Annotated in this window: 179 protein-coding genes, 1 tRNA gene, 1 pseudogene and 1 riboswitch (1 of these 182 cut by a window edge); of the genes and pseudogenes, 86 read left to right on the top strand and 95 right to left on the bottom strand. The window is 52.7% G+C overall.

Translation table 11 applies throughout. The features are described from left to right. Positions 1-751, top strand: the final stretch of a protein-coding gene (locus ACS5NO_RS17185; RefSeq protein WP_439416307.1) for an AAA family ATPase. It extends 2,330 nt beyond the left edge of the window; only the last 751 of its 3,081 coding nucleotides appear in the window; its start codon lies beyond the left edge, outside the window; its stop codon occupies positions 749-751. Positions 752-899: 148 nt separating this feature from the next. Here the strand turns inward: ACS5NO_RS17185 and ACS5NO_RS17180 are convergent, their stop codons facing one another. Together ACS5NO_RS17180 and ACS5NO_RS17175 are read right to left on the bottom strand one after the other, a co-directional pair. Beyond that, entirely contained in the window at positions 900-1,730 is an 831-nt protein-coding gene (locus ACS5NO_RS17180; protein WP_138992689.1) for an enoyl-ACP reductase FabI, read from the bottom strand. 110 nt (positions 1,731-1,840) lie between these two features. Further along, entirely contained in the window at positions 1,841-3,214 is a 1,374-nt protein-coding gene (locus ACS5NO_RS17175) for a methyltransferase RsmF C-terminal domain-like protein (protein ID WP_439416306.1), read from the bottom strand. Between the two features lie 287 nt (positions 3,215-3,501). On the opposite strand from ACS5NO_RS17175, the gene ACS5NO_RS17170 reads away from it, so the two are divergent. From ACS5NO_RS17170 to ACS5NO_RS17150, 5 genes are all read left to right on the top strand, one after another. Beyond that, positions 3,502-6,708, top strand: a complete 3,207-nt coding sequence (locus ACS5NO_RS17170; protein WP_439416305.1) for a SusC/RagA family TonB-linked outer membrane protein — start codon at positions 3,502-3,504, stop codon at positions 6,706-6,708. 23 nt (positions 6,709-6,731) lie between these two features. Next, a complete protein-coding gene (locus ACS5NO_RS17165) occupies positions 6,732-8,183 on the top strand; it encodes a SusD/RagB family nutrient-binding outer membrane lipoprotein (protein ID WP_114404550.1) in 1,452 nt (483 codons plus the stop codon). 133 nt (positions 8,184-8,316) lie between these two features. Next, positions 8,317-9,663: a transposase gene (locus ACS5NO_RS17160; protein WP_439416304.1), complete on the top strand. Its 1,347-nt coding sequence runs from the start codon at positions 8,317-8,319 to the stop codon at positions 9,661-9,663. A gap of 635 nt (positions 9,664-10,298) precedes the next feature. Beyond that, positions 10,299-13,532, top strand: a complete 3,234-nt coding sequence (locus ACS5NO_RS17155) for a SusC/RagA family TonB-linked outer membrane protein (protein WP_439416303.1) — start codon at positions 10,299-10,301, stop codon at positions 13,530-13,532. A gap of 22 nt (positions 13,533-13,554) precedes the next feature. After that, the gene (locus tag ACS5NO_RS17150; protein WP_439416302.1) at positions 13,555-15,081 is read left to right on the top strand and encodes a SusD/RagB family nutrient-binding outer membrane lipoprotein; all 1,527 of its coding nucleotides are present in this window, start codon (positions 13,555-13,557) and stop codon (positions 15,079-15,081) included. A gap of 171 nt (positions 15,082-15,252) precedes the next feature. Here the strand turns inward: ACS5NO_RS17150 and lon are convergent, their stop codons facing one another. The 8 genes from lon to ACS5NO_RS17110 all read right to left on the bottom strand — a co-directional run bounded on the left by lon (position 15,253) and on the right by ACS5NO_RS17110 (position 25,277). Beyond that, entirely contained in the window at positions 15,253-17,775 is a 2,523-nt protein-coding gene (gene lon, locus ACS5NO_RS17145) for an endopeptidase La (protein ID WP_439416301.1), read from the bottom strand. A 209-nt stretch (positions 17,776-17,984) separates the two neighbouring features. Then, positions 17,985-18,593 carry a DUF6702 family protein gene (locus ACS5NO_RS17140; RefSeq protein WP_439416608.1) on the bottom strand — a complete coding sequence of 203 codons (609 nt, stop codon included), beginning with the start codon at positions 18,591-18,593 and terminating at the stop codon, positions 17,985-17,987. Beyond that, a complete protein-coding gene (gene rseP, locus ACS5NO_RS17135; protein WP_439416300.1) occupies positions 18,571-19,908 on the bottom strand; it encodes an RIP metalloprotease RseP in 1,338 nt (445 codons plus the stop codon). Before rseP ends, ACS5NO_RS17140 begins: the two co-directional genes overlap by 23 nt. Positions 19,909-20,255: 347 nt before the next feature. Beyond that, positions 20,256-21,425, bottom strand: a complete 1,170-nt coding sequence (locus ACS5NO_RS17130; RefSeq protein WP_150878213.1) for a 1-deoxy-D-xylulose-5-phosphate reductoisomerase — start codon at positions 21,423-21,425, stop codon at positions 20,256-20,258. Continuing rightward, positions 21,422-22,009, bottom strand: a complete 588-nt coding sequence (locus ACS5NO_RS17125) for an HNH endonuclease family protein (RefSeq protein ID WP_439416299.1) — start codon at positions 22,007-22,009, stop codon at positions 21,422-21,424. Before ACS5NO_RS17125 ends, ACS5NO_RS17130 begins: the two co-directional genes overlap by 4 nt. Positions 22,010-22,014: 5 nt before the next feature. Continuing rightward, the gene (locus ACS5NO_RS17120) at positions 22,015-23,358 is read right to left on the bottom strand and encodes an AAA family ATPase (protein WP_439416298.1); all 1,344 of its coding nucleotides are present in this window, start codon (positions 23,356-23,358) and stop codon (positions 22,015-22,017) included. 51 nt (positions 23,359-23,409) lie between these two features. Next, a complete protein-coding gene (locus tag ACS5NO_RS17115) occupies positions 23,410-23,772 on the bottom strand; it encodes a nucleotidyltransferase domain-containing protein (protein WP_439416297.1) in 363 nt (120 codons plus the stop codon). A 2-nt stretch (positions 23,773-23,774) separates the two neighbouring features. Continuing rightward, on the bottom strand, positions 23,775-25,277 hold the full coding sequence (locus ACS5NO_RS17110; protein WP_439416296.1) for a GH3 auxin-responsive promoter family protein: 1,503 nt from the start codon (positions 25,275-25,277) through the stop codon (positions 23,775-23,777). Positions 25,278-25,494: 217 nt separating this feature from the next. Here ACS5NO_RS17110 and ACS5NO_RS17105 point away from each other — a divergent pair, with 217 nt between their 5' ends. From ACS5NO_RS17105 to ACS5NO_RS17030, 16 genes are all read left to right on the top strand, one after another. Continuing rightward, positions 25,495-26,520: a rod shape-determining protein gene (locus tag ACS5NO_RS17105; protein WP_114404541.1), complete on the top strand. Its 1,026-nt coding sequence runs from the start codon at positions 25,495-25,497 to the stop codon at positions 26,518-26,520. A 98-nt stretch (positions 26,521-26,618) separates the two neighbouring features. After that, positions 26,619-27,458: a rod shape-determining protein MreC gene (gene mreC / locus ACS5NO_RS17100; RefSeq protein ID WP_150878221.1), complete on the top strand. Its 840-nt coding sequence runs from the start codon at positions 26,619-26,621 to the stop codon at positions 27,456-27,458. Positions 27,459-27,473: 15 nt separating this feature from the next. Continuing rightward, positions 27,474-27,980 (top strand): hypothetical protein, encoded by a 507-nt coding sequence (locus tag ACS5NO_RS17095; protein WP_439416295.1) that lies wholly within the window; start codon positions 27,474-27,476, stop codon positions 27,978-27,980. A gap of 97 nt (positions 27,981-28,077) precedes the next feature. After that, on the top strand, positions 28,078-28,311 hold the full coding sequence (locus ACS5NO_RS17090) for a DUF433 domain-containing protein (RefSeq protein ID WP_439416294.1): 234 nt from the start codon (positions 28,078-28,080) through the stop codon (positions 28,309-28,311). A gap of 229 nt (positions 28,312-28,540) precedes the next feature. Next, positions 28,541-30,040 carry a glycerol kinase GlpK gene (gene glpK, locus ACS5NO_RS17085; RefSeq protein ID WP_439416293.1) on the top strand — a complete coding sequence of 500 codons (1,500 nt, stop codon included), beginning with the start codon at positions 28,541-28,543 and terminating at the stop codon, positions 30,038-30,040. 108 nt (positions 30,041-30,148) lie between these two features. Further along, a complete protein-coding gene (locus tag ACS5NO_RS17080) occupies positions 30,149-30,958 on the top strand; it encodes a 3'-5' exonuclease (protein ID WP_114404537.1) in 810 nt (269 codons plus the stop codon). A 155-nt stretch (positions 30,959-31,113) separates the two neighbouring features. After that, positions 31,114-31,461, top strand: a complete 348-nt coding sequence (gene nuoK / locus ACS5NO_RS17075) for an NADH-quinone oxidoreductase subunit NuoK (protein ID WP_114404536.1) — start codon at positions 31,114-31,116, stop codon at positions 31,459-31,461. A gap of 114 nt (positions 31,462-31,575) precedes the next feature. After that, positions 31,576-33,513 (top strand): NADH-quinone oxidoreductase subunit L, encoded by a 1,938-nt coding sequence (gene nuoL / locus ACS5NO_RS17070; RefSeq protein WP_439416292.1) that lies wholly within the window; start codon positions 31,576-31,578, stop codon positions 33,511-33,513. A gap of 45 nt (positions 33,514-33,558) precedes the next feature. Next, a complete protein-coding gene (locus ACS5NO_RS17065) occupies positions 33,559-35,013 on the top strand; it encodes a complex I subunit 4 family protein (RefSeq protein ID WP_439416291.1) in 1,455 nt (484 codons plus the stop codon). Positions 35,014-35,106: 93 nt separating this feature from the next. Next, on the top strand, positions 35,107-36,498 hold the full coding sequence (locus ACS5NO_RS17060; RefSeq protein ID WP_439416290.1) for an NADH-quinone oxidoreductase subunit N: 1,392 nt from the start codon (positions 35,107-35,109) through the stop codon (positions 36,496-36,498). Between the two features lie 101 nt (positions 36,499-36,599). Next, positions 36,600-37,091: a GtrA family protein gene (locus tag ACS5NO_RS17055; RefSeq protein ID WP_439416289.1), complete on the top strand. Its 492-nt coding sequence runs from the start codon at positions 36,600-36,602 to the stop codon at positions 37,089-37,091. Between the two features lie 125 nt (positions 37,092-37,216). Further along, positions 37,217-37,408: a hypothetical protein gene (locus tag ACS5NO_RS17050; RefSeq protein ID WP_114404530.1), complete on the top strand. Its 192-nt coding sequence runs from the start codon at positions 37,217-37,219 to the stop codon at positions 37,406-37,408. Positions 37,409-37,480: 72 nt separating this feature from the next. Next, on the top strand, positions 37,481-38,083 hold the full coding sequence (locus ACS5NO_RS17045) for a SprT-like domain-containing protein (protein WP_138992710.1): 603 nt from the start codon (positions 37,481-37,483) through the stop codon (positions 38,081-38,083). 61 nt (positions 38,084-38,144) lie between these two features. Then, positions 38,145-41,486 carry a type IX secretion system sortase PorU gene (porU, locus tag ACS5NO_RS17040; RefSeq protein ID WP_439416288.1) on the top strand — a complete coding sequence of 1,114 codons (3,342 nt, stop codon included), beginning with the start codon at positions 38,145-38,147 and terminating at the stop codon, positions 41,484-41,486. A 117-nt stretch (positions 41,487-41,603) separates the two neighbouring features. Beyond that, positions 41,604-42,851 (top strand): type IX secretion system outer membrane channel protein PorV, encoded by a 1,248-nt coding sequence (gene porV / locus ACS5NO_RS17035; protein ID WP_439416287.1) that lies wholly within the window; start codon positions 41,604-41,606, stop codon positions 42,849-42,851. A gap of 85 nt (positions 42,852-42,936) precedes the next feature. After that, on the top strand, positions 42,937-44,220 hold the full coding sequence (locus ACS5NO_RS17030) for a M16 family metallopeptidase (protein ID WP_439416286.1): 1,284 nt from the start codon (positions 42,937-42,939) through the stop codon (positions 44,218-44,220). Between the two features lie 80 nt (positions 44,221-44,300). Here the strand turns inward: ACS5NO_RS17030 and ACS5NO_RS17025 are convergent, their stop codons facing one another. Then, positions 44,301-45,218, bottom strand: coding sequence for a PfkB family carbohydrate kinase (locus ACS5NO_RS17025; protein WP_439416285.1), 918 nt, complete (start codon positions 45,216-45,218; stop codon positions 44,301-44,303). Positions 45,219-45,405: 187 nt separating this feature from the next. Between ACS5NO_RS17025 and cysS the strand changes: the two genes are divergently transcribed. From cysS to ACS5NO_RS17005, 4 genes are read left to right on the top strand one after another with little or no spacing between them, the layout of a single operon-like run. After that, entirely contained in the window at positions 45,406-46,905 is a 1,500-nt protein-coding gene (gene cysS, locus ACS5NO_RS17020; RefSeq protein ID WP_439416284.1) for a cysteine--tRNA ligase, read from the top strand. A 20-nt stretch (positions 46,906-46,925) separates the two neighbouring features. After that, positions 46,926-47,924: a M28 family peptidase gene (locus ACS5NO_RS17015; protein WP_150878246.1), complete on the top strand. Its 999-nt coding sequence runs from the start codon at positions 46,926-46,928 to the stop codon at positions 47,922-47,924. Then, the gene (locus ACS5NO_RS17010) at positions 47,914-48,348 is read left to right on the top strand and encodes a hypothetical protein (protein ID WP_439416283.1); all 435 of its coding nucleotides are present in this window, start codon (positions 47,914-47,916) and stop codon (positions 48,346-48,348) included. The genes ACS5NO_RS17015 and ACS5NO_RS17010 overlap by 11 nt, the downstream gene beginning before the upstream one ends. Before the next feature lie 33 nt (positions 48,349-48,381). Beyond that, the gene (locus ACS5NO_RS17005) at positions 48,382-49,146 is read left to right on the top strand and encodes a hypothetical protein (protein WP_439416282.1); all 765 of its coding nucleotides are present in this window, start codon (positions 48,382-48,384) and stop codon (positions 49,144-49,146) included. Between the two features lie 95 nt (positions 49,147-49,241). On the opposite strand, the gene nadD is transcribed toward ACS5NO_RS17005, so the two are convergent. The 4 genes from nadD to ACS5NO_RS16985 form a co-directional block, all read right to left on the bottom strand. Then, complete coding sequence (nadD, locus tag ACS5NO_RS17000; protein WP_439416281.1) at positions 49,242-49,814, bottom strand: nicotinate (nicotinamide) nucleotide adenylyltransferase; 573 nt, start codon at positions 49,812-49,814, stop codon at positions 49,242-49,244. Positions 49,815-49,850: 36 nt separating this feature from the next. After that, positions 49,851-50,450, bottom strand: a complete 600-nt coding sequence (gmk, locus tag ACS5NO_RS16995) for a guanylate kinase (RefSeq protein WP_138992718.1) — start codon at positions 50,448-50,450, stop codon at positions 49,851-49,853. Between the two features lie 6 nt (positions 50,451-50,456). Beyond that, positions 50,457-50,756 (bottom strand): zf-HC2 domain-containing protein, encoded by a 300-nt coding sequence (locus ACS5NO_RS16990; protein WP_225309527.1) that lies wholly within the window; start codon positions 50,754-50,756, stop codon positions 50,457-50,459. A gap of 84 nt (positions 50,757-50,840) precedes the next feature. Continuing rightward, entirely contained in the window at positions 50,841-51,455 is a 615-nt protein-coding gene (locus ACS5NO_RS16985) for a sigma-70 family RNA polymerase sigma factor (protein ID WP_114404520.1), read from the bottom strand. A gap of 75 nt (positions 51,456-51,530) precedes the next feature. Here ACS5NO_RS16985 and ACS5NO_RS16980 point away from each other — a divergent pair, with 75 nt between their 5' ends. Further along, positions 51,531-51,734, top strand: coding sequence for a hypothetical protein (locus ACS5NO_RS16980; RefSeq protein ID WP_114404519.1), 204 nt, complete (start codon positions 51,531-51,533; stop codon positions 51,732-51,734). Between the two features lie 235 nt (positions 51,735-51,969). Here the strand turns inward: ACS5NO_RS16980 and ACS5NO_RS16975 are convergent, their stop codons facing one another. Beyond that, on the bottom strand, positions 51,970-52,203 hold the full coding sequence (locus ACS5NO_RS16975; protein ID WP_439416280.1) for a hypothetical protein: 234 nt from the start codon (positions 52,201-52,203) through the stop codon (positions 51,970-51,972). Positions 52,204-52,279: 76 nt separating this feature from the next. After that, positions 52,280-52,678 (bottom strand): OsmC family protein, encoded by a 399-nt coding sequence (locus ACS5NO_RS16970; protein ID WP_439416279.1) that lies wholly within the window; start codon positions 52,676-52,678, stop codon positions 52,280-52,282. 303 nt (positions 52,679-52,981) lie between these two features. Between ACS5NO_RS16970 and ACS5NO_RS16965 the strand changes: the two genes are divergently transcribed. Further along, positions 52,982-53,431 carry an Hsp20/alpha crystallin family protein gene (locus tag ACS5NO_RS16965; RefSeq protein WP_439416278.1) on the top strand — a complete coding sequence of 150 codons (450 nt, stop codon included), beginning with the start codon at positions 52,982-52,984 and terminating at the stop codon, positions 53,429-53,431. Between the two features lie 246 nt (positions 53,432-53,677). Continuing rightward, positions 53,678-54,070, top strand: a complete 393-nt coding sequence (locus ACS5NO_RS16960) for a DUF805 domain-containing protein (RefSeq protein WP_114404513.1) — start codon at positions 53,678-53,680, stop codon at positions 54,068-54,070. Positions 54,071-54,159: 89 nt separating this feature from the next. Here the strand turns inward: ACS5NO_RS16960 and ACS5NO_RS16955 are convergent, their stop codons facing one another. Beyond that, positions 54,160-55,122 carry an amidohydrolase family protein gene (locus ACS5NO_RS16955; RefSeq protein ID WP_439416277.1) on the bottom strand — a complete coding sequence of 321 codons (963 nt, stop codon included), beginning with the start codon at positions 55,120-55,122 and terminating at the stop codon, positions 54,160-54,162. A 143-nt stretch (positions 55,123-55,265) separates the two neighbouring features. Here ACS5NO_RS16955 and ACS5NO_RS16950 point away from each other — a divergent pair, with 143 nt between their 5' ends. Then, the gene (locus ACS5NO_RS16950; RefSeq protein ID WP_439416276.1) at positions 55,266-55,487 is read left to right on the top strand and encodes a hypothetical protein; all 222 of its coding nucleotides are present in this window, start codon (positions 55,266-55,268) and stop codon (positions 55,485-55,487) included. 38 nt (positions 55,488-55,525) lie between these two features. Here ACS5NO_RS16950 and ACS5NO_RS16945 read toward each other — a convergent pair whose 3' ends face one another. Next, positions 55,526-56,422 (bottom strand): NAD-dependent epimerase/dehydratase family protein, encoded by an 897-nt coding sequence (locus ACS5NO_RS16945; RefSeq protein WP_439416275.1) that lies wholly within the window; start codon positions 56,420-56,422, stop codon positions 55,526-55,528. A gap of 132 nt (positions 56,423-56,554) precedes the next feature. Next, a pseudogene (locus ACS5NO_RS16940) lies at positions 56,555-56,706 on the bottom strand (helix-turn-helix domain-containing protein); the annotation flags it as partial. A gap of 92 nt (positions 56,707-56,798) precedes the next feature. Between ACS5NO_RS16940 and ACS5NO_RS16935 the strand changes: the two are divergent. The 3 genes from ACS5NO_RS16935 (at position 56,799) to ACS5NO_RS16925 (ending at position 59,239) form a co-directional block, all read left to right on the top strand. Beyond that, the gene (locus tag ACS5NO_RS16935) at positions 56,799-57,131 is read left to right on the top strand and encodes an isocitrate/isopropylmalate family dehydrogenase (RefSeq protein WP_439416274.1); all 333 of its coding nucleotides are present in this window, start codon (positions 56,799-56,801) and stop codon (positions 57,129-57,131) included. Between the two features lie 56 nt (positions 57,132-57,187). Then, entirely contained in the window at positions 57,188-57,469 is a 282-nt protein-coding gene (locus ACS5NO_RS16930; protein ID WP_439416273.1) for a hypothetical protein, read from the top strand. A 423-nt stretch (positions 57,470-57,892) separates the two neighbouring features. After that, positions 57,893-59,239, top strand: coding sequence for a transposase (locus tag ACS5NO_RS16925; RefSeq protein ID WP_439416272.1), 1,347 nt, complete (start codon positions 57,893-57,895; stop codon positions 59,237-59,239). Between the two features lie 229 nt (positions 59,240-59,468). Here the strand turns inward: ACS5NO_RS16925 and ACS5NO_RS16920 are convergent, their stop codons facing one another. Next, the gene (locus ACS5NO_RS16920) at positions 59,469-61,142 is read right to left on the bottom strand and encodes an RNA/DNA-binding domain-containing protein (RefSeq protein WP_439416271.1); all 1,674 of its coding nucleotides are present in this window, start codon (positions 61,140-61,142) and stop codon (positions 59,469-59,471) included. 260 nt (positions 61,143-61,402) lie between these two features. Next, a tRNA-Gly gene (locus tag ACS5NO_RS16915) sits at positions 61,403-61,475 on the bottom strand. Between the two features lie 202 nt (positions 61,476-61,677). On the opposite strand from ACS5NO_RS16915, the gene ACS5NO_RS16910 reads away from it, so the two are divergent. The 3 genes from ACS5NO_RS16910 (at position 61,678) to ACS5NO_RS16900 (ending at position 66,352) form a co-directional block, all read left to right on the top strand. Then, positions 61,678-63,714, top strand: coding sequence for an OPT family oligopeptide transporter (locus ACS5NO_RS16910; protein WP_439416270.1), 2,037 nt, complete (start codon positions 61,678-61,680; stop codon positions 63,712-63,714). Between the two features lie 130 nt (positions 63,715-63,844). Then, entirely contained in the window at positions 63,845-64,726 is an 882-nt protein-coding gene (locus ACS5NO_RS16905; protein WP_439416269.1) for an alpha/beta hydrolase, read from the top strand. Between the two features lie 189 nt (positions 64,727-64,915). Beyond that, a complete protein-coding gene (locus ACS5NO_RS16900) occupies positions 64,916-66,352 on the top strand; it encodes an FAD-dependent oxidoreductase (RefSeq protein WP_439416268.1) in 1,437 nt (478 codons plus the stop codon). A gap of 89 nt (positions 66,353-66,441) precedes the next feature. Here ACS5NO_RS16900 and ACS5NO_RS16895 read toward each other — a convergent pair whose 3' ends face one another. The 8 genes from ACS5NO_RS16895 to ACS5NO_RS16860 all read right to left on the bottom strand — a co-directional run bounded on the left by ACS5NO_RS16895 (position 66,442) and on the right by ACS5NO_RS16860 (position 78,052). Next, a complete protein-coding gene (locus tag ACS5NO_RS16895; protein ID WP_439416267.1) occupies positions 66,442-68,283 on the bottom strand; it encodes a M61 family metallopeptidase in 1,842 nt (613 codons plus the stop codon). Between the two features lie 87 nt (positions 68,284-68,370). Continuing rightward, positions 68,371-68,946: a YdeI/OmpD-associated family protein gene (locus ACS5NO_RS16890; RefSeq protein ID WP_439416266.1), complete on the bottom strand. Its 576-nt coding sequence runs from the start codon at positions 68,944-68,946 to the stop codon at positions 68,371-68,373. 15 nt (positions 68,947-68,961) lie between these two features. Next, complete coding sequence (locus ACS5NO_RS16885; protein ID WP_439416265.1) at positions 68,962-70,953, bottom strand: heavy metal translocating P-type ATPase; 1,992 nt, start codon at positions 70,951-70,953, stop codon at positions 68,962-68,964. A 5-nt stretch (positions 70,954-70,958) separates the two neighbouring features. Then, positions 70,959-71,579 carry a hypothetical protein gene (locus ACS5NO_RS16880; RefSeq protein WP_114404459.1) on the bottom strand — a complete coding sequence of 207 codons (621 nt, stop codon included), beginning with the start codon at positions 71,577-71,579 and terminating at the stop codon, positions 70,959-70,961. 11 nt (positions 71,580-71,590) lie between these two features. After that, entirely contained in the window at positions 71,591-72,829 is a 1,239-nt protein-coding gene (locus ACS5NO_RS16875; protein ID WP_439416264.1) for an efflux RND transporter periplasmic adaptor subunit, read from the bottom strand. Continuing rightward, complete coding sequence (locus tag ACS5NO_RS16870; protein ID WP_439416263.1) at positions 72,826-77,235, bottom strand: CusA/CzcA family heavy metal efflux RND transporter; 4,410 nt, start codon at positions 77,233-77,235, stop codon at positions 72,826-72,828. Before ACS5NO_RS16870 ends, ACS5NO_RS16875 begins: the two co-directional genes overlap by 4 nt. A 99-nt stretch (positions 77,236-77,334) precedes the next feature. Further along, positions 77,335-77,664, bottom strand: a complete 330-nt coding sequence (locus tag ACS5NO_RS16865; protein WP_439416262.1) for a DUF6660 family protein — start codon at positions 77,662-77,664, stop codon at positions 77,335-77,337. Positions 77,665-77,740: 76 nt separating this feature from the next. Further along, positions 77,741-78,052 carry a hypothetical protein gene (locus ACS5NO_RS16860; RefSeq protein WP_439416261.1) on the bottom strand — a complete coding sequence of 104 codons (312 nt, stop codon included), beginning with the start codon at positions 78,050-78,052 and terminating at the stop codon, positions 77,741-77,743. Positions 78,053-78,309: 257 nt separating this feature from the next. Here ACS5NO_RS16860 and ACS5NO_RS16855 point away from each other — a divergent pair, with 257 nt between their 5' ends. After that, positions 78,310-79,482, top strand: coding sequence for an MFS transporter (locus ACS5NO_RS16855; protein ID WP_439416260.1), 1,173 nt, complete (start codon positions 78,310-78,312; stop codon positions 79,480-79,482). A gap of 191 nt (positions 79,483-79,673) precedes the next feature. Here ACS5NO_RS16855 and ACS5NO_RS16850 read toward each other — a convergent pair whose 3' ends face one another. Then, positions 79,674-80,438 carry a glycerophosphodiester phosphodiesterase gene (locus ACS5NO_RS16850; protein WP_439416259.1) on the bottom strand — a complete coding sequence of 255 codons (765 nt, stop codon included), beginning with the start codon at positions 80,436-80,438 and terminating at the stop codon, positions 79,674-79,676. A gap of 245 nt (positions 80,439-80,683) precedes the next feature. Then, positions 80,684-81,841, bottom strand: coding sequence for a glycoside hydrolase family 18 protein (locus ACS5NO_RS16845; RefSeq protein ID WP_439416258.1), 1,158 nt, complete (start codon positions 81,839-81,841; stop codon positions 80,684-80,686). A 174-nt stretch (positions 81,842-82,015) separates the two neighbouring features. Here ACS5NO_RS16845 and ACS5NO_RS16840 point away from each other — a divergent pair, with 174 nt between their 5' ends. The 3 genes from ACS5NO_RS16840 (at position 82,016) to ACS5NO_RS16830 (ending at position 86,223) form a co-directional block, all read left to right on the top strand. Further along, the gene (locus tag ACS5NO_RS16840; protein ID WP_439416257.1) at positions 82,016-82,408 is read left to right on the top strand and encodes a hypothetical protein; all 393 of its coding nucleotides are present in this window, start codon (positions 82,016-82,018) and stop codon (positions 82,406-82,408) included. Positions 82,409-82,916: 508 nt separating this feature from the next. Next, complete coding sequence (locus ACS5NO_RS16835; RefSeq protein WP_150878295.1) at positions 82,917-83,684, top strand: hypothetical protein; 768 nt, start codon at positions 82,917-82,919, stop codon at positions 83,682-83,684. Beyond that, the gene (locus tag ACS5NO_RS16830; protein ID WP_439416256.1) at positions 83,674-86,223 is read left to right on the top strand and encodes an AMP-binding protein; all 2,550 of its coding nucleotides are present in this window, start codon (positions 83,674-83,676) and stop codon (positions 86,221-86,223) included. Before ACS5NO_RS16835 ends, ACS5NO_RS16830 begins: the two co-directional genes overlap by 11 nt. A gap of 9 nt (positions 86,224-86,232) precedes the next feature. Here the strand turns inward: ACS5NO_RS16830 and ACS5NO_RS16825 are convergent, their stop codons facing one another. Next, a complete protein-coding gene (locus ACS5NO_RS16825) occupies positions 86,233-87,573 on the bottom strand; it encodes an MFS transporter (RefSeq protein ID WP_439416255.1) in 1,341 nt (446 codons plus the stop codon). 31 nt (positions 87,574-87,604) lie between these two features. Next, the gene (locus ACS5NO_RS16820; protein ID WP_439416254.1) at positions 87,605-88,021 is read right to left on the bottom strand and encodes a DoxX family protein; all 417 of its coding nucleotides are present in this window, start codon (positions 88,019-88,021) and stop codon (positions 87,605-87,607) included. Positions 88,022-88,278: 257 nt separating this feature from the next. On the opposite strand from ACS5NO_RS16820, the gene ACS5NO_RS16815 reads away from it, so the two are divergent. Then, on the top strand, positions 88,279-89,181 hold the full coding sequence (locus ACS5NO_RS16815) for an SAM-dependent methyltransferase (RefSeq protein WP_114404446.1): 903 nt from the start codon (positions 88,279-88,281) through the stop codon (positions 89,179-89,181). A 27-nt stretch (positions 89,182-89,208) separates the two neighbouring features. Here ACS5NO_RS16815 and ACS5NO_RS16810 read toward each other — a convergent pair whose 3' ends face one another. The 4 genes from ACS5NO_RS16810 to ACS5NO_RS16795 form a co-directional block, all read right to left on the bottom strand. Next, positions 89,209-90,291 carry a GRAS family protein gene (locus tag ACS5NO_RS16810; RefSeq protein WP_439416253.1) on the bottom strand — a complete coding sequence of 361 codons (1,083 nt, stop codon included), beginning with the start codon at positions 90,289-90,291 and terminating at the stop codon, positions 89,209-89,211. Further along, positions 90,288-91,412, bottom strand: coding sequence for a lactonase family protein (locus ACS5NO_RS16805; RefSeq protein WP_439416252.1), 1,125 nt, complete (start codon positions 91,410-91,412; stop codon positions 90,288-90,290). Before ACS5NO_RS16805 ends, ACS5NO_RS16810 begins: the two co-directional genes overlap by 4 nt. Before the next feature lie 96 nt (positions 91,413-91,508). Continuing rightward, positions 91,509-92,078, bottom strand: coding sequence for a YceI family protein (locus ACS5NO_RS16800; RefSeq protein WP_150878308.1), 570 nt, complete (start codon positions 92,076-92,078; stop codon positions 91,509-91,511). Positions 92,079-92,207: 129 nt separating this feature from the next. Continuing rightward, the gene (locus ACS5NO_RS16795; RefSeq protein WP_439416251.1) at positions 92,208-93,536 is read right to left on the bottom strand and encodes a voltage-gated chloride channel family protein; all 1,329 of its coding nucleotides are present in this window, start codon (positions 93,534-93,536) and stop codon (positions 92,208-92,210) included. A gap of 35 nt (positions 93,537-93,571) precedes the next feature. Next, positions 93,572-93,639: riboswitch (Fluoride riboswitch) on the bottom strand. A 137-nt stretch (positions 93,640-93,776) separates the two neighbouring features. Between ACS5NO_RS16795 and ACS5NO_RS16790 the strand changes: the two genes are divergently transcribed. From ACS5NO_RS16790 to ACS5NO_RS16770, 5 genes are all read left to right on the top strand, one after another. Next, positions 93,777-95,840 (top strand): S9 family peptidase, encoded by a 2,064-nt coding sequence (locus ACS5NO_RS16790; RefSeq protein WP_439416250.1) that lies wholly within the window; start codon positions 93,777-93,779, stop codon positions 95,838-95,840. A gap of 153 nt (positions 95,841-95,993) precedes the next feature. Then, entirely contained in the window at positions 95,994-96,944 is a 951-nt protein-coding gene (locus ACS5NO_RS16785; protein ID WP_439416249.1) for a methylenetetrahydrofolate reductase, read from the top strand. A gap of 12 nt (positions 96,945-96,956) precedes the next feature. Beyond that, positions 96,957-97,865, top strand: a complete 909-nt coding sequence (locus ACS5NO_RS16780; RefSeq protein ID WP_439416248.1) for an alpha/beta hydrolase — start codon at positions 96,957-96,959, stop codon at positions 97,863-97,865. Positions 97,866-98,213: 348 nt separating this feature from the next. Beyond that, the gene (locus ACS5NO_RS16775; RefSeq protein ID WP_439416247.1) at positions 98,214-100,616 is read left to right on the top strand and encodes a TonB-dependent receptor; all 2,403 of its coding nucleotides are present in this window, start codon (positions 98,214-98,216) and stop codon (positions 100,614-100,616) included. Positions 100,617-100,698: 82 nt separating this feature from the next. Further along, positions 100,699-101,769, top strand: coding sequence for a fatty acid desaturase family protein (locus ACS5NO_RS16770; RefSeq protein WP_439416246.1), 1,071 nt, complete (start codon positions 100,699-100,701; stop codon positions 101,767-101,769). Between the two features lie 45 nt (positions 101,770-101,814). On the opposite strand, the gene ACS5NO_RS16765 is transcribed toward ACS5NO_RS16770, so the two are convergent. The 4 genes from ACS5NO_RS16765 to ACS5NO_RS16750 all read right to left on the bottom strand — a co-directional run bounded on the left by ACS5NO_RS16765 (position 101,815) and on the right by ACS5NO_RS16750 (position 103,830). Then, positions 101,815-102,219 carry a type II toxin-antitoxin system VapC family toxin gene (locus tag ACS5NO_RS16765; RefSeq protein WP_439416245.1) on the bottom strand — a complete coding sequence of 135 codons (405 nt, stop codon included), beginning with the start codon at positions 102,217-102,219 and terminating at the stop codon, positions 101,815-101,817. A 6-nt stretch (positions 102,220-102,225) separates the two neighbouring features. Continuing rightward, positions 102,226-102,462, bottom strand: coding sequence for a hypothetical protein (locus tag ACS5NO_RS16760; RefSeq protein WP_439416244.1), 237 nt, complete (start codon positions 102,460-102,462; stop codon positions 102,226-102,228). A 143-nt stretch (positions 102,463-102,605) separates the two neighbouring features. After that, the gene (locus tag ACS5NO_RS16755; protein ID WP_439416243.1) at positions 102,606-103,031 is read right to left on the bottom strand and encodes a DUF4345 domain-containing protein; all 426 of its coding nucleotides are present in this window, start codon (positions 103,029-103,031) and stop codon (positions 102,606-102,608) included. 91 nt (positions 103,032-103,122) lie between these two features. After that, a complete protein-coding gene (locus ACS5NO_RS16750; RefSeq protein ID WP_439416242.1) occupies positions 103,123-103,830 on the bottom strand; it encodes a MarR family winged helix-turn-helix transcriptional regulator in 708 nt (235 codons plus the stop codon). Between the two features lie 198 nt (positions 103,831-104,028). Between ACS5NO_RS16750 and ACS5NO_RS16745 the strand changes: the two genes are divergently transcribed. The 5 genes from ACS5NO_RS16745 to ACS5NO_RS16725 all read left to right on the top strand — a co-directional run bounded on the left by ACS5NO_RS16745 (position 104,029) and on the right by ACS5NO_RS16725 (position 109,568). Next, positions 104,029-104,712 carry an ABC transporter ATP-binding protein gene (locus tag ACS5NO_RS16745; RefSeq protein WP_439416241.1) on the top strand — a complete coding sequence of 228 codons (684 nt, stop codon included), beginning with the start codon at positions 104,029-104,031 and terminating at the stop codon, positions 104,710-104,712. 4 nt (positions 104,713-104,716) lie between these two features. After that, a complete protein-coding gene (locus ACS5NO_RS16740; RefSeq protein ID WP_439416240.1) occupies positions 104,717-105,661 on the top strand; it encodes an HlyD family secretion protein in 945 nt (314 codons plus the stop codon). A gap of 20 nt (positions 105,662-105,681) precedes the next feature. Continuing rightward, on the top strand, positions 105,682-106,806 hold the full coding sequence (locus ACS5NO_RS16735) for an ABC transporter permease (protein WP_439416239.1): 1,125 nt from the start codon (positions 105,682-105,684) through the stop codon (positions 106,804-106,806). A gap of 110 nt (positions 106,807-106,916) precedes the next feature. After that, complete coding sequence (locus ACS5NO_RS16730; RefSeq protein ID WP_439416238.1) at positions 106,917-108,275, top strand: TolC family protein; 1,359 nt, start codon at positions 106,917-106,919, stop codon at positions 108,273-108,275. A gap of 159 nt (positions 108,276-108,434) precedes the next feature. After that, positions 108,435-109,568: a hypothetical protein gene (locus ACS5NO_RS16725; RefSeq protein WP_439416237.1), complete on the top strand. Its 1,134-nt coding sequence runs from the start codon at positions 108,435-108,437 to the stop codon at positions 109,566-109,568. Between the two features lie 3 nt (positions 109,569-109,571). Here the strand turns inward: ACS5NO_RS16725 and ACS5NO_RS16720 are convergent, their stop codons facing one another. From ACS5NO_RS16720 to ACS5NO_RS16690, 7 genes are all read right to left on the bottom strand, one after another. Continuing rightward, complete coding sequence (locus tag ACS5NO_RS16720) at positions 109,572-111,131, bottom strand: ABC transporter permease/substrate-binding protein (RefSeq protein WP_439416236.1); 1,560 nt, start codon at positions 111,129-111,131, stop codon at positions 109,572-109,574. Between the two features lie 116 nt (positions 111,132-111,247). Continuing rightward, the gene (locus ACS5NO_RS16715; RefSeq protein ID WP_439416235.1) at positions 111,248-112,144 is read right to left on the bottom strand and encodes a DUF1207 domain-containing protein; all 897 of its coding nucleotides are present in this window, start codon (positions 112,142-112,144) and stop codon (positions 111,248-111,250) included. 54 nt (positions 112,145-112,198) lie between these two features. Continuing rightward, on the bottom strand, positions 112,199-113,578 hold the full coding sequence (locus tag ACS5NO_RS16710) for a dipeptidase (protein WP_439416234.1): 1,380 nt from the start codon (positions 113,576-113,578) through the stop codon (positions 112,199-112,201). A 105-nt stretch (positions 113,579-113,683) separates the two neighbouring features. Further along, positions 113,684-114,343 (bottom strand): glycerol-3-phosphate 1-O-acyltransferase PlsY, encoded by a 660-nt coding sequence (gene plsY, locus ACS5NO_RS16705; RefSeq protein WP_439416233.1) that lies wholly within the window; start codon positions 114,341-114,343, stop codon positions 113,684-113,686. 244 nt (positions 114,344-114,587) lie between these two features. Continuing rightward, positions 114,588-117,773 (bottom strand): PVC-type heme-binding CxxCH protein, encoded by a 3,186-nt coding sequence (locus tag ACS5NO_RS16700; protein ID WP_439416232.1) that lies wholly within the window; start codon positions 117,771-117,773, stop codon positions 114,588-114,590. Positions 117,774-117,825: 52 nt separating this feature from the next. Then, the gene (locus tag ACS5NO_RS16695; protein WP_439416231.1) at positions 117,826-118,728 is read right to left on the bottom strand and encodes a ThuA domain-containing protein; all 903 of its coding nucleotides are present in this window, start codon (positions 118,726-118,728) and stop codon (positions 117,826-117,828) included. A gap of 162 nt (positions 118,729-118,890) precedes the next feature. After that, a complete protein-coding gene (locus tag ACS5NO_RS16690; protein WP_439416230.1) occupies positions 118,891-120,807 on the bottom strand; it encodes a sensor histidine kinase in 1,917 nt (638 codons plus the stop codon). Positions 120,808-121,035: 228 nt separating this feature from the next. Here ACS5NO_RS16690 and ACS5NO_RS16685 point away from each other — a divergent pair, with 228 nt between their 5' ends. The 5 genes from ACS5NO_RS16685 (at position 121,036) to ACS5NO_RS16665 (ending at position 124,944) form a co-directional block, all read left to right on the top strand. Continuing rightward, a complete protein-coding gene (locus ACS5NO_RS16685; RefSeq protein WP_439416229.1) occupies positions 121,036-121,596 on the top strand; it encodes a sugar O-acetyltransferase in 561 nt (186 codons plus the stop codon). Positions 121,597-121,625: 29 nt separating this feature from the next. Further along, a complete protein-coding gene (locus ACS5NO_RS16680) occupies positions 121,626-122,582 on the top strand; it encodes an ABC transporter ATP-binding protein (protein WP_439416228.1) in 957 nt (318 codons plus the stop codon). 12 nt (positions 122,583-122,594) lie between these two features. Then, positions 122,595-124,154: an ABC transporter permease/substrate-binding protein gene (locus ACS5NO_RS16675; protein ID WP_439416227.1), complete on the top strand. Its 1,560-nt coding sequence runs from the start codon at positions 122,595-122,597 to the stop codon at positions 124,152-124,154. A 95-nt stretch (positions 124,155-124,249) separates the two neighbouring features. Beyond that, positions 124,250-124,774 (top strand): hypothetical protein, encoded by a 525-nt coding sequence (locus tag ACS5NO_RS16670; protein ID WP_439416226.1) that lies wholly within the window; start codon positions 124,250-124,252, stop codon positions 124,772-124,774. Positions 124,775-124,779: 5 nt separating this feature from the next. Further along, entirely contained in the window at positions 124,780-124,944 is a 165-nt protein-coding gene (locus tag ACS5NO_RS16665) for a hypothetical protein (protein WP_439416225.1), read from the top strand. A gap of 155 nt (positions 124,945-125,099) precedes the next feature. On the opposite strand, the gene ACS5NO_RS16660 is transcribed toward ACS5NO_RS16665, so the two are convergent. The 15 genes from ACS5NO_RS16660 to ACS5NO_RS16590 all read right to left on the bottom strand — a co-directional run bounded on the left by ACS5NO_RS16660 (position 125,100) and on the right by ACS5NO_RS16590 (position 146,480). After that, entirely contained in the window at positions 125,100-126,785 is a 1,686-nt protein-coding gene (locus tag ACS5NO_RS16660; protein ID WP_439416224.1) for a M28 family metallopeptidase, read from the bottom strand. 61 nt (positions 126,786-126,846) lie between these two features. Further along, positions 126,847-127,638, bottom strand: coding sequence for an SDR family oxidoreductase (locus tag ACS5NO_RS16655; protein WP_439416223.1), 792 nt, complete (start codon positions 127,636-127,638; stop codon positions 126,847-126,849). A 1-nt stretch (position 127,639) separates the two neighbouring features. Next, positions 127,640-128,584, bottom strand: a complete 945-nt coding sequence (locus tag ACS5NO_RS16650) for a Gfo/Idh/MocA family protein (protein WP_439416222.1) — start codon at positions 128,582-128,584, stop codon at positions 127,640-127,642. Between the two features lie 32 nt (positions 128,585-128,616). Next, complete coding sequence (locus ACS5NO_RS16645) at positions 128,617-129,555, bottom strand: hypothetical protein (RefSeq protein ID WP_439416221.1); 939 nt, start codon at positions 129,553-129,555, stop codon at positions 128,617-128,619. After that, on the bottom strand, positions 129,552-130,517 hold the full coding sequence (locus tag ACS5NO_RS16640) for a dihydrodipicolinate synthase family protein (RefSeq protein ID WP_439416220.1): 966 nt from the start codon (positions 130,515-130,517) through the stop codon (positions 129,552-129,554). Before ACS5NO_RS16640 ends, ACS5NO_RS16645 begins: the two co-directional genes overlap by 4 nt. Positions 130,518-130,524: 7 nt before the next feature. Further along, positions 130,525-131,559, bottom strand: coding sequence for a hypothetical protein (locus tag ACS5NO_RS16635; RefSeq protein ID WP_439416219.1), 1,035 nt, complete (start codon positions 131,557-131,559; stop codon positions 130,525-130,527). Positions 131,560-131,572: 13 nt separating this feature from the next. Then, positions 131,573-132,832, bottom strand: a complete 1,260-nt coding sequence (locus tag ACS5NO_RS16630; RefSeq protein ID WP_439416218.1) for a spinster family MFS transporter — start codon at positions 132,830-132,832, stop codon at positions 131,573-131,575. Between the two features lie 39 nt (positions 132,833-132,871). After that, on the bottom strand, positions 132,872-134,077 hold the full coding sequence (locus tag ACS5NO_RS16625) for a sialidase family protein (RefSeq protein ID WP_439416217.1): 1,206 nt from the start codon (positions 134,075-134,077) through the stop codon (positions 132,872-132,874). Between the two features lie 199 nt (positions 134,078-134,276). Then, positions 134,277-135,917, bottom strand: coding sequence for a glycoside hydrolase family 32 protein (locus tag ACS5NO_RS16620; protein WP_222930247.1), 1,641 nt, complete (start codon positions 135,915-135,917; stop codon positions 134,277-134,279). Further along, positions 135,914-137,716, bottom strand: coding sequence for a hypothetical protein (locus ACS5NO_RS16615; RefSeq protein ID WP_439416216.1), 1,803 nt, complete (start codon positions 137,714-137,716; stop codon positions 135,914-135,916). Before ACS5NO_RS16615 ends, ACS5NO_RS16620 begins: the two co-directional genes overlap by 4 nt. Before the next feature lie 179 nt (positions 137,717-137,895). Next, positions 137,896-139,275, bottom strand: coding sequence for a sialidase family protein (locus tag ACS5NO_RS16610; RefSeq protein ID WP_439416215.1), 1,380 nt, complete (start codon positions 139,273-139,275; stop codon positions 137,896-137,898). 35 nt (positions 139,276-139,310) lie between these two features. Beyond that, a complete protein-coding gene (locus tag ACS5NO_RS16605; RefSeq protein WP_439416214.1) occupies positions 139,311-140,654 on the bottom strand; it encodes a sialidase family protein in 1,344 nt (447 codons plus the stop codon). Between the two features lie 94 nt (positions 140,655-140,748). Continuing rightward, the gene (locus ACS5NO_RS16600) at positions 140,749-142,230 is read right to left on the bottom strand and encodes a RagB/SusD family nutrient uptake outer membrane protein (RefSeq protein ID WP_439416213.1); all 1,482 of its coding nucleotides are present in this window, start codon (positions 142,228-142,230) and stop codon (positions 140,749-140,751) included. A 14-nt stretch (positions 142,231-142,244) separates the two neighbouring features. Continuing rightward, positions 142,245-145,466 (bottom strand): SusC/RagA family TonB-linked outer membrane protein, encoded by a 3,222-nt coding sequence (locus ACS5NO_RS16595; RefSeq protein ID WP_439416212.1) that lies wholly within the window; start codon positions 145,464-145,466, stop codon positions 142,245-142,247. A gap of 144 nt (positions 145,467-145,610) precedes the next feature. Further along, positions 145,611-146,480 carry an AraC family transcriptional regulator gene (locus ACS5NO_RS16590; protein ID WP_439416211.1) on the bottom strand — a complete coding sequence of 290 codons (870 nt, stop codon included), beginning with the start codon at positions 146,478-146,480 and terminating at the stop codon, positions 145,611-145,613. Positions 146,481-146,680: 200 nt separating this feature from the next. On the opposite strand from ACS5NO_RS16590, the gene ACS5NO_RS16585 reads away from it, so the two are divergent. The 11 genes from ACS5NO_RS16585 (at position 146,681) to ACS5NO_RS16535 (ending at position 157,356) form a co-directional block, all read left to right on the top strand. Continuing rightward, on the top strand, positions 146,681-147,070 hold the full coding sequence (locus ACS5NO_RS16585) for a RidA family protein (protein ID WP_439416210.1): 390 nt from the start codon (positions 146,681-146,683) through the stop codon (positions 147,068-147,070). A 15-nt stretch (positions 147,071-147,085) separates the two neighbouring features. Further along, positions 147,086-148,063 (top strand): 3-hydroxyacyl-CoA dehydrogenase family protein, encoded by a 978-nt coding sequence (locus ACS5NO_RS16580; protein ID WP_439416209.1) that lies wholly within the window; start codon positions 147,086-147,088, stop codon positions 148,061-148,063. Between the two features lie 9 nt (positions 148,064-148,072). Then, entirely contained in the window at positions 148,073-149,383 is a 1,311-nt protein-coding gene (locus tag ACS5NO_RS16575) for an aspartate aminotransferase family protein (RefSeq protein ID WP_439416208.1), read from the top strand. Positions 149,384-149,441: 58 nt separating this feature from the next. Continuing rightward, a complete protein-coding gene (locus ACS5NO_RS16570) occupies positions 149,442-150,407 on the top strand; it encodes a 3-hydroxyacyl-CoA dehydrogenase family protein (RefSeq protein WP_439416207.1) in 966 nt (321 codons plus the stop codon). After that, complete coding sequence (locus ACS5NO_RS16565) at positions 150,404-151,486, top strand: dipeptidase (RefSeq protein WP_439416206.1); 1,083 nt, start codon at positions 150,404-150,406, stop codon at positions 151,484-151,486. The genes ACS5NO_RS16570 and ACS5NO_RS16565 overlap by 4 nt, the downstream gene beginning before the upstream one ends. A gap of 82 nt (positions 151,487-151,568) precedes the next feature. After that, a complete protein-coding gene (locus ACS5NO_RS16560) occupies positions 151,569-152,996 on the top strand; it encodes a neutral/alkaline non-lysosomal ceramidase N-terminal domain-containing protein (RefSeq protein ID WP_439416205.1) in 1,428 nt (475 codons plus the stop codon). 74 nt (positions 152,997-153,070) lie between these two features. Further along, positions 153,071-153,820, top strand: coding sequence for a phytanoyl-CoA dioxygenase family protein (locus ACS5NO_RS16555; protein WP_439416204.1), 750 nt, complete (start codon positions 153,071-153,073; stop codon positions 153,818-153,820). Between the two features lies 1 nt (position 153,821). Further along, on the top strand, positions 153,822-154,778 hold the full coding sequence (locus ACS5NO_RS16550) for an NHL repeat-containing protein (RefSeq protein ID WP_439416203.1): 957 nt from the start codon (positions 153,822-153,824) through the stop codon (positions 154,776-154,778). A gap of 24 nt (positions 154,779-154,802) precedes the next feature. After that, on the top strand, positions 154,803-155,609 hold the full coding sequence (locus tag ACS5NO_RS16545; protein WP_439416202.1) for an HpcH/HpaI aldolase family protein: 807 nt from the start codon (positions 154,803-154,805) through the stop codon (positions 155,607-155,609). Beyond that, positions 155,609-156,565 (top strand): aldo/keto reductase, encoded by a 957-nt coding sequence (locus ACS5NO_RS16540; protein ID WP_439416201.1) that lies wholly within the window; start codon positions 155,609-155,611, stop codon positions 156,563-156,565. Before ACS5NO_RS16545 ends, ACS5NO_RS16540 begins: the two co-directional genes overlap by 1 nt. A gap of 14 nt (positions 156,566-156,579) precedes the next feature. Then, positions 156,580-157,356, top strand: coding sequence for an SDR family oxidoreductase (locus ACS5NO_RS16535; protein ID WP_439416200.1), 777 nt, complete (start codon positions 156,580-156,582; stop codon positions 157,354-157,356). Here ACS5NO_RS16535 and ACS5NO_RS16530 read toward each other — a convergent pair. The 4 genes from ACS5NO_RS16530 to ACS5NO_RS16515 all read right to left on the bottom strand — a co-directional run bounded on the left by ACS5NO_RS16530 (position 157,353) and on the right by ACS5NO_RS16515 (position 162,772). Beyond that, positions 157,353-158,042 carry a GDSL-type esterase/lipase family protein gene (locus tag ACS5NO_RS16530; RefSeq protein WP_439416199.1) on the bottom strand — a complete coding sequence of 230 codons (690 nt, stop codon included), beginning with the start codon at positions 158,040-158,042 and terminating at the stop codon, positions 157,353-157,355. The two genes, ACS5NO_RS16535 and ACS5NO_RS16530, sit on opposite strands and share 4 nt — an antisense overlap. Positions 158,043-158,266: 224 nt before the next feature. Next, positions 158,267-159,280: a D-2-hydroxyacid dehydrogenase gene (locus ACS5NO_RS16525; protein ID WP_439416198.1), complete on the bottom strand. Its 1,014-nt coding sequence runs from the start codon at positions 159,278-159,280 to the stop codon at positions 158,267-158,269. A 4-nt stretch (positions 159,281-159,284) separates the two neighbouring features. Further along, positions 159,285-160,541 (bottom strand): mandelate racemase/muconate lactonizing enzyme family protein, encoded by a 1,257-nt coding sequence (locus ACS5NO_RS16520; protein WP_439416197.1) that lies wholly within the window; start codon positions 160,539-160,541, stop codon positions 159,285-159,287. A 383-nt stretch (positions 160,542-160,924) separates the two neighbouring features. Further along, the gene (locus ACS5NO_RS16515) at positions 160,925-162,772 is read right to left on the bottom strand and encodes a glycoside hydrolase family protein (protein WP_439416196.1); all 1,848 of its coding nucleotides are present in this window, start codon (positions 162,770-162,772) and stop codon (positions 160,925-160,927) included. A 291-nt stretch (positions 162,773-163,063) separates the two neighbouring features. Between ACS5NO_RS16515 and ACS5NO_RS16510 the strand changes: the two genes are divergently transcribed. Continuing rightward, entirely contained in the window at positions 163,064-163,435 is a 372-nt protein-coding gene (locus ACS5NO_RS16510) for a hypothetical protein (RefSeq protein ID WP_150878416.1), read from the top strand. Positions 163,436-163,444: 9 nt separating this feature from the next. Here ACS5NO_RS16510 and ACS5NO_RS16505 read toward each other — a convergent pair whose 3' ends face one another. Continuing rightward, a complete protein-coding gene (locus ACS5NO_RS16505) occupies positions 163,445-164,872 on the bottom strand; it encodes a phytoene desaturase family protein (RefSeq protein ID WP_439416195.1) in 1,428 nt (475 codons plus the stop codon). A 693-nt stretch (positions 164,873-165,565) separates the two neighbouring features. Here ACS5NO_RS16505 and ACS5NO_RS16500 point away from each other — a divergent pair. The 5 genes from ACS5NO_RS16500 to ACS5NO_RS16480 all read left to right on the top strand — a co-directional run bounded on the left by ACS5NO_RS16500 (position 165,566) and on the right by ACS5NO_RS16480 (position 174,606). After that, positions 165,566-168,580, top strand: a complete 3,015-nt coding sequence (locus ACS5NO_RS16500) for a SusC/RagA family TonB-linked outer membrane protein (RefSeq protein WP_439416194.1) — start codon at positions 165,566-165,568, stop codon at positions 168,578-168,580. Positions 168,581-168,592: 12 nt separating this feature from the next. After that, complete coding sequence (locus ACS5NO_RS16495) at positions 168,593-170,014, top strand: RagB/SusD family nutrient uptake outer membrane protein (protein WP_439416193.1); 1,422 nt, start codon at positions 168,593-168,595, stop codon at positions 170,012-170,014. A gap of 277 nt (positions 170,015-170,291) precedes the next feature. Continuing rightward, positions 170,292-171,839 carry a sulfatase gene (locus ACS5NO_RS16490; RefSeq protein ID WP_439416192.1) on the top strand — a complete coding sequence of 516 codons (1,548 nt, stop codon included), beginning with the start codon at positions 170,292-170,294 and terminating at the stop codon, positions 171,837-171,839. Positions 171,840-171,947: 108 nt separating this feature from the next. Beyond that, complete coding sequence (locus ACS5NO_RS16485) at positions 171,948-173,513, top strand: sulfatase family protein (protein WP_439416191.1); 1,566 nt, start codon at positions 171,948-171,950, stop codon at positions 173,511-173,513. Continuing rightward, positions 173,479-174,606 (top strand): formylglycine-generating enzyme family protein, encoded by a 1,128-nt coding sequence (locus ACS5NO_RS16480; protein ID WP_439416190.1) that lies wholly within the window; start codon positions 173,479-173,481, stop codon positions 174,604-174,606. The genes ACS5NO_RS16485 and ACS5NO_RS16480 overlap by 35 nt, the downstream gene beginning before the upstream one ends. A 3-nt stretch (positions 174,607-174,609) precedes the next feature. On the opposite strand, the gene ACS5NO_RS16475 is transcribed toward ACS5NO_RS16480, so the two are convergent. Continuing rightward, complete coding sequence (locus ACS5NO_RS16475; RefSeq protein ID WP_439416189.1) at positions 174,610-175,020, bottom strand: c-type cytochrome; 411 nt, start codon at positions 175,018-175,020, stop codon at positions 174,610-174,612. A gap of 322 nt (positions 175,021-175,342) precedes the next feature. Here ACS5NO_RS16475 and ACS5NO_RS16470 point away from each other — a divergent pair, with 322 nt between their 5' ends. Next, positions 175,343-178,726, top strand: coding sequence for a putative Ig domain-containing protein (locus tag ACS5NO_RS16470; RefSeq protein ID WP_439416188.1), 3,384 nt, complete (start codon positions 175,343-175,345; stop codon positions 178,724-178,726). Between the two features lie 54 nt (positions 178,727-178,780). On the opposite strand, the gene ACS5NO_RS16465 is transcribed toward ACS5NO_RS16470, so the two are convergent. After that, the gene (locus tag ACS5NO_RS16465; RefSeq protein WP_439416187.1) at positions 178,781-179,113 is read right to left on the bottom strand and encodes an ArsR/SmtB family transcription factor; all 333 of its coding nucleotides are present in this window, start codon (positions 179,111-179,113) and stop codon (positions 178,781-178,783) included. A gap of 201 nt (positions 179,114-179,314) precedes the next feature. Here ACS5NO_RS16465 and ACS5NO_RS16460 point away from each other — a divergent pair, with 201 nt between their 5' ends. From ACS5NO_RS16460 to ACS5NO_RS16450, 3 genes are all read left to right on the top strand, one after another. Next, positions 179,315-180,409, top strand: coding sequence for an efflux RND transporter periplasmic adaptor subunit (locus ACS5NO_RS16460; RefSeq protein WP_439416186.1), 1,095 nt, complete (start codon positions 179,315-179,317; stop codon positions 180,407-180,409). Positions 180,410-180,735: 326 nt separating this feature from the next. Then, the gene (locus ACS5NO_RS16455; RefSeq protein ID WP_439416185.1) at positions 180,736-183,804 is read left to right on the top strand and encodes an efflux RND transporter permease subunit; all 3,069 of its coding nucleotides are present in this window, start codon (positions 180,736-180,738) and stop codon (positions 183,802-183,804) included. 352 nt (positions 183,805-184,156) lie between these two features. Continuing rightward, positions 184,157-185,503: a TolC family protein gene (locus ACS5NO_RS16450; RefSeq protein ID WP_439416184.1), complete on the top strand. Its 1,347-nt coding sequence runs from the start codon at positions 184,157-184,159 to the stop codon at positions 185,501-185,503. 88 nt (positions 185,504-185,591) lie between these two features. Here the strand turns inward: ACS5NO_RS16450 and ACS5NO_RS16445 are convergent, their stop codons facing one another. The 6 genes from ACS5NO_RS16445 to ACS5NO_RS16420 form a co-directional block, all read right to left on the bottom strand. Beyond that, a complete protein-coding gene (locus ACS5NO_RS16445; protein ID WP_439416183.1) occupies positions 185,592-186,827 on the bottom strand; it encodes a sterol desaturase family protein in 1,236 nt (411 codons plus the stop codon). Positions 186,828-187,115: 288 nt separating this feature from the next. Beyond that, positions 187,116-188,276, bottom strand: coding sequence for a methionine aminotransferase (locus tag ACS5NO_RS16440; protein WP_439416182.1), 1,161 nt, complete (start codon positions 188,274-188,276; stop codon positions 187,116-187,118). A gap of 168 nt (positions 188,277-188,444) precedes the next feature. Next, positions 188,445-192,461 carry a PVC-type heme-binding CxxCH protein gene (locus ACS5NO_RS16435; protein ID WP_439416181.1) on the bottom strand — a complete coding sequence of 1,339 codons (4,017 nt, stop codon included), beginning with the start codon at positions 192,459-192,461 and terminating at the stop codon, positions 188,445-188,447. A 338-nt stretch (positions 192,462-192,799) separates the two neighbouring features. Beyond that, positions 192,800-195,214 carry a T9SS type B sorting domain-containing protein gene (locus ACS5NO_RS16430; protein WP_439416180.1) on the bottom strand — a complete coding sequence of 805 codons (2,415 nt, stop codon included), beginning with the start codon at positions 195,212-195,214 and terminating at the stop codon, positions 192,800-192,802. Between the two features lie 190 nt (positions 195,215-195,404). Further along, positions 195,405-196,358 (bottom strand): D-2-hydroxyacid dehydrogenase, encoded by a 954-nt coding sequence (locus ACS5NO_RS16425; protein WP_439416179.1) that lies wholly within the window; start codon positions 196,356-196,358, stop codon positions 195,405-195,407. Between the two features lie 156 nt (positions 196,359-196,514). Next, entirely contained in the window at positions 196,515-197,483 is a 969-nt protein-coding gene (locus ACS5NO_RS16420) for a YheT family hydrolase (RefSeq protein ID WP_439416178.1), read from the bottom strand. A 103-nt stretch (positions 197,484-197,586) separates the two neighbouring features. Between ACS5NO_RS16420 and ACS5NO_RS16415 the strand changes: the two genes are divergently transcribed. Further along, complete coding sequence (locus tag ACS5NO_RS16415; RefSeq protein ID WP_439416177.1) at positions 197,587-198,012, top strand: hypothetical protein; 426 nt, start codon at positions 197,587-197,589, stop codon at positions 198,010-198,012. Between the two features lie 23 nt (positions 198,013-198,035). Here ACS5NO_RS16415 and ACS5NO_RS16410 read toward each other — a convergent pair whose 3' ends face one another. Further along, on the bottom strand, positions 198,036-199,232 hold the full coding sequence (locus ACS5NO_RS16410) for a retropepsin-like aspartic protease family protein (protein ID WP_439416176.1): 1,197 nt from the start codon (positions 199,230-199,232) through the stop codon (positions 198,036-198,038). A 314-nt stretch (positions 199,233-199,546) separates the two neighbouring features. After that, positions 199,547-200,818, bottom strand: a complete 1,272-nt coding sequence (locus ACS5NO_RS16405) for a TolB family protein (protein ID WP_439416175.1) — start codon at positions 200,816-200,818, stop codon at positions 199,547-199,549. A gap of 214 nt (positions 200,819-201,032) precedes the next feature. On the opposite strand from ACS5NO_RS16405, the gene ACS5NO_RS16400 reads away from it, so the two are divergent. Beyond that, positions 201,033-201,515 carry an N-acetyltransferase gene (locus ACS5NO_RS16400; RefSeq protein WP_439416174.1) on the top strand — a complete coding sequence of 161 codons (483 nt, stop codon included), beginning with the start codon at positions 201,033-201,035 and terminating at the stop codon, positions 201,513-201,515. Further along, the gene (locus ACS5NO_RS16395) at positions 201,505-202,017 is read left to right on the top strand and encodes a hypothetical protein (RefSeq protein WP_439416173.1); all 513 of its coding nucleotides are present in this window, start codon (positions 201,505-201,507) and stop codon (positions 202,015-202,017) included. The genes ACS5NO_RS16400 and ACS5NO_RS16395 overlap by 11 nt, the downstream gene beginning before the upstream one ends. Before the next feature lie 119 nt (positions 202,018-202,136). On the opposite strand, the gene yiaA is transcribed toward ACS5NO_RS16395, so the two are convergent. The 3 genes from yiaA to ACS5NO_RS16380 all read right to left on the bottom strand — a co-directional run bounded on the left by yiaA (position 202,137) and on the right by ACS5NO_RS16380 (position 204,638). Next, on the bottom strand, positions 202,137-202,535 hold the full coding sequence (gene yiaA / locus ACS5NO_RS16390) for an inner membrane protein YiaA (RefSeq protein WP_114404373.1): 399 nt from the start codon (positions 202,533-202,535) through the stop codon (positions 202,137-202,139). Positions 202,536-202,728: 193 nt separating this feature from the next. After that, positions 202,729-203,184 carry a hypothetical protein gene (locus ACS5NO_RS16385; RefSeq protein ID WP_439416172.1) on the bottom strand — a complete coding sequence of 152 codons (456 nt, stop codon included), beginning with the start codon at positions 203,182-203,184 and terminating at the stop codon, positions 202,729-202,731. Positions 203,185-203,309: 125 nt separating this feature from the next. Further along, positions 203,310-204,638: a MutS-related protein gene (locus ACS5NO_RS16380; RefSeq protein ID WP_439416171.1), complete on the bottom strand. Its 1,329-nt coding sequence runs from the start codon at positions 204,636-204,638 to the stop codon at positions 203,310-203,312. A gap of 83 nt (positions 204,639-204,721) precedes the next feature. Here ACS5NO_RS16380 and ACS5NO_RS16375 point away from each other — a divergent pair, with 83 nt between their 5' ends. Next, entirely contained in the window at positions 204,722-207,304 is a 2,583-nt protein-coding gene (locus ACS5NO_RS16375) for a cation-translocating P-type ATPase (protein WP_439416170.1), read from the top strand. Between the two features lie 43 nt (positions 207,305-207,347). Here the strand turns inward: ACS5NO_RS16375 and ACS5NO_RS16370 are convergent, their stop codons facing one another. Further along, positions 207,348-207,707, bottom strand: coding sequence for a hypothetical protein (locus ACS5NO_RS16370; RefSeq protein ID WP_439416169.1), 360 nt, complete (start codon positions 207,705-207,707; stop codon positions 207,348-207,350). Positions 207,708-207,871: 164 nt separating this feature from the next. Between ACS5NO_RS16370 and ACS5NO_RS16365 the strand changes: the two genes are divergently transcribed. Then, on the top strand, positions 207,872-208,342 hold the full coding sequence (locus tag ACS5NO_RS16365) for a hypothetical protein (protein ID WP_439416168.1): 471 nt from the start codon (positions 207,872-207,874) through the stop codon (positions 208,340-208,342). A gap of 54 nt (positions 208,343-208,396) precedes the next feature. Here ACS5NO_RS16365 and ACS5NO_RS16360 read toward each other — a convergent pair whose 3' ends face one another. The 10 genes from ACS5NO_RS16360 to ACS5NO_RS16315 all read right to left on the bottom strand — a co-directional run bounded on the left by ACS5NO_RS16360 (position 208,397) and on the right by ACS5NO_RS16315 (position 219,223). Then, complete coding sequence (locus ACS5NO_RS16360; protein WP_439416167.1) at positions 208,397-209,176, bottom strand: GNAT family N-acetyltransferase; 780 nt, start codon at positions 209,174-209,176, stop codon at positions 208,397-208,399. Positions 209,177-209,188: 12 nt separating this feature from the next. After that, the gene (locus ACS5NO_RS16355) at positions 209,189-209,953 is read right to left on the bottom strand and encodes a glycosyltransferase family 2 protein (protein ID WP_439416166.1); all 765 of its coding nucleotides are present in this window, start codon (positions 209,951-209,953) and stop codon (positions 209,189-209,191) included. After that, positions 209,950-210,939 carry a glycosyltransferase family 2 protein gene (locus ACS5NO_RS16350; RefSeq protein WP_439416165.1) on the bottom strand — a complete coding sequence of 330 codons (990 nt, stop codon included), beginning with the start codon at positions 210,937-210,939 and terminating at the stop codon, positions 209,950-209,952. Before ACS5NO_RS16350 ends, ACS5NO_RS16355 begins: the two co-directional genes overlap by 4 nt. Beyond that, complete coding sequence (locus ACS5NO_RS16345) at positions 210,923-211,738, bottom strand: phytanoyl-CoA dioxygenase family protein (protein ID WP_439416164.1); 816 nt, start codon at positions 211,736-211,738, stop codon at positions 210,923-210,925. The genes ACS5NO_RS16350 and ACS5NO_RS16345 overlap by 17 nt, the downstream gene beginning before the upstream one ends. A 166-nt stretch (positions 211,739-211,904) precedes the next feature. After that, the gene (locus ACS5NO_RS16340; protein WP_439416163.1) at positions 211,905-212,855 is read right to left on the bottom strand and encodes a glycoside hydrolase family protein; all 951 of its coding nucleotides are present in this window, start codon (positions 212,853-212,855) and stop codon (positions 211,905-211,907) included. Further along, positions 212,845-214,548, bottom strand: a complete 1,704-nt coding sequence (locus tag ACS5NO_RS16335) for a hypothetical protein (protein ID WP_439416162.1) — start codon at positions 214,546-214,548, stop codon at positions 212,845-212,847. The genes ACS5NO_RS16340 and ACS5NO_RS16335 overlap by 11 nt, the downstream gene beginning before the upstream one ends. Before the next feature lie 65 nt (positions 214,549-214,613). Continuing rightward, the gene (locus tag ACS5NO_RS16330) at positions 214,614-215,687 is read right to left on the bottom strand and encodes an NAD-dependent epimerase/dehydratase family protein (RefSeq protein WP_114404363.1); all 1,074 of its coding nucleotides are present in this window, start codon (positions 215,685-215,687) and stop codon (positions 214,614-214,616) included. 210 nt (positions 215,688-215,897) lie between these two features. Continuing rightward, positions 215,898-216,128: a hypothetical protein gene (locus ACS5NO_RS16325; RefSeq protein WP_421828564.1), complete on the bottom strand. Its 231-nt coding sequence runs from the start codon at positions 216,126-216,128 to the stop codon at positions 215,898-215,900. A gap of 165 nt (positions 216,129-216,293) precedes the next feature. Then, entirely contained in the window at positions 216,294-218,081 is a 1,788-nt protein-coding gene (locus ACS5NO_RS16320; protein WP_439416161.1) for a M3 family oligoendopeptidase, read from the bottom strand. Between the two features lie 71 nt (positions 218,082-218,152). Next, entirely contained in the window at positions 218,153-219,223 is a 1,071-nt protein-coding gene (locus ACS5NO_RS16315; RefSeq protein ID WP_439416607.1) for a 2Fe-2S iron-sulfur cluster-binding protein, read from the bottom strand. A gap of 239 nt (positions 219,224-219,462) precedes the next feature. On the opposite strand from ACS5NO_RS16315, the gene ACS5NO_RS16310 reads away from it, so the two are divergent. After that, the gene (locus ACS5NO_RS16310; RefSeq protein ID WP_439416160.1) at positions 219,463-220,572 is read left to right on the top strand and encodes a glycosyltransferase family 4 protein; all 1,110 of its coding nucleotides are present in this window, start codon (positions 219,463-219,465) and stop codon (positions 220,570-220,572) included. 593 nt (positions 220,573-221,165) lie between these two features. Beyond that, positions 221,166-227,534: a putative Ig domain-containing protein gene (locus tag ACS5NO_RS16305; protein ID WP_439416159.1), complete on the top strand. Its 6,369-nt coding sequence runs from the start codon at positions 221,166-221,168 to the stop codon at positions 227,532-227,534. A gap of 98 nt (positions 227,535-227,632) precedes the next feature. On the opposite strand, the gene ACS5NO_RS16300 is transcribed toward ACS5NO_RS16305, so the two are convergent. Both ACS5NO_RS16300 and ACS5NO_RS16295 read right to left on the bottom strand, forming a co-directional pair. Continuing rightward, on the bottom strand, positions 227,633-228,499 hold the full coding sequence (locus tag ACS5NO_RS16300; RefSeq protein WP_439416158.1) for an N-acetylglucosamine kinase: 867 nt from the start codon (positions 228,497-228,499) through the stop codon (positions 227,633-227,635). Positions 228,500-228,520: 21 nt separating this feature from the next. Then, on the bottom strand, positions 228,521-228,775 hold the full coding sequence (locus tag ACS5NO_RS16295; protein WP_439416157.1) for a cytochrome b5 domain-containing protein: 255 nt from the start codon (positions 228,773-228,775) through the stop codon (positions 228,521-228,523). Positions 228,776-228,903: 128 nt separating this feature from the next. Here ACS5NO_RS16295 and ACS5NO_RS16290 point away from each other — a divergent pair, with 128 nt between their 5' ends. Both ACS5NO_RS16290 and thiL read left to right on the top strand, forming a co-directional pair. Next, positions 228,904-229,350, top strand: coding sequence for a hypothetical protein (locus ACS5NO_RS16290; protein ID WP_138995073.1), 447 nt, complete (start codon positions 228,904-228,906; stop codon positions 229,348-229,350). 93 nt (positions 229,351-229,443) lie between these two features. Then, a complete protein-coding gene (thiL, locus tag ACS5NO_RS16285; protein WP_439416156.1) occupies positions 229,444-230,478 on the top strand; it encodes a thiamine-phosphate kinase in 1,035 nt (344 codons plus the stop codon). Positions 230,479-230,686 lie beyond the last annotated feature (208 nt).

Below are 230,686 nucleotides of genomic sequence, written 5' to 3'. Positions count from 1 at the left end.
AGCCGACGAGATCGTTCGGAAGCAGCAGGAAGAAACGCTGAAACGCCGGGAAGCCGCCGAAGCCTGTCAAACCGACTTGCCACTGGATGAGGTGACGGCCAAACTGCTGGCGACTAAAAAAGAAGAATCCGGTGAGCGGGAAAATATCGGGTATTACAAACGACAACTGGAGGAAGACAAGGAGAAACGCCGGAAATTCAAACAACTGACCAAAGACCTCGAAAAACTCGAAACCGAAGCCCGGCCCTGGCGGGAGCTGGACCGACTGATTGGCAGCGCGAAAGGCGACGATTACAGCAAGTTTGCGCAGGGATTGACGCTGGCGCAACTGATCGGTCTGGCGAATCGGCGGTTGAAAGAGCTGTCGGATCGGTATTTGTTGTTGAAACCGCGCGACGGGCAGGACGAACTCTACGTCGTGGATATGTACCAGGGCAGCACCGAACGCTCGGTGTCCAGCCTGTCGGGGGGCGAAACCTTTACGCTCAGTCTGGCGCTGGCGTTGGGCTTATCCGATCTGGCTTCCCAAAACGTCCAGATTGAAAGCCTGTTCATTGATGAAGGCTTCGGAACGCTCGACCCGGATTCGCTCGATACGGCGGTTGCTATGCTGGAAAAACTACAGCACGACAGCAAAAAAACCATTGGTATCATTTCCCACCGGCACGAGATCAAGGAGCGGATCAGCGTACAGATTCAGGTGGAGAAAGGAATGGACGGAAATAGTAAGATCAGTGTGATTGAAGTGTGAAGGGTATGATTTTGCAGATTTAGGACTTTGCTTTTGCCCCTACATCTCCGAAAGGGGACTTGGACGCAGAATCCCCCGGATGCTAAAAGTCCCCTTTCGGGGATGTAGGGGCAAAAACAAAAGCCCAGTCAATCATACCCTTCAAAGTCTACTGTTGCTGCTGCTGAATAGCCGTCAGTTTTACAGCCATGTCTTCCGAAATGCCGACGCTTGAGAAACCGCCGTCGTGCAACAGGTTTTGCATCGTTACCATGCGGGTCAGATCGCTGAAGAGGGTAATGACATAATTGGCACAATCTTCGGCGGTTGCGTTGCCCAAAGGAGACATGAGGTTGGCGTATTCGTAGAAAACGTCAAAACCGCCTACGCCGGAGCCGGCCGTCGTCATCGTTGGCGATTGTGAGACGGTATTGACCCGAACGTTTTTCAGTTTACCATAGCGGTAGCCGTAGCCCCGGGCGATGGATTCGAGTACGGCTTTGGCATCCGCCATGTCGGTATAGAACGGAAACGTCCGTTGGGCGGCAATGTAGCTCAGGGCAACGAACGAACCCCACTCGTTGATGGCGTCCAGTTTTTCGGCGGTCTGCATCATTTTATGAAACGACAGGGCCGAAACGTCGAGGCTTTTCTGATACCATTCGTAGTTCAGGTCGCCGTACGGTTTGTTCTTGCGGATGTTGGGGCTCATGCCGATGGAGTGCAGCACGAAGTCGATTTTGCCGCCCAACACGTCCATTGATTTGGTATACAGGTTCTCAATATCCTCTAAAGACGTTGCGTCGGCGGAAATGATTTCGGCGTCGCATTGCTCCGCCAGTTGCTTGATCGCACCCATTCGCATGGCTATCGGTGCGTTGGAAAGCGTGAACGTTGCGCCTTCTTCTTTCGCTTTCAGTGCTACTTTCCAGGCAATGGATTTTTCATCCAATGCTCCGGTGATGATTCCTCGCTTGCCTTTCAATAATCCGTAAGCCATGAATTTGAGTTGCTTTGTTGGGTGATCGTGTCGATTCAGAAGGGGGCAAAGTAACTACTTTTTTTGCTGGAATGCCAACACCGACGTTTGCCCCGGACCGGGTTTGCGGATCAATATTCCTTGATATCCATGCGGATGCGCCATTCTTTCGGCAGGTAATTATTCACCCGGTTACCCACGCCTTTCAGCCAACCCAGGTTCAATCCGTTGTAGCGGGCCAGCAGCCAGCCCTTCACCGGTTCGTTCAACACCAGGTTTTCTTTCTTGAAATACCGCAGGGCATCTTCTCTGGATAAGTCAAATCCCGGCCGGTTTTCGGCCAGGGCGTTACTGATCGCGAGCGCGTGCGACGGAATGAAATCGTCGCCTTTGAACGTGCCCATTTCCAGCCCAAATCCTTTGTTGTGGAGGGCTGCATCCAGCACGCGGAGGTCGGCCGAGAGGGTTTCCGGGATCGCAAAAACGTCCTCATTCGGTTTCACATAAAACGAAAAGGCGTCGGGATGTTTCAGAAAGGTTTTTAAGATTTTCTCCTGCCAGTTGCGAACCGGTTTGAGCGACCGAAATGACCGGGGAACACCCATTTCGGGGCTGGACCGTTGTTTCTTTTTGAATACACTCAGGAAAAAACCTTCGCCGGTTACCCGGTGGGGATAACATTGGTAGCCGACGGTTTGGTCCAGCGTTTTTTCAGCAATTCCCCAGGATTCGGGTAATTGGAGCGGCACGTTTTCAAAACCGTGTTTGCTGAGCCAGGCGGCATTTTGTCCGTTTTCTTCGTCATTATAGGTACACGTACTATAAAGAAGCAGTCCATCGTCGCACAGCAGGGGCGTGGCGGCCGTCAGAATCCGTTGCTGGCGGGCAGCACAGAACACAACGCTGTCCGGCGACCATTCGAGCATGGCTTCCGGATCTTTCCGAAACAGTCCTTCGCCCGAACAGGGGGCATCCACCAGCACGACATCGAAAAAACCGTTCAGGCTCTTGAAGTCTTCCGGATCGTGGTTGCTGATGACGACATTGGGATGCCCCCACTTTTCCATATTTTCTTTCAAAACCGGGATCCGGCTGCGAATGACTTCGTTACAGACCAGCAAACTGTCGGCGTTTAGCAGGGATGCGAGCAGGGTACTTTTGCCGCCGGGAGCCGCGCACAGATCCAGCACCCGCAGCGGGCGTTTTAACCGGGCCGTTTGGCGCAGCGCTTCTGCCACCAGCATCGACGATGCTTCCTGGACATAAAACGCACCGGCCTGAAACAAAGGGTCGAGCGTAAAAACCGGCCGCTCCGGCAAGTAGAAGCCTTCGGAACACCACAAAACCGGTTCCAGATCGGCCGTTGGTAACGCCATTTTTTGGGGATTCACCCGGATGCTGATGGGGGGCGATTGTTGCAGAGACGCCAGAAAAGCCGCGTAATCGGCACCCAATTGCTGCGCCATTTGGTGCCGGAATTGGGCAGGTAAAGGAATGTCACTCATCGGACAAATATATAATTTTTCTGAGTTGTTCGCTTACAACGGATCGGCCATTGAATAGGAATTCAGGTTGGTGTAAAAGTAATGCTACTAGTATTAATTATTTGGTTAACAATTAGTTAACTTCTGATTAGTGTGTTTTTCTATGGGTATTCATTCATTTTGCAAAATATTTTGGCTTGGATTAGTGCCTTATGACTTGTTGACAAAACAAAATTTTGTAGTAATTTCACTTTACGAAATTAGTGATTAGCTAATTAGTGCATTGCTTCATTAACCTAACTAAGAACATGTTGAAACGTTTACTCATTGCCTCATTGTGCCTATTGGGCACGGTGGGCTTCTCCTTTGCGCAAACCCGTACGGTTTCGGGCAAAGTGACCTCCGCCGAAGACACTTCTCCACTTCCCGGCGTAAACATTGTCGTTAAAGGAACCTCCCGCGGAGCGACTTCCAATGCCAACGGCGAATACACCCTGAGCGTGCCTGACAATGCCGGAACGTTAACGTTTTCGTTCATTGGATTTAAAACGACGGACGTTTCCATCGGGAATCGCTCGACGGTCGATCTGGCGCTGGAACCCGACGCTTCAACACTCCAGGAAATTGTGGTGACGGCCCTCGGTATTTCGCGGGAAAAGAAAGCCCTCAATTACGCCGTTCAGGAACTGAAACAGGAAAAACTGAACATTGCCCGCGACCAGAATGTGGCCAACGCCCTGGCCGGTAAAATTGCGGGTGTGCAGGTGTTGGGCCAGTCGGCGGCTAAATTTGGCAGCCCCAGCATCCGGGTTCGGGGGGTCAACTCGCTGACGGGCGGTGATCCGCTGTATGTGGTAGACGGAACGCCCACCGATGTGAGCCAGGTCAACATGGACGATGTCGAAACGCTGTCGGTGCTGAAAGGCCCTTCCGCAACGGCTTTGTACGGAAACCGGGCTTCGGCCGGGGTTATCGTCATTACGACCAAACGCGCCAAAGCGGGCGAAACCCGGCTGGACATCAACCACAGCACCACCATCGATATGGTGGGTCTGCTGCCGAAATACCAGAACGAATACGGTGGCGGTTATTCGCAGGATTGGGCCACGTTTGAATATGACCCGGCGTTGCATCCGGCAGACTGGGCCTCGTTTAACGGACAGAAGATTCTGGATTATGCCGCTGATGAAAGCTGGGGTCCCCGCATCGACAATTCGCCCCACCGCTCGGCGGCATCCTGGCAACAGGGCCCCGGCTTCGGACAGTTGACGCCGTATTCGGCGAATCCCAACAACGTGCGCGATTTCTTCGCCAAACCGATCAGCAACAACACCAACATCGCCTTTTCGCGCGGAACGGAAGCGTTCCAAAGCCGGATTTCGTACACGCACATCATCAACAACGGGATTGTTCCGAACTCATCACAAACCCGCGATTTTGTCAGTGCCAAAAACACGATCAAATTTGGCAGCAAACTGTCGGCCAACCTGAATGTGAATTATACGGCGTTCAAAACGAACAACCTGCCGGCTGACCGCTACGGTTCTTCGGGCGGTACGACACCCTCAAACAGCCCGATCGGTATTTCGAACGCTACCCTGAACGGGTATAACCAGACGATCGGTTCGTTCAACCAGTGGTTTCAGCGCCAGCTTAGCATCGACGACCTCAAAAACTACAAGAATCCGGATGGCACGTTCCGGAGCTGGAACATTGGCAGCCCCACCGACCCGCGCCCGAAATACTGGGATAGCCCGTATACGCAGGTGTACGAAAATACGAACACCAACCGCAGCGACCGGCTGTTCGGAGACATTGGGTTAACGTACGAATTTACGCCTTTCCTGAAAGCCTCGGCCACCGTCCGACGCGACCAGAACTACTTTACGCAGGAATCGCGCGTGGCACAGGGAACGCTGAACGCTGGTGGTTTGGGTGCCTACTCGACCCTGGGAGCCAGTGCCCGCGAAAACAACTACGAATTTCTGGCCAGTTACAACCAGGAATTTGCCAACCTGTCGGTGGTCGCCAATGCCGGGGGAAACATCCGCTACAACCGCATCGACGGTCAGTTCCAGGCCACGGTAGGGGGGCTTTCGGCACCAAATTTCTACAACATTGCCGCTTCCATAGACCGGCCTTTGTCGAACAACTACTTGTACGAGCGGCAGGTCAACAGTGTGTTCGGAAACGTGAGCATCGGCTACAAAGATTTTGTTTTTGTAGAAGCTTCGATTCGGAACGACTGGTCGTCGACCCTGCCGAAAGCCAACAACTCGTATCTCTACCCGTCCGTGTCGGCCGGTTTGGTCTTCTCGGAGTTGCTTCCGCAGAACAGCATTCTGTCGTACGGTAAAATCCGGGCCGGTTATGCTCAGGTAGGTACGGACGTTGGGCCTTATCAGACGGCGTTGGCCTACAACTCCGGAACACCGTATTCGAGTAATGCAACCCTGTTTCTTCCATCGCTTTTGCCGAATTCCAACCTGCAACCGGGTCTGTCGTCTTCCTATGAAGGTGGTATTGACCTGCGTTTCCTGAATAACCGACTGGGTTTTGAATTTACGGCCTATCGCAACGATAACAAAAACCAGATTATTCCGGTGCCGGTTACGCCGACCAGCGGCTATACCAACGCCGTTATCAACGCCGGTCTGATTCAAACCAGCGGTCTGGAATTGCACATCAACGCCACGCCGGTTCGGTCGGCGTCCGGTTTTACCTGGGAATTTGACATCAACCTGGACCGTAACCGCTCGAAGGTCGTTGAACTGCGGGAAGGTTTGACCAACTACCAGATCGACGGCCCCCAATGGCGGACGTTGACCCTCAACGCCCGCGAAGGCGAAGACTGGGGTCTGCTGGTAGGGCAGGGAATCAAGAAAGATGCGAACGGAAACCGTCTGGTCTACGGCAGTGGTGCCAATGCCGGTTTATACATCAAGGAAGAAAACGTGCCGCTGGGTTCCGTTTTGCCGAAGTTCAAAGGTGGATTCCTGAATACCTTCACGTATAAAGGGCTGTCGTTGCGGGTGAATGCCGACTTCATTGCCGGAGGTAAATTCTTCTCGACCACGAAAATGTTCAACAACTATTCGGGTCTGGGTGCCGAAACCGCCGGTCTGAACGAGTTGGGAGTGCCAAAACGCGATCCGGTAGCAAACAATGGCGGTATTTTGCTGGAAGGTGTAACGGAAGATGGTCAGCCGAACACCACCCGGGTCGATGCCCAGAACCTGTATGAAAACTGGCTGTTTGCGCTGAATGAGTACTGGATTTACGATAAATCCTACATCAAACTGCGCGAAGTAGCTGTGGGGTACAATTTCCCGAAAAACATGCTGGGTAAATTCATCAAATCGGCTAACATTTCGCTGATCGCCCGCAACCCACTCTTGATTTACAGCGCGATTGGTGGCGGTATCGATATTTCTGAATCGGAGACCCTGTGGTATGAAGGTGGTCAGTTGCCGCCCGTTCGCTCGTTCGGTGTTAACCTGCGCCTTGGTCTTTAATCAACACTTCAAAAACAGACATCATGAAACTTTATAAGTCCATTCTTTTTGCCGGGTTGATGCTGACGACAGTCGCCTGCAGCGATTTCGAAGAAATGAACGTCAACCCCAACAGTCCGCTGTTGCCCAACACCGCCAGTTTATTTACGGGGGCCATTCGAACCGTCGGAACGATGAACAGCCAGGTGGGGCCGGCCGGGTTCAACATCACCCCGGCTCTGTACGTTCAGCAGTTTGGCGATGTAACCTACATCGAGGATTCCCGGTATAAGACCATCAACTTCAGCTACAACGGTTTGTATGCCGGGCCGCTGGTCAACCTGCAGGCCATTATCGATCAGAACACCAACGAGGCAACCCGCGCCAGTGTGGCGACGTATGGATCGAACAACAACCAGATTGCCATTGCGCGGATTCTGAAGGCGTATATTTATCAGTGGATGACCGATCGCTGGGGCGACATTCCGTATTCTCAGGCGTTGAAAGGCGATCAGAATTTCTCACCGGCTTTCGACAAGCAGCAGGATATTTACACCGATCTGTTTAAGGAGTACAAGGAAGCCGCGGCCCAGTTTGACGCCGGGGCGGCTGTGAAGGGTGATATTTTGCTCAGTGGCAATGCTGCCCGCTGGAAAAAGTTTGCCGCCACCCAACGGATGCTGGCCGCGCTGCAATTGTCAAAAGTGGACCCCACGAAAGGCCGAACCGAATTTGCGGCAGCCGTAGCCGATGGCGTTCTGGCTTCGAATGCGGATAATGTCCGGTATACGTATCTGTCGGATGCCAACAACGAGAATCCGTTGTATACCAACTATGTCCGGAGCAACCGGAAAGACTTCGCGGTAAGCAACACGTTTGTGGATTATCTGAAGAAAGTGAGTGATCCGCGTCTGCCTTATCTGGCGGCTCCCAACCAGCGGGGTGAATACGTCGGGGTTCCGTATGCGGTTTTCCCGGCTACCGGCCCGGCGCAGAACTTCTCACTGGCGGCAACAACGGTTGCGGCACAAAATGCCCCGGCCAACATCGTGACCTACGCGGAGGTTTTGTTTGCGCAGGCCGAAGCCGCCAAATTGGGCTGGACTACAGGTAACGCCAAAACCCTCTACGAATCGGCGATTATGGCGTCGATGCAGCAGTGGATGGGAACCAACTTCACAGATGCAGCTTATAAGACGTACATCGCTCAGCCGGATGTGGCTTATACGGAGGCTAAAGGTATCGAGCAAATTGCGACCCAGCGCTGGATTGCTTTGTTCAACCAGGGAACATCGGCCTGGAACTCCTGGCGCCGGACGGGCTTCCCGGTGTTGAAACCGGCGGCTTCACCGCTCAACGGCGGCACGGCCATTCCGCGTCGTCTGGCCTATCCGGTCGCAACGGAAGGAACGCTGAATACGGCCAACTACAATGCCGTGATCGCCAGCCAGGGCGCCGACGATCCGTATACGCGCATCTGGTGGGACAAGCCCTAAGCAACGGATGTAAATCGGATTCGTGCCTTCTTAAACATGAGTCATCCCGAATTTTAAGGGATGTGTAAAAAAGAACCTCCTTTCTTAGTTTTGAGCATCACCACAACGCCAAAACTAGAAAGGAGGTCTTTTTATGTCTACGACACGCCAACAAAAAAAGGGGATTCCTGCTCAAAAGTCAACAGCTGCTTGCTTTTTGCGGACCAAAATCCAGCACTATCTCCAGCCACTTCACCAAAGCCTGCTTGACCGGATTGATAAGCGGCTGGTAGCAACCTTCTCCACCCTATTTTCCAGCATCTTACTGTTACGCAACAGCAAAATGGGTTTGTTGTTGAGTGAGTTGGGGAGCTATATTGCTGGCTATGCGCATGCTCCGGCGGGTACCAAGCGGATCAGTAATCTGCTGCGCTGTAAAAAATGGGATGCCTCACTGATCGATGATTTCTTTTTCAAACGAACTCAGGAACGAATAACTCAATTGCTGGGAGCCCACAAGCGCCCCTTGCTCTTGTGGGATGATAGCCGTCTGGAAAAACCCGAGAGCTGGTTTGTCGAAGGGCTTTGCTCGGTGGAAAGTAGCAAAGCCAAACGGCTAACCAAGATTAAAAAAGGCTTTTTCAAGCCCCCTTCGGCCCGCATCTGCGTCCCTGGCTTTCAGTGGACAGGCATACTCTTGTCGGCTTTAGGTGAAGTGCCCAGTGTGGTTCAAATGAGTTGGTGGACCACGCGGGGCAAGTATAAAGAAGTGGGAACCAACATCATGTATCGGATGCTCCGTAAACTACAGGCATCGCTGACCCAACCGGTGCTACACGTGTTGGACCGAGGGTATGCCAGTGCCTGGACCATTGAGTGGATCCTACACTTCCAACAGGATTTTTTACTGCGCTGGAAAAAAAATCACCTCCTGGTGCACCCTCAGAAGGGCACCAGACAGACGCATCTGTTGGCCCGTAGTTGTCGCCCTGAAGGCCGTAAACTTCTGCGCGATAAAGAACGTAAGACCACCAAACACGTCACTGTGGGCTGGACGCTCGTTACCCATCCCGACTTTGAATCAACCCCCTTATATTTACTCGTTGTACGAGACCGCAAAAATCACCAGCCACCGATGTATTTGCTGACCTCGATCGCTGTTGACTCCGTGCGGGATGCCTGGGAGATGGTTCACAGTTACATGCACCGATGGGGAATTGAGCAGGCCTTCCGGGCTGGTAAAGCCGAGTTAGGCATGGAATCCCCTCGACTCTGGTTGTGGGAAAATAGGCTAAAATTGTTAGGGATAGTGGCCTTAGTGTACGATTTTTTACTCTTCTTACTAAGAAGCTGGCCCCATTGGCTTCCCCTTTTTCTCAAGCAGTGGGTACCAAGAACGGTAAATCGGCACCGAACTGCTTCAGTGCCGATTTACAGACTACGCTTAGCCATCGCCAACGCGCTCATAGTCGATTTTGCTTTAACTCAAAATTCGGGATGACTCATGTTTTGTTTATAAAAGGAAACCGGGGCAACGCCTGGGGCGTGTAAAGATTAAAGCCGCATTAAATTTTACAATAATGCCATATAAAGGAACAAAATATGGGAATGTGGCGGCATCAGGGATAGTATATTTTGTATATTGGCCGTTATTATTCATTAACCTACGCTAAAAACATGAAGAAAAGTTTACTGCTTTACCCACTGTATCCCTCCGGGACGGTGGCCGAATCTCCTCCACAACAGAAATCCCGGCCGGAAAAAATGATTTCCGGAGAAGCGGGTTCGCTAGGTTCCGCTCCTGCCATCAGGTTATTCCACTCATCTTTTGCCAACGGTGCTGGTCAGCAGCGTAGGTAAAAATTACACCCCTTATCTCAGCGTATCGTACAGTACCGGTAGTTGCGTAAATCCTGAAACCCAGGTCGTCAGATGTATGGATCTCTTGTAGATCCGGTGCGATTCAGTACCCGATTCATTCTGACTATACGGTTTTTGGATGTAGCAACAAGCGTTCGTGCTGCCCGCGTCCTGCGGGAGACTTTTCTAAAACAGGATGACGTAAACGGGCAGTGTCGACATTGTCACCGTGACCGTCTGTTTCGTTGAATTAACCAAACAAACTACAATTTCATTATGAAAAAACATTTACTCAGCAGCTTGCTGCTGTCATTTGTGTTCTGTTTGCCTTTGTGGGCGCAGGATCTTACCGTATCGGGCCGGATCACGGCTTCGGAAGATGGTTCTCCGCTTCCCGGTGTGAATGTGATTGTGAAAGGAACCACGAAAGGAACCACGAGCAGTGCCGACGGTACCTACCAGATCACGGTTGGAAAAGGGACGGTATTGCAATTCAGTTTCATCGGTTTTCTGAACCAAAGTGTAACGGTTGACACAAAAACCAGGATCGATGTCACCCTGAAATCTGACGTCTCCCAGTTGCAGGAGATCGTGGTCACGGCCCAGGGTATCCGGAAAAACCAGCGGGAAATCGGGTATGCGTATTCCAATGTCACGACCGATGACGTAACCGTAGGCCGTTCACCCCAATTGGCGCAGGCCCTTTCGGGAAAAGTAACCGGTTTGGCGGTTTATAACGTCAACAACAGCGTCGATCCGGCGGTGAAGGTAGTCTTGCGGGGCTATCGCTCTTTGACGGGGAACAACGAAGCCCTTGTGGTGCTAGACGGGATGCAAACTACCGCTACGGTATTGTCGATCATCAACCCGAATGATATCGAGAGCGTTTCGATCCTGAAAGGGGGCCAGGCGGCTACCCTGTACGGATCGGCCGGGATCAACGGGGCGCTGATCATCACCACCAAAAAAGGCGTGAAAGGCAAGCTGAAAGTGTCGTATTCAAACAGTACGAACTTTGAACAGATCAGCTTCCTGCCCCAGCTTCAGGATCAGTACGGTTCCGGGTCGCACTACTACCCTTCATTCGGGACGGCGGGCTACAGCAATGATTACCTGGTTCGGATGCAGGGCAACTGGCGCTCATACGAAAACCAGCAGTACGGTGATCCGTTTGACGGGTCGATCCGGATGCAGGGCCGGACCACGGAGAGCGGAGGCCAATACATGTTGCCTTACTCGGCCATTAAAAACGCCCGCCGGAAAGCCTTCGATACCGGCGTATCGATGAACAACCAGATCAATTTTCAGGGGGGCGACGAAACCAGTTCGTTCTATATGTCGATTGAAAACCAGAAGGTGAACGGGATTGTGCCCGGCGACAAAAGCGACCGGAGCGGGGCACGTCTGTCGGCTACGAAAGAATACGGCAAACTGACGGCGAGTTTCAATGCGGCTTTCACCCAGGCGATGTATAACCGGACCTCGGCGGACTTCTACAACGACATCCTCAATCAGCCCGCCAACCTGCCCCTGGAAGATCTGCGCGACTGGCGGACCAACCAGTTTGCAAACCCCAACGGTTTTTACAACGATTATTACAACAACCCGTATTTCAACGCCGACAATAACCGGATGAAGTACAAGGACGCCAACCTGAACGGAAACGTGAGTCTGGTTTTCAAACCGACGCCCTGGTTGATGTTCACTGAGCGAATGGGCGTGATGAACAACTCCCGGACGGGTAAAAACACCACCGGTAAGTTCCTGTATTCGGACTGGGCCAAAACCAAATCATTCATTCCGGCACCCTTCTTCCGGGATGGCGACGGTACGGGCATCTACCGGGCCATTACCGACAACCTGGGCTCGGTGCTGGATTATTCAGGGACGGAGAACGTCGTGAACAACGAATTCCTGATTCAATTGTCGAAAGACTTTGGGCCACTCTCCAACAAGCTGATTCTCGGAAACAGCGTTTACCAACGCACGACCAAAGCCATTGGCGTTGGGTCTACGTCCATTGTCGTACCCGATGTGTATAACGTAGCCAACCGGCAGGGGGAATTGCAGGGTGGTGAAATCAGCACGCAGGAACGCCGGTTTGGCTATTACGCCGATTTGACCATGAACTACAAAAACTGGCTGATCCTGAACGGTACATTCCGTTTCGATGCGACCTCCCGGTTCTACAAACCCGACCGTCCGGCCAACACCTGGTCATATCCCTATTACGGGGCCGCGCTTTCGTTTATTGCAACCGATGCGTTTCCCTCGCTCAAGAGCAATATCCTGAACTACGCCAAGCTTCGGGTGAATGCCAACAAAAACGCCAACGATAACATCCCGCTCTATGGCCTGGATCTGGCCTATACGAACGGGGCCAACTTTCCCTACGGCAACACGGTTGGTCTGTCGGTGGGTAACATTCTGCCGGATGCTAACTTAAAACCAGAAATCGTTTATTCGGCGGAAATCGGTGGTGAGTTCCAGTTGTTCAACAACCGCATCAACCTGGACGTGTCGGCCTATACGCAAACGTCGGAAGGACAGGTTATTACCGTTAAAGTGCCGAACTCGACCGGTTTCAACAACCTGTTGATCAACGTGGGCGAAACCAAAAACTGGGGGTATGAGGCTGAACTGAAATACCTGATTGCCCGGGGCGGTAAATTCTCCTGGGATGCCAGCCTGCGCTACTCCTACAACGACAACAAAGTGGTTGACCTCTATCCGGGCATCAACGAGTTCCAGTATGGCGGTTTTGCGTATGCCAACACAAACGTGATCAAGGATTCCCGCTTCCCGATCCTGAAAACCGATGGGTATCAGTATGCGCCGGATGGTTCAGGCCGTGTGCTGGTCAACTCGACCACGGGTTATCCGTTGCGTCAAACGACGCTGTCACCGCGCGGTGGTGTATTGCCCCGTCACATTGCTGGTCTGGGTTCGAAAATTGAGTACGGTGATTTTGGCTTTACGTTTAACTTCGAATACCGGGGTGGCAACGTGATGTTCAGCGATTTGGGCCGTCAGATGACGTTCACCGGAACCGGCAAATGGACTGAAAACCGCACTCCGCACATCTACCCCAATTCGGCTTATCTGGATACGGATGGCAAAACCGTCATTCCGAATACGACGGTTAACGTCCGTGAGCCGGAGTACGCCCTGTGGGTCGACAACTACCGGTTGATCTCCGAAAACTTCGTTACACCCGCCTGGTTCATCAAACTCCGGGATGTCAACCTGGCGTATCGTTTGCCACAAAATCTGCTGGCTAAAACGAAGTTTATTTCAGGAGCCAGCATTTCCATCTACGGACGGAACCTGTTCACCATTGTGGATAAGCTTAATTATTACACGGATCCCGAGTTCAGTTACCAGGGCAATCCGCTGCCAGGTTCTACGGCAACGCCAACGACCACCTCAGCCTTGGGGATCGGGATCAATACGACCGGCCAGACACCACCTGTTCGTCAATATGGTGTCAATCTTAATATTACATTTTAGTACTCACTGAAATTGTCTTGACATGAAATTAAAATCATTTTTCATATTCGCCTTTGTGGCACTGGTGGGTAGTGGCTGTAAAGAATCGTTTCTGGACATCAACACCAACCCAAACGTATTGCCGACGGCATCGCCGAGTTTTGTATTCACGAATGCGGTCAATACGTCGGCAACCAATCTTCTGGGACCCAATGAAATTGGTACTTATTGGGCCGGGCAGTGGACGCAGGGAAACGGGTATATTCTCAATACGGCCCAGTTTGCCTACATCTTTACCAATGGAGATTTCAACTATTGGGATGGTTATTACGATAACCTGGAAGATTACCAGTTTGTGATCAACACGGCCGATGCCAACAACCAGAAGTACCTGAAAGGGCCGGCAAAGGTGATGAAAGCCATGCTGTTTCAACAGTTGGTCGATATGTACGGCAGCGTACCGTATACGGAAGCGTTGAAAGGTGGGGAAGTCCTGGCTCCCAAATTTGACGATCAAAAAGTGGTTTACGAATCGTTGATTACGCTGTTGGACGAGGCTATCGTTGACTTAAAGGCGAACCCTTTTGCCAGCGCCTTTACCGGCTCGGATCTGGTTTTCAGAGGCAATGTGACCAAGTGGGTTCAGTTTGCCAATTCGCTCAAGATGCGGATCCTGATTCGTCAGTCTAAAGTGGCGGGAAAAGAAACCTACATCAAGACGGAAATCAACAAGGTTGTAACGGAAGGCTCGGGCTTCATTACCGGCGAAGAAGTGGGCGTCGGCGGGACGTTCTTCTATCTGGCTACGGCGGGCAAGTTGAATCCGATCTATGACCGCTGGGGCTATGACGCCAACGGGGCGAAACGGGCGCTGAATAACTATCCGCGTTTAACAAAGTTTTTGATCGACGGTCTTAAAGCATCGGGTGATACGTTGCGGATGAAGCGGATTGCCTACGCCAATGGCGGTGAAAATGGCAGTAATCCGGGGGTGAGTACGTTGAAAGAAGTGTCTGCCAACTACTCGGGTACCCCATTTGGGGTCAGTTCAGGCTATTTACCGGCGAACACGACCTCGCTGGGGCCAAGCCTGATTGTGAAAGGGGACTTCAACCGGCCGTATATTCTGATGACGGCGTCGGAAGTGCAATTCCTGCTGGCCGAAGCCAAGCAACGGTTTTCGGATGTAACGCTGCCGCTGACTGCTAAAGCCTATTTTGAAGCGGGTATTACCCAGTCGTTCCGCGTATTGGGTGCGAATGTCGCCGGTGCAGACGCTTTCAAGGGAAGCAAGATCGAAAACTATGATTGGGATGCCTCAACGAACAAGCTGACAGCCATCGCAACGCAGAAATGGATTGCCCTGACGAACTTCAGCGGTCTGGAAGCCTGGACGGAATACCGCCGTACCAACCTGCCGGTTATTCCACAGAGTGTGCAGGTGACGGATGCAAAACGGCCGCTTCGCTTTTTTTATCCAAATACGGAAGCGGGTTCCAACAGTGCCAACGTAGAAGCGCAGGGGAAAATCGACGTCTTTGCTACCAAACTGTTCTGGGATGTCGATTAGATGAATTTTACCAGTTAGGTTATTGGAAGGAGGTCATCGTATCGATGACCTCTCTTTTTTAAGAATTACAAATGCAAAATGATGAATGCTCAATGTAAAAGTAGAGTGCGCTAGCCTCTTCACTTTTACATTGAGCATTCATCATTTTGCATTTGTAATTAACTTAAAAGATCACAAAACCGTTACGGTTGCTGGAACGGCGGGTTCGCTTTCTTTCTCTTTATCTTTCGGGAAAACAAATTTCATCGGTTTAGAAACCTGTTGGGGCAAAAGGGCCGTTTCCAGCACCTGATCGACCGTATCGACGTAGTGAATGGTCAGATCCTTGATGTAATTCTGGTTGATTTCTTCTACGTCTTTCCGGTTTTTCGAGCAGAGCAGAATTTCGCGAACACCCGCCCGGTTGGCCGCCAGAATCTTTTCTTTGATACCGCCCACCGGCAACACTTTCCCGCGCAGCGTGATTTCACCCGTCATCGCCAGGTAAGGCCGGACTTTCCGTTGGGTGAAAATGGACGCCATCGACGTCAGCATCGTAATCCCCGCCGAAGGGCCGTCTTTCGGCACCGCGCCGGCCGGCACGTGAACGTGCAGATCGTAGTGGTTGAAAAGGTTGTAATCAAGACCGATCTCGTCGGAATGCGCTTTCAGATAAGACAAGGCCGTCACTGCCGATTCCTTCATGACATCACCCAACTGGCCCGAAAGCGTCAGGTTCCCTTTGCCCCGGCTCAGGCTCGATTCGATGAACAGGATTTCACCGCCAACCTGCGTCCAGGCCAAACCGGTCACAATACCGGCAATGTCGTCGTCGGAATACAGATCGCGGTCGAAGATTTCGGCGCCCAGCATTTTCAGCACGTCCGCCGGTTTGATGGTTTTCGGATAGTCTTCTTCCAGGGCAATCGACTTGGCGATTTTGCGAACCAGCGCGCCGATTTTCTGCTCCAGATTCCGAACGCCCGATTCACGGGTGTAACTTTCGATAATCCGCTGAATGGCTTTGTCGTCCACCATCAGATCTTTCGGCTTCAAACCGTGTTCTTTCCGTTGCTTCGGAATCAGGTATTTCTTGGCAATCTGGATTTTCTCTTCCACCGTATAGCCCGTCAGTTCAATGATTTCCATCCGGTCGCGCAGGGCCGGATGAATGGTGTCGAGCGAGTTGGCGGTGGCAATGAACAACACTTTCGACAAATCGTATTCCACTTCGAGGTAGTTGTCGATAAACGTCGAGTTCTGCTCCGGGTCGAGCACTTCGAGCAGGGCCGACGACGGATCACCCCGGAAATCGGAACTTACTTTGTCGATTTCATCCAGAATAAAAACCGGGTTCGAAGAATCGGATTTCTTGATATTCTGAATGATTTTGCCCGGCATCGCGCCAATATACGTTTTCCGGTGACCCCGAATTTCGGCTTCGTCGTGAACGCCACCCAACGCCATCCGGATGTATTTTCGGCCCAGGGCTTTGGCAACCGAACGGCCGAGTGAGGTTTTTCCGACACCCGGAGGGCCGTATAAACACAGAATCGGGGCTTTCATGCCTTCGGAAGCCCGGTCGTTTTTCAGTTTCAAAACCGCCAGGTATTCAATCATCCGCTCCTTCACTTTCTCCAGCCCGAAGTGGTCGCTATCCAGCACTTTCTGCGCCCGGCGGAGATCGAAATTGTCTTTTGAATACTCGTTCCAGGGCAGATCGACCATCAACTCGATGTAATTCATCGTCACCGGATACTCGGGTGCCATCGGGTTGATCCGTTGCAGTTTGTTGAGTTCCTTGTCAAAATGGGCCTGAACCGCCGGGGTCCACTTTTTACGGGCCGCCCGCATCCGGACTTCTTCCAGGTCGCGGTCGGGGCTGTCCATGCCGAGTTCGTCCTGTAACACCTTGATCTGTTGCCGCAAAAAATAGTCGCGTTGCTGCTGATCGATGTCCGAACTGGCCTTGGTCTGAATTTCGCGTTTGAGCTCCAGCAACTGAATTTGCCGCAGCATGAATTCGAGCAAGAGCGTCGCCTGTTGGGCGCCTTCAGTCGTTTCCAGTAATTTTTGTTTATCGGCAACTTCCCCTTCGATGTTCGACGACAAAAAATGCATCAGAAACATCGGGCTTTCGATGTTGTCGAGGGCAATCCGGGCTTCCTGCGGAATTTCCGGATTCAGACGCAGAATTTTATAGGCTGATTCTTTCAGTGATTGAATCAGGGCTTTTGATTCCTTCCGGTTTGGGCTCGGAAAATGGTCGTCGATTTGGCGGACGTTGGCCGTCAGATAGGGTTCTTCCTGGAGGTAATTGACAATTTCAAACCGTTTTTTCCCCTGAATGATGATGGTGATGTTGCCATCGGGCAGCGTAATCATTTTGATGATATACGCGACCGTTCCCAGACGGTAGAGGTCATCGGCAGTCGGTTCGTCTTTTTGCTGGTTCGACTGCGCTACGACGCCAATAATGCGGTTTCCCTTGTAAGCCTTCTTTACTAATTTAATCGATTTCTGCCGCCCCACCGTCACCGGGATCACCATGCCCGGAAAAAGCACCGTATTCCGCACGGGCAGGATCGACAGGTCGCTGGGGACAATATAGTCGTCGTCGGCATCATCGGCTGATCCCAACGGAACAATTTCGAGATTGTCCAGATCCGATTCAGCTAACCACAATTGGGTATCGTATTTACTGTTTACACTCATAATTAGGTGCCTGCCAAACTGACAGTCTTAACGTATCATACAGGCTTAATAGGTATTGAGAAACAAAGATTGATAACAAGCGCAAGGGGTATGCCAAAGATTTTGTGTGAAAAAACAGGCAGAATTGTCTGTATCGATACAAGTAACAAAAAAGGAAATGAAACTCAAAGCATACGCAGAATCAATGCATTTCCTCCGGGTAAGTACACCTACCAGGTCAGTACCTGCTGCGTATTGCTTTTTCGAAACAGGACGGTTTTTTTCTCGGCCAGATAGCTTACGTTCACCAGATTCATCTGGTCATCGAATAAATCCGTCAGCATGGATTGCTGGAGCAAACTGCCCTGAACCGGTTCGGTATACGGTATTTCGATGTAAATCCAGGTGGCATCCACTTCCTGTTCCTTGCCCAGAAACCGATATGGTTTTCGCTGACGGCTGGCGCTGGTCAGGCCGAAGTGCTTCCGGACGTAGCGTTCCACCAAGGGGCCGTTGGCGTCTTTATCACTGAGCCGCACGCGCTGGTTGTTGTTCTCTTTCGTGAGCGCTTCTTCCAGGTCGTCGGTGAACACCCGCAAACTGACTTCAAACGTTTTCTCAGCCGCATTGTACTGCATTTGTGTAATGCTGGTATGGACCGGGTGCACTGGTCGGCTGGCGGTCAAACAAAAAAGTGCAAGAAGGCAAAAAGTTATTTCGCGGAGGTAAGCAGAGGTAAAAGGAGTTAAGCGGAGATTACTAAAAACTCTGCTTAACTCCTTTTTTCTCCGCTTACCTCCGCGAAATAACTCACTCTTAAAAAACCGCTTTGAATACATCATTGAAGATTGCAAACGCCATCAAACTTAGCAGAATCACCATGCCAACCCGTTGGGCTCCTTCCAGAAACCGGTCCGACGGTTTCCGTCCCGACACCATTTCGTAGAGCAACAACGTCGAGTGACCGCCGTCGAGGGCCGGAATCGGCAGAATGTTGAAGAAAGCGAGTGCCATGGACAGCAGGCCCGTAACGAACCAGAAACGCTCCCACATCCAGACCCCACCAAAAAGATTTTGGGCAATGCCAATCGGGCCGCTCAACGCTTTGGAAGCCGACACATCGCCCCGGAAGATTTTACCGAAACCTTTGATGTTGTCGTAAACCACGCCGAAAGCTTGTTCAGTGCCTTTCACCAGCGCCTGACCAAATGTGTAGTCAATGTGGGTCTTTTTCAGCAACGTTTCGGCACCAAAACCGATCTGACCTTTGTCGGTCACCGTTGTTTGGAGCGAAACCGGCTGGGGTACGTTCGGGCGTTGTACGGTCAGGGTGATCGGTTTGTTGACGTTCGCCTTGACAATGTCCTGAAACTCGTGGTAGAACCGTGTGGGCTGACCATTGACGGCCGTGATGACGTCGCCTTTTTTCAGACCTGACTTTTCGGCGGGCATTCCCGGTACGAGTTCACCGACCCGAAAGGGCTGAATGGCTTCAACAAACATCCCGGCATTCTTCTTGTCGGATAACTTGTTGATAAAGTCGTTGGGAATGTCGATGGTTACTTCTTCCACCTTCCCGTCGGCACCCTTCCGTTCAACGATGTAGTAGCTGTCGGAGCCCAGAAAGACCTCCGAACTCCGGATGTCGCTGAAATCTTCGAAGGGTTTTCCGTTGATGCGAACGATCTTATCACCGGTTTTCAGGCCGATTTCTTTGCCCAATTCGTAGGCGACAATACCGTATTTGGCATCACGGGCTGAAAGATACGTTTCTCCGTTTTTGTAGGTAAGGGCAACAAAGATGACAATCCCGGTGATGACGTTGATGATGATGCCCCCCAGCATGACGATCAGCCGCTGCCAGGCGGGTTTGGAGCGGAATTCCCAGGGCTGCGGTTCCTGCTGCATCGCTTTGGTATCGAGCGATTCGTCGATCATCCCGGTGATTTTGACAAAACCGCCGAGCGGGATGGCACCGAGACCATACTCCGTTCCTCCGCGCTTGATGCTCCAGACTTTCGGCGGGAAACCGATGAAATACTGCTCCACGCGCATCCCAAACGCCTTGGCGGCTAGCAGGTGTCCCAATTCGTGCAAACCCACTAATATTGACAGGCCCAAAATGAGCTGTCCTGCCATGATTACTATTTCCATTCGTTCAAACTTTGATTATTGCAGCGAACCGCCTGCTTGTTAATTGATTAGTTTTTATTCTATTGTTGCTTCTGCTTTCTGAATTTCAGGAGGTAGGTAATGCCATAAATGACTGAACAGACCACAAGGGCCTCGATAAACCCACTCCAGAAGGCCTGATTGATCAGCAGCATACTCTCCTTATTTTTAAGGTCGGCCTTTATTTTCTCTTCGAAATACCTTGAGCAGAACGAAGCCAATCACCAACCCAATGATAAACCAAACCCAAAAATCCATACGTAGATAACGTTGCGTAGTTAAAAAACTTCCGAAAAGCCACGAATTAATTCGCTTTTATCGGGAAACAATTAAACGAAACTTTTAATTCGGGCGGTGGCAATGCGCCGGGTTTCTTCGTCCGTCCGAACGTAGTCTTCGTAGGTTGGCCGGGCTATGTAAGCTACTTTCTGCATGCCTTCTTCAATGATTTCGGAGATTTCCAGAAACCCGATTTCGTCGTGCAAAAAGGCTTCCACCGCTACCTCATTGGCCGCGTTGACGATGCAGGGAACGTTGCCACCCCGTCCGAGCGCGTCAAAAGCGAGTTGCAAGTTACGAAATGTTTCAAGATCAGCCTGTTCGAATGTGAAGGACGGGTATTTCGTGAAGTCGAAGCGCGGAAAATCGGAGGGCAGCCGGTACGGATACGCCAGCGCGCATTGAATCGGCAGCCGCATGTCGGGCAAACCCATCTGCGCCTTGATGCTGCCATCCTGAAACTGCACCATCGAATGGATGATGCTCTGGGGGTGAACGATCACCTCGATCTGCGACGGTTCCAGCCCAAACAGCCACCGGGCTTCGATGACCTCCAGCCCCTTGTTCATGAGCGTGGCCGAGTCGATGGTGATTTTGGCACCCATCGTCCAGTTCGGGTGTTTCAGCGCCTGGGCTTTGGTAACGGTTTTCAGAAACTCCCGTGTTTTTCCCCGGAACGGCCCGCCCGAAGCGGTCAGAATGATCTTCTCGATCGGATTATGCAGTTCACCGGCCAGGCACTGAAAAATGGCCGAATGCTCCGAATCGACGGGGAGAATGTTGACGCCTTTTTCCTGCGCCAGTTTGGTAATCAGTTCGCCAGCCACCACGAGGGTCTCCTTGTTGGCCAGGGCGATGTGCTTCCCGGCTTCGATGGCTTTGATGGTGGGCAGCAAACCCGCGTAGCCGACCATGGCCGTCAGCACGATGTCGATGCGTTCCATCTGCACCACCGACGAAACCGCTGCCGCACCGGCATAGACCTTGATGCCCAGCGGATCGAGCGCCGAAAACACCTGGTCGTAGCGGTCTTCGTTGCAGATCACCACCACATTGGGGCGTACCAGCGCGGCCTGTTCGATCAGCAGTTCGGCATTGTTGTTGGCCACGAGCACTTCGACTTCGAACGCATCGGGATGGGCGCGAATCACGTCGATCGTTTGCGTTCCGATGGAGCCGGTGGAGCCCAGAATGGCGATATGGCGTTTGGGGTTAGTCATAATTTTTCAAGCAGATCAAAGTTAACTTTTACCTGCAATTCTTCTTCGATGGCACGGATAAAGTAAACACCTTCGGGATAACTCAGTAGCAGATCATCTAAAAACTGCTGGCTGGATTTGTTAGCATCCTTAATCTCCTGCTTTTTTAGCCTTATGTAACGCTTGCGTTGATCAGCCAGTCTTGCATTGTCCAAATCCAACAGCCGGATTAGATTCAGGGCTTCGAGATCGTTGGGGTCAGACGCAACGTAATCACCATTAATGTATAGTATTCTGCGTTCCAGATCTTCCGCAGTTGGATGAAGGATGGGTTGGTAATCAGCCCATTTTTTAGCTTTTCTTGTATTCCAAAGACTTTTAACTAAAAACCAATTGGAATACCCGTCTTCAGTCCGCCCCTTAAATAATGGGTTGAAATGTTCAATATGGGCGTCGTCGGAGGGACCAAGATACGTTTCTGTGTATGCACAAAGGCAATGTTGCTCATCCCCCAACAATTGTCTCAACTCATCATTATTACCTTCTTTGTAGGTCAACTTGCGTTCAATTATTTTCGACTCAGTCGACTTTAGTACTTGTCGCATGAGGGTCAAAATTTATATGAATCGCCTAACTGAGCGCGTTCGACAATCAATTCATCTTTGCGTTTGGGATCTTTCTCATTCCTGATCTCAACACCCAACTTCCGATATCTGTCGTATGCTTCCAAACCCTTCGGCAACATGAGTTCGTCCAATCCAAAATCTGCACTTAGAATATCATTCGGATCATCGCCTTCGGGTGCCACACCGTTACGAAATTTTACTTCGCCGTTTTCATCGAAATAAAGAATAAACCGCTCGCAGGGCTCGAAAGCGGAAGCGATGATTGGTGAATGAGTGGCGAAGAAGAATTGTGCGGTTGGGGCTAATGAAGTATAGTGTGTAATTAATTCGCGCTGAATGTCGGGAAAGAGAGAGCGTTCGGGCTCATCAAAGAGAATAACTCCTTGACTAACGTTTATTTTATAAATAGGAATCGAGGTAGATATTAGCTGTTTAGTACCTGTACTTAAATATTTGCCACCGATATGCTCTCCTTGTTTTGTTTTTAAAACAAGTCGGGACTCTGTACCTTCTGTATCTACTTCTAAGTGAAATAAACGCAAAATCTGATTTAAACAGTTTTCTGCTAAGTCAGCTCTTGGATTAGGATGCTCTTTTTGCCACTGACTTATTTGATTGATCAAGCGATCTCTACTGAATGAGTTTTTGCTGACCAAATTGGCTGCAAATTGTTTCAAGCTATTATCATATTTATCTATTTCTCCTAATAAGGTTGACCATAAAAGCTCGGAAGGGTGATCGCTTAGACCTAATATTGAAGTGTTAATTTTAGTATCGAAAATATCAAATAGTTCGTCTACCTCATTTTTTTTACTAACCACGTCCCGCTCTATTTCTCGTTCTTCAAGAAGGTTTTTAGATGAACTCACAGCTGCTTCATCAATGTACAAGCATAAACATCCTGAGCTTATAAGGTCTTTTAAACCGCTGTACTTAGGGCGTTCAATAAGCATGAGGAAATTGGAAGAGGGAGATAAGAACTGTTGTTCTTCAGTTAGCCAGCTAAGGCTTTCGTCTATAAAACGATTACTTAAACTGATTTTATTTTCATTATGAATACTATGGATCTTTATAGTTTGAAAGGTCTTGCTAAAATTTTTATTAGCAAAAATAGTTCTGCTTATTTTTGGTGAAAAGGTGGTACTGATTACTTTAAAAAAATCCCAGACAATATTCAGCAAAGTCGTCTTCCCCGTCCCGCTCTGCCCAATAAAACACACCTTATCCAATGGCTGTCCTGCTTTCGCATGCCCTGCCGGATACGTAAAATCAAACTTAATATTCTTGAACTGACGATATTCACCGATTTCAATCCCGGTTATTTTCATAGTCTGTTATTATTCTTATAATGTTTTAAATCCGTAACCGGATGGCATCTTTCATAATACAATGCCTTCACGTCTGATAAAATAATAGATCGCGTTTGGTCTATTTTTATAATCGCTTTCAGTAACGGCCTTTGTCGACAATAGTATGTTGTTGCTGATCATCAAATCAAATTTTAAGGCAACAAGGTCGTTGATCTCTTGTAATCTTGATACGTTTTTGTCTTTCAATACGATAAGTAGATCAATGTCAGATTCCTCATGGTAATCGCCACGCGCATAAGAACCATATAAAATAATTCGATCAAGCCGACTTTTATACCAGGTTTCCAGCCTTGATTTTACTGCCTTAATAAGGGACTGAATATGGTCTGGAAGGGTTGCCAAATGGTCGGCAGGATTAATGCTTGTTTCCATCTCTATACCGTTTGCATCGTCTGTAACAACCCTTCCCCAATCATCCGGTCGTTCGACAACCGGGGTACTTTGTTCTGCCCTCCCAGTTTGCCCTGCGACTTCATGTAATTCCGGAACGTTTCGCGGGGCAAAACCGTCAGCTTCAGGGGCCGCAGGATGCTGCCCGAAATCAGATCTTTGTAATACACGTTCAATTCGGTCAACCGGCGGTCGAGGTCGCGGACGAAGGCTTCGGCATTGTGCGGTGGCGTCGCAAATTCAACAAACCACTCGTGATAAGGCAGTCCTTCGCGGGGCGAAACCATCGGGGCCACGGTGAATTCGACCACTTCCGTTTCGGGGTGTTGCTCCATCGCGTAGTACAAGGCTTTTTCAACTTCCTCGCCGATGACGTGTTCGCCAAAGGCCGAGATAAAGTGCTTGATGCGCCCCGTCACCAGCAGCCGATACGGATCGTTCGAAACAAACTTAACGGTATCGCCCAGCGAATAGCCCCACAAACCGGCGTTGTTGTGAATGACCACGGCGTAATTCTTGCCCAGTTCGACCTGCTCGATGGTCAGCCGGCGCGGGTTTTTGGAAAAATAGTCTTCCGCAGGAATGAATTCGAAGAAAATACCGCTGTTCAGCATCATCAGCAGCCCTTCTTCCGTTTGCGTATCCTGATAGGCAATGAAGCCCTCCGAAGCCGGGTAGGTTTCGATGCTATCAATTTTCTTGCCAATGGATTCGTACAATTTCGCCCGATACGGTTCAAAGTTGACACCCCCGTAGACAAACAGCGAAAAGTCGGGGAAAACGTCTTTGATCTTCTTCCCGGTTCGCGCCTGAATCCGGTCGAAATACATCTGCACCCAGGGCGGAATGCCCGAAATCAGCGACATCGGCTGCGTCAGCGTTTCGTCGATGATCTTTTCCAGTTTGTTTTCCCAGTCCTCAATAGTGTTGGTTTCGTACGACGGCAACTGGTTGGTGCGTAGGTAGGCCGGAACATGGTGGTTGGAAATACCGGAAAGCCGCCCGATGTTGATGCCGTTTTTGACGACCAATTCGGGGCTGCCCGACAGAAAAATCAGCTTCTTGTCCAGAAAAGCCGCCTTTCCGGTTTCGTGAATGTAGTTCAGCAGGGCGTCGCGGGCCGAGTTGATGTGGTTGGGAATCGACTCTCTGGTGATCGGAATGTACTTTGTGCCGGAAGTGGTTCCGGACGTTTTGGCCATATAAACCGGCTTCCCTTTCCACAATACATCCGACTCACCGGCCAGAATCCGCTCGATATACGGTTTGAGGTCTTCGTAGTCGCGGATGGGAACGGCCTGCCGAAATTCGGGGTAGGAGTTAATGTCTTTAAACCGGTGATCGCGGCCAAAAGCGGTATTTTTGGCCCCCTCGAGCAGGGCCTGAAACCACCGTTGCTGCGTCTCGCCCGGTCGGTGCATCCACTCCTTTTGCCGCTGTACGACAAACTGCGCCAGTGGCTTGCTCAATACTGATCGGATTCCCATAGCCCCGCAAAGGTAACAGTTTTACGCTAATGTATCCCGGGGGAATGATATTCTGAACAACCCGGCCCGGTGTTCCAAACCGTCGTTTTTTTAGTAAACAACCCCCATGGATAAAAAATAATAAAAATCCAATTATTTAGCGATAGTTGTCTCGAATTATGTATATTTTTGCACCTCCAAAAACAGGAGCTACACCGTGCTTGCACGAAAATAACGAATGGCACTATTTAACTTTCTTTCAAGCGATATTGCGATTGACCTCGGTACCGCCAATACGCTGATTATTCACAAAGACCGGATTGTGGTGGATGAGCCTTCGATCATCGCTATGGACAAAATTAATGGGAAAGTCCTGGCGATTGGTCACAAGGCGATGCAAATGCACGAAAAGACGAACGAGAATATCAAAACAATCCGCCCGCTTAAAGACGGTGTCATCGCCGACTTTACGGCCGCTGAGCTGATGATTCGCGGGTTGATTAAGATGATCGATACGGGCAACCGGCTGTTTTCACCCTCCCACCGGATGGTGATCTGCATTCCGTCTGGTATCACAGAAGTGGAAAAGCGGGCCGTCAAGGACTCTGCCGAACACGCCGGTGCCAAAGAAGTGTACATGGTTCACGAACCGATTGCGGCAGCCATCGGAATCGGGATCGATATTACCCAACCGAACGGAACGATGATTGTCGACATCGGCGGAGGAACCACAGAAATTGCGGTTATTGCCCTGTCGGGAATCGTCTGCGAACAGTCGATCCGGATTGCCGGTGACGTGTTCACCCGCGACATTGTCGATTACATGCGCCGGGAACACAACCTGCTGATCGGCGAACGCTCGGCGGAACAAATCAAGATGGAGGTGGGTTCGGCGCTGCCCGAACTCGACAATCCACCGGCAGACTACGAAATCCGGGGCCGCGATTTGATGACCGGGATTCCGAAAGAAATTAAGGTTACTTACAGCGAAATTGCCTACGCCCTCGATAAATCCATTTCGAAGATTGAAGAAGCGGTGATGAAGGCGCTGGAAATTTCGCCACCGGAATTGTCTGCCGATATTTATACGAACGGGATTCACCTCACGGGCGGTGGCGCGTTGCTGCACGGTCTCGACAAGCGGATCGGTGCCAAAACCAAGCTGCCGATCCACGTGGCCGACGATCCACTGAAAGCCGTCGTGAAAGGAACCGGCGAGGTCATCAAAAACCTCGACATGTACAAATCCGTCCTAATTAGTTAAGAGTGATGAGTTAAGAGTTAAGACGGGGCCGCCCAGCGGTTGGCTGAAGCAGGCTGACTTTTAACTCTTAACTCTTAACTCATAATTCTTAACTCCCTATGTTCGAGTTATTCCAGTTCATCGTCCGAAGCCGGAACATCATTTTGTTTGTTCTGCTCGAGGTGCTGAGCTTTTATTTTATAATCAATACCAATAACTACTGGAGCGTTCGGTATTTCAATACTTCCAATTATTACGCAGCCAAAATTCTGGACTGGTCGAACAAGGCGCAGGAATATGCCCGGCTGCGGCAGGTTAACACCGATCTGGCCGAAGAAAACCGGCGGCTCAATACGCTCGTTACCCAGCTTCAGCAGCAAAAACCGCAAGCTCCTACCAGCTACCAGACGGATTCGATTTTCGCCACCCGGTTTCAGTACCGAGTGGCCCGGGTGATCAACAACACCACGCAGCACCCCAACAATTACATCACGCTGGACAAAGGCAGCGCCGATGGCATCAAACCCGGCATGGGGGTTATTTCGCCCACCGGCGTTGTCGGCAAAGTCAAAATTTGTTCCGAACACCTTTCGATCGTTACTTCCATTCTGCATTCGGATTACATGGTTTCTTCCAAACTGGTGAAAGCCGGGGTCATCGGGACCGTTAAATGGGATGGCATCAATCCGACCCGGATGAAAATGCTGGACATTTCGCGCAACACAAAAATGTACCGGGGCGATTCGGTGGTCACGTCGGAATACAACGCCATTTTCCCGTCGGGGCTTCTGGTGGGCCGCGTCATCCGGGTTGGCGAAATGCCCAATCAAACTTTCCACGATGTCACCCTGTCCGTGGGGACGGATTTTAATAACCTGTCTTTCGTTTACGTTGTCGAGAATAAATTGCAGGGCGAACAGGAAAAACTGGAAGAAACCACCGAACCGGAACGGAGATAAAGTCAACACAAACCCATGACGTTACGCGAAATACTGAACATCATTTTCCTGTTTGTGTTGTACCTGGCCCTCCAGATTCTGATTGTCCGGAATCTGGTGCTGTTCGATGTGGCGTTTTGCTTTGTTTACGTGGCCTGTATTTTGTTATTGCCCGCCGAAATGAGCCTGTCGGCTACGTTACTGACGGCTTTTGGGGTCGGAATTATCGTCGATACGTTTTACAACACGCTCGGAATGCACGCGGCCGCGACGGTATTGATGACTTACGTTCGGCCGGCGGTGGTGCGGTTTCAGGCGGCCCAGCGGGGCTTCGACAGCCGGATTGTCTTTTCGATTCACGAAATGGGTTCGCGCAATTTCTTTTACTACGTCCTGATGCTCACCTTCATCCACCACTTCGCGCTCTTCCTGATCGAAGCCAATAACGTCCTCCTTTTTCTGCCAGCCATGGTAAAAATTGTCGCCAGTACGGTATTTACTTCCGTCACCATCATGCTGGTGCAGTATTTTTCGCGGAATTAATTCTCTGGCTTCTGGGTCATATCTTTTTGTTATTTTTGGACATGTTAAAATTGTTGACATACAAATTTTAATAAAACTTACATATCCAATTTGAAATATGAACTACAGAGAGAGAATTGTTGCTGACCATCAAATTATGTTGGGAAAACCGGTGATCAAGGGAACGCGAATTACTGTGGAACTGATCTTGCGTAAAATGTCCGAAGGAGCAGCCATTCCCGATCTGCTGAGAATGTATCCTCATTTGCAGGAAGCCGATGTTTTGGCTGCGTTGATGTATGCTTCCGATTTAATGGCAAATGAAGAGATGATTGATTTGTCGGCGGCATGATTATCGCAGACGAAAACATCGATCATTCTATCATTGCGGCTTTGCACTACGACAATTACTCCCCACAAAATTAGAATAAGACGGTTAAGGTAATTGCTTCTCCACGTACTCTATTCCTTACCATCATCTCGCTAACGAATTTGTCGAAATCCTATTCGATAGCGATAAATTCCTATATTACGGCTTTTTTGCAGCATCATTCCTAAAATCAGCCGAATTTCAGCCCCTTATGCCCACTTACATAGCCGCCATCGACCAGGGCACCACCAGTACCCGTTGCATCGTTTTTGATCGCCAGGGCAACATCGTCTCCATCGGACAGAAAGAACATTCCCAGATTTATCCGCAACCCGGTTGGGTGGAACACGATCCGGAGGAAATCTGGCGCAATACGCAGGAGGTCATTGCGCGGGCCCGCATCAATGCCCAGCTTCAGGCCAGCGACATTGCCGCCGTCGGGATCACGAATCAGCGTGAAACCACCGTGGTCTGGAACCGAAAAACCGGAAAACCGTATTACAACGCCCTCGTCTGGCAGGACACCCGCACCGGCGATCTGGTGGCCAAATACGCTGAGGAAGCCGGGCAGGACCGGTTTCGGGCGGCCACCGGATTGCCGATGGCCACGTATTTCAGTAGTTTGAAAATCAAGTGGATATTGGACAACGTACCGGAAGTGCGCGACGATGCGGAGCGCGGTCTGGCGTTGTTTGGCAACATGGACACGTTCCTGATCTGGCATCTGACGGGCGGGATCTACAACGGGCAGCACATCACCGATGTGACCAACGCCAGCCGGACCCAGTTGATGAACCTGGAAACGCTGGAGTGGGACGATGCCTTGCTGGAAGCCTTCGACATTCCGCGGGCGATGCTGCCGCAAATCCGGTCGAGCAGTGAAGTCTACGGAACCGTGACCTCGGAAGTGCTGCCGGGCGTTCCCATCGCCGGTATTCTGGGCGACCAGCAGGCGGCTTTGGTCGGGCAGACGTGTTTTGAACCGGGCCAGGCTAAAAATACCTACGGAACCGGCTGTTTTCTGCTCATGAATACCGGCACCGAACTGCGCCATTCGACCTGTGGTTTGCTGACGACGGTGGCCTACCGGTTTGGTGATCAGCCCGTTCACTATGCCTTGGAAGGCAGCGTAGCCATTGCCGGGGCGCTGGTTCAGTGGCTGCGCGATAACCTCGGCCTGATTTCGACCAGCGCCGAGGTCGATACCCTGGCGCGAACCGTGGCCGACAACGGCGGGGCGTATTTCGTTCCGGCTTTTTCGGGGTTGTACGCACCGTACTGGAAGGCCGACGCGCGGGGCGTCATTGCCGGTTTGACGAGGTTTGTTACTAAAGCCCACCTCGCACGGGCGGTTTTGGAAGCCACGGCCTACCAGACGCTGGATGTGGTTCAGGCAATGGAAAAAGACGCCAGTATCGAACTGAGTTCGCTGCGGGTCGATGGGGGCATGACGGTCAATGAATTACTGATGCAGTTCCAGGCCGATATGCTGGGTGTACCGGTGATTCGCCCGAAAATGACCGAAACCACGGCCTTGGGCGCGGCCTATGCCGCTGGTCTGGCGGTGGGCTACTGGAGCAATTTTGACGACCTACGCCAGAACTGGGGCGTTGACCGAACCTTCGAGCCCCAGATGGCCGAAGCCGATCAGCAACGGTTTTATCGCGGTTGGCAAAAAGCCGTTGAACGGTCGTTTGGCTGGGAAAATTAACCGGTCTTCCTGTAGTCACTGAATTAATTCGGTGACTACAGGAGGGCAAAGACCATACTCCTGCGTATTTTTGCAGCCGTACATCCCGTACACGTACGTAAACCGGCTATGACGCATACGCTCATTCTTAAAAAACCACTGGCTTTCTTCGATCTGGAAACCACGGGCATCGACCCGATGAAAGACCGGATTGTTGAAATCAGTATCGCCAAGGCACTTCCCAATGGCGAGGTCGTCATCAAAACCCAACGCATCAATCCCACGATTCCCATCCCGATCGAAACCAGTCTGATTCACGGTATTTACGACGAGGATATAAAAGACGAACCGACCTTCAAAACCGTGGCCCGCTCCATGGCCCAGTTTCTGGACGGCTGTGATTTGGGTGGTTACAACTGCAACCGCTTCGATATTCCCCTGTTAGTAGAAGAATTTTTGCGCGCCAATGTCGATTTTGACCTCAAAAACCGGCGTCTGATCGACGTACAACGGATTTTTCATATGATGGAACCGCGAACGTTGAAAGCCGCCTACAAGTTTTATTGTGGCAAAGACCTGATCAACGCCCACAGCGCGGAAGCCGATACCGTTGCCACATTTGAGGTGCTGGAGTCGATGGTGGTTCGCTACGACGGCGCCATTGTCAACGACGAAAAAGGCAACGAAATCATCATTGGCAACGATGTCGATATTCTCAACAAGCTGATGCTGAACAACAACGTCGATTTGCGGGGCCACATGGTCTACAACAAAGAAGGCAAGGAAGTGGTCAATTTTGGCAAACACAAAGGCACGCTGGTGGTGGATGTGCTGCAAAAAGAACCGTCTTTCTACGACTGGATTCTGAAAAGTGAATTTCCGCTCGACACCAAACGGAAACTGACGGAGATCAAACTGCGGATGTTTAACAAACGATGATCGCGGCAGAAAACCGTCCGGTAACCTGTACTCATTCCAAATTCCCAAACCATTTGAGTAAGCGGGAATATTACTTAACTTTGCCGGGTCTTCTCCGCTGCTCACCCAGAACCGGAACAAGGCCTTAACCAGTAGTAATCGAACTTCAGAGTCGTATGCAGCCAACCCAAGTGCCGATTCAAGTACCCGAAGTGATCCAACTGATCGACTTGAAATACTACCTCATCATTAGCACGGCGCTGTTTGTCATCGGCATTATCGGTGTGTTGACCCGGCGAAATGCCATCATCATTTTCATGTCGATTGAGCTGATGCTCAACTCTGTCAATTTGATGCTCATTGCTTTCTCATCCTACCGGGCCGATCCTACCGGTCAGGTTTTTGTCTTTTTCATCATGGCAGTTGCTGCGGCCGAAGTAGCCATTGGGCTCGCCATCATCGTGATGATTTACCGCAATACCCGTTCAATTGACGTCGGCTTGCTCAATAAACTCAAGTGGTAAGTTTTAATAAATGATGAATTATGAATGATGAACGATGACGTCCACACGTTGGGCTGACGTATTTAATTCATAACTCATCATTCATCATTCAAAATAACGCTATAGCTCTAAGAAATGCAGACGGATTTACTGATACTCTTGATTCCGCTGTTGCCTTTAATCGGATTCATTATTAATGGAATTGGTTTTCGGAAGGTGCCAGCGGGTCTGGTCGGAATCATCGGCGCTTTAGGCCCCCTGGCCGCTTTTGCCTGTGTTCTGCTGGTGTTCGACGGTTTTACGACCATTTCTGAACTAGGGAATGCCGCCCCCATCCGAACGGTTTTGTTCGACTGGATCACGGTCGGCCACTTCAACATCCCATTTTCGTTCCAGATCGACCAGCTTTCGCTGATTATGCTGCTGATTGTGACCGGTGTCGGATCATTGATCCACATCTATTCCATCGGCTACATGAAACACGACGACGGTTACGGAAAGTTTATGGCTTTCCTGAACCTGTTTTTGTTCTTTATGCTCCTGCTGGTGATGGGGTCTAACTACGTCGTCATGTTCATCGGTTGGGAAGGCGTCGGGCTTTGCTCGTACTTGCTGATCGGTTTCTGGAATAAAAATACGAGTTACAACAACGCGGCCCGGAAAGCCTTCGTCATGAACCGCATCGGGGACCTCGGTTTCCTGCTCGGTATTTTCATGATCATGGGCGCGTTCGGCACCGTCGAATACCTCGAAGTGTTCGAACAGGCGGCCGGTTTTCCCGTCAGCGATCCCACGGTCGTTGCCATCACGATGCTGCTGTTTGTCGGAGCGATGGGGAAATCAGCGCAGATTCCGCTCTACACCTGGCTTCCGGATGCTATGGCCGGGCCAACTCCGGTTTCGGCCCTGATTCACGCAGCCACAATGGTGACGGCGGGCATCTACATGGTAGTTCGCTCGAACGTTCTTTACACCCTGTCGCCGATTACGCTCGAAATTATGGGCGGCATTGCCATCGCCACGGCTTTGCTGGCTGCGTCGATTGGTCTGGTTCAAAACGACATCAAGAAAGTGCTGGCTTACTCTACGGTTAGTCAATTGGGGTATATGTTCCTCGGATTGAGCGTGATGGGCTATACGTCCGGCATGTTCCACGTCATGACCCACGCTTTCTTCAAAGCCTTGCTGTTCCTCGGTGCCGGTAGCGTGATCCACGCGATGGCCGATGAGCAGGACATCCGGAAAATGGGCGGTTTGCGCAAATACCTGCCGGTTACCTACTGGACCTTCCTGATTGCCACCATTGCCATTTCCGGTATTCCGCCGTTCGCCGGTTTCTTCTCGAAAGACGAAATTCTGATGCACGTCTACGAGCACAACAAATTCCTCTGGATTCTGGGTGTGATCGGCTCGGCCATGACCTCTTTCTACATGTTCCGACTGCTGTTCCTGACTTTCTTCGGACGGTTCCGTGGCACGGAGCACACGCGCGAACATTTGCATGAATCTCCCGCAACAATGACGATTCCGTTGCTGGTGCTGGCGGTTTTGTCGGTCATCGGCGGTTTCTTCAATGTGCCGGAAGCCCTGGGCGGTAGCGCCCATCTGGCTGAATTCCTGAACCCGATTTTTGAATTATCGCACAAAGTCAGACCCGAAGCGTTTAACGAAACCCTGCTGACCCACAGCGAAGAATATATGCTGATGGGTATTTCGTCGGGTGTCGCCATTTTGTCGCTGGTGGTGGCCTACGTTCTGTATATCCAGCGGGTTACGATGCCCGAGCCGGATACAGTCGATCGCCCGGTGGTCGAGAAAGTGCTGTATAACAAATATTACATTGACGAACTGTACGAAACCATCATTGTGAAACCGACCCGCGGTTTGTCGGATGCCTTCTATAGTTTCGGTGAGTTTATCATCGACGGCGTCGTGAACGGCATCGGCTGGGGCGTCAAACAAACGTCGGGGCAGTTGCGGAAAATGCAGACCGGTTCAATCGGTTTCTACCTTTTCGCGATGGTCGTCAGTATTGCCACCATTCTGTGGCTGCGGTTTTTTATCAAGTTTTAGTGCATGGGCGGATTGGTCAACAGTCACTTATCATACAACTAGTAGATGCTTACACTTTCTATTCTGCTCTTTCCGATTCTGGCGGCCCTGCTGGTGCTGGCTGTTGGGGGGAAACAGGCCAAACAAATCGCTTTTCTGGGCGCTCTGGTCGAACTGGGCTTGTCGGGTTACGCTTTTTTTAGTTTTGTTCCCGACGCAACGTCGCAATTCGCCTTCGATTATCCGTGGATTGCCGCGGGCAGCATTCGCTTCAGTGCCGGGATCGACGGCGTCAGTCTGTTGCTGGTGGTGCTGACCGGCCTCCTGACTCCCCTGATCATTCTATCGGCTTTTCGCCATACCTACGAACGGCCGGCGGTTTTTTACGCCCTGATTCTGTTCATGCAAGCCGCCCTGATGGGGGTTTTCACGGCGCGGGATGCGTTTTTGTTCTACCTGTATTTTGAAGCAGCTCTGATTCCGATTTACTTCCTGGCCGCTTCCTGGGGGGGCGAAAACCGGATCGCGGTCACGTTCAAGTTCTTCGTGTACACGATTTTCGGGAGTCTCTTCATGCTGGTGGCGCTGGTTTATCTGTACTTCAAAACATCGACCGCAGCCGGTCTGCATTCGTCGGCGATTACGGATCTGTATAACCTGACGCTGAGCGCAACCGAGCAAACCTGGATTTTCTGGGCTTTCTTCATCGCCTTTGCCATTAAAATGCCGGTTTTCCCCTTCCACACCTGGCAACCCGATACCTACGTCGAATCTCCGACACCCGCTACCATGCTGCTGGCCGGTATTATGCTGAAAATGGGGGTTTATGGCGTCATTCGCCTGTTGCTGCCCATTGTTCCGGAAGGTGTTGACATGTGGGGAACCACGGCGATTGTTCTCTCCGTGATCGGCATCGTGTATGGCGCAATCATCGCCATTCGCCAGCGCGACATCAAGCGCCTGATTGCCTATTCATCCTTTTCGCACGTCGGTTTAATGGCTGCCGGGGTTTTCTCGCAAACGTCCTATGGTATTCAGGGCGCGCTGGTGCAGATGCTGGCGCACGGGATTAACGTGGTCGGCATGTTTTTCGTGGCCGATATCATCGCGTCGCGCACCAACACCCGGCTGCTCGACCAAATGGGCGGCATCACTCGTTACACGCCGAAACTGACGGTGTATTTCATGATTCTGCTGCTGGGCAGTGTAGCCCTGCCACTGACGAACGGTTTTGTCGGTGAGTTTTTGCTGCTGGCCGGTGTGTTCGAATACAACAACATTCTGGGTGCCGTAGCCGGTCTGACCATCATTTTTGGGGCGGTTTACATGCTGCGGTTGTTCCAAAAGGCGATGTTTGGCAAAACCACGGATATAACGACCGGTTTCAAAGACGTCTCCGGCAGCGAAAGCTGGGTGTTCATTCCACTTTGCATCATGGTTTTCTGGATTGGTCTGGTTCCCAACTCGTTCTTGAAACTGACCGAACCGGCCGTCGCGAATCTGTTACAGTTTATAAAATAGTTTGACGTTTAAAGTTTAATGTTTAAAGATCGACCATCTTGATAACAGACTAAACGTTAAACTTTAGACCTGATACTTCAAACGATAAAAGATATGCTTTCGATTATACTGCTGTCTGTATTTGGAATCGTACTTCTGTACCTGGGCTTTCTGAAGTCCCGGGCGGTTCTGTTACCGGCGACTTTATTTTTTATCCTGCTTGCCCTGGGAGCCGGTTTTCTGGAATGGAATAAATCGTATCTGTATTTCGGCGATATGTTGCTGGTGAGCAACACGGCGATTTTATTCACGGGCATCGTGCTGGTTTCTGCCTTTATGGTCGTTGCCCTTTCCGGTGATTTTCTGGACGATGAAGCCGCTCAACCCGCTGAATATTACGCCATTCTGTTGTTTTCAATCGTCGGTGCCATCATGATGATCGCCTACGAGAACCTGATTATGCTCTTTGTTGGCGTCGAAATTCTATCGGTCTCCATGTACGTCCTGACGGGTAGCGACAAGCGCAATCTGCGTTCCAACGAAGCGGCCCTGAAGTATTTTCTGATGGGGTCTTTTGCCACCGGCATCATGCTTTTTGGCATGGCGTTGTTGTACGGCGCGGCCGGTTCGTTCACGCTGACCGATATCAAAGGCTACATCGCGCTGGCGCAGGGTCGTCCTTCGCTGTTGCTGTATATGGGCGTATTGCTGGTGCTGATCGGAATGCTGTTCAAAGTATCCGCGGCTCCGTTTCACTTCTGGACACCCGACGTTTACGAAGGCGCGCCAACCTTGTTTACGGCTTTCATGTCGACGGTCGTCAAAACCGCTGGTTTTGCGGCTTTGCTCCAGTTGCTGTCGGTCGCTTTCGGGGCCATTTACGGTTTCTGGTGGATCACGCTGGCGGTTATTACGGGACTGACTCTGCTGGTCGGAAACCTGACGGCGGCCTATCAGGACAGCTTCAAACGGATGATGGCCTATTCGAGCATTTCCCACGCCGGCTATCTGCTGATCGGTCTGGCAGCTCTGGGTCAACAATCGAAGCAGGCGCTGGTCTTCTATTCATTGGCCTATTCCGTCGCCACCATTGCGGCCTTTGGCATTTTGCTGGTGGTGGGCAAACAGCGTGCTTCCGACGGACGGCCCGACGATACGTACGCGGCTTTCAACGGCCTATCACGTCAGAATCCCTTGCTGGCGTTCATTCTGGCGGTTTCCATGTTATCATTGGCCGGTATTCCGCTGACGGCGGGTTTCTGGGGAAAATTCATGGTTTTTTCGGCGGCAATCGACAAAGGCATGGTCTGGATTCTGGTGCTGGCGGTGTTGATGTCGGCGGTGGGGATTTATTACTACTTCCGGGTGGTGATCGCCATGTATTTCCGGGAAGGATCATCGACCTACATTCAGGTGGCTCCGTTCTACCGGTTTGTATTGATCGCGGCCACGGCCATCACGATCATTCTGGGGCTGGTGCCCGGTTTATTTCAGAATTTGATGTAGGGCCTGTCAACCGTTGGCTCATAAACTCTTCACCGATACAGGTGTAATTCGGGTAGTTTTTTACCTTTGAGTTCTCAAACAACTAAACTCCTCTGCACCAGGTGATCAGTGTGAATAACAGCCAGCCTACAACCCAGGAAGTAAAAGGGAAAAGCTTTTTTACATTCTTTTTAACGGCGCTTTTAGGAGCAACGGTCAACTTCGTCTCTCAAATCTTCTATCGAAAATTCTTCAATTTCGATACCAGCGTTTTATTGGGCTACCTGACGGCTACGGTAGTCAGTTTTCTCCCCACCAAGAATTATGCTTTTTCAGCCCGGGAAACCGGCAATACCGGTCGTGAAGTCGTCAAGTTTCTGGTGATTGCGTTGGTTGCCTGGGGTGTGCAGGTGGGCATGGCGGTGGCAACGCTGAAATGGGTCGCCAATCCGCATTTCCCGACCGCATCATTATTCTGGCGCGAAAAAAGCTCACACGTCGTCGGAATGGGATTCAGCTTTCTGGCCAATTATTTCGGGCATAAACTGTTGACTTTTCGCAGCACCGGCATGTATGACCGATTCAAAGCCCGATCCGGTCGCAGTACAGAATAAATACCATATGTAATGTGATAATAAGAAGCCTATCCTATATTTTACCAGTTGAGGGGCAGGATGTTATTGTATTTTTTGATTTTATGTTAAATTTGGGACTCAAACCTTAAACGCCCCGAGACGCAATGAAAAAAGTATTTGCACTTCTGTTCGTAGGAAGCATGCTTACCTTCGCAGCCTGCCAAAGCAAACCCAAAACGGAAGAAACGACAACAACAGACAGCACGGCTACGATGTCATCAGACAGCAGCATGATGTCGACCGACAGCGCGACGGCTGCTCCGGCTGACAGCGCGGCTGCCGATACGACGAAGTAATCCGACGGTCTGAAAACGAACTGACGGAAAAAGCCTTATCTTTATGATAGGGCTTTTTTGTTTTTAGTGGGAATGGAAGTACTTCGTCTATTTGAAAAACACCTGCCGGGCCATGCCGTCACCTATTGTTATGATTTGTGGAAAAATCATCCCTTCACATTTGTTGCGTCGCGTCCCCGGCGTACGAAGCTGGGCGATTTTCGGGCCGAACCCGGAAAAGGATTGACCATTACCGTCAACAGCGACCTGAATCCCTACGCTTTTCTGATTACTTACCTGCACGAAGTCGCTCATTTGCTGGTTTACCAACGCTATCGGCGGTTTGGTCAGCCGCACGGACCGATCTGGAAAAAAACCTTCCGGGAAGTCATGCAGCCCGTGTTGCACGAGTCGGTTTTCCCCAAAACCGTATTGATTCCATTGAAACAGTATCTCAGTAATCCGGCGGCTTCGACGGGGGCACATCCGACGCTTACCCGTTCGTTGCGGGAAATGGATGAGCAACCCGCAGGAAAACAGTTGCTGGTGGAGATGCCGGAAGGGGAGACGTTTCGTTTTTTGCAGAAAGAATACATCCGGGGCATGAAACGGCGAACCCGCGTCGTTTGTACGGAGAAGACTACAGGATTGAGAGTATCAATTTGGGCGCATGTTTGGGTGGAAAAAACGGACTAGATGCGGTTTTGCAGGTTGGCTGCTTGGAATCGGATGGGCTCTGGCTACCCAGGCGCAACCGGTGCCGTCCGCATTGGCCGAGGGATCGTGGCTGAAAATTGGCATTACCAAAACCGGCATTTACAAACTCGATGCGGCTTTTCTGACGAAGTCGGGTGTCCCTGTTTCGACCGTCGACCCGCGTACGATCCGACTTTTTGGCAACGGAGGAGCCGCCTTACCGCAAGCCAACATCAAAGACCGCCCGCGCGACCTGACCGAAAATGCCATTTGGGTAACCGGCGAAACCGATGGCCGTTTCGACACCAGCGATGCCGTCTATTTTTTTGCCGAAAGTCCGCACCCCATTTCCTACGATTCGACCACCCGGCGATTTTCGCACCAGATCAATCCCTATACCGATACGACGTATTATTTTCTGACGTTCGGTCAGAAAACCGGCAAACGCATCGCCACTCAGCCTACGCTGCCGCAAACCGGTACAGTAATCACCGAATTTGACGACTACGCGTTCTACAAAGCGGGCGGGGAAATGACCAACCTGGTTCGGTCGGGCCGGGAGTGGCTGGAATACCTCGGCATCGGAACCGATAAAACCGTGTCGTTCAATTTGCCCGGTATCGTCCCCGGTTCGAGTGCGCTGGTTACTTCCGATGTGGTAGGACGTGCGCTGATCAATACCCAGTTTCAGTTGAAATGGGGGGCGCAAGTCGTCGGAACTCAAACTATCGAAAGCGTAACGGATTACCAGTATGATCGGAAAGGCCGTCAAAACCGCCAGACGTTTACCCTAACGCCCGTTTCGCTGGAAAGTCCGGTGAAACTGACATTGTCGTACGACAGAAACGGGCAGGGCTATCTCCAATCGCTGGCGCTTCAGACCCGGCGCATCCTTCGCCGGTATGACGAACCGTTTCTTTTCCGATCGCTGGAATCGGCTCGTTCGGCAACCGTCCGCTACCTTATTCAGCAGGCCAATGCTACCATGCAGGTGTGGGATGTGACCAACCGGCAACGGCCGGTTTCGATGCCCGTCACGGTCAATGACAAGCAGGAGGGAAGCCTGCCGGCCGTGGGAAACCGCTTGCGGGAATACCTGGTTTTTTCGCTGGAGCAGGCAAGCACGCCAGAAACCGCCGTTGTGGTTGCCAACCAGAACCTGCAAAGCCGTGAAACGCCCGATTTGCTGATCGTTACCCCGGCGAGCTGGCGAGCACAGGCCGAACGGCTGGCCGATTTTCGCCGGAAAAACGATCAACTCGATGTGCTGGTCGTCAGTTCGCAGGAAGTGTACAACGAATTTGCGTCGGGACAGCCCGACCCCACGGCCCTTCGGGATTTTGCCCGTTGGCTGAACAACCAGACGCCCAATAAGCTCAAATACCTGCTGCTGTTTGGCGATGCGACGTTCGATTACAAAAACTATTCGAAGTTGCTGACCCCGGCCCAATTGGCGGCCACGTTGCCAACCTACGAAAGCCGGGAGTCGCTGCACCCGGTTTTGAGCTACAGTTCCGACGATTATTTCGGGTTTCTGGAAACCGCCGAGGGCGAGTGGACGGAAGATTTTTCGGGTGACCATTCACTGGACATTGGTGTGGGACGACTGCCGGTGAAATCCGCTGAAGAAGCCCGGACGATGGTCGATAAGCTGATCCGCTATGCCGCTACGGGGAAACTGCCGGGCGACTGGCAGACGAAAATTTCGTTTGTGGCCGACGATGGCGACCGTGATTTTCCGAACATTCACCAAACCGATGCTGACCGGCTGGCCCAGAAAATAACGACCTTACGACCGCCGTTTCGGGCCGAAAAACTGTATCTGGACAGTTTTGCCCAAGAGTCGAGCCCTGGCGGGCAAAAAGCTCCGCTCGTGAATCAGGCCATTACGAAGGCGTTGAACGACGGTCGGTTGATTGTCAATTATACGGGCCACGGGGGCGAGTCGGGTTGGGCCGAGGAACAGGTGGTGACCTTGCAGGACATTCTGGGCTGGACCAACCAGCGGCTCCCGATTTTTGTGACGGCCACCTGCCAGTTTGGTCGCTACGACGATCCGGCGCAGACGTCCGGGGCCGAACTGGCCTTGTTAAACCCGCAGGGCGGCAGCATTGCCCTGCTGACGACGGCCCGACCGGTTTACGCCAGTACGAATTATCTGTTGAACAACGCCTTTTACGACGCCCTCGCCCAAAATACCGCCGACGGTGCGCCCCGGCTGGGCGATTTGATCCGGCTGACTAAAAATGGCAGCCTTAGCGGAAGCCTAAACCGCAACTTTACGCTCCTGGGCGATCCGTCCATGCAACTGGCTTTTCCGACAGCCCAGGCCGTACTGACCCGCATCAATGGAAAAACCGTTGGAGCCCAGGCCGACACGCTCCGGGCGCTGGAAACCGTTCGGCTGGAAGGCGAAGTTCAGCAGGGCCGGTCGGTTCTTAATCCATTTAATGGGTACGTAAAAGTGACGCTGTTCGACAAAGCGGACACCATAACGACCAACGGCACCGAGTTCAGTCCGCCAATGAACTATGCCGAATACCGGAGTCCGTTATATGCCGGTCAGGTGCGCGTTCAGAATGGCAGGTTCGTCTGTCAGTTTGTGATGCCCAAAGATCTGGACTACCGCGTTGGTCTGGGAAAACTGTTTCTGTATGCTGTTCAGGCGGACAGTCTGGTCGAAGCCGCCGGGAGTTACGATAATTTATTAATCGGTAACAGCGTCCCGAATCCGGTGGCCGATGCGAAGCCGCCGGTCATCCGTCTGTTTATAAACGATACAACCTTTAGAGACGGCGGAACGGTTTTTGGACCGATTACTACACTGATTGCCAAACTAAATGACGAAAATGGCATCAATATTGCGCGTAATGGTATTGGTCACGAAATAACGGTTCGTCTGAACGACGGGACGCCGGTTGTGGTGAATGCGTATTTTACACCCAATCTGGATGATTCGGGGGGCGGGACGGTTCAGTATGACTGGCCAAACCTGCCACCGGGTGCGTACACAGTTCAGGTAAAAGCGTGGGATGTTTACAATAATCCATCGGAAACAACGTTGACTTTTGTAGTTTCCGCACAACCGCCCCTGGTCATTCGGTCGGTTGCTGTAACACCCAACCCATTTCAGGAACAAGCGAACTTCGGTTTGCAACACAATCGGCCCGGCGATGCGTTAGAAAGTACGCTGCTGATTACCGATTTGAGCGGCCGAACGGTGAGCGAACGAATCGATCAATGTTCCAACTGCAACGCGTCTATTACCGGACTAAGCTGGAACGGAACCATGCCGGGCGGAGCTGCCGTTATACCCGGTTTGTATGTATATCGGCTTATTTTGCGTTCAATGTCGGATGGCTCGTCGGCCATGCATTCGGGCAAGTTGCTCTACGTTAGATAGTTATAAAAATATATTCTAATCGTCCTTTTATATTCTATCTTAAACATCGTAAATTTGGCGTTCTTACCCTGGTTACCCAACGAACGCGCTGATTCGGGAGTTAATTAAACCTCTTTTATGACACGTACCTTATCGTCAATTTGTTTACTTGGTTGCCTGACACTTCCGCTTGTTTCGAATGCCCAGGTTAGTGGGGGGTTAATGGGACAGGACACGGTTGCGTACCGGATTCCTCAAATGTCATTGCCGTTCCTGAACTTTACGCCCGACGCCCGCAGTGCCGGGTTGGGGGATGCCGGTGCCGCGCTGGGTGCCGACGCCAATGCGGTTTTCTGGAATCCGGCGAAGCTGGTTTTTGCCGAGAAGAATCAGGGGCTGGCGTTGTCGTATACGCCCTGGCTGCGGAGTATCGGGGTAGACGATATGTATTTTACGTTCTTATCGGGCTACAAAAAAGTGAGTAAGAACGATGTGATCGGTCTTTCGCTGATGTATTTCGATATGGGAACCATCGACTTTACGACCATTCTGGGTCAGCCGGCCGGTTCATTCAATTCCAGAGAATATGCCGTCACGGCTTCGTATTCCCGCCGGTTGTTTCAAAACTTCTCGATGGGCGTCAACCTGCGCTACATCAACTCTAACCTTTCCGGCAATTACTCGGTCAATGGCGTCTCGCTGAAACCGGCATCGACGGCGGCTTTCGACATTAGTGCTTTCTACCAGAACGAAGTTCGGGACGATATTACCGGCAAAGGGTTCAAATGGGCCTTCGGCGGGATTATTTCCAACATTGGCGGTAAAGTAACCTACGGTACGTCTACACCAGCGCCCATCCCAACCAACCTGAAATTAGGGACGGCCCTGACGTTGTATACCGATAAATTCAACAAATTCAACTTCATTCTCGACCTGAACAAGTTGATGGTACCGACTCCGCCGGTGTACCAAACCGTCAACGGGGTGGTTCAGTACAACGGTGTCAATCCTATCATTGCACAGGGGAAAGATCCGAACCGGCCAACCCTCAGCTCGATTTTCGGTTCGTTCTCCGATGCGCCCGATGGCTTCTCGGAAGAGGTCAAGGAAATCAACATTGCCACTGGTATTGAATACTGGTATAACGAACAGTTCGCTGCCCGCGTTGGCTATTACCACGAACCTCGCCTGAAAGGCGGTCGGCAATACTTTACGACCGGTCTGGGCATTCGGCTGCAACAGAAATACGGGATCGACTTTGCCTATTTGATTCCGGTCACGCAGGGTAGCCCGCTGGCGCAAACCTTCCGAATTTCGTTGATCATCGACATCGACAAAAAAGCCAAATCAGCCGAAGTGGACGATGCCGATGACAATCTTGAATAAGCGAACCTAACTTCAACTGTAACGATGGCACCCTTCGGGCGTGCCATTCTTTTTTTACCGCCTGAGCATTGCAATTGATTGAACAATGGAAGTTGTAAACCGAACCGAAGCCCCCGAATATAAACGAATTGAAGAGGTCAGGGTGCCAGCCATCGCGACGCTGGCAATGGACAATGGTCAGCCGATGTATTGGATTAACGCCGGCCAGCAGCCCATTATCCGGCTGGAAGTGATTTTCGACGCCGGGGCGTGGTATGAACCCTTACCGGGGCTGTCGTCGCTGGCGATGAAAATGCTGACAGAAGGAACCCATTCACACACTTCGGCCCAAATCAGTGAATATTTTGACCGCTACGGGGCTTTTGTCGAGCAGCAAAGCGGGACCAACCGCGCCAGCCTGACGGTTTACGGTTTGACAAAGCACCTGCCGGCGCTGTTGCCGATGATTCAGGAAATGCTGATGGAGTCGGTTATTCCGGAAAAAGAACTGAATCACCAGAAAAACATTACGCTGCAAACACTGCGGGTGAATCTGGAGAAAAACAACTTCGTCGCCAGCCGTCAGATTCGGGAAAAGGTTTTCGGTGCCCACCATCCCTACGGCCATAACCAGAAACCGGAAACGCTGGAAGCGATTCAGCGGGACGGGGTGGAAGCTTACTACCGGCAGCGCATCCGGCAACGGCCCTTCCGGGTGATGGTGGCCGGCCAGATTACCGAAACCGAGATCGCGTTGATCAACCAATATCTCGGCCATCAGGTCGTTGAAACCGTTCTGGAAACCGATGATGCGGCAAAAACCGCCATCAGCGATCCGTCGCCGGGTCTGGTTGATAAACCCGACAGCCTGCAATCGTCGATCCGGCTGGGGCGGTTGTTATTTACCCGCAAACACCCGGATTATTTTCCGGCGCTGGTGATGAACGAAGTGCTGGGCGGTTATTTCGGCTCCCGGCTGATGAAAAACATTCGGGAAGAAAAAGGATTTACGTACGGAATCTGGTCGAATCTGGCGATGCACCCCAATGAGGGATCGTTCCTGATCGGAACTGACGTCAAACGCGAAAATACGCAGGAAACACTCGATGAAATCGGGAAGGAAATCCGGCGGATGCGCGAGGAACTGGTGCCGGACGACGAACTGGAAACGGTTCGGAACTACATGGCGGGCTCCTACGTGGGCAATCTCAATACGCCGTTTGAAATTGCCGACCGCTATAAAGCGCTGCTCTTCGACGGTTTACCCGCCGACTACATCTCGACCTACATCGATCACATTCGTGCCGTCACGGCAGATCAGGTTCTGGAAATGGCCAACCGGTATTTGCCGGATGGGTCGTTGATTGAAGTGGTGGTTGGTGGAAAATAGTACCCACGGACTTTAGTCCGTGAAATTCAGGCACATCCTGGACTCGTGCTAGAATCTCACGGACTAAAGTCCGTGGGTACCTACTGAATTTCAAACGCCGATAACTCCACAAACTTCGCTACGCGCTCGTTGATCTCATCTGTTGTTAAATTAAAGAGCCGTTCGGCACCGAATTTTTCGACGCAGAACGACGCCATCGCAGAACCGTAAATAATACCGCGTTTCATGTTGTTGAACGATACATCGCCAGTGCTGGCCAGATAGCCAATAAAACCGCCCGCAAACGTATCACCCGCACCGGTTGGATCAAAGACTTCTTCGAGGGGCAGCGCGGGCGCAAAAAAGATGTGGCCACCGTGGAACAGCAGCGCGCCGTGTTCGCCTTTCTTGATAATCACGGTTTTGGGTCCCATCGCACCAATTTTGGCAGCCGCTTTCACCAGGGAATATTCGCCGGACAACTGGCGGGCTTCCTCGTCGTTCACCGTCAGCACATCCACCAGTTTGATCACTTCCATGAGGTCGTCCCAGGCGATGTTCATCCAGAAATTCATGGTGTCGAGCATGATCAGTTTCGGGCGGTTCGGAAGCCGTTCGATGACCAGTTTTTGAATGGCTGGGGCGGTGTTGCCCAGCATCAGAAATTCGCAGTTGCCGTAAGCTTCGGGAATAACCGGGTCAAAATTTTCCATCACATTCAACTGAACATCGATTGTATCCCGCGTATTCATGTCGTTGTGGTATTTCCCCGACCAGAAGAACGTTTTTTCGCCCTGCCGGATTTCCAGCCCGGTGGTATCGACGCCGTGGCTTTCGAGGATGTCGATCATCTCCTGCGGGAAATCGTCGCCGACGACGGCTACCAGGTTGTTTTCATTCGTAAAATACGATGCTGACAGCGTAATGTACGTGGCGGCTCCTCCGATGATTTTATCGGTTTTGCCAAAAGGCGTTTCCAGCGCATCGAAAGCCACTGAACCAACGGTTAACAAACTCATGCTGATTGGATAAATACAGTGTAAACTAACTTGTTGAACGAACAGAAGGCTGACTGCCAGCCCCAGAATGTTGCGAAGATAGGAAAACTACGCCATTTGCCACTCGTCACAACGCGCTGACTTCCGACGAACATTGTGTAGATTTGTGGTCGAAGAAAACCGTAGGGTCGGATCGACCGATTGAAGAATGACAACACCGACACAGCCGCTAAAGTTATACAATACGCTCACCCGCCGGAAAGACCTGTTTGTACCGATTGCCGCGCCTTACGTGGGCTTGTACGTTTGTGGGCCAACGGTTTATAACTACGTGCATTTGGGCAACGTCCGCACGTTTCTGACTTTCGATACGCTGTTTCGGTATTTAACGCACATTGGCTACAAAGTTCGGTATGTGCGGAATATTACGGACGTGGGCCACCTGGTGGGCGACGGCGACGATGGCGAAGATAAGATCGGGCGGATGGCGAAACTGGAGAAGATCGAACCGATGGAAATTGTACAGCGCTACACGAACGATTTTCATTCGGTAACGGAGATGTTCAATCTGTTGTCGCCCAGCATCGAACCCACCGCAACGGGTCATATGGTCGAGCAGATCGAAGCCGTCCGGGTGTTGATCGACAAAGGGCTGGCCTACGAATCGAATGGCTCGGTTTATTTCGATATTTTGCAATACAACCAGCAGGGCGGCAACTACGGAAAGCTATCCGGGCGTATTCTGGACGACCTGCTGAACGAAACGCGTGATCTGGACGGTCAGTCGGAAAAACGGAATCCGCTGGATTTTGCCCTCTGGAAAAGAGCCGCCCCCGAACACCTGATGCGGTGGCCGTCGCCTTGGAGCAACGGTTTTCCGGGCTGGCATTTGGAATGTACCTGCATGAGTACCAAATACCTGGGGAAACAGTTCGATATTCACGGGGGTGGAATGGATTTGAAATTTCCGCACCACGAATGCGAGGTGGCGCAGGGGCAAAGCATTTATGGCGAAGAACCGGCGCGTTATTGGATGCACTCCAATATGCTGACGGTGAACGGACAGAAAATGTCGAAGTCGCTGGGCAACTCCTTTCTGCCGTCGGAACTGGTGACTGGAACGCACCACCTGCTCGAACAGCCCTACAGCCCGATGACAGTGCGTTTTTTTATGCTGCAATCGCATTACCGGAGCACGCTCGACTTTTCGAACGAAGCTCTCAAAGCGGCTCAGAAAGGCTACAAACGGCTGGCGAACGGGTTGCGGATCGCGAAGACATTGACTTATACCGCTGCCGACGACGTATTGACCGATGAGAAAAAACAGCAGGAAATTCGCAAAGCCATCGGCGATTTTTATGGTGCGCTGAACGATGATCTGAACACGGCGGTGGGCATTGCCCAGTTGTTTGCGTTGCTGAAATACGTCAATATGCTGTATGCAAACCAGCTTCAGTCGGCGGCTTTGGGAGAGGAAATTTTTACGGAATTGAAAGACTCGTTCATCCAGTTCATGGAAGGCGTTTTGGGATTAACCGAAGAAAAAACCGGGAGCCAGGCGGTATTGGACGGTATGTTGACGTTATACCGGGAGTATAAAGACCAGAAGCAATACGATAAAGTGGATCAGGTCCGTTCCTATTTCAAGGCGCAGGGGCTGGCCATCAAAGATATGAAGCACCGGATCGACTGGGCTTACGAAGAGTAGTCAAACCTTATCGGTAAAATATGCGCCTAAACAGGAAAATCATTCTCTTTTGGCTGGCTGCGGTAATCACCGTCAGTTCCTGCAAAAGCAAAAAACAGGATCAGCAGGAAAACCAGGCCACCGAAGTCAAAACGGTTACGGCCCCGGCGTTCAATGCCGATTCGGCTTACGCATACGTTGCGAAGCAGGTGGCATTTGGGCCGCGGGTACCCAATACCGATGCGCACCGGCGTTGTGGAGACTACCTGATTGCTCAACTGAAGCAATTCGGCTGTGAGGTCACGGTGCAGAACTTCACGGCGACGACCTACGACAACCTCAAATTAAACGCCCGCAACATCATCGGCAGCATCAACCCGAATGCACCCAAGCGGATTGTTCTGGCGTCCCACTGGGATTCCCGCCCGTTTGCCGATCAGGACAGCGTGGCTCGGACCAAACCAGTGATCGGAGCGAACGACGGCGCCAGTGGTGTCGGTGTTTTGCTCGAAATGGCCCGAACCATTCAACAATCCGGCGTGAAACCCGACGTGGGTATCGATCTGATTTTCTTCGATGCCGAGGACTGGGGCAATTCCGAGCAGGCAAAAGACGAATACGGCGGTTTTTGCTTGGGGTCACAATATTGGGCAGCCAATAAGCATAAACCGGGATATGCAGCTTATTACGGCGTTTTGCTCGACATGGTGGGTGCCAAAGGCGCTACGTTCCTGAAAGAAGGCAATTCCATGCAGTATGCGCCCACGGTGGTCAACAAAGTGTGGGAAACGGCCAGCCGCATGGGCTACAACCAGTATTTTGTCGACACGGGCCAATCGGGTCCCGCCATTACGGATGATCACCTGCCGGTCAACAAAGTCGCTAAAATTCCGATGATCGATATTATCCACCTGAAAGTGGAGTCGGGAAGTTTCTTCAAAGACTGGCACACGGCCCACGACGACATGGACAACATCGACCGCGGCACGCTCAAAGCCGTCGGCCAGGTATTGCTGCAAACGCTATACAATGAACAATGAACCGTTAACCGCATTTGATTTCAGGAAGGGTCGGCGGTTTTTTCTTCGGCTGTTCATCCTTCCGGGTGCTTTGTTCCTTCTAGCAAGCTGCTCTCCTCCGCCGGATCAGCTTGGTAAGCTGGATCTGGTCAAATGGCGGACGGATCGGGGTGGTTGCAACGGCGTTAGAGCCACACTGGTCGATGATTTCAAAACCGTTCGGCAGGAATTGAAAGGAAAATCCTCGAATGAAATTGGCCAGATTCTGGGCCGCCCAGACAGTGAGCAACTGGACGACCGCAACCAGAAATTCTACATTTACTTTCTCGAAAAAGGCGTACACTGCGAGGACCCGAAGGTGAAAACCGACAGCCGCTCGGTGGCGTTGCGAATCAGTGCAATTGGGTTGGTGACGGAGATTACGTTTCAGCGGGGGCGACCCTGACTTGAATAGAAATATTTTGACAACTTATATTAAATGAGGCCTTTTATTTCAGAGTTTTCTTTCGGTTATGCTATAACTGAAGAAATTATACGGCATCAAAGACATTTAATAGATGGTGCTCCAATTTTTCCTTCGCTATTACAAGAAGGTAGCCCAGGCGGTGGTTATGACTTGAAAATAAACCGCATTGGTTTTCCTCTTTTTTTACAATTTAAGCTTTCCCATAAAATGGTGAAAAAGAGTTCTTTTGAAATTAAAGATCATTCGCTCTTTTCAACTCCTTTCTTTAGAATCCATATTATGCCTTTGAAGCTTAGTCAACAACATAATATGCTTTTGTCGCTTGATGACGGTAATAATGAAGTATATTATGTTGCTCCGTTTTTTACTACTCAGTCAGAAATAAATCTGCATTATTCAAATAGAGCAGTTATAAGTAACTCAATTTTTATTAAGCCAAACACAATAGGCAATTTACCTGACGATGACGAACATCATATTTCATTAGAGCAGCATAAAAGCCTTGGTTATTTATTTTCGAAAGAGCCAAAAACTATAGAAGAGATTGGGTATTCTGAAAAATTTCTCGCAGATATGTTAAATAAATTAGAGCAAGAATATGAAATGATAGATACAAAAATTGAACGAATAAGTAGACAAATGCTTGGAATAATTAGTGATCGTATAGAAAAAGACAGTTTACTTAATCGATTGTATGATCTCCCCAAAAATCTAGCATTATTAACTTATTTATCAAGGCTCTATTTTGACTGTGAAGTTATTTTAGCTCTTAGATAACTTTGGTATTAATTTAAAAAATGGAAGTGATAGGCAAAAATAGCGGTTTCTTAAGCTTATGAAAACCTCTGCTTTAGCCAAATAACTCTACACCTTCAAAAATAAAACTTCTTCCGTTCAATAATCTCGCCCACTACGTCCGGGACCAGATAGCGAATCGAGCGGTTATTTTTCAGGGAATCGCGGATGAAGGTGGCGGAGATGTCGAGCAGGGGCGCCTGGACAAACCGCACATTCGGGTGCTGTTCCAGCGGACTGGGTTCGCTGTTCGGGCGCGGGTAGACGTACAGCCCAAAATACTCCAGAATCTGTTCGTGGTTCTTCCAATTCGGAAACTGCGCCAGGTTATCACCCCCGATGATGAGTTTAAACGCGTGCTGCGGGTATTTTTCCTGCAGCCGGATCAGCGTGTCGATCGTGAAACTGGGGCGGGGCATGGAGAATTCGATGTCCGTCGCTTTCAGTTTCGAATTGTCGGCAATAGCCCGCTCCACCAGATCAATGCGGTCGAACTCGTGGAGCAGGCTTTTGTTCTTTTTAAACGGATTTTGGGGAGAAACCACAAACCATACCTGTTCGAGATCGGTGGTGGTCGCCATGGTGTTGGCGATGATCAGATGGCCAATGTGTACGGGATTGAAAGAGCCGAAGAATAAGCCGATTTTCATGAGCAGACCGCGTTCAGACTTACCATCCGGTTCGTATTATACGACAGTAGCTTTTTCCGGAATGATGTTCTCGTTCAGGAAATTATCCGTCAGTTTCTGTGCTTTTTCCAGGGTTGTTTCCAGGTCGTCGTTCACCAGAATAACGTCGAACTGATCCTGAAAGCTCATTTCGAAGTGGACCTTAAACAGCCGTTTTGACAGGCTGTCGTCGGTTTCGGTACCGCGGTCCAGCAAGCGTTGTTTCAGGGTTTCCTCATCCGGTACTTTCACAAAAATGGCCAGGGCTTTGTCTCCGTAGTATTTCTTGAGTTTCAACCCGCCCTGAACGTCGACATCGAACAAAACGTGCTTTCCGTTACTCCAGACGCGTTCGATCTCGGATTTGAGCGTTCCGTAGAAGGCACCGACATACACTTCTTCCCACTCGACGAATTCGTCGTTGTCAATTTTTTCCTTAAAATCTTCGGGAGTCAGAAAGTAATAGTCTTTGCCGTTTTGTTCTGCGCGGCCCCGGCGGTCACGGGTGCAGGCGGAGATTGAAAAACCCAGATTCGGGTTTGTGGCTAATAAGTGCCTGACAATGGTGGTTTTACCTGAACCGGAGGGTGCCGAAAAAATAATCAGTTTGCCGTCCAATGCCGCTTATTTAGTGATTTCGGATCGAATCGCTGCCGCAATCTTGTCGGGGCAGCACTTCTTTTCAACTTTGCCCTGTAAGGCTTCTTTAATACACTTTTCAAGGTGGTACATATCGATGCATGGTTTGCAGATATCGATATGCTGCTTGAAATGTTCTTTTTCTTCTTCGGTAGCCCCACCGTCCAGAATCGACTGAATCCGTTTCAGGCACTCGGCCTGATGTTCGCAGCTTTCCTTCATGGGGGCGGTCGCCTGCCTACCCTCTACACCAACCGTAGTCGACGAATGCAATGTGCCTGACATTGGAAATGTTTAATTTATTCCAAAAATAGTTCTACAATATGTAACTTGACATAACAACCAAGTATCTATCTCAAAAAGTTTCAGTTAGTCATCATTTTTGTTGTAACCCATTGATGCTGCGTATTCTTTCAGCTTGTCTTTCAATAGATTCCGGGCACGGTGTAACCGTGAGCGAACTGTTCCAATCGGAATATCCAGAATTTTGGCCATTTCCTCGTACGTGAATCCTTCGATGTCACAGAGGATAATAACCGTCCGGAAATCGACCGGCAGCGAGTTGAGCGCGGAGGCCACTTCGTCACCAATCATGTCCTGCACCGTTTCGAACCGAAGGTCCGTCGTGTGCTCGGTTTCCGATGCTTCGTCAGAATTGTATGTTGTCTCTACATCCTGATAATCAACCTTCGCCGGTTCTTTACTTTTCTTGCGATAATCGTTGATGAAGCTGTTCTTCAGAATGCGGAACAACCACGCTTTCGCGTTAGTTCCCTGTTCGAAGGAGGAGATAAATCGAAAAGCTTTTAAATAGGTATCCTGCACCAGGTCGTTCGCGTCATCTTCGTCCATCGTCAGGCGGAAGGCAAAGTTGTACATGGAGTCGATGTGGGGCATGAACTCCTTGTTGAAGACCTGGTACTTTTGTTCGTCTGTATACCCTTGGAGTTGCGTATCTGACATAATTTCGGGCATCGTCGTCATAAAATTACAAATGAAAATTAAATGGCATCCATTTTTTTCTCGGGTTCAATACATACGGATGCGTGACAAGTAGCGATGTTTCATAGAATCAAGGGGTTAGCGCTTGAGAAAGACTATTTAACGGATAATAAAAAATTCAACGGCAATGTTTTAAGAATACTGCAAAAATCAATCCTAGCCGGTTTTGATCTCAGGAATCGCAAGGAACAAGACAAATTGGCAGGACGCAAGCCGGGGGTGATGGATGGTTGGTTAAGGCGGATGGAAGGACAGAAATAGAGAGTGAAAATCAGAACTTCAGGAATCCCGTTCGATGAGGGGGAGCGTGACCAAAAATTGTTCATTCTCTTCGTGTACGGTCGGGCGGGGTTGATTCAACATCTGATATTTACTTAAAATATTGGAGATACCGACACCATTCGAAAGAATGCGGGAGGGTTTTCGCTAGGAACGACGAAATCCCGCTAACCAGAATCAGGATAACGCATGTTGTTATAAAGCAGGCCGGTGCGGTTCACGCCAGGCGTTTGATGACCTGCGAACGGTGTGGAAACCGCTTCAGAAAAACTCCGATCCATAACCGGTTCATTTCCCAGATCACGGTCATGAACACCAGGGCAATGGCGATTTTGATCAGACCGATCTGGGTGATCGGCGGGCGCAGATACCCGGTTGAACTGACACTCAGCAGCGTCAACAGCAGAATGCCACCAATCCGGAGCCCGCGGTTATGGAGTCGGTCCAACATGCAGTATTTTTAGGCAAGGGCGTTAAAACACGGCAAATGTGTGCAAAAAATCCACATCGCCAACATTCACTTGCGCTTACGAAACCAGCGTGATGCTCAGTCCGTGCCGCAAGGTATTGTGGATTTCAGCAATGCGGTCGGTGTGTTTAATCAGCGCGTCAATTTCATCCGAAGGAGCGTCGGAGACGACCCGGGCTTTGTATTGAAAGTTGGTGCCCGGTTCGCCCACGCCCCCGAACCGGCCGGTGCAGACGACCTCCACTTCCGACACGCTGATGTTTCGTTCGGCGGCTTCCCGGTAGATGTCATTGCAGAAGCAGGTTGCCAGCGACAGCAGGAGGAGTTCGCCCCCGTTGAGCGACGATCCATAGCCCGACGGTTTTGAGGCAATCTGGACGGTTTTTGCGTCGCCGTTGGTTTGCACGACCACCGCATGCTGCTGGAAGGTGTTTTTTATGGAAGCGGAGATTTCCATGTTTTTGCCAGTTAAATCGGTTTAGATCGTGTCTTCCAACAGTTTTGTGTTCTGGTAAAGCTACCGAAAAGGAGAGAGGCTTCAAAGGCTGCCAGCCAGGAAAATATCAGCAGAAGTCCGGGTATTCAGACTGACAAAATTTCTTTTTCGACGGTATTTCTGGCAGAAAACCGGACCTGTTTCTGTCATTTTTTCTGCCAGGAATACCGTTGGCACAGGGTTTGAAAAGACGGTTTTTGACGGTAAAAACCGCTCATTGATGTTCATTTCTGTATTGTTTAACTTTTAAAAAAGGAGGTTGATATGTCACTCATCAAAAGGAATGGGGCTTCGTCCCCGGCGTTTCCGGCTTTGTTCGATGACTTTTTTAGCCGGGATCTTTTTAATTGGAACAACAGCAATTTTTCCACAACGCAAACGACCATTCCGTCGGTCAACATCAAGGAAACGACCGAAGCGTTTGAAGTAGAACTGGCTGCGCCCGGTATGGAAAAAACGGATTTTATGGTTGAACTGAACGGCAATCAGCTTACGATTTCCTCGGTGAAACAGCACAGCGAGGAGAAAGAAGCGCAAAATTATTCGCGCCGGGAATTCAGCTACCAGTCTTTCCAGCGCAGCTTCGTGCTTCCCAAAGACGTGGTGGATGAAGACCGGATTGAGGCCAAATACGAAAAAGGCCTGCTGCATCTGACAATTCCCAAGCGGGAAGAGGCCAAACAAAAAGGGCCGAGACGCATCGAGATTGGATAAACCGGACGGCCTGCTCCCCGAGCAGGCCGTTTTTTTGTGCCGAAAGGATGGGTAAATTTCCGGGTCGCCGGTGGTTGTCAACCAATTACGGCCACCAGACCACCAGTTACCAGATTTTTGCTACCAGTTACCACTCCGGCGTTGTGGACCCTTGACCGACCCACTACTTTTGATGCAACAACGGGCCAAAAAACAGCGAAACCCGGACGCTCACATCATTCCAAACAACTACTTACAAACACTACGATGAACACATCCATCCCTTCTTCGACCACCAATTCGATTCTGGACAATTACGTTTCGGTCCTGAAAAAGTACAATGATTTCAACGGGCGCGCCCGGCGGAGCGAGTACTGGTATTTTTTCCTGATCAACATGCTGGTTACGCAGGCGATCAATTTCACCAACATCCTGCTTTTCGACGGTCTGGCGGTGATTGGCTGGATAACGATGCTGTTTAACCTGGCGATTCTGGTTCCTTCGGTGGCCGTAGCGATCCGGCGGATGCACGATGTCGGCAAGAGCGGCTGGTATGCGCTGATTCCATTTTATAACCTGATTCTGGCCTGCACCGAAGGCACGCGTGGCGTCAATGAATATGGTGCCGACCCGAAAGCCAAAGCTGCCACAGTCGCCTGATTTATAGGTTTTAAGATATAGATGAGGCCGCCCGATTCATTAGAGTCGGGCGGTTTTTTTGTATTGTCCATCAGCGGAACAAGCTGACTCTACCCGGGCTGTGAAGGGTCGCGCTTTTGCCAGTGATAGGCCGCAACCGAGTTCTTCCAGAAATACTTTTCGGCTACGGTTCGACCTTTTGTGTTGAAATATTCCCTAACCAGGCCCAATCCGACCTGAAAAGGCCGCCACTGATCGCTATTCGGCCAATCACTGCCATAGAGCAGTCGATCTTCGCCGAAGCGGTCGAAGAGCTCATCCAGCCGTGCCCGGTAGAAAGGCAGTGTCTGTGGAATCGTTCCATCCACCCGGCGCAGGACTTCAGAAATTTTTACATACACCTGGGGCCGCTTGCCCAACGCCTGCAGGTCGGCTTCGGCGGTTTTTCGGGCCGCAGCCGCTTCCGGCATGGTCATTTGGGGAAGATGATCGATGATGACCCGCAGATCCGGCACCAGATCCGTAACCCGCACGATGGCCGCCAGGAGCGCTGGATTCGGATTCGCCGTATCCAGCACCAGTCCGGCCTGAGCCAGGAAGCGAAGGTCCGCTACGAACCGGGGATTGGCCAGTTGGCGGGACAGATCGTGTTCCCAGAGATTTCCGTAGCGAATTCCCCGAAACAGCGGATTGCGTTGGAAGCGTTCGAGTTGCTGGCGGAAGTCCGGCTTGCCCGGCTCAAGATTGCCCACGGTTCCGACGATGATTTTGTCCGTGGCAGCAACGTCGAGCACCCACTGGTTGTCTTCCAGCCAGGGACTGGCTTCCACGACAATCGCGCCCACAATGCCGAGGGGCACCGCAAGATTGCGGTAGCGGTCCGGCAACGCAGGTTGATACAGAATGCCGTCTTTTTGGGTTGGCCAGGGCAGCCCCTGCGGGCGATCTGTATCGAACAAGTGAATGTGGGTGTCAATGACCGGGATGGCGGTATCCTCCGTCCGGTCCGCCGGGGAAAGCCCGGTCGCAGCGGAAGCGCCGACGGCCAGGGCCAGAAAATTTCTGCGGTTCATGGACCTAAAATTAGTAGTTCCCGGGAAACTTGAGCAGGCTTTGACGCGGTTTGTATTTTCGGTTTAGTCCTAATGGCCTGATTTTGCCACTCTTCAGTGTCCGGGTCCGGTTTCGGGTGGCAGGGGCACACTTGGCAAACCCGATGTCCTCGGCCACGTACTCCCTACTGGCAGAGCGGGTAGCTTTTCGGCAGCAGCAGCAACGCCGTATAGTGGTAGAGGGGCAATTCCGAAATCTGGCAGGTGTATTGCGGCTTTCCAGCATCGCCCGGCCGACCCGCCGGAGCCTCGAACGGATCGGTTGGATAATCGCGATTCGGTTAGTAGACTCCCCTTTACTTCTCTATGATCAAGCCTACGATTAGCCTGGCCAATGGGATGAATAATACATCCGTAGGTTACCTCATTTTACGTACTTCCGCCAGTTATGTTGCTCCTTAAAGCTCAGCACTTCCCGGATTTTGCGATTGGAAAATAAGGCTTCATGCGCTTCCAACTCGCGACGAAGTGGCACACCGGGAAAGAATTGTTCCGCCAGTTCTTTACTGGACAGAATGGCCCCATTGTGGTCGTTCCCGGCATTGAATACTTGGTAGCCCAGCCCATCTTTTTGCAAACACAAGTCGACAATCTGGCCCAGATCCCGCGCATCAATATAACAAAAAGCGTTACGGCGACGTACTTCAGGGTGAGCCAGATAGTAAGGGAACAGCTCCTCGTATTCGTGGGGTTCAATCACATTGCCAATCCGCAGGGCATAGATATCCACGCCCGAGCGTCGCTGAAAGCTGCGGGCCGTTTGTTCATTGACCACCTTCGATAAGCCGTAGCTATCCATGGGATCTACGTCATAGTCCTCTTCCAGGGGCAAAACTTTCGGGTTGGTTTGCCCATCCGAAAAGCAGATGCCATAAGTGGTCTCCGAGGAAGCAATAATAATTTTTTGAATCCCCAGTTTAACCGCGGCTTCAATCACATGGTAGGTACCCAGGGTATTGACCCGAAAGGTTTCGTTATCGGGTTTGAGTAAAATGCGGGGTACGGCGGCAAAATGAACGACGGCATCAAATCGGGGTATGCCCGTACCGGGTTCCAACTCGTCGAAGCTGGCATAGGCACTGAGCGCATTAAACATTTGACCCGAATCGGTAATGTCGGCGATCAAATTGGTGACTCCTGGGTGCTGCAATGGACTCAGGTCAACATTCATCACGGTATGGCCTTGCTCCAGTAAGTAGGCAATGACGTGCCTACCGGCTTTCCCCGATCCCCCGGTAAAACAGATTCGCTGTTTAGTCATAAATGTGTTTGGTAAAACGATAAAGGTAGTAAAGCAAACTAACTTATAAACGAAGGTCAATCCTTTATTCAGCTATGGATTGGGGTTGCACCGAGGAAGCCATGAACTTATCCATCGTGCAAAGTTTACGAATGGAATATCAAATTGATCCCGGTAGTTTTTCAACTGGATGGATACCGCGGGCTGAGTCAGATGGAGTTCTTCGGCCGCCCGGGAGATCGGGGGATGCTCAAGGTTTGTGAGATTTTGACATTGACGTGTAGTTGGGGCAGGGTGTGATACATAAAAAATCGTTATGGTAACCATAAAATATATAAATTTTTACTTATGAATATCTTCCTACACCTTTGCGGCAGATCTTTCAACAAGTAGGTAAATGACAAGAATAAGCGTAGCGACCGATGGAATCTGTCCTGAAATTATGAATGCGACCCTGGCCATTCTGCTGGCCGCCGACGCTCAGATCGAGTTGGATGAGATTGAAGTGGGCGAGCAGGTTTATCTGGCCGGAAATATGTCCGGTATTTCTACTGAATCCTGGGACGTAATCCGGCGTAACAAAGTGTTTCTTAAAGCACCCATTGCAACCCCACAGGGGGGCAGTTACAAAGGTCTCAACGTCACGATTCGGAAAATGCTGGGGCTTTTTCGCCAGTGTGCGTCCCTTCATGAGCCTGCATTAGTTCGTTTGATGAACATAAGCTCATAAAAAAGACCCAGCGCTGCTGCCTCTGACAATCTATCAACTCAAAACAAACAGGAGCAATGAATAAACTTGAAACGTTAAGCTTGATCGAAGGCAATTTCTCAGTAGAAGAAGCCTGGGAGATCTTAATGGCTCTTTATTCTGCCAAAATCAATTTCCATCGAATGAGAGATTTTAGTTCGCGGGAACGGTTTGGAAGGCCAGACGAAGCGGCTCAAAAAAGAATTCCCGAATTACAAAAGGAAAAAGAAAAAGTGTCGCAGATAGTTTCAGAAGCCAAATCAAAAAACAAGCGACTGATAATTACTTCAGGAATAGAGCTATGTCTATCGGATGATTAATTGAGATGGCCGGGTTTATCGACCCATTCAACTTGTCGCTATGCGGACACCGTCGAGCCTGCGAAGTAGTCCTCCTACAGCGCTCGACCTGGTTCTACCAGGCTCGGTCCCGAGATGATTCCGTCGAATCAACTGATGATATGATTTTGGTAAAGGATGTAGCAATTAATGAGCAGCCGCTCAACCAAAGCGTAAGTTTTACCCATTTAATAGTTGATCAATCCCCCAATCAGCTAATTTATGGGTTTATTCAATAAGAGTTCAAAATCTTTAAAAAGTCAAACTTGCCTTTTTTTAACATATTATAAATCAGTAGTTTACAAAACATGAGTCATCCCGAATTTTAAGGGATGTGTAAAAAAGAACCTCCTTTCTTAGTTTTGAGCATCACCACAACGCCAAAACTAGAAAGGAGGTCTTTTTATGTCTACGACATGCCAACAAAAAAAGGGGATTCCTGCTCAAAAGTCAACAGCTGCTTGCTTTTTGCGGACCAAAATCCAGCACTATCTCCAGCCACTTCACCAAAGCCTGCTTGACCGGATTGATAAGCGGCTGGTAGCAACCTTCTCCACCCTATTTTCCAGCATCTTACTGTTACGCAACAGCAAAATGGGTTTGTTGTTGAGTGAGTTGGGGAGCTATATTGCTGGCTATGCGCATGCTCCGGCGGGTACCAAGCGGATCAGTAATCTGCTGCGCTGTAAAAAATGGGATGCCTCACTGATCGATGATTTCTTTTTCAAACGAACTCAGGAACGAATAACTCAATTGCTGGGAGCCCACAAGCGCCCCTTGCTCTTGTGGGATGATAGCCGTCTGGAAAAACCCGAGAGCTGGTTTGTCGAAGGGCTTTGCTCGGTGGAAAGTAGCAAAGCCAAACGGCTAACCAAGATTAAAAAAGGCTTTTTCAAGCCCCCTTCGGCCCGCATCTGCGTCCCTGGCTTTCAGTGGACAGGCGTACTCTTGTCGGCTTTAGGTGAAGTGCCCAGTGTGGTTCAAATGAGTTGGTGGACCACGCGGGGCAAGTATAAAGAAGTGGGAACCAACATCATGTATCGGATGCTCCGTAAACTACAGGCATCGCTGACCCAACCGGTGCTACACGTGTTGGACCGAGGGTATGCCAGTGCCTGGACCATTGAGTGGATCCTACACTTCCAACAGGATTTTTTACTGCGCTGGAAAAAAAATCACCTCCTGATGCACCCTCAGAAGGGCACCAGACAGACGCATCTGTTGGCCCGTAGTTGTCGCCCTGAAGGCCGTAAACTTCTGCGCGATAAAGAACGTAAGACCACCAAACACGTCACTGTGGGCTGGACGCTCGTTACCCATCCCGACTTTGAATCAACCCCCTTATATTTACTCGTTGTACGAGACCGCAAAAATCACCAGCCACCGATGTATTTGCTGACCTCGATCGCTGTTGACTCCGTGCGGGATGCCTGGGAGATGGTTCACAGTTACATGCACCGATGGGGAATTGAGCAGGCCTTCCGGGCTGGTAAAGCCGAGTTAGGCATGGAATCCCCTCGACTCTGGTTGTGGGAAAATAGGCTAAAATTGTTAGGGATAGTGGCCTTAGTGTACGATTTTTTACTCTTCTTACTAAGAAGCTGGCCCCATTGGCTTCCCCTTTTTCTCAAGCAGTGGGTACCAAGAACGGTAAATCGGCACCGAACTGCTTCAGTGCCGATTTACAGACTACGCTTAGCCATCGCCAACGCGCTCATAGTCGATTTTGCTTTAACTCAAAATTCGGGATGACTCATGTTAAAGGGGATTCTTAGAAAAATACAAATAATAGTTGGTATTAAATACGTTTGTACAAAGGCTCGTTTCTAAGCCTCTTATAACTATTATTAGCCTCGTCTAACTCTCGTCTAACTCTCGTCTAATATTTTTTTCTTCTTTATCCGTTGATTATCAATATGTTATAAGCGAAAATGTCTCGTAAAATCTGTAAACACGTCTAACTCCCGTCTAGCAAGTAATTCTAAGAGGTGGCTTTATCTGCTAGTACCCAATGTCTATCAGCTGTAAGTACAATAATACCTTGTCTCCTAAGTGATTGTAATGCATTTTTCACTTTGTTCTTCTTTTGTTCTTCTGTTAGTCTATCAGAAAGTTTTGCAAAAAGAACACTATCAAACTTTTCTCTGTCAGCAATCCTGAATCTTTTTAGATAGTCTACTATGATCTTTTGACAGTAATCGTCATCAATTCCAATGTTATGGATGTATTCGACTTGCTGGCCAATCTTAGCTGCTACGTTGGCTGATATATAAATAAATGGTTTCTTACCTTCTATTAATTTTCTTTTTCTAAGCTTAGAGATTTCCCAATCATGTAAGTGTTTCTTTTTCTGCAATTTATCTAACATTATTATTTCATCAAGGCTTAAGTCAGGATTTTGGGCTAATACAAGGGCATAATCCAAATCAAGCACTTTACCGATTATAGTTACTTGAACACGCTGATTTGGAAATTCATAATCAGGTAATGGAAAATACTTCTCTCTTTGATAATTCATCATCCGTCTAATACCACTACCAATCGTATCAATCATATTAAGATTGAGCATTGCCCTTACTAAGAAGGGATTTCTTACGAACTCTGGAGGAGCATCTTGCTGAACGACATTTTCAATAGAGCCTGGAAGAAAAGTGCCAGCATTAGTAAAAACCAACTTACCATCTTCACGTTCTACAACATTAATATATCCTTTAAGTGCATAATCTTGGTGAGCGATACAATTATGTAAAGACTCTCGAACAACAAATGGATGGTATTGATCTACTTCGTCTGGAAATAAAGTGTTTTCTCTTATATAGCGGTATCGAAGATTCCGAATCTTTTGATAAACGTTTGCTACAGTTAAGAGAAAGGGACAGCTAAAATGCTCGTAGTCTTTTTCAACATTGTCTTTGTCTTTTAATATCCAGCGAATTCGGGCCATTGCGGGATTAATAAAGTGTTCTGATTCAGGCCTACCAAGTAATATTATTGAAGTTCGTGTGATACGCCCTCGTTTTGTAAGAAAGGCTTTATTTAGGAAAGTAGTGTCATCCCAATTATCTACTTCATTAGCAAGTTTTGGAAACTTTTCTTTATAATTATTTCGAGCTCTTTCAATTGCTATTGGATCTAAGTCATCAATTGTAGCATCGACACAAGTTCCTGCACTCCAGTCATCTTCTAGCCCCAATGGCTCTTGTAATATTATGTTTTCCCGTTCAGAAGTAAGTGCTATTAAGCTATCACCTGAACGTTGCCAAGCCATTCTATGGGCATATACTGGCTTTCGGGGTAAATGTTGTGGAATATGTATAAGCCAAACTCTTTTTAAAGTGTCAGAAGTGATAATCTCCTCTACATATAAACCTTCACTACTGAGGTTGGGGCAATTATTCCGCAAATAGTGTGGTAGGTTATCTGGCGTATAACTTGCAGTGTCTTCAATGCCTAATATTGAAAGTCTTTTATCTTCCACTCCCATAATTAAGCACCCTCCCCTCATATTTGCTAAAGCTGATACATAAGACAAGACATCATCGCCAGAGTGTCCTGATACAGAATGTTTTAGCTTTTGAAACGCTTTCCACTCACATGCTTCGTTTTCTTTAGGATAAGATTGTAAAAGAAAATTTTGCAATTCTTGTTCAGTCATACATCTTAAGAAATATGAAATTAAATATTCACCATGTGGTTATCTAACAAATATAATGAATCGATGATATTGATTAAAAATCCATAGTCTCTGTTTTTATATTATTGCATTCTCCAGAATTAACAATTTTCAAATTCCTATACGCGTTCAATAACGTCAACTCGAAAAAGTAAACTGCCATGCAAACCAAGGCAAATATAATATCAAAAAAAGCACCCAACCTCTCAGCTAAGTGCTTAATTTACAGTGACTAACAAACGAGCGGGAAATGGGGTTCGAACCCACGGCCTGCAGCTTGGGAAGCTGCCGCTCTACCAACTGAGCTACTCCCGCTGATAGGCTGCAAATGTTTAAAGAAAGAATGGAAAAGTCAAGGGATTTCGGAGAATCCCGTGCAACAACCGGATGCTCCGTCTTTTGGGCCGCCAACTAAAAATTTATCCGCGTAAATTCACGGATTCCGCCACCTCCGGGGGCGGGGGCTTTGTATTATTCCAAAATCGTTTGATCTTACGCGCAAATCCTGACCCTTCTTATGGAAACCAAACCGCCCGCGTTTAAACCGTATGTTGCCGACAATGCCAGCACGGCCGAATTTACGTTCAAAGCCGTGGTCACCGGGGCGCTGTTCGGCGTCCTGTTCGGAGCCGCCACCGTCTATCTGTCCCTGAAAGCCGGCTTGTCGGTGTCAGCTTCCATTCCCATTGCGGTGCTGGCAATCTCGCTCGGTCGGCGGTTTCTGAAAACCACCATTCTTGAAAACAACATCATCCAGACCACCGGCTCGGCGGGAGAGTCCATCGCGTCGGGCGTGGTGTTTACCCTGCCCGGTTTTCTGTTCCTGACCGACGGCGTTGGCGACGATTTCTTCAATTACTGGACCATTCTGACGCTGGCCATTCTGGGCGGGCTACTCGGCACGCTCATGATGATTCCGCTACGCCGGGCGCTCATCGTGGAGGAGCACGGCAAACTGCCCTATCCCGAAGGCACGGCCTGCGGCTCGGTGCTGATTGCGGGCGAACGGGGTGGTGATTTTGCCAAAATGGCCTATCGGGGACTGGGTGTGGCCTTGCTCTACGCTGTCCTCCAGAAAGTGCTGCACGTCATTGCCGAAGCACCGGTTTGGGCAACGAACCAGGTAAACCGCTATTTTCCGTCGGCGCAGGTGTCGGGCGAAATCACCCCGGAGTACCTGGGCGTCGGCTACATCATCGGGTTTCGGATTTCGGCGGTGTTGGTGGGGGGCGGCATTCTGGCGTGGCTGGCCCTGATTCCGCTGTTGGCAACGCTGGTGCCAGGCGACACGATTGCCTTGCAATTGATCAAACTGGGGTATCTCACCAATCTGCAAACTGCCGGTGGCCCCGGCGGCTGGAATCCCGAAACACACGGCTTTGGCGATACGGCTGCCGCCATCTACCGGGCCTACATCCGGCAAATTGGCGCGGGGGCTGTCACGGCGGGCGGTTTTATGACCCTGCTGAAAACCATCCCCACCATTGTTTCGTCGTTTCGTGATAGCTTCAAAAAAGTGGATGTCGCGGCCGAAGGAACGCAGGTTCGGCGGACGGAGCAGGATTTATCCATTCGAATCGTTGTCATCGGAAGTCTGATTCTGGCGGTTTTGATGGTGATCTTACCGCAAATTCCCGGTGACTCGGTCCTGACTAAAATTCTAATCGCCATTTTGGTAGTGGTATTCGGCTTTTTCTTCGTCACCGTGGCCAGCCGGATCGTGGGCCTGATCGGCTCCAGTTCATCGCCGGTTTCGGGAATGACCATTGCCACCATCATGGGCACGGCTTTGGTATTCATCGGCGCCGGTCTGACGGGCCGAATCTACGAACCCGCCGTGCTGGTGGTGGGGGGAATGATTTGCATCGCGGCCGCCACCGCCGGAGCTACTTCTCAGGATCTGAAAACCGGTTATTTAGTGGGTGCAACGCCAAAATACCAGCAAATGGCACTGTTTGTCGGCGTTATCGTCTCCTCACTGGCCATCGGTGCAACGATCAAGATCCTGGATATACCCACGCCGGATCTCGTGGCACAGGGCATTACCCACGCCATCGGCAGCGACCGGTTTCCGGCTCCGCAGGGAACGCTCATGGCCACGCTCATCAAAGGGCTGCTGTCGTTCAACCTCGACTGGCAATTTGTGCTCGTGGGCGCGTTCATGTCGTTTGTCGTGGAAATTTGTGGCATCAGCGCGCTGGCGTTTGCCGTCGGGTTGTATCTGCCACTCGCGACGACACTGCCGATTTTCGCCGGGGGCTGCGTCAAGGCGCTGGTCGACTGGAATTTCAAGCGGAAAGGCATTGTCGAAGAAGACGCCGACCTCGGCCGGGGTAGTTTGTTTTCAACCGGTTTGGTTGCCGGTGGCGCACTGGCAGGGGTGGTCGTCGCCCTGCTGTCGGTGAATGAATCGGTTTACAATTTTCTGTCCCGATTGACCCTGGAACCCGCGCTGGAGAGCGCCCTGGGGGTTGAAGGCTATCAACTGCTGGGTGCGTTGCTCTTTTTGGGTCTGGCGGTTATTCTGTACCGGGTTGCGATGAAGCGAAACTGACCAATAAAAAGAATTTTAAATGATAAATGATGAACGCTAAATGTAAAAGTAGGCTGGTGGGGTCCAAACACTTTTACATTTATCATTTATCATTTATCATTTAAAATTAACCCCTTATCCCTTCCCTCCCATGAACCATTTTTTACCATTCGCAGCCGGTCTGTGCCTGTTCATGCTGGCGTTTACCGCCGGGTTTGCCCAGCCCGAAACCGCCACCTACGGCCCGGATTCGCAACGGCACGAGGGCGTTCCAACAGGTCAGGTGACGAAGTTCGTCTGGAAAAGCACGGTTTTTCCGAATACCGTTCGGGAGTATTTTGTCTATGTACCGGCGCAGTACAAGGCCGACAGCCCGGTAGCCCTGATGGTATTTCAGGACGGACATGCCTACGTAAAGGAAGACGGCGATTTCCGGGTTCCGGTGGTTTTCGATAACCTCATTCACCAGAAAGCCATGCCCGTAACCATTGGGCTGTTCATCAACCCCGGGCAGCACGGCACCGACCTGCCTAAAGATCCCTGGCGGGCCGATAACCGGAGTTTTGAATACGACACACTCACCAGCCAGTATGCCCGGCTGCTCATCGAAGAACTGATTCCGGAACTCGGCAAGACCTACAAGCTGGCCGATTCGCCGAAGATGCGCGCCATCGGCGGGATTTCTTCCGGCGGTATTTGCGCCTTCACGGTGGCCTGGCAACGGCCCGATTATTTCCAGAAAGTGTTGAGCCACGTCGGCAGTTTTACGAACATCAAAGGCGGACACGTTTATCCGTCGCTCATCCGAAAAGCTCCCAAACGCGACATCAAAGTGTTTCTGCAAGACGGTAGCAACGATCTCGACAATGCCCACGGAAACTGGTGGCTGGGAAATCTGCAGATGGATGCGGCTTTGAAATTCCGGCAATATGACTACCAGTTTGTCGGTGGTATTGGCGGACACAACGGCAAACATGGCGGCTCCATTCTGCCGGAATCGCTGCGTTGGCTGTGGAAAGAGAAAGAAAAATGAACAGATTGCCGTTGCCGGTTGCTCAAAATTTGGCGGACGTTTATGTAACCGAAAGGATTATTACGGTAATTAAGTATATTCACGTTCACAATGAAGATAGAGAGTGGCTCCAGTTGGTCTGAATCGGTGAGGAAGCGAGTGGAGGCAAATGGGGCCTAGACCCCGGTAGCCCGCGCTACCGGAAAACAGATGCGCACAAAACTGGACAAAAAAGTTGGAATTATCGGGGCAGGCCCGGCGGGTTTAACGGCCGCCTACGAACTCGCCAAAGCCGGAATCACCGTCGAGGTGTTTGAAGCAGGGCCCAATGTAGGCGGGTTATCACAGTCCTTTCAGTTATGGAATCAAACGGTTGATCTGGGGCCACACCGGTTTTTTAGCAGTGACGCCCGCATCAACAAAGTGTGGTTCGAAGTCGCCGGTTCTGATTTCCGCATGGTGAACCGCCTGACCCGGATTTATTACAACTCCAAACTCTTTTATTATCCCCTCAAACCCTTCGATGCGCTGCGTAAACTGGGTGTTCGCCAGTCGATTAGCAGCATGAATAGTTACTTTCGGGAGAAAATAACCCCAACACCCGACCAGCAAACCTTCGAGTCGTGGGTGGTTCGGCGGTTTGGCTACAAACTGTATTCTACCTTTTTCAAGACGTATTCCGAAAAGCTCTGGGGCATTGCCTGTACGGATCTGGACGAAGATTTTGCCGCCCAGCGGATCAAAAAATTATCGCTCGGCGAAGCCGTCAAAAATGCCTTTATAGGCGGGAAAGGCAATACGCACAAAACGCTGATCGACCAGTTTGCCTATCCAGTTGGCGGCAACGGAATGATTTACGACCGGATGGCCGACTACGTTAAACGCCACAGCGGAGCGGTTCACCTCAAAACCCCGGTTCATTCGGTGGTCACCGACGGGGAAGATCGCTACGGAATCAAACTGGAAGACGGCACCGTCAGAGCGTTCGACCACGTGATTTCGACCATGCCGCTGACGCTGCTGGTCAACCGGTTGCCGGACGTGCCGGTTGCCGTTAAAAACCAAGTGAGCCGTCTGCGGTTTCGCAACACGATTCTGGTGTATCTGAAAGTAGATTCCAGCGATTTGTTTCCCGATAACTGGCTGTATATCCATTCGAAAGAACTGCTGACCGGGCGGATTACCAACTTCCGGAACTGGGTCCCGGAAATCACCAACGGTGAAAAAGCCAGCATTCTGACGCTGGAATACTGGTGTTACGAACAGGATGAGATCTGGAAAAAAACGGATACGGAACTGATCGAACTGGCATCGAACGAACTGATCAAAACCGGGCTGATTCCCGGCGCGACCATTTCGGCCGGTTTTGTGAAGCGGTTAGCGCGGAGTTACCCAGTTTATTCAAAAGGCTACAAAGAGATACTGAAACCGATTCAGGAGTATCTTTCAGGTTTAAAAGGACTGAGCGTCATTGGCCGGTATGGCTCCTTCAAATACAACAACCAGGACCACTCCATTCTGATGGGCATCCTGGCCGCCGACAACATTGTTTCCGGAGCGAATCACGATTTGTGGGAAATCAACACCGATTATGACAGCTACCAGGAAAGCGCTTCCGTCGAAAGCCTGCAATCGGAAACGGTGTAAAAGACAAGAGAGGTAAGACAAGAGAAGTTAGAGGATAACAAGAACTGTTTTCGGATCTTTATTCTCTTGTCTATTCTCTTTACTCTCCTTCACAGCCACGCTTTCAAAATGGCCGCTTGCAGTGCCGTCGGGTTGGGAAGTCGGGTTATTTCAAAACTCCGTTCGGATTTTTTACCCAAGACCGCCGTTATTTCTTTGGGCTGATCGTTCTGTAAAACCAGTAGTTTGACCGGATCGCCCGGTTTTTTGGTCTTCACCAGCGCGCTCAGAGCCTGAACGTCCGCTTTTTGCCCGTCGATGTGCAGAATAACCGTTCCTTTGCGGAGCCCGGCTTTCCAGGCGGGTGATTCCCATTCGGCTTCCGTGACGACCAGGCTGTCCACCTTTTCTTTGAACGAAATGCCCAGCCACGAGCCCGGTACTTCTTTGGGGGTGGCGTCGATGGCTAAACCGGCATAGGCGAAGTATTTCGGATAGTCAATTTCTGTCACGGTCGAGGCATAATCGAACAGTTCTTTTAACGACGTCCCGGCGATTTTTTCGCATTCCGCCCAGAATTCGTTCTCCGTAAAGCCACGTTTCTGTGTCTGATAATAGGTCTGGTACAGCGCCCGCATTACGTCGTCGAGCGACTTTTTATTCTGGGTTTCATGCCGGATTTTAAAGTCGAGCATAGCACCCAAAACCGGACCTTTGCTGTAATACGAAATGGTTTTGTAGGCTTCGTCGCCCGTTCGGCCAAAGGGGCCGTCTTCCCAGGTTTCGAAACTGGCCTGGGTGGCCGACTGAAACCGGTGGCCGGGTTTGTTCTCGTAGCTGGCAACGTTTCGCTGCAACGCTCCAAAAACCTCTTCCTCCGTCATTAAACCGGCTTTTTTCAGAATCAGGTACGGATAATAGACCGTAAATCCTTCCGAAACCCAGAGCATCCGCGTGCGGTTTTGCTGATCGTAATTGAACGGTCCTAACTCGACAGGGCGAATGCGCTTGACATTGTAATGGTGGAAATACTCGTGCGCCAGAAAGTTGTAGAGCTGGTTTTTCCCGGCTCGCGTCTCCAGTTGCTCCCCGCTGAAACTGATCGACGTGGAATTCAAATGCTCAATGCCGCCCCCGCCCGGCCCGATGGCAATGAAGGTGTAGTGTTTGTAGGGAATATCGCCAATCACGGCCACCGACCCTTCGACAATCTTCTTCAGATCGGCCATAAACTGCTGCCGGTTGAAGTTGCCGAGGTTGTACCCAATAAAATAATGCGGAATTCCCTGTACCGTGAACGAGGGCAGTTGCTCCAGATTCCCCATCAAAATCGGGCTGTCATACAGCAGGTCGTAGTTGGGTGCCACAAACGTATGGGACTGTCCGGTAATTGAATCCAGACCCGTGGCAATGGGGCCGCTCCATTTCGCATACGGTTTTAGCGTCACGGTAAGCGGGTGGTTGAGTTGTCCTTCGGGGTACAGAAACACACCTGCCGGTGAAATATAGCCCCGGTTTTCGTCCAGGTAATTCCCGGCCACAAAATTCCGGGTGGCTTTGACGTCATAGGTGAGCGTAACCGATTTGGTCTGTTTCGGATAGACTTTCCAGCGGCTGTTGGCGGTTTTGTCCCATTTCAAAGGCTTGCCGGAACCGTCGGTGGCTTGAAAATTCTGCACCTGTTGGGCGTAATTCATCAACTGGTAATACCCGGGTGTCCAGACCGGCATCTTAAAACTCAGCGTATCGCCCGGGATGCCGTCGCAACGAAACGTAACGTGGTAGAGATGTGTGGCGGGGTCTTCCATCGAAACCGTAAACGCCAAGTTTCCGACTTTTTTTTGTCCGAATGAATGCGGGATGGTGACGAGAAAAACCGCAGCAAACGTCAGGGTTTGAAAAAACCGGATGAGAAATGGGTTTCGGGAAAAGAGAAGTGCAAAAGTTTCCATAAATACCGCAAAACGCTGGCGGATTTTGTCATCCGGGCTTGTTTGCGACTCATTTTAACGATTGTCTGACAGAATTCAAAGGCAACGTTATTCGCCATTACGCCTAAATGGTGCCACTTTTCGTCCGTTTTCCGAGTCTTCGATCAAGCTCATCAGGCGTTTTAAACGGGTTTCGGGCTGCTTGGCACCCATGATCCAGTGCCGGACCGTTTTCTGGTAGGAGGGGGCCTGTTGGTGAAAAAACTGCCAGGCTTTTTCGTTCGCTTTCAACTGTGCTTCAAAAGCTGCGTTCAGTGGCTGGTCTTCTTTTTCGTGCGAATAAATTCCGGCTTTTTTCAAATCCCGTTCCTGAAAAACGGTCAGACCGGCGGGTTTTACCAGCCCTTGTTCGGTGAGTTCCTCCATCCGTTTGAGGTTCACCGCGCTCCAGATGCTTTTCGTTTTCCGGGGCGTAAACCGGATCATGTAACTCGTTTCGTCGATGGATTTCCGGATGCCGTCGATCCAGCCGAAACACAGGGCTTCATCGACCGACTGCGGCCAGGTGATGCTGAGTTTGCCGGAACCCACTTTGTAAAAACCGACGAACAATTCCTTCTCGGTTTCATGATGCTGTTCCAGCCACTGGCGGAACTCGGCGGGTGTTGCGAAAAAGGTTGGCATACCGTACGGACTTACTTAAAACTTCAGATTCTGCACCCGAACGGCGTTCAGAATTGCCAGCAACGCGACGCCCACATCGGCAAAAACCGCTTCCCACATGGTCGCAATGCCACCGGCCCCCAGCAACAAAACGATGGCCTTGACGACCAGCGAGAGCGTGATGTTTTGCCAGACAATCTGCCGCGTCGCCCGGCCAATTTTCACCGCCGTGACAATCTTCGACGGCTGGTCATTTTGAATCACCACGTCGGCGGTTTCAATGGTCGCGTCGGAGCCCAGGCCGCCCATCGCAATGCCCACATCGGCCAGCGCCACCACCGGTGCGTCGTTGACGCCGTCGCCCACAAACGCCAGTTTGGCCCTGGGATTGCCGGAAAGGGCCTTTTTCAATCGCTCGACCTCCCGCACTTTGTCTTCGGGCAACAGATCGCCGATGGCTTCCCCGACGCCTACTTTTTGGGAAACCGCCTGAACCACCGCCGATTTATCGCCCGACAGCATGACGGTTTTCAGGCCCAGCGCGTGCAATTGCCGAATGGTGTCGGCGGCATCCGGTTTTTCCTCGTCAGCAATCGTGAAATACCCGGCAAACTGCCCATTGACGGCGACGAACACCACCGTAAAAGGAATTGCCGTCAGTGCTTCGTCAAACGTTACGTTGAATTTTTGCAGCAATTTGGCGTTTCCGGCCAGCACGGTTTTGCCGTCTACGGTTCCCTTTAACCCATGCCCCGGAATTTCTTCCACGTTTTCAACGGAAACTGGTCTCTCTTCCGAACCGGCATAAGCTAGAATGGCCGTGGCCACTGGATGCGTGGATTTGCGTTCCAAAGCCGCCGTCAGATGGGCTAATTCGGGCGTCGTCATGCCCTGCGCCCGGACTTCCTGCACCTTGAAAACACCCTGGGTGAGCGTGCCGGTTTTGTCCATCACCACAGTTTTAACCTGTGTAATCAGATCTAGGAAAACCGAGCCTTTGAACAGAATACCATGCCTTGAACCCGCGCCGATCCCGCCAAAATAGCCCAGCGGAATGGAGATCACGAGCGCACACGGACAGCCGATGACCAGAAAAACCAGACCGCGGTAGAGCCAGTCCTGAAAGCGGTAATCCGCCACAAAAAAATACGGCAACAGCGTAACGGCCAGCGCCAGGGCGCAGATCATCGGCGTATAGATTTTGGCAAACCGGGCGATGAACTCCTGCGTCTGTGCCTTGCGTCCGGTTGCTTCCTGCACCAGTTTCAAAATGCGCGACAGCTTGGAATCCTGATAGAGCGTGGTCACTTCCATTTCCACCAGGGTTTGCCGGTTAATCATCCCCGCCAGCACATCTTCGCCTTTCACAATCGTGCGGGGAACGCTTTCGCCGGTTAGAGCCGCTGTTTCGAACGAACCGCTTTCGGACGTCAATTTGCCATCCAGCCCCACTTTTTCGCCCGGTTTGATCTGAATTACTTCGCCAATTTTTACCTGCGCGGCTTTGGTCGGTACGGTTTTTCCGTCCCGCAACACCGTCACCGTGTCGGGCCGGACGTCGAGCAGCGCTTTGATGGAACGACGCGCCCGCATCACGGCGGCATCCTGAAACAATTCGCCGACGGTGTAAAAAAGCATCACGGCGACGCCTTCGGGATATTCCCGGATGAGGAACGCACCCATGGTGGCGACACCCATCAGGAAAAATTCGGTGAAGACATCGCCTTTCAAAATTCGCATTCCGGCACGGCGGAGAACCGGTCGGCCAACAGGCCAATAAGCCGCTAGATACCAGAAAAACCGCCACGGATCACGAAACCGGTTCGGCGCGTAATGATCCAGTAAAATACCGCCCAGCAGCAGCAAAAAACTGATGATAACCGGCATGTATTCTTCCAGTCTGCCAAGGATGGATTTTGATTTTTCTGAACCCATAGTTTCGTCCGACGATTCGGTTTCGTCCAGATCCAGCTCATCGTGATCGTGCGTATGCCCGTCTTCGTGGGAATGATCGTGATGCTTTGCCATAGTCCTTAAAGTTCAATGAAAAAGTTGAGGATACCGAGGGCAATCAGGATGCCGCCGGTGATCTGTTTTTCGTGGTGTTCGAGCCAATGCCACTGCACTTTGGCCAGCCCCCGGAACGACAAGGCCGTCAGCCCGACCATGCACAGGATGGTGACGGCGGTATACGCAATGCTGAGCGTGACCACCGCCGACCAGCCAAGCGTGCCAGCCGTGAAGAAAAACGTTTCGATTTCCAGACAGGGCGACAGCAACATAGCCAGTGCCAGCGTGCCGATAATAGCCCGTTTGGAGCGGCCGGACAAGCCTTTCGGAACGTGTTCGTGGGCGCTGTGCGGGTTGTGAACGGCGAAATACACCAGTCCCATAAAAATCAGGATCAGCGACGCAATCCAGCGGGTTTGGTCCTCTAGTTGGGCCGATAATTCCACGCCAATCGCGCCAATCAACACCCCGAGAATAACCGTGCTGAGCGTGTGAAAAAAACCGCTCAAAGCCGCTACGCCCAGCGTTTCGCGCATCGTCCAGCCTTCGCTGCGGCCGATGAGGGCCACGGGAAGCCAGTGGTTCGGGATGGCCGCGTGGACGGCTCCCAACAAAATACTACCGATCAATAGATTGAAAAGCATGGGTTTTCTTCTTAATGAACATGGCCGCCCGCTTCTTCCGAATTATTCAAAACGGAATGCAGGTCATATGCGCCGGCCACTACAATCTGCGCGTCTTTTTTGATCGATGCAGGCAACGTCACCGCCTGATAACCGTTCTGGTTGACCCCGGTTTGCACCGCAACCGGCCGGAACTGGTGATGGACAGTGCCCTCGTGTTCTTCTTTTCCTTCATAAACAAAAACCTGCGAACCCGTTCCCGATTTGATCACCGCGACCTCGGGCAAAGCCGGTTCCGGAGCGGCTCTGGTTTCGATCAGGGCTTTCAGGAACGTGCCGGGGCGGAGTTGCGCATCCGGTTTTTCCAGCGCGGCAAACACCCGAACGGTTCGGTCCGGCCCGGTTTCGCGGTTGATGTACCGAACCCGCCCGATGCGTTCGCCCGGCGTTCCTCCGCCGTTTTCGCCGATGATGGAAAGCCGAACCCGCTGCCCGACCTGCACCTTCGCAATATCGCCTTCAAAAACGGTTAATTCGGCATACAGCCCCGATGTATTGATCAATTCGAATAACACATCGTTGGCGTTGACAAACCGCCCCCGGTTCACGTTGACTTCCGTGACGGTTCCGGTGATGGGCGAGCGGACGGCGACGGTTCGCGTAATTTTCCCCGACGATAACGCGTTCATCGATACGCCCAGAAGCGCCAGTTGCTGCCGCAGTCCCTCGGCCCGCGAGCGGAGAATTTTAACCTGCGACGTGGCCTGCTGAAACGTTTTGAGCGTTCCGACGTTCTCGCGGCTCAGTTCGCGCTGGCGTTCGTATTCCTGCTCCTGAAATTCCAGTTGGCTGGTGGTTTCCAGGTATTCCTGTTGCAGCCGGATGAATTCCGGGTTTTCGAGTATGGCCAGCAGTTGCCCCTGTTTGACGGCCTGCCCCGGCAGCAGGGGCGTCGAGGTCAGAATGCCGCCGTAGGGCGTCGAGACCGACACCTTTTGCTGGGGTGGTATGTTGACAACCCCGTTCACGCGGATAAGGTTACTGAGGGTTCGTTCTTCCAGTCCGCCGAGCCGGATGCCGACGGTTTTGAACTGTTCGTCGGTCAGTTCCACCAGCCCTTCTTCGTGCTCATCGTGGTGTTCTTCGCCTTTTTCAGCCGTTTCGGTATGGGCTTCGGTTGCAGTGTCTTTTTGCCGGTTACAGGCTGAAAAAAACAAACCGATACCAACGATGAGAAAAAAAAGCAAGTTGATTTTTAGCGTATTTTTCATGGTTCAATGCTTCCCAGGAGGTATTCAAGGTGGATAATGGTCTGATTCAGTTCGTTCAGGGCAGCCAGATAACCGGTCTGAATACCGCTTGCCGTGCGGAGGTTCTGGAACAATTCGATATACCCAATTTCTCCGGCGCGGTACGACCGGTCGGCCTGCTGCCGGATCAGTGTGGCTTGCGGCAAAGCCGACTCTTCGTAGTACGTCAGCGTCTCGCGGTTTTTGCGGTAGGTTTGCAGGAGTTCCGCAAAAGCGCCTTCGAGGGTGCGCCGACGGGCGTTGAGTTGCGCTTCCGTTCGTTGCTGGCCCAGTTCAGCCGCCCGAACGCGCGCCCGCAGCGGTTTGGCCACAATCGGAATCGAGATGCCAACTTGCCCGTACGTGAACCGATCGACACCCGTATAAAACCGGTCGTTGCCGTTGATCGTTTGAATGCCTCGCAGCGATTGATTGACGACGCTAAACGAATAATCGGGTTTGAGTCGCGACCGTTCGACCTCGGTTTCGCGCCGGGCCATCTCAATCTGCTGTTGCAACAGCGCCAGCTCGGGGTTTTGCGTTAACGCAACCGAATCCGGCAAGCGAATGACGCGGGCGATCAAGACCGAATCCGCAATCCGGGGCAGTTGGTCGGTTCCGAGCAGTGTTTGCAGTCGCCGGGACTGGATTTGCTGGTCGGCGCGGTTTTGGAGCAGCGTCATTTGGAGTTGCCGTGCTTCCACTTCGGCCGTCGTTTGTTCGAGCAGGGAGCCCTCGCCCGTTCGTCGCCGGATGCCAGCCGCCCGCGCTACGGCCGCAAAAAGACTGTCCTGTCGGGTTAGTTCGCGGTGAAGCGTTCGGAGATAAACGAGTCCGTAATACGCCGATTTAAGCTGGAAAGCCAGTTCCTGACGGGTCACCCGGCTTTCGGCTTCGGCTCCGCCGATCCGGGCATCGGCCAGGGCTTTCTGACTTCGAATCAAACCCGGTGCGGGAAGCCGCTGGCCGATTTGCAGCGACTGATCGACGTAGCGGCTGTTGTATTGCCCGGCAGTTACCATCAGGTCGGTTTTGCCAACGTCAGAAGCCGTACCGCGCAACGCCTGCTGATAATCGACGTTCAGGGTCGAAACCCGCACCTGTGGATTGTTCTGAAACGTTTGTTTCAGCGCCTGTTTCAGCGAAAGTGGAACCGGTTGAGGGATTGCCTGCGCCTTACTTTTCGGCGAAACAAGGCTGAATCCGAGCGTCAGCAAACCGATGAAAGGCCACCAGATGGCTACGACGGTTTTGGGTTGGGGCATTAATGACTGATCCCGTTTTCCAAACCGCTGTTCGATTAATAAATACAAAACCGGTAAAACCAGCAGCGTCAGCAGGGTTGCCGTCATCAGGCCGCCGATGACGACGGTTGCGAGCGGTTTTTGCACTTCAGCCCCGGCGGTATTGGATAACGCCATCGGTAAAAAACCGAGTGATGCTACCGTTGCCGTCATCAGGACGGGGCGCAACCGGATGCGGGTTCCCCGGAAAATGGCCTGTTTGAGATCCGTAATGCCGTTCCGGCGCTGGTCGTTGAATTCGGCCAGCAGCACAATACCGTTCAAAACCGCCACGCCAAACAGCGCAATGAACCCGACAGCCGCCGAAATGCTGAACGGCATACCGCGCAGCCACAAGGCCAAAACCCCGCCAATGGCCGCCAGCGGAATGGCCGAAAAGATCAATAATGCCTGTCGCAAGGAATGAAAGGTTAGAAAGAGTAAAAGAAAAATCAGGCCCAGGGCCACCGGAACTGCCACTTGCAGCCGGTTCCGGGCGTCGATCAGGTTCTCGAACTGACCGCCGTAGGTGACGTAATAGCCGGTTGGAAACGGGACCTGCCGACCGATTTTCTGTTGCAGCTCGCTCACGATCCCTTCCACATCGCGCCCACGAACGTTGAAACCGATGGTAAGCCGCCGTTTGGCGTCTTCGCGCTGAATCTGGTTGGGGCCGGGAATCAGTTCGACGGTGGCGACTTCCGAGAGTGGAATGGCCGGGCCGTCGGTTCCGGAAATGGTCAATGCCTGAACGTCGTTGATGCTCCGCCGGTTTTCGCCCGCCAGCCGCACCACCAGGTCAAACCGCCGTTCGCCCTCGTAGACCAAGCCTGCGCTTTCGCCGGCAAAGGCCGTGCTGATCGTGCGGTTGACATCATCTACGGATAACCCGTAGCGGGCGAGGGCTTCGCGATCCAGTTTGACGACGATCTGGGGCAGTCCTTCCACCTGTTCGACGTACAAATCCGTGGCTCCTTTGATGCCCGTGATCAAACCGCTCACGCGTTTGGCCAGGCGGGTGAGTTCATCCAGGTCTTCGCCAAAAATCTTGACGGCCACATCCTGCCGCGCTCCCGAAATCAACTCATTGAAGCGCATTTGAATGGGTTGCTGAAAGCCGAAGGTGACGCCCGGAATGGCTTCCAGAGCCTCCGTCATTTTTTCCGCCAGTTCATCGCGGTTTGACGCCGAAGTCCATTCCGAACGCGGTTTCAGAATAACCATCAGGTCGGCGGCTTCAATGGGCATGGGGTCCGTCGGAATTTCGCCCGCGCCAATTTTGCTGATAACTTCCTTTATTTCCGGAAATTTTTGCAGCAAAACCCGCTCCGCCTGGGTCGTTTTGTCTACCGTCTGGCTCAGAGACGAACCGGTCAGAACACGGGTTTCAACGGCAAAATCGCCTTCGTCCAGGGTTGGAATAAACTCACCACCCAGCGTGGTGAACAGCCAGCCCGCACCTACCAGCAGCAAAACCGCGACGCTCAGGACCAATGCCTTTCGTTGCATAACCGCTTGAATAATGGGTTCGTACAGCCGCTGAAAAACGTCCATCATCTGGTCGGAAATGGTGCGTTTGGTAGAAACGGTTTTGCTCAGAACCAGGGCCGACATCATGGGTACATACGTCAGCGAGAGGATAAACGCCCCGGCAATGGCGAAGCCGACGACCTGCGCCATCGGGCCGAACATCTTGCCTTCGATGCCTGACAACGCCAGAATTGGTAAATAGACAATCAGGATGATGAGTTCACCGAAAGCTGCCGAGGTGCGAATCCGGCTGGCGGATTGGTAGATTTCCTCGTCCATTTGCGCCTGAGTCAGCCGGGCCAGTTTTCGTGCGCCCAAATGGTGCAAGGTCGCTTCGACAATGATGACGGCACCGTCGACAATCAGGCCGAAGTCAATGGCACCCAGGCTCATCAGATTGCCGGATACGCCGAAAACTTGCATCATGCCCACCGCAAACAGCATGGAGAGGGGAATGACCGAGGCTACGACCAAACCAGCCCGCCAGTTGCCCAGAAACAAAATCAGCACAAAAATGACAATGAGCGCGCCCTCGATCAGGTTGCGGGTGACGGTGCTGATGGCCCGGCCTACCAGTTCGCTCCGATCCAGAAACGCGTGAATGTCAACACCTTCGGGCAGGGTTTTGCGAATCTGATCCATGCGGTTTTTGACCCGACCAATGACTTCGTTGGCATTTTCACCCTTCAGCATTAGCACCAGTGCGCCCACGGCTTCACCCTGTCCGTTGCGGGTCAAAGCACCATACCGCAGTGCTGAACCGTAATTGACCTGCGCCACATCGCGAATCAGCACCGGCGTACCGTTTTTGGTCCGGCGAATGACAATGCGGCCAATGTCGGCCAGATTGCCCACCAGTCCTTCAGAGCGGATGAAATAGGCGTTGGGTTTTTTGTCGATGTAGGCCCCACCGGTATTCTGGTTGTTGCGGGATAGAGCAGTGAACAAGTCATTGATACTGAGTCCGTAGGAGCGGAGCCGGTCGGGATCGATAGCGATTTCGTACTGCTTGAGTAATCCGCCGAAACTACTGACATCGGCCACACCGGGAGTTCCCAGCAACTGCCGCCGAACGACCCAGTCCTGGAGGGAGCGGAGTTCTGTCGGGGAGTATTTCTGCGTGTAACCCGGTTTGGCATAAATGACGTACTGGTAGATTTCGCCCAAACCGGTGGTAACCGGAGCCATTTCGGGCTCGCCCGTCCCCGCCGGAATCTGGCTTCGCGCGCTGGAAAGCCGTTCGCTGATTTGCTGTCGTGCCCAGTAGAGGTCGGTTGATTCCTGAAAAACAATCGTGACAACCGACAGACCAAAGCGGGAAAATGACCGGATTTCGTCGATTTCGGGAATGGTCGCCATCGTTTGTTCGATGGGGAAGGTGATGAGCCGCTCCACTTCCTGGGCCGCCAGCGCGGGCGAGCGGGTGATGATCTGAACCTGGTTGTTGGTAATGTCGGGGACGGCGTCGATGGGCAAATGGCTGAGCGAATAACCGCCCCACACCACCAGCGCCAGCGTCAACAGGCCGACAATGAGTTTGTTACGGATGGAAAAGCGGATGATGGAATCCAGCATACCGGTACGGCGTTAAGATAAAAAAGGAGTGAAATCGCCGATCAGGGGCGAAAAATGCAACCCGGTTGCACAGAACCGATGGGGCGCAGGTATCCTGTCTTAGCTGATTTGGGGTGGTTGCCAGCAGGAAACCGGGGGAGAGGGCAAGCGGGATTGGAGGGTAGCGTACTGAACGGAAGAAAAAGAAAAAGCCGCAAAGGTGAAGGTAAAAACCGGCATCGATTCCAACACCGTGCCACAGCAGGCACAACCGCAGAAAGGCGAACACAAATCCGCACCCGCCGGGTCTCCGTCGTGTTGGTGGTCATCACTGGCTACGGTAGTCGTACGTTGTTGATCGGCGCGCACGCCCAGGCAGCCGTCGGCGCAGGGCCAGGCGGACAACACCAGCAGGTGAACGCTCATCAACAAACAAACCAGTGACTTCATCCGGCAAAGCTATGGGATAAAAGGATGCAACAGGTAGTCAAAAAGTGGCCTCAATCACAAAACCGCTAAAAAAGAACTATTTAGCACTGATCAAACCAGCCTGAAAGGCTTTCATCACTAGCCCCGGGTATCGCCCGGGGGGGGTGGATGCGATGGGGTTGGTGGACGTCATCCGGTTCGCCAATCCCCCCATCGTGTTCGCCAACCCCCATCGCGTTCGGGCAACCCCCATCGCGTTCGGGCAACCAACCCCCATCGCGTTCGGGCAACCAACCCCCATCGCGTTTGGGCAACCCCCATCGCGTTCGGGCAATCCCCATCGTGTTCGCCAACCCCCATCGTGTTCGCCAACCCCCATCGTGTTCGCCAACCCCCATTCCCGTTCCATCCACCAAAACCCCGGGCGATACCCGGGGCTAGTGATGTAAGCCTTTCAGGCTTTTTGGTGATCGGCGTCTTTTTTGTACTATCCATACAATCTATACGAACTCTTCCAGAATTGACTAAATCTAAGAACTTAATTTTGGTGATTTTTATTTTATGGTCAGAGAAAGCTGCTTTAAGTATTGATTATAAAGCTATTTTTGCGCTTTCTACTCATTAAGAGTGATCTGGATACAACCTGAAATTTGAATTTTTTCAATAATGAATTTTGCTGTTTCTCATCTTCTTTCACCCCGGGTTTCCACGCGTACCATTCACCGCGGGGCCGTTGGGGCGTTGTTTTTCCTCCAAGGACTGTCTTTTGCCAGTTGGGCGTCCAGAATTCCGAGCATTCAGCAGACGCTGGGTCTGTCGGATGCAGAACTGGGTGGGGTGTTGCTGGCTCTTCCGGCAGGTCTGATGCTTTCGCTGCCGATTGCGGGCTGGCTAACGACCAAAATCGGCAGTCGCAAAGTGGCCACCTTGGCCGTTGGTCTCTACGCGCTCACGCTCCTGAGTCTGGGATTTGCGCAAACGACACTGCAACTGATGGCCTGTCTGTTCGTTTTTGGTCTGGTCGGCAACATGGCCAACATTGCGATCAATACGCAGGCGGTGGGCGTTGAAGCCCTGTACAAACGGCCGATTATGGCTTCGTTTCACGGGCTGTGGAGTCTGGCGGGTTTTGCGGGAGCCATGCTGGGAGCGGTTATGATTGGTGCGGGCATCGTCCCTTATCAGCATTTTGCGGCAGTCCTGTTCTTCGCTCTGGCGGCTCTGGCCGTTGCTTCCCGGTATATTTTGCCGGAAGACGCCAACACGAATTCGGATCAACCCATTTTTGCCAAACCCGACAAAGCCCTGTTGATTTTGGGCATCATTGCCTTCTGCGCGATGATCTGTGAAGGTGCCATGTTCGACTGGAGCGGTATCTATTTCAAGAAAGTCATTCTGGCCGAAAAAGCGATGGTGGGCGCGGGGTACACGGCTTTCATGAGCACGATGGCCCTCGGGCGGTTCATCGCCGACTGGTTTGCCACACGTTACGGGTTAAAGCGCACGCTGCAACTGAGTGGCGTTCTGATTGCTTCGGGCTTGCTGACCGCCGTTTCGTTTCCGTATCTGGGCACCGCTATTTTGGGTTTCTTCCTGGTCGGTTTTGGGGTTTCGTCGGTGGTGCCGCTGGTGTATAGTGCGGCCGGAAAGTCCACAGTTCTGTCGCCGGGGGTGGCCTTAGCCGCCGTTTCGACCATCGGTTTTCTGGGCTTTCTGATCGGCCCTCCGCTGATCGGTTTCGTCGCCGGAGCTACCAGTCTCCGCATTTCATTCGTCATCATTGCCGGTATGGGTTTATGCGTCGCCCTGATGGCGGGCAAGGTGAAGACGGCGGAATAAGGGTTAGGTACACGAATGAAGGTTTTATATCCCGGAGGGGTTCTCTGTTAATAGAAAAATATGCTCTAAAAACGGTAAAGCCCCGGAGGGGCGTCCTGGCTGATCTTAGGACGCCCCTCCGGGGCTTTGACGCTTCTATGAATCCGGGAACTATTGACAGAACGCTCCTCCGGAGCTAAATTTACGGTCAATTACTTCGTTAGTTCCAGCAATTTCTCCGGTTCGTCGGTCGTGATAAAGTCGGCTTTGCGTTCCAGCAGCCAGTTCATCATTTCCGGGTCGTTAACGGTCCAGACGTTCACGGTCAACTTCTTTTGGTGGGCTTCCTGAATCCAGCTTTCGTTTTTTTTCATCACACTTTGGTGGTAATCAAGTCCGTATAAACTGTCGGCAGCCAGCAGGTCGGGGGCTTTGTCACCATTGAGGTAGGCCACGTTGGCCGACGGGTCCAGTTCTTTCACCTTTTTGCAGACGTCGTAATCGAAACTGATGTAGTCGACCCGTGTCCGGCCTTTCTGCGCTTTCACGGCCTGGACGCATTTGGTTGCCAGCGCCAGGGAGTGTTCCTTGCTCACCTTCGACGCCTTGATTTCCAGAATCAACCGGGTTTTCTTCTGTTTCAAACCCGCTTTCAAATAGCTTTCCAGCGTCGGCAGCGATTCGCCGTTGCTAAGTTTGAGAGCGTTGATGTCGGCAGCCGGAGCCGTTTCAAGATTGACCCCCTGCAAGGTATGATCGTGATTGACCACCAGGGCCGAATCGGCGGTCATGTGAACGTCGAACTCACTGCCGTAACAGCCCAGTTTGATGGCCTGTTGCAGCGACGCAATCGAATTTTGGGGGGCACCGGTATTTTTCCAGGCGCCCCGGTGGGCAATAACTTTGGTTTGTGCCATACTCTGAACTCCAAAACCGGTGAGCAGGAAGACAACGAGGCTGAAACGAGCGATTTTCATACGGTTTAGCGGATTACCTGCGCAAATGTAGCAGAGAACCCTGCAATGAATAAGGTATTGGCTAAAAATCAGGTGTCTTTCGTCGAAAGATAACAATGGTATAACCCGCTAAAATGCACCTGTTTGACTAAACCAAAAGAACTATTTCGCGGAGTTGAGCGGAGTAAAAAGAGTTAAGCAGAGTTTTTTTAATTTTCTCCGCTTAACTCTTTTTACTCCGCTTACCTCCGCGATACAACTTTTACTCATTTCGCCAATTCTTTCACCAGCACATCCAATAGTTTATCCTCCTTTAAATCAAGGGTGTATTCCCAGAACATGGCCCCGGCCAGCCCCTTGGATTTGACGTAATCAATTTTGTGTTTCATCGATTCCTTGTCGGCATACGAAATGAACGTACGGCTTTCCGGGTTCCACAGATACGGCGCTTTGGCTTTGTCGTCCCAATACCGGGTATACCCGTTTTTGTTGACGTAATTAGCCACCAGATCATCATAATTCGGGCTCATGTGTTTGCCCGCAGAGGGTTGAAACAAGCCCTTGTTGACCGGATTGACCGCCGTCCAGCCGCGTCCGTAAAAAGGCAGGCCAAGCACAATTTTGCGGGCCGGAACCCCGGCTTTGATGTGGCCGTTGACGGCGTCGTCGGAGCTGTTGCGCGACCGGTCGCTCAGGGCCGATTGGTACAGCGGGCTGTGGTGACCGGTTTTTTTATCGTTGCCGTGATACAAGTCGTAGGTCATGATGTTGACGTAGTCAAGGTATTTCTGTGCATTGCCCAGTTCTGTGTGGTTTACAAAAGCCGTGTCGCCCCCGGTGGCTGCCGTTAGCAGGTAATGGCGGGATGCGGGTCGGTTGTCTTTTTTGCCCTGCGCATCCAGTTGCTCCCGTAACTCTTTCAGTAACAGCGTGAAGTTCTGTTTGTCTACGGGCCGGAAGATGTTGTTTTCGCCAATCTGATCCGGATATTCCCAGTCTATATCGACGCCATCGAGCCGGTGTTTTTTCATGAACGAAACCGCACTTTTTGCAAATTTCTTCCGGGCTGCATCGGTCAGCGAGGCATCGGAAAAATACCGGCAACCGCCCCAGCCGCCAATGGAAATCAGGATTTGCAGGTCTTTATTGATCGTTTTCAGGGTGTTCAGCGTAGCCAGATTGACCGAATCTTTTGCCTTGATTGGGGCCAGTTCGCCATTTTGGGCGGGTACGGCAAATGCGTAATTGATGTGCGTCAGTTTCTGGGGTTCGATGTCGTTTTTGGTCCAGCCGCCCCCGCCGACGTAGCCGATCAGAACGTATTTTTTGGGTTTGGACTGGCCCAAAACCGGTTGCCCAACGAGGACGGATTGGTAAAGAAGAGCCAGAAAAAGGAGTGTCAGAATACCGTGCGGTCGTTTCATCATCAGGTTGGTCAATGTGTTTGGTCGAGAAGCTGTAAAATTAACACCAATGGCGAGATGGACAATGGGTACGACGAGAGCCTGCTTCTACAAACTCACCAAAGACCACAGGAGTGGTTTTGAAAACCAGCGGACCACAAATGAGTTTATTACCTACGAATCTACTTCAACGTCATGAAAATACTGCTTTTTGTATTGCCTTTGCTGCTGATCGGAGTGTCAGCCCAGGCGCAAACCAAATCCACCCCACCCGCCGTCGTCACGGCTATTGAAGGGGTTACCGGCAAACAGTTTTTACCCGATACGGTTTTTGCCGCCTTGTCGCTGGAGGACGAAAAATTGCTCGCGAAAGAACCAGTGGCGAATTGGGGATTGCCCCAGGCGGCTGAGAACGATATGTCGTATTACAATCTGGTGATTGGCACGCGGTCGTATCAACTCGTTATTCTCAAGGCTCCCAAAGCGGTATTTCCAACGGCGACGCTGCTACGTTTCACGGACCCCAAATCAAAACCGGAGCCCATTGCCCGGGGAAGCCTCAAACCCAAAGCAGACAAACCCAAATAAGGATGGGTTGTATAAAGTAGAGCGGTGTTGGGATGGTTTTCAGTGGGCGACAGCGAACCGCTTGATGGTTCCTGCATGGTCGTTCGGGTTCCGTTCTCGCAAGCAAACAGACTGATCAGTCTTTTGACACAAATCTGGTTTGCATCGAAAAAAGAGGGGTAGGGCAATCGGACTGCGATTCGATCAGGCAGCAAAGGGGATGATTTTTGCCAAAAAAGAAAGCCAGACGACCGAAGTCACCTGGCTTTTTTGTTTCACCCGATTGTAAGGATAATCCACGTCTCCGTTAATATCCTTACCACGAGCGAAATACAGGTATATAACGCGCCCCGGCGTAAATTGTTATTCGGTTTGAAAAATAAGTGGCAAATTTTTTCAGTTTTTTCAGCACGATTCACGCCTTAAAAGGAACATTGGATCATTTCTTAATAAGTAGATTGAGTATACATAAAGTTACTTTTTCCAAAAAATGGTACTATTGCATTTTCTAAACCTATAGTACCCATTCATGGATTTATTTTTTGAATACGATATCGAACGACTTCGTCGCTACGCTGGTGTTGTCGAAAATACCGGTAAAATCACCATCGAATCGTATCCTACTCATTTGCTGCTTTCCTTTACGGAGGTTGGCTATTTCAATTATTGCGTATGCCACGAACCGGCGAAGATCGTTGATGTTGTCGGACAAGCCAATGCGTTTTATTCCTCCCGATCCATTCATCACCACAAACTCCTCCTCGATGAAGCCCGTAGCGATGAGAACCAGTACCGGTTTTTGCTGGACAACGGATATCGCCTGAAAGAACGGCTGATGGCGGTTGAGGATCCAATGCTTCAGCACCGTTCGCAGCCGATACCGGAAAATCTTCAACTCGAACGGGTTCAGGCGGCCACGCTTCCGGATTTTACAAGCGATTATCTGGCCGCTTTTGAGTCGGAACAGAAAAATACGGCACCTGTGATCACTAATTTCAGGCAATTGCTAGACAATGAAAACATTGCTCTGTTTCGGGTCAGGGATCAGGCCGAGCCGGTAGGGATTGCGGTTTTGTACGGAATTGAAAGCGATTTTTTTCTGGCGGGAGGGGCCATCCTGCCGGCCTTCCGAAACCGGGGGTATCATACGACCGCGCTGGTAACGCGTCTCAACCAGGCAAATGCCCAAAACGCCCGGAGCGTTATTTCGTGGGCCTACGACGGTGGCGCAAGTTACCGAAACATGTTAAAAGTGGGACTAGTGCCTTATAAATGTTACCGCCTGTATGAACGATGAATTTCGGCTTCGGTGGACGGAAATCGCTCAACGGTATTCCACCAAAGCTGCTTTTTGCGAGGGAAACCGCACCATAACCTATGAAATGCTGTTCCACCGGGCTCATCAGTATGCTGATGCGCTGCTGGTTCGGAATTTCAGACAGCAGTGCATCCCCGTTCTGCTCGACGATCCGCTGGAACACGTTGCCGCCTTGATCGGAGTTTTATTGTCCGGTAATTACTACCATTCAGTCCATCCGCAACCAGTCGAATCCTTGGGCGACGTCGTGCAGTCGCGGGCCTGCCCCGGTCTGATCAGTCGGTTGCCGCTGGTAGTTCCGAACCATCCGGGCTTGCCAACGCTCCTTCCCGAAACGCTGCCAACGGATCGTCTTGCCCCGCAGTCGTGCCCGATCGTTTCGCCGGAAACGCCTTTTTGCCTTTTTATGACCTCGGGCAGCACCGGCCAGCCAAAGCAGGTAATCCACTCGCACGCAAGTGTTCTGGCCGACACGTTCCGGCAGATAATCGACAACGAAATTACGGCTACCGACCGGATCGACCTGCTGTTTTCGCTCGAATTCAGTGCCTCGCTGGCCTGTATTTTTCCGGCTTTGCTGACGGGCGCAACGCTGGTGTTTTACGACCTGAAGAAAGAAGGCGTGTTGTCGTTGCCGGTTTTCTGGCAGCAGCAGAAAATCACATTCAGCAGTTTGTCGGTCAGTACGTTTCGGCTGTTGTTAAAAACCGATACAGATTTTAGGGCCTTATCCGGCTTGCGGATTCTTTCCATCGGTGCCGAACCCATACAGTCCTCCGATATTACAGGCTTTCAGAAACGTTTTTCGACCCATACGACGCTGCAGGTGGCCTATGCAACGACCGAAACCCGGACCATTTCGGATTATAAACTGCGAACCGACACGCCGGTAACGGATCATCTTTTTTCGGTGGGCAAACCGGTGTCCGGACGAACGGTTTGGATTCGGTCCGAAACGGGTGCGCCGTTACCTCACAATCAGGTGGGTGAAATTATCGTTCAGGCGTTGTCTATTCCCTCGGATTATCCGAATAATCGGGATGCTACGCAACGGGCCTACCAACGCCTGCCCGACGGGATGATCGCGTATGCGACCGGCGATCTGGGCTTTTTGGACGCCGATGGGTATTTGTTCTGGTGTGGCCGCACGGATTTTGTAGTCAAGATTAACGGACAAAAGGTAAGCCTGATTCAAATCGAACAGGAATTGAAAAGCGGGAGGGGCGTAAAAAACGCTGCGGTTCTTTACGATACTTCCCACGAAAACCGGTTCATTCTGAAAGCGTTTCTGTGTACCGAACCCGATTTTGATTTGGCCGGTTTGCGGCAATTCCTGGCGCAACGGTTACCGGTCATTATGCTCCCCGACCGGTACATTCTGCTCGATACATTGCCACTGACTAAAACGGGTAAAATTGACCGGCTTCGTTTGGCCGCGCTGCCGGAGCCGGAAAGTCAGCTTTCTGATCATCCGCTGGCCGATGAAGCCGATGCCTGGGATTTCGTTCCGTTGATTAAGTCCGTCTGGCAAAAAGAACTGGGGCTGACAACGGCTCTGTCGGACTATGATGACTTTTTTCAGGACCTCGGGGGCGATTCGCTGATGGCGGAGAGCTGTCTGGCCGGGTTGGAAAACCGGATCGGAAAAACCGTGCCGGTTCAGGCGGTTTTTTCGTATACGACGCCCAAAGCGTTAGCGCACTACCTCACGGGCTATGCGCGGCATCAGGTTCAGTGTATTCCGTTGAATAAACCCGAACGTAACCGGAAACACGTCTATTTCATTCCGCCATTGCCGGGTGATCGGCGAATGTATCGCGGCATTGAAAGCCATCTGAATCAGCATTGTAATGTATACTATGTTCATTACGAGCCGTATACAACCAATGGGACGCTGATTCCACTGGCTGATCTGGTCGAGCAGATCGCCCGGGCGATTGATAGACCGGCGGATAGCCTGCTCATTGGGTTTTCGTTTGGCGGATTGGTAGCCTATCAGGTGGCTTTGGCCTTGGAGCAAAGGCAGCAACCGACTCTGAACCGGCTTGTTTTACTGGACACGCCCCTCTACCGGCGAATCACGTTTCGGGAATCCTTGCGGAAAGATGTACACCGGATCGGGCGAAAGGTGGTTGCGGGTTTTAAAGCGGAGCGGCCGGTTGACTGGAACGCCAGTTGGCAGCGGGCCGTTGCGCGGTATCGCAACCGCTTAACGAGTCGGACGACCCGTGCAGATGGGGGGACACAGGCCGTCAATTGGCAGGAACCAAGTTTCGCTGCGGTCGACCAATACGCGCGTCAGGCCGAGGTGAAAATTCCGGTTGCCTGCCCCATTGTGCTCTTTCGGGCGAGCGATTCGTCCGCTTTTCAGTACGAAATACGGCCCGATTTTCGCTGGCAGTTGTTTGCTAAAACCGGTTTTGAAGAACACTGGCTGGAAGCCAACCACGATCAGGTTTTGAACTCGGTCCATAGCTACCGGATTGGAACCATTGTGAATGGCTACTTACACTCGTGAAGGATCGAATCAGGATGCAACGGCGCCGGTTGCGCGGTCCTGGTCGGCGAGTTCGGGAGCCTGCTGGTATTTTTTTGCAAGGATTCCGTACGAATCGGAGCGCATGGCGATCAGCGTAACGAGCAGACCAATGACGCCGGTTACGGTAAACAACAGCGCCAGCCCCCGGGCACTTCCGGTACCAAACCACGACCCCAGCAAATCCACGCCCGCGCCGGTGGTCATAAACGGGATGAACACCAGTTGGGCAATGGGTCCGATGATGAAGGCGGTAATGGGCGAGGCCGCCTGCTCGACACTCTGGGCAAATCCGAAAACCCGGCCCTGTCGTTCGGGCGAAATCAATTTTTGGATGATGGTTTGCTCAGCCGCTTCCACCACCGGAATCAGGCAGAGATAAATAAACATGCCAACGGCAAGCAGTATAATGGACGCCTGAATGGTGAAGAAAATGCAGACCGTCCACATGGCAAGGTTGGCCAGAAAAAGCGTCCGGAGCGGTTTGGTACCCAGACCATTACGGGCCACCACCATGCCGCCGACAATAAAGCCCAGACTCAACACACCCCACAATGTACCCCAAACCTGCACTGAAACGAGTGACAGGCCGTAGGCATCCATCAGCGACATAAAAACGCCACCCAGGAAATTGTTGAAGGTGTTGAAAAAAATAAGTCCCAGTAAACCCGGAATTTGTTGTACGGACTTCAGCGTGCCCCGGATGTCGAGGTGATTGGTTTTCGTTTCCGCAACGACAATTTCCGGTTCAGGAATCGAAAGGAGGCTCAGGTGAACGATGACCAGGGCTGTCAGCGCAATGGCCAGCACCAGCATCCAGAACATGCCCAGAAAACCGATCACCAAACCGCTGAAGAGCGACGCGACCAGAAACGACACGCCGTTGGCCGTTCCGACCAGCCCGTTGGCTTTGTCGCGCTGGTCTTCGTCAATCAGAATCGTCACGAGGGTAGCAATGGCAATTGTGCGAATGTTACCGGCAATGGCGCCCAGCAGCCCAAACAGGATGAAGAGCCACAGGATGGGACTTGACGGGTTGGAAAACGTGGAGGACGGAAACGCGCTGTAGAGCAGCAGATCCACCAGATAAAACACCAGAGAACCGATGCTGGACAGCATCATGGCGGTTTTTTTGCGGTTGTGATCGACCAGTGAACCCAGAAAAAAGCCGGAAACGGCAACGGTTCCCAGGTAAATGCCGGCCATGATCGACGTGGCGACCACCGACTTGGTTTCGAGGTATAACCAGAACGTCAACGCAAACCAGACGCAATTGTTGATGACGGAAGCGGTTAGCGTATTGGCGAGAAGGGCGTAAAATCGGTTCGTCATGAGTCTGTTGTTTACTGGGGCAAACGGTCCGCTAGCCTAAAACCGCTCGCAGAGAATTCTGGTTTCCGGATTCAGGGAAAGTTGCAGACGCCTGTTTTTTGTGGTAAAAAACGTACGAGGCAGCCCCTAAAGCCACAAAAACAAGCATCGGTGCCCAATCCATCGGGGCTTTTCCCGCGCTGAAGACGCAATAGGTGGCACCCAGTAAATCAAAAATCAGTCCGGCATACGCCCATTCCTTGATCCGGGGAAAACCGGGAATCAGAATGGCCAGCACGCCGAGCAGTTTCGCCCACCCCAGAAACGGGAGCAGGTAGGCGGGCAGATGGATCTGTTTAAACCCTTCGACGGCTTGCGGTATAACCAAAATATCGGGAATAGAAGAACCCAGCATAACAAACGCGAATAATCCGGTAAAAACCCAGTACAAAATTTTCGTCTTTTTCATGGCAGTAGGTGTTGTTTGTTTACAGGACAAATTTACCACCGTATCCGGACTCGGAGAGCGTATGAAAACGGCAATCTACGGGGCTGATTGCGACAATCACGTGGGTTTCAATCTGGCTATAACAGGGATAAAATAAGGGAGAAGAGTGGTTTCTTTTGCCGCTTGCTTTCAACCCGATGCCGGAAATTTTTCACGAACGAATTGTTCAGTGGAATCATAAAAAAACTAAATTGGCGAACACCCGCTTGCGTCCACCGATGGCTTCCCAGAACGATTTAGAATTTACGTATTCCACGATTGATCAAATTTTTCGTCTCAGCGTGGGCCAGACCGGCGACTACAGCGGGGCGATGTACAACGGCAATTTTAAGCTGACGCTGGAGGAGGCTCAACGCCAGAAACACCGTTTCATCGCAGAAAGTCTGAACATTACCAAAGGCACAAAAGTGCTCGACATGGGCTGCGGCTGGGGGCCGTTCCTGACCTACATCAAGGGCCAGGGAGCCATTGGCCGGGGTGTAACGCTGTCGTCGGCGCAGGCTGCGGCCTGTGTGCAGAATGGCCTGACGGTGGAAGTGAAAGACTGCCGCCTGATTACCCCCGCCGATTACGGCACTTTCGATGCTGTCAGTTGCATCGGGGGCATGGAGCATTTCTGTTCGATCGAGCAGTACAAAGCTGGTCAGCAGGACGCGGTTTACGCTGATTTTTTCAAGAATCTCTACAATTTGCTGCCCGTAGGTGGTCGGTTTTACATGCAGACGATGGTTTTCAGCAAGAACATGCTGCCGCTGGAAGAAATCAGTCTGGAGGCACCCAAGGACTCAGATTCGTATTCACTGGCGTTGATGATTGCCCAGTTTCCGGGTTCGTGGCTGCCCTACGGCCCCGAGCAGGTGATCCGGAATGCGGCACCCCATTTCAAGCTGATTTCGCAAAGCAGCGGACGGCTGGATTACATCGAAACCATCGGTCAATGGCGGAAGCGGTTTCGGGCTTTTAACCTGAAAAAATATGCATTGTATGCTTCTTTGCTGCCCCGGTTTCTGACCAACAAGGCCATGCGGGATCTGATTGCTGTTTTCCGGGTCAGCCCAAACCGGGTTTGCTTCGAACGCGAGACGATGGATCATTACCGGCTGGTGTTTGAGAAAGTGTAGGTGTGCTGATCACGTTTGTAAGCTTGATCAGCAACCGCCAGCCACCGCCCGAAAAATCGACACTACCGTGACACCATCATGCTCCAGCACTAAATAGCCGTCGGGATGGGTTCGTAACGTAACCGGTGAAGGCGGAAATGACGCCGGGATCTCCAGGTTGGGCTGGAGCCAAAAATCGCTTTCCTGTAAATACCGAACCCATTGGTACCCTTCCTGGTGTTTCTCAAACCGACTGTCGTCAGGATTCCCGACCACGTCGTCAATTTCGCGTCCGAAGAACATTTTCAGTCCGTTTTTGGCGGTACGATCAATGGCCAAACCGTCGATAACACCGAATACTGCCCGGTAGTGCTCATAGGCATTCAGCGTACGCCGACGCCAGTCCGGTTCCAGATGATTCGAATGAGGTTCGGTCAGGAGCAACGCATTGGGCCTGACCGAGCGCATTAAGTGGAAAAAAGCTTGCCGTTGCGCAACCGTCGGCAGGTGGTGAATGGTGAGCGAACTGTTGATCACCAGGGCATCGTAGTGTTTCGGGAAAGCCCGGAGCAACGCATCGGGAGCCAACTCCTCAACCAGCGAAACGACCGGCATAAATTCAACGGAAAACGGAGCTTTTTCAGCCGCCTGACGGATCAGCGTTTCAGCATAAGCTACGGCCTCCGCAAATGGTTCGACGCCCACCACCGTCAGGTGTTTCAGTCGGGTTCGGGTGGCCACTAATTCGTCGATCAGGCGGGCAATCTGAATACCGCGCCCAATACCAACATCCATCACCACGGCCTGTTCCGCCAGCTTCAGCTCGTTGACCATCGCCCGGTTCGTAAGGGCATGACTCATCACTACAAACGGCAACTGATTGATCAACAGATCGAAGAGAATAATCTGCGGAATCTCGTACTGCTGAAGATACAGATGCTCGTGTGAACCGGCCTGTGGCTGAACATGATCGCGGATCGCTTTCAGAAACAGCGTGTCCAGCAAGGCTTCCGGCCGGTTTTCAATTTGCAGCAAACTGGTTTGCAACTGCTCCTCCAGCTTTTTCAAGATCAGAGGAGCAAGGCTTTCATGGAGGGAGTCAACAAACTGACCGAGTTCTGATGCGGTCATTTCACCGAAAACAGCTTCAGACAAACCGGAGCCGGGACTTTCACCTGCGTACCGGTCGGCGATAGTTTGCCGGTTTTTGAATCCAGTTTATACACCACAATGTTGTCGGTGTCCTGGTTGGCGGCAAACACGTATTCGCCTTTCGGATCGACCAGAAAGTTGCGGGGCGTTTTGCCTTCGGTGGGCTGCTGGCCGATTAGCGTGACCTTGCCATCGTTGGCAATCGACAGGATTGCCAGCGCGTTATAACCGCGGTTCGAGTGGTACAGGAACTTGCCTTTCGGGTCGGTGTGGATGTCGGCGCTGGTGTTTTTGTCGGTAAAATCGTCCGGAAGCGTTTTCACGTTGTCCTGAATCAGAGTCAGTGCACCGGTTTTGCTGTCGAGCGCGAAGGTCGCGACGCTGGAGGTCAGTTCTTCCACCAGATACAGGTATTTCCCGTTGGGATGGATCGTGATGTGGCGCGGTCCTGAACCCGCCGAAACCGTCGCGTAGGGCGTTGCGGCCGGTTTTACTTTGCCGGTGGCCTTGTCAAATTCGTAAATATAAACCTTGTCGGTGCCAAGGTCACAGACGTACACAAAGCGGTTGTTGGGTGACACCGTGGCCGAGTGAATGTGCGGTTTTTCCTGCCGTTGGGCGTTGGGGCCTTTGCCTTCGTAGCTTAGGGTGTCCGTCGCGGGGGCCAGGGTGCCGTCGTTCTGGATGGGCAAAACCGTGAACGTGCCACCGCCGTAGTTCGACACAAACGCCAGCTTGCCGGTTTGGTCGATGGCAATGTGGCAGGGGCCGCGGCCGTGCGACGACTGCTGGTTCATCATCGTCAGCTTGCCGGTTTTGGGCTCAATGGTGTAGGAACTGACGCCCCCGGAATTGGGAGCCGCTTCGTTGACCGAATACAGGAATTTGCCGGTTGGATGAATGGCCAGAAACGAAGGACTTTTGGCGTTCGAAACCGTCTGGAGCTGTTTCAGCGAGCCGTTGGCCCGGTCAAATTCCAAGACATAAATGCCTTCGCTGCCCCGGGTCGAATACGTTCCGACGTAGAGGACTTCTTTGGGTGATTGCGCGTTGACCATCAGGCTAAAGAGCAGGGCGGTTACCGTGAATAATTTTTTCATTCGTCAAGGGGAATAATCAGATCGCAAAGCTAACAAAAAGGACAAGCCGTCGACGGGCCTGTCCTTCTTCTTTCTTTTCAGAAAACGTCACCGGGCTTATTGTTTGCCAAATTCGGCGTTAGCGCGAATGGTAATTTCATCGCTCACCACCGCCACCGGCGTACCGGTTCCGATGCCGAAATCCGAGCGTTTCAGTTCACCGGCAATCTTGAATCCGGCAATCTCTTTCTTATTCATCGGATGCGGAATGGGGCCATTGAGCGTAACGTCCAGCGTAACGGGTTTGGTCACACCATGCATCGTCAGATCACCGGTCACTTTGTATTTCTTGCCTTCTACTTTCTTGAACGAGTTGCTTTTGAAGGTCAGCGTGGGGTATTTGGCCGCATCGAAGTATTTATCACTTTTCAAATCGGCGTCACGGCGGTCGTTGCCGGTATCGATGCTGTTTACGTCGGCCGTCAGTTCAACAACCGCATCCGTAAAGTCGGGTTTCGAGGAGGTGATTTTGGCATCGAACGTCTTAAAATTCCCATCGACATCCGAAACCAGGAGGTGAGTAACCGTAAAACCAACTTTGGCGTGTGCTTTGTCCACGGTCCAGGTTTGTGCAAAAGTGGCTGCGGATGCGAATAGACATGCAATAAATAGGGTGACTTTTTTCATAAAATTTCAGGATTTGATTGAAAATGGATTGCATTTCGAGCAACTAGTATACGCAAAAATTCTTGTATAGACATATAATAAATCACTTTTTCCACAATTTACAGTACCAATCAAGGGCGAAAAGCGGAATCAGGGTTTGTCGGGAAAGCGGTTTTTGGGGTTGCCCCGGAGCGCGGCCAGGTTCCGGCCTTCATGAAGGCCATACACCAGGTGTTTGGATTGCCCCACCACCTGAGAACCGTAGATGCCCCGGTGGCCGGAGACGAAATAGGCCACGACACAGGCCAGGGCTACATAAACGCCACAGTCGGCCCCGAACAACTCAATGGCCATCAGCGTGCAGGCCAGGGGCGTATTGGCCGCTCCGGCAAAAACCGCCACGAACCCCATGCCAGCCAGTAAGCCGGTTGGCAGCGGAACGATGTACGAAAGCGCATTGCCCAGGGTCGCGCCAATGAAAAACAAGGGCGTTACCTCTCCACCCTTGAACGCAGCTCCCAGCGTGAGGGCCGTCAACAGGATTTTGAGGGCGAAATCGTAGGGCGGAAGCTGAACCAAAAAGGCGTCCAGAATGGTCGGTATGCCCAGTCCGATGTATTTCGTTGTGCCGAGGGCCAGCACCGCCAGCGCCACCAGTGCTCCGCCAATCAGGGGTCGCAAGGGAGGATAGGCAATTTTGCGTTTGAAAAAACCGCTGATGGCGTGCGTCAGGCCACTGAAAACCACCGAACAAATCCCGAAAACCGCCCCGGCGACCATTGACCAGAGAACCGCCCCGGCGGAGAGTTCCGGCACCAGCGGAATGTGGTAGTGAGTGTGTCCGACCTGCCAGGCCCGGGTGGTGAGATCCGCAAAAACGGAAGCGGCAAAGGCAGGAAACAGGGCATCGTATTTCAGTCGGCCGAGTAGGAACACTTCCAGCCCGAACACCGCCCCGGCCAGCGGAGTGCCGAAAACCGAGCCAAAACCGGCCGCAATGCCAGCCACGAGCAGCAGTCGCCGGTCGCGCGGACGCAGCCGCAGCAGACGGGTGAACTGGTCGGCCAGGGAGCCGCCGATTTGCAAAGCCGTTCCTTCGCGCCCCGCCGAACCGCCAAACAGGTGCGTGGCAAGGGTGCCAATCAGCACGAAAGGAGCCATTTTCAGCGGAATGATTTGGGCTGGTCGGTGGATCGTTTCGAGAAGCAGGTTATTCCCGGCTTCGACGTCCTTCCCCCAATAGTGATAGAGACAACCGATCAGAAAACCGCCGAGGGGCAGAAATGCAATAATCCAGCGGTGATTTTCCCGCCACTGGGTGACCCAATCGAGCGATACCAGAAACAGGGCCGATGCCGAGCCGACGCACAGGCCGACCATTGCCGAGAGCAACAGCCATTTGACCAGAAAAAAAAGAATCGGTTGCTGCCAGAAAAGCGGGGTAAGTGGGCGGAAAAGACGAAAACGAGACGATGCCATATCAAAATACCTATCAGGGATACAAAAAGCTTTTGAACCTAATAGGCGCCATCATCCCCGGGCGGGGCGGTTTCAGCAGGAAGACACCATTTCCTGTACGATAAGGCAATAATACGCGGTTTTTTGAAAATCCCCAAGCCCGATCTGTCGCTGTTGGTTATGTGGGAGAAAAAAGTAACTTTTGTTCTCCGGTCGGACCCAAACCGGCTTCTTTCATCAACCTAAACGAAGTGATTTTTCATGCAATTCAGGATTAGTGTGTTGTTTTTGCTGCTTAGCGGAGTCTCTTATGCCCAGAAACAACCTTTTACGGCGGCTCAGTTATTCAAAAACGAAAAAACAAATACCCTGCAAACGCTGCCTGCCATCAGGGGCTGGACCGACGATGCGCATTATCTGCTGACGAAGGGCGACAAAACCTACGCCGTCGATGTCAAAACCGGGCAGGAAAGCGAACACAAGGAAACCGGTGGCTGGGTGATGTATCCACCTTTATCGGCTTCGCCGGATGAAAAGGGCCAGAATCTGACGGGTTCGCCCGATGGGAAGTGGCTGGCGTACACGCGTGACAGTAAAAACCTTTACCTGACGGATTTGAAAACCGGGAAGGAAAACCAACTGACGACCGACGGTTCGGAGACGGTTTACAACGGCTACGCAGCCTGGCTGTACTGGGAGGAAGTGCTGGGCCGGGCCACGCAGCACAAGGCTTTCTGGTGGTCGCCGGATAGTAAATACCTGGCATTCATGCGGTTTGATGAGGGCAAGGTGCCGGTTTTTCCGATTGCCGGAGCCACCGGGCAACACGGGTATCTGGAAAGCCAGCGGTATCCCAAACCGGGCGATCCGAACCCACTGGTGAAAATGGGCGTGGTGGAAGTGGCCACCGGAAAAACCGTCTGGGCGGATTACGACGCTAATGCTGATCACTATTTCGGCACGCCGTTCTGGACACCCGACTCGAAAGCCCTCTGGATGCAGTGGAAAAACCGGGGTCAGGACAACCTGAAATTGATTGCGATCGACCCGGCAACCGGCAGCAAAACCGAACTGGTCGATGAGCGTCAGAAAACCTGGGTGGACTGGCTGACGACGGTTCACTTTTTGAGCGATGGCAAGCAGTTTATCCGGATGAGCGACGCGTCGGGCTGGATGCACCTCTACCTGCATACGATGGATGGCAAGCTGAAAAACCCGGTTACCAGCGGAGACTATACAGTGACGGGCGTTTCGCTCGTCGATGCCAAAAACGGTCTGGTCTATTTCACGGCCCGCAAGGAAAATTCGGCCCGGACGGATCTCTATAAAGTGAAACTCGATGGCAAGGGATTGCAGCGGCTGACGTTCGGGGAGTTCAGCCATCAGGTACAGGTTTCGCCCGGCGGCAGTCATTTCATTACGACCTATTCCAACCTCCAGACCCCGCCGAAAATGGCGCTGCTGGACAAAAATGGCAAGCTGATTCGGGAACTGGGCGATGCGAAAGGTGCTGATTTTGACAAGTTTACCGTCGCCAAAACCGAACTGGTGCGGGTGCCGACGACCGACGGGTTTCAGCTCCCGATGACGATCAAATATCCCACGAACTTCGACCCCAGCAAACGCTACCCGGTTTTGATCAGCATCTACGGTGGCCCCAATGCCGGGTCGGTTTATGACCGCTGGAGCTACACCCCGGCTGCGCAGTGGTATGCCCAGGACGGCTTGTTGCAGGTCGCCATCGACCACCGGGCTTCGGGGCATTTTGGCAAAACCGGGCAGAATTTCATGCACCGCAACCTGGGAAAATGGGAACTGGAGGATTACAGTACGGCGGTAAAGTGGCTGGTTGACAAAGGGTTGGTCGATCCCAAAAAAGTGGCGATTACGGGCGGGAGCTACGGCGGTTACGTGACGGCGCTGGCCCTGACGCGGGGTGCCGACGTTTTTACGCACGGAATCGCCAACTTCGGCGTCATGGACTGGCAGTTGTACGACACCGAATACACGGAACGGTTCATGGATACCCCCGCCGAAAACCCCGAAGGCTACAAAGTAAGCTCCGTGCTGCAGTATGCCGACCGGCTGAAAGGAACGTTGCGGATTGTCCACGGTACGATGGACGACAACGTGCACATGCAGAATTCCGTCCAGTTGGTCGACAAACTGGAAACGCTCAACAAGCATTTTGAATTCATGATTTATCCCGGTGCGCGGCACGGTTTTGGTACAACCGGCAAGGCCAAACACGCCCAGGCCGAGACCGCCCGGTTCATTTACCGATATTTGCTGGAAAAACCGTTTCCGGCGGAGGTGTGGGAGTGAAACTCAATGGGAATACCAGGATAATTCAAATGAAAAGTATATTTTGACAGGATTTTCTTTAGAAAAAGGGATAAACTGACCGATACCAGCGCACGGGTTTGGGTATCGGAAGCAATGTTCCCCGAAGCCTCAAGTCCTTATTTACGTTGCAATATGTTTATAGAAAAAATCAAATCCGGCGAATCAGGGGTGCTGCTGTATGGCATTACACCTCCTAAAGTCAGTACCGCTCCTGATCGAATTGCCGAAATTGCCCAAAAAACAATCGATCGACTCGCTGTTCTGGATATCGATGCGCTGGTGGTGTATGATGTGCAGGATGAGTCGGCGCGGACAAATGAAGAAAGGCCCTTTCCCTTTATCAATGCACTGGACCCGCTGGATTTTGCCGCCAATTATCTGAGCACTTTATGCATCCCCAAAATAGTCTATCGGCCCGCCGGCAAATTTTCTGCCGATGAGTTGTCCGACTGGCTGGAAGAGCTGCACAGACAGCAGTTCTATCCCGTTTTTGTCGGCATTCCAGCCCCGGATTTTCCGGTAAAAACGAGCCTTCCGGAAGCCTACCAACTCTGGAGCAAGCACCGGGACACGTCCGTTATGGGCGCTGTTACCATTCCTGAAAGGCATCATGTGCTGAAAGATGAAGAAGTCAGGGTGCTGGATAAAATGAACCACGGGGTTTCGTACTTTATTTCCCAATGTGTCTTCAATCTGGACTATGCCCGGCAAGTGATCGAAGATCTGGCCATCCGTTGTAAACGGCAAGGGATCACTCCACCGACGCTCATTTTCACGATTACCGCCTGCGGATCGGCCAAAACCCTGCATTTTATGGAGTGGTTGGGTATCCACATACCGGACGACGTGAAAGCAGAACTGAACGCATCGGACGATATGCTGGAGAAATCGGTGCGAATTTGCCTCGACATTGCCTCGGCACTGACCACCATCTGTTTGAAACACGCCATCCCGTTTGGTTTCAATATCGAAAGTGTTGCCATTCGCAAAGCAGAGATCGAAGCTTCGATCGATCTGGTGAATCAAATAAGTCAGATGCTGAAGGAGAAAGGCGTAAGAAAGTCCTCTTTGGCGATCTCCTAACCCCCAATCAAAATGATCAAAAAACTGCTGCTGAGCGGCTTCTGTGGCCTTTCGGCCCTGCTTTCTCTGGCTCAGACTGAAATGCCGTTATATTCCGGCCCAGTGCCGAATGCGAAACCGTCGGACGTCCAGGAAGTGAAACGACCCGACCAGGTGGTGAGCCAGGTCATTCAGCCTACGCTGACGGTTTATCAACCGCCGAAGGGCCAGGCCAACGGAACGGCGGTGATCATTTGTCCGGGTGGGGGCTATGGCGTGCTGGTGATGAAACGCGAAGGCTACGATGTGGCGGAAGCCTTCAACAAAATGGGCGTGACGGCTTTCGTGCTGAAATATCGCCTGCCGAACGAAAAAACCATGATCGACCCGTCCGTCGGGCCGTTGCAGGACGCGCAGCAAGCCCTCAAAACCGTGCGGCAACGGGCTGCGGAATGGGGCGTTGATCCGAAAAAAATTGGCATCATGGGTTTCTCGGCGGGCGGCCACCTGGCAGCCACCGCCGGAACGCACTTTAACCAGAAGGTGATCGACAACCCGGAAGCGGTTAGCGTTCGGCCGGATTTCATGATTCTGGTGTACCCGGTTATCTCCTTTACGGACCAGGTTGGTCATTCCGGGTCGCGCAAGAATCTGTTGGGTGCTGCGCCCAAACCGGAGCAGGTGACGTTGTATTCCAATGAGTTGCAGGTCAAGTCATCCACTCCGCCCGCCTTTATCACCCATGCCAGTGACGATACGGTGGTGCCGGTCAAAAACAGTCTGCTGTTCTATGAAGCCCTTCAGCAAAATAAAGTGCTTGCCGATCTTCATATCTATACCAAAGGCGAACACGGTTATCTGAAAACACCGGCCTTCGACGAGTGGTTTGGCCGGTGCCGCCACTGGCTGATTCAAACGGGGCTGATGGACAGTCGCCCCTAAATCCCGAAGCATTTGCCCCCCAGCCCCCTAAAGGGTGAGTTTTCTCGCGCTCCAAGCTCCCCCTTTAGGGGGCTGGGGGGGCAAATGCTTCAGGGTATTTAGGGGCAGACAATAGGATTTGAAACCGTTCTAAAATCCAAAATTCGGGCGATCTTATTACAATAAGTTCCAGTAACTAACATTGGCATTATTTTTATAAAAAGATCAGTAAATTAGCTCATTAATTTTCTTGTCTGTTTATAATCTCCTTTGTCGTTGGTTGAAGTGGTTGCCCGAAGTATGAAAAAAATCCTACTCCCGCTATTATTATGTATAGTTGTTTCAGCTCGGGCTCAAAATCCGGCTTCCATGCCGCCCGTACCGGCGATTCAAACCACCATCAAGGCCAGCCTGAAAGCGAAAATCACGGGCGTGGTGATGGATGCAGCTCAGAACAAACCCGTTGAATTTGCCACGGTGGCCTTACTAAATCCTAAAACCGAGAAAATTGTTGGCGGAACCACCACCAGCGAAGCCGGTAAATTTACCATCAGCGGGGTGGATGCCGGTGTCTATCGGGTCGTGATCAGTTTTATCGGGTACGAAAATAAGACCATCAATACCGTCCAGGTCGGTTCGGAAGGGGCCGAAGTGGCGCTGGGCGTTGTGCAGATGCAAACCGATTCGCGGACGCTGAACGAGGTGGTGGTGACGGCCGAAAAACCGCTGGTCGAAGACAAAGACGACCGGCTGGTTTACAATGCCGACAAAGACATCACCAACAGTGGTGGCACGGCCATCGACGTGCTGAAAAAAGTGCCTTTGCTGACGGTTGATCCCGACGGGACGGTTACCCTGAAAGGCAGCAGCAGCATTAAAGTGCTGATCAACAACAAACCGTCGAGCATCATGGCCCGCAGCATCAGCGAAGCACTCCAGATGATTCCGGCGGAACTGATCAAATCAGTGGAAGTCGTAACGGCTCCTTCGGCCAAATACGACGCGGAAGGAACGGCTGGTGTGATCAACATCATCACCAAAAATCAGTTGCAGGGCCTGACGGGCGGGGTGAATGCCTCGGTTGGGAGCCGCCGGAACAACCTCGGCGGAAACTTTAATTTCAAGCAAAATAAGCTGAGTATCACCTCGTATGGCGGTGGTAACGTGAATAATTATTTCGGTGGTTCCGAAACCATGCGGCAAAACCTGCTGGACGGTCAGGTCATCAGCACGATTGAACAGATCAATGCCTACAAAAACAAAGGGCGGTCGGGGTTTGGCTCCGTGAGTGTCGATTATGACCTCGATTCACTAAACCGCATTGGCGTCGATGCCAGCTTTGGTGGGGAAGGACGGAACACGAATTCCACGCGCGATACGCGGGTAACGTCCGACGATCCGCAGAATTTCCGGCGGTATAACCATACCCAAAACCGCAACCGCAACATGGACGTTAATTTCAACTACACGAAAACGTTCAAGCGGAGTCCGGAACAGGAATACACCTTTCTGGCGCAGTATAATCGCAACAACAACCACAGCAACTACTCGCTGAACCAGTTTCCGCTGCCCGAAAGCGAAGTGATCGACTACCGCGAGCGCAACAACAACGACAACCAGCAAAAGGAATTCACAATCCAGACCGATTATACTCATCCGTTCTCCACCGTCAAACGCCGGATTCTGGAAGTCGGCACCAAGGCCATTTTGCGCGACGTGGGCAGCGATTACCGCCTGGAAAATGCGCCCGACGGCTCGTTGAACTACCGGGAAGACCCCACCCGCGCCAATACGTTCGACTACCAGCAGTGGGTCTGGTCGTCGTATGCGTCGTTTCGGATGCGAACCAGCAAAATGTGGGGTTTTAGCCTCGGCGGACGGATGGAAATGACGAACATCAACGCCAATTTTATTTCGACCAGCACGAAATTTACCGACCGCTACCAGAATTTCCTGCCGAACGTGACCATTTCGAAGCGGTTTGGCGAAGAACGACGGCTGAAACTGAATTACAGCCAGCGGATTCAGCGGCCGTCTATTTTCTACTTGAACCCGTACGTCAACTACTCCGATCCGAAAAACATCCAGACCGGCAACCCGTATCTGGACCCGGAACTGGCGCATTCGGTCGAATTGTCGTACAGTACCTTTACCAAAGGCGGAACAACTGTGAACGCGATGCTATTCGGGCGGCAAACCAACAACGCCATCGAGCGCATCACGACGGTCGACACGAGCGGCATTTCGAGCAGCACCTACCGGAACATCGCCCAGAATTCGACCTACGGCATGAACCTGTTCGGGTCGGCGCGTCCGGTGAAACAGTGGAACATCAGCGGGTCGTTTGGGCTGAACTACAACATTCTGAACAGCAATGCCTTGAATATTACCAACGAGAACTGGAGTTACCGGGTTAACCTGAATACCTCGCTCCAGTTGCCCCACGACATCAGCCTGCAGGCCAACGGTTCTTACAATTCGCGCCGGATTCTGTTGCAGGGGCAATCGTCCGGTTTTTACTATTACGGTTTTTCGGGCCGGAAGGAATTCAAGAAGCAGAAAGTGACGATCACCGCCAGTGCCGAGAATCCCTTTCGGCGCTACAACACCATTGCGACCTTGCTCCGCACGCCCACTTTCATCTCGGATGGCTCCAACTACAACGTCATCCGAAACATACGTTTGTCGGTCAACTGGCGGTTTGGAAAAATGAACGCCGGTCAAAACCGCGAGAAGAAAAAGATTTCGAACGACGACGGGAAACAGGGGTAGCAGGATAACTATACTGGGATAAAGGCTTGGTTTTGGCTGAAAATGCCTACCTTACTCTGCGAATCACGAAATTTGTTTGCCAATGAGAAGATTGCCTGCCCTTCAGGATCCTAGTTCCGTAGCCCCACCTTCCTCCGCTATCGATCGTTTTTTACTGCGCTTTATCCGGGACAGCCGCGACCTGCCGTTCGTCTACCTGACGCTAAAAATCTCGTTTACGCTGGTACCGCTGGGTATTTTGTTGTTCATCCCGGGCATCACCGGCTGGGTGTGGGGCGTGTTGGCATTTGCCTGTTTTGCATCGTATGCTATTTATAAAGGGCCATTTGGACTCATGGTGCATTGCGCGGCCCACCGTCCGCTGTTCAAACGGGAATACAGTGCGCTGAACTATTACATGCCGACATTTCTGGCGCTTTTCTTCGGGATGTCGCCCGACACCTACCAGAGTCACCACATCGGTATGCACCATCCCGAGAATAACATGCCCGAAGATCTGAGCAGTACGATGACCTACAAGCGCGACAGCGTCAGGGGCTTTCTGATGTATCTGGCTAACTTTTTCTTTCTGGGCGTAATCACACTGATCGGTTATCTGAAGCGGAAAAACCGCCAGAAAATGGCAGTGAAAGCCATGAGCGGTGAAATCCTCTTTCTGACGATGTGCGCGGTTCTGCTGTGGGTAAATGCCCCGGCTACGATTGTGGTGTTTCTGCTTCCGTTTGTCATGACGCGCGTTTTTGGCATGATTGGCAACTGGACGCAACACGCTTTCATCGACCGGAACGATCCGGCGAATGCCTACAAAAACAGCATCACCTGCATCAACGTCAAGTATAACCGCATGTGCTGGAACGACGGTTATCACATCAGCCACCACTGCCGCCCGGCCATGCACTGGAGCGAGCATCCCAAGTTTTTCCTGAAAACCCTCGACCAGTATGCGGCCCACAAAGCCATCATTTTCGAAGGGCTCGACTATGGACAGGTTTTTGGCTTACTCCTGAGCAAACAGTACAATCGACTGGCCAAACACGTCGTCAACGTCAACGGTGCGTTTCAGAACGAACAGGAAATCATTGAGTTGATGAAATACCGGGTGCGGCCCATTTTGGAATGGAATCCGGAGAAGGCGTCGGCGGTTGCGGGGTGACTGGTAATCGGATAGGGGGCAATAAGTCAGGCTTCGGTACCGTGCTTAGAATATCGTAATTTTCAGATTGGTGTATTTTTTTATGCGCTTGAAATCTGACTGGTTATAGGTATAAAGCTCCGCACAGTACGTTTCAGCAATAGCCGTATGGATACAGTCATTTATGTTTTGAAATCCAACTTTCCTTGCCAGTTCGATAGCTCTCCGGTATTGAGCTACAGAGTAATTAACAAGTGGAGGAGCTAGCAGGCTGTCAACCAGGCTTTCAATATCCCGTGTAGATACCTTTAATTTGGCAAGAACAAAGGCTGATTCTTGCAGGCAAAGCAAAGAGCAAAAGAACAATCCCTCTTTTGATGCATTCTGGTAGAGTTGAATGGCTTGCTGATTTTTAGCCGAGTCTTGTTCAACCAGATAATTAATGAGGACGTCTGTGTCAAAATAAATCATCGAACCCTACACATTAACTTCGTTGGCCAGAGCAGACAGGTCCATGCTCGGGTCTACTTTTACCTTCTTTAGCTTCTTGCGCAGCTTTTCCATCTTGTAAAAGGCATCCATCTGGCTTGCAGGGGTAGCGTCGTTGCTATCTTCTACCGTAATATTCACCTCTTTGCCGGCAAATTGAGTCTTGATAGCTTCTAGAAAACCGCTATTCAATGAATCCACTGGTAGTTTATACGTCAGTTGCATAAAGGTCGCTTTTGAATGCCAATATAACGCTTTTTTAGATTGACCTGTTCCCGAGTGTCGGTAAAGCCAGTACCGTATTTGTGTATACGTACAAAATGCAAGGTGTAAAAAAACGCCAACCATCAACGGGCTGGCATTTTTCATTAGCGGCTCCTCTGAACCGAAACCGCCGTGGTTCGGGAATTGGCCCGTAGCAACACCAGCGCAATGACAAAGAATACCGATTCGGTCACCAGCCATTGCCGGCCAAAATCGCCCAAAGCCCCTTCGGCGAAAACCGTGATGGTGCGCGACAGCGCGTAAAAGCCCCACAGCAGACACAGAAAAGCCAGACCCTTGTTGACGTCATTGAGCATGAGGTAAATGAGGCTGATAAATAGGGTCAGACCAACTCCGCCATAAACGCCCTGAATGGAGCTAAAAGCATCCGAGTTGTTGAGTTGAACGTGAACCAGATCCATAACGGATTGGGGGTCGGCAAAAGCCATCATACTGACCGAGAGGAGAGCCAAAGCCGACAGCAGGATGAATCCCTGAGCGGCCCGTTTTGCAATTGTTTGCGTTTGCATGTTCGTCGTAGTTGTTGGTTTACGAGGCAAAGTTGCAGACGTTTTTCGTCGGAAATCTTGGTCTTGACCAGGATTTTAGCAGAAGATTAACCTACGGAACCATGCGGTCATATACCTCGTCGAACCCGGCGTTTTTGCTTAGTTTGTAATGCTCCGCGTGGTAGCGGTCGAGTTTGTCCAGAATCTGAATCAGCAGGGCTTTTTCGCCCTCGGTCAACGAACTGTAGGCGACATCGGCCACCCGGTTCATCACCGGAAAACACTCTTGCAGGATGGTCAGACCCGCTTCGGTGATGCGCAGGCGTTTGGAACGCCGGTCATTTTCGTCCGGAAATTCTTCGATATACCCCATGCCCACCAGCCGGTTCACCACGTCGATTCCGGAGGCAAACTCCACCATCATTTCGTAGATCAACTCGCTCTTCTTGGGCGTTCCCATTTGCGCCAGCACGATCAGATAAACCGGCTCCTCAATGCTTTTGAAGTTGAGTGGAAACATGGCTTTTTTGGAATAAAAATAACCATACTTCGACAACCGCCCGACCAACGCAGCCAGCCGCGACGATGGCCGGATCTCTGTCAGCGACCGGTTTGCGGTTCCCGTCAGGCTCTCCACCCATTTTTCATCGTATAACCCGTCAGGAGAAGCCACCGGGCTGTGCTGATTGAGGACAGCGGGCTGAGCGGTTTCGGTTAAATAATGCAGACAAAAGCCGGCCACATCCGCATCGGGCGTAGCCTCACTGTATTTGGCCCACGCATTCACTAAATCAATAAGTTGCTGTTCTCCCCGGTCCATATCACTATGATTTCGTACAAAATAACGGATTAGCACTTTTGTTTAACTACGGAAATAAAATATTTTTTCAAATATAGTAAACAATAATTATGTTTTCGTAGTAATATTGCAAATGTATACAGTGTATAATTACGAAAGCGTAGTTTTGGTTCCCTGGTCGAAGTGTCATCACAGAATGCATTTAGCTTATCAAAACCGATGATAGCAGAATTAAAAGGCGTTGGTAAGGAATACCAAACCGGCGATCAAACCATTGTGGCCCTGCAACCCACCACCCTGCAACTGAACGAGGGTGAACTGTTGCTCATCATTGGGCCGTCGGGCTCGGGCAAAACGACCTTGCTCTCGCTGCTGGGTTGTGTCATTTATCCCAGCTACGGCGACCTCTGGGTCGATGGACAATACGTCAATAAGTTGAATCAGAGCGAATTGGCCCGTCTCCGGCTGAATACCATCGGGTTTGTTTTCCAGAATTTCAACCTGCTGGCTCCGCTCACCGCCGAAGAAAACGTAATCATGCCATTGAAACTGCAGGGCGTGAACAGCGCCGAAGCCCGCGCCCGCACCGAACAGGCCCTCAAAACCGTGGGCATGACCGACCGGCGCCGGAACCTCCCGAAACAATTATCGGGCGGGCAGCAACAGCGAATCGCCATCGCCCGCGCCCTCGTCACCAACCCCCGACTGGTGCTGTGCGACGAGCCGACGGCATCGCTGGACAAAAATTCGGTGGGCATTGTCATGCAGGAACTCCGCGCGCTGGCCGATGAAGGCAAGTCGGTAGCCGTTGTAACCCACGATCCCCGCCTGAAACAATACGCCCACCGAATCGTGGAGGTCGATAACGGGGTAGTAAACGAAGTGAACGAATTTAACGACTAAGGCTATGAAACCGGTTTACTTATTTGGTCTACTGATTGGACTCGCGTCCTGTGGAGGCAGCAAAGACAAGACTGCGGAGTCGCAGGATTCTGTTCGGACAGTGCAAACGCCGAAGCGCATCGACGAGGTGCTGGGCATCGCGGTGATCGAGCCGGCAAAGCGAATCAGCCAGCTATCGGCCGAAACCGGTGGGCTGGTCAAAAGCATTGCCGTCAACATCGGCGAGGAAGTGAAAAAAGGGCAGGTGATTCTGACGATGGATAACGCCGTCGAATCGGCTCAACTACGACAGGCCAGCGTCAAAATCAAAACCCAGCAGGACGCCATTGAAACCGCCCGGCAAAACGTGCAGACGTTGCGCGTACAACTCCAGAAAGCCGAAGCCGATCTGCAACGGAACCAGACGCTGTTTGCCGGAAAAGCGCTGACGCAGAAGTATCTGGACGATTCGAAGTATGAAGTGACGAACCTGCAACAGCAAATCCGGGCGTCGGAAGCCCAGGTTCGGGAGGCTCAGGGGCGCATCAGTGAACTCCGGGCCGACATCCAGTATGCCTCGACGGTGGCCGGGCTGAAAACCGTGAAAGCACCCGAAGATGGAACGTTGCTCAGTCTGGATGCCAAAGTCGGCCAGTTTTTGTCCAGCAACCAGTCCATCGGCGATTTTGCCCCGGCGGGTCCGCTCGTGGCCCTGACCGAAATCGACGAACTGTTTGCGCTAAAGGTGAAAGTGGGCCAGAAAGCCTACATCCGGCCCCAGGGTAGCAACGAACGATTGACCACGGGAACGGTGGTGCTGACGTCGCCCTACCTCCGCAAAAAATCGCTCTTTGCCGACAATGCCGCCAACCTCGAAGACCGGCGCGTTCGCGAAGTTCGGGTGCAACTGGACGACCCCGGCAAAGTCATCATCGGCGCCCGGGTCGAATGTCTCATTTCCATTCAATAAGGCAAAAACCGCCTTTTACCATGTTTAGAATCGCGTTCAAATTCATCCGGTACGATGTGGCCAAGTCGCTCGGCGCACTGGCGGGGATCGTTATTTCGGTGTTTCTGGTGGGGCAGCAGGCCGGTATTTTCATCTTCCTGACCGACGCCATGCGGAGCATTGTTGACAACAACAAGGGCTACATCTGGGTGACGGACGAAACCACGACCAACGCCAACCAGCTCAGTCCGCTCGACGTTCGGAAAGGTTACGAAATCGGTTCGCTGCCGGGCGTAGAGCGGGTTTATCCGGTGGTCATCGCCGGGGCCGGGGCTAAATTTGCCAACGGCACCACGAGCGGTTTTTCGCTGATCGGCTCCGAAGCCCCCGCTTTTGTCGGTGGCCCGTGGCGGCTCTACACCGCCAAACCGGCCGACATGATTCCGGAAGGCGCGCTGATTACCGATTTCTACGACGCCAAAGCCCTCGGCGGACTCAAACCCGGCGATTATTTCGAAGTCAACGGAAAAAAGGTGTACAACGCGGGTCTGACGCGGGGCGCGCGGTCGTTTGGCGGGGGATTACTGGCCTTCACGACCATCGAACGCGCCCGGTATCTGGCCAACGTTCCGACCAACAAGGTGAGTTTTTACCTCATCAAACCCAAAACCGGTGTCCTGGAAGCAACGGTTATTCAGCAGATTAACCAGAGCATCACCGGTGTGCGGGCCTGGAATGCCGATGATCTCTCGGAGGTCACCGTCAAAACCGTGTTAGCCACCAACGGCATTGCGGCTTCGTTCGGTAGTCTGATCGGTTTTGCGGTCATTTCCGGACTGGTCATCATCGGACTAACGCTCTACTCGGCGGCCATCGACCGCATCAAGGATTACGGCACCCTCAAAGCGATTGGCGCTACCAACGGTTACGTCAGCCGCCTGATTCTGACCCAGGCGCTGCTGTTTGCCGTCGTGGGCTACGTGGTGGGTCGGGGATTGGCCGAGGCTTTCCGGCTGGGCATTGCGCAGTCGGGAACGCTGTTTTTCTTCCCGATCTGGTTTGAATACGCCCTGTTCGTCATCACGCTGGTTATCTCGCTGGGCGGTTCGGTATTCGCCATCCGGCGCATCAACTCGCTGGAACCGGCCACGGTTTTCAGGGGCTAATTTCATTGCGTTAAGACTTTCGCTGCTGCTTCTGAATCCCGCGTCGGCGTTTCGGAATTCAGGGGCAATTTGCCAACATTTTTCAGCACATTTCTTTAGCAAGACATAACATGAAACTGGCAGTCAAATTACTCTCTTTTCTACTCTTTCACCCCACCGCGGCCACCCGATTCACGCTCTTAATTATCGGCGTGCTTGCACTCAATCACTCATGCGCTCAATCACGACAAAATAAGATTACGCTCGCTCAGGCGTTGCAGCAGGCGCAGGCGAATCGGTTGGAACTGACGAATCAGCGGTTGCAGACGCTTATTACGGAGAATGACGAAGCCCGGCGACGCGCCCAGTGGCAGCCGCAACTCAATGCCGGAGCCGATTTCCGCTGGAACACGCAGATTCAACGGAGTGTAATCAAAAATGCGCCGTTCGCCAATGGACAGGATCTGGTGTTGCGGTTTGGTACGCCTTTCAACAACATTCTGAACGTGCAGGCCGAACAGAAAGTCTACGACGCCCAAAGCCGCATCGATCGTTCGATCAATCGATTGAATACTGAAAATCAGCAGGTGACACTGGAAAGCCGGAATGTCGAGGTGCGTCAACAGGTAACCGAAGCCTATTACCAGACGGTTTTCAATCGCGAAAAACAGCGGCTGTCGGAACGCGCCCGCAGCCGGGCGCAGGGCTATCTGGAACAGGCGCAGGTCCGTTTTCAGGCCGGGACGTTGCTGGAAAGCGAGTTCGACCGGTTTTCGCTGGACCTCAGCAATGCCGAACTGACCTACCGCAACGACCAGCGCGACTATGCGCTGAGTCTGGAAAATCTCCGGTACCGCATCAACGCTCCGCAACCCGTTGAACCCGCCGATTCGCTCCGGGCCTTGTTTGCGGAATTTCAAACGCTGGAACTAACGGCCGGTAATCGCCCGGAACTGCGGACGGAAGAGTTGAACCGGCAGGTGAACGAACTCAACCAGCGCCGGGAACAGGCCCGGCTGGCACCGGTCGTAACGGCCTACGGCGCGTATTTCGCCCAGCAATTTTCCGATGCCTTCAATCCATTCCAGGGTGGAACCTGGTTTCCGTACAATTACGTGGGTCTGCGGGTCAACGTCCCGGTGTTCGACGGGCGACAAACGCGGTTGAACAAACAGGATTACGTCCGGCGGGCCCAGATCAATCAGAATACGCTTCAACAACTGAAAAACGACGTTGACTACGAACTCCGGGCGGCCCGGAACACACTCGATCAGGCCCGCGGAAACCTCGCCGAAACGCAGAAGAACATCACCCAGGCCCAGAGCATTCTGGCTATCGACCGCGTCCGTTTCGACGCCGGGACGCTGCTGCTGGCCGACTTTCGCAACAGCGAATACAGCCTGCAACAGGCCGAAAACAACTACCTGCGGGCGGTTTATGACGTATTGCTCGGGCAGGTTCAGGTTCGGAAAGCGCTGGGGAATTTGTAAAAACGGGCGTTCTGATCTGCAAATGGATTAAGAAAATTTCGGCGATTGACGGCACCCGGCAAACAGAAGGTGCTAACGGTTTTTTTAGGATGAGCGGTTCTCCGGAATTTTTTACAAACCGGGTTTTCTTACTTTTGCCAATTATCACGTCAACGCCCCATGAAACCACAAGCCCAGCAGATTATCCGGATCGGGAGTACGAAAGACAAGGACATGCTGTCGAAACCCCAGAAGGAGTTTAACCGCCTGACCCGGAAAATCGAGACGCTGGAAAAAGAGCTGGTGGAATACCGGGAGGCTTCAACCCGCATTCAGCAACGCATTCAGACCGAACTCCTGCCGCTGCAGACCGAATTTCAGGAACAACGGGCCGCGCTGGTTCGGGTTTTTGATCGCGCCCACGATTCCGGCACGTTCAAGGCCAATGAACGGAAAAAACTGATCGACATCATCCTGAATCTGACGTATGACCTCATCTCCGAACACGGCCGGGATGATTTGAAGCCGATTTACGACAAATATGACCCCGACGGTTTCGATGCCACCACGGCCGAAGCCGATGAGCTGACGTCGGAGGCCATGAAGGCGATGTACAGCAGTATGTTCGGCGTTGAGTTTGACGACGATGCGGACGTGAGTTCTCCCGAAAAAATGGCGGAACACCTGCGGCAAAAACTGGAAGAGCAGCAAACTGCCTTCGAGGAGCAGCAACGGCAATCCGAGGAGCGACGCGCCCAGCGGCCCAAAACCAAAAAACAACTGGAGCGGGAAGCCAAAAAACAGACCGAAGAACGCAGCATAACAAAAGCCGTGCGGACGGTTTACATGGATCTGGTGAAGGCCTTTCATCCCGACCGGGAACCGGATGAAGCTGAGAAACTGCGCAAAACCGAGGTGATGAAGCGGATTACGGAAGCCTACGAAAAAAGCGATTTGCTGACCTTGCTCCGGTTACAACTGGAGTTTAACCGAATCGATCAGGACCACCTCGAAACGCTGGCCGAAGAACAGTTAAAGTATTACAACAAAATTCTGAAACAGCAGACGCAGGAACTGGAAGAGCAACTTTACGGCCTGCAATCGCAGCTTGCAGCCATCAGTGGAAAATCGCTGCTGTTTGTCTCATCACCGATGAGTCTGGAATTTAGCTTCAAAACCGACGTACAGGAGTTGAAACGCAGCATTAAGAACCTGAAAAATGATCTGAAAGCCTTTCAGGACGCTGCCCTGATGAAGCAATGGCTGAAGTCATACCGGATTCAGAAAGCGGGGGATTTTGACGGTTTTTTCTGACGGTTACCGCTCCAGATACCGCTTCAAATCTGAAATGGATTGAATGCCCAGTTGGTCGGCCTGCGCACGGCGCATCATCAGGGCGTAGGTATTGTTGAAACCCAGCGGAGGCAGCCAGGTCAGTTTATGACGGTTTTGAAATTCACGACTGACATACTGAAAAACCGCTTTACGGTCAGATTTGATGGAATCGGCCAGAGCCGGGGGCGGTTGCAGAATGACCAGCAAACCCGTTCCCGTGTATTCCGGGTAAAGGTCGATGTCGCCGGCCGTCAAGGCGTCGAAGCAGATTTTGGTGCCGCCCAGACCGGTTTTCGTAATCACTTCCAGCGTCGTGCGGTTTTCGAGCAACTGCCGCAGAATTTCGGCCAGAATGTATTGTTCCGTAAAAATCTTGGTGCCGATCACGATCTTTCCGGCGCGTTTGGTTTGCACCGGTGGAATCAGCAAGCCGGTTTGTTGCAAAAAACGCCGGGCCACGACTTCGGGCGATTCGTGCAGAAAATCCGCGCGGTAGTTCAACTCCGTCATGACCGAATCCGACAGCCGACCTTCCAGCAAATGCAGCGTTTTAATAACGTCGGGATATTGCTTCAAAATCGCATTTCGAACCACCAGCGCGGCTTCGTAGGGCGGAAACGCATTTTTGTTATCCTCCAGAACCCGCAACTGAAACGCCTTGATCCGTCCGTCGGTCGAATACCCGCTGATGAGATCGACCTGTCCGCGACGAACCGCTTCGTACATCAAATTCTGGTCGATGAGTTTGGGTGTCATCTGCAAACCATACGCCCGAACCAGGCCCGGATACCCGTCGGCGCGGCCGTAAAACTCGTGGGCAAAACCGGCTGTCAGCTTTGCCTGACTCCCCAGCGGTACCCAGTAAAAAGCCGACAGAATGGGAGCGATCAGCAGAAAAACGAGAGCAACCCGACGAAGCTGTAATCCCTGCAACTGTTGCAGCCGGGCCAGCAAAAAATCGAAGAAAATCGCTAACAAAGCCGCCGGAATAGCGCCCGCCAAAATCATGTTGCTGTTGTTGAGGGCAATCCCGCCGAAGACAAACTCGCCCAGCCCCCCGGCGGCCACGTAAGCCGCCAGCGTGGCCACACCCACGTTGATGACGGTGGCGGTGCGAATCCCGGCAAAAATAACCGGCAGAGCCAGTGGCAGTTCCACCCGGATTAGCATCTGCCCGGTGGTCATGCCCATACCCAGAGCCGCTTCTTTCAGCATCGGACTCACTTCCCGAATGCCCACGTAGGTGTTTCGAACAATCGGCAATAAAGCATACAGAAACAAGGCAGTAATGGCCGGCCAGATGCCGATTCCCAATAATGGAATCAGAAAACCCAGCAGGGCAATGCTCGGAATGGTTTGCAGAATGCCCACGACTGCCAGGACGACGGAAGCCAAACGCGGGCGGTATGTGATGAGGATGCCCAGCGGAAGGCCAACCAGCAACGCCAGGCAGAGCGACAGAAACGTCAGGCCAATGTGTGTCAGGGTTTGCTCGGCCAGTTTGTCCCGTTGTTGAACCAAAAAGTCGAAAAAATCCTGCATGATTGTGCTTGGATAGCCCCTAAATCTCCTGAAGGCCGGGCGGCCGGAGCCGGACCTTTTGCATCTGAAGTATAAGTGTCCAAGTCCCCTTCAGGGGATTTTGGGGCAAAATGAATCTAAATCGGATTGAAATACACGCCGATGCCGAACCAGCGGGTTTTCTGGTTTTCGTAGACGCTGTAGGGCCGGAAACCGGTGTAGCTTTCCAGCAGGAACGTCAGGTTGTTAGTTGTGCGGCCCAGCTCCAGACCCAAACCGGCTTTGACACCGGGCCGGAAGTCGGTTTGCTGCCAGACTTTCAGATCCACACCACCGACAAACCGGGCAAAGGCCTGCGACGGTTTGCGGTAATAAAAACCGGCCTGAGCGCTCAGTCGCTCGCGTTCTTCCGGTTTGCGCAGACCAATGCCGACGCCTACGTATTTCCGTAAACCGTTCTTCTCGTGGTTGTACGTCACGTCGATCACTTCGTAATTAACCGGATTGGGCAGGTAATAATTGATCTGGTTGCGAAACAGATAATCGTCGCCGAGGTGCGACGAGAGGTGATACAACCGCAACCGCCAACTGTGATTCCGGACTTTGATGTTGTAGAGGAAACTGAGCCGGTAATCGGTGTTCATCAACTGCCGTTTCTGTTTGTTCAGCTTGTCGTCGTGATACACTTCAAACTGCGTAAACGAAGCCACGTCGAACGAAAGCTCGCTGCTGCGGTCGGCGGATTTATACCAGCGAATCAGCGGTTTTCGAAGTCCGAACGCAAACGGGACGATGGTGCCGTCGTATTTGTCGCCGTCCATCCAGTAGCCGGGCAGGACGCTGACGCTGGTTTGGGCTTCGATGGGGTCCAGCAAAATGGGGTCGAAGAGGTGGCCTTTGGGCAGAAATTCCCGGCGCGGAAACGTCGGCTGGGTGAGGGTTGCGTGGCGAATCACGAGGGTGTCGGGCAGATCCTGCGCCAACGCACCCACCGATCCGGTAAGGAGAAGAAAGGACAGTAAATAAAGTTTCATCGCGCAATAAAAACCTCCGGTTTTCAGGCCGGAGGGTGACAACAGAGAGTTTTTTTAAGCCTCAACGCCCGTTTTCTTCAATTCGGCGTAGTGTTTATAGAAGTACGGAATGGTTTCGATTCCCTTGTAGAAATTGAACAAACCGTAGCTCTCGTTCGGCGAATGCAACGCGTCGATGTCCAGACCAAAACCCATCAGAATGGATTTGACACCCAGTTCCTGCTCAAACAGGGCAACGATGGGAATGCTGCCACCGCCCCGGGTCGGAATGGCTTCTTTGCCCCAGGCTTCGCGGAAGGCCCGGCGGGCGGCTTCAAATTCGACCGAGTCGGTGGGCGTTACGTACGGCTGACCGCCGTGGTGGGGCGTTACGGTTACGGTTACCGTCGGCGGAGCGATAGAAATAAAATGCTTCGTAAACAGTTCGGTAATCTCGTCGGGGTCCTGACGCGGTACGAGCCGCATGCTGATTTTGGCCTGCGCCTTGCCCGGCAACACGGTTTTGGCACCTTCACCAATATAGCCACCCCAGATGCCGTTCACGTCCAGCGTCGGGCGAATCGAAGCCCGTTCGGGCGACGAATAGCCTTCTTCGCCAAAAACCGCCTTGAGGTTCAGATCGCGTTTGTATTCTTCTTCATCGAAGGGTGCTTCGGCCAGGGCCGCCCGTTCTTCAGTCGTCAATTCGTCTACTTTATCGTAAAAACCGGGGATCGTGATCCGGCCTTTTTCGTCGTGTAACGAAGCAATCATCTGACACAGCACGTTGAGCGGATTGTGAACCGCGCCACCGTAGACGCCCGAATGCAGATCGCGGTTGGGGCCGACCACCTCTACTTCGACGTAGGAAAGTCCCCGCAAACCGGCTTCAATCGACGGCACATCGTTGGCAATGATGCTGGTATCCGAGATCAGAATCACATCGCATTTGAGTTTATCGCGGTTGGCGGCCACAAAATTGCCCAGGTGATCGGAGCCAATTTCTTCTTCGCCTTCAATCATCACTTTGACGTTGCAGGGCAAACCGTCGGTGGCCAGCATAGCTTCCAGCGCTTTGACGTGCATGTAAAACTGGCCTTTGTCGTCGCACGAACCCCGGGCATAAATGCGTTCGTTGCGAATGGTCGGTTCGAAAGGCGGGGTGTTCCAAAGTTCGTACGGATCAGCGGGTTGGACGTCGTAGTGGCCGTAAACCAAAACCGTCGGCAACGAATCGTCGATCAGTTTTTCGGCGTAAACGACCGGATGGCCCGGTGTTTCGTGCAGCGCAGCATTGTCGAGACCGGCGGCAGTCAGTTTATCCCGGACAAATTCAGCCGCCCGGCGCATATCGGGTTTAAATTTAGAATCGGCACTCACGGACGGAATCCGCAGCAATTCGAAGAGTTCGTTCAGAAACCGTTCTTTATGTTCCGCAAAGTAGGTTGATAACATGGTGTTGATGGGTTTTTGTCGGACTGACAAAGGAAATAGTACCAAAAAATGACGCCCCGAAGTTAATCACTTCGGGGCGTCATGCAACCAGGAATAGCTTGAAACTTATTCTTCGTCTTCTTTCTTCCGGAATTTGATCAGCCGTGTCCGGCTTTCTTCGCCGTTCAGCAGCCGGGTGATGTTTTTCTGATGGGTCAGTACCACAAACAGGAAAACGACTACCCCGAAAACAATCAACAGCGGATGCTCTTTTTGTCCAAAAGCCCGCAGCAGCAACAGCACCGGAAAGGCCAGAGCAGCCATCATCGAACCCAGCGAAACGTATTGCGAGGCAATGACCACCACCAGAAAAATGCCAATGCAGACAGCGGCCACTTCGGGGTGAATGGCGAGAACCATGCCCAAAAGCGAGGCAACGCCTTTTCCACCTTTGAAGTCGGCCCAGATCGGAAAAACGTGCCCGATAACGGCCACAAGTCCAAAAACCAGTTTAAACGTCAGAATTTCGTGGGTTCCGATCACGTCGAAATACCACAGCAGGGAGGCAAGAATGGTGGCGGTATAGCCTTTCAGTACGTCGATCAGCATGACGACCGTACCGGCCCGTTTGCCCAGAACGCGAAAGGTGTTGGTCGCACCGGCGTTTCCACTTCCGTATTTACGAATATCTAATCCAAAAAAACCCTCTCCATACCAAACGGCAGTCGGAATGGAACCCAACAGATAAGCAAGTAAGGTCGTTGCAATGATTAATAACACGTTCATTCAAGAAATCTACCGCTTCGGCGGTGCGATTGACATTGAGTACATACTAAACTTAAATCACCTCAACGAGGTGCGCAGAGACTTAAAAGTAGGGATTTCCGGTGGGTTGTAACAACTCCTGAATGACAAATCTACGAAAAAAACCGAGTTTGTTACCGTTTAATAACACAAAAACCATGAATTGTATTCCTTTATCACCATTTTTTATGTATTCCCCACAGCCATCAGACTGTGGGGAATAGACTTATTTCTCCATCGGGTGTTCTTTCAGCAACTGATCCGGCGCATAAAAATCCTTTTTGCTGCCAATAGCCGCCCGGACCTGCTTCACTTTCGCCGGCAGGATGGCCGGTGCCTGGTTTCCGAATGAATTCCGGACGTAGGTCAATACTGCTGCGATTTCGTCGTCCTTCAGCAGACCGCCAAAAGGGGTCATCGGAACCTGGCCGGGGTAATTTTTGCCTGCTACTTCGATAGGTCCCAGCAGCCCGTTCAGCACAATTTTGATGAGACGGTCTTCGTTGCCGGACACCCACTTCGTGCCATTCAGCGGAGGAAAACCGGAGGCCGCCAGTCCTTTGCCATCGGGCTGGTGGCAGGTGATGCAGTAGCCTTCCTTGCCGTAAATCTCTTTGCCTTTATTAAACAGCGCCAGTTCAGCACCTTTCAGCGTGGTTTTTTCAGCTACTTCCTTTACCGCTTTGACATTGACGTCGTTCAGGTGCGCAACGGCGGTTTCGTAAGCATGAATCATCCAGTCGTCAAGCGGTTTTTTCTTGGCCTCGGCCAGAATCGGCAGTCCTTTTTCCTTTCCGATCCACGACGCGGCCACAATCGCATCCAGCCGAACCCGGCTGTTGTCGTCTTTCACCGCCTGCATCAGCAAAGCCGCCTGGTCGGGCACCTGATGGCCCGTGTACCGAACGACCTGAACGGCCGCGGCCCGGGCGTGGTAATCTTTCGCTTTGAGCACCTGGCGCAGCAGCGGCTGATCGACCTTGTTCATTCCCCAACTCACCCACAAACCTTCCAGCAGGTGGTGTTCGTAGCGCGGATCGTTTTTGTCCAGTTTCGCCACCCAGGTTTTCAGTTTGGCCAACACCTGATTCACATCGCGGCCGCGCAGCTCGCGCCGGGTGCGGTAGCGGGTGCGGTATTCGGGCAGTTTCAGGTTATCCAGCAATTCCTCGATCGTAGCCCCGTCCACTTTCGCCGGTTTGACCAGCGGACGTGAGGGATACGTAATCCGGTAGACCCGACCGTGTGAGTGGTCGCGCAGCGGATCGCGGGCGTTGTGCTGCATGTGACCGATCAGAATGTTGTGCCAGTCGATCAGGTACAGCGAACCGTCGGGCGCAAACTCCATGTCGACGGGCCGGAAGTTGCGGTCTTCGCTCACCACCAGATCCATCCGGTGCTTGCTTTTATACCCGGTTCCATCGTCGACCAGCGTGTGTTCTTTCATGCCCAGAAAACCGATGGTGTTGTTGATCAGGAAATCGCCCTGCAATTCATCAGGGAAGTGGCGGCTGGAAACAAACTCCAGGCCCGACGTTGGCCGCACGCGGTGGGCTTCTTCCACCAATTGAACGGATTTATGCGTGGCCTGTCCGTAGCGCGGCAATACCGTTCCCGGCATCATCCAGCGAACATCAGGGCTGGAGGTTTCGGCAAAAAACGGCTGTCCCCAGTCGTCAAACGCAATGCCCCAGGGATTCGGAATGGAAAGTTGGGCGGTGCGTTCCAGCTTGTGACGCTGGGGCGTATACCGGTAAAACCCGCCGTTGGTGGCCCGAACCGGCCCATACGACGTTTCGACGTTGGTGTGCAAGAACACGCCTTCGCCCGAATAAATGGCGCCGGAAGGGTCTACGCAAAAGGCGTGGCTGTTGTGGTGGGTGTCGTGGTCGTCGAAGCCACTCAGCAGAATTTCACTTTTATCGGCTTTATCATCCCCGTTGGTATCCGTAAAGAGCTTCAGATTGGTTCCCTGCGAAACGTAAACGCCTTCTTTCGCGATTTCGAAGCCCAGCGGCAGGTGTAATCCATCGGCAAAAACCGTCTCCTTGTCGGCCTTGCCATCGCCGTTGGTATCTTCGAAAATCAGAATCTTGTCATTGGGTTTGGAGTCGCCCGGTTTGTAGTGCGGATAGCTTGGCATCACGGCCACCCAAAGCCGCCCCTTGCCGTCGAACGACATCTGCATCGGTTTGGCGAGGTTCGGAAATTCTTCCTCGGAAGCGAATAATTCAATTTTGTAACCCGTTGGTACTTTGAGTTTTGCCAGAGCCTCCTTGCCGTAGAGATACGTCAAGCTACCGTTTTTCTCCGGGTTGTAGTTGGTTTTTACCGGCGGCAGGGGTGAGGTGTTTTTATCGGCCACCGCCAGATCCAGTTTCTCACCTTTGGAAGCCGCCAGCCAGATGGCACTGTCCCGAATGGCAGTCAGTTCCCGAATTTTCTGAATTTCGGCGGGGTAGTTTTCCGGACCAAACGGATTGTAACGACGTCCGTAGACGTGCACGCCGTTCGGAATTTTGAAATCGTTGTGCCACATCCAGTTTTTTTCCATCACGGCCTCGTGAATCAGCTTCCGGTTGGTTTCCGCTTTGGGGGCTGCCTTTCCAAAAACCTGATCGACCAGCAACACACCCAGTTTTTTGTAGCCTGCTTCGTTCAACTGCGAACCGTCGATGGTCAGCGGTTCTGCGCTGTCGGCATACCATTGCTGGGAAGGGGTGAAGGCGTCCACAAAGAGTACGTTGTTCTGCTCCGCTACTTCCTTCATGGCTTTGGTATACAGCAGCAGGTTTTCATTCTCCTTTTTGCCGTTCGGCAGATCCATTTTGGCAGATAAATCTTCAAAGGCGATGGGCGAAACGATGGCGAGTTGCGGGGCGGTTGTGCCGTTGTATTTCTGGCTCAGCGTCCATTTGATAAAAGCGTCCAGCTCGGCTTTGTAGTTATCCAGTTTGGCCGGCCCCTGAAACGATTCGTTATACCCGAAAAAAGCGACGATAACATCGGTTTTCAGGCGGGTGAGCCATTGATCGGGCGTTTCGAAATGGCCTTCACTTTGGGAGGGATTGGCGTATTCGGTCTGAAATTTTTCGGCACCGGGAAACGCCCAGGGCAAATTTCGGCTGGCGTGGGGCCGAAAACCGGGGGTGTCGCCCCCGTCGCACATGTTCCGGATGAAGAGCTCGCTATCGGGGTAGCGAACCTGTAGTTCGGTCTCAAAGTTGTCGTAATTCATCATCCTTGACCCCAGATTGTTGCCAAGCAGCATGATGCGCGACCCTTTTTTGAGCGGAATCGGTTCGGCTCCCGAAAAGAAACCCCGGTTTGATTGAAAAGCACTGAACGCGATGAGCCCCAATCCAACGGCAATCAGCAGTCCGATGAGGCTATTTTTCCTGGGTTTAGACATTTCTATAACTTCTAATTGTAATACGGATTCGAAACGGCGGGACTTTGGGCAACTACTTCACGATACCCCGGTAAGGCACATTGATGGCTATTTTGCCCTTCCATTTTTTAGGGACCGGCTTGCCCAGCAACCAGTGTATGGCATTGATGGTCAGTCGCTGAACACTTTCCTGCTGGAAATCTTCTGGGTGTCCGAGGGTGGTGAAGAACACCTTCGCATTGGCTTTGTTTTTCCACGTCCAGGCAACCGGGTTATCGATGGCCGGTTTGTCCGGATTGACCGATTTTCCCATCAGCAGCAGCGTCGCATCTTTGGGGGGATAGTCCGGACGAACCCGGTAGAGCCACGAAGCCGCGTGAAACGAAGGGGCCACGCCCGTCAGGATGGGGTTCTTTGCTGCTTCCGGAATGATCGTTACGTCGGTCGTGCTTTCGTGGCCGTAGTGCGTATGCCCCGCCTTGCCCCAACCCGGCGGTGAGCCAAACGCTCTTTCGCCAAAGGCATTCCATTCCTCCGAAGCATCTCCCTTCGGGAAATTAAACGCGTGCGTGGACGTCCGGAAGCCCATAACCGGTTTTCCGGATTTGAGGTATTCGTCGATGTACTGGAGTTGGTCGGGGGGCAGTTGCCGCCACCGCAGGAAAAATACCGCCAGATCGGCTTCCCGCAGGGCTTCCAGACCGGGGATGTTTTTTTCGGCATTCTGGTCCGGAGCCGATTTGATGACTTTGGTCCGGAAGCCATAATTTTTTTCCAATTCGGCCGCAATCAGCGGCAGGGTTTGTTCACCGCTGTATTCATGGTCGCCCGCAACAAAAACGATATACGGTTTTTCGGCTTTTGCCGGTGATTTCAGTCGGTTGGCGAGGGCTTCGTTTTCGGCCAGGCTCAGCAGGCCGGCGAGTCCCAGCAGGCCGGAGGTCTGTTGTAAAAAAGCTCTGCGTTTGGTTTTCATGAAGGGTCGGTTTAGGATCCAGGTTCTAATCTGCCAAATTAAGGAATTTTGGGCGCGGATTTACTCGTGGGTAGTATTTTGTGAACCAGGAAACCGTTTTTTGGTAACGTGATTGAAGGAAGTAGGCAGACGGTATTCTACAAAAGGCTTTCCGATAAAAAACTACGCGTTCATTTCGTCACGGAAGCGTTGATGAACTACCGGCGTCACGGTGGCTAAGGCCAGACTGATGGATTGAACCGGAAACCGGAGGGTTACCGTGGTACCGGACCCCGGTTTGGTGTCGATGTGAATTGTGCCGCCCAATGCAGCAGCCCGGTGGTGCTGATTGCGTAAACCGTGGCCCGTCGGTAGCGCATCCGGGGAAAACCCAATCCCGTTGTCGTGAATCGTCAGACAAAGCGTGTGAGGATCTTCAGCCTCCAGCCGGATGGTCACTTCCGTTGCCCGGGCGTGCTTGACGACGTTGTGCAGGGTTTCTTTGTAAATCAATGACAGGTTACGCCACTGATCGGGAGGCAGGGACGCAACGGGAAGCTGAGCAGAAATCTCCAGAACCGGACGAATACCGGTATGCTCAAACACGCTCCCGGCCATGTTCTGCAGGCGGTTGACAGCCGCGTCGTTTTGGGGCTGGTGGAGCGTTAAACTCCAAACGATGTCACGCATCCGGTCCATAATGTGCCGGGCGGTTTCGCCGATGGTGGTCAGAGCGGTTTGGGCTTGGGCCGGTTGGTGGGCCAATTGCCCTATCGCCACCTGGCTCAGGATGCTGATGCCGCTCAGTTCGGAGCCGAGTTCATCGTGCAGATCGCGGGCAATGTCGCCCCGGATCTGGAGTAATTGCTCCTGTTTGCGTTGATTCTCCTGCAATTGTTCGACCAGCGCCGTCTGCGTCTGCAATTTTTCCTGCATAGCCAGTTGTTGCCGTTTCGCCAGACCGATCGAGAAAGCCAGCAATTCGGCGATGTAGCTGGTGGCCCAGATCAGAACTTCCCGGAAATCCAGACCAGGTACATCATAAAACACCTGCTGATTGATAAAACTGATCAGTCCGCCGGTGAGGAAAAATACCATTCCCCAAAAGAGGTATTTAACCGTAGCGTCGTAAAACCGCCACAGGGTCCAGAGCGAGAACAGGCCGAAAAGCAGCAGGCTGACTTCGAGGAACTGGTAGGTAACCAACAGGAATAGACTCAGCAGGCGCTTCATGGTAATGAAGAGGTCGAATGCCCCCAGTCCGAACAAAATCCAGCCCGTCCAGCGAAAAGCCCGGTTCAGACGGGGCGCGCGGGTTTCCAGTTGCACGTAGGATCGCAAAAAAAACGTATAGGCCGATAAGGACCAGAAAAACGTGGTTAGTGAGACGCGTCCGGTAAAGCCGATCTCCCGAAAAACCGGCCAGGTGTCAACTACGATGAACTCGTCGAGCATCAGCAACCGGACTAACACTAGCAATAGATAGAGCGCATAATAAAGAAACATCCGTTCGCGCAGCAGGAAGAATTGGGCGCTGGTGAAAAGAAACATCATCAGGATAATGCCCCAGAAAAACGTTTCACCCAGGCGATTTTGGTATTTGGATTCGTAGAGCCAGAGCGCTTCTTTGGCCTTATAAGCCGCCGGGGTGAATAGCCGGACCGGAAACGTTCGGGAGTATACCCGCATCCTGTTCAAAATCTGGAGTCGGTATGCCGCCGATTGCCCCGGACCCAGCGTAAATAAAACCAGATTTTTGTCGCGCAGGTAAGGCATCACGCGATCCGGCGGGGGGCGGGTCGCGGCCAATTGGCCCGTATAATCAAGTAAAATCAGCATGTTACCCCGTTCCTGATACAGCCGGATCGAGTCGGCTGAGTTGCCAACCTCGATCACCACGGGCGCGGGTTGCGAACCGGGGTTTATCACAACAAACCGGTGTTCGGTGGTTTGGTTCGATGGGGTTAGTGTGGCAGGAAGGCCCGTCTGTTGGGTTGGCCCAAATGGGTAAACCAGCGGCTGGGCCGGGAGCGAATCCGCGAGAGCTAGGCAGACGATGAGCGTAAGAAGTAGTTTACCGACGTAGGTAACGGACAACATACTAGCATTTGTTTCCTCAAGATAAAGAAACCATGTCTGAAAGTTGATAAAAAGTCCATTTAGGCGGGTTAAATTGAGCGATCGGTTCCGGGTGGCGGAAATTCGTTGCGGGCTTTGCCTGGAGGAGAGAAAACCGTTCGCTATCTTTTTCAGGAACAGGATGATTTGTGCAGAAAATCGTATGATATTGGCTTGATTTATGAAGGTATTTCTACCTAAAATCCGAGTATGAGCGAACGGGAAAAAATGCTGGCCGGGGAATGGTATTGGGCCAATGACCCCGAATTGCTGGCGATGCGGGCGCGCGCCCGGGAATTATTCATGCAGTATAACCAGACCCTGAACAGCGAACAGCCGCTCCGGGAAGAAATACTGGGCATTCTGCTGGGATCATTTGGCAAAAATCCGGACATTCAGCCGCCTTTCTATTGCGATTATGGCGCTTATATTCATCTCGGCGACACGGTTTTCATCAACTATAACTGCACCATTCTGGATTATTGCCCGGTCACCATTGGCAACAATGTGCTGATTGGCCCCAATGTGAGCCTGTATGCTGCTTCCCATCCGCTACTGGCCAGCCACCGCATTCAGAAGGGATCGGATATTGCCAAACCCATTACGATTGGCCACAACGTCTGGTTGGCCGGCAATGTCGTCGTTTGTCCGGGCGTAACCATCGGAGACAACACCACGATCGGGGCCGGAAGCATCGTGACGCGGGACATTCCGGCGAATGTGTTTGCCGCCGGTAATCCGTGCCGGGTGATTCGGGAAGTTACGGAATAAGCTGATTCTTAACCCTGTTTAGCGTTCCTATGATTGCTGTTCGTCACCTTACCAAACAATACCCGACTCACCTGGCCGTCGATGACGTCTCCTTCGAAGTGGGCGCGCGCGAAACGCTGGTGCTGCTGGGAACCAGCGGTTCCGGCAAAACCACCACGCTGAAGATGATCAACCGGCTGATTGAGCCGACGTCCGGTGTCATCGAGGTAAACGGAACGGCAATCGGCGAGCGGAAACTCCACGAACTCCGGCGGGAAATTGGCTACGTGATTCAGGAAACCGGCCTGTTTCCGCATTACAACATCGGCGAAAACATCGCCCTGGTGCCGAGGTTGTTGCAATGGGACGAACGGAAGATTCAGGATCGCATTCGCGAACTGATGGCGATGCTCCGCCTGCCCGAAACCTTCCTGAAAGCCTACCCCAGCGAGCTCAGTGGCGGACAACGGCAGCGGGTGGGGCTGGCCCGGGCGCTGGCGGCTCAACCGTCGATTCTGCTGATGGACGAACCGTTGGGCGCACTCGATCCCGTTACCCGAAGCGCGATTCGTCGGGAATTCCGGAATCTGGAAGAAATACGCCAAAAAACCATCGTTTTGGTGACGCACGACATCCGGGAAGCGTTCGAACTCGGCGACCGTGTGGCGTTGATGGACGGCGGACGCATCCAGCAGATCGGGACGCCCCGCGAACTGCTCCTGCGACCAGTCAATGAATTTGTTCGCAATTTTTTCGCCGATCAGTGGCTGTCGCTCCAGTTGCACGCCTTTTCGCTCCAGGATTTATCGCCCTATCTGCCCGATGAAGCCACTTCGCCCCCCGAAGCGCGGCTTTTTCCGGCCCACACCCAACTGGCCGATGTCATGAGCGAACTTTCCGGCTCCGAAACCATCGTTTTCCAATCCAGTCAACGGTTTACAACCATTCAGTCGGCCACGATCTGGCCCGCATTGGGGCAGTTGCTCCAGAATCAATCCGTATCGTAAACCGTACCGACCGTGCAGGAATTTTTCGAATTCATCGTTGAACATGCGGATAAACTGGCCGAACAAACGCTGACCCACATCGGCCTGACGTTCCTGTCGCTGTGCATCGCACTCATCATTGGCATCCCACTGGGTGTGTTGATTACATTTCGCCCCCGCATCGTCGGGGTGGTTCTGGGATCGGTAGGCGTGCTGCAAACCATTCCGAGCATTGCCTTGCTGGGCTTCATGATTCCGCTGCTGGGGATTGGTCCGGGACCGGCCATTGTGGCCCTGTTCCTATATGCGCTGTTGCCCATTGTTCAGAACACCTATGTCGGCATCCGGGAAGTGAGTCCGGCGTTGAAAGAAGCCGCGCGGGGCATGGGTCTCACGCCCTGGCAGGTGCTGGTTCGGCTCGAATTCCCGTTGGCACTCCCGGTTATTTTTGCCGGAATCCGTACGGCCACGGTCATCAATGTCGGCGTCGCGACGCTGGCGGCTTACCTCGCGGCTGGCGGACTGGGGGAATTCATCTTTGGCGGTATTGCCCTAAACAACACCAACATGATTCTGGCCGGTACCATTCCGTCGGCCCTGCTGGCCGTTCTGCTGGATGCCGGGTTGGCTCGTTTGCAGAAGCTGCGCGGTTTGGGCCGGTTTCGCATCATGGCGGTTTTTTTTCTGCTCGTCCCGGTTCTGTCGTCGTTCTATCTGGTGCCGGGCGCGGGTCGCCCGACCTTGCGTGCCGGTTTTGCCCACGAATTTTACGGGCGTGCCGATGGCTACCCGGCTCTGCTTCGGACGTACGACCTGCATCTGGCGTCGCGGCTGATCGACCAGAATTTGATGTACGAAGCTGTTCGCACCAATCTGGTGGATATTATCAGCGGCTATTCAACCGACGGGCGCATCAAAGCCTACAATTTGCGGACGCTGACGGACGACAAACACGCGTTTCCGCCCTACGAAGCGGCTTTGGTCGTTCGGCAGAATACCTTGAAACTGCACCCGGAACTGCAACCCACGCTGGATCTGCTGGCCGGGCAGCTTTCGGATTCGTCCATGACCGAACTGAACTACCAGGTCGATCACCTGCACCAATCGCCAGCCGCCGTGGCCCGGCAGTTTCTGACCAGCGCCGGTTTGCTTCGGAAACCGGAGGACCAGAAACGGCAGGGAGCGATTGTGATCGGGGCTATGATTTTTACGGAGCAATACATTCTGGCCGAAATCGTGCGGCAGTTGGTCGAAAACCGGACGGCGCTGGAGGTGATTACGAAAACCGGTCTGGGCGGCACCAAAATCTGCTTCGATGCCCTGGTCGCCGGGGATCTTGATCTCTATCCGGAATATACCGGCACCGGCTTGCTGGTCATCCTGCAACCTCCGCTGACGGTTTCGGATACACTACAAGTGAGCACCAAAGCGGTTTATCAGTACGTCAGCCGGGAGTTTGACAAGAAATACCAGATAAGCTGGCTGAAACCGTTGGGTTTCAACAACACCTACGCCCTGATGATGCGCGAGGCACAAGCGGAACAGTTGGGCATTCGGACCAATTCGGAACTAAAGCGGTATCTGGATCATTAATTCACCTAGCCAGCAAGCAACTGACATACCGTTAGTTAACTTATGTAAGAAGAAACTTGGGTTGGCCGTAACCCTGTTTTTTTGTATCTTTAATTATGCTTGCTAATCCACCGTTTCCACTTGATATAGAAATTGACAAGTTGACTAATTCCATCGAAAATGCCATTACTGGCGAAGTTTTCGATACAGTAGTCACTCGATTAATAGCCCAAAATGAAAAACAAATCAAAAAGAGAGATTGGCAGTTTAATTGGAAGCAAGAGCTTAAGGACCCAAACCGGGAAGCTTACAAACTGACGACAGTCAACAATCCGACTATTATCCAGGGTTTATTAAGCATTCAGGACAAAGGAGATCATGTGTTTATGCACTTAATTGAAAGTGCAGTGTTTAATAAAGGTAAAGACAAAGTGTATCTGGGTGTTCCTGGTAATTTGGTTGCTTTTGCCTGTAGGGTTTCTCTGGAAAAAGGATACGAGGGTTTTATTTCGTTTATTGCTAAAACGGCTCTAAAAAACCATTATGAGCAAACAGTAGGTGCTAAAATACTGTACGGTGACACCATGGTTATCGATACAAAAGAAGCACTGAAACTAATTAACCGATACTTCAAATCTTAATCAAAATGGGACTCATTAAAGAACCCAAAGACGTTGATTTTATAGTTGATAGCCGTGATTTAACACTGGAAGAACATCAGAAGATCAGCGAATATATTCGGATGCAGAAGAAACTGCGCCAACAAAAAACTAGAAAACGACCAACAAAAAGTAGTAAAAACTACGCCTAGCAACGCATTCACCGCAAGCCACCGGCATGTTCCATGGCAAACCGTAACAGACTGTTTTACCCGTTAACCTGAGTTTGCGGACGATATTCATCCGGTGATTGTTCGCCATCCGTTCGCGTCATCCGATAGCCGGATGAGTTTCGTCGGTAAGACACTTATTTTCCGCTATCCGCCGGTACTTTATTCCCCGGTTTTGTCCCGAATTTATTCCCGAAAAAATCGCCCGGATTCCAGGTGGGCCGCTCCGGATTCTGGGCGGTCAGATAACCGATCAGAAACTGGAGCTGGGCGTGTTTGGCGGCCGCGTTGAAGTCGAACGGCTGGTCGATTTCGTCCTGGGGCGAGTGGTAGATCGTCGCCCGCCAGTCGAGGTTCAGCTTCAGTCCGTCAACTTGCGGATTGCCCGAATCCGTCCCGCTTTTGACATAAATGGCCGGAATGCCCTGCCGAACGAAGCTGAAATGATCGCTGCGCATGAACACCACCTGCTCGGGAATGGGGTCTTTGGCGACCTTCACGCCCAGATACGAAGCTGCGGCATTGACGGCCTTCGCCATGCTGGAATGCTCGTAGCCATACGGCACAATGTCGACCAGCGGGTGAAAGAAAAACGGCATATCCAGACACAGGTTGGCCACAATCGATTCTTTCGGAACCGTCGGGTTGCTGGCGAAATAATCGGAACCCAACAGCCCCATTTCCTCCGCCGTGACGCCTACGAACAGAATCGAACGCTTCGGTTTGGTCGGCAGCGACGCGTACATCCGGGCCGCTTCGAGGTTGATGCCAACGCCCGACGCGTTGTCGTGTGCGCCGTTGTAAATCGAGTCGCCCTTGACGGGTCGGCCAATGCCGAGGTGATCGAGGTGCGAAACGTACACGACGTATTCGTTCTTCAAAACCGGGTCGGTTCCGGGCAGCACACCGACCACGTTATACCCGGCAATGTCGCCCCCGGATTGGGTTTCGGTTTTCATCCGAACCGAAAAATTGAGCGGAAATGTTTGTGGAATGCTCTTGTTGGCAGCCGCAATGACGTCCGCCAACGCGTGGCCCGATTCGGCAAAAACCGTCCGCGCCGTTGAATCACCCAGCGAAGCGACGCCTTTCAGTTCCGGGAAAACCCGCTGCGGTTTGCCGCCCTTGTCCAGCCAGCGGTAGGTGCCCTGCCGGGCGCGTGGAGCCGAAGCTTCCATGCGGTTGCGGACATCGGTGGGCAGGCTGAACGAAATCACGCCAACCGCACCGTGGGCAGCCGCATTTTCCAGTTTGGCCGAACCGTGATAGGCCCGCTGGTTGGACGGAAAAGCCGCCGGTGCGCCGTTGAAATAGGCCACAATTTTGCCTTTGACGTCAATGTTTTTATAATCGTCGTAGTTCAAATCGGGGGCCGTGACGCCAAAACCGACAAAGACAACGGGCGCAGTGACCTCACTTTTTTCGCTGCCATATACCGGGGCTAAAATGTAGTTCTTTCCGAAGTTCAGCGTTTGTTCACCCTTCTTGCTGATCAGCGTCAGCGAGCTGTTTTCTTCGTTTACCCGCCACTGGCGCAGCGGGACTTTCTGCAAATACGTCAGGTTGTCGCCCGCCGGTTGCAGGCCGAGGGCTTCAAACTGCGAAATCACGTAATTGGCCGCCAGCCGGTAGCCGCGTGTTCCGGGTTTCCGGCCTTCCATGGCGTCATCGGCCAGAAAGCGCATGTGGGCGCGGATGGCTTCCGGTTTCACGGATTGAACGGCGGTTTGGGCGTCGGCCGGAATGCCGGATTTGGCCTTATCCTGAGCGGAAACGATGGAAAGGCTGAGGAGGAAGAAGTTTAGGGTTAAGGCGGTTTTCATATCCGGTCGCAAATTTTCAAACAACCAAGATAAGAAGAACCCAATAAAATAACAGAAAATTCTACCAGGAAGTCCACCCACCATCCACCATCAAATTCTGGCCCGTCACGTACGATGCGGCATCGGAGAGTAAAAAAGCTACGGAACCCGCGATTTCGGGCGACTGTCCGACGCGACCCAGGGGCGTTTTTTGCGCGAGACGTTCCACAAACGCCGGCTCGTTTTGCTGCACCGCCGGATTGGGAAACGGGCCGGGCGAAATGCAGTTGCACCGCACGCCCTGCCGACCCCAATGCACCGCCAGATAGCGGGTCATCTGAATAATGCCAGCTTTGCCGACGCCGTATTCAATCGGATTTTTGTTCATTGGGGCTGCATAGGCCGCCGGATCGGGCGACACGGAGCCGTACATGCTGGAAAACAGCACGATGCTTCCCCGACCCAGCCGGGCCATTTCCTGACCGACCGATCGGGCGAGTAAAAACGTGGCCGTGAGTCCGCCGTGGTTCACGTCGTCAAAATCCTGCTCGGTCAACTCCTCCAGTTTTTTGCCGGTCGACGCGAACGCCAGATTGACCAGACCGTGTGGGACGCCCCGACGCTGCATCTGTTCGCTGACAAAAGCCTGGATGGCAGCGCTCTGGCGGATGTCAAGCGTGGCCGGGGTAACTTGCGGAACCAATTGGGCGGAGGTAACAAAGGCAGCCGCGCGGTCGTCCAGATCGGCACAGAGCACATTGGCACCCGCAGCATGGAGTAAGTGAACCGTGGCTTGTCCCAGATAACCGGCCCCGCCAATGACCCAGATGTCTTTCCCGTTCAGGCCGAATGCATCCGTGAATAAATCCGCCATGTTACGAATTTAAATAAATGATTTTGCCGCCCTGCGACAGACTATCCCGGGCCGCCAGCAAGGTTTTGATGATGTTTTCGGTTTTGGCAAACGACAGCCGGGGCTGGTTTTCCTCGACCGATCGGATAAACTCAATCAGGTTATCCCGAAACATGCCAAACCAGTTTTTGACTTCGATCAGCCGCCAGCCGTCCTTGCCAAACAACGAAATCTGGAACGTCAGGGCAATGTCCATGAACAGATGCACCGTGGCCTGCAAACCGTCGGCAAACTCCAGGTATACCACATCCCCGCCGTCGCGCCCGACGTGCCGGACCGAAACGGGCGTCGGATCGTCCAGCACCATGAACAAGCCTTCGAGCATGTGAACGCCGTACTTGATCCAGTCTTTTTTCCCTACGGACGTGGCAAGTTGCAGTTTTCCCAGGGCGCCGAACTCGTTTTTCACCGCCCGCAATTCCGTTGCGTAGCGCATGGACGAGCAGGACATGATGAACTTGCCCCTGGCGACCTGTTCCGAAAAATACGCCAGATCTTCCGGGCTGCTGGCCAGCGGTTTATCGATAAAGAGCGGAATGCCCGCTTCGATGAACGGTTTGGCCATTTCGACGTGGTTTTCGGGATCATCGCGACCCAGAATCACGGCATCGACCTGCCCGATCAGGTCTGTCATCTGATCGACAACGTTCTCAACCTGAACGGCTTTGGCGATGCTTTCCGAAATCGCCCGATCCTGCGTCCAGACGTGCGTCACCCGCGCCCCCGGAATGCCGAGCAGATCGCGGTTGGCCGTCAGATACGCCGATACACCGGGATACCCGACCCGATTGATTTCAGCCGCATCAAAAAAACCGTTGATGATGGCCGACCAGGAGTACGGATGGGCGTTGCCCGCACTCATTCCAATGATTCCGAGTTTTACCACAGTTTTAAGGGTTGTATTCATATCCCGCCAGTGCGGTTTCAAACGAATGCGTTTTATTCTTTTTTCGCAGTAATTTTCAAAATAGCATACGCGGCCCCGGCGCGCACATCGGCATTTTCGTGTTTCAGCATTGGAACCAAAACCGGCAGGTCGGCCGCAATGCCTTTTTCGGCCAGTGCGGTTGCCAGTTCCAGTTGATCACCGAGGGCCGGGGATGCCTTCGCGGCTAACATTTTGATTCGGAGAAGCCGGTATGGCTCCGACTGCCGGGCCTTCGGCGAAGCCGTCACCATCGCGGCATGCACCAGATTCAATTGAAGGCCCGACGAAACCGGTTCCGACAAGGCGGCTTCGGCCAGACGGTTCCATTCGGTGGTGGTGAGCCCTCCCAGCCGACGGATGATAAAAGCCCCCAGTTTTCGGGGGGCGGTTTCTTCCGAGCGGGCGAGGGCCAGATCGAGAAATTTCTGACGGTTGGCAGGAGCCGATTTTGCATCCGACAAGGTTGCTCCCCACAGCGTGTAGAGCGACAACGCCCGGTTTTCTCCGGCAATCGCTTTTTGGGCGGCTTCAGCATCGACCGTGGTGGGTGAAATACCGAGTTTGGCCAGGGTTTCGGCGGCATGGATGCGGTCGGTGCCGTTGGGGTCGGCAAAGGCTGCGGCAATTTGATCGGTCCACCTTTTCTTTTCTGCCGGAGTGGTGGAAGCCTGCGCCAGCACCCGCCAGATGCCGATGCGATACGGTGATTTTTTTTCGAACTGCCGCAGTTCCTCCAGATAAACTTCCCGGACGCCAGCCGGTTCGCCGATCCAGAGCAAATACTCGGCCGCGTGTACTTTGATCCATTCTTGTTCTGTCTTCAAAACCGTCCGCAGTTCCTGAAGACACTGGTTTCGTAAGGCATCGGAGGTGGATTGGGCAGAAACCGGCGTAGAAGCAAAGTCAATCATAAACAGAAAAAAAAATAGCAGGGTTTGGATTCGTTTCATTCGGGAACAAGGGTTGAAAAAGCCGGAATTAATGCCCGCGCTCCGGCTCGGGCTTCCGCCACACCGGACGCTGGAATGGAGCGATACGGCCAGCGCATCCGGCAATCGCCCGACGACCAGCCACCCACGGCGGCCAAAAACTTATCACAGGCCGGGTCAGCATACTTCTGGTCGAGGATGTACGGAACGATGTAGTCCGTCATGAATTGCTGAATGCGCTGCTCCCATTCCAGTGCCTGGGGCAGATCGGTTTGCATCAGGTGGTACCAGTCCAGCGCCAGTTGCGGATGCAGGCAGGCGACATTCGAATACGAACCGTGGGCGCCCTCCCGAAAACCGGTCGCCAGCCGATGGCCCGGTACAAAGACAGATAATTCGGCCATGTGCTCGCGCATCTGCTCATACCAAACCGCATCGCCACCCGCCACTTTAACGCCAACGAGTTGTGGCACCGCGTCTTTCAACCGACCGAATTGCACGGGCGTCAGCCGCACTTTGGCATGGGGCGGGTTGTATAACACAATCCGTACGTCCGCCGAAACGGCAGCCATTTTCTTCAAAAACGCCATAATTTCGGCTTCGGTGGGTGGAAACCAGTCGGGCAGAATGAGCTGAACCGCCCCCGGTTCCTGCCGGATCGCCCATTTCAGGCGGTTTAGGGAAATCCACGGACTCATGTGGCTCACGCCAATCTGAAACGGAAGACCGGCTTCGCGACAGCGGTGGGCGAGCAAGCGGTGAATACGCCTGAATTCGCTTTCAGTCTGGTTGTAAAATTCGCCCGCTGTGCCGTTGGAATATAACCCGTTGACGCCGAACCCGATGACTCGTTCGATTTCCTTTTCCAACCGTTTATAGTCGATGGAATCATCCGCGTTGATGGGGAGCATCAGCGTGGCCCAGGTGCCGCGAATATCGGCGGCTTCAAGCGGGCGGGTTACGGAAGGCGGTTCAACAGGCATGGGGCAATTAGTCAAGTTTATCGAGTGGAACCTGCGCCAGATAGATGGCGGATTTTCCGTCGTGGGTCGAATAATACGAAACCCAGAGTGTATTCCGGTGAATGACCATGCCGGGGTAGCTCGCGTCGCCACTGCTCGGGAACGGAATCGTTTTGGTGATCTTTCCCTGACGGTCGGTCAGATACAACGCCATTTTGTTGGGTGATGCGTAGTTCCGGGAGCCGATCACCAGTTTCTGATCCGTCAAAAACAGGAAGTTTGGCCCACCCAGCCGGATCGCCATTTTGTGGTACGTCCAGTTGGTATATGGTGCCGGGCTTTCCGCCACGAGGCCCATCTGATCTTCGGCTTCCCGGCGAATCAGCACAACCATTTTGCCGGTTTTGTCGAACCGGATGGTCGATTCATTGGGCCGACCGGTTACATCGAGATCCGAAACTTTGTCGTATTGAATCCCGTCTTTGGTTTTGAGCAGGTAAATCACCCATTTATCGTCCGTCAAAACCTGATAGTCGATGGCGTAACCAACGCCGTTGTGCCAGGTGGTGCGCCAGATCCAGTCTTTGGAAGGTGAAATGGCCGGGTCCAGGGTCGATTTTTGTGGCACTGAAAAGTTCGCGCCTTTTTTGTCGGAAAACGAAACCATCGGCGCAATCCGCTGCACTTTCACTTTGCCGCCCGTTGGTCCGAAAACCGCCCCGGCCATCGTCACCATCAGCTTTTTATCCGGCGTAATGGTCAGTTTCGGGTCGCGCAGGTCGAGGGCAGGAATGGCCAGCAGCGCGACGCTTTTCCAGTCTTTGCCGTCTTTGGATTTTAGAATCCGTACTTTCCCGCTGTTGGTCGTATCGACGTGGGTCAGTCCTTCCCGAAAGGTGCAGTAGAATTCGTTGTTGAACAAAACCAGGTCTGTAAACGCGCTGTGGGGCGGCTGGTCCCAGATTTTGGCGACACGCACGTAGTCCGGGAACGTCCCGTCCTGCGCGCGCGCCGACCAGAAACAGCAAGAAATCAGGGTTAGGAATAGCAGTAGTTTTTTCATCGTATCGATTGCGTCACTGTTCGGTATTTAGTTTGGGTTTAAGCAGAAATAAAATAACCGCACAGATGACCAGCAGTCCGGTAGCAACCTGGAATATCTGGCTGAAACTGACCTGTGCATCGCGCAAAACGCCACCCGCATAGAGGCCAAGTCCGCCGATGATACAACTGAACAAATTCAGAATTCCGTAGCCGGTGGCCCGGTAGCGGGGGTCAGAAACCAGGCACAAAATGGGCATCATATTGGCGTCGCTGAACACGCGCGTGAAGGCGTAGAACACAAATCCGACGATGGCCACCGGCAGAATATCCGTCGTACTCGCCAGAAAAATGGCCGGAGCGGCAATACAGAGCCCGATGGCCGGCACCAGAATCCGTCCACGCGGGTTTTTCAGACTCACCCGATCGGCCAGAGCGCCACCGGTCAGAACGCCGACGAGAGCGGCCGTGTGAAAATAACCGGTCGCGTATAAACCGGCCTGCGACTGTGAAAGATTAAACTGTTCCTGATAAAAGGTTGGTAACCACCCCACAATCAGCCAGCCGAGTACGCCCAGCAAGCCCCAGAAAATCAGCAGCATCAGGTACGAAGGGTTGCTGAATAAATGACGAACCGCATCGCCGAATCGGACGGGAATTACCGACTGCGTAGCGGTTTTTGGCGTTTCCACCGGGTTTGGTGCATCCCGCAGAAAGAAAAGCAAAATGACCGAATACACCACACCGACCAGCCCGAAAACGCTGAACGCAACACTCCAGTCGTGGCTTTCGGCAATCATGCCGCCGACAAAACCGAGGCTTTGCCCCACCATCACACCGGCAATATGAATACCCGTCGCCAGCGAGCGGGTGGATCCCCGGTGGTAATCGACAATGAGCGCCATGGCGGCCGGAATGTAGCAGGCTTCACTAATGCCCATCAGAGCCCGGGTCGCCAGCAATTCGTTGAAAGTAGTGGCCTGGGAGGTCAGCCACGTAACCAGCGACCAGACGAAGAGGCTGCCGATGATGACCCGACTGCGGTTGTAGCGATCGGCCAGAAAACCGGCAAAAGGGCTCATGAGGCCATAAATCCACAGAAAAACCGCCGTCAGTAACCCAAACTGCGCGTCTGTCATCGGAATGGCCGTCTTGATCGATTCACGCATGGTGGTGATCATGGTGCGGTCGAGGTAGTTGAGACAACCGACCACGCAGAGAAGCGCTACGGCCAGCCAGGCCCCTTTGGGCAGGGCGGAAACTTTCGGGGGAATAGCGAGCGTATCGGTTTTCATAAAAAGTTTCAGAGGTTAATGCCCGCAGGAATAGTCTGTTTATTGTAGTTCCAGGATCGAACCGGCAATGTGGCGGGTACTGTTGTCCAGGTTGTAGTAATACACCACCAGTACGCGTTTCTTGTCGAGCTGCACCGACCACGGATAGCCAATGTCGCCGTTACCGCCATCTTCCCGCAGGATGATTTCGGGGGCGGTTTTAAAATCGGTACATTCCGCGTTCAGGATGCGGGCGCGGATGCCGAAGGGTTGATGCCGGTAGCCGTAGACCAGCAACACCCGGTTGTCGGCCAGTCGCGTGGCCTGCATCGGATGGCCCTGAAAACCCATCGATTCCCATTTGAAACTCTTTCCGCCGTCGGTCGAGCGGGCAATACACGCCTGATCGTCCATATTCGCGGTGCGCAAAAAACCGATGATGTCGCCTTTGGGCGTTTCGTAGGCGGAGGCTTCGTTGAACGCTATTTTATCGTCGATGGCCACGACACTTTCGTATTTCCAGGTCAGTCCTTTGTCGTCCGAAACGATCAGGTGGTTCGACGTTTTCTTCGGTGACTGGGAATCGCTGGCGGCCACCACCCAATAGATGCGACCGCTTTTGCCTTCATACAACGCCCCCCGGTTGTAGGCCGGAATGGGTACGCCACCGAGCGGACTGAAGTTGATTTCGGGCTTAATGTGCGGGGGATAAATCGGTCCCTGCCAGTTCTTTCCGCCGTCTGTCGAACGAACAAGGTAGCCGCCCAGAAAAATGGCTCCACCCGCTTCAAAATACGGTTTTTTCAGATTTGCCATGCCGTCGGGACGGAGAAACGCCCAGCCGTAACTGGCGCACAGAATATCGCCGTTTTTCAGTTGCAACAGACACGGGTCCTGCGAGCCGCCGAAGGTGTGGGAGTAAATCAGTTCCGGTTCTTTCGTCCAGTTTTCGCCATCTTTCGACCGGAGTGCCACCAGGTAGCTATTCGGATCTACGTGCGTCGTGCCTTTTTCGCCAAACCCTTTCCGGTCCGGAGCCCGCCGAAAAGTCAGCAGTAATTCGCCGTTTGGTTTTTTGACAATCGACGGAAACGAAGCATAAAACCGCTCGTCTTTGTAAATTACGAAATCCTTCACTTTCCGGGCGGGCGGGACATCGGTGGTTTGAGGGGCAGGGGCGTTTTCCGAAACAAATGACATCAGGCCGAGGGCCACAACGCCCGAAAGCAGAAAAAACGAGCAGGCACTTTTCAGGTTTACGGTCATGAGGGCGGGTAGGGTTATCGGATTTCGTTTATCAATTTAAAATTGAATGGTATTTTATTCTTTGCGATGGAACGTATGCAAAATTAAGTTTTGTCCATTAGTCATCCTGCTACTTTTGTTTCGATTTGTTGTACTATTTTTCAAAGTTACCGAAGGGATTACCAGTTAGCCGGGCGGTTTCTGAATGATTGTATCAATCTTACGGTTTGGCGAACAGATTTTCCATTTGCCAGGCTTCCAGCGATTTGAGCGTGGCCGGGCTGCCGTGCGCCTGAATGGAAACGCCCTGGCTGTCGCTGCGACCCGGATACATGCGCACCGCCACGCACTGCCGACCATTCACGAAAACCTCCACGATACTTTTATCCACAAAAATCCGCAGGTCGATCAGTTCGCCTTCATTGATCAAGACCGAAGCGGTTTCCGGCACCCGCGATCGAACTCCCTCCAGCGTAGAAGCGGTGGAATTATCAATCGAGATGGCGCTGTATTGGACGGCTTTTCCCGGCACGGACCGATCCCAGAAACCGCCGTTTTTATAGAATAGAATGCGGGTGTATTCCTCTTTCCCCGGCGAACGGAGGACGTTCAGCTCAATCGTTGGCGAGTTTTTCGGATCAATGACCGCGTGCATTTCCAGCGCATTCCCGGAAACCGCCGACAGCACGATTTCCTGATTGTCGGGCAAGGGCGTTTCTGCCACGGTTACTTTTTTCGAGCGTAAAGACGCAATGTCGCCCGCGGGAGACATCAGTAATTTTCCGTTTTCGTCCAGCGTCAAAAGCCGGGGCAGCGTCATAATCCGGCCCCAGGTTTTGTCGGCCTTGCCTTCGTTGATGTTGAAAATGACGTTAATACCGCCCTTTCCGTCGGGATACGCCGAGGGCGCATGAACGCCGTTGGGCAACATCGGCCCGTGGTTGAAATTGCCGCCATCCGTAACGATGAATTTGTCGTTCACCTGATCATAATCGCCCAGCAGGTATTTTCCGCCACTCATATGGCTGAAATGCAGCAGAATATACTTCCCTTTGTTGCCAATCGGCCAGAAATACGGACAGGCACCGTCGTCGCCGACCATCCCGTAACCGTCGTTTTCGATGAAGGGATGCAAATACTGCCAGTTTGCTAGATCGGTTGACCGAAACAGAAAAAGAGCCCGAACCATTTTGTTGCCTGGCCCCACCGGACGCTGCCCGGCCAGCACGCTGTAATACTGATCGCCTTTTTTCCAGATGGCCGGGTCGAAAACGTTGTACGGTAATTGTTCGCCCGGTTTCGGAATCGGGATCACCGGTTTGTTTCCCAGCTTGGTCCAGTTCAGCAGCAAGGGATCGGTGGAAGTTGCCACCATAGAACCGGAGCCAACCCCGTGGTACATCGCAATCACCCGGTCTTTTTCCACGAAGGTCGTTCCCGAATACACCCGGTCTTCCGGATTGGGGTAAATGGCGTAGGGCAAATCCCGCCAGTGAATGAGGTCGGTGCTGACGACGTGGCCCCAATGCACGCGCGGATCCTCCGGCGGGAATCCCTGATAGAACATGTGCCAGCGGCCCTGCCAGAAACACAACCCGTTCGGATCGTTCATGATTCCTTCCGGACTCACGTAATGGTACGTGGGCCGGTGGTGATCTTCGGCGAGTTCTTTGCGGGAAGCATCAAACCGCTTTAGCATCGGATTGACTTTCAACTGCTTTTCCTGCTCCGCCAGCGTCGTTCCAAAGGTGTAAAACGGCACTTTGGACGCCCGGTTTTCCTGCGCCATCGTGAGCGAAGAAAATAGCGTTTCTGCGATCAGAACAACAGAAACTATGTTTTCGGCTAGTCGACCTCTCATTTTGCTTCCTTCAGATTAAACGTGGTGCTGTGGGCCATCGACACAATCATCTGCTGGTCCTTGACGGCATTGCTGCTGCCGACGGGTACAGTTTTGTCCTGAATCCAGGCCACAATTCGGGTCTGCACCCGGCCCTTGATCACGGTTCCGGTTTCCCGGTCCACCCACTGCTCGCGTTTGTACAGAATCTTCCCACCGTGCTCGTTGAAAAACCGGTAGCGGGAACCGCCCACCTGCCGGGCTTCTTCGTCGGGCAACAAATCTTCCACCCGGACGCCCAGGTCACTGAGCCAGACTTCGCCGGTGGCCCGAATCAATCGACACGCCCGGCCTGCCAGCTCGGTGTCGTTGATGTAAGTCATGCTCATGGTAGTCGGTTTAACCGGTGGCAAATCCGTGCCGTTCAGCATCGGAACGCGCACATTTTCAAGGCTTTCCCAATGGTCGCCCGGACGGATGCCATCCACCGGCAGCAGCGGCACCAACACCGCAATGTCCGGAGCCAGCCACTGAGCCGCGTGGCCCTTTGCCTCAATCTGACTCACTTTTCCCTGGCGACTGGCCACGAAGTTGATCTGCTGTTTTTCCTGAGGACCTTCCTCGAACCACCGAAAGCCGGTCACCTCGGCGGTCAGCGGAGCGGCTTCTTCGGCGCTGTGTTTCCCCACTTTCAGCGTCAGGCTGGCCGTCGCTTCCAGGTATGGCATGTTGGTGGCCGGTCGGGGTGAAAATAGCTTGAAATGGGGGTGCTCGACTTTCGTCAGCGTGTTCGTCACCGGAATGCCTTGCAATTCGGCCACGGTCACTTCATAGGTGAAGGTCTTACCCGCTGGTAACTGGGGGGCTTTAACGCCCTGATCAGGCTTTAAATACCGGAACAACTGCTTCAGAATCCGTTCGTTTTCGGCCCAGGGACGCGACATATTGCCGGTCCACGAACCGTTGTCGCCCACCAGAATGAATTTCCCTTTTCCCGGTCGCGTCATCACGATGCCAGGGCCTTTGACGTTGCGGTCGGGGTAGCCCGCGTCGGATGCGACCTGCATTAGAACCGTCGGATTTTTGGCTTCCGGCAGAATGCGCAGCGTACAACCCGAACCGTAGTGAAAAATGGGTACGTCGTAGAAATACGGGTGGTTTTCGCCGATGGCCACGTCCGAATAATGCGTGTCGTCGCTGTTCCAGTCGAGGCCGAAACTGCGCACCAGTTTGCGCAACTGGACGCCTTCAAAATCTTCAGCAGCACGGTCGTCGCCCCCGCTGTTGATCATCACCATCAAACTGCCGCCTTTCTCGACATACCGCCGGAGCATTGCGATCTCGGCATCGGTGATGAGGTTGGCCGTGGGGTCCAGTTTCGGATTGTCGGGATTGACAATGACAACGGCGTCTTTCGTCGCCAGCAGGGTTTCTGAATACGGTTCCTGCGCCATCGAAATGGCAAATTCTTTTTCCAGCGCGACAAAAACCGGGTCGAACGTATTGGTGTGGACAAAATCATCCCAGCCGTAGCGACCGTTGATCGTGGTCCAGGAACCGGTTACCATGTAGTTGCCGACTTTGGTGCTGGGCCCTTTGCGGTGGTAATAATCAAACAGCAACGTTGGGGTTGGAGCCGCCTGCGGACTGTATAAAAACGGTACGGCTTCTTTCTTCGGCTTCTTCTTCGCTTTTGCCGTCTGATTCGAATCAGCGACCACCGGGTTTCCGTGCGCCCGATTCTGCTTCCAATCCGCTGCTCCGGCAGAAACCGTACAGCCAAGACAAAGTGCGAGATAAAGCCAGTTACGGTGGGTCATAAGATGAGTGGGTTAGTTAAGCCCGTGGGGTACGCAACCGATTCGAGGCACTAGTACGGTCACGTACCTCACGGTACGCTGGACTTAAAATAGATGAATCTAATACTACCGACGCCACGCTGTTAAATCCCTACGGGACAAAAGGTTCGGTTATTTAGTGAAAATCAATAAGATTCTATTCAAAGCGGAGCAACCGTCACTTCCCGCACTTTGATGGCTTTGCGGGGTTGTCCCTGCGCATTTTTGTGCATAAAGTCGGAATAAATCACCAGGAATTTGTCTGGACCGGTCGCCAGCAAACCGGTGTAACCGCAGGAAACCGGCTCGGTTTTGCCCCGGTCATTTTCCAGATACGGTTGCGAATCGGGTTGTCCAAAGGACATCATTTCGAAACCATTGGTCCATTTCTCGCCTTTTCCGTCGTTCGAAAACCGGAGCTGAACGCCCGGGCGACCGGCCGAAACCACCGTGACACCATTGGCCAACTGCAGCAAGCGGGGCAGTACACCGTTGGGCGTAATGACCTTCGGTTTGGTCCAGGTTTTACCCTGATCGGTGGAGCGGCTGGCGTACATGGGACCGCTGTAAATGTCGTGCGAACGGATGACGCTGAGGTAGGTGCCGTCGGCCAGAATTTCAAAAGTCGGTTCGGTAAACCAGTACTTGTTCACGCCGTTGGTGTCGATTTTGGTGTCGGGCTGGTACGGAATGCGGCTCAGGATTTTCCAGGATTTTCCCGAATCGGTGGAACGATAGAAGAAAACCCCGCCTTTCGGGTCCACGCTTCCGTCTTCCCGAATGTGGAATCCCGGATAAATACAGGCCACAACTGCGCCATCGGCGGCCACTTTCATGTCGCCCCACCACACCACTGGCACCATCCCGCGCAGGCTGTAACGCAGGGCCTGCGGGTCGTCGAGTGGGGCGTGTTCCTCCTGCCAGGTGGTTTCACCTTTCTTCCGGCGGGCCAGAAAAACGCCCTGCCGACTCGCCGGGAGTTCGGTTAGTTTAAAGAATTTGTGTTCGTATTTTCTGCGGGTTATCGAACCCAGTGATTTCGGCATTGCCAGCTCGGCTTCTTTGAGGGGCGTTGGGGTCAGAATTTTAATGCGATCACCATTGGGCAGCAGCAACCCTTCATCGGCGCCGGTTTCTTCCCAGCTTTTCGGGTTTTGTTGCCAGGTTTTGCCACCGTCGGTGGAAATGGACGACGGCGACAGGGTGTTTCCGTAGGATTCCATGGCGTCTTTGGCCATGTGCCATTTGGCCAAAATCGCCCCGTTGGCGGTGCTGGCGATGGTTGGAAACTGGAAAAAGCCCCATTCTTCCACTTTGTCGGCAACACTCACCACCGCCGGTTCACCCAGCGTTACCCGGTATTTTTTCCGGCCATTCTGTTTATACAGAATATCGGTTTTGCCGTATGCCGGAATACCGTGCATGATAACGGAAAGAGGCTCATTTCGTTCGGCCCATTCCAGGGCGGGAGCCGCTGCTTTTTGGGCGGTTTTGCAGCCGCCCAAAACAAGCCCGAAAAGAAGGAGGTAGGATTTTTTCATTGAAAGTGAGGGTGTTGAGCAAAGAAAAGGGAAGGTCAGCGCGGGGTAACCGTGATCTCACGAACCTTGATGGCTTTGCGGATTTCGCCTTTTTCGTTCTTGTATTTGAAATCCGAGTAAATCAGTAAAAATTTGTTTGGACCCGTTGCTAACAGTTCCGGATATCCGCAGGAAACCTGGTCTTTTGGGTCTCCGAAGGGCAGCATTTCAAAGGCATCGGTCCATTGCAGGCCGTCCGACGTCGTTGAAAAACGGAGTTGCATTCCGGGTCGGCCCGAAGCCAAAGCCGTTACCCCGTTGCTTAACTGGAGCAATTTGGGCAACACCCCCGAACTCGTAAACGCCTTCGGGTGACTCCAGGTTGCGCCTTTATCGGTCGACCGGCTGACGTACATCGGGCTGTTGCCCAGCCCGTCGGTGGTTCGGAGGACGCAGAGGTAAGAACCGTCTTTCAGAATTTCGAAAGCAGGCTCCGTAAAACCCAGGGCAAGTCGTTTATTGCCGTTGGGGTCATGGGTTAAATCCGGCGCGTAGGGAATTCGGCCGACGATTTTCCAGGTCTTGCCCTGATCGGTCGATCGGTAAAAATGCACCCCGGATGCGGCCACTTTTCCGTTTTGGAGCGAAAAACCGGGGTAGGTGCCGGTCATGATTTCCTTCGTGGATTCCAAGCGCATGTCGCCCCACCATACCAGCGGAAAAAGCTTGTCGTCGGTGTAGCGAACCGCCGTTGGATCAATGAGTTGGTTGTGTTCCAGCGTCCACTCTTTTTGGCCTTTTTTCAGGCGGTTGATGTAAACGCCCTGTAGCTTTTCCGGTAACTCATCCACTTTATAATAGGAGAAACTCCGGCCGTACGTTTCCGGGGTCGTCCCTACTTTTTTGGGGAGTTTCAGGGTGCTGGTGTCGATCGCGGCTGGCGTATAGTTTTTGATCCGGTCGCCATTGGGCAGCACCAAACCGTCGCCCAGCGGTCGTGAACCCGGGTGAGGGGTCCAGGTTTTGCCGCCATCGGTCGAAACAGCATAACCGTTGCTATCCTTTCCGTAACTTTCGGCATGGTCGGAGTGCATGGCCCACGATGCCACGAGCGCGCCGTCGACGCTGCGGTAAATCGATGGAAACTGGAAATAGCCCCAGCCTACTGCTTTATCGGCCACTGTCACGACAACGGGTTGCCCCAGCGTTACCCGATACTTTTCCTTGCCATTCTGCTGATAAGCAACTTCCGTTTTTCCATAGGCCGGAATGCCGGGCGTGATGACGGAAAGGGACTGGTTTTTCTTTTCCTCCCAGTTCATGGAAGGAGCACCCGGTTGTTGGCTTTTGCCAACCAGCGAAAGGGTGCAAAGCAGAAGGACAAAAGGAGATTTATTCATTGGGGTTAGGAGTTCAGCCAAAGGAGGGGAGCGATCAGAAAAAACGGGCAACCAGCGCACGTTTTAAATGTGCGCTGGTTGCCCGGGTGGGTACTCAATAACCGGGATTCTGCTTGATCTTCGGTTCCAGACTCAGTACGTTGCTCGAAATCGGGAACAGCAGCAGGTGATCCTTGCCTTTTTGAGCTTGCAGCGAGGGAACGATGTCGAACGCTTTGCCAAACCGGACCAGATCCCACCAGCGTTTGCCTTCCAGCATCAGTTCCAGCAGTCGTTCTTTCAGAATAGCCGCATCGTTGGCTTCTTTGGTTCCGTTGACGAATTTATAGGCATCGAATTTGGTTCCGTAGGCCCGTTGCCGCACCAGATTCATTTCCGTACTCGGGTCCTGCCCCAGGGCGTTTTTGGCTTCAGCCTTCATCAACAAAACATCCGCATAACGATACAGAATGATGTCGTCGACAAAAAACCGGACGCCCCCTTCAACGGTTCCCTGTCCTTTCGTCTGCACCGAGATGAAATAGGTTCGGGCGCCATTGGCACCGGTCGTGTAGACCTCGTGAAAAGTACCGGCCCGGCGCTGGTCATCAACCGAAAACTGGTTGCGAACGAGCGCACTGGGTTCCCAGACGTTGTTTCCGCCCGAAACGCCGACGATGGCTTTGGAAGCGGCCTCAGCATTGGCAGGCAAAGCCCCAACGGCCATGTAAATGTTATTGAAGTAGTTGTCCGTTGCTTCCAGATACCGGAAGCCCACCGACATCAGAATTTCCTTGCTGCCTTTGTTGGTATATTTGAACAGGCTGGCATAGTCGGCCAGCAGCGAAACGTCGGCTTTGGCCACTTCGTCGCAGGCGGCTAAGGCTGTGGTGAAATCGGCCTGTCCACCGTTGGCGCGTTTGCCCGTCCATAAATACACATCGGCTTTCAGGGCGTTGACCGACGGTTTCGACCACATGCTCCGGCCGTTGGTAAAGTTGTTGTCTGGGAAAAGTTGGAGCGCTTTTTCAATATCTTCTTTGATCAGCTTAAAAACATCCGCAGCGGGCGATCGTTCCAGAAAGGTCGTTTCCGGGTCATAGCCTTCAGTGGGCAGGGTCCGCAGTGGCAAATCGCCCCAGGTTCTGACCATAACGAAGTAGAGATAAGCCCGCATGGCATAAGCCTGCGCCAACGTGCTGTTCTTTACGTTTTCCGAATTAAAGGTAATTGTCGGTACGTATTTCAGAATCAGGTTGGCGGCATTCACCGCCGAATACAAGCCGATCCAGTCGGGACCGGCACCTGCCTGGTTGAGGGTGTTCAGATAGAAGCGGTCATAATCCAGGGTGCCGGCCAGCGATTTCTGCATCACTTCACTACGGCCCTCACCGTAAATATACAGGTTGAGCAGCGCTTCGTTCCGCAGTTTGACGTACATCCCGTTCAAGCCGCCTTTGGCGTCATCTTCCGTTTTCCAGAACGATGCATTGGTGATCACGCTCGTCGGGTCGAGCATCAGTTGGTCGGTGCAGGATGAGGTACTGAGCAGCAGACCCAGTAAGACTCCCGAAACGAGTTTATAAGGTGATTTCATGGTTCAGTGCGTGATTAGAAGGTAAGAGAAGCGCCAAAAGCGATGTTTTTCGGAATCGGATACCGTCCGTTGTCCCGGTCGCCATCTTCCGGATTCAGTCCTTCGTAGGCCGTAAAATAATGCAGGTTGTTGCCGGTCAGGTTGAAGCGGAGGTTGCTGATTTTAAATTTCTGCAAAACCGCTGACGGTACACTGTAGCTGAGCGTAACTTCCCGGATACACAGGTAGTCGCCTTTTTCGTAATAGGTGGAATTGGTCGTTAACTCGTGCCAGGCCGTTCCGCGCCAGTTGCTGTAGTTTCCAATACCCGGCTGATACTGTACCATGCTGGCGACATCCCCTTGTTTTTTCCAGGATTTTTCGACCATCTCCTTCGTCATGCTCACCCCGGCCCACTGACCGTCCATGAACGCCCGGGCGTAATTGTAAATGGTGTGGCCGGTTGCATAGTCCAGTCGAACGACAAAATTAAAGTTCTTGTACGACAGGGTGTTGGAAATACCGCCCGTCCAGACCGGGAACGGATTACCCATGTAGACGCGGTCCCTTTCGTCGATGATGTTATTGCCATCCACATCCTGGAAGATGGCGTCGCCACCGTATTTGGTTTTATCGGCGTAGGTAATCATCTGATCCACCGGTGCCGACTTGGCGGCTTCGTCTGTGGCATACACGCCAATCTGGTTCCAGGCATAGTGGTCGCCAATCCGTCCGCCTTCGCGCAAGCCACCACCCCAAACGTACGATGCGGTGGCGGGGTCATACACGTTGTACCCACCGATTCGATTGTTTGCGGTTCCGTTGAAGGGCAGCTTCAGAATTTTGTGGGTTGTTTTGGCGGCATTCAGGCCAATCTGCCATTGCAGTGGGGAAGAAGGTGACAGAATCTGCGCGCTGAGTTCGAGTTCGATCCCTTTGTTTTCCAGGCTGGCGAGGTTCGTAAAGATGCTGGAAAAACCGGTCGATGGCGGCAGCGTCAGGCTGGTCAGCAGATTGTCGGTCACACGCCGGTACACATCGACAATCACGTTCACCCGGCTTTTGAACAAACCGAGGTCGGCCCCCACGTTAAAGGTTTTGGACTGCTCCCATTTCAGCGACGGGTTCGGAATAACGGTATTCTGCACGGCTGAAACGCCCAGATAGCGGGCACCAACACCGTATTCTCCCTGCGACTGGAAATCGGAAAGACCGCTGATGTTCCCGTTGACCCCATAGCTTCCGCGTAGTTTTAGCTGAACCAAATCGGCGGGCAACGCATTCCAGAACTCTTCATGGTGCAGGTTCCAGCCGACCGAAACGCCCGGGAAGAAGCCCCATTTGTGGTTGGCTCCCAGGTTGGAAGCACCGTCGTAGCGGGCATTCAGCGAGAACAGGTATTTCTGTTTGTAGTCGTAGTTAACCCGGCCAAAATAACCCAGAATTACCTGGTCACTGACCGAACCACCCACCGAAACCGGCGTGGTAGCCGCATTCAGCGTCGGAATCAGGTCCGTAGCCGCACCCTGGCCGCTGGCCGACATAGCGTAACTGTTCCGTCCAAAGTAGGAAAAACCGCCTTTTATCGATAGATTATGGGAAGACGCAAACGTTTTATCGTACGATAAAACCGCATCTGCCTGATATTGAGTCAGTTTTGTATAGTTCGCTGAGGCTGCCCGGGTCGTTACCGCCGTGGTTCCGTTGTAATACGATGGCAGGAACGAATAGCCATCCGTGGCTAATTTATACATCGAAAGCTGCGGCTCGAACGAAAGACCCGGCAAAATATCCCAGCGACCACCAACCGACAGCGTCATGTTTTCGATAGAGTTGCCCCGTTTGTCTTTGTTCAGAAAGTAGGCGGCATTTCCGTTGCCCCGGTTGGCGCCGGGTGCCAGCGTTCCGTCTTCATAATACAGCTTCGAGGTGGGTACGTTGGCGGCTGAGCGGTAGAAGATTTGCGAAATGTTATAGACCTCGTTGTTGCTCGATCGGGTAAACATCGTCCGCCCGAAGAACGTCAGGTTGTCCCGCACTTTGAGTTCACCGTTCAGGTTAAACGTCAACCGGTCGTATTTGGTCGTAATAACCGTCCCTTGGTTGTTCAGATACCCGACACCGGCGTTGAAGGTCGCTTTTTCGGTACCGCCCGTCAGCGACACATAATGGTTGTGCGAAACACCGTCCTGATAAATCAGTTTCTGGAAGTCCGTATTCTGAAAGATGATGGTTTTGGAGGAATCTAGCGGGTCCGGCATACTTTCCCAGCCTTCGTTCAGCTTGTGCTTGTTGGCGTCCGACAGATACTGGGTCGTGTAAATCGTATTGTTGGTCAGGTCGTTACCAGTTCCGGCTCCCGTCGCCAGCGTCAATTGGCGCGTAGCCGTCGGGTCTTTTTTCGCCGAGCGAACCGCCCCGAGTCGTTGCAGGTAAATGTAGTCGCGGGCGTTCGCCATTTCATACATTTTACCCGGTTTGGAGAAAACCAGGTCGTAGGAATAGGTTACTTTCGTTTTGCCGCTTTTCCCGGTTTTGGTGGTAATGATCACGACGCCATTTGACCCTCTGGCGCCGTAAATAGCCGTCGAAGCGGCATCTTTTAATACTTGCAATGATTCAATATCATCGGGGTTGATGTCATTCATGTTGGTCCGAATGATGCCGTCGATGATGTAAAGCGGAGCCGCGCCATTGGGATTGTTGATGGAAGTTCCCCCGCGAACAATGATCCGGGGCGCTGCGCCCGGCTGCCCACCGTTGGCAGGAGCCTGCACCCGGACGCCCGGTATGTTTCCCTGCAGGGCTGAAGCCGCGTTGGCATACGGCGTGTTCTCCAGCACTTTGGTGTCCAGCTTGGAAACGGAGGTCGTCAGCACTTCGCGCGACTGGCTTCCGTAACCGACCACCACGACTTCGTTCAGCGTTTTACTGTCCCCTTTCAGGGTGATGTCCAGGAGGGCCTGGTTTCCCACCATGACCTCCTGCGACTCATACCCCAGAAAGCTGAAGACCAGGACCGACTGGTCGCTGGGCACGTTGATGGTGTACTGGCCGCTGGCGTCCGTGGTTGCACCGCTGGTTGTTCCTTTCACAACGATGCTGACACCGGGTAAACCTTCATTCCGTTCATCGGTAATTTTACCTTTGACCGAGCGCGCTTGTTGGGCGAAAACAGCGAGGCTACTGAAGAGCAGCGTAACCAACAAAAAATAGCGCTTTCCGAAAGAAAGAGCAGGTAAAGTTTTCTTTTCCATAGTATCTTAGATAGAAAGTCATACCAAATTTGACGATAGCAAAATTAAGTTTCGGTTCTATCGCATCCTGCTACTTTTATCTGTATTTGTAATACTATTTTTCGGAAAAGTCGGAAAGGTACTTTTTTTCGGAAGAAAACAAGATTAGACGAGATTCAGCGTCTTTCGGTACTCACTGGGTGTCATGTTCTTGATTTTTTTGAATTGCCGGTTGAAGTTCGCCAGGTTGTTGAAACCGCTTTCACCGGCAGCTTCGACAATGTTCAAATCTTTTTCGGAAATCAGTTTACAGGCGTACCCAATCCGGACGGTATTCAGGTATTCGACGAAGGAGACGCGGTAGTGTTCTTTGAAAAAACAGCAGAAGGTCGTCAGGGCCATGTTGGCAACGCTCGCAATTTCGGGCAGCGAGATTTCTTCCTGGAAGTTCTGCATAATATACTGGTTGATTTTTCGCAGATGATCGGAGGATTTAAGGTGGGTATTCTGGACATAACCGGGGCTGGCCAGTAACTCATAATCAGTGGTTTGAGCAAGAAGGTCAAAAATAGACAACAGCGCTGATAATCGCTGTAAACCGTTCATCGTCAGCATCCGGGTCATCGTGTCGGCGATCTTTTCCCGGGTATCGCCCTTGATCACCATCCCCCGGTTCGACCGCATCAGGAAACTCCGGAAGGCTTCCATTTCCGGAATTTCCATGAACGTTTTGCCCAGAAAAGAATCAACAAACTGAACGACGATGGCGTCGGCCTGGTAGCCGGCTTCTCCCTTGAAAAATTCGGGATCGTTCACCCAGACGTGGGGCAGCGAAGGCCCCATAAACACCAGATCGCCCGCGTCGAAATACCCGATATGATCGCCCACCATCCGGCGACCCGTACTTTTTAGCACCAGCACCAGTTCGTACTCGGGATGGTAGTGCCACGGACAGGGGAAAAATTGGCCAATCTCCTGAAACACAATAAAAGATTTGTCGTATTCCTGTGGTAACCGAAATTCGATAGTTTTCATGGCGAATCGGACGTATAAAGTAAAACCGGTCAGTAAGTATAGTATAAATGTTGAATTCGTCAGAAACTTATGAAGAATAGTATCAGAAATATGGATAAAAGTAACAGAAATAGCAAACTCTCACAACTACTTTTGTTGATACGTACAGGGTCGACCATGCGGCCCTGGTGAATACAACCTTTCTATCTGCTTTTTCACGCATGAGTAAAACAAAAGTGATTCACCCTGACCGTGACCCTGCCTTTGCGACCGGAGCCTATTCAGACGGGGTGATTGCCGGCGGCTTTCTATTTGTCAGCGGTCAGGCGGCCGTGGATTTCAAGACGTCTCAATTTTTGCTGGGAACCATCGAAGACGAAACCCACCGAACCTTACAGAATATTAAAACGATTGTGGAATCGGCGGGCGCCACGCTGGCGGATGTGGTCAAATGCACCGTTCACCTGGCCGACATCGCCGAGTTCGACCGCTACAATACGGTATATGCCCAGTATTTTCCGGGAATCAAACCGGCCCGAACCACCGTGCAATCGGTGTTGGCTGAGGGGTTGAAAGTAGAAATTGATTGCATTGTTAAACTCCCGGCCTGAAAACCTGTTCGGCGAATGGATGAGACTATACAAACGAGTGAGATCAGCGTAGGCGTTGTGGGGCTTGGGTTGATGGGCAGCAGTATCGTGGCCGCCCTGTTGATGGCTGGTCATCCGGTCAAAGCCATCGCCCCCCTGCCCAATGAACTGGCCGACGCCCTCCAGCGCATTAACAGCCAACTGCAACACGGCGAAGAAGCCGAACTGCTCACGCAGCCGCTGGAAAAAACCGTCGCCCTGCTGACCCTTTCGGCGGATTATGGCGAACTGCACGATTGCCGGCTGGTGCTGGAGTGCGTCACCGAAAAAATACCGATTAAACAATCCGTTTACGAAAAAATAGCCGCCGTGGTGAGCACCGACGCAGTGCTGGCCAGCAATACATCGGCCATTCCGATCAGCATGCTGCAACAGTATGTGCCCAATCCGGAGCGGTTTATGGGCGTTCACTGGGCCGAACCGGCCTACATGACCCGGTTTATGGAAATCACCTGCGGCACCCATACCTCGGTGGACCTCGCCGACTGGGTGTTTCGACTGGCCCACCACTGGAAAAAAGAGCCCACGTTGCTGCGGAAAGACATTCGCGGCTTTGTGACCAACCGCCTGATGTATGCCATTTACCGCGAAGGACTGCACCTGGTGGAAACCGGGGCCGCCAGCCTCGACGATGTCGACAAGGCGTTTCGCTACGATGCCGGTTCCTGGATTACAATGATGGGCATTTTCCGGCGGATGGACTACACCGGTTTGCAGGATTACCCTGAAATCTTCCGGCGCATTTTCCCCCAACTGAGCAATTCCGAAGCGGTTCCGAAGCTGATGCAGCACCTCGTGGACCGGCAGTTGCGGGGGACGCAGAGCGCCCAGGGCCTGTATGACTATACCGAAGAAGAAGCGAAGGAGTGGGACAAAGCCTTTGCGGTTTTTAATAAAGACATTTATCAATTGGCCGCCCGGTATCCGTTCCGGACCGACCAACGAATCGGTTAAACCAACGTAATGACACACTACACCGAATCGGCCGCCTTGCTCGAACGGGCAAAAAAAGTGCTGGCCGGGGGCGTTTCGTCCGAGTTCCGCAAGTACAATCATCCCCACGCCATTTTTTATACGCACGGAAAAGGAAGCCGGATCTACGACGTAGACGGCAATGAATACCTGGATTTTACGCTGAGCCAGGGGCCGCTGCTGCTCGGGCATTCGCACCCGGAAGTGTTGCAGGCCATCCACGACTATTCCGAACAGGGCCAGCTTTTTGCCGGCCAGCACCACAAAGAAATTGAACTGGCCGAAAAACTGGCCGACCTGATTCCGTCCGCCGACCTCATGCGGTTTTGCCTGGACGGTTCCGAAGCCGTGCAAACCGCCTTTCGGGTAGCCCGCGCCAAAACCGGCAAAACCAAATTTCTGCGTTTCGAAGGGCATTACCACGGCTGGCTCGACAACGTCGCCTGGGGGCTGTCGACGCCTTCGGTAGAAGCCCTGGGCGACCGGGAAGCCCCGAACGTGTATCCCTGGAGCGCCGGTCTGGCCCCAAATTCCCGGGATGAATTCATTATCCTGCCCTGGAACGATCTGGAACTGGTTCAAAAAACCGTCGCTGAACACCACCACGAACTGGCCGCCATCATCACCGAGCCGATTATGTGCAACAACGGCTGCATTCTGCCGCAGGAGGGTTTTCTGCAAGGTCTCCGCGACCTCTGCGATCAGTACGGAATGGCGCTGATTTTCGATGAAGTCATTACCGGTTTTCGGGTTTCGCTCAAAGGCGCCCAGGATTATTTCGGTATCACGCCCGATCTGTCCATTTTTGCCAAAGCCATCGCCAGTGGGTATCCGATCAGTGCGATTGTCGGCAAACGTGCGTGGATGCAGTTGATCGAGGACGCGAAAGTGATCCACGCGGGCACGATGAACGCCAGCAACCCGACCATTGCGGCCGCTTTGGCCACGATTCAGGTGCTGGAAAGAGACCAGCCGTACGAACGCTTATACCGGTTTGGTCAAAAACTGATGACGGGCCTGGAACAGGCCGCAGCCGAAACGGGCCAGAATCTGCGTGTGCAGGGACTCGGACCGATGTTCCATGCCGGTTTTACCGACCAGCCAACCGCAACCGATTACCGGGGTACGCTGGGGTATAACCGGGTTAAACTCGCTAAATTCATTGCGGGTATGCACGATCGGGGCGTCCGGGTTATTGGCCGGGGCCTGTGGTATATCAGTGCGGCCCATACCGAAGAAGATATTGATCACGCCATCAAAACGGCCCGGGAAGTGCTGGGAAGTGAGGAACTGGGCTGGTAGCAATTCGAACAAAAGAGAGCTGCTGCGCTTACTTCCAGCGTTTTAACACCAACGAATTATGGGTAACACATCACCTGAAAAAGAAGAAATCCTGGTGACGGGCTGGGGCAAACGGACAACGGGGATCATCGCCTGTTTGCGCCAGGCCGGCCACCCGGTGACGGTATATACCACCCGCCCGGTTGACACGACCGACTGTGGCCCGGTTTCGCCAACCCTGGTGGAAATCGATGCCTCGGACCGACAGGTAAAGGCGATACGGCACCTGGATAGTCCGTTGCCGGTCAATCTGGTCATTGCCGGAACGGATGAGCATGAGGCTCAGAAAAAAGCCCTGATCCGTCAACTGGAAGCGGTTCTTTCGCCCCAGGCACTGATTGCCATCAATACGGAAAGCATTCCGCTCAGCAGTCTCCAGCAGGACGCCCGCCATCCCGAACGGATCATCGGCGTCAACTGGACCGAACCCGCCGATACGACGTATTTTCTGGAAATCATCACCAACGAAAAAAGCGACACCAAGCGGGTCGACGACTTTTATACTACGGCGAAATTATTCTGGCAAAAAGACCCCTATGTGGTTCAGAATGACACCGGTATTCGAACCCGGATGCTGTGTGCCATGATTCGGGAAGCGTTTTATCTGGTGGAAAACGGCTACGTTTCCGTCGAGGATGTCGACCGCGCCTGCCGGAATGATCCGGGCTATTATTTGCCCTTTTCGGGCAATTTCCGGTATATGGACCTCATGGGAACGTTCATTTACGGCGTCGTCATGCAGGATCTGTTTCCCGAATTGTCGAAAGCCCGTCACGTCCCCCGGTTTTTTACCGAAATCGTGGAGAACGGCGGTTTGGGCATGAGTACCGAAAAAGGACTCTACGCGTACGAAGCCGGGGAGGTGGAACAATGGGACGAATCGTTTCGGGAATTTAGCCTCCAGATTCAGGAGTTGATCAGCAAATACCCGTTCAATTACGCCGAAACCCCGCAACGGGTGGGCAAACAGACCCTAGTGGTATGACGAAGCGCCTGATTTTTGATGCCCACCTCGACCTGGCGATGAACGCCCTGGAATGGAACCGGGATCTGTCGCGCCCGCTGGTCGAAATCCGGCAGCGCGAAATGGGCATGAAGGACAAACCCGACCGCGGCAAAGGCACCGTCTGTTTGCCCGAACTCCGGAAAGGCGGTATTGGTCTGGTGGTGGCCACGCAATTGTCGCGGGTGACGCCTTTGGGAAGTTCGCTGCCCGGCTGGCACTCCCCACAGCAAGCCTGGGCCATGACGCAGGCACAACTGGTCTGGTACCGCGAAATGGAAGCCCTCGGCGAGATGGTTCAGATCACCAATCGGACGGAACTGGAAACCCATCTGGCGTTGTGGGACAACACCGAACAACCGGACGAAGAAAAACCAATTGGGTATATTCTGAGTCTGGAAGGCGCGGATTCGCTGGTGGATATTTCGTATTTGCACCGGGCCTATGACTACGGGTTGCGGGCGATGGGCCTGTCGCATTTCGGGCCGGGCCGCTACGCGCCGGGCACCAAAATGGAAGGGCCGCTGACGCCGTCGGGGCTGGAATTACTGGCCGAAATGGACCAGCTCAACCTGATTCTGGACGTCACCCACCTGACCGACGAGGGATTCCGGCAGGTGATGGATCGCTATCAGGGACCGGTTTGGGCCAGTCACCACAACGTGCGGAAGATTGTTCCGAACCAGCGCCAACTGACGGATGAGCAGATCAAACAACTCATTGAACGGGACGCCGTGATTGGCGGGATGCTGGACTGCTGGGCGATGGACATCCGGTTTATCGATACGGTGTCGGACCCCTGGCAACTGGACATCCGGCTCGAAAACCTCGTCGATCACTGGGATCACATCTGTCAGATCGCCGGCAACAGTCATCACGTGGCGATTGGAAGTGATCTGGACGGTATTTTCGGAACCGAGCAGTCGCCCTGGGATATGAACTCGATTGCCGATTTGCGGAAATACGAGGACATTCTGGCCCGTAGGGGCTACCAAGCCGCCGATATCGACAATATTTTTCACGGAAACTGGCTGCGGTTTTTACGCAAAGCCTGGAAATAAATACCCCCAACCCCCTGAAGGGGGCTTAAAAATGGCAGAGCTAAGTCCCCTTCAGGGGGTTGGGGCAAACCGAACGAACCTTATGAACTTTCAGGCCGGTGCGGCTCAGGTGGACATTACCCCGCCGTTGGGAACATTGATCAACGGCGATTTTATCACCCATTACGCCCGCTATATCCACGACCCCTTGTACGCCAAGGCGTTGGTACTGCAACAGAACAACACACCGGTGGCCCTGGTGATGGTCGACATCTGCGCCATGCCGAAAGATTTGCTGGACGAGGTCAAACAACTCATCCAGAACCAGACCGGCATTGCCCCACAGAATATATTGATTGCCAGTACGCATACCCATGCGGCTGGCTCCGTGGCCAGTCTGCTGCTGGGAGCGGCCGATTTGCCCTACCGGCAAAAATTACCCGGTTTCATTGTAGAAGCCGTCGTGGAAGCGACGCAGCAGCTTCGGCCGGCCCAAGCCGGATTCGGCGCGGTGGAAGTGCCGGAACACGTGGTTTGCCGCCGGTTTTTCATGAAGGAAGGCTATGCCGCCCGCAATCCCGTCACCGGCGGACTCGATGGCGTGAAAACTAATCCGTTCGGCGATGAGCAGCAGATCGACCGGCGCGTGGTTCCCGTCGATCCGCAAGTTGGTTTTCTGGCCGTGAAAGGACTGGACGACCAATGGATCAGCGTCCTGGCAAATTACTCGCTGCATTACGTCGGCGATTGGGAAAACGGCACGATCACCGCTGATTATTTCGGGGTATTTTCCGATGAACTGCGCCGTCAACTGGGAGCGGGTTCGGCGTTTGTCGGCATGATGAGCAACGGCACGAGTGGAGAAGCCAACATCTGGGATTTTCTGGACCCCGACCGCTATCCGAAAGAGCATTTTGCCAAAAGTAATCTGATTGGAAAGGACATTGCCGCCCGGGTTGGCAAAGCGTTGCAAACCGTTGACTGGCAGACGAATCCAGACCTTTTTGCTCACTATGCCGAGGTTCCGACGGGCGTTCGCAAGCCGTCGGCAGACGAACTGGAAACCGCCCGGAGTGTGGTGGCGGTGTCGCAGTATGAAGCCATTCAACAGGTCGATGCCGATGCGTTGCACCGGATTTACGCCCGCGAGCAGGTGTTGCTGAAAGATTATCCGGACACGATTCTGTTTCCGGTACAGGCCATCCAAATCGGTACCGGGCAGATTGGGGCGTTGGGTGGAGAGTTTTTTGCCGAAACCGGTTTGCGGCTCAAACAAAACCGGTCGGGCAGCCCTTATTTCACCATCACCATGGCCAATGGCTACGTGGGCTACGTGCCACCCGCGCATGAAATTCAGCGGGGCGGTTACGAAACCTGGCGGTGCCGGACCAGTTTTCTGGAACTAAGCGCTGAGGAACGCATTCGAACTAAACTGGTGGACTTGCTGGATAAAAAGGATTTAGAATTTAACGCAGAACTTTCGCTTTCTGCCCCTAAATCCCCTAAAGGGGACTTTCAGCATCCGGATTAATCTTCGTCCAAGTCCCCTTTAGGGGATTTAGGGGCAATACTAGATAATAACGATCAACTAACGGTTCAATTCGCATGGAAACAGGAAACGCGCAAGACCTGAAAGAAGCCTTTCGCCGGGACGGATACGTTTTTCTACCCGGTTTTTTATCCCCCGCCGAAGTGGGTGAACTCAATGAGCAGGTTAAAAATTTTATCAGCGGAGAAGTCCCCGCAATGCCCAGAGAACTCGTCTTCTACGAAGACAAGAACGATCCGGCGACCTTGAAGCAGCTCATCGATATGCAGAAGTACAATGCCTATTTCGATGTGATGCTGAATAACAGCAAATTCAAGCAAATTGCCGAGTTTTTGCTGGACGATGTGGCTATTCCTAAAACCCTTGAATATTTCAATAAACCGCCCAAAATCGGCAAACCGACGCCCCCTCACCAGGACAATTATTATTTCATGCTGAAACCGACCGAAGCGGTGACGATGTGGCTGGCGCTGGAGGATGTCGATGCCGAAAACGGTTGCGTTCGGTACGTGACCGGTTCGCACCGAAACGGCATTCGACCGCACGGCCGGACCCAGACGCTTGGGTTTTCGCAGGGCATCACGGATTTCTGGACCGAAGACGATCAGGCCCAAGCCGTCGCTTTTCCCGCCAAACCGGGTGATTTGTTGATTCACCATTCGATGACGATTCACTGGGCGGAAGCCAACCGCACCGAAAACCGCACGCGCAAAGCCATCGGCCTGATTTACTGGGCCGAATCGGCGAAGGAAGATGCCGAAGCGAAAGCGGCTTACCAGAAGAAATTGCACGCTGAAACCCTCTGAGATGATCGATCCAGACACGCTTATTGGTCACGGCACACATCGGTATCAGGTTTTCCCGGACTGGGGCAAGCTGAATCCGGCGATGCATCCGGTGAAGGATTGCCACGAAATGGTGATCGACGCCAAAGGCCGGATTTTGATGCTGACCAATGAAACCCGCAACAACATCCTGCTCTATGACCGGTCAGGAAAGCTGCTGGATTCGTGGGGAACGGACTATCCGGGCGGCCACGGGTTGACGTTAGTTAATGAAAACGGTGAAGAATTTCTGTTGATTACGGACATTGATCGACATCAGGTGATTAAAACGACGCTAACGGGTCAGGTTGTGATGACGCTGGATTATCCCAAAGAGATCAGTGCCTACACCTCCGTCGACCAGTTTCTGCCGACCCAAACCGCCGTTGGTCCGACCGGTGATCTGTATGTAACCGACGGCTACGGGCTGCAATACGTCATTCAGTACACCAGCCAGGGCGACTACATCCGGCACTGGGGTGGGCGGGGTGATGAAAATGGGCAGTTTGACTGCGTACACGGGATTGCGCTTGACACCCGAAAACCGGGTGAGCCGAGCCTGCTGATTACCTCCCGGAACCATAATGTGCTCAAGCGTTTTACGCTGGATGGGCAGTATGTCAGTACGATTCCGCTGCCGGGTTCGTTTGTCTGCCGACCGGTTCTACACGATCAGTATGTTTTTGCGGCTGTCTTTCGGTCGACCACCAACCGGGCTATTGGCTCGGGCTACATCACGATTCTGGATGAAAATGATCGGGTAATCTCGACGCCGGGCGGCACCGCACCGATCTACGAAAACGGTATCTTACAAACGCAAGCGCAACACCGCCCGGTTTTTGTCCATCCGCACGACGTTTGCATCGACGCGGACGAGAACGTGTACGTTTGCCAGTGGAATGCCAATAACGTGTATCCCATGCAGTTAAAGCGGGTATAACGAAACGGAAAAACAGATTTTACCATGAAAATGCGCGAAAGCCGGGTATTGAAGAAGTTACGAGCTGGCGAAGTGGTCAGTTGTTTTAAAGTGAATTTTGGCGATGGTCAAGCGTCCGAACTGGTGGCCTTAACCGGTTTTGACTGCATCTGGATCGACCGCGAACACCAGGGACAGGATTGGTCGGTGGTGAGTTCGCACATCTGGGCGACCAAATCGCAGGATGCCGACATCATGGTTCGGGTGCCGCGCGGCAGCTACAGCGATTACGTCAAACCGCTGGAACTGGACGCCACCGGCATTCTGGTGCCGCACTGCATGGGCCTGGAAGACGCGAAGAAAGTGGTTCAGATGACCCGGTTTCATCCCCTGGGTCTGCGGGCCATCGACGGCGGCAATGCAGACGGGGCTTACACCAACCTGGATTTCCACGCATACCTCCGGCAGGCCAACCAGCAGCGGTTTGTCGCGCTTCAGATCGAAGACCCCGAACCGCTCGACGAACTGGAGGAAATTGCCGCCCTCGATGGCGTGGACATGCTCTTTTTCGGCCCCGGCGATTTCAGCCAGGCCATCGGTGCGCCCGGCGAATGGAACCACCCCCGACTGGTAGCAGCCCGCAAACGCGTCGCCGAAGTGTGCGTCAAACACGGCAAATTTGCGGCCACCACCGGGCCTATCGACCGGCTGGAAGAGTTCGTCGCGATGGGCTACAAGTTCGTCAGCGTGGGTGCCGATGTCGTGGGCGTCAGTAACTATTGTCACGGTCTGATCAATCGCTTCAACAAAGAAACAACACCGGCTCAATCGGCTCAGGGTGGCTATAAATAATGAGAAAAAGGGAACTGGGAAAAACCGGCATTGCGGTTTCAGAACTGGCTTTCGGTGGGGTTGAAATCGGACTGCCCTACGGCATTGGCGTCAAAAGCGAAGCTGATATGCTCTCGGAAGACGAATCGATCCGATTGCTGCACGAAGCCACGGAATCGGGTGTCAATTTTTTCGATACCGCCCGCCTGTATGGCGCGAGTGAAACCATCATGGGCAAGGCTTTTCGGGACCGGCGCGAACAGGTCGTAATTGGGACCAAATGCCGCCAGTTGCGCGATGGCAACGGCGAACTTCCGACCGGTTTTGCCCTGAAAAAGCTCATTAAAACCTCTCTAATGGAGAGCCTGACGGCTTTGCAGACGGATTATGTCGACATTTTCATGCTCCACCAGGCCGATCTGGGCATTTTGGAGAATGACGAAATCCCTCAAATTTTTGCCGATTTAAGAGCAGAGGGCACCATTCGGAGTACGGGCGTCTCGACGTATGCGGTTGAAGAAACGCAGAAAGCCATCGAAACCGGGGTGTGGGATGTTATTCAACTGCCGTTCAACATGATGGACCAGCGACAGGCGCAGGCGTTTGCACTTGCTGCGGAAAAGGGCGTCGGCATCGTTGTTCGTTCGGTTTTGATGAAAGGATTACTGACCAGCAAAGGCCAGCAACTGCACCCGGCCCTGGCGGATGTCGAAAACCACCTCCGCCGGTTTGATGACCTGGTGGCTACCGGTTTTCCGGATTTGTCCACACTGGCGGTTCGGTTCGTAGCCACCTTCCCGGAAGTGTCTTCTCTGTTGGTGGGCATCGACAAACCGGCTTATCTGCACCAGTCGCTGGCGGCCGTGAACGGTCCTCACTTGGATGCTGAAACCCTGGCCCGGGCGAAAGATCTTTCCTATCCCGACCCTACTTTTCTCAACCTGCCCCACTGGGACCGGATGGGCTGGTTAAACTAACTGCGAACAACCTCATGCATATCAACGATTTATTCAATTTAACCGGCAAAGTGAGTCTGGTAACGGGTGGCGCGGGCAACTACGGAAAGTGCATCGTGGAAGGGCTGGCGGAAGCTGGCTCGACGGTGATCACGGCTTCCCGAAATCTGGCCGCCGGGCAGGAAGTCGCCAACCAGTTTCAGGCTCGTGGGCTGGACGTGTTTGCCCTGCCGGTCAATCAGGGTGATCCGGATTCGGTTCAAAACCTGAAAACCCAAATCCGTTTGCAGTTCGGCAAGCTGGATGTGTTCGTCAACAATGCGGTTTCGCGACCCATGAAGGGCTACGATGCGCCCCTCTCGGATTTTGCGGAATCGATGCGGGTCAATGCCACCGGTTCGATGGACATTCTGCGCGAAATGGCCGACCTGATTGTGCAGGCGGGTGGTGGCAGCATCATCAACATTGGCTCGATGATGGGCATGTTCGGCCCGGATTTATCCAATTACGAAGGTACGACGATGGGTAATCCGCCCCCCGATTATTTCTTTCACAATGCGGGTTTACTCAACCTGACAAAATACATGGCCCAGATTCTGGCGGGGAAAAACGTACGCGTCAACTGCGTCAGTCCGGGTGGTTTGTTCAACCACCAGCCGGAACGGTTTCTGGAGAATTACACCAAAAAAGTCCCCCTGCGACGCATGGCGAACCAGGACGACATCAAGGGGCTGATCGTGCTGCTGGCTTCCCAGGCGGGGGCCTACATCAATGGTGAAAACATTCTGATGGATGGCGGTTTGAATGCTTAATGCCGCCACTTCACGTACTTGCCCTTGCTCAGTACCTCGGCCCACCGATGGTAACCCGCCAGCGTCAGGTGAACGCCGTCCCAGGAATATTCTTTTTTCAGCTTCCCGGATTCGTCCACAAAGTGCGGGTGGAGGTCGATGACTTCGAAGCCTTCCGTTCGGGCCATTTCTTTCAGGGCCGCATTCAGTGTTTGAATGTGGCCTTCTTTGTTGTAGTGGCTCCTGAGTTTCTGGAATGAATCGTTGGTGGGCAGCAGCGTCTGGAAATAAATCCGGGTGGTCGGCGTACCGGTTTTCAACCGTCGGGCCATCCGCCGGTAGTTTTGCAGAATGACGGCGTCGGGGATGTTTCGCGCCAGATCGTTGATGCCGATCAGGATAAAAACCTTCGCCGGTTTTCCCTGAATCACTTCGTCGAGCCGTTCCAGCACCCCGAAGGTGATGTCGCCCGGAATGCCCCGGTTTTTGTACCGCGTATCGCCCAGTAAATCGCTCCAGTCGGCCCAGAAGGTCAGGCTGTTACCCAGAAAAACCACGTCTTTGCGCGAATGCGGCAGGGATCGGAACAGATCGACCCTAGCCTTGTAAATATCGGGCCGAACGGTGCTGTCCCAGTTGATTTCCTGGGCAAAAACCGTCCAATTTCCAACCAACAATAGTGCGATGAACGCTGCGGTTTTTATCATAATCATATCTATTCTACCAATAGGAGTCTGCTACGCGGCCAGTCATTGCATTGATTAACAGCCCACGGTTTCAACCGTGGGTTTGGAGAAGAATGGCGTTTATACAAACCGTTTTAACGGTTTCGGGGCTCTAAAACCGTTAAAACGGTTTCATAAACCAATGGCATTTCCTCGTTTCCCCACGGTTAAAACCGTGGGCTGGGATTCCAATTGTACGAATTCGGTCAATTCCCCGCCAGTTGTGAAACCGTCAACTCGTTCAATAAGGGTTCGCCCTGTTGAAACCGCTCGACATTTTGCAGAAAAATCGACGAGACTCGCTCCAGAAACCGGGGGCTCAGGCTGGAACCCGAAATGTGGGGCGTCAGGATGACGTTCGGGAAATGCCAGAGCGGATGCTCCGGCGGCATCGGGTAGTGATAATGCGTGTCGAGAGCCGCCCCCGCAATCCAGCCCTCCGCCAGCGCCTTGATCAAGGCGGCTTCCTGAATCAAAGGACCCCGCGCCGGGTTCAGCAAATACGCCGTGGGTTTCAGCAGCCGTAGCTCGGATTCGCCCATGATGCCCGTGGTGGTTCCCGTTTGCGGAATCGCCATCACCAGAAAATCCAGACTTTGTAAAAACGCTTCTTTTTCGGAACTGTAAAAAACGCGGTCGGGCAGGTTGCTTTCGGGATCACCGGTGCCGGGGACGTTGTAAACCGCATCCCGCGGCTGAATCGGCTGCCGAACCAGCACATGAACCGTCATGCCCAGCGCTTTGGCCAGCCGGGCGGTTTCGCGGCCAATGCCGCCGTAGCCCCAGATGCCGACCACCGAGCCGCGAATTTCGTTCTGAAACCGGGCCGACCGATCCCAGATCTGGCCCTCCTGATTCCGAACCAGACCGCGCAGGTCGCGCGCCAGATTGATCATCATGGCGATGTTCCATTCCGCAATCGGCACATCGAAAACGCCGAGGGAGTTGCAGGCCCGGACGCCCCGTTCCACGAGGTTTTTGCGAAACAACTGGCTATACCCCGCCGAACTGATCTGCACCAGCTTCAGCCGCGTCATCGCTTCGTGGTTTTCGGGGAGAAACGTGCAGAACAGGACATCGCAATCCTGAATCTGATCGGTCGGCAACGGCCTTACTTTTTCCTCCGGCGTCTCCACAACGGCGACCGAAACGCCCGGTAGTTGCCGCAGCGAACGGAGGACCGGTTCGTAAACCGGCATATCAATCAAGACATTCAGCATGGTTTCAGGTCGTCAGAATTTTGCCGGGAACGCTGTTAAATTCACCGCTGCCGGGAATAAACGGGAACCGGCGAATCGTCGCTTCACTTAGTTCAATGCCCAAACCCGGTTTTTCGGGACGCACTACGTAACCGTTTTTCAGTTGCAGACTGTCGCCGATGACTTCGCTGTGCAGCGGGCCGTAGGCCGGGGCGACTTCCAGAATCACCGTGTTCGGGCAGGCAAAACCGCAATGGATATTCTGCATTTGCGAACCGCCCGCACCCCAGGCATGGGGTGCAATTTTCTGTCCGCGTTGCGCCAGACTGGACGCGACCAGCATAAACTGATCCAGACCGGCGGTAAAAGAGGCATCCGGCTGCCCGATTCCGAAGCTGTCCTGCTCGATGAACGTCTGCCATTCGCAAACCGCCGTCAGGCACTCGCCCCCAGCAATGATCGTTTGGGTGTTCCGGCGCAGTTCGGCGTAGAGATCGGGCCGGGTGTAGTGTAGCGGTTCTTCCAGGCAGAAAAGCGCATACGGTTCCAGCGCCCGCGCGACCGCCGTGGCGGTTTCGAGTCCCCAGGTCAGCGTCGGGCTGTTGCCCATGTGGGCGTCGAACAAGAGCCAGAGGTCGTTGCCAAATTGCTGACGGACATACGCGGCTTTCGTCGCTTCCAGCTCAGCCGCTTCCGTGGGGTCAATGGAAATTTGAAAACCGCCCGCTTTCCAATACGCTCCGGCTCCGATTTTAACCCCCCGAAACCCCAGCGATTGGTAAAAGTCCACTTTGTCGCCCAGTTTTTCCAGGGGATAATTACTCGGGCCACCCGTTGCGTAGCAGGGAAGGTAATCCGGGGCGGCAAATGGGTTTTCTGCGGTTTGTGGAAAACTGCCTTTCCAGGCTTCGCCCAGTAGTTTGTAAACCGGAACGCCCATCAATTTTCCTTTCAAATCCCACAAAGCGGCTTCGATTCCGGCCAGCACGATGGCGCCCAGGCCGACGCGGCACCAGAAATTGCCGCACTGGTACATGCGTTGCCACAATGCCGGAATGTCATCGACGGTATTGCCGATCAAAATCGGTTTGAAAAACTCCACGATAGCGGGAACGCCTTCCGGGAAAAAATACCCGGCGTAGGTTTCGCCCAAACCGGTCAGCCCGGCGTCGGTTTCGATGCGAATAAAAGCCGCACTGCGCAGTTGACGCGCTTCGGAAAGATACGGGTCGTTCGTGCAGGGACCCGTCAGCAGGATGGTTTCGACGTTGGTAATTTTCATGAGTTGCTTCGGTGACTTCTTTAAGAAACCGCTTAATCAGTTACCCCAAAGCGTCGGGTCGGCCACTAAAGGCGGCTTTTAACAATCCGAGTACTTTTAGCCCCTTCAGGGTTACTCTTGCAGGGATCTTGCAAATTTACCCCAGAGGGGTCTTCTGTTAATAGTCAAATGTACCAACGCGTTGTTCCAGCCCCGGCAGGGGCGTCCTCAATCAAAGTCACAATTTAGGACGCCCCTGCCGGGGCTGGACGAACTGCGATTAGTGTATTCCTATTAACCGTGAACACCTCCGGAGTTACTTTTTACCAATCATTTTCATTACATATAATTCCCTGCAATACTAGCCTTTAGGGTGCGGGCCGACGCTTCGGTTGGGGGTAACTTTAAACCGCTTTCGATTGAACGACGATTTCAAGGGCGGCCACCGTAATGGGTTCTTTGCTTTGGTTTTCAACGACAATTTTGTTCCAGCCGTCGGTGATGAGCGAAACCGGAAACCGGTACGTGTAGCCCACATGATCGCTGGTCAAATGCGTCAGCGAGCCGCAGGGGCGGAGCAGTTTGTCGGTCGATTCGTTCTTGAGATTCGGCCAGCAGCCGTTGATCGAAACCGGCATATACATCGGTTTTTCGCCGGCTTTCAGCACTAACTGCACCACTAGTTCCAGATTCTGGTCGGCGGGTTCGGCGCACATCGCCAGTTGGAACGGACGTTGTGCAAAAGGGCCGATGCTGGCGGGTAACTGGGCAGGAAGCTCAAACGGGGTTGGATTGAAAAACGCCCCGGCGGTGCTGAAACAGTAGTGTTTCGGTTTTCCCCGTAAAAAATTGAGCTTGTCAATGTCGCGCAAGGCCGTGTAATCGGCCCGAATGCCCGGAATTAGCGGTTGATCGGTGCAGTAAAAGTTGAACCATTCGATGCCCTGCGCACCCATCGCCAGTTTTCCGGCCGCATTGGCCCGCACAATTTCCGGACTGGCGCTGATGTACCGCATCCGCTCTTTGACAGTTCCCGATTCATTTTGCGTCTGTAAGCTATTGGCACCATCGTCTACGGAACCGTAAATAGTTACACGGTCGCCCAGGCGTTTTCGGAATTCATCGTGCGGCATGTCCCAGGTGGTGGCCCAGAAACCCGCCGGAATGACGAAATCAAGGGTTCCGTCCTGACACAGCGTGACCACATCCACGCCAATGGCTTTCAGTTGGTCCAGTGCCCCCGGAATGCGCATCCCGAATGGATACGGTTTTCCGGTTTTCTTCGCCTGACGCTGCGTGAGCGCGCGAATCTGGCGGAACCAGTCGTTCATCATGGCAATGGTTTCGGGCGAGGCACCGGGTTCGCAGCAGAGCGGTTGCCGCCACCAGTCGAGTTCCAGGCCTTCATAATCGTAATCTTCCACCACTTCCCGAATCTGCTCGAACATCAGGGCGCGCACTTCCGGTTTTTCGTAATTCAAACCGATCCGGTCCTGCGCGTTCTGCAACCCGTACGAAGCATGTTTCAGCCGCATTTCTTCCTTTTTGAAGAGCGGCAGATTGAAAAAACTGCCTTCCACGTTGCGGCTGCCGTGCATGTCGTTCATCCGGATGCTGACCCAGGGCGAGATTTTCCGGCGTCGGCACGCTTTCGAGGTTTCGGCCAGCCAGTCCACACCCGCGTCGATCAAATCCTGGTAGCGGTTCATGAAACGCGAGAAGTTGTCGAGAAATTCTTCCACCGCTTCGGGTTCCGTGATACCCTGACAGACGGCGTGACCCCGGAAATAGTCGCGGTCACCACGCTTATAGCCATCGAGAATGCTGGGGATTTTTTTGCTGGGATACCAGGCCCGGTTGGCATTGGCGTTAATCACGAAGGTGTCGATGCCGTTGTCGGCCAATACATCCACGTAACGGTGAATCGCTTTGGCTTTGAATGGCCCGCCCACCGCTACGGGTTTGGTCCCCATCTTGCCGGTGCGCGGATTGGCAACGGTTTTCAGCGAATAGTCTTCGGGTTGCCACAACTCCGGATTGTAAAAATACACGCAGGTATCACCGTTGAACAGGTTGCGGTGTTTGTCCAAAGCCGGTTTTTTGGGCGGTGTCGTCCGCGGCTCACCGTTGAACGACACCGGCTCGTTATCCGATGAACCTTCCAGCAAATTTGGCAAGACCGGAACGGCCGTGGCACTGATCAAGCCCGTCCGCAGAAAGTCTCGCCGGGTTTTCATTTTTTCAGATCTCATGACAACTCGTTAAGGGAAAGTGGGGTGATTTATGCCCGTAGGATCACTGATATGTACAAAAGTAACTGCTGCCGGTTGGCTATTCTCTTACTTTTAGGTGCAATTCTGATACTTTCTTTCAGGCAGGATACCATTTGGGCGAAGCCATCCCGTAACCCGCCAGGGTTTACAGGAGATCCCCGTCTTTTCTCAAAAGTAGCAGGGATTGACTCATTTGTGACAGCGTTTTTTTGTCCAAAAGCGGACCTTTCATGCATCCAAAACGGACAACCAAACCAAACTTCCTACGCCATGAAAACGATCCTCCACTCCCTGTTCGTTGCTTCTTCCCTGACGCTGATGAGCGTTCCTTCCGCCCAGGCTGACCTCTCCAAATCCGTCGCTCCCAATGAGGTGACTGAGGTGGCTGCGCAGAATCGATTGAAAAATGATCTGACGTATTCGACGGCTGCTTATAAACATCCGAATAAGATAACCGCTGCCCGTCAGTGGGAGCCGGAAGCGGGCGTTGAATTCCGGATTCGGAACCGCAAGGCGCAGGAGATTACCGGCTACCGGGAACACCAGCGCCGGGGTGGTTTGGGCGATACGGCCATTGCGATCCCTTCAAAACCGGCTTTCGTGAACCGGAACTACAAACCGCAGAATGGAATAGCCGACTAGTCGCAGGAATTACGGGGTAAAAACATCCTTCAAGGCTCTCAGCGCGGCATGATGCCCGCACATGCCGTGCACACCGCCCCCCGGTGGGGTAGACGACGAGCAGATGTACAGCCCTTTTGCGGAGGTTCGGTAGGGCGACCAGCGCAGTGCGGGCCGGGTGAAAAGCTGGCCGATGTCGATGATGCCGCCGTTGATGTCGCCCCCGATGTAGTTGGGATTGTGCGCTTCCATCTGGGCCGGATTCATCGTGTGTCGGGCCAGAACCCGGTCGCGGAAACCGGGTGCAAACCGTTCGATCTGGTTTTCGATGGCCTTGGTCATATCCACCGTCGAGCCGTTGGGAATGTGGCAATAGGCCCAGGCGGTGTGCTTCCCCGCCGGAGCCCGCGTCGCATCGAACAGACTTTGTTGGGCGAGCAGAACATACGGTTTTTCGGGATGCTGGCCCTTCGAAGCCCGCAATTCCGAGTCGGCGATTTCTTCCAGCGTATTGCCCAGGTGAACTGTACCCGCCTGCCGACAGCTTTCCGCCGTAAACGGAATCGGGCCGTCCAGCGCCCAGTCGACCTTGAAAACACCCATGCCGTAGCGGTATCGGTTCAGTTGCCAGCGATAGAGTGCCGAAAACCGGTGTCCGGCAATTTGCAGGAGCTGTTTGGGCGTGATGTCGAACAAAACCGCCTTCGAAGAGGGCAGTTGCGCCAGCGAAGAAACGTAAAATTTCGTTTCGATTTTGCCGCCTAACGAAGTGAAGTAAGCAGCTAGTGCCCTGGCAATCTGCTGAGAACCGCCTTTGGGTAACGGCCAGCCCCGCACGTGAGCCGCCGTCATCAACACGAGAGCAATGGCCGAGGTCGTGAAATTAGACAGGGGCTGAATGGAATGAGCGGCCATGCCCGCCAGCAACCCTTTGGCCTGTGGGGTCTTGAACAATTTCGCCAGCCAGGTTACCGGCGGCAGGGCTTTCAGACCAAATTGGGCAAAATCCAGCGGGTGTTTGGGAAAGGTCAAGGGACCCAGCACGTCGAAGTCGATGCGGGGCCACTGGTCGATTAGCGGTTTGAACAGGTTGCGATACGTTTTTTCGTCTGGCCCCAGCGAACGGGCGGTTTCGTCCAACGATCGGGTCAAGATGGCCGCCTTGCCATCGTCGAACGGATGGGCTGCGGCAATGGGCGGCTCGATGTATTCCAGGCCAAAAGCGTCGAGGGGCAGCGTCCGGAAAAACGGCGAGTTGATCGCCAGCGGGTGAATGGCCGAGCAGGTATCGTGGATAAAACCGGGCAGCGTCAGTTCCGCCGAACGCAGTCCGCCCCCGATTTCGGGCTTGCCTTCCAGCACCAGCACCGAAAGCCCGGCCTGTTGCAAGGTGATGGCGGCTGCCAGCCCATTCGGACCGGAACCCACGACGATGGCGTCAAAATCAGTTTTATGCATGGCGTGAAAAAAGGGTTATTACGCAGAGTTGAGCGGAGGAGATCAGAGTTAATCAGAGTTTTTTTCTTTCTTTTTCTCTGATTAACTCTGATCTCCTCCGCTCAACTCTGCGTAACCATTTAAACTTCTGGCCGGAACAACACCTGCCCGTTGGGTTTAACCTCCCAGGCCGTGATAGGGTTCAAATGAGAACCGGTATCTGTAGGGGATATAATTGTACGAATTAAACAATGTCTTTAATTTATCGAATTTGTGTGCGGTTTTGCTTTGATTTTAATTTTGATAAACCCTTTCTTTGGTACTCTATTAAATGAATAGAACAAGAAGAATAAAATTCGACTCCTTTCATTGGACTGTCACCATGAAATCGTTTAGCCACCTGAACAAACATTCTCACCCGACACGTACGCTGTCTGAAGGGTGTTGCTTGTCCTGTTTGCCAACAGCCTTTTCTTCCTGCTGTTGTTGCTGTCTGTAATCTTCTCTAGTTCATTTCATCTTTTTCATCATTAGTCAGCATCCTCCTGGTTTAACCCGGCGAGTTCTGAACTAGCTTTTATTATTATATTAATTCTATAGAATTAATAGTTAAATTTTGTTTTACCCGTTTACCAATCAGTCACCATGAGATATTTTTATGTGTTTGATTATGAGAGGATTCTATCCAGGTGGATCTTTTCGATTTTTCTACTTTTGACCACACTGGTTGGGTATTCGCAAGGTCCGGTTAAAGGGCAGGTTATTTCTGAAGACGACCGCCAGGGTATTCCGGGAATCAATGTACTCATCAAAAACACGACCCAGGGCACTGTAACCGATGCCGCCGGGAACTTCCAGATTCAGGCGTCTCCGAATGCGGTGCTGGTGTTTTCGGGCGTCGGTTTTATTCGCCAGGAAGTGCCGGTCAACGGCAAAAGCCAATTGGACGTGAAACTGGTGGTAGACAACCGGCAGTTGAATGAAGTCATCGTAGTCGGCTACGGCACGCAGAAAAAGAGCGATTTGACCGGAGCCGTGAGTTCGCTGGATTCAAAAGAATTCAACAAAGGCGTGCAAACGTCAGTGGATCAGTTGATTGCCGGGCGGGCCGCCGGGGTGCAGATTACGCAGGCCAGCGCCGAACCCGGTGGGGGCGTCACCATCCGCATCCGGGGGGCCAACTCCATCAACGCCAACAACGAGCCGCTGTATGTGATCGACGGGTTGCCCATCGACAATTCGCCGGTAGTGCCTAATTCGCCGGTTATTACGGACGGTGCGGTGCGCAACCCGCTCAATGCGCTCAATCCGGCGGATATCGAATCGATCGAGATTCTGAAAGATGCGTCGGCCACGGCCATTTACGGCTCGCGGGGTGCCAACGGCGTCATTCTGGTGACGACCAAAAAAGGGACAAAAGGAAAGCTGAAGGTCAATTACAATGCCTACACCGCTTTTCAGAACGTGACCAAAACGATTCCGATGCTGAGCACGCAGCAGTACATCAGTTTGCTGAACGATCTGAAAAAGGACCAGGGACTGGCGCCGGAATTTACGAGTGAACAAATTGCGGCCATTGGTAACGGAACCAACTGGCAGAAGGAAATTTACCGGCCGGGCTACACGCGCAACCACCAGTTGGCCTTTTCGGGCGGGCAGGATAAATTCAACTACTACGCGTCGGTCAATTACTACGATCAGAAGGGCGTCATCATCAGTTCGGGGATTAAAAAATACATTGGCCGGGCCAATCTGACCTACAACGACGATCGGTTCAAGTTTGGGCTGAATCTGAATTCGAGTCTGGTAAAAGACGATTTTGTACCGAACGGCGTCAGCATCAACGAAGGAGCCGGGGTGGTCAATACCGCTATTTTTCAGGACCCGACCCTGCCGATCAGAGACGCGAATGGCAATTATGCCCAGACGCTGATCGTGAACCTCGAAAACCCGGTGGCACTGGCCAACGAAGTGACGGATGTGGCCGAAACGAACCGCACGTTCGGAAATATTTTTGCCGAATACTTCATTTTGCCCGAACTATCGGTGAAAGTCAATGCCGGAACGGATCGTCAAACCGCCCGTCGCGACAGCTACCTTTCGCGCCAGACCCGGCGCGGCCAGGCCACCAACGGGATTGCCGATGCGCAATCCAGCAGCGCCAGCAATTACCTGCTCGAACTGACAGCGCGGTATAGCAAAACATTCAGCGACATTCACAAAGTAGAGGTTCTGGGCGGGTATACCTACCAGCAGTTTGAGAACAATTACATCGGGGCGGGGGCGCAGAATTTCTCGTCGGATGCGTTGCTGTTCAATAACTTAGCCGCTGGTGCCCGCTCGACCTTCGATGTGGCTTCGGGCCGGAATCAGAACCAGCTTCAGTCGTATCTGGGTCGGGTCAACTACAATTTGCTGGATAAATATTTGCTGACGGCTTCGTTCCGGGCCGACGGTTCTTCCCGGTTTGGCGAAAACAACAAATTTGGTTTTTTCCCCTCGGTTGCGCTCGGCTGGCGGATCAAGGAAGAGGATTTCCTGAAACGTGTGGCGGTTCTGTCGGATCTGAAACTGCGCGGAAGCTACGGATTGACGGGCAATCAGGACATCGGCAGTTACAAGTCCCTCGTGTTGCTGGGGCCGCAGGGGAACGCCATTTTCGACGGTGTTTCGTACGTGGGGGTTTCGACGACCCAATTGCCCAATGCCAATCTGAAATGGGAAACCACGGGCCAGCTCGACATCGGTCTTGACTTCGGCTTCTTTGGAAACCGCCTGACGGGTTCGATCGACTATTTCAATAAAAACACCAAAGATCTCCTTTTGCAGCTTCCTGTTCCGCGCACGACCGGTTTTTCGACCACCTTCAAAAACGTGGGCGGCATGAAAAACCAGGGGCTTGAAATCACGCTGAGCACGGTTAACATTCAGAAACCGTTCACCTGGCGGTCGTCGGTCAATTTCTCGCTGATTCGCAATGAAGTGACTGATCTGGCGGGACTTCCGTACATCCTGCAAGGCGAAGCCGGGTTTTCCAAAGACTTCAGTATCATTAAAAAAGGCGAACCGCTGAACTCGTTTTTCGGCTACGTCATCGACGGGGTTTACCAACTGGGCGACAACATCAAATCGTCTCCGCAGCCGCTGGCCAGCCCCGGCGATTATCGCTACCGCGACGTCAACGGCGACGGACAGATTACGACCGCCGATCGCACGATTCTGGGCTCACCGTTTCCGAGCTACACGTTCGGAATCAACAACGACTTCGCCTACGGTCCGCTGACGTTCTCGTTCTTTTTGCAGGGCGTTCAGGGCAGCAGCGTTTTCAACCTGAACCGCACCGAGTCCGAAAACCCGATCTCATTCCGGCGAAACCGGCTGGCCGAATCCTACACCGACCGCTGGACGCCCACGAATCCGACCAATTCCAACCCGTCTGGAATTGCGCCGAAAGTGGCGTATGCGACCAACATCAACAGCCGCGCCGTCGAAGATGCCTCGTTCATTCGTCTGAAAACCATTCAGTTGGCGTATAATCTGCCGCTGGCGAAACTGAATTTCATCCGGAGCGCCCAGCTTTACGTAACCGGCCAGAACCTGTTTACCATCACAAACTACACCGGTTCTGACCCCGAAGTGAGCGCGTTCGGCACATCGAACGTCCGGGCGGACTACAATTCGTACCCGCTGACGCGGACGTATACCGTGGGTCTAAATCTTAATTTTTAACTGACATTTTTTATGAAAAAGATATTCTATTTGCTCATTGTCAGTTTGTTGACCGGGTGCGCTGATCCGCTGGAGGAAGAAGTCTATTCCGCGTTTGGACCCAATAACTTTTTCCAGAAAGCCGACGATGCCGAAGGCTTGCTGAACTCGGCGTATGCGGTGGAACAGCGCCGGGGTTTTCGGAATTATCTGTTGATGGCCGAGGTCAATACCGACTTGCTGATTGACCGGGAAGGCGGTTTGCGGAGCCTGGCGCAACCGCTGGAAGATTTTACCTGGAACGCGTCGCACGAGTTTTTCGAAACCGCCTGGACCCTGCATTACCGGACCATTTATCGTACGAATCTGATTCTGGATCAGGTCCCGGCCATTTCGATGAACGAAACCCGCAAGGCTCAGATTCTGGCTGAAGCCCGGTTTTTACGGGCCAGTGCCTACCAGACCCTGTACGAATTGTTCGGGCCGGTTCCGCTGATCACGAGCAGCACCATCAGCAGCGACGACCGGCCCAGTCGCGCCACCAAAGAAGAGTTTATCGCCTTCGTCGAAACCGAATTTAAAGCCGTTGCAGACGTGTTGCCAGCGGTTTCGACCCAATACGGACGGGCTACGAAAGGGGCCGCGCTGGCTTTGCTGACCCGATTTCATCTGAACAATAAGAAATGGCAGGAAACCGCCGAAACCGCCAGGAAAGTAATCGATTTGAATGTGTATCAGTTATTTAACTCGACGAATCGGACCAATCTGTTTGACATTCCCAACGAAAAAAACAGCGAGTTTATCTACATTCGGCCTAATCTGGCCCAGCCGGGTCTGGGTGATAATTACCTGCCGCACGCAGCCCCGCCGAATTACAAATTCAAAACTGCGCCCAAAACCAATTATGCGACGCAATTGAAAACGTTGACGGCTTTTTACAACACCTTCGACCCGGCTGATCAACGGCGGCAGGCCATCATTACGGAGTATGAGGATGTCAACGGAAAAATTATCAAGCTCGGAACCGATGATGTTCGTAGTTTTAAGTTCAAGGAAGACCTGAGCGCGACCGGCGAAGTGATGGGCAACGATTTTCCGGTGTATCGCTACGCCGACATCCTGCTCAGCCGCGCCGAAGCCCTCAATGAACTGAGTGGTCCGACGCCGGAAGCCATCGACCTGATCAACCAGGTGCGGACGAAAGCGGGCGTTGCGTTGTTGAAACTTGGCGATTTTGCGTCCAAAGACGCATTACGGGCGCATTTGCTGAAAGAACGCGGCTGGGAATTTTTCTCGGAAGAACTCCGTCGGCAGGACCTGATCCGGCACGGCAAATTCATCGAATACGCCAAAGCTCGCGGAAAAGTGGCTTTCGAATACCAGGTTCTGTTTCCGTTGCCGCAAAGCGAAATCGACCGGAATCCGAGCCTGAAACAGAATGAAGGGTACAAATGAGATGACATACAACCAACCAAACAGCCTGAAAGGCTACTATCACTAGCCCCGGGTATAACCCGGGGGCGCGGGATTGCCGGTGGATCGTGAGGTTCAACCGGGAATGGTGAGGATTGCCGGGGGATCGTGGGGTTCAACCGGGAATGGCGATGTTCAACCGGGGGGCGTGAGGTTCATCCGGGCACTCCTCGCAAACCCCGGGTGTTACCCGGGGCTAATGATGTCAGCCCGTTGGGCTTTTTGGACGTGGTAAATAGAGGCTTAAAACCTTGTAGAGATGGACAAATTTTTGAAAAAAACCGGGTTGATAATTGGCTTGATAGTACTGGCAATCAGCGGTACGTTCGCCCAAAAACCGACACCGCCCAACATCGTGGTTTTTCTGGTCGATGACATGGGCTGGCAGGATACGTCGGTGCCGTTCTGGAAACAGGTGACGGAGCTGAACCGGCGGTATCGAACGCCCAACATGGAGCGGCTGGCGCGGGAAGGCCTGAAGTTTACGAACGCCTACGCCATGCCGGTTTGTACGCCCACCCGCACGAGTCTGCTGAGTGGCGTCAATGCGGCCCACAGCCGGATTACGCACTGGACCTCACCCAATAAAGATAAAAACACTGATTACCCAGATACCACGCTGAATCCCGTTGACTGGAATTACAACGGCTTGAGTCCGGTCGCCGGAATTGAACACACGTTTCACGCGACGCCCTTGCCAACGTTGCTGAGTCAGAACGGGTATTACACGATTCACACCGGAAAAGCACACTTCGGCTCGGCCGGGACGCCGGGATCAGACCCCAAAAATCTGGGGTTTCAGGTAAACATCGCCGGGAATGAAATCGGACATCCGGCCAGCTATTTAGGAACCGATAATTACGACCGGCCCAACAATGGAAAACCCAGCCGCAACGCCGTTCCGGGACTGGAAGCTTATCATGGCAAAGACGTTTTTTTGAGCGAAGCACTCACGCTTGAAGCCCTGAAAGCCGTGGAGGTGCCGATTCGGAAAAAACAGCCGTTCTTTCTCTATTTCAGTCACTATGCCGTTCATACACCGATTATGGCCGACAAGCGGTTTATTGACAAGTACCTGAAAACCGGTTTGGACAGCACTGAAGCCAAGTATGCGTCGTTGGTGGAAGGCATGGACAAAAGCCTGGGCGACCTGCTGGATTTTCTGGACGAACGCAAAATTGCGGACAATACCGTGGTGATTTTCATGTCCGACAATGGTGGGTTGAGTACCACGCCGTTGCGGGGTGGTCAGGAACACACGCACAACCTGCCGTTGCGGGCCGGAAAAGGGTCGGTCTACGAGGGCGGGATTCGCGAGCCGATGCTGGTGCGTTGGCCGGGTGTGGTTAAACCGGGTGGGGTGACGGAGCAGTATGTCATTGTTGAAGACTTCTTTCCGACCATTCTGGAGATAGCGGGGGTGAAAAAACCGACGGTTGTGCAACAGGTCGATGGCCGGTCGTTTCTGCCATTGCTGAAAAGTCCGGCGCTGAAAGATACGACGCGGGCGCTCGTCTGGCACCACCCCAACCGCTGGATTCCGGCCGAAGGGCCAATGCTGCACTGGGCGAGCGGGATTCGACAGGGCGACTGGAAACTGGTGTATGACCACCGGAGCGCGGCTCTGGAATTGTATAACCTGAAAAGCGATATTGGCGAACAACAAAATTTGGCGACAGCGCATCCCGATAAAGTAAAACAGCTCGCTTTGTTGCTTACTAAGCAGTTGAAAGCCTGGAACGCGCAGATGCCGACGTTCAAAAAAACCGGTAAAGCGGTGGCGTGGCCGGAAGAGGTAATTCAGTGAACGGTTTTCGGTTTACAGTAATTACCGGACGCTTTTTGCCCCGTCCTTTAGGGGAATGGGGCAATTCGTAAGTGCAACAGAATTATTAGACGTAAATCCTGAACGGTAATGAATCTAAAAATTGGAGTAGGAGTCCTTGTAGTAATTTCGGCGCTGGCGGCCGTGTTGGTGGTGATTCCGGGGTATTCGCCGAAGGAACCGGAAACCGTTCAGGCAACCCGGCCTAATGTGATTTTTATTTTTTCCGACGACCACGCCTACCAGGCCATCAGCGCGTACGGCAGCAAGTTGACCAAAACGCCCAACATCGACCGGATTGCGAAAGAAGGAGCGATTCTGTACAACAATGTCGTCACCAATTCCATTTGCGGCCCCAGCCGGGCCACGCTTCTGACCGGGAAATACAGCCACCTCAACGGCTATAAGGTCAACGAGCGGAAGTTTGAAATCAATCAGCCGGTTTTCCCGGAAGAGTTGCAGAAAAACGGCTACCAAACTGCCTGGATCGGAAAAATGCACTTGGGCAGTTTGCCCCACGGGTTCAATTACCTGAACGTGCTGCCGGGGCAGGGGCATTATTACGGCCCAACGTTCATCAACTCCAACGGCGATACAACCCGGTATCCGGGCTATGTGACCAACGTCGTGACGAAACTTTCGCTGGATTGGCTCAACCAACGGGACAAGTCGAAACCGTTTTTTATGGTGGTGGGCCACAAGGCAACACACCGCGAATGGTTGCCCGATTTGCAGGATCTGGGGGCGTATGACAACGTGAATTTTCCACTTCCCGCGACGTTTTATGACAACTACGAAGGTCGGGAAGCCGCCAAGAACCAGGACATGACCATCGACAAAACGATGCGGTTGAAGGAAGACCTGAAAGTGCACGCGGACTACGAGAAAAGCGGGATTTATAACCGGTTTTCGCCCGCCGAGAAAAAAGCATTTTACGACTATTACGAGAACAAAGTCAGTAAGGAATTTGACGAGAAAAAGCTGAGCGGGAAAGCCCTGGCCGAGTGGAAATTCCAGCGGTATCTGCGGGATTATCTGGCTACGGCCAACTCGCTGGATCGCAACATCGGTGAGCTGCTGAATTACCTGGATCAATCGGGTCTGGCGAAAAATACCGTCGTCATTTATGCCTCCGATCAGGGTTTTTACCTGGGCGAACACGGCTGGTTCGACAAGCGGTTTATCTACGAACAATCGCTGAAAACGCCGTTTGTGATTCGGTATCCGGGCGTGATCAAACCGGGAACGCAGGTCAACCAGCTCGTTTCCAATATCGACTGGGCCCCAACCGTGCTGAATTTGACCGGAACCGCCATCCCGAAAGAAATCCAGGGCGAGTCATTTCTGCCGTTGCTGACGGGCAAAAAAGTGTCCTGGCGCAAGGATGCGTATTACCATTACTACGAATATCCGCAGCCGCATCACGTGTATCCACACATCGGATTGCGGGGTGAACAATACAAACTGGTTCGTTTTTACGGGCCGAAAGACTACTGGGAACTGTTTGATCTGAAAAAAGATCCGCAGGAACTTCGGAATGTCTACGGCGTTAAAGGGTATGAAGCGATTACTGCTGACCTGAAAGCGAGACTCAAAGACCAAATCCGGAAATACAAGGATGATGAAGCACTCAAAATTGTGGAAAGTGGGATCTGACAGGAGGTATTGGGGCTATTTAACGATCTTATTTTGTGGCATTTTTCTGACCGGACTGGTGGGTTGCCAGTCGCAGAATCAATCGGCTGAAGAAGCCGCAAAACTCGACAGTGCTGCACACTGCGTGGCGAAGGGAATGCCGTCGCGGTCGGCGGCTGTTCGGCAGGCGGTTTCCGTAACGGCGTCGGGCCAAAACGGCACGGATGACATGGTGTTGATTCCCGGCGGATCGTTTCAGATGGGTTCCGATGAATTTCCCGATTCGCGTCCGCTCCATACCGTCAAAGTCAACGGGTTCTGGATGGACAAGCACGAGGTCACCAATGCCGAATTTGCCCGGTTTGTGGAAGCGACCAAGTACGTAACCGTAGCTGAACGACCGTTGAATCCGAAGGATTACCCCGGTGTTCCGGCGGATAAACTGGTGCCGGGTTCGGCGGTTTTTACACCTCCGAATCAGGCGGTGTCACTCGAAAATCCGCTGGTCTGGTGGCAGTATGTAGCCGGAGCCAGTTGGAAAAAACCGGCCGGACCGCAGAGTGATTTGAAAGGGCGCGAAAACCAGCCGGTGGTGCACGTTTGCTACGAAGATGCGGCTGCCTACGCGAAATGGGCCGGAAAACGACTGCCGACCGAAGCCGAGTGGGAATTTGCCGCGCAGGGCGGTAAAGGCAACCGAAAATACTACTGGGGCGAAGAACTGAAACCGGCGGGCAAATGGGTGGCCAATATTTACCAAGGCAATTTTCCGAACCAGAACACGACGGAAGACGGTTTTGCCGGGATTGCGCCGGTTCAGACGTTTCCGCCGAATCCGTACGGGTTGTATGACATGGACGGTAACGTCTGGGAGTGGTGTCAGGATTTGTACCGCCCTGATTATTACCGGAATAGTCCGAAAGAAAACCCCAAAGGCCCAGCCGACAGCTACGATCCCGACGAACCCGGTGCGGTCAAATACGTGCAGCGGGGCGGTTCGTTCCTGTGCAGCGATCAGTATTGCATCCGCTACAAAGCCGGGAGCCGGGGCAAGGGCGAAGTGAGCAGCGGGAGCGACAACCTAGGCTTTCGGTGTGTGCGGGATCAAAAATAACCCTTATTCCGCCGGTTTTACCTCTTTGACCATCTGCGCCGTAATCAGTTTTTTGTCGGACGAATTCCCCCACGAATTCAGGATGTAATTCATCACATCGGCCACTTCCTGCTCATCCAGACCGGGTTCCGGCATCATATTGTCGTACGTAACCCCGTTCACCTGAATCGGTCCCTGCAAGCCAAATTTGATGGCCTGAATGGCTTTTAAGGGCGTTTTGAGTACGTAATCGGATTTCGCCAGGGGCGGAAACGTCTCGACCACGCCCTCGCCTTTGGCCATATGGCAATTGATACAATTCCCGGCATAGAGCGTTTTGCCCCGCGCTATACTTTTTTCCAGCTCATTTTCCGGATCAGGCAGCATAGCGGAACAAAAAACAAGGCCTGAAAACAGCAGAAGCAGGGGTTTCATCATGTTGAAAAGGTCGAAATTCTGTAAAGGAAATTTTTAGTTGTTATTACTCCGGATTCGAACTGGTTAACGGGATAATCCGGTTGCAAGTTCACGGATCCCCTTTTCTCTAAAACCGAAGGCGGGTTCTACGCTCCGTCCTATCGCACTCTCTCTCTGTACTTTATGGGCATACTACCCATTCAGAAAGCTCCCTGGCTGTTTTAAATACAAGTAAAAAAAGGAATGGCTCAATTATTGCCTCCGACTACCCGTAATTGGTCGGGATCAGGGCCGCAAAGGCTACTGGTGAGTTCGATTTTACCTACTCAACGTAATTTTTATGCATTCAACATTTTACCACCTGAAGAGGCTGGCTTTCGTGTCGGCACTCTTGCTTTTTCATCTGCAAGCCTGGGCCCAGCTCAGCCTGACTTCTCCCCTCAACCGAATCATTTACCAGCGTAATCAGAGCAACAAGGCGGCTATTCCGATCCGCGGCAACTGGCCTGCCAACACCACGCGGATCGATGCCAGAGCCGTCGCCCGGAATGGGCAAGGCCAGACGACCGGCTGGTTTACCATTGCGACCAGCGCCCAGGACGGGCAGTTTCAGGGGAGTTTGCCAGCCGCCGGGGGATGGTATACGCTGGAGGTGCGCGCCATGGCCGGCAGCACACCGGTCGGCACTGCCAGCATCGAACGGGTCGGCGTCGGCGAGGTGTTTGTGGTGGCCGGTCATTCTGTTGCCCAGGGACAGGAGAACAACCTGGCCGGCAGCGACGACGATCGGGTCAATACAGTGCCGGTTTTTCCGGAAACCTCCGCCTATTCGTCCTACGAAAGTACCGCCAATCCCGTCTACCTTCCCCGGAGTTTTGGCCACTACGAATCAGGGGTAACGCCTGCGCCGTTCGCGCACGGCACTTATTTCTGGGCCAAAATGGGGCAGGCACTGACGCAGCGTCTGAATGTTCCGGTTCTGCTTTTCAATGCGGCCTATGGGGGAACCAGCCTGGAGCACTGGGCGAAATCTGCTCTTGGTCAGTCATTTGAACATCCTTTTATCAACTCCTCCATCCGAATGCCGTATATCAATGTCAAAAATACGCTGCAGGTCTATTGCAGCCAAACCGGTATTCGCGGCATTCTCTCCGACCAGGGACAAAACGACTGGAGCAATACCAATGAAGATCAGGTGTTGCAATTCTACCAGACCTGGGTCAATCAGGCCCGTTCCGATATTGGTTTTCCGTCGCTGGCCGTGGTAGTCAATCGGCAAACGCCCTACAAAACACGTCCTGTGATTCGACGCGCGCAGGAACGAATGATTCAAACGCCAAATTGTTTCCCCGGGCCTGACTATGATCTGCTGACGTCCAACGACCGGGCCGATGGGGTTCACCTGACGTTAGCGGGGGCCGCAAAAGCCGCCCAATACTGGTCGAATGCCCTGAGTGATGCCTTTTTCTCGAATTCGACTCCGTATGTGTTGCCAGCTCTTTCTACGGCGCAACCGGTTGAAGAAATCCCAACGGAAAATCCGCCCGTGACGGGCAATTTCGACGGGTATCTGACGCAGGAAGTCAGTTGCAACACGCTTTCGGGCTGGGTGTATGACCGCAACAAGCCCAACAACACGTTTACGGTGGAATTCTTCGACGGCCCTTCCATTGCCGAGGGCGCGCTGATCGGTTCCATCCTGGCCAGCGACTTCCGGCAGCATTTGAAAGATGCGGGCAAGGGCAACGGGGAACACTGGTATGACTTTCCCATTCCTGCCGGACTAAAAGATGGACAAAACCACCGCATCTGGGCGCGGGTGCAGGGCTCTACGTTTGTCTTGAAGTGGGCTCCCAAAACCATCAACTGTGCAGGAACCAGCGTCCCCCCCGCAAATCAGCTCCCTATTCCGCCTTCGGTCTCCGCCTTGGCGGCCACCGAAGGGGCCGGGTTCATCACGAATCCGCTGGCGGTGTTCACCGATCCGGAAAACACACCCCTGACGTATGCGCTGACGGGATTGCCCGCCGGACTGAATTTTGACAGCGGTACGCGGGTAATATCCGGAACACCGACCACGACCGGTACGTTTGAACTGACCTACTCGGCCACCGATCAGGCGGGAGGAAAAAGCAGTACGGTTTTTTCGCTGGTGGTCAATCCTGCGGCCCAACCCATCAATCAGCCGCCGGTGGCACCCCCGGTTTTTTCATTGACCGCAACGGCCAACGTGGTGTATGCTCCGGCGGCTCTGCCCGTTTTCACGGATCCGGAGAACAACCCGCTGACGTACACACTGTCGGGACTGCCATCGGGTCTGTCCTTCGATGCGGGCAACCGGACTTTATCAGGAACACCGACGCAGCAGGGGAGCTTTCCGCTGGTTTACGCAGCCAGTGATGGAAATGGGCAAACCCGCCTGACGATTACGCTGACGGTAGTCGGCGGAACAACACCCGTTGTGACGGGCAACTTCGACGGGTATCTGACGCAGGAAGTCAGTTGCAGCACGCTTTCGGGCTGGGTGTATGACCGCAACAAGCCCAACAACACATTTACGGTGGAATTCTTCGACGGTCCTTCCATTGCCGACGGCACCCTGATCGGCTCCATCCTGGCCAGCGACTTCCGGCAGCATTTGAAAGATGCGGGCAAGGGCAACGGGGAACACTGGTATGACTTTCCCATTCCTGCCGGACTAAAAGATGGACAAAACCATCGTATCTGGGCGCGGGTGCAGGGCTCTACGTTTGTCTTAAAGTGGGCTCCCAAAACCATCAACTGTGCAGGAACCAGCGTTCCCCCCGCAAATCAGCCCCCGGTGGCTCCGGCGGTTTCGGCGCTGACTGCCACGGCCAATACGGCGTACATTTCCGCAGCCTTACCCGCATTTACCGATGCCAACCAGGACCCGCTGACGTATGCGCTGACGGGATTGCCCGCCGGACTGGGTTTCAACAGCGGTTCGCGGGTGATCAGTGGCACGACAACCAGTCAGGGGACGTTCAGTTTGACGTATTCGGCGACCGACAGCAAGAGTGATGCCGTATCAACTACCGTTACGCTGACGGTCAACGCCGGTGGGAGTGGCCCGGTCGATCCTCCGCCGACCAGCGGAGGCAGTGGCGCGGGCAACTATGAAGGCTATCTGGATGTGGTCAGTTGTAGCGGCATTCGGGGTTGGATCTGGGACCGTAACCGACCAAACATGCCCATTACCGTAGAGTTCCTGGACGGGACGACGGTGATCGGTCGCGCAGACGCCAACATTTTCCGCCAGGATTTGCTGAATGCCGGCAAAGGCAACGGAGTACATGGCTACAGCTTCGACGTACCGGTTTCGCTGAAAGATGGCCAATCCCACGTCATCAGTGGTCGGGTGCCGGGAAGCAATTTTACGTTGAAGTGGTCGCCCAAAACCCTCACCTGCCCCAACGGAGGTCGGCAAGGGGTTGAAAGTGCCGAAACAAGTCTGGAGCTAAGCGTGAGCCCTAACCCTAGTCCGGGCCTGGTCGAAATCCGATACCGGGTTATTTCCGACCAGCGGGCGGATTTGCAGATTGTAGATCCGATGGGTCGAACCGTCTGGCAGAAGTCGGTGACGGGCACGGGTCAAATCGAGCGCGAAGCCGTCGATCTGCGTTCATCAGGAACGACACTGTATCTGATTCAGTTGAAAACAAACCAGCAAAACCTGACCAAGCGTCTGCTGATAAGCCGGTAAGGGAATGCGAATTGATACCATAAAAAAACCGGTCTGCTCGCAGACCGGTTTTTTTTATGGATGCTCTTCCAACGGTTTTTCAGCATCGGCTGCTTTCAAAACCGCTTCCAAAACCCCCGGAAATTTAGCTTCAATTTCAGCCAGCCGCAGTGAGGTCAGGCTTTGGGTGCCTTCCGTCCGGATGCGAACGATGCCCGCTTCGCGCAGGACCCGCAGGTGGTGCGACATGGTGGATTTGGCCACCGGCGTGGGAATCGCTCCGCAGGGTTGCTCGCACATCCGGGTTGCCAAACACTGGACAAAGTTCAGGCGGACGGGATCGCTGAGCGCGTGCAACAGGCCCGTTAGCGTGATCTGGTCGAAGGTAGGATGTTGATAGGGTTTCATTTAAGTCTTTCCATTTCTTGCCGGTAGCTGCTGCAAAAAAGGAGTAGCTACATGAATTGATAGTACAACGACGAAGGACGGATAAAAAATTCAATTCTTTTTCAGAATCATGGAACCGATTTCGTTAGCCACGTTGTTCGACATCCATAAAACAATAAAGTTCGATAGTTATAAAACATTAGAACGATAAGGAAAACCTCTATGGAATCTCAACAATCAACCATCCGCACAACGTCACTCATGATCGGGATCATTGTCCTGACGGTGGCCTTTTTTGTGTTTACGCCAAAACTGTTCTCGAATAAAGCCGAACCGATCAAAAAACAGGCCGTTAGTTCGGCTTTGGCTAATGACCCACGGATTACGGCGGATATTTTCGTGGTAAAACCGGAACTCGTGACGGACGACCTGCAAACTACCGGTACCATCGCGGCCAACCAGGAAGTCGATCTGGTGAGCGAAGTGGCCCGCAAACTCACGCGAATGTATGTCCGCGAAGGCAGTTTTGTTCAGCAGGGCATGCTCCTTTTTAAACTGGACGATGCGGATTTGCTGGCAAAAAAGAAAAAAATCGCGCTTCAGGAAAAACTGGCCCGCATCGATGAAAAACGGTTTCGCGAGTTGCTGGCCACCGAAGCCGTCAATCAGCAGGAATACGACCAGATTTTGACGAACCTGAATGTTTTGCAGGCCGAAATGGCGATGGTGGACGTCGATCTGGCTAAAACCGAAATCCGCGCACCGTTTTCCGGCAAACTGGGTCTGAACAAAGTCGATGTCGGCGCGTATGTGACGCCCTCGACGGTTTTAACGTCGCTCAACGATGTGAGTCAGGTCGAAGTGGCGTTCACCATTCCCGAAAAATACGCTTCTGCCGTCCGGATTGGCCAGCCAATTCAGTTTACGACCGAAAACAGCAGCCAGCCTTTCCACGGAAAAGTCGTCGCCACCGAACCCAAAACGGATCTGAACACGCGGAGTTTGCTGGTGAAAGCCATCAGTGCCAACAAGGGCGGCAAGCTCATCCCGGGTTCGTCGGCCAAAATCGCCTTCACACTTCACACGACCAACGACGGTATTCTGATTCCGACGCAGGCCCTGATTCCCAGTGCCAAAGGCTACTCGCTGTTTGCGCTCAAAAACGGCAAAGCCGACCAGCGGGAACTGAAAACCGGCAACCGGACCAAAGGAACCGTTCAGATTCTGGAAGGATTGTCGTTGGGTGATACGGTTTTGACCACCAACCTGCTGCGTCTGGAACCAGGCGTTGCCGTCAGAGCCGCCAGTTTGCGTTAATAGCATCAATGAAATTCCGTCAATTCGGCTCCGGAGGAGCCGAATGTTACTAGTAAATCTGTTCGTTAGCCGAATGCAAGCCCCAGAGGGGCGTCCTGTAAATAGCTTTCCAAGCAGCCAGTGCATTCAAGCCCTGGCGGGGCGGCCTGATTGCGCCAGAAAAGGACGCTCCTCCGGAGCTTAGGTAAATTTTGCGGATGGTTTTGCTATTGACATGCTACCCCTCCGGGGTAAAACCAACATTTCTACTTTTCTGCGTATACCAATAATCGTTACATCCCATTCTGCTTGTTCATTTCGAATAAGAGATTTTAATACAACCAACCATGAGTTTATCAGGAATTAGTATTCAGCGGCCCGTGCTGGCCGGTGTGCTGTCCGTATTGATTATTCTGTTCGGAATTGTCGGATTTTCATACCTCGGAATCCGCGAATACCCGGTCACGGATTCGCCCATTGTGACCGTCACGACCACCTATCCGGGTGCCAGCCCCGACGTCATTGCCTACCAGATTACGAAACCGCTGGAAGAATCCATTGGGGAAGCCAACGGCATTCGCACCATTTCGTCCGTTTCGCGGGAAGCCGCCAGCGTCATTACCGTCGAGTTTAACCTGGATGCTGATCTGGAAGCGGCCGCCAATGATGTGCGTGACAAAGTGACCAAAGCCCGGCGGTTGTTGCCCGGCGACGTGGATGCGCCCATCGTGGAAAAAGCCAATGCCGGTGATATTGTGATCTTTATGGCCGTGGAAAGCAAAACCCGGAGCATTCTGGAAGTGAGCAATATTGCTTCAACGGTGATCAAAGAACGGATGCAAACCATTCCCGGTGTGAAACGCGTGGGGATTGCCGGTGAGAAAAAGTACGCCATGCGGCTGCGCATCGACCCCTCTAAACTGGCGGCTTACCAACTGACGCCCTCGGATATTGAGCAAGCGTTGCGCAAGGAAAACGTCGATTTGCCGTCGGGCCGGGTCGAAGGGGACCAGAACGAACTGACGGTTCGGACGTTGGGCCGACTGACGCAGGAAGCGGATTTTAACAACATGATTATCCGACAGGAAGGCAGCACCATCATTCGGTTTAAAGACATCGGGTTTGCCGAATTGGGTGCCGAAAACGAGCGGACCGCCATCCAGAACAGCCTGAAAGGAAATTCCCCGACGATCGGGGTGTTTGTAGAACCGCAGCGGGGCGCCAATGCCGTCGCCATTGCCGATGAATTTTACCGGCGATTGAAAGAACTGCGCAAGGAAATTCCGGCGGATTACGAACTGACGATTGGCAAAGATTTTACCGAACCCATTCGCGATTCCATTGCCGAAGTGGAAGAAACCCTGTTCATTGCCTTTGGCCTGGTGATTCTGATTCTGTTCATTTTCCTCCGCGACTGGCGTTCCACCATCATTCCGGTGGTGGCCATCCCGGTTTCCATCATCTCGGCTTTTTTCATCATGTACGCGGTCGGTTATTCCATCAACATCCTGACGCTGTTGGCGTTGGTGCTGGCGATTGGCCTCGTGGTCGATGACGCGATTGTGGTGCTGGAAAACATTTACGCCAAAGTCGAAGAAGGCATGAGCCCGATTCAGGCGGCTCTCCAAGGGTCGTCCGAAATCTATTTTGCCGTTATTTCGACTACCATTACGCTGGCAGCGGTTTTTCTGCCGATCCTCTTTTTACCGGGAATTACCGGCAAGCTCTTCCAGGAATTTGCCATCGTTGTGGCCGGTTCGGTGCTGGTGTCGGCTTTCGTGGCCCTGACGCTGTCGCCCATGATGAGTGCGTATTTGCTGAAACGACAGGAAAAACCGAACTGGCTATACCGCAAAACCGAACCGTATTTTGTCGCTCTGAACCGGGGTTACGAGAAATCGCTGGCGTGGTTTCTACGGTTTCGCTGGACGGCTTTCGTCGCGCTGGCGGCCACATTTGTCCTGATTTACGTCATTGGCAAACAACTCCCGTCGGAACTCGCGCCCCTGGAAGACCGCTCCCAGATCAGTCTGGCGGTTTTGGCACCGGAAGGCTCGTCGTATGAATACACCGAAAAATACATGAGCGAGATTGCCAAATTTTCGGTCGATTCCACACCCGGTTTGTTCCAGACGTACTCCATTCTGGCGTTGACGTTTGGCCCACCGGCTCCGGTCAACCTCGCGATTCAGAATACCTTTCTGAAAAAAGCGGACCAACGAACGACATCCCAGGCCGACGTCTTTCAGATTTACGCCCGGAATGCACAGAATTTCAGGGGGGTACTGGTCTTTCCGGTTCAGCCGCCCACCATCGGGAGCCGGTTTGGTCAGGCGCAACCCGTTCAATATGTGTTGCAGGCTCAAAGTCTGGCGGCCATCACCGAGGTGCTTCCCAAGTTTCTGGCCGAAGCCCGAAAAAGCGAGGTGTTGCGGTTTGTCGATTCGGATTTGAAAGTGAATAAGCCGGAACTGGTGCTGAAAATTGACCGGGATAAAGCCGCCGAATTGGGGATTTCCGTGGTCGAAATTGCGCGCGGTTTGCAACTGGCGCTGAGTGGCCAACGCTACGGCTATTTCATTTACAACGACCGGCAATACGAAGTCATCGGGCAACTGCAACGTCAGGAACGCGATACGCCTTATGACCTGAAAGCGATGTTTGTCCGCACCCGAACCGGTGACATGGTTTCGCTGGAAAACCTCGTTTCGTTCCGGGAAAGCATCAGTCCGGCGGCCATTTACCGCTACGATCAGGCCATTTCGGCGACGGTTTCGGGCGGTCTGGCACCGGGAAAAACCATTGGCGACGGCGTTGAAGAGATGAATCGCATTGCCAAAAAAGTCCTGCCACCCACCATCAAAACATCGCTGGCCGGTGAGTCCCGGGATTTTTCGGAGAGTTCGTCGAGCCTGTTGTATGCGTTCATTTTCGCGCTGGTACTGATTTATTTGATTCTGGCCGCTCAGTTCGAAAGCCTGGTCGATCCATTTATCATTCTGCTGACGGTGCCGATGGCGATGACCGGTGCGCTGCTCAGCCTCTGGCTTTTCGGCCAAACGCTGAATATTTTCAGCCAGATCGGGATCATCACGCTGATCGGTTTGATTACCAAAAACGGGATTCTGATTGTCGAGTTCGCCAACCACAGCAAGGAGCAGGGACTGAGTACGCTGGAAGCCGCCAAAGTGGCCGCAGCTTCGCGGTTCCGCCCGATTCTGATGACCAGTCTGGCGATGATTTTTGGCGCGATCCCCATTGCGCTCACCGAAAACAGCCGTAATTCCCTCGGAACCGTCATCGTCGGCGGTCTGCTGTTCGCCGGTTTATTGACGCTCTACATCATCCCCGCCGTGTATTCCTATTTTTCCCGCGTTCCGAAGACGAAAAAAGAAGAAGTGCTGGAACTGGTCTGACGGTTTTCGTACATCTGACAGCTTTCGTAAAACGGTATACGATTCATTCCGTAGGAATTCAACAGCGCAGCGTCGGTAGCACCAAAGAGTCGTCTTCTTAAACCCATGTGCCGTAAGGTACATAACCCGTCGCATACCTGACGGCACGCTGGCACGGAGGGACACCTTTACCTACCGACGCTGCGCTGTTGAATCCCTACGGGATAAAATAGGTCGAAGAAGGCAGGTTTTGGTTTCTACCGACGCTACGCTGTTGATCCCTGCGGGATAAAACGGTTGACGGTTGATTTCGTAGGGATTCAACGGGTTGACGCTTTGATAAATTACACATGAACAATGAATTAACTTTTTTATGAAACCGCTTATTTATAAAATTATCCTTGTTACTATCTCGATTCTCCTCCTCACGGGAAAACCGGCCTTCGCGCAGGTTCGACCGCTGACGATGGAAAACGCCGTGAAGCTGGCGCTGGAGAAAAACCGTGATTTGCAGGTCGCGACGCTGGAAACCGCCAAGTCGGCGCAGAAAGTCCGCGAAGCCCGGAGTTACGCCTTACCCACAGTGGCGGCTTCGGCCCAATACCTGTATTTGCCACAGAAGCAGGTTTCGTTTTTGCCGGGCAGTTTCGTCGGTCTGGGCGAAAATCAGTTGGCCACGTTCCGGGTCGGCGGATCGAATGCGTTTGTGGGCGGTGTTGCGGTGTCGCAACCGCTTTTTCAGGCCGGTATCCGGTCCGGGATTCGGGCCGCGCAGATTTACGAAAACGCATCGGCTGAAGGTTTGAATGAGGTTCGGGCTAGCGTAGTAACCGATGTCAAAAAAGCGTATCTGGATGTGTTGATTACGCAGGAACAACTGCGGCTTCAGGAACAGAGTCTTTTGCGCAACGAACAGGCGCTGCGGGATTCCCGCTCGCTGCTGGCGCAGGGCCGGGCGTCGCGGGTGGATACGTTGCGGGCGTTTGTGTCGACCGAAAATCTCCGACCGGAAATCAGTCGCCTGAACAACCGGGTGGAAATCACCAAAACGATTTTGAAACGCACGATGGGGCTGGACGAGCAGGAAGCGATTGCATTGCAGGATTCGTTGCGGTATGATAAAACCGGGTTTGTCACACCCGGAACCGATGCGTTTTTTGAAGCCGTTCAGGCGCGGCCGGAAGTGCACCGGCTGGAATTGACGGAGAAACTGAACCGGGAACAAATTGCCTTACAAACCGCCGAACGCGCGCCCAAACTGTCGGCGATTGGCCTGCTTCAATCGCAGGCACAAGCCAATCATTTAAAGCTGGCGGACTATAGCTGGCCGCTCAGTTCGTACGTCGGTCTGCAAGTGAACGTGCCGATTTTCAGCGGTTTCCGAACGGTTTCCCGAATTCAGCAGGCGGTTATTACCCGGCAGCAGAGCGAAACGCAGTTGGTCAATCTGAAGGAAATGGTTCGCGCCGAGGTCAAAATTGGCCTTTCCAACGTGGAAGAGGCCCGGCTTCGGATCGAAACCCAGCGGCAAACCGTAACCGTAGCCGAACTGGGTTACCGCATCACCCGTGACCGCTGGAAACAGGGCATTGCGTCGCGGCTGGAGCTTTCCGACGCTGAACTGTCGCTCACCCAGGCCAAATCCAACCATTTGCAGGCGGTTTACGATTTCCTGACCGCGTCGGTGGAGTTGGACAAGGTGATGGGGCGAATTCGATAAAAAGGGAGAAGAAAGAGGATAGACCAGAGAATAGAGACGGAACCGCTGTGTTCAATGGTCTTTATTCTCTGGTCTATCCTCTCTTGTCTTAATACGAAACCGGGCCATAAACCAGCCGCAAATACCGCTTCTGCAAGTTGGAAAAATACGTCCAGAGGAGTAAGGATCCAATGAACAAGGCGCTGACCGACAGGGGATCATGGAGGTACGGAATGATCATCAAAACCAACAGCGAAAACCGGCTGATTTCCAGGTAAAACACCCACTGCCGCTGTTCGAGCAAGGCCCCGCAGTTGACCAGCGTAATGAGGATGAACAGGGAAATCAACACCTGATGGTAGACCATAACCTGGTTTTCCAGAAGAAGGAAGACGAATAGAATGCTCAGAATACCAATGAGTTGCCCCAATACGTAACCCCGAAACCGGCGGCTGGTGGCATGAACGGTCGACCGAGACAAAAACCGCTTTTCCAGTACGTCCCGAACTTCCGGGTCAATGTCGTCCGGGCGGCCAAAGAGGACTTTGATTTTGGGAACAAAACCCGGTGTGCGCCGAACGGTTTCGGCCAGTTCCATCATAAAATGGAATTGCTGCCACAAAAAACTGTGGCTTTCGAGCGGTTTGGTCAACCCGTAAACCAACTCGTTGGCGTCTTCTTTTTCTTCGACAAACGTGCCGAACAGTTTGTCCCAGATGATCAGGACGTCGCCGTAATTTTTGTCGAGGTATTCGGGGTTGCTGGCGTGGTGAACGCGGTGGTGCGAGGGCGTCACCAGAATGTATTCCAGCCAGCCGAGTTTGCCAATGGTGCGGGTATGAATAAAGAACGGGTATAAACCGTGCAGAATCAGCATGGTCGAAATCATCCCGGCCGGAAAACCGATCAGGGGCAGAATCGTCCAGAAACCGGTTCGGATGAGGGCTTGAAAAACCGTGATCCGGGCGGAGGTCGTATAGTTGAAGTCCTCACTCTGGTGGTGAACGACGTGGGCACTCCAGAACAAATTGATCTCGTGGGCCAGCCGATGGTACCAGTACCAGACCAGGTCGGTTGCCAGAAACAGCGCCACCCAGCCTAGCACGCCCGGTTTCAGATCAAAAATCGCGTAGTGTTTGTGAATGTAGTCGTAGACGAAATAAAAAGCACCGACGGTGAAGGTGTCAAGCAGTCGTTCGGCAATGCCAACGTTGATGTTGGCGACTGAATTGTTGAATCGAAAATAGTCCTTTTTCTGCCATTTGGAAACCAGATATTCCAAACCCATAAAGAACAGAAAAAAAGGGACAGCGAAAGCCATCCAGTTTAGTCCCAGAGATTCCATACGTGTTGTCTACAAAAAATTATAAAAAAACTGACTAGAAGATTATCTTTTAATCGTTTTCATACGTGAGTCTGTGTCAATTCGCAGAGAGAGAGCAATAAGGCTCCCGGCTTTACAGACAACGATTCGAGTCTATTGACCAGGAAATGCAGTGAATCGTTGCGGCTTCATTCTGCGAATAACGTATATACGCGTTAAAACAGTTCGCTCAGGGGTTATCTTTCTTTAATGATATTTGTCAGTCGATTTAATTTGCACGTTACCCGGCTAATCGCGATAGAATTCCGGTTATAACCGGCAGAGACGTTCACCGGCCTCCCGCAACACATCGTCGTCTTTGGCGAAACAGAAACGCAGGATGTTGTAGTCATTCTTCTGGCGGTAAAACACCGAAACCGGGATCGACGCGACGCCAATTTCTTTGGTCAGCCGAATCGCCAGATCATAGTCCGGCTCATCCGTAATGGCCTGATAAGAAACGGTTTGAAAGAAACTGCCTTCCGTGGGCTGGAACTGAAACCGGGAGCCGCGAAGGCAGTCGAGAAACAAATCCCGCTTGCGTTCGTAAAAAGCCGGCAGCGTTTCGTAGTGTTCCGGATTTTTCAGATAATCGGCCAGCGCGTATTGAACCGGTGTGATGGTGCTAAACGTCAGGTACTGGTGGATTTTACGAAACTCAACGCTTAATTCTTTAGGTGCCAGACAATACCCGATTTTCCAGCCCGTAACGTGAAACGTTTTCCCGAAGGAGCCGCAGACAAACGTTCGTTCCTGCAAAACCGGGTGCGTCGCCAGCGAGCGGTGCGGTCGACCATCGAACCGGATGTGTTCGTAAACTTCATCGCTTACGATCCAGATGTCCCGGTGGTGCACCAGCGCGGCCAGTTGTGCCAGATCTTCCGCCGTCCAGACGCGGCCCGTCGGGTTTTGGGGCGTATTGACGATGATGAGCCGGGTTTTGTCCGTGATTTTACTGCGAACCTCGGCCCAGTCGATGCCGTATGTCGGGGGCATCAGGGTGACGAGAACCGGAATGCCGCCGTTCAGTTCGATGGCCGGAATGTAGCTGTCGTAGGCCGGTTCGAAAACGATGGCTTCGTCGCCGGGCCGGATCACCGCCGTGATGGCGGCAAACAACGCTTCCGTGGCACCGGACGTAACGGTCACTTCGGTTTCGGGATGGTAGGAGACGCCGTAGAGTTGTTCCGTTTTCCGGGCCAGTGCTTCGCGTAAGGCCGGAACGCCCGTCATCGGTGCATACTGGTTAAATCCTGTTTTCATGTACTGGTCCACCAAAGCAACCAGCTCGGGTGAACAGTCGAAACCGGGGAATCCCTGCGACAAGTTAAGGGCCCCCGTGTCGGTCGCTAATTTCGACATAACCGTGAAAATGGTCGTTCCCACCCACGGTAATTTGGAGGACAAGGCACGCGAAGTTGGTACATTCATGGGTTTAAACGACAAGGTCAATGGTCTACCGTACCAATAGAGTCGATTGATTACGGCGGTGATTCAGCCCAATTGACCCTGAAAAGTACAAAAAAATAGAATACGTCAATCAGTACTATACTTTTTCTATAAAAATTGTAGGGATAATCTCATCTAACCAACAACTGCTTAGTTGACCGGCGGTTTTACTACTTTCAGAATTCCCTTCATCACCCGCCAGTGGCCGGGGAACGAACAGATGAACGGATAGTCGCCGGGAACATCCGGGGCTTTGAACTCAAGCCGGTAGTTTTGACCGGCGTTGACCAATGGTGTCGCAAACAGGACTTCGGGCAGGTTGGGAACAAAGTTTTTCTCAAAACCGTCTTTCAGGGTCGCCATGGCGTCGGCAGCTTGGCCCACTTTCTCCACGGCATCCGGTTTCAGAATGACCACATTGTGGGGCATCAGGTCCGGATTTTCGAATACCAGCGAAACATACCGGCCCGTTTGCATGCGGATGGTGTCTTGATCGAACAGCATTTTGGCCGGAACAGCCGCCAGCCGAACCTCCTTGGTTCCGCTGTTTTCCAGCATGGCCAGCGGAGCAGCGGCTGCCTGGGGCGGTAATTTTTGCGCCAGTTTTTTGCCGAGCGTAATCGCCTGATTATAAGGGACAGTATTCCGCTGATTATCGGGCGTAGTATCCAGCCAGGCGATGAAGTTTTTCAGAACCGAACCGCGTTCGGCCTCGTAGCCCGGCATCGAAAACAGCACCTCGTAGGCGGTGGCATGAACCGGGTAAAAAGGCGAATCGGTTCCTTTCAGGCCCGGATCCGATTGTGTTTTTCGGAGTTCATCGGGCACCTCGCGGGTCAGTGTTTTTACTTTTTCACGAAGCGCGGTTTGCCGATCCGGATTGGTCAGCCTGGAAATACCGCGCAGGTAATTCACGAGATTAGCCGTATTCTGTGAAGCCGTCCCCCAAACCCGTTGATCCGACTGGTCGAGGGTGATCAGTGCCGCAAAAGCGGCTGATTGCGTGACCCGATTCGGGGAAGACAATAAGCCCAATAATTGGTGTTCAGCCGCTTTCAACTCCGTCGGATTCCAGTTTAACAGAATGGAAACCATGTCATTGCCACCGGTTTGCCCGCCGTTTTCATCCACCTGCGCCGGTTTTTTTAGTAGGGTTTCGATCAGGAATGCCACCGGGCTGATCGACCGCTCTTTGGACAGCGTTCGGATGGCCTGCACTTTCAGCTCCGGTTTTACGTCTTTTTTAGTCAGCAAGGCGTTTAAAACCGGGCTTGTTTGGGGTAACGATTGCAGTTCATCGGCGGTGGCGCGTTCCAGCAAATAGGCAGCGGCTTGGGGGTTGTCGGCCAGAAACGCCGGATTTTGTTTGAAACCGGATAACCAGACCGGTTTTAGATACGTAAACGTCTCATTGATCGCATAGTCGAGGGAATAATCCGTCGGGTATTTCAATACATCCAATGCCGTAGTCAGGGCTTTTTCGCCGGAAAAATGACTCAGGGCGATGATGGCTTCGAGCCGAACCCGGGGCGATTCGTCGTTGATTAGCTCCCGAAACCGGTCCAGCGGATTGGTCAGCCGGTCTCGCCAGTAAAACAGCACGCGGGTCGCAGCCGCTCGGGCCCGGTAATTTTTGGCGTGTAACAAGGTCGTCAGCAGGCTTTCGTCGACGACGTCGAAATCCTGAAAAAGCCACAGCGCTTCCAGTTGATGAAGTTCATAATCGGGGTGGTTTTTATCTAACTTGGTGACCCATTTGCGGAGTTCCGGCACCACTTTTTCCGGACTCTGTTCCCGGAGCCGCATCCGTGAGCGATACCGAAAACGGTCTTCGTACCCTTTCAAATTGTTCAGTAAGTTCGGAATGGTCTGCCCGGAAATGTCCCTGGTTGTCAGCAACGGATTCGCTTTGTAGGTAATCCGCCAGATGCGTCCGTGCCGTTTATCGCGTGCCGGATCGCGCGGTGGGTTTTCGCCGTGCGAGATCAGCGGGTTATACCAGTCGACCACGTAGAGGGCGCCGTCGGGACCAAATTTCAAATCAACCGGGCGAAAGTTCGGGTCCGACGATTGCAGCAGCGGTTCCACTTCCTTACTCGTCAGCCCCGACCCGGTTTCGATGAGCTGGTGCTGTTTGATGCCCTGAAAACCGATGGCGTTGTTGATCAGGAAATTTCCCTGCACATGGTCCGGAAACTGGCGGCTCGATACGATCTCGATACCCGCCGTCGGGCGGACCCGCGTCGTGGTAAACGTGTTGATTCGGGGGTGTTTATCGGGGTAATCGATTTTCCCGCGCAGGGGTGTGGCGTCATAATTCGAACCGTCCGACGCATCGGCGATCAGGTGAATGCCCCAGCGCTGGAACACGTTTCCCCAGGGATTGTTGTAGCCGTACGAAATATACTGGCTCAATTTGCCCGTTCGGGGCTCATAGCGATACGTGGCCCCCGTGTAGGTGCGCACCGGGCCGTAGGGCGTTTCGACCTGCGTATTCAGAAAAGTCCCTTCGTGAAAATACAGTGCGCCATCCTGACCGTACGTAAACGCGTGGGTGGCATGGTGGCTGTCTTCTGCGCCAAAACCCGTCAGAACCATCTCGCGCACATCGGCTTTATCGTCGCCATCGGTGTCTTTTAAAAACAGAATATCCGGTTCCTGCGACACGTAAATACCGCCGTTTCCAAACTCAAACCCCAGCGGCAGGTACAGATTGTCGGCAAAAACCGTGTGCTTATCGGCCCGTCCGTCGCCGTTGGTATCTTCCAGAATCAGGATTTTGTCGTGGACCGGAATGCCTGGAATATACTGCGGATACGTCGGCATCGTGGCAACCCACAACCGTCCTTTGGCATCGAACGCCATGGAAACCGGTTTGGCCAGCGGAAAGTCTTTTTCGGAGGCAAACAGGTTGATTTCGTAGCCTTTGGGTAACGTAAACTTCTCGGTCGTAGCGGGTTGTAGTGCGCCTTCGGCAACAGAAGTGTGGTGGGCGTGGGCGTCTTTGGCGAGCGGTCGGCTTTGTTTTCCGGTCATGTGCGTCACCAGAAAGGCCGCCTGAGCCGCCGGGTTGGATCGCTCGTCCACAATCGCAACGGCTTTTTGATACGCTTCCGTTCCCGAGGTATTCCCCAGTTTCCAGACCACTGAATCGAGCGAGGCCACCATCCGGTTCAGTTTCCGCAATTCCGGTGGGAACGAGATGACGCCGAACGGTTCTTTCCGCCGACCGTAGATGTATTCGCCATTGACGGCCCGCCAGCGGTAGAAAAAATGATCGTCCTTCATTTTAATCACCTGCCGCAGCTTCGTTGAATGCTCCGTTGTGAGGTTTAAGGCGACGGTTTTGGCGTTGAAACCCAGTTGCCGGGCCATCCAGCGGGCCGTTTCCTGATAGCCTTTGTCATTCAGGTGGATACCGTTGATGGTGATCGGTTCGCCCGGTTTTGCGGTCATCCGGGCCAGCGACGGTTTGAACAAGTCGATAAAAACGAGGTGTTGCGATGCCGCTACGTTCCGCATGGCTTCGGTATAAACCGCCAGATTCTCGTTGTGTGAAACCGGGTCGGGCCAGTGGCCACCGCGTTTTTCGTGGGCAATCGGCGACACCAGCACCAGTTGTGGAATCGAACGTCCGTTGAATTTTTGGGCTTGCAGGAGCTGAATAAACCGGCTCAGATCCTGTTCAAACTGCGGCAAACCGGCTTTTCCCTTGAACGACTCGTTCATGCCGAAACACAGGAAAATGATGTCGGCTTTCTGCTCGGTCAGGTCGTGATACAAACCTTCGATGTTGAGGGCGACCGGCATTTTGATCGGTTTGTCGTACCAGCTTCGGAACGACAGGTCCTGCGGGTCTTCGGTCGTTTTGGGGGCGTCTTCGCCAAACCACGGAAAGTTGAGGGGACGCGGTTGAAGAGCCACTTCGTCGGCACTCCAGCCCATGTTCCGCAGCGTCAGTTGCCGGTCCGGATAATTCCTCTGAAGTAAAGTCTCGAAATAGTTGTAATACCGCATCCGGTCGGCAAAGGTGTTGCCGAGCAGAATGATGTGGTCGTTTTTTTGGGGATTGAATACCGCAGCCTTGTGTTGTCCCGCTGCCGGGTTCGAGGCAAAATAAGTGAATAGGAGAATCAGAAGGCTGGTTTTCAGGAAGTACCGGTTCATGGCTCAGGCGTTGGTATCGGGTAATACATCCGTAAAAGCCGGTAGCCTTTTAGATACTACTTTCCATTTGATAATCACCCTCAGGATTTAGCCCTTCTGGTTACCCCGGAGGGGTATTCCGTAAATAGAAATGCGCGATCTATACCGCTGATTTTAGCCCCGGCAGGGGCGTACTACGTTTTATCAGAACGCCCCTGACGGGGCTTGGAATACGGATTTACGGGCTGTTTCTATTTACGAAGACCCCTCCGGGGTAAACAGAAGTGCTACAAATCCAATTCTTTAGACCAAGCGGATTGGATGGTATATAAATGAACGAGAACGAATAGCGAAGTGAATCAATACGTTACCAAAACCGCCCCCCGGTATTCCGGCAGCAAAGGCTGGTTGGTTTTGATCAGGTAATGGTAACTCCCCGCCTGAACCTTCTGACTGCGGTAGGTGCCATCCCACGGTTTGTCGTAGCCTTTCGAATGAAAAACGACCTCGCCCCAGCGGTTGTAAATCGTGATTTCGCAATCGGGAAACTGATCGGTATTGCGGATTTCAAACGCGTCGTTGATGCCGTCGTTGTTGGGCGAAAAAACGTCGGCAATAAACATCCGCTTCAGCACATCGACCCGCACACTTTTCTCCGTCCGGCAATCACCGGGGGCCAAAACCGTCAGTTTGTAGGTGGTTGGAACTTCCGGACTGGCCTCCGGATTCTGGCTGGTGGGGTCCGACAGACGTTCGGGCGGCTCCCACAGAAAACTGGTGGTCTGCCCTTTAACGGTCGGTTTCAGCGTTACCGTACTGCCCATGAGCACACTTACCCGTTCCGGCAGGTTCACATCGGCGGGCGGTTCAACCCGGATTTGCCGGCTGATCGTAACCGGACAGGCGGAGGTTGCTGCATAGGTGTAGGTAATGGTATGCAAACCGGCTCCGGCTTTGCCCGGATCAAACTGACTGCCCGTTACGCCCGGCCCCGAAAACGTCCCACCCGCCGGGCTGGCCACCAGCAGCAGCGGTTCGGAGCGCGTGGCGCACACGGGAGCCAGGCTGTCGAACTGCATGGCCGGACGCGGAATAACCGCCAGCGTTAAGGGGGGCGAAAGGGCCTGACAACCGTTGCCGTCCGTGATCCGAACCTGATAGGTGCCCCCTTGTCCGACCAGCCGGGTGGCGGCATCACTCGTGTTGAGCGAGGCCGTATTGAAGTACCATTCGTATTGATACGGGTTTCCGACAGGGGCATCCAGCCGGACTTCCTGATCCTGGCAAATCGCCGAAGCCGAACTGGTCAGCGTCGCTTTGGGATTCGGATTGACGACAACCGAGAGACTGTCGCGGTTGGTGCATTCCATTGAAGACGTAGCCCGGACGCCGTACAAACCGGTTTTGGTAACGGTGAGCGAGGTGCTGGTGGCTCCCGGCAAAACCGCGCCGTCTGCGGTCCATTGGTAGGTCACCGCGTTCTCCTGCGGAACCGACAACACCAGCGATGCGCCTTCGCAAATGGGCGGTTTTTTATCCGGTGTAATTTTGGCTGCGGGTGGAGGCAAAACCCTGGCGCGGGTGATTTTTGACGTCGTATCATTGCCGCAGGTGGTGGCGAAGCTCTTCACGACTGCATAATCACCGGCTTCCGTGACGGTCAGTGTCGGGGCAGTGGCCCCCGGAATGTTGGAGCCGTTGCGTTGCCACTGATACGACCAGAGCGGGTTCGACTCGGTCGAAAGCAGGGCGGTGGCGCCTTCGCAAAAAGGCAAATCCAGCGTTTCGACGTTGCGATAACTGATGATGGGCGGGGGGGGCGTGGTGTTGCCGCAATCGACCACCGGCATCTGAAACTCGCGCCGGATGGCACCAATCCGAACGCCATTGCGGTATTCTTCGCACAAAACCGCAAAAATAAATAACCCCGTTTGGTTGGCCGTTACGCTCAACTGGCCGGTTTGTGGGTCAATTTTCAAGGCTGGGTTTCCGGGAATGGAACTGGCAGCACTGTAGCCCGGCGACCAGTTTACTTCCGGGTAGGTCGTGTGCGACCGCCCGTCGCCAACGGTGTTTTGGGGGGTATTGTCGGTGTAACCGGCCAGTGGCGTAACGAGCGAGTAGCGGAGCTGATCGCCGTCGGCGTCGGTGGCGCTGAAATCCAGTTTAAACGGTTTGCTAACGCAGATGTATTCGCCGTTGGGAAAGTTGAACGCCGGGCTGGAGTCGAGAAAGGCGGAACCGCTGCGTACGATGGCCGGAAACTCCATGTAAAACACCATGCCTTCGCCCCCGGGATTCTGGATGTTGCTGATGTCGGCACTGCGGCAACAGCGATCCCAGACGACGTAATAACCGCCGGGATCGTTGTAGGTGGCCGGATTGAGGTAAACGTCGGTGCTGTAGTTCATGCCCAGGACACTCAGGTTGCGCAGATCGGCGCAGGCCTGGTTGTCGTACCGAACCCGCTGGGAACCGGTTTGCCGGACGGTTGCGGTATTGACGCGGACGTGATCGCTTTTTCGAAAAATATAGAGGATAATCTCGCGTTCGTAGGTGTCGGGCGTGGAGTTGGCCTGATCCAGATACAAGGTGAGCGTCAGCGTGTAGTAATTGGTACGGGTCGTTGCCCGCAGACTCATGTCTCCCCCATAGATGTGTTTCCCGAAGCCAGCTGGCAGCAGAGCAAGGTTCAGGAATAAACTACAAACGGCAACCCAAAGCCACCGAAATGCCGGAACACCTGACGTGAACCGACCCAACAACACGGTCATAATACAGTTTCGTAGAAGGTTGAAGCATAAAAAACTTGCTGACGGAATAGGGTGTGTATTCGTATGAATCGAAAATATACGAAGTTTCGAGTCTATAAGTTACCTAAATTGACGGAACGGTATACTGTATAAGACCGAAAAGCCCCGCAAAGCGTTGCGGGGCGAAGAAAAAAGGAAGGAGGCTGGTGGGTTAATTCACAACGTTTCGCGGTTTTCCGGCAAAAAAGGCCCGAATGTTTTCGGCGGTTTCGTGTAAAAGCCGCTGGCGTGATTCCTGCGTGGCCCAGGCCAGGTGGGGGGTAACGATACAATTCCGGGCCGAAAACAGGAGATTGCCCGCCGACGGGGGTTCTACCGACACGACGTCGAGCCCGGCCCCCGCCAGCCGATCCTGGTTGAGGGCTTCGGCCAGATCGGGTTCGTTGATAAGAGCACCCCGGCTGGTATTGATCAGAAATGCGGTGGGCTTCATCTGGTTCAGCAGCTCGCGGTTGACAAAGGCGCGGTTTTCGTCGGTGACCGGGCAGTGCAGCGACACCACATCACTTTCGGCAAAAAGCGTCGCCTGATCGACGTAGCGAATACCGGCTGGCGGCTCCTCGTCGGTGTGACGGCGGTTGACGAGAATAGTCATGCCAAAGGCCAGGCCAATGGCCGCCACGTTTTTTCCGATATCGCCATAACCGACGATGCCCAGCGTTTTGCCGGCCAGCTCGACCAGGGGCGTTTTCCAGTAGCAGAAATCCGGGTTCCGGGTCCAGTCGCCCGCCCGCACACTGTCAGCGTGTAAGCCCACCCGGTTGGTGAGTTCGAGCAGCAGCGCAATGGTCAACTGAGCCACCGACGGAGAGCCGTAGCCTTTCACGTTCGTCACCACAATGTCGTGCTCCCGGGCGGCTTTCACGTCGATGATGTCGTAGCCGGTGGCCGTCACGCCGATGTACCGCAGTTTCGGAAGTTGTTCCAGCGTCTCGCGGTTCATTTTTACTTTATTGACCAGCACCATATCGGCCTCTTTTAGCCGCTCGATCAGTTGGTCGGGCGCGGTGCGGTCATGTAGCGTGACCGTGCCGAGGGAGGTGAGGGGCGTCCAGTCGAGGTCGCCGGGGTTCAGGGTGTAGGCGTCAGCGTAAACGAGGTTCATGGGCAAAGGAGATATGATGCTGAAAGATACGGGGAAAATGGGCTTCGTAGAATGCTAAATATGAAATGATGAATATTGAATGTAAAAGTTCCGGATTGGAAAAGACTTTTACATTTACTATTTATCATTTGATATTTAGCATTCTTTATTTTATCCCTAAACAGCCCCAATCACAAACGCCAGCGCCCGGCGTTCCGCCCACGAGAATTCATCCCCGCTAACGGCAAAACCCACGTGACCGCCGGTTTTGGGCGTTTCGAGGTAGATGTGTGGGTGTTTTTCGGCCAGCCACGCGGGCGAACATTCGGGCGACAGCAGCGGGTCGTTCTGGGCGTTGACGAGCAGCGTTGGAACGGTAATTCCGGCCATGTAGTTGACGGCCGAAGCCTGCGCGTAGAAATCATCCGCGTCGCGATAGCCGTTCACCGGAGCCGAAAAATGGTGGTCGAAATCGCGCCAGAGCCGCACCTGATCCAGCTTGGTCATGTCGAGTTTACCCGGAAAGAGGTCGGCTTTCTGCTGCATTTTAATGATCAGTTTCTTCATAAACCGATTGCGGTAAAACCGGTTTCGGGGCAGATCGAGCTGTTTGGCGCTGGCTTCCAGATCCGTCGGTGACGAAACCGCCACGACTTTCCGGATGACGTCGGGCAACTCCCTGCCGTGAACCCCCGCGTATTTGAGCACGATGTTTCCGCCCATGCTGAAGCCCACGAGCGCTACTTCGCAGTACGGTTTGGTCTGCAGCACGTGGGTGATCACTTCGGCGATGTCGCCAATTTCGCCGTGGTTGTAGAGCCGGAACGCCCGGTTCATCTCGCCACTGCACGAGCGACAATTCCAGGCCAGCACATCCCAGCCCTGTTGGACAAAAAGTTTGGCCGTTGCTTTGATGTAGTGCCGGTTGGAGTCACCCTCCAGCCCGTGGGTCATGATGACCAATTTATCACGTCGTCGGTCGATCCAGTCGAGATCCACGAAGTCGCCGTCGGCCAGGGTGAGCCGTTCCCGTTCATAGACCACCCCTTCCACTTTGCGGAGGATGCTGGGAATAATGGTCTCAAAATGACCATTGATCAAATACCGGGGTGCTCCGGGGTAAGAAGAATGTCGGAGAACCGGCATATCATAACCTTTTAGTCGTTAATGCTGTTAATTTTAACGAAATTTAGTCCGGTTGGTTCCCCTTATGGTAATTGCAAAGTATTTATCGGTTTTAGTAGCCAGCATGTTGAAGTTTGTTGGCGGCCCCGTAACCGGCGTCGCGGTGGGTCTGACGTGGCTGGAAACCTGGCTGTGCACGGTAATCGGGATGATGGCCAGTGTGGTGCTGGTGACGTATGCCGGAACGGCCCTGCAACTCCTGATGGCCCGGTTTCGGCGTTCGGCTCCCAAACGATTTACCTCCCGGACGCGGCTGGCGGTGAAGATTTGGAAACGCGCCGGGATGATGGGCATTGCCTTCCTGACGCCCCTGCTGCTGACGCCCATCGGTGGGACGATCCTGGCGGTTTCGTTTAAAGTGAGCCGTTCGCTGATTTTCAGTTATATGCTGATCAGTGCCTTATTCTGGGGCATCGTGTTTACGCTGGCGATCTACGAATTGCCGGAATTATTCAGCCGCTTTGGCGGGAATGGGGTTTTGCGGAAGTGAGGGAAAGTGGTGGATGCTTGTTGCTATAGAGATGTTTTTGAGGAATATGAGTAGTGGTTATTCGGGAAATCAATCCTCAGTAATCCTTTAATAAATGGACGATTACCCATTATTCCGGTGGTTGGTATCAGAAATACATCATCCTCCCGGTTGGTAATCGGTAAATTTTTACAAGGAAGTAAATAACCGTTTTGCGTGAGATTTAAATGCTTCACCCGGTTACCTAATCGTATTGAAATACCTTTGTTGATCCCCCTATTAACGATAAGTTTTTTACCAATTGGCAATGGCTTCAGTTTCGTTATCGCATTTTTATTTAATTCGAATCCATCTGATCCCGAATCATAAAACACGTCCAGTCGTTGATCGTTTGCCACTTGGATTGCCATCATTGGCATAGATAAGCCAAATAAGTTCTTCGTTAGTGAACTGTCAACAACAGATTGATCTATTGTGAGCCGGGTTTGCGGAAAGTTAACGGTATAAGAAATCTGCCGGAGTACATCCAACCCAATTACGCCGTCTATATGTCTAAATGGGAATGAGGAATAGCAGTAAACAGGCCAGTTTTCGAGCAGAATATTACCCAATTCAAGGTGTTTAATTGAAGAAATAGCTAGCTGAGTTGAACCAGTTGCTGTGCTGACAGGGCTATTACTTTCGTGGATTACCAGTCCCAGTTCGGCAGCTAGTTGTCGGCTAATAGCAGTTCTCGAAAAACCAGTATCAAGCACAAAATTCTTGTGTTGACCTTGAATCAATACGTCCACTACGATCAGACTTTTGCGTCTAAGTGCGAAAGGAATGGTAAAACTAGCGGCTTTAACAGTGAGCAGGGGTGATGGTAAAGAGTTGAAAAATAGGGCGTCACCATAGAAGTTGATCTTACTGTTCGTTTTTTGAGAAAGGTCAAGTAAGTTTTGAAATTGATTCTGGAAGAAGTAGAGAAGCGCTAGTTGAGATTGAGCCGGTTTTGCTAGCGGATTGACGGTATCAGTGGCGATGGGATACAGCAGGGTTGCACTTTGGGCAAACTGATTTACCAATCCCAATTCCAGGGCTTTGAAAAAAATACGCGCGGGCTTATCCACGTTTGTTGTATCAAACCAAAACGGTTGGTTGGATTTGTTGTACCAGTAGGTGGTTGTTTGGGCTTGTACATTTGAAATAGTCAAAATTAGGGCCAACTGAAGAAAGGTCTTAAAACGAAAGGAAGGCATGAATTGATTAATTATAAGTTTGTGCAAACATATAATTTTTTTGGCTTTGATGCAGAGTTTTAAAGCATCGTCAATATCATACCGGAATTGTATGCTCACAAATATAGTACTAACTACCTGTGTCCTGGAAAAGCCTTTTCCCTGGTAGTATTCATTTGCACACGGTGGTTTTCGACTAGATTAATTGCACGCACTTGCTCAATTCAAAGTAAATTCTGAATGTGAACCATGTTGAATTTCTGCCGGAATTATTCAGCCGCTTTGGCGGGAATGGGGTTTTGAGGAAGTGAGGAGAATTGGCGGTTCGGCAGCTCTCACAAAAACACGGAATAATACCCTTTCTTGCCCTGCACAACCGCACTAAAAATCAACCGCTCATTGCCAACCCAGCGCGGTGCAAACTCCTCCGATGGGTTCAGACCCGGCAGCAGCTTGATTTGTCGAACCTGGCCCGTCGTCAGGTCCCGAACCCAGAGGCTGTACGATTTCGCGAGATGGTCGGTCCGTGAACTCAGGAACGCCAGCATTTTGCCGTTGGGCGAAAAGGACGGATGGGTATCGATCCAGCCGGGTTGCGTTTCAAAATAACTCAGTTCGCCACGTCCGTCGGGTGAGTACAGCGAAACCGTCGCCCGCCAGTTGTCATTGGAATTGTCGGTGCGGGCGCGGGATACGGCAATAAACTGGCCATCGGGCGACCAGTCCAGGAAGCTTTGACGGATGTAGTTCGATTCGCGAACGGGCAGGACGGGAGTGAGGGGCGTGGCAGAACCACCCGACGTCGCTATTTTCCACAAGCGGGATTCTTCGTTGGAAACCGTCGTGTACGCCAGCCACTGGCCATCGGGCGACCAGGCGACCGATCCAATCCGGCTCGCATCAGCAACGGGAAGCGTTCGGCTCGTCTCAGCCGCCAGATCATATACAATAATTCCATTTTCCGTTCTGGAAGGGTAAGCCAACTGTTTGCCATCCGGCGAAAACACGGCTCCCGCGCCCTGGCGGTTTACGAGTTTTTTCGTAATTGGCTGCTCATTTTGCAGGGTTGCCACATACAGCGGAGTGACATACGTACCGGGCGTCTCCTGAACCAATCCGGTGTAGGTCGCTTTCGCGCCATCCGGGGTTACATCGCCCCCGGAGACGTCTTCTAAAAAGCCAAATCCAGGATAGTAAGCCGATTGCGAAAGAAACGCCGTACTGGCCATAACCAGATTGGAGTTCGCGGGGGGCGCTCCTTCATTTTTCGAGGCAATGCGGGCCACGATTTGCTCGCCCATCTCCGAAGCGGGAATCCGGATTGATTTTTCGTCAGCGTCGAGGATCCGGTACGTTTGAAACGTCCCTAACTCACTTTTGGCAATCTGAACTTCATATTCCTGGGCTTCTACGTCGGCCAGATCGGGGCAGGGCGATGTGACGCAAACCACCCGATTGGGTTCCCAACTTAGGTTATAGAAAGCGCCTGATACCACAATCTGCAACGTGACGGGTCGTACGCGTTTGGTCGGATCGACGGCTTTCTCTTTGCAGGAAAGGAGGATCGTCAGCAGAATTAGCAAAGGCTGTGAAAGAAAGCGTTTCATCGTAAAACCGGATCCCTGTTTGGTTCGAGTGAAGACCCGGATTTCATCACAAAGGTTGCAAAACGCCATGAAACGTAAAATACCCGCGACCGGCTGAGTCGGTCAACCGGGTTATAAATTCATTCTTTCATTTTCAGTTCATGATCTCAGAAGCAATTTATTTCCGGATTTTTAAATAATTTACAAATTCTGTAAATTTATACCCAAACAGAACATGATGTATTTGCTCAATAGGGGTGTTGATCCACCTACGCCTGTTGAGGCCATTATCGAGCCTGTAGCAGTTAGCGACCTGAAAAGGCTTACCAAAAAGGATTTTCATTTTATCTGGAAAGACTTTTCGGAAACGGAACTGTGGAAATTACGGATGGCAGACAGCAGGGATATAGTAGGGGCCATGTCACTAACCTATTATCCGCTCGAATACCGCATAGAAATTAACTTGATTGCCAGCCGAAATGATAATGTTGGCCCTGGCAAGCAATATGATCGGATCGCCGGTTGTCTCATTGGGTGGGCATGTCGGCTGGCGGTAAAGCAATATGGTTATTTAGCCTGCGTATCGCTAAAGCCAAAGACCCGATTAGTAAAATATTACCAGGATAAATATGGCATGCTGGATGGTGGCCAGCAACTGTATGTAGAGGGCAGGCCGCTTTATAGTCTTATACAAACCTATATCGATCATGAATCTTGACGCAATAGCTCCCGAAGAAATAGTAGACGGCTTTATGCTACCAGCCAAAATGAATCCTGAGCAGAAACGCCAGGCTGATCAGCAATTGGCTATTATCCGTCAGAAGAGATTAGCGGAACAATCTGAGCAGGAAAAGTTATATGGTCAACTGTTACAATTAAAAATCCAAATTGAGGATTATATCAAACAAGATGCATTTGACCCTAAAAAAGACTTTGCGTATTTTCTTAAAGCCTATATCGAGCTTCTGCACAAAAAGAAAATAGAGGTCGCTTCTGAACTTGATATCCATAAAACCAAGCTTAGCCAATTACTTTCCGGGCATAGAGAGCCTTCTGAAGATATTTTCATCCGATTAGAATTTCATTCTAATCAATTCATTTCTGCTCGTAACTGGTTTCGTCTTTCGGTGAAACAGCAGGAATACACGATAATGACTAATTCTTTACTAAGAAATAAAGAAAAGAAGCATGTTAAAGGCCATTTGAGATTGGAATTTTAATTGGATAATATCTGATATTCTCTAAGCTTGTTAAAGTAGGACTTTCGCTTTTGCCCCGTTCTCCTTTAGGGGCAAAAGCGAAAGTGTAAAGAATTATCAGATGTAAGCCCGCCAGCCGATCAATCTTTCTTCGCAAATTCCTGGTTATCGCGGGTGTTTTTCTGGACGGCGATGGCTCCGAATAGACCCAGCATAAACGCAAAGGCGTAGAATCCTTTTTCACTCGGCAACAGCGTCGCGTTCCACAGGCCGATGGTCAACAGCGTAATGGCGAGGAGCGTTGAAAACCAGCAGAGTCCGTAATAAATATCCGTCACCGGATACCCTTCCAGCCGGTCCCGGACGCTTTTCTGCAGCGATACGACGGAAAAAAGGCCCATCATCAGGACGGTAAAATAGAATCCTTTTTCGTTCAGGAGCATTTCGGAGCGCCAAAGCCCGATTAGATACCCAATCATGCCGGTGCCGAGTGCAACCCATGACGCGCCGACAAAAGCGGCCGATGTTTTCTGATTCATTGTGTTGTTTTCTGTTTGTAGTGTGTAACGCGGTTGTTGCCCGTCGTACCCGTAAACCGGATCGGTGGCAGCGGTTACAAAAATAGCGTTGGGATGAAGCCGTCGGTAGTGCCAGTTTCTAACGAGTTACTTTGAGGCTACAAATGGTGATTTTCAGGCTTCCGCTGGTAGTTGGCACCAATGAATTAATGAATTACTTACAAACCGCCGTTTGATCAGCAAGCCGTTTCGATAACCGGTCCGACAGTTTTCCGAGGGCGGTGGAGTCTTTCAGGATCCCATATCGTTCCACTTGATGAACCACTTTCCCGGCAGTCACCCTGATGGAAACCGAGCTCCGGTCGCAGCACTCCCCAACGGGCGTGGAACGCTCTTTTAGATAACTTTTCCAGTCAATTCCCTGAATCAAGTCTTGCCAGTCGGCGGCAGAAACCGGATTTCGGCAGATGACCCCAGATCGATTGCTCTGCGTTAAGGTATATTCCGTTGGAGTTACGGCAAGGTTCCAGGTCCATCCAGCAAAACCGAAGTAGAAAGAGTATTCAATGCGGGTTATGTTTTCAGGCGCAATCTCGTCCGGTTTCGTACAGGCGCTGATTGCAGTGAGGAGACTGTAATACAGCAATTTGCGAAGGAATTTGGTGAACATATTTTCGTGTGTTTAGGAAGGAAGCAGACTGTTTTCTTTTTCCATAGGACTCCTGTCGACAGAAAAGCGTTGGAATTAGCTTGTGCAATCATAAACATAATCATTCCAGTGACTTGATACAGAACCTAGATTTCGTTCAACCCATTCAGAATCACCGTTTGCGCCAGCAAAACCAGACCGGTTCGCTCGGCCGCCAGGCCCGGTTCAATTTGGTGGTTGCACACGACTTTTCCATCGACGATCTTCGTTCTAAAGCAGTTAAGCTGCACGGTGTCGTTGTTTCGATACGTCGCACTGATTTCCGGGAGGTGCGACGAAACCAGGAACAAACTGCCGCGCTGCCGGATGAATGCATTGATCACCTGCCGCGAACACGCCAGCGCATCTTCCGGGTTCGTTCCCCGGAACAACTCATCAGCAATAACGAAAACCGTCTGGTGATCGGCGATCGCATCCGCTACGGCTTTGATACCCATCAGCTCACTGTAAAAATGACTATGCCCCAATTCCAGGTTATCGCTGAGGTGAATGCTGGTGAATAAACCATCGAAAAAACTGATTCGCAGTGATTGAGCCGGCACCGCCAGACCGAGATGAGCCAGATAAACGACAATTCCGCACGCTTTCAGAAAGGTGGTTTTTCCGCTCATATTTCCCCCCGTCACCAAAGACAGGCAGCCGGGAGTCGCCAGACTAAAGTCATTGGCAATGGCGGTATCTGCATCGAGCAGGGGATGAGCCAGCCCGGTAACCTGAAAGACTGCGTGTTCAGAATCGATAAACCGGGGATAAACCCAGCCTGCGGTTTGTGTAAAATGGGCGAGGGTACAATAGGCATCCAGTTGATACAAAGCGTCGAACACAACCCGAACAGCGTCGTTCTTTTGGTGCCTGAGGATAAAGTCGGCTTGCAGAACCGCCACCGGATGATCCGAATTACGAAGGGCCATTTGGATGGCCGGCTCGTCAAAAAAAGTATTCAGCGTATCTAAAATCGTGTGGAGAGGAGCCGGGAGCTGCTTTGCCGTGCTGAGCCACCCGGTTTTTTCTTCAATCGCCCGCAAAACAAGCTGAATCGCAGCCGTTCCGCCCCGCAGCCGGTTGAAATCGTGCGGATGAAACCGGGAAAACCACCAGGCTCGCTGTTGCCGTTTCAGCCAGCCCGTCGCCGAACTCCAGGCCAGGTTGCTGATGAGGTGGTTTTCGGCGGCCAGCACATACGCGTGGGCGACGTCGATGGTAAGCGGCTTCAGATGCCGGGCCACAAACTGGAAAAGCGCCTGTCGCTCCCTGATCTCTGGTAGCGTAACACAGGGCGAAGCCAGCAGGAGTTCGAGCGCATCCCGGCCCCCATACGTTCGCGTTTTACCAAACAGGCCCAGAATGCTTCTGTCACCCGGTTGCTGGGGCAGCAATTGCAGTTCGTGTAACGTACGGTCAGACGGTTTTTTCATGGTTGGCGGTGTGGCGCAAACCTAACGAAACCAATCGGCAGTCATTTGTTAAAAAATCACAAAACAGGGTTCGCTAATTCGCGATGACCATCGTCAGCAATCAGCCTGTTCAACATCACTCGGTTTTCCACGACAAGATCGTATCTTTCCACCCATTCGTTTTCTTCGCCTATCCAGCCGAAAAGATGCCAACCACGCTCCAACCTTTGCAGGGACTCACAGACGACGCCATTGCCCAATCACGCGCTGAACAGGGGCGAAATGTCCTTACGACTGACAGCCGTTCGGGTTTGTTCGCAACGGTCCGGGAAGTTGCTACCGAACCCATGTTTATCCTGCTGGTCGTAGCCTGTACGATCTATTTCGGGATTGGCCGGCTGGAGGAGGGCATTACGCTGATCGTGGCTCTTTTTCTGGTGGCCGGTATTTCGGTCTATCAATCCGTTCGCAGCGACCAGGCGTTGGGCGCTTTGCGGGACCTGACCCAGCCCAAAGCGCAGGTTCGGCGCAATGGAATATTGACCACCATTCCGGTGGAAGACATCGTCGTGGGCGATGCGGTTTTGGTCGAAGAGGGCGAAAGTATCCCTGCCGACGGCCAAATTCACGAAACCAACGACTTTTCGGTGGACGAATCCATCCTGACCGGCGAATCGGTTTCCGTTGATAAACGGCCCGGCGACCCGGTTTTTGCCGGTACCAACACGGCATCCGGCAGCGCGTGGCTAACCGTTACGGCGGTTGGCGGAAAAACCGAACTCGGACGGATCGGGCGCAGTATCGGCACCATTCTGACTGAAACAACGCCCCTGCAACGGCAGATCAACCGGTTTGTCATCCGCATGGCCTGGATTGGCGGAGGAGCATTCGCCTTGGTGTGGGCCATCAATTTTGCCCGCTCCGGCGACTGGATTACGGCTTTGTTGTTCAGCCTGACGCTGGCCATGTCGATTTTGCCCGAAGAAATTCCGGTAGCATTCAGCAGTTTCATGGCGCTGGGAGCGGCCCGGCTGAGTCGCATGGGCGTTTTGACCAAACAACCGCAGACGGTCGAGAGCCTGGGTTCGGCCACCGTGATTTGCACCGACAAAACCGGCACCATTACGCAGGATGGCATGAGTGTCCGGCAATTGTACGATGGCGCAACGGATGCGCTGGTCCCGCTGCCCGGTTCGTTGTCCGATTCGGCCAAACGGGTGCTGGAATACGCCCGCTGGGCGAGTGAAACCGAACCTTTCGACGCCATGGAAAAAGCCATTGTGGCGGCTTTCTTCGAAGCCGATCCGGCTAAAACGGTGAATCAGTACCCGATGGTGCAGGAATATCCGCTGGCGGGGATGCCCCCCATGATGACCCACGTCCGGAAGGCACCGAACGGCGAGGTGATGGTGGCGGGGAAAGGTGCTGTCGAACACGTTCTGGCGGTTTGCCGACCCAACCCGACGGCGGCTGATCGAATTCGTCAGCTAACCAAACAGTTGTCGGAAGGCGGTTTTCGGGTTCTGGGTGTGGCCAGAGGAACGTACGAGCCACCCCATTTCCCGGCGGAGCAGGATGATTTTTCCTGGACCTTTCTGGGACTCATTGCCCTTGAAAACCCGCCGAAACCGAATGCGGCTGCGGTCATCCGGGCGTTTACCGAAGCCGGTATTGAGGTGAAAATGATCACCGGCGATTTTCCAGAAACCGCCCAAGCCATTGCCCGGCAGGTGGGTTTACCCGCGGCTGACACGTTTGTGACGGGCCAGCAGGTGATGGAAATGGACGATGCGACGCTCCGGCAGCAGGCAACTCAGACGGCGGTTTTTGCCCGGATGTTTCCCGAAGCCAAATTGCGGGTGGTGGAAGCCCTGAAGCAAAACGGCGAGGTGGTGGCCATGACCGGCGACGGGGTCAACGACGGCCCGGCGCTGAAAGCCGCTCACATTGGCGTGGCCATGGGAAAACGCGGAACTGAAGTGGCGCGTCAGGCGGCCTCGCTCGTGCTGGTCAACGACGACCTGAGCAGCATGGTCGACGCCATTGCGCAGGGTCGCCGGATTTACCAGAACCTCAAAAAAGCGATTGCCTACATTGTTTCCATTCACATCCCGATTATCCTGACCGTGGCGGTGCCGTTGCTGGCGAACTGGAAATGGGAAAATCTGTTTACGCCCATTCACGTCATTTTTCTGGAACTGGTGATGGGGCCGACCTGTTCCATTGCGTTCGAGAACGAACCCGCCGAAGCGGGGCAGATGCGCCAGCCGCCCCGACCGCTCACCGACACTTTTCTGGCCGGAGCGGAACTGGGCCGGAGCATTGCGCAGGGACTGGGGATCACCTTGGCCGTTCTGGGTGTCTATTACGTCGCCATGCAGGCCGGGGAGAGCATTGAGTTGGTTCGAACGCTGGTTTTTTCGACCCTGGTGCTGAGCAATATCCTGTTGACGCTCGTAAACCGGTCGTTTACCCAGTCCGTGTTTCAGACCATTCGGCTGCCAAACCGCCTGTTGTGGCTCATGCTGGGTCTGACGTTTGCGCTCTTGCTTATAACGTTGTTGGTTCCACCGGCTCAGGCATTGTTCGGTTTCGTTCCCATTCCGGCATCGTCGTTTGGCTGGTGTGCGCTGGCTGCGCTGGTTGGGGTGGGATGGATCGAACTTTACAAAGCGATTCGTTCCTGAATTTCTTTGGTTTCAGGGAATTATACGAAAACCGGTTTGTCGGTCAACTCAGCATTCGATAGACGACCAGAATGACGCCGATGAGGTACAAGGTGGTAAAAATCACCTTGTTGTAACGCGTCAGCCATTCGGGCAGGAAGATGTCAAAATTGTCGTGAGTGGAATCGGAGTAGTTCCGGGCGATGAGCGTTAGCGGACAGCGGCCGCTGAATACCAGCAGGGTTAATCCTTCCAGAACAACCAGTCCAATGGCAATTCCCGTGTAAATGGTGATGTCGTCCGCCAATCCGCAGTACAGGATGTAGCCAATAACGCTTACAAAAAAGAACCAGATGACGGTATGAATCAATTTCAGAACCACCAATTCATGGCCGTTGTTCGTGCGGTTTTCTCGTGTGTTCATCAGCCGCCAAGTTATAGAAGGAGCCGTAGAGGAGAACATCACCCAAATCATGGATTTTGCTGATCCTGCTCATGTCGGGACGGTCTGCTCGAAAGTAGTTTTGAAGAGACAGGTGGTTGACCAAATCCCCTGGTCGATATAAGCAGAAACCGGTAAGACAGGGTATGAAAACAACAACAGCGCAGAATATTCTTCTGATATTACTGGCGTTCCTGGGGTTGGGAGCCCTGGGAGGAGGGTTGACCTTCATTCTTTCGCCCGATGGTACACTGATGGGAATGCCGGTGTCGGTGTTAGATCAATCGCCTTTTCGCAGTTTTCTAGTGCCGGGAATCATTTTATTCGTCGTTCTGGGGATGGTTCCGGTTGGGTTGGTATTTGCTTTGCTAAAAAAGCCGACTTTCGACGGGGCCGAGCTGCTTAATTTTTACCCGGATATGCACTGGTCGTGGACATACAGCCTCTACGTCGCCTTTGCCCTTATTAGCTGGATTCAGGTCCAGATGGTAATTCTTCAGGCCGTTCACTGGCTGCACACATTCTACATGTTCTACGCGGTGGCGATTCTTTTTGTTGCCCTGTTACCAGCCGTTCGGAATCGGTATCAGCGAAAAAGTGCCGCTGACGCAGTATAAACCGCCCGAATCAACGGGTAGCGGCAGTTGCCGCAAGATTATTCCGGCTCTATATCACGCAAGCCGGTATTCGTAATAGGTAGTAACGGCCCGAAACCCGAATTTTTGATAAATCCGAAAACCGTCTTCCGAAGACTGCAGGAGTGCGGTTTTATACCCGGCCTGTTTCGCGTAATTCAAAGCCTGACACATCAGTTCGCTTCCAATTCCTTTTCCGCGAAATGCCCGAAGCGTAGCTAAACTGTAGATGCCAACGGTTTGAGGATCAGATGGAAATAATTCGAGGACGGAAACCGGCTGGCCTTCCCAATCATACACCAGAAACACATTTTGTGGAGAATTCAGCAAAGCCGGGGCAACCCGTTGGTAGTAGATTTCCACCTGTTGATCCGGCGGGGTCCAGTTCCGGGCGATTATGCTGGCAAACTCCGCCAGTTCTTCCCGGTTTTTGACGACTCTGATTGCTGTGTGATCCGAATTTTCGATTGGGCTGTACGCATCCAGTGCCAGGATCATGCCCGGATCAGAACCCACGCAAACCGCCCCCAGTTCCTGCAAATGCCTGCGTGTCGTTTCGGTGGCTGCGGCTTCGCTGAGCCAAAAACAGAAGGGCAACCCGGACTCTTTCGTGTACGCAGCCACGGTTTTCAGGGTGTCAAAACCGGGCTGGCTGGTGTCCTGAATGTGGACAATATTGAAGGTGTCGGACGGTAACCGCGCATTGACAACCGTGATTCCGTCGTCGGTCCAAACGTTCATGCCGGCGGTTTGGGCAGCCAGCGCCTGAATGTGCCGGTTGAAATTGTCGTCCAGAAGCTGTTCCGGCGTATTCATAACGAATTAGCACTACCGGCTCACCGGTGCTGCCGGCTTGGCGGTTTTTTTCCGGTAATCGCCCCGCGACAGGTATTTTTCGATCAGGCAATACAGCAGAATGAAAAAATACCGGCTTCCCATTTCCTTGATTTTCAGCTTCGATTCGCCGTATTTCCGGTTCGTCCAGCTATTCGGCACCACGGCGTAGTTATAACCCCGCACCATCGCTTTCAGCGGCAGTTCGACGGTCAGGTTGAAGTGGGGAGACAGGAACGGTTTGAGACCTTCCATCGTCTCACGCTTGTAGAGTTTGAAGGCGTTGGTGGTATCGTTGTAGCGAATGCCCATCATCATCCGAACGATGAAGTTGGCGGTCCGGTTGATCACTTTTTTCAGTTCGGGGTAGTCGACCACCTTCCCGCCTTTGCTCCACCGGCTGCCAAAAACGCAGTCGTAATCGCCTTCCAGCATTTTGTAGTAGAACTTCACCAGATCCTCCGGGTCGTCGGACATGTCGGCCATGAAAACCGCCACGCAGTCGCCCGTAAACCGTTCCAGACCGTAGCGAACGGCGTAGCCAAAACCGTTCGGCCCCGGATTCGTGTAATAGACCAGGGTCGGAATTTCGTGCGTTAGTTGTTCCAGCACCTGCGCCGTCTGGTCCTTGGAATTGTCGTTGGTGACGCAGATTTCGTGCGGAATACCGTATTTGGCCAGCGTTTGGTACAACGATCGCAGCGTTTCAGGAATGGATTCCTGTTCGTTATAAGCTGGAATAACTACACTTAATTTCATAATCGATCCATTAAACGGTAAGGCATTAACCGGATGGCACTGTACACTTTCATGAGTGGTGCCGGCACAATATAATTTTGTATGATATCCTTGGCAATCGACGATTTGGGCTTCCCCATGTACAGGTACTTCAGGGCGATGCCCGCCCGGCGGAAGTAACTTTCGCTGTACTGGTTCGCATCCAGCATCAATTTATAATACCGGGCGATGTTTTTGCGCAGTACTTTGTCATACTTGTAATCCAGTTCGCGGTTGATGTTGGAATACATCAGAATCCGGTTGTTCAGAAACTTCCGGTCTTTTTCATTGTCGGCGTAGCTGGCACCGCCAAGGTTTTTCCGGTATACCGACATCACCTCGTCGATGTATCCGATTGGACCGGCTTTGGCCAGCAACACATTCCGCGGGATGTCGCCACTCTGGGACTGGTAATACCAGGCCGGATATTCCGGGATGGCATTTTTCCGAAACATGATGCTGGAGGTGGCCATGAAAAAAATCTCATCTTCACCAATCAGGTCATCCATCGTCACGACCGGTTTTTTGTCTTCAACCAGCAAAACGGAATCGTACTTTTCGTCCTCAAACACCACCCGGGCGTTGGTGAAGCAGCACGAATAGTCGGGGTGCTGGTCGAGCATGTCGGCCTGCTTTTGCAATTTATGGGGGCTGATCCAGTAGTCGTCCCCGTCCATTTGCGCAATATATTCCCCCCGGGCCGCTTCAAATGTGCTCAGGGCATTGTGCATCCCATTGTTGCCCATATTGGTCGGGTGCAGCAGCAACCGGATTTTATCGGGATAGCGAGTCTGGTAGTCGGCCAGAATTTCGCGGGTGTTATCTTTCGATAGATCGTCGCCCACAATCACTTCAAAATCGAAGTTCGTCTGCTGACTCAAAACGCTGTCTAACGTCTGACGAACAAATTTGGCGTGATTATAGGTAACGATACAGACGCTTACCTTCATCTTAATTGAAGATTTCATTCATCTGATTAACCGCCGGAAAATCGGGCGTAATCAGCTCGGCCTGGGGCTTGTAAATGTACGCTAGCGGATAGCCCCGGTCGATGAATGTACTTTCCAATAAGTTGTTGTAACGAAGTTGAACCGACCAGCGAACCGATTCCGTCGAGTTCAGTCCGGAGCGGTGAACCAGAAACGCGGAGAAAAACAGCACGTCGCCCACTTCAAACTCCAACTGTTGCCAGTTGTCGGTCAGCAGTTCGTCGGGAATGGTACCGATGTAATCCACTGACGTAGAGTCATATAAGCCTGACCGGTGGCTTTGTGGTAAAATCTGAAGCGCGCCCAGATCGGCTCCGGCCGGCACCAGCGGAAACCACACGACCACGCTGTCGAGCGATCCCTGACCCGTGCGCCAGTCCTGGTGAGCTCCCAACCGCCAGTAGTCATCACGTTTGGCGAGGTGGCGGCTGTTGAACATCATGGCCGGTCGAACGCCAATCACGGGATACTCCAGCCCGAGTTCTTTCAGGGTGTCCGTAATGCGGGCATCCGTCCCCAGCCGGTGCAGCGAAACCATGTGCTGAACCTGTTTGCCAGTGTTGGCAAAGGCCGTGAAATCGGCGGCAAAAAACCGGTACATGGCCTGCTCGAACGACGGCAGATCGTCGATGTCCACCGATTCGCCGAGGGTCCGTTTAATCTGATAGGCAAAAATCTGGCGGCCTTCCCGGTGAATGGCCGTAATTAAGTCCTTATCCAGAAAATTTTTCAGCAGAACGTACCCTTCCTGCTTGTATGAATCGCGGAGTGATGCCATGACGGTATGAATGAGTTAAAATAGTACTAAACTAATGTAAACGATGTGGACGACTCTTGACAAAGGTACCTTACCTCACTGGTAATGTCAACTTAATCAGCGGCATTTTAGTAAACGAACCCTTTGTTCGGAACGGCCTGCCGGTCAGTCGTTATGGAATAATTCCTTATTTCTCCTCTTCCTGAACGGCGTAACCAAAGCCCGAAGCGCCAAAACCGTTGCCGTTGTAGAGCATCGTCCACTGGCCGTGGTGCTGGAAAAGGTGGCAATAATCCATCATGGACGAATCCCAGCCGTCTTCCGACCGCTCAATGCCAGCCTGGTCGTCTTTCCGATCCCAGGTAATGCCGTCTTTCGACTCCGCATACCCGATGCGGTAACTCTTTTCCACGCTGGTCCGGAAGTCGGTGGCACTCCGGTAGGAATAATACATTTTGTACAAATCCCCGTCTTTAATCACCGCCGGGCGACCAATGGCGTCCGTAAATTCGTTGTACCCGATGCAGGTGATGCCGGTGCGTTCCCAGGTAATCCCGTCTTTCGACTCGGCGTATTTCACGTTGTAAAACGGTTCCGGGTGGCCGTTGATGATTTCGATTTTGGTACACGACAGGTACCACATCCGCCAGCGTTCCGTTCCGTCGGCCTCGGTTTCGACCATCACACAGGGCTGTGCAATCCAGACCTGGTCGTAAATCGAACGGTCGAGCAGCGGCCCGTCGTAGGCCCGTTCAAACGTAAGGCCACCGTCGCGGCTGATGGCCAGCCCAATGCCGAGCCGGTACCAGGCGGTTTCGCTTTTGTTCCAGCCGGTGTAATACAGCCAGATTTCGTCACCCCGTTTGATAAACCACGAAGGCATCGCTCCGGTTTCGTCAAACATACCCACAGCGCCTTTGCTCAAACACGGTTTGTCGTGAACATACAGCACCTTCGACAAATCGTTGGCGTCCAGTTCGACAAATGACGTAGACGAGGAGCGGTTTTCGTCGCGGGTGGCAAAATACACCCGCAGCCGTTCGTCGCTGATCGGGTAAGCAAAGGGAACCTGCGCGTGGGTGCGGCTAAACGGAAGCTGTCCGTCGGTTTTGTAAATCAGTCCTTTTTTAATCCACATGGGTGTTGGTAGTTGAGATCGGTTGTTGATAGCGATCGGCGCGGACGTAAATGCGTGTTTTGTCCAGATCACCGGCCAGGCGGTAATGCGCGGCTACGAAATCCCGCAAGGCCGGGAACGATTCATGACCCTGCGTCGCCCGGTCGTTCAGCCAGAGCGATTGCCCGACGGCATCGACAAAAACCGGCGGCATGGAACGGCGCAGATCCGCGACGTAGCGTTTGCGGTAGATGTCGCGCATCGGATGGTCGAAAACGCAGCGGATGGTGTGGTTTTCGTTCACGCCCTGCGGCATTTGCGCTTCGACGTAATACTTGCACATCCACCCCCAAACCGCCAGCTTTTCGCCGGGTTTGGCATAATCCAGAATCTTCCGGGTAACCACCGACTGGGGCATTTTGCGACTGTTCTGCACGCAGGCATTGAACGGCGTGCGGTTTGTAGCCCAGCTTACGTAGCGAACACCGTACGGAATCAAGGCTGCGGCCAGCACGACGGCGGCAATCCGGGGAGCAACCCATGGGCGATTGCTGACGGAATGGCGGATTTCGCTCAGAAACCAGCCGTTCAGCAGACCGATGGGGCCGATCAGAAAGAGTAAATAATGGGTGTATTCCGATCCGGTTCGGGTGATGGCAATGAATGTAAAACCGATCAGCAGGAGCAAAAAAGCCCAGATTTTCCAGGTATGGATCAGCCGGAACCGGTTTCGGATCAGAAAAGCCAGAAACGTAATGCCCAAAAAAAGAGAAAGCACGACAAACCAGTTGAACTCTTCGATTTTCTGGAAAAAAGCCGGTAACCGGAGCAAATGCGCCCAGGCTTGTCCATCGCCACCGCCGTAATTGAAATTGGCGATGATGTAAAAGGTGATCATGTCGTCAAAAACGCCCGTTAGGGAGGTCAGCACCACAACCAGCAGCGGAAAACTCATTCCACCCAATACAAGCCCGGCGAGTCGGACGGTTTTTTGGCGAACCGTCAGATTCTGGCGCGTCAGAATGTCGATGGCGACGAAAAGACCCACGCAGAACATCATCGGAACTGCCTGGAGTTTTCCAAACGGAACCATCCCGGCGACTACACCCACCAGAAAAATCCGGCTTTGCGACGGAACGGATTGCTGTTGCAGACCTGCGTACCAGAAGTACAACAGGCCCAACAAAAAGATGGGCAGGTGCTCGCTGCTGTAATGAACCAGATCGGCGTTCTGGGTCATGGCCAGCAAAATCAGGGAGGGTAGCAAGGCCCAGCGGGCCACATCTTCGCCAAACCAGCGTTCCAGCGTTCGGAAGAGCAGCCAGAGGGTGGTCAGAATCAGAATCAGTCCAGTGATGCGGGCGGCAATGTAGTCGAAGGTGAAGCCCAGCCAGCCGGGAATCAGCAACAAATAACTATCCAGTGGCCCACCGGTTGTGCCGTCGACCGAGCGCCAGAAAACCGGGTCAACACTCAGCGTTAGTCCCTGGGCAATGATCTGGCTTTCGTCGGGATTCAGTTCCTGGTTAAAAACCACCACCGGTAACCGCATGAAAACCACGGAACCCAACGCCAGCACCAAAAACAAAGTCCGGCTTTGCCAGATCGTATTCGGACGTAGCCAGGCCGGACCAACTGCCAAAGCACCGGTCAGCCAGAGCAAGCCGTAGCCAATTCCCAGAAATACGATGGGGTTTGAGTCAAAACTGAGCATACCTTCCGAACTAAAAAGGTCAGCCGCCCGCAGGTGGCTGACCTTTGCCTTGCTTTCAGAATATGTTAGATCTGAACCTGCAAACGCTTCACCATGCTGTCGTGCATTTGCACCAGCGTTTGACGCAGATCATATTCCCAGTTCCAGTCGGGGTAATGGCTCTTGAATTTAGACAAATCGGATACATACCAGATGTGATCACCGATGCGGTTGGTTTCCGAGTAGCTGAAATTCATCTTGTTCCCGGAGATTTCTTCGCACAAGACCCGTGCTTCCAGCATCGAGCAGTTGGCGTGACGGCCACCGCCGGCGTTGTAGACTTCGCCCGGGCGGGGATTCTGGTAAAAATGCCAAAACATGTTTACCAGGTCATGGCTGTGAATGTTGTCGCGAACCTGCTTGCCTTTGTAGCCAAAAATGGTGTAGTGGTTGCCGGTGATGGCACACTTCATCAGGTACGACAGGAAGCCGTGCAACTGCGCACCCGAGTGGTTCGGGCCGGTCAGACAGCCACCCCGGAAGACGGCGGTTTTCATGCCGAAATACCGGCCATATTCCTGCACCAGAATGTCAGCCGCCACTTTCGACGCGCCGAACAACGAGTGTTTGGTGTGGTCGATGGACATGTGCTCATCGATACCGTTGGCAAAATAGGGGTGGTTTTCGTCGATTTCCCAGCGGGTTTCGGTTTCCACCAGCGGCAGATAATTCGGATTATCGCCGTATACTTTATTGGTAGACGTGAAGATGAAAACCGCATCAGGGCAGTGCAGGCGGTTCATTTCCAGCATGTTCAGCGTGCCATTGGCGTTTACGCTGAAATCGGTGAAGGGCTCGCGGGCGGCCCAGTCGTGGCTGGGTTGGGCAGCCGCGTGAACGATCAGTTTAATATCCGTGCCGTATTCCTGAAAGATGGGCTCAAGTTCCTCGACTTTGCGGATGTCGGCTTTATAATGGCGGTAGTTGGTATACGAATCTTTCAGACGGTCGCGGTTCCAATCGGTCGAACCGTCCGTACCGAAGAAATACTGTCGGAGGTTGTTATCAACGCCAATTACCAAATCGAATTTTTCTGAGAAAAAGGCAACTGATTCACTACCGATGAGCCCGGCAGAACCTGTAACTAATGCAATATTCATATCGCTTCTTGACTAAATAAGGTTGGATACATTAAAAAAATACTATTCTTCACTCGAAATCGGGTGTAAAGTAAATCAAAAAAAGTATAATAGTCTATACCGCAGGATAAAACCGGAAATCGAACAAAAGGCGATGCAATGACTTCATGAAGCCTTTACATCGCCCGTATCGTCTTGTCTATTTCTTTTTACTATGGCAGCGTCACTCGATTACTTCGCGAACAGTTTCTGACGAATCTTGTTCGTGCGGTCGGCCAATTCGGGCCGTGAAGCATATTTATACGTGGTTTGAACGGCGGCCGAATCCAGACCGGGACCATACACGTATTTATCGCCATCCCGGAAATCCTTCTGACGAATGGTATTATATTTCTGGTAATCGCAGGAAGTCAGCGAACCAACCACCAGCAGGAATACTCCTATATTCAAAAGACCTTTCATACAAACGGTTTCAAAATTCAGTACAAAACTATAGACTACCGGCCAATTCGCCAATAATACTTCAAATTTTTATCATTCTGATTGTTACCCCGTTCCCCTGAAGGGGACTTTTAGATCCGGGTTAAGCTGAGTCCAAGTCCCCTTCAGGGGATTTAGGGCAAAAACTCAGTTTTTCAACCGCTCGATTTCATCCCAAACAAACCGGATCAGCCGCCCGATGTGTGCTTCCGAGAAGTCGAACGGAACGTCGGCGGCCCGGTAAATATCGCGGATGGGCGCGGTATAGCCTAGTTTCAGTGCATTCATGTAACCCTGTAAGCCCTTTTGCGGGTCCTGCCGGAAATTCATCCAGACGCCGATGGCCCCCAATTGCGCAATTCCGTACTCAATGTAGTAAAAGGGTACTTCATACAAGTGCAACTGTTTTTGCCAGCTATACGCTTCGTATTTCTCCAGCCCGTCCCAACTCGTGATGGTATCCGAAAACTCCTCGAAAATGCGTACCCAGGCGGTTTTGCGCCCGTCGACGGTTGCAGCCGGGTCGGCCGCCGTTTCGTATACCCAGTGCTGAAATTTGTCGATGGTAGCCACCCACGGCAGCGTTTCGATGATAGACTCCAGGTGCTGGATTTTAGCCCGTTTCAGGTCTTCGGGATTTTCAAAAAACACGTCCCAGTAATCCATCGTTAACAATTCCATCGACATCGACGCCAGTTCGGCCACTTCCATCGGCGGGTTGCGGAACGGTTTTAGTGGCAGATCGCGGGTCAGAAACGAATGCACGGCGTGGCCGCCTTCGTGCACCATCGTCACCAGATCGCGCAGGCTCGAGGTCGCATTCATAAAAATGAACGGCACGCCGATTTCTTCCAGCGGGTAGTTGTAGCCGCCCGGAGCTTTGCCTTTCCGCGATTCCAGATCCAGATGGCCCATGGCCTTCATAATCCGCAGACAGTCACTGAAGTACGAGCCGCCCACAGCAGCATCGAGCCGGTTGAAACAGGTGATGGTTTTGTTCAATAGCTCATTACCGGTTTCAAACGGTTTCAAAGCCGGTAAACCATCGGGATCGACTTTGGCATCCCACGGGCGCAGCACGTCGAAAGAAACATCCGCTTTGGCCAGCTTCTCTTTCCGTTCCAGCGCGAGCTGATCGAGCAGCGGCACCACGGCCTTTGAAACCGACGCGTGAAAATCGAAGCAATCCTGCGGGGTGTAATCGAAACGGCCCATCGCGGCAAACATATAGTCGCGAAAATTGGCAAAACCGGCGTTGACGGCCACCTGATGACGTAAGTCGCGCAGCCGCATGTACAGTTCGTCGAGCTGGTCTTTGTCCTGATACCGCCGTTCCTGAATTTTCAGCCAGACTTCCTCGCGCAGGGCGCGGTCGGGCGATTGGAGTAAGGTGCCAGCTTGCGGCAGTGTGATTTCCTCCGAAACACCCTCAGCGTTGTTCACCTGGATGGTCATCGCGCCGACCAGGGCTCCGTATTTGCGCTGCTCGGTCTGGATGTCGGTTTGTAGCGGAATATTCTCGTCGCGGAAGATTTCAATGGCCTTTTTCATGCCGCGCAGGGCAATGTCGAAGCCTTTTTCGCGCAGTTCGACCAGATACGGACTTTCGACGGTGCGTTTATCCAGCGTGTTTTCGTAGGCGGATAACTGCGGCTGAATTTCAGTAATGAAAAAATTGAACTGGTTGATCAGGTCGGCGTCGGACGTGTCGCAGGTCATCCGGATATACCGCCAGGCGAAATTTTCGGACAGATACGATTCCAGTTCACTGCGGTCGGCCAGCCATTGGCGCAGTTCGTCGGCGTTGTTGAGGGGGCGCTCCACCAGGTTGTCATACAGCGGTTTCACCTCATCCCACGTTTTCAGAACAAATTCTTCGCCAATAAACGGCCGGGCCGGGCGCATTGGCAGGGTTAGTGTCGGTTCCATATTCATACAATTACTGACTGGTTTCGCAGAAAAAACGCAGGCTTCGCTTCACCTTTTTAACTCCGCGAAACATTTTTTTATTCAATTTCAATCACAACATCGTGGGTCATCGGATGGGCCACGCAGGTCAGAATGTACCCGGCTTTCAGTTCGGATTCGGCCAAACCGTCTTCTTCGTCCAGGTGCACTTTGCCCGACAGGCAGCGGCCCATGCAGGCCGTACACATGCCCGCCTGGCACGAATAAGGCAGGTCAATGTCCAGTTCCAGCGCGGCTTCGAGGATTGTTTGGTGTGGTTCGACAATAAACTTGTATTCACTGCCTTCGTATAAAACGGTAACTTCCGGTTTCGATGAAGACGGATTGACTGGTTCGGCCTCTACCACCTCGCCGTGGGCTTCGTGCGGAGCCGTGGCAAAGCTCTCCTTGTGAACCTGATCGGTCGGAACGCCCAGAAGTTTCAAGGCTCCGCGAGCTTCGTCCATCAGGCCATCGGGGCCGCAGATGTAGTATTCAGCCCGGCGCGTAGCCTCAGCGGGGAGTTCTTCGAGCAGTTTTAGAATCGCCGACTGGTTCAAGCGGCCTTCCAGACCGGTCCAGTTGCTTTCCGGTTGACTGAGTATATAAGTGATTCGAAACCGTCCGCCCGATTGCTGCGCCAGTTCGTTCAGTTCTTTTTCGAAAATAATCGACTTGCGGTTGCGATTGCCGTAGAGCAACCAGAGTTGCGTCTGCGGTTCAACGTGCAAAATCGATTTGGCCATCGAAATCAGGGGCGTGATGCCGCTTCCGGCTCCGATCAGGACGATCTGACGGCGGTTTTTGGGATCTAATTTCGGAACGAAGGTCCCCAGCGGTTCGAGCGTTTCGAGAACATCGCCGGGTTTGGCGTTGTCGCACAGGTAGTTGGAAACCGCACCACCCGGCAGGCGCTTGATGGTAACGGCCAGTGACACATCCGTGTGCGGTGAGCTGGACATGGAGTAGGAGCGACGCACCTTCTGACCTTCAAACGGCAAAATAAATGTCAGGTATTGACCGGGTTGATACCGGACCTCTTCATTGATGGGATGCCAGAAATGGATGGTAACAGCGTCCGGTGTTTGCCGAACAACCTCTTTTACTTTCAAAAAATAACGATTTGCCATAATTCCAATATCGCCGGAGCGATTCCTCTTCATTCATTTAGTGGCGGTGAGTAAGCAGCACTGGAAACCATTCCGGAGACTGTCGGCCGACGAAGCCGCAATATACTATTGAATTGCCAATCCGTCTGGGTAACAAATTGTAGTTGATTCAGGTTTGCCGTTCTTTACGCCAAATTTCATTTCGCGTCGCTTTTATAATTATTTAGGCAGATATTCGCAGCCAAAGTTCCGTTCGATCCATGAAAAAAATACTATTCTTTACGCCCTACGGGTCTTTTACCGGCTCAGAAGTTGTATTGTGGACGTATCTGCAAAATTATGACCGGCAGCAGATCCAATCGGCTTTGTATAGTGAACAGCGCGGCCCCCTTACGGCACAGTTACCGGCTGATATTCCGTTGTTTACCTCGCCATTTAACCGCGGTTTTGCCCGGAAAGTGTATTCGAAAGTGACCCACGCGATGGGGGTGAAAGTGTACGAAAACAACATCCGGCGTCTTCAGGAGGAGTACAAAGCCGACTACTGGTACCTGAATACCGTGCTGATGTTTCCGCTTTCAAAGCTGGCCGAGCAGTTGGGTGTGAAGGTGATTTCGCAGATTCACGAACTGCATTCGTCCTTCGAATCCATTGCCTACGACGAAATGGCCCATTCCATGACGTATTCGGATCTGGTCATTGGCGTTACGCAGCAGATTTGCGAGCTGGCGACGGTGATGGGCGCCAAACGGACGGCTTTGCTCTATCCGATTGTGGATTTGAGCAAAAAGAACATTTCCACCGATCGGGTGGAAGCCCTGCGGAAAAAACTGAACATCCAGCCGGGGGCTTTCGTCTGGACGATGGTCGGAACGCGCATTTACCGGAAAGGCGTCGATATTTTCCCCTTCATTGCCCAGGCACTCGCCGACCAGCCCTGCCATTTCATCTGGATGGGCAATTCGAAGCCGACCGGTTTGAATTACCTGGTCGATAGCCAGATCAAAGCCCTGAATCTGCCCAATATGAGCTTCGTCGATGTGCAGACCGACGACTATTATAATTACCTGCAACTCGCCGACGGACTGGTGATGACTTCCCGCGAAGAACCGTTTGGTAAGATAATGACCGAAGCCGCGTCGCTCGGAAAACCGCTGGTGGCACCCAACGCCGGAGGGGCCAGAGAGTTTATTGTGCCGGGCATGGGCGAGCTGATCGACTACCCGACGCCCGACCAATTCCGGAAAGCGATGCTGACGGTGATGACTAACCCGGATTCGTATGAGCCGAACCTTCTGATTGAAAAAAGCCACCAATTTGATGCCTCCATTCAGGTAAAAAAGTGGGAACAGGCCATTTTAGCGCTCTGAAAGACCGGTTTTGCTTCAGCAAATGTTACCACTTACTAACATTCTGTTAACTTGAAGTAACCATTTTTGCTACCGCATAATAAATTCGGACGCAGTCTGCACAATTTTTGTAGACCTTATTCGCTACACCTTTTGAAGAATTTGTCAGATTACGACAAATTCAATATCCGCATGCTCTTGTGTATCAAGTATCCAACTTTCATCCATTCATTTATTCATGCTGTGACGTATGCAGCGACAAGGATGGTTCCGCCGTCATTCCGGGCGTTCAAATACATTGGAATGATTTTTGTCTTTCGTAATAATCAAAACCGAGTTACAGCCAGCTAAACGATAGTTGGACTGCTAATCAAATCAACGCATTCGGTCAATGCGTACAGGGATTTTCTCTCGTTGAAATCGACAGACCGAACTTAGCCATTGATGAGTACGAATCGTGTGAATGCGAGGATTTTCCCCGTATCTAAGATTTTTTGTATCCTTATCAAGCTGAAAAATTAAGTGAAACATAGCCCATCGCACTGATGATCAGGAATTTGACTTTAACCTTTACTTGTTTTTTGTTGCTTTTCGGATTGGTGTACACGAACGCAATGGCGAATGACGGAACTGAGCCGTCGGCCCGTCCGGCTTCAGCACCCAAAATCCCGGAACGCCAGCGTTACCTGGCCATTGTGGTTTTCAACTACGAAACCGACCCGTCGAAAGACGATGAAATAATTGAAAATGCGGGCCGGATGGGCTGTAATGCCGCCGAAATTTCCGTACACTGGGACAAGGTGTATACCAGCCGCAACAGCGCTCCCAACTGGCGGGTTGTCGATTCCCACGTCAATACGGCACTTCGGATGGGCATGAAGGTCGCTATCCGGATTCACCTGGCCCGTGAACCACAATCGCTCGGCGGATTCTATTCCAATTCTGAAGCCATGGTGGCTGCCGATAACACGGTCATGAATTTTGGGGGGGCTGTTCAGTTTAGTTTTGCCCATCAGCCCACGCTTGAATTAGCCAAGGATTTTGTCCGGCAGGTGGCGCAGCATTACCAGTATCTGCAGGATCAGGATCAACTGCTGTTTATGTCGGCCACCGCTTCCCCAATTCAGGAAGCGGAATACTCGCCCCGGAACCAACGCGGAGACTCGACCTACCCCATTCCCTTCGACTACAGTGAGCCCATGAAACAGGGGTTCCGGCAGTGGTTACAGGGGCGGTTTTCGCTCGATGCGTTGAACCGGCGTTGGGGGAGTGACTTCAGCCGCTGGGACGCGGTTACGCCAACGCCCTACAACCAGAGTGACCCCTACATCTCGTTTGGCCGCGGGCGCTGGGGGGAAGATTGGTACGTTTTCCGTCACCTCATGCTGAAGCGGTTTCTGGATGAAACGACGCGGACCATCAAAGAAGTAAACGGATCGATTCAGGTGGTTAACCAGCACGGTTGCGTCTGGGATCGCCAGAGTGGATTGCGGTCGACGTTCGCTTTCAAAAACCTGGGGCAGAACTCGGATGGCCTTAAAATCAACGATGGACCCGACTACAACCACCGCTTTTCGATCGATGTGGCCCGGAGCAATGTTCGGCCGGGTGCCTGGATTTGTAATGAAGTGGATGGCATGTACCAGGCCAGTGTACCGGTTTCGCGTTTTTATGATCAGGTGGCCGAAAGTTTCGAACACGGTGCCCGGATGGTCACGCTTGCTAACTTTGCGGGCTGGGACGCCCGCCCGGCACTGAACCAGGTGATTCAGCAGGTCGTAAGCCGCGGGTTGCTCACGCAGCCGGTTACGCAGGTACAACCCGCCAGCAGCACCAGCTATAAACTGTCATCGATGGTGAGAGACGACGTCTCCGACCCCGAGGGCCGCGCCGGTGACCAGTGGTCGAGGCAGTATTTCCAGAACGGACGCCGGGCCGTTAACATTACCATCAACGAAGACTGGCTGGAAGACAATGCCAACCAGGATCCGCGCGTTCGGCAGACCATTCCGAACCAGACGGCCTACGTAGAAAAACCGTTTGAATTCAGTATTCCGCCGTCCACTTTTGAAGATCCGGACGGTTCGATCACCAAAGTAGAGGTTACCTCCGGCTTGCCCGCCCTGGGGCTGTCGGCCAACGGCGTCACGATTTCGGGAACGCCCAACGGCACGGGCACGATCACGGTGACGGTTCGGGCGATTGACAATAAAAATTCGCCGGTAACGACGCAGTTCCAGATTACCGTGCAGGGGCCGAATGCCAACCAGGCACCCGTGGTTTCCCAACCGATTCAGGACCGTACGGCGCTCGTTGGGCTGGACTATTCGTTCCGGATCCCGGACGAAACATTCAAGGACCCGGATGGCCGGATTGTCAGTGTCAATGTCTCGGATCTGCCGGGCGGACTTTCCTACAACGCCGAAACGCTGACGATCAGCGGAAAACCGACCAACGAAGGTGTTTCGACCATTACGCTCAAGGCTACCGACGACAAAGGAACCAGCGTTTCGACGAGTTTCAAACTGACCATTACCAAACAGGACGACGTCAACAAAGCTCCGGTGGTCAGCAGAACCATTCCGGCCCAGACGGCCACCGTCGGCCAGAGTTTCAGCTACACCATTCCGAGCGAAACCTTCACCGATCCGGATGGCCAGATTACGAGCCTGGAAGTGTCGGGGCTGACCAACGGCTTTGCGTACGAAGCCGATAGCCGAACCATCAAAGGAACACCGGTTACGGCCGGTACGGTTACGGTGAAAGTGAAAGCCAACGATAATAAGGGCGCCAGTGTGACGACTGAATTCCGGCTGACCATCAACAACGGCAGCTCCACGTCTCAACTCGTGATTCTGGAGCCAACCATGGATTGCGTGACCGGTGAAATCAAATTCCGGACGAGCGGGGGCGATGGCACGGCGGTTGAATTCCGGGCTGCCGGTATTACGGAATGGACGGGCAACAGCACTTTCACCGTAGCACCCTGGCTCCGGAATGGTTCAACCCTCGATATTCAGGCCCGCCAGAGTGGCAAAGAAGTGAAATTTACGTATACAACGCCCTGTAAAGGCTATGAGCCGCCAACGGTTGCCAAACCGATGAGCGACCAGTCGTATCCGATCGGCCAGTTTCTGATTCTGAAAATTCCGGCGGAAACCTTTCAGACCTCAACAACCGTCGTGATGGCCGCCGGTTCTTTACCCGAAGGACTGGCGTTTGATAGAAACACCCGGGCCATTTCGGGTACCCCAACGAAAGCAGGTGCAACCACCGTGACCATCACGGTTACCGACGAACGGGGTGCTAAAGCCGAAGATGTTTTTGTGATCACCATTCGGGAGAATGCCTCCCAGCCCCTGGTGATGATCGCGCCCACCCTGAACTGTCAGACGGGACGAATCACGCTCCGTACCGAAGGCGGCAACGGGAGCGCCCTGACCTACTCGATCCCGGGTTTTGCCGACTGGAACACCAGTCCGACGTTTACACTTGCGGCTAATCAATTGAGCGGAACGGAACTCCGGTTGCTGGCTCGCCAGGGCGACCGTGAAGTGAGTTATACCTACACGACGACCTGTTCGCCACCGGGTTCGTCGACGCTGGCCGACCAGACCATTTACGTGGGGGAAGCGTATTCGTACGCCCTGCCTGATCCCGGTGCCGGTATTAGCTATGTGGTTACCGGACTGCCGGATGGATTGACGTACAATGCGGCAAACCGGATCATTTCCGGGTCGCCTGCCAAAACCGGTGCTACACGGCTGACCATCAAGGCTACGGACGACAAAGGGACCGAAATGGGATCGCTGGCTTTTAATCTGCTGGTCATTGCCCGACCGACCAATCCGACGAATGGCAGTTTTGAGGGCTACCTGGATGTGGTGAACTGTGTGAACATCGCGGGCTGGGTGTGGGATGCCAATCTGCCTAATACGCCCCTGACGATTGAGTTTCTGGTAGGCAGTACGCCGGAGTCCGCCAAACTGGTCGGAACCACGGTTGCCAGTCTGTTCCGTCAGGATTTGAAAGATAGTGGCAAAGGCAACGGCAACCACGGGTATCGCTGGGATGTTCCGGAAGACCTGAAGAATAACCAGACGTATTCGATCTGGGCGCGGGTCCAGGGATCGACCTATTTGCTGAAAGGCTCACCCAAGACCCTGACCTGCACCGGTACGTCAACGCCGAACAATCCAACGGACCCAACGACCAATCAACCGCCGGTGGCACCGAGTCTGTCGACCTTAACCGCTGCGGCTAACGTGTCTTACCTGACGATTTTACCGGTATTCATCGACGCAGGACCGCTGACGTATGAATTGACGGGAATCCCAGCGGGGTTACAATTTGATCGCCTGACCCGGGGATTTGGTGGAACCCCGACGGCTCCCGGAATTTACAAGCTGACGTATACGGCAACGGATAGTCAGGGTGCTAAAACCAGCATCGAGATTACGCTGACGGTTACCGGTTCGGGTGGAAACACGCCCACAACGCCAACGACTCCAACCACACCAACGAACCCGGTGACGGGTAATTTCGAAGGATTTCTGGATGTGGTGAGCTGTGCTAACATCGCGGGCTGGGTCTGGGATGCCAACCTGCCCAATGCGCCCCTGACGATTGAATTCCTGGTGGGCAGTACGCTGGAATCGGCCAAGCTGGTTGGAACCACCGTTGCGAACCTGTTCCGTCAGGATTTGAAAGACAAAGGGAAAGGCAATGGCAGTCATGGGTATCGCTGGGATACGGCAGAAGAATTAAAGAACAACCAGACCTACTCGGTTTGGGGCCGGATCCAGGGAACAACCTATTTGCTGAAAGGGTCACCCAAGACATTGACCTGTGCCGGCAATCCGACCACGCCAACCACACCAACCACACCCACCACGCCGGCTACCAATCAGCCTCCGGTTGCGCCGACTCTGTCGAGTTTAACCGCTACCGTCAATACCGCCTACGTAACGCAGTTGCCGGTTTTCACCGATCCCGAGGGAAGCGCGCTGACGTATGAATTGACGGGAATCCCGGCGGGTTTACAATTTGATCGCCAGACCCGGGGAGTAGGGGGCACCCCAACGGCCGCAGGCAGCTACAAACTGACCTACACGGCTACCGATAATCAGAACGCCAAAACCAGCATCGAGATCACGCTGACGGTCAATCCAGCCGCCACCACACCGACCACGCCCACCAGTCCGGTGAGCGGAAACTTTGAGGGTTATCTGGATCTGGTGGGTTGTCAGAACATTTCCGGCTGGGTTTGGGACGCCAACCGACCCAACACACCCCTGGTTCTTGAATTTCTGGTGGGCAGCACACTGGAATCCGCCAAATTGGTGGGAACTACCGAAGCCAGCGTGTTCCGTCAGGATTTGAAAGACAATGGCAAAGGCAATGGCAGCCACGGCTATCTCTGGAATACGGCCGATGAACTGAAAAATAACCAGACCTACTCGGTTTGGGCGCGGGTTCAGGGAACGACGTATCTGCTGAAGGGCTCGCCCAAGACGCTAACTTGCAACGGCAATACGACCCCAACCACGCCGACTACCAATCAACCCCCGGTGGCACCAGCCCCGCTGAGTTTGACGGCTACGGTGAATATCGCCTATTTGACGCAATTGCCGGTTTTCACGGATCCCGAGGGAAGCACGCTAACGTATGCGCTGAGCGGCCAGCCGGCCGGATTGTCGTTCGATGTGAACAGCCGGGGCCTGAGTGGCACCCCGACGACCGCCGGTAGCTACAAACTGACTTACACGGCTACTGATAATCAGAATGCCAAAACCAGCATCGAGATTACGCTGACGGTCAATCCGGCCGCGACTACACCCACCACCCCGACCAGCCCGGCTCTGGTTGTACTGGCACCGGACTACGATTGCCAGACCGGCCGAATTACCTTCCGCACCAGCGGGGGTGACAACACGCTGATCGAATACCGGGCCGTTGGTGTGACCGACTGGACGACGACCTCGACCCATACGCTTTACCTCACCATGCGGAAAGGAAGCACGTTCGATATTGAAGCCCGGCAAAGCCAGAAGGTGGTGAAATACACCTACACAACGGCCTGCGCTGACGGCAAAAGCCCCATCAGCGACCAAATCATCACCAAAGGGCTGTTCCACACCTTTACGCTGCCGGAAGCCGGTGCCGGGGTTCAACTTGAGGTGACCGGTTTGCCGGATGGCATTACCTACAACGCGGCCAACCGGACCTCGAGCGGAAAACCGCAAACGGCCGGGGAGTTTATCGTAACGGTAAAAAGCACCGGTGCCGACCAGAAAAGCAGCAGCATTACGTTCAAGCTCACGGTTCGGGAGCCTCAGCTCACGGTTCAGTTGATGAAGGCCGGCAACGCAGCGTCCCGCCAGGTTATTCAGGAGTTGCTCAACAACAGCTCGATCGGGATTGCCAACTTGCCGGATCGGATCAATTTCTTCTGTACCTCGAATGTGCCAGTGGGCAGTATTTCCTTCGAATTGACGGGTACTTCGCAGAACAACTACGTTGATAACCAGTCACCGTTTGGCCTGTTCGGCGACGACGACGGTTTCAAACCACAGACCGGCGCTTACGTGCTTCGGCTGGCGGCTTTTACGGGGGCCAACGGCAGTGGGGAAACGATTATTACCAAAAATATCGCCTTCTCATTCGTACCGGGCGGTGGCCGGATCGCCGTTCAAAGCATCACCGAGAATGCCGAAACCGAAGGTGACGCATGGCTGGTGTATCCCAACCCGGTTCGGGAGGAAATCAACCTGACCCTGCCGTCTTCTACGCCAACTCCTTACCGGTTTTCGCTTTCGTCAACAACCGGAAATCAGTGGGAATTACAGGACAACACGATCAATACCGTCCAGCGCAAGGCCGTTCTCAACGTCAAAACGTTGCAACTGCCGACCGGTTTGTACTTCCTTCGGGTCGACAATGGCGAGGGAGTGTTGAAAGTGATCAAGGTGTTGAAGCAGTAGGTTGAGAAGATAGACGATAGATCTGAGAGAAGAGATTACAAACCAAAAAAGCGACGGGCTGTCCGTCGCTTTTTTGGTTTTGTTAGCAAAGGGTTAAGCTATTTACCGGACAACAGCGACTCGGCATCCTGGTGATAGAGCGTCAGCCCGGCGATGGGCGTTTCCAGAATGTGCCGAACGCTCAGGCCTTTGTCGTTGGCCACCTGCCGCAGAATATCGCTGTAGTAGAAGGCTACCGAACCGACGAAATGGATCGGCAGTTTTTCGGCATCGGCAAATTTGCGGATGTAGGTGTCGAAAAACAGGCTAAAGGCGTCGTAAACCATCTGATACGCGACCGGATGACTCCGGTTATCGAACAGAAATTTGGAGAAAGACGCAAAATACCGGTTCGGAAAAGGCTGTTTATACGCGTGATCCAGTACCGTTAACCGGTCGACTTTGGGGTAACGTTTCCGGAATTTTTCCGCTAATTCGGGCGGGAGCTGGTCGTGGAGATACCGAACCACCAGCGTCTTGCCCAGATACCCGCCACTGCCTTCGTCGCCCAGCCAGAACGCCAGCGAACCGCTCAGTTGCACAATGTCGCGGCCGTCGTAGAGGCAGGCATTGGAGCCCGTTCCGAGAATGCAGGCAATTCCGGCGTTGTGGTGGCACAGGGCACGGGCTGCTCCCAGCAAATCGCTGCTGACCTGGACGTTCTGCGCATCCGGAAAAACCGCCCGAATGGCCTTCTCGACCACCCCGCACGATTCTTCGCTGTTGCAGCCGGTTCCGTAATAAAAAACGTCCGTCACCGTTTCTTGAATGGTTGGTAACAAACTGGTTTGCAGTTCGGCAGCGATGGCGGCACTGTCCTGGTAATAGGGATTAAAGCCAATGGTGCGGGCCTGGTCTACCCGGCCGGTGGTGTCGATGGTTCGCCAATCGGTTTTGGTGGAACCGCTGTCTGCGATGAGTATCATATTCGGACTGTGAGTTGCTGGTTAAGTGATTAATTTTCCGACCGGTTTGAAACGCCCAAACACCCATTCGCCGTGGGGCGCATCGGGCAGTTCGTCGGTGAGATCCTGGCCGGCCCAGTGTTCATAATGTTTTCCGTTTCGCCAGAGTCGGCTTGGTGATACATCGTAAATAATGCCCTGGTACGCACACCAGATTTCGTCGCGGTCGGAGCCGTTTCGGAGCGCGAGTTGCGAGCGGGTGTATTCTTTCAGCGTATCCTCTTTGCCAACATTCATGGACTTATCAACAGTTCAGTCGGCAAAAATGCAACTTTACCGAGAAGTTTATACAGGGATTTCGTAAAAACACTTAACTTTAACCGCTTACTAATGAACACAGTCGCGTCTTTAAATTTTTACGTTTTATGAAAAAAACTACACCAATCGCCTTTGTTGCCGTGTTGACCTTGTTTGCGGTTTTAACCGGCTGCAACAAAGACAAGACGACCCCGCTTTCGGACCGGATCAAGAAAAACTGGACGGCGCAAAAAGTGGAGGAAAACAACGTGGTAGTTTATACCAAAGGCGGAACCAGCAATGTCAAGCCGGGCTATTCGCAATATTCACTGGATTTGAGCAATCCACCCACCGTGGTGATCAAACAGGTCGATGGGTTCACATCGACCGGGCAATACGAATTGCAGGGCGATACCAAGCTCATTCTGAAGAGCCTGAGCCCGGCACCGACCGATGGGCCAACCATTGAATTCAACATCGGCACGGCTACTGAAACCTCCCTGGAACTGACCCGGACAACGGCAGACCGCAAAACCGGCGGCACCACCAACAAATATACCCTGGCCAATCCATAGATCTGTCCGGTTCCGGGTTGGGATCAACCGGGAATTGCGCCGTATATTTCGCCGTTTTCGAACCGAAAGCGGCTTTTTTGCTTTAGTATCAGTATGAATACACGAACCGAACTGGATTCTCTGGGCGAAATTGCCCTGATCGATCGCATCAACCGGGCGTTTGGCCAAACTTCCCAACCCGAAACCGTACGCGGTATTGGCGACGATGCCGCCGTGATCGATACCGGTGGGCCGGACTACCTGCTCCTTTCCACCGACATGCTGCTGGAAGGCGTTCACTTCGATCTGGCCTATACGCCCCTGAAACACCTGGGATTCAAAGCCGTTGCGGTCAACGTCTCCGACATTGCCGCCATGAACGGAATTCCTCTGCAAATTACGGTGAGCGTGGCCCTCAGCAACCGGTTTTCGGTCGAAGCTGTAGAGGAGTTGTACGAAGGGATCAAAGCCGCCTGCGAAGCTTATCAGGTCGATTTGATTGGGGGCGATACCACGTCTTCGCGTTCGGGACTGGTTATTTCAGTAACCGTCACGGGCCGCGTAGAACGGGATAAAATCACGTACCGCAACACCGCCCAGCCCAACGACGTCATCTGCGTGACGGGCGATCTGGGAGCGGCTTTCTGCGGATTGCAACTGCTGGAACGGGAAAAACAGGTTTTTCTGGCGGATCCCACCATGCAGCCCGAAATCAGCGAAGACAAATCGTATGTGCTGGAACGCCAGCTTCGGCCTTCCGCACGCACCGACATTGTGTATGAACTCCGGGATCTGGGCATCGTGCCAACGGCGATGATTGACGTGTCGGATGGCCTGGCGTCGGAATTGATTCACATCTGCACGCAATCCAAAACCGGGGCGGTTATTTTCGACGAAAACCTGCCGATCGACGATGTGACGTATTTGGCCGCTACCGAACTGAACATCAGCCCCATCACGGCGGCTTTAAATGGTGGAGAAGACTACGAACTGCTGTTTACGATCCGTCCGCAGGAGTTCGAGAAACTAAAAAACCACGCCCGCATCACGCCCATCGGCTACCTCACCGACAAACCGGAATCGATTCTGCTGGCCACCAAAGCGGGGCAATATACGCAGATCAAGGCGCAGGGGTGGAAACACTTTTAAAAAAGAAATATCGAATACTGAATATAGAATAACAAATGTTGAAGTAAGTGATCTGGCTTTCAGCATTCGTTATTCTATATTCAGTATCAGTACTGTACGAAGGATTTGATCTTCCGGGATAAATAGCTAAGTATTTGTTGTTCTTTGATCTACTGGATTTTCGAAAGCGATGGATAAACCAATTATTCAGAGTCAATCGGTTTTGGCT

The organism is Larkinella fluvii, from assembly GCF_051857545.1.
Classification (GTDB): domain Bacteria; phylum Bacteroidota; class Bacteroidia; order Cytophagales; family Spirosomataceae; genus Larkinella.
Note: the sequence above shows the minus strand (reverse complement) of the source record. Positions and strands in the feature narration are given on the sequence as shown.

What these genes read in the sequence shown, in the direction of transcription:
- ACS5NO_RS17180 (WP_138992689.1), bottom strand. Translation starts at nt 1,730, where the DNA reads ATGGCTTACGGATTATTGAAAGGCAAGCGAGGAATCATCACCGGAGCA.
- ACS5NO_RS17175 (WP_439416306.1), bottom strand. Translation starts at nt 3,214, where the DNA reads ATGAGTGACATTCCTTTACCTGCCCAATTCCGGCACCAAATGGCGCAG.
- ACS5NO_RS17170 (WP_439416305.1), top strand. Translation starts at nt 3,502, where the DNA reads ATGTTGAAACGTTTACTCATTGCCTCATTGTGCCTATTGGGCACGGTG.
- ACS5NO_RS17165 (WP_114404550.1), top strand. Translation starts at nt 6,732, where the DNA reads ATGAAACTTTATAAGTCCATTCTTTTTGCCGGGTTGATGCTGACGACA.
- ACS5NO_RS17160 (WP_439416304.1), top strand. Translation starts at nt 8,317, where the DNA reads ATGTCTACGACACGCCAACAAAAAAAGGGGATTCCTGCTCAAAAGTCA.
- ACS5NO_RS17155 (WP_439416303.1), top strand. Translation starts at nt 10,299, where the DNA reads ATGAAAAAACATTTACTCAGCAGCTTGCTGCTGTCATTTGTGTTCTGT.
- ACS5NO_RS17150 (WP_439416302.1), top strand. Translation starts at nt 13,555, where the DNA reads ATGAAATTAAAATCATTTTTCATATTCGCCTTTGTGGCACTGGTGGGT.
- lon (WP_439416301.1), bottom strand. Translation starts at nt 17,775, where the DNA reads ATGAGTGTAAACAGTAAATACGATACCCAATTGTGGTTAGCTGAATCG.
- ACS5NO_RS17140 (WP_439416608.1), bottom strand. Translation starts at nt 18,593, where the DNA reads ATGTATTCAAAGCGGTTTTTTAAGAGTGAGTTATTTCGCGGAGGTAAG.
- rseP (WP_439416300.1), bottom strand. Translation starts at nt 19,908, where the DNA reads ATGGAAATAGTAATCATGGCAGGACAGCTCATTTTGGGCCTGTCAATA.
- ACS5NO_RS17130 (WP_150878213.1), bottom strand. Translation starts at nt 21,425, where the DNA reads ATGACTAACCCCAAACGCCATATCGCCATTCTGGGCTCCACCGGCTCC.
- ACS5NO_RS17125 (WP_439416299.1), bottom strand. Translation starts at nt 22,009, where the DNA reads ATGCGACAAGTACTAAAGTCGACTGAGTCGAAAATAATTGAACGCAAG.
- ACS5NO_RS17120 (WP_439416298.1), bottom strand. Translation starts at nt 23,358, where the DNA reads ATGAAAATAACCGGGATTGAAATCGGTGAATATCGTCAGTTCAAGAAT.
- ACS5NO_RS17115 (WP_439416297.1), bottom strand. Translation starts at nt 23,772, where the DNA reads ATGGAAACAAGCATTAATCCTGCCGACCATTTGGCAACCCTTCCAGAC.
- ACS5NO_RS17110 (WP_439416296.1), bottom strand. Translation starts at nt 25,277, where the DNA reads ATGGGAATCCGATCAGTATTGAGCAAGCCACTGGCGCAGTTTGTCGTA.
- ACS5NO_RS17105 (WP_114404541.1), top strand. Translation starts at nt 25,495, where the DNA reads ATGGCACTATTTAACTTTCTTTCAAGCGATATTGCGATTGACCTCGGT.
- mreC (WP_150878221.1), top strand. Translation starts at nt 26,619, where the DNA reads ATGTTCGAGTTATTCCAGTTCATCGTCCGAAGCCGGAACATCATTTTG.
- ACS5NO_RS17095 (WP_439416295.1), top strand. Translation starts at nt 27,474, where the DNA reads ATGACGTTACGCGAAATACTGAACATCATTTTCCTGTTTGTGTTGTAC.
- ACS5NO_RS17090 (WP_439416294.1), top strand. Translation starts at nt 28,078, where the DNA reads ATGAACTACAGAGAGAGAATTGTTGCTGACCATCAAATTATGTTGGGA.
- glpK (WP_439416293.1), top strand. Translation starts at nt 28,541, where the DNA reads ATGCCCACTTACATAGCCGCCATCGACCAGGGCACCACCAGTACCCGT.
- ACS5NO_RS17080 (WP_114404537.1), top strand. Translation starts at nt 30,149, where the DNA reads ATGACGCATACGCTCATTCTTAAAAAACCACTGGCTTTCTTCGATCTG.
- nuoK (WP_114404536.1), top strand. Translation starts at nt 31,114, where the DNA reads ATGCAGCCAACCCAAGTGCCGATTCAAGTACCCGAAGTGATCCAACTG.
- nuoL (WP_439416292.1), top strand. Translation starts at nt 31,576, where the DNA reads ATGCAGACGGATTTACTGATACTCTTGATTCCGCTGTTGCCTTTAATC.
- ACS5NO_RS17065 (WP_439416291.1), top strand. Translation starts at nt 33,559, where the DNA reads ATGCTTACACTTTCTATTCTGCTCTTTCCGATTCTGGCGGCCCTGCTG.
- ACS5NO_RS17060 (WP_439416290.1), top strand. Translation starts at nt 35,107, where the DNA reads ATGCTTTCGATTATACTGCTGTCTGTATTTGGAATCGTACTTCTGTAC.
- ACS5NO_RS17050 (WP_114404530.1), top strand. Translation starts at nt 37,217, where the DNA reads ATGAAAAAAGTATTTGCACTTCTGTTCGTAGGAAGCATGCTTACCTTC.
- ACS5NO_RS17045 (WP_138992710.1), top strand. Translation starts at nt 37,481, where the DNA reads ATGGAAGTACTTCGTCTATTTGAAAAACACCTGCCGGGCCATGCCGTC.
- porV (WP_439416287.1), top strand. Translation starts at nt 41,604, where the DNA reads ATGACACGTACCTTATCGTCAATTTGTTTACTTGGTTGCCTGACACTT.
- ACS5NO_RS17030 (WP_439416286.1), top strand. Translation starts at nt 42,937, where the DNA reads ATGGAAGTTGTAAACCGAACCGAAGCCCCCGAATATAAACGAATTGAA.
- ACS5NO_RS17025 (WP_439416285.1), bottom strand. Translation starts at nt 45,218, where the DNA reads ATGAGTTTGTTAACCGTTGGTTCAGTGGCTTTCGATGCGCTGGAAACG.
- cysS (WP_439416284.1), top strand. Translation starts at nt 45,406, where the DNA reads ATGACAACACCGACACAGCCGCTAAAGTTATACAATACGCTCACCCGC.
- ACS5NO_RS17015 (WP_150878246.1), top strand. Translation starts at nt 46,926, where the DNA reads ATGCGCCTAAACAGGAAAATCATTCTCTTTTGGCTGGCTGCGGTAATC.
- ACS5NO_RS17010 (WP_439416283.1), top strand. Translation starts at nt 47,914, where the DNA reads ATGAACAATGAACCGTTAACCGCATTTGATTTCAGGAAGGGTCGGCGG.
- ACS5NO_RS17005 (WP_439416282.1), top strand. Translation starts at nt 48,382, where the DNA reads ATGAGGCCTTTTATTTCAGAGTTTTCTTTCGGTTATGCTATAACTGAA.
- nadD (WP_439416281.1), bottom strand. Translation starts at nt 49,814, where the DNA reads ATGAAAATCGGCTTATTCTTCGGCTCTTTCAATCCCGTACACATTGGC.
- ACS5NO_RS16990 (WP_225309527.1), bottom strand. Translation starts at nt 50,756, where the DNA reads ATGTCAGGCACATTGCATTCGTCGACTACGGTTGGTGTAGAGGGTAGG.
- ACS5NO_RS16985 (WP_114404520.1), bottom strand. Translation starts at nt 51,455, where the DNA reads ATGACGACGATGCCCGAAATTATGTCAGATACGCAACTCCAAGGGTAT.
- ACS5NO_RS16980 (WP_114404519.1), top strand. Translation starts at nt 51,531, where the DNA reads ATGTTTCATAGAATCAAGGGGTTAGCGCTTGAGAAAGACTATTTAACG.
- ACS5NO_RS16975 (WP_439416280.1), bottom strand. Translation starts at nt 52,203, where the DNA reads ATGTTGGACCGACTCCATAACCGCGGGCTCCGGATTGGTGGCATTCTG.
- ACS5NO_RS16970 (WP_439416279.1), bottom strand. Translation starts at nt 52,678, where the DNA reads ATGGAAATCTCCGCTTCCATAAAAAACACCTTCCAGCAGCATGCGGTG.
- ACS5NO_RS16965 (WP_439416278.1), top strand. Translation starts at nt 52,982, where the DNA reads ATGTCACTCATCAAAAGGAATGGGGCTTCGTCCCCGGCGTTTCCGGCT.
- ACS5NO_RS16960 (WP_114404513.1), top strand. Translation starts at nt 53,678, where the DNA reads ATGAACACATCCATCCCTTCTTCGACCACCAATTCGATTCTGGACAAT.
- ACS5NO_RS16955 (WP_439416277.1), bottom strand. Translation starts at nt 55,122, where the DNA reads ATGAACCGCAGAAATTTTCTGGCCCTGGCCGTCGGCGCTTCCGCTGCG.
- ACS5NO_RS16950 (WP_439416276.1), top strand. Translation starts at nt 55,266, where the DNA reads ATGTCCTCGGCCACGTACTCCCTACTGGCAGAGCGGGTAGCTTTTCGG.
- ACS5NO_RS16945 (WP_439416275.1), bottom strand. Translation starts at nt 56,422, where the DNA reads ATGACTAAACAGCGAATCTGTTTTACCGGGGGATCGGGGAAAGCCGGT.
- ACS5NO_RS16935 (WP_439416274.1), top strand. Translation starts at nt 56,799, where the DNA reads ATGACAAGAATAAGCGTAGCGACCGATGGAATCTGTCCTGAAATTATG.
- ACS5NO_RS16930 (WP_439416273.1), top strand. Translation starts at nt 57,188, where the DNA reads ATGAATAAACTTGAAACGTTAAGCTTGATCGAAGGCAATTTCTCAGTA.
- ACS5NO_RS16925 (WP_439416272.1), top strand. Translation starts at nt 57,893, where the DNA reads ATGTCTACGACATGCCAACAAAAAAAGGGGATTCCTGCTCAAAAGTCA.
- ACS5NO_RS16920 (WP_439416271.1), bottom strand. Translation starts at nt 61,142, where the DNA reads ATGACTGAACAAGAATTGCAAAATTTTCTTTTACAATCTTATCCTAAA.
- ACS5NO_RS16910 (WP_439416270.1), top strand. Translation starts at nt 61,678, where the DNA reads ATGGAAACCAAACCGCCCGCGTTTAAACCGTATGTTGCCGACAATGCC.
- ACS5NO_RS16905 (WP_439416269.1), top strand. Translation starts at nt 63,845, where the DNA reads ATGAACCATTTTTTACCATTCGCAGCCGGTCTGTGCCTGTTCATGCTG.
- ACS5NO_RS16900 (WP_439416268.1), top strand. Translation starts at nt 64,916, where the DNA reads ATGCGCACAAAACTGGACAAAAAAGTTGGAATTATCGGGGCAGGCCCG.
- ACS5NO_RS16895 (WP_439416267.1), bottom strand. Translation starts at nt 68,283, where the DNA reads ATGGAAACTTTTGCACTTCTCTTTTCCCGAAACCCATTTCTCATCCGG.
- ACS5NO_RS16890 (WP_439416266.1), bottom strand. Translation starts at nt 68,946, where the DNA reads ATGCCAACCTTTTTCGCAACACCCGCCGAGTTCCGCCAGTGGCTGGAA.
- ACS5NO_RS16885 (WP_439416265.1), bottom strand. Translation starts at nt 70,953, where the DNA reads ATGGCAAAGCATCACGATCATTCCCACGAAGACGGGCATACGCACGAT.
- ACS5NO_RS16880 (WP_114404459.1), bottom strand. Translation starts at nt 71,579, where the DNA reads ATGCTTTTCAATCTATTGATCGGTAGTATTTTGTTGGGAGCCGTCCAC.
- ACS5NO_RS16875 (WP_439416264.1), bottom strand. Translation starts at nt 72,829, where the DNA reads ATGAAAAATACGCTAAAAATCAACTTGCTTTTTTTTCTCATCGTTGGT.
- ACS5NO_RS16870 (WP_439416263.1), bottom strand. Translation starts at nt 77,235, where the DNA reads ATGCTGGATTCCATCATCCGCTTTTCCATCCGTAACAAACTCATTGTC.
- ACS5NO_RS16865 (WP_439416262.1), bottom strand. Translation starts at nt 77,664, where the DNA reads ATGAAGTCACTGGTTTGTTTGTTGATGAGCGTTCACCTGCTGGTGTTG.
- ACS5NO_RS16860 (WP_439416261.1), bottom strand. Translation starts at nt 78,052, where the DNA reads ATGGAACGGGAATGGGGGTTGGCGAACACGATGGGGGTTGGCGAACAC.
- ACS5NO_RS16855 (WP_439416260.1), top strand. Translation starts at nt 78,310, where the DNA reads ATGAATTTTGCTGTTTCTCATCTTCTTTCACCCCGGGTTTCCACGCGT.
- ACS5NO_RS16850 (WP_439416259.1), bottom strand. Translation starts at nt 80,438, where the DNA reads ATGAAAATCGCTCGTTTCAGCCTCGTTGTCTTCCTGCTCACCGGTTTT.
- ACS5NO_RS16845 (WP_439416258.1), bottom strand. Translation starts at nt 81,841, where the DNA reads ATGAAACGACCGCACGGTATTCTGACACTCCTTTTTCTGGCTCTTCTT.
- ACS5NO_RS16840 (WP_439416257.1), top strand. Translation starts at nt 82,016, where the DNA reads ATGAAAATACTGCTTTTTGTATTGCCTTTGCTGCTGATCGGAGTGTCA.
- ACS5NO_RS16835 (WP_150878295.1), top strand. Translation starts at nt 82,917, where the DNA reads ATGGATTTATTTTTTGAATACGATATCGAACGACTTCGTCGCTACGCT.
- ACS5NO_RS16830 (WP_439416256.1), top strand. Translation starts at nt 83,674, where the DNA reads ATGAACGATGAATTTCGGCTTCGGTGGACGGAAATCGCTCAACGGTAT.
- ACS5NO_RS16825 (WP_439416255.1), bottom strand. Translation starts at nt 87,573, where the DNA reads ATGACGAACCGATTTTACGCCCTTCTCGCCAATACGCTAACCGCTTCC.
- ACS5NO_RS16820 (WP_439416254.1), bottom strand. Translation starts at nt 88,021, where the DNA reads ATGAAAAAGACGAAAATTTTGTACTGGGTTTTTACCGGATTATTCGCG.
- ACS5NO_RS16815 (WP_114404446.1), top strand. Translation starts at nt 88,279, where the DNA reads ATGGCTTCCCAGAACGATTTAGAATTTACGTATTCCACGATTGATCAA.
- ACS5NO_RS16810 (WP_439416253.1), bottom strand. Translation starts at nt 90,291, where the DNA reads ATGACCGCATCAGAACTCGGTCAGTTTGTTGACTCCCTCCATGAAAGC.
- ACS5NO_RS16805 (WP_439416252.1), bottom strand. Translation starts at nt 91,412, where the DNA reads ATGAAAAAATTATTCACGGTAACCGCCCTGCTCTTTAGCCTGATGGTC.
- ACS5NO_RS16800 (WP_150878308.1), bottom strand. Translation starts at nt 92,078, where the DNA reads ATGAAAAAAGTCACCCTATTTATTGCATGTCTATTCGCATCCGCAGCC.
- ACS5NO_RS16795 (WP_439416251.1), bottom strand. Translation starts at nt 93,536, where the DNA reads ATGGCATCGTCTCGTTTTCGTCTTTTCCGCCCACTTACCCCGCTTTTC.
- ACS5NO_RS16790 (WP_439416250.1), top strand. Translation starts at nt 93,777, where the DNA reads ATGCAATTCAGGATTAGTGTGTTGTTTTTGCTGCTTAGCGGAGTCTCT.
- ACS5NO_RS16785 (WP_439416249.1), top strand. Translation starts at nt 95,994, where the DNA reads ATGTTTATAGAAAAAATCAAATCCGGCGAATCAGGGGTGCTGCTGTAT.
- ACS5NO_RS16780 (WP_439416248.1), top strand. Translation starts at nt 96,957, where the DNA reads ATGATCAAAAAACTGCTGCTGAGCGGCTTCTGTGGCCTTTCGGCCCTG.
- ACS5NO_RS16775 (WP_439416247.1), top strand. Translation starts at nt 98,214, where the DNA reads ATGCCGCCCGTACCGGCGATTCAAACCACCATCAAGGCCAGCCTGAAA.
- ACS5NO_RS16770 (WP_439416246.1), top strand. Translation starts at nt 100,699, where the DNA reads ATGAGAAGATTGCCTGCCCTTCAGGATCCTAGTTCCGTAGCCCCACCT.
- ACS5NO_RS16765 (WP_439416245.1), bottom strand. Translation starts at nt 102,219, where the DNA reads ATGATTTATTTTGACACAGACGTCCTCATTAATTATCTGGTTGAACAA.
- ACS5NO_RS16760 (WP_439416244.1), bottom strand. Translation starts at nt 102,462, where the DNA reads ATGCAACTGACGTATAAACTACCAGTGGATTCATTGAATAGCGGTTTT.
- ACS5NO_RS16755 (WP_439416243.1), bottom strand. Translation starts at nt 103,031, where the DNA reads ATGCAAACGCAAACAATTGCAAAACGGGCCGCTCAGGGATTCATCCTG.
- ACS5NO_RS16750 (WP_439416242.1), bottom strand. Translation starts at nt 103,830, where the DNA reads ATGGACCGGGGAGAACAGCAACTTATTGATTTAGTGAATGCGTGGGCC.
- ACS5NO_RS16745 (WP_439416241.1), top strand. Translation starts at nt 104,029, where the DNA reads ATGATAGCAGAATTAAAAGGCGTTGGTAAGGAATACCAAACCGGCGAT.
- ACS5NO_RS16740 (WP_439416240.1), top strand. Translation starts at nt 104,717, where the DNA reads ATGAAACCGGTTTACTTATTTGGTCTACTGATTGGACTCGCGTCCTGT.
- ACS5NO_RS16735 (WP_439416239.1), top strand. Translation starts at nt 105,682, where the DNA reads ATGTTTAGAATCGCGTTCAAATTCATCCGGTACGATGTGGCCAAGTCG.
- ACS5NO_RS16730 (WP_439416238.1), top strand. Translation starts at nt 106,917, where the DNA reads ATGAAACTGGCAGTCAAATTACTCTCTTTTCTACTCTTTCACCCCACC.
- ACS5NO_RS16725 (WP_439416237.1), top strand. Translation starts at nt 108,435, where the DNA reads ATGAAACCACAAGCCCAGCAGATTATCCGGATCGGGAGTACGAAAGAC.
- ACS5NO_RS16720 (WP_439416236.1), bottom strand. Translation starts at nt 111,131, where the DNA reads ATGCAGGATTTTTTCGACTTTTTGGTTCAACAACGGGACAAACTGGCC.
- ACS5NO_RS16715 (WP_439416235.1), bottom strand. Translation starts at nt 112,144, where the DNA reads ATGAAACTTTATTTACTGTCCTTTCTTCTCCTTACCGGATCGGTGGGT.
- ACS5NO_RS16710 (WP_439416234.1), bottom strand. Translation starts at nt 113,578, where the DNA reads ATGTTATCAACCTACTTTGCGGAACATAAAGAACGGTTTCTGAACGAA.
- plsY (WP_439416233.1), bottom strand. Translation starts at nt 114,343, where the DNA reads ATGAACGTGTTATTAATCATTGCAACGACCTTACTTGCTTATCTGTTG.
- ACS5NO_RS16700 (WP_439416232.1), bottom strand. Translation starts at nt 117,773, where the DNA reads ATGTCTAAACCCAGGAAAAATAGCCTCATCGGACTGCTGATTGCCGTT.
- ACS5NO_RS16695 (WP_439416231.1), bottom strand. Translation starts at nt 118,728, where the DNA reads ATGAAAACCAAACGCAGAGCTTTTTTACAACAGACCTCCGGCCTGCTG.
- ACS5NO_RS16690 (WP_439416230.1), bottom strand. Translation starts at nt 120,807, where the DNA reads ATGTTGTCCGTTACCTACGTCGGTAAACTACTTCTTACGCTCATCGTC.
- ACS5NO_RS16685 (WP_439416229.1), top strand. Translation starts at nt 121,036, where the DNA reads ATGAGCGAACGGGAAAAAATGCTGGCCGGGGAATGGTATTGGGCCAAT.
- ACS5NO_RS16680 (WP_439416228.1), top strand. Translation starts at nt 121,626, where the DNA reads ATGATTGCTGTTCGTCACCTTACCAAACAATACCCGACTCACCTGGCC.
- ACS5NO_RS16670 (WP_439416226.1), top strand. Translation starts at nt 124,250, where the DNA reads ATGCTTGCTAATCCACCGTTTCCACTTGATATAGAAATTGACAAGTTG.
- ACS5NO_RS16665 (WP_439416225.1), top strand. Translation starts at nt 124,780, where the DNA reads ATGGGACTCATTAAAGAACCCAAAGACGTTGATTTTATAGTTGATAGC.
- ACS5NO_RS16660 (WP_439416224.1), bottom strand. Translation starts at nt 126,785, where the DNA reads ATGAAAACCGCCTTAACCCTAAACTTCTTCCTCCTCAGCCTTTCCATC.
- ACS5NO_RS16655 (WP_439416223.1), bottom strand. Translation starts at nt 127,638, where the DNA reads ATGGCGGATTTATTCACGGATGCATTCGGCCTGAACGGGAAAGACATC.
- ACS5NO_RS16650 (WP_439416222.1), bottom strand. Translation starts at nt 128,584, where the DNA reads ATGAATACAACCCTTAAAACTGTGGTAAAACTCGGAATCATTGGAATG.
- ACS5NO_RS16645 (WP_439416221.1), bottom strand. Translation starts at nt 129,555, where the DNA reads ATGAAACGAATCCAAACCCTGCTATTTTTTTTTCTGTTTATGATTGAC.
- ACS5NO_RS16640 (WP_439416220.1), bottom strand. Translation starts at nt 130,517, where the DNA reads ATGCCTGTTGAACCGCCTTCCGTAACCCGCCCGCTTGAAGCCGCCGAT.
- ACS5NO_RS16635 (WP_439416219.1), bottom strand. Translation starts at nt 131,559, where the DNA reads ATGAAAAAACTACTGCTATTCCTAACCCTGATTTCTTGCTGTTTCTGG.
- ACS5NO_RS16630 (WP_439416218.1), bottom strand. Translation starts at nt 132,832, where the DNA reads ATGAAAACCGATACGCTCGCTATTCCCCCGAAAGTTTCCGCCCTGCCC.
- ACS5NO_RS16625 (WP_439416217.1), bottom strand. Translation starts at nt 134,077, where the DNA reads ATGACCGTAAACCTGAAAAGTGCCTGCTCGTTTTTTCTGCTTTCGGGC.
- ACS5NO_RS16620 (WP_222930247.1), bottom strand. Translation starts at nt 135,917, where the DNA reads ATGAGAGGTCGACTAGCCGAAAACATAGTTTCTGTTGTTCTGATCGCA.
- ACS5NO_RS16615 (WP_439416216.1), bottom strand. Translation starts at nt 137,716, where the DNA reads ATGACCCACCGTAACTGGCTTTATCTCGCACTTTGTCTTGGCTGTACG.
- ACS5NO_RS16610 (WP_439416215.1), bottom strand. Translation starts at nt 139,275, where the DNA reads ATGAAAAAATCCTACCTCCTTCTTTTCGGGCTTGTTTTGGGCGGCTGC.
- ACS5NO_RS16605 (WP_439416214.1), bottom strand. Translation starts at nt 140,654, where the DNA reads ATGAATAAATCTCCTTTTGTCCTTCTGCTTTGCACCCTTTCGCTGGTT.
- ACS5NO_RS16600 (WP_439416213.1), bottom strand. Translation starts at nt 142,230, where the DNA reads ATGAAATCACCTTATAAACTCGTTTCGGGAGTCTTACTGGGTCTGCTG.
- ACS5NO_RS16595 (WP_439416212.1), bottom strand. Translation starts at nt 145,466, where the DNA reads ATGGAAAAGAAAACTTTACCTGCTCTTTCTTTCGGAAAGCGCTATTTT.
- ACS5NO_RS16590 (WP_439416211.1), bottom strand. Translation starts at nt 146,480, where the DNA reads ATGAAAACTATCGAATTTCGGTTACCACAGGAATACGACAAATCTTTT.
- ACS5NO_RS16585 (WP_439416210.1), top strand. Translation starts at nt 146,681, where the DNA reads ATGAGTAAAACAAAAGTGATTCACCCTGACCGTGACCCTGCCTTTGCG.
- ACS5NO_RS16580 (WP_439416209.1), top strand. Translation starts at nt 147,086, where the DNA reads ATGGATGAGACTATACAAACGAGTGAGATCAGCGTAGGCGTTGTGGGG.
- ACS5NO_RS16575 (WP_439416208.1), top strand. Translation starts at nt 148,073, where the DNA reads ATGACACACTACACCGAATCGGCCGCCTTGCTCGAACGGGCAAAAAAA.
- ACS5NO_RS16570 (WP_439416207.1), top strand. Translation starts at nt 149,442, where the DNA reads ATGGGTAACACATCACCTGAAAAAGAAGAAATCCTGGTGACGGGCTGG.
- ACS5NO_RS16565 (WP_439416206.1), top strand. Translation starts at nt 150,404, where the DNA reads ATGACGAAGCGCCTGATTTTTGATGCCCACCTCGACCTGGCGATGAAC.
- ACS5NO_RS16560 (WP_439416205.1), top strand. Translation starts at nt 151,569, where the DNA reads ATGAACTTTCAGGCCGGTGCGGCTCAGGTGGACATTACCCCGCCGTTG.
- ACS5NO_RS16555 (WP_439416204.1), top strand. Translation starts at nt 153,071, where the DNA reads ATGGAAACAGGAAACGCGCAAGACCTGAAAGAAGCCTTTCGCCGGGAC.
- ACS5NO_RS16550 (WP_439416203.1), top strand. Translation starts at nt 153,822, where the DNA reads ATGATCGATCCAGACACGCTTATTGGTCACGGCACACATCGGTATCAG.
- ACS5NO_RS16545 (WP_439416202.1), top strand. Translation starts at nt 154,803, where the DNA reads ATGAAAATGCGCGAAAGCCGGGTATTGAAGAAGTTACGAGCTGGCGAA.
- ACS5NO_RS16540 (WP_439416201.1), top strand. Translation starts at nt 155,609, where the DNA reads ATGAGAAAAAGGGAACTGGGAAAAACCGGCATTGCGGTTTCAGAACTG.
- ACS5NO_RS16535 (WP_439416200.1), top strand. Translation starts at nt 156,580, where the DNA reads ATGCATATCAACGATTTATTCAATTTAACCGGCAAAGTGAGTCTGGTA.
- ACS5NO_RS16530 (WP_439416199.1), bottom strand. Translation starts at nt 158,042, where the DNA reads ATGATAAAAACCGCAGCGTTCATCGCACTATTGTTGGTTGGAAATTGG.
- ACS5NO_RS16525 (WP_439416198.1), bottom strand. Translation starts at nt 159,280, where the DNA reads ATGCTGAATGTCTTGATTGATATGCCGGTTTACGAACCGGTCCTCCGT.
- ACS5NO_RS16520 (WP_439416197.1), bottom strand. Translation starts at nt 160,541, where the DNA reads ATGAAAATTACCAACGTCGAAACCATCCTGCTGACGGGTCCCTGCACG.
- ACS5NO_RS16515 (WP_439416196.1), bottom strand. Translation starts at nt 162,772, where the DNA reads ATGAGATCTGAAAAAATGAAAACCCGGCGAGACTTTCTGCGGACGGGC.
- ACS5NO_RS16510 (WP_150878416.1), top strand. Translation starts at nt 163,064, where the DNA reads ATGAAAACGATCCTCCACTCCCTGTTCGTTGCTTCTTCCCTGACGCTG.
- ACS5NO_RS16505 (WP_439416195.1), bottom strand. Translation starts at nt 164,872, where the DNA reads ATGCATAAAACTGATTTTGACGCCATCGTCGTGGGTTCCGGTCCGAAT.
- ACS5NO_RS16495 (WP_439416193.1), top strand. Translation starts at nt 168,593, where the DNA reads ATGAAAAAGATATTCTATTTGCTCATTGTCAGTTTGTTGACCGGGTGC.
- ACS5NO_RS16490 (WP_439416192.1), top strand. Translation starts at nt 170,292, where the DNA reads ATGGACAAATTTTTGAAAAAAACCGGGTTGATAATTGGCTTGATAGTA.
- ACS5NO_RS16485 (WP_439416191.1), top strand. Translation starts at nt 171,948, where the DNA reads ATGAATCTAAAAATTGGAGTAGGAGTCCTTGTAGTAATTTCGGCGCTG.
- ACS5NO_RS16480 (WP_439416190.1), top strand. Translation starts at nt 173,479, where the DNA reads ATGAAGCACTCAAAATTGTGGAAAGTGGGATCTGACAGGAGGTATTGG.
- ACS5NO_RS16475 (WP_439416189.1), bottom strand. Translation starts at nt 175,020, where the DNA reads ATGAAACCCCTGCTTCTGCTGTTTTCAGGCCTTGTTTTTTGTTCCGCT.
- ACS5NO_RS16470 (WP_439416188.1), top strand. Translation starts at nt 175,343, where the DNA reads ATGCATTCAACATTTTACCACCTGAAGAGGCTGGCTTTCGTGTCGGCA.
- ACS5NO_RS16465 (WP_439416187.1), bottom strand. Translation starts at nt 179,113, where the DNA reads ATGAAACCCTATCAACATCCTACCTTCGACCAGATCACGCTAACGGGC.
- ACS5NO_RS16460 (WP_439416186.1), top strand. Translation starts at nt 179,315, where the DNA reads ATGGAATCTCAACAATCAACCATCCGCACAACGTCACTCATGATCGGG.
- ACS5NO_RS16455 (WP_439416185.1), top strand. Translation starts at nt 180,736, where the DNA reads ATGAGTTTATCAGGAATTAGTATTCAGCGGCCCGTGCTGGCCGGTGTG.
- ACS5NO_RS16450 (WP_439416184.1), top strand. Translation starts at nt 184,157, where the DNA reads ATGAAACCGCTTATTTATAAAATTATCCTTGTTACTATCTCGATTCTC.
- ACS5NO_RS16445 (WP_439416183.1), bottom strand. Translation starts at nt 186,827, where the DNA reads ATGGAATCTCTGGGACTAAACTGGATGGCTTTCGCTGTCCCTTTTTTT.
- ACS5NO_RS16440 (WP_439416182.1), bottom strand. Translation starts at nt 188,276, where the DNA reads ATGAATGTACCAACTTCGCGTGCCTTGTCCTCCAAATTACCGTGGGTG.
- ACS5NO_RS16435 (WP_439416181.1), bottom strand. Translation starts at nt 192,461, where the DNA reads ATGAACCGGTACTTCCTGAAAACCAGCCTTCTGATTCTCCTATTCACT.
- ACS5NO_RS16430 (WP_439416180.1), bottom strand. Translation starts at nt 195,214, where the DNA reads ATGACCGTGTTGTTGGGTCGGTTCACGTCAGGTGTTCCGGCATTTCGG.
- ACS5NO_RS16425 (WP_439416179.1), bottom strand. Translation starts at nt 196,358, where the DNA reads ATGAACCTCGTTTACGCTGACGCCTACACCCTGAACCCCGGCGACCTC.
- ACS5NO_RS16420 (WP_439416178.1), bottom strand. Translation starts at nt 197,483, where the DNA reads ATGCCGGTTCTCCGACATTCTTCTTACCCCGGAGCACCCCGGTATTTG.
- ACS5NO_RS16415 (WP_439416177.1), top strand. Translation starts at nt 197,587, where the DNA reads ATGTTGAAGTTTGTTGGCGGCCCCGTAACCGGCGTCGCGGTGGGTCTG.
- ACS5NO_RS16410 (WP_439416176.1), bottom strand. Translation starts at nt 199,232, where the DNA reads ATGCCTTCCTTTCGTTTTAAGACCTTTCTTCAGTTGGCCCTAATTTTG.
- ACS5NO_RS16405 (WP_439416175.1), bottom strand. Translation starts at nt 200,818, where the DNA reads ATGAAACGCTTTCTTTCACAGCCTTTGCTAATTCTGCTGACGATCCTC.
- ACS5NO_RS16400 (WP_439416174.1), top strand. Translation starts at nt 201,033, where the DNA reads ATGATGTATTTGCTCAATAGGGGTGTTGATCCACCTACGCCTGTTGAG.
- ACS5NO_RS16395 (WP_439416173.1), top strand. Translation starts at nt 201,505, where the DNA reads ATGAATCTTGACGCAATAGCTCCCGAAGAAATAGTAGACGGCTTTATG.
- yiaA (WP_114404373.1), bottom strand. Translation starts at nt 202,535, where the DNA reads ATGAATCAGAAAACATCGGCCGCTTTTGTCGGCGCGTCATGGGTTGCA.
- ACS5NO_RS16385 (WP_439416172.1), bottom strand. Translation starts at nt 203,184, where the DNA reads ATGTTCACCAAATTCCTTCGCAAATTGCTGTATTACAGTCTCCTCACT.
- ACS5NO_RS16380 (WP_439416171.1), bottom strand. Translation starts at nt 204,638, where the DNA reads ATGAAAAAACCGTCTGACCGTACGTTACACGAACTGCAATTGCTGCCC.
- ACS5NO_RS16375 (WP_439416170.1), top strand. Translation starts at nt 204,722, where the DNA reads ATGACCATCGTCAGCAATCAGCCTGTTCAACATCACTCGGTTTTCCAC.
- ACS5NO_RS16370 (WP_439416169.1), bottom strand. Translation starts at nt 207,707, where the DNA reads ATGAACACACGAGAAAACCGCACGAACAACGGCCATGAATTGGTGGTT.
- ACS5NO_RS16365 (WP_439416168.1), top strand. Translation starts at nt 207,872, where the DNA reads ATGAAAACAACAACAGCGCAGAATATTCTTCTGATATTACTGGCGTTC.
- ACS5NO_RS16360 (WP_439416167.1), bottom strand. Translation starts at nt 209,176, where the DNA reads ATGAATACGCCGGAACAGCTTCTGGACGACAATTTCAACCGGCACATT.
- ACS5NO_RS16355 (WP_439416166.1), bottom strand. Translation starts at nt 209,953, where the DNA reads ATGAAATTAAGTGTAGTTATTCCAGCTTATAACGAACAGGAATCCATT.
- ACS5NO_RS16350 (WP_439416165.1), bottom strand. Translation starts at nt 210,939, where the DNA reads ATGAAATCTTCAATTAAGATGAAGGTAAGCGTCTGTATCGTTACCTAT.
- ACS5NO_RS16345 (WP_439416164.1), bottom strand. Translation starts at nt 211,738, where the DNA reads ATGGCATCACTCCGCGATTCATACAAGCAGGAAGGGTACGTTCTGCTG.
- ACS5NO_RS16340 (WP_439416163.1), bottom strand. Translation starts at nt 212,855, where the DNA reads ATGTGGATTAAAAAAGGACTGATTTACAAAACCGACGGACAGCTTCCG.
- ACS5NO_RS16335 (WP_439416162.1), bottom strand. Translation starts at nt 214,548, where the DNA reads ATGCTCAGTTTTGACTCAAACCCCATCGTATTTCTGGGAATTGGCTAC.
- ACS5NO_RS16330 (WP_114404363.1), bottom strand. Translation starts at nt 215,687, where the DNA reads ATGAATATTGCATTAGTTACAGGTTCTGCCGGGCTCATCGGTAGTGAA.
- ACS5NO_RS16325 (WP_421828564.1), bottom strand. Translation starts at nt 216,128, where the DNA reads ATGAAAGGTCTTTTGAATATAGGAGTATTCCTGCTGGTGGTTGGTTCG.
- ACS5NO_RS16320 (WP_439416161.1), bottom strand. Translation starts at nt 218,081, where the DNA reads ATGAATATGGAACCGACACTAACCCTGCCAATGCGCCCGGCCCGGCCG.
- ACS5NO_RS16315 (WP_439416607.1), bottom strand. Translation starts at nt 219,223, where the DNA reads ATGGCAAATCGTTATTTTTTGAAAGTAAAAGAGGTTGTTCGGCAAACA.
- ACS5NO_RS16310 (WP_439416160.1), top strand. Translation starts at nt 219,463, where the DNA reads ATGAAAAAAATACTATTCTTTACGCCCTACGGGTCTTTTACCGGCTCA.
- ACS5NO_RS16305 (WP_439416159.1), top strand. Translation starts at nt 221,166, where the DNA reads ATGGCGAATGACGGAACTGAGCCGTCGGCCCGTCCGGCTTCAGCACCC.
- ACS5NO_RS16300 (WP_439416158.1), bottom strand. Translation starts at nt 228,499, where the DNA reads ATGATACTCATCGCAGACAGCGGTTCCACCAAAACCGATTGGCGAACC.
- ACS5NO_RS16295 (WP_439416157.1), bottom strand. Translation starts at nt 228,775, where the DNA reads ATGAATGTTGGCAAAGAGGATACGCTGAAAGAATACACCCGCTCGCAA.
- ACS5NO_RS16290 (WP_138995073.1), top strand. Translation starts at nt 228,904, where the DNA reads ATGAAAAAAACTACACCAATCGCCTTTGTTGCCGTGTTGACCTTGTTT.
- thiL (WP_439416156.1), top strand. Translation starts at nt 229,444, where the DNA reads ATGAATACACGAACCGAACTGGATTCTCTGGGCGAAATTGCCCTGATC.